Genomic DNA, 230,686 nt, shown 5'->3' with positions numbered 1-230,686 from the left:
CTTCGCGCTCCACGCTGCAGTCCAGCACCAGATCGGCATGGCGTGCCAGGGTGGATTGCAGTCCGCCGGTCAGTGCGATCAGGGGCGCGCCCAGGCGCTTGAGCACGGGCAGGATGGCGGTGAGTTCGCCGCTTTCGCCGCTGTTGGAGATGGCCAGCACCAGGTCCGCGCCAGTCACCATGCCCAGGTCGCCGTGGCTGGCCTCTGCGGGGTGCACAAAAAACGCCGGGGTGCCGGTGGAAGCCAGTGTGGCGGCAATCTTGCGGCCTACATGACCGCTTTTGCCCATGCCCATCACCACCAGGCGGCCGGTGGTGCGCAGCACCATCTGCACGGCCTGGGCAAAGCGCTCGTCCACGCGTTCTGCCAGCCCTGTCAGTGCGGCGGCCTCGATGTCAAAGGTCTCGCGGGCCAGTCGCAGGGCTTGCTCTGCATTGAATGGAGGGGGCGTGGAGGGGCTGGCGGTCATGCCGGGATTCTATCGACCGGGGCGCCATGGCTGGGCGATAGGCGTCTCAACGCCCCTGTGCCTCGTATAGCATCAGCCTATGTCTTCCCTCGCCCTGACTTTGCTGTACCTGCTGGCCGCTGTGCTGGGGGTGGTCGTCTGCCGCAGCCTCAAGCTGCCGCCCATGTTGGGCTATCTGGCGGCCGGGGTGTTGATCGGGCCCCACGCCATGGCACTGGCCCAGAACTCCGAAGGCGTGCGGCACCTGGGTGAGTTTGGCGTGGTGTTCCTGATGTTTGCCATTGGGCTGGAGTTCAGCCTGCCCAAGCTGCGGGCCATGCGCCGCCAGGTGTTTGGCCTGGGGTTGATGCAGGTGCTGCTGACCATGGCGGTGGTGGCGGGCGGCGGGATCTTGCTGTCTTACGCGGTAGGCGGCATCTGGGACATGGGCTGGCAGACGGCGCTGGCGTTGTCCGGCGTGCTGGCCATGAGCAGCACGGCTATCGTGGTCAAGCTGATGGCCGAGCGTGCCGAACTGGAGAGCGAGCACGGGCGCCGCGTCATGGGAATTTTGCTGTTCCAGGACCTGGCCGTGGTGCCGCTGCTGGTGCTGATTCCAGCGCTGGGCTCATCGTCAGACCAATTGCTGGTGGCCCTGGGCTGGGCGCTGCTCAAGGCCATCGTGCTGGTGGGGGTGCTGCTCACCGGCGGGCAGCGGGTGATGCGCTGGTGGCTGACCCTGGTGGCGCGCCGCAAGAGCGAAGAGCTGTTCATGCTGAACCTGCTGCTCATCACCCTGGGCCTGGCGTGGCTGACCGAGCTGGCGGGCCTGAGCCTGGCGCTGGGCGCCTTCATTGCCGGGGTGCTGGTGTCTGAGACGGAATACCGCCACCAGGTGGGCACCGACATCCGTCCCTTTCACGACGTGCTGCTGGGCCTGTTTTTCATCACCATCGGCATGATGCTGGACTGGCACATCCTGGTGGACCGATGGGGCCTGGTGCTGGCGCTGCTGGCGGTGCCGCTGCTGGTCAAGTCGCTCATCATCCTGGTGCTGGCCCGGCTGATGGGCGCCACCACGGGCGTGGCGCTGCGCTCGGGCCTGTTCCTGGCGCAGGCGGGCGAGTTTGGCTTTGTGCTGTTGTCGCTCACGCAAGAACATGGCTTGGTGCAGCCTGCGCTGATGAACCCGATCCTCGCTGCCATGGTGCTGTCGATGCTGGCCACGCCCTTTCTCATCATGTACAGCAACCGCATCGTGATGAAGCTGGTGGCCAGCGACTGGCTGCAGCAGTCGCTGCAGATGACCACGATTGCGCGCAAATCCATCAACACCAGCAAGCACGTCATCATCTGCGGCTATGGGCGCTGCGGCCAGAACCTGGCGCGCATGCTCGAGCGCGAGAACATCCCCTACATGGCGCTGGACCTGGACCCGGACCGCGTGCGCCAGGCCGCTGCGGCGGGTGATTCGGTGGTGTACGGCGATGCCACCCGGCTGCAGGCGCTGATGGCGGCGGGCCTGGTGCGCGCCAGCGCGGTGGTGGTGACCTACATCGACGTGCCCGCAGCCCTCAAGGTGCTGGCCAACACCCGCTCGCACGCGCCCCAGGTGCCTGTGGTGGTGCGCACGCAAGACGATTTCTCACTCGACAAGCTGCAGGCGGCCGGGGCCACCGAAGTGGTGCCCGAGGCCATTGAAGGCTCGCTCATGCTGGCCAGCCATGCGCTGGCCCTGGTGGGCGTGCCGATGCGCCGGGTGCTGCGCCTGGTGCAAGACCAGCGCGACGCCCGCTACAACCTGCTGCGCGGGTACTTCCATGGTGCGGACGATGACACCGTCAACGAGCGCGACCAAGAGCGCATGGCCACCTTCAGCTTGCCCCTGGGGGCCAAGGCCTTGGGCTGCCCCTTGGGCGACCTGGCCTTGCCTGCCGTGGGGGTGCGTGTGGTCAACCTGCGGCGGGCCAATGGGCACCAGACCCAGGTGGTGGATACAGCGGTGCTGCAAGAGGGCGATACCCTGGTGCTGTCCGGCCACCCCGCCGCCCTGGCGTTGGCCGAGGACAAGCTGCTGCGGGGGTAGCAGAGTGGATCCCCCTGAGGCGCTGCGCGCCTTCCCCTTCTCTCTGCGCGCTACGCGCTCCGGGGAGGGGGGCGATGCCCTCGCTGCGGGGCGGCCCTTGCTTGGCATCTCTGGCCTGGTGTGTGCCAGTTGCCGGGGCTGACTCAAAAATATGAATGAAATATGGCTCCAGCGCTTATCTATCAAGCGCTAATAGCTATATATTTAATAGCAATCTACAAAAGCTCGGCAGGCCCAGGCCGCCCGAACAGGTAGCCCTGGAACTGCAGGCAGCCGTTGCGCAGCAAGAACTCGCGCTGGCCTTGCGTCTCCACGCCCTCGGCCACCACGTCCAGCCCCAGGCTCTGCGCCAGGGCGACGATGGTGCAGGCAATGGCGGCGTCGTTGGGGTCGGTGAGCACGTCGCGCACAAAGCTCTGGTCGATCTTGAGCTGATCGAGCGGTAGCCGCTTGAGGTAGCTGAGCGACGAGTAGCCGGTGCCAAAGTCGTCCAGCGAAAACCCCACGCCCCGCTGGCGCAGGGACTGCATCTTGGCAATGCTGTCTTCCACATCGTGCAGCAGCAGGCTCTCGGTCAGTTCGATCTTGAGCTGCTGGGGGGGCGCACCGGTTTCCGTCAAGGCCTGCCACACCTGGGCGACAAAGTCCGGGTCGCGGAACTCCTGCGCACTCACGTTCACGGCCACCGTCCAAAAGCGGGTGGTGGGCTGCTGGTGCCAGTGCGCGAGTTGGGTGCAGGCCATGCGCAGCACCTGCTGGCCTAGCGGCAGGATCAGCCCGGTTTGCTCGGCCAGCGGGATGAATTCGCCTGGCGACACCATGCCGCGCTGCGGGTGGCGCCAGCGCACCAGCGCCTCGGCGCCCAGCACCTGCCCACCCTCGTTGACCACCGGCTGGTAGTGCAGCAAAAACTCGTTGCGCTCAAGCCCCAAGCGGATATCGCCCTCCAGGGCCGAGCGTGCCGAGGCCGCAGCCTGCATCGCCGGGTCAAAAAAGCACAGCGTGTTGCGACCCTGGGCCTTGGCCTGGTACATGGCCAGGTCGGCACGCTTGAGCAGCTCTTGCACCGGCTGCGCCTGATCGCGAAACAAGGTGATGCCAATGCTGGGCGTGCTGTGCAGCACCGAGCCTTCCAGTGCGTAAGGCTTGTTCAGCTCCAGCCGCACCTTCTGGGCCACCAGCTCAGCCTCCACCGCCGCCTGCGTGGGGTCTTCGTGCAGGTCCTGCAGCACCAGCACAAATTCGTCGCCTCCCAGGCGGGCCACGGTGTCGCTGGCCCGCACGCTGGCGGTGATGCGCTGGGCCACTTGCACCAGCAACTGGTCGCCCCACTCATGGCCCAGGGTGTCGTTGATGCCCTTGAAGTTGTCCAGGTCCAGAAACAATAAGGCACCGTGCTTTCCGTCGCGCGCGCGGGAGGCTACGGCGCGCTCGAGCCGGTCCGTCAGCAGGCGCCGGTTGGGCAGGCCGGTGAGCTCGTCGTAAAACGCCAGGCGCTGGATTTCAGCCTCGGCCTTCTTGCGCTCGGTGATGTCGCGGGCAATGCCCCGGTAGCCAGCGAACTGCCCCTGGTCGTCGTAAAAAGGCTCGCCGCTGACCGACACGCACATCATCTCGCCCGAAGGGGTCTGGCGCTGGATTTCAAAGTCGTGGAACACCTCGCGGGCTTGCAGCTGGGCCCGATGCTCCACCCACAGCGTGTCGTTCACAAAGGTGTTGTCCAGCTCCCAGCGGGTGCGGCCATAAAAGGAGTTGTCCTGGATGCCGACGGCTTCGCTCGATCGCCCGTCCAGTCGCACAAAGCGCAGCTGCGCGTCCTGCTCCCAGTACCAGTCTGACGACAGGTGCGTGAGGCTGCGCCAGCGGGCTTCGCTTTGGCGCAAGGCCTCCACCGTGCCCAGGTAGTCCGTCACATCGGTGAAGGTGCGCACCCGGCCGCCGTCGGGCATGGTGCAGGTGCGCACCTCCAGGTAGCGGCCGCCCCGTGTGCGCCGCACATAGCTGTCGGGCACGCTGTGGCCGCGCCCCTGGGTGGCGTACTCGGCCTGTACATAGGCGCGGGCCGTGGCCTCGATCAGCTCGAACCCCATGCCAAAGTCCCCGCGCTCGGTCTGAAAGCGCACAATGTCTTCGTGGCTGGGCTGGTTGGCCAAAAAGGCCTCGGGCAGATCCAGCAACTCCAGGTAGCGCTGGTTGTAGACGCGGATCTTGCCGTCGGCATCGACCTTGACGATGCCCTGCGACACGCTGGCCAGGGTGGCGTGCAGTGCGTTGGACTTCTCGCACAGCAGCGCGCTGGTGCGCAGCAGTTCGGCATCCACCTTGCGCCGCTCTTCCTGGGCACGGCGCGCCATCTCCAACTGGCCTACGGTGCTCAGCAGCGGCTGCAGAAACTGGATGTCCGCTGGGGCGTAGCCATTGTTGCTGTTGGCCAGCACCACCATCGCCACCATATTTTGCGCGGCGTGGATGGGCAAGCCCATGCAGGTCCGCAGGGTGGGCAGACCTGGCGGCGGGGCCTGGCAGCGTGGGTCGGTGCTGGCGTCATTCACGATCAGCGGCTTTTCACTGGCCAGCACGGCGCCGATCAGCGAGGCGGGCTCGTCAAACACCATCGCGTCTTGCGAGCGCCGCACCGTCTGCATGCGTGTGGCCTCGTCCCAGCGGATGTCTGTCATTGCATGCACATGCAGGGCCGGGGCACGGCCGGGGGCGGGCTGCACATGGCCCACCATGCCAAAGCTGCTGCGGGTCAACTCCATCAGCTCTTCGAGCAGGGCGTCAAACGCCGCCTGGGGGCGCGCGCTGGCAATGAACACCGCCTGCGCCCGCGAAATGGCCTGCAGCAAACGGTGCTGGCGGTTCAGCATGGCCTCGGCAGAGCGGCGCGCGCGCGCGCTGGTGCTGCGCTCCAGCACGGCTTCAATCTGCGCGGGCAAGGCCAGCAGGTAGTTCAGTCCGGGGTCCTGCACCGCAAAGTCGGCAAAGCCGTGGCGCATGGCATGGGCGGCATGGCCCTCCTGGCCGGGCCTCACCAAGATTAGGGCTGGCACGCTGTGCAGGGTTTCCAGTACGTCATAGGCACCACCGTCGTCCACCTGCTGGGTGCACACCACAATGTCCACCGCCTGTTGGCGCAGGCGCTCGCGGGCGGCCTGCACGCTGCTGGTTACGTCCACCCGCCAGCCCAGCCAGGGGTCTGCCAGCGCAGTGACCAGCGCCTGGGCGTGTTCCCTATCGTTGTCAATCAAAAGGACGGTGATGGGCATGGACTGGGGTGGAGGGCAGGCAGCCAGGGGCGCGAGAACATCCGTTAGGACTTAGAACAGGTTCCTGCGCAAATCGGGAGGCAACAGCCACCTTTGCTTTGGGCTGAACGGCTTGCTTGTGCCCTGTTTTGCGTAAGTCATGTTCGGTATCCGCGCATCGTGCCTGCCATTGTGCAGAGAACGGGTCGACATGGCACACAATTTGGAACAATACGCCCCCTTCGTTGTGGCGCAGCGCCGCACAGCGTCTTTTCGATAGCGCCCTGGCGCCGGGTCTGACCGGCAGGGGCGCTTTTTCCCGTGTTTCAGGATTCACCTTGCGGCCTCAGGCCGTTTTTGCCATGCAGTCATTCAGCGTCAACCAGTACCTTCGTCAACACATCCGCACGGTGCCCGATTGGCCCGCGCCGGGCGTGCAATTTCGCGACATCACGCCGCTGCTGCAAGACCCCAAGGTGTTTCGCGTGTTGATCGATGCCTTTGTGCACCGCTACATGGACAAAGCGCTGCGCCCCGATGTGGTGGCAGGGCTGGACGCACGGGGCTTCATTCTGGGCGCCGTAGTGGCCTACGAATTGAACGTGGGTTTTGTGCCCATCCGCAAAAAGGGCAAGCTGCCCTTCACCACGGTGGAAGAAACCTACGAGCTGGAATACGGCAGCGCCACCGTGGAGTTGCACACCGATGCCGTCAAGCCCGGTGACCGCGTTCTGTTGATCGACGACCTGATCGCCACCGGCGGCACCATGATGGCCGGGCGCCGGCTGCTGGAGAAGCTGGGCGCGACGGTCACCGAGGGTGCGGCCATTGTCGATTTGCCCGAGCTGGGTGGCTCACAGCGCCTGCGGGACTCTGGCCTGCCGCTGTTCACGCTGGTGGATTTTGCCGGGCACTGAGCCGCATGAGCGCTGCCACCCGCTGCCACCTGCCCTCAAAGGTGGCAGCGGGCCTGCGGGTCATACAGGCCATCAGGCGCTCTCAGCCCATTGGGCCAGGCAATGCAACAGCCATTGGGCAAACAAGTGGGGGGTTTCTGGCGCGTGGTGGGATGGCATGGTTGCAGCCCCTTCAGGCAGGTTGCGCAGCTGCAGCGGGCAACTCCGCTGTCGGGTTGGCCGCCCCGTTGCGCGCCGCGCGGTCCCAGGCTTTTTCGTGGAAGAAAAACGCCACCGCTTGCACCGTGGGCTCCAGCAGGCTCAGCGTGAGCGACGCGAGCAGATTGCCCGTCACGGCGTAGGCCACCATGGCCGCCACGCAGATGTGGATGAGGTAGTAGCTGCCCGTTTTCATGAGCATGGTCTTGTTCTGGCGGGCGATGTGGCGGATGTGGGACATGGCGGGCTCCTTGGGAGTGTCGGGTGTACGGCTGGGACTGGTTCAAATGGTAGGCATTCTCAATAGCTAATGCCAATTGGCATTGGCTAAACAAAAGATAGTCACTATGAATAAGCGGGCGCGATGGCTCCGCAATGCCTGGTTACCGCTCGCCCCAAATCCATACGCCGCGTGCTCTTTCTTCGCAACACCCCCGTTGCTATGATGGTTCTCTTTTCAACAGCGCAAGCGCGCAAGCGCTACTGGGAGCACACATGGCCCTGATGGACTTCATCAAGAAACAGTTCATTGACATCATCCAGTGGACTGAAGACAGCGACGGCACCCTGGCGTGGCGCTTCCCGATGCGCGACATGGAAATCCAGAACGGCGGCACGCTCATCGTTCGCGAGTCGCAGATGGCGCTCTTCGTCAACGAAGGCAAAGTGGCCGACGTGTTTGGCCCCGGCACGCACAAGCTCACCACGCAGACGCTGCCCGTCCTGACCTACCTGAAGAACTGGGACAAGCTCTTTGAGTCGCCCTTCAAGAGCGACGTCTACTTCTTCAGCACCCGCCAGCAGATCGACCAGAAGTGGGGCACGCCCCAGCCCATCACCATCCGCGACAAGGACTTCGGTGCCGTGCGCCTGCGCGCCTTTGGTAACTACGCCTTCCGCGTGGCAGACCCCAAGCTGTTCCACACCGAAATCTCCGGCACGCGCGAGGAATACACCGTGGCCGAGGTGGACGGCCAACTGCGTGGCCTGGTGCTGCAAAACATCAGCAACGCCATCGCCAGCAGCGGCCTGCCCTTCCTGGATTTGGCGGCCAATCAGATCGCGTTTGCCGACGCGCTGGCCAAAGAGCTGCAACCCGCTTTTGCCAAGATCGGTCTGCTGCTCGAAGCCATGACCGTGCAGAACGTGTCGCTGCCCGAAGAGCTGCAAAAGATCCTCGACCAGAAGATTGGCATGGGCATGGTCGGCAACGACATGGCCAAGTTCATGCAGTACCAGACGGCGCAGGCCATCCCCAAATTTGCCGAAGGTGCGGGCAATGGCGGTGGTATTGCGGGCGACGCCATGGGCCTGGGCGCGGGCGTGGCGCTGGGCCAGGTGCTGGCGCAAAACCTGCAGCAGGGCCTGCAAGGCGGCGCGGCCCAGGCGGCCCCTGCTGCTGTACCCGCAGCCCCGGTGGGTGTGCGCGCCGACGAGGTGATGGCCACGCTGGAAAAGCTGGGCGACCTCAAGGCCAAGGGCATCCTCACGCAGGAAGAGTTCGACGCCAAGAAGGCAGAGCTGCTGAAAAAGCTGGTCTGACCGAATTTGCTATTAAATCAATAGCTGCTCGCGCTTGTTGAATGAGGGCTGGAGGCAATTTTTGCCTTCAGCCCTTGTTCGCAGGTGACGTCTACTCGCTCACCGCCTTCCCATCGCCTGCCCATGGCCACAGACCCAACCCAGCGCGCCTACCGCGCCCCTTGCCCCGGCTGCGGCGCGCCGGTGGAATTCAAGAGCGCGCAATCCACGCACGCCGTGTGCGGCTACTGCCAAAGCACCGTGGTGCGCAGTGGCGATGTGCTCACGCGCCTGGGCAAGATGGCCGAGCTGTTCGACGACCACAGCCCGCTGCAGCTCATGGCCAGTGGGCGCGCCAAGCTCGATGGCAAGGAGCAGCCCTTCACCCTCATCGGGCGGCTGCAGTACAAAACCGAGGCCGGGGTCTGGACCGAGTGGGTGGCGTTTTTGCAAGACGGCACCATGGCCAGCCTGGGCGAAGACAACGGCGCCTACGTCTTCACCCGCCAGATCAACCCAGGCCGCGAGCTGCCCGAGGCCAGCCGCTTTCGCCTGGGCGCCACCACGGCCATCAACGGCAAGAGCTACAGCGTGGCCTTCAGTGGCCGCGCTCAGCTGTTGTCGGCCCAGGGCGAGCTGCCCAAACTGCCGCCCCTGGGCCAGCCGTTTGACATGGTGGAGCTGCGCAGCGCCGACGGCGAAGTGCTCAGCATCGACTACGGCCACACCCCGCCCAATGTAGAACGCGGCACCTCGGTGCTGCTCGAAGACCTGCAACTGCAAGGCCTCAAGGACGCATCGGCCAAGGAAGAAAAAGGCCGCCAGTTCAACTGCCCGCATTGCGGCGCACCCGTGCAGGTACAGCTGTCCACTACCAAGAGCCTCACCTGCGGCTCGTGCGCCAGCCTCATCAACCTGGACAGTGGCGTGGGCGGCGAGCTGCGCGCTGCCGTGCAGGACGAGCCCGTGCAACCCATCATCCCGCTGGGCACCAAGGGGCAGCTGCAGGGCGTGCACTGGCAGGTGGTGGGCTTTCAGCACCGCATGGGCGTGGAGCCTGGCGACGACGAACACTTTGGCTGGAGCGAGTACCTGCTCTACAACCAAAAGCGCGGCTTTGCGTTTCTGGTCGACTCCGAAGAAGGCTGGAGCATGGTGCGCCCCACCACCGGCGCGCCGCAGCTGGCGTCCACCGGCCGCTCGGCCACGTACATGGGCACCAAGTACGACCTCAAGTACACCTACGAGGCCGAAACCACCTACGTGCTGGGCGAGTTCTACTGGCAGGTGAGCCGGGGCCAAAAAACCTCCAACCGCGACTTCGCCAGCAGCAAAGGCCTGCTATCGCTGGAGCAAAGCGCCAACGAGATCACCTGGTCGTCGGGCGACAAGCTCAGCAGTGACACGGTGGCCAAGGCCTTCAAGCTCGACGACAAGAAGGACGTGCTCCAGCGTGACGACACCGGTCCGTTCGTGGCCAAGTCGGGCATGGGCTGCGGCACCATCATCCTCATCGCGGTGGTCATCATCATCTTGCTCATCCTCATGAGCCGCTGCTCCAGCTGCGACCCCCGGGTCGAGAACTGCTCCTCATCGGGCTACCGCAGCTCGGGCGGCTCGTACGGAGGCTACTCCTCCGGCGGCGGGCACAAGTGACATGCACATGACATTGCAATGACATCGAAACAACCAGACTTTCACCGGAGAACCGCATGACCAAATTCGAATGGCTTCACCCCCTGTCCATCGGCGGCACGCTGCTGTATGCCCTGATGGGCATCATCATCTTCTGGGTGGCCTTCATCATCATCGACAAGATCACGCCCTACGACCTGTGGCGCGAAATCGTCGAAAAGCAAAACCAGGCCCTGGGCCTGGTGGTGGCCGCCATGTGCCTGGGCATCAGCATCATCGTGGCGGCAGCGATCCATTGACGTGTCGTTGGCGCGCAAGCCTGTGCGCTGTGCGGCTCCAATGTGTCGCCTGGGTAAATTATTAAATAATAATTGTTCTCGTTTGCATTAAGATGTGACGTTCAGTATTTGGCGCCTTCTGCAAAGAAGCGCGCGCTATTCAGGACGTTGACATGGCAATTGATTCCAGTACGGGCAGCAAGGCTGCCCGTTTTCCTTTGGGCCGCATGGGCGCGGCCCTTTTAGTGGGTTTTGGCTCTTGGGGCGGCCAGGCCCTGGCGCAGGACACTCCGCGCACGGCCGCAGAACTGCCGGCCGTGCAGGTCACGGGCGCGCAATATGACCCTGACGATGTGCGCCCCGAAGGCGTGACCACCGCCACCAAGACCTACATGGCGCCCAAAGACATTCCGCAGACCATCGACACGCTGGAAGTCAACAAGTACAAAAGCTACGGCATCAACGACCTGGCCACCATGCTCGATGGCGTGCCGGGCGTCAACACCAGCTACGACATGCGCGGCGAGGGCGTGATGATCCGGGGCTTTGCAGCGGACTCGGGCGATATCTACCGCGACGGCGTGCGCGAAAGTGGCCAGGTGCGCCGCAGCACCGCAAACGTCGAACGGATTGAAATCCTCAAAGGCCCCGCATCGGTGCTGTATGGCCGCAGCGCGGGCGGTGGGGTGATCAACTTGGTCAGCAAACAGGCCCGCTTTGATGCCAAGAGCAGCCTGACCCTGCGAGGCGGCTCGTGGGACAACTACGGTGGCACCCTCGACATCAACAAGGTCATCAACCCCAACGTGGCCGTGCGCCTGACGGCGGACCGCGAGCAGGCGCACAGCTTTCGCAGTGGCATCCGCAACAAGAACGAGATGGTGTCGCCCAGCATCACGGTGGACACACGTACCGGCCTGCGCTGGACGGGGCAGTACACCTACGACAACGTATGGCGCGTGCCCGACCGTGGGCCTGCCTACGATCAGTTGCCTGCGGGGGTGTCTATTCGGCAAGGGTTTGCGCAGCCTGGAGACTATGTGGAAGACCGCCTGCGCGTGCTCCGATCAGACCTGAGCTACGACTTCAATGCCGCTTGGAGCCTGCGCTGGGTGGCCAGCAAGCGCGAGGCCAGCCAGGACTTTGATCACTACTTTGCAGGTACCTACTGCAACGCGCAGGGCCGTACATCGGCGGGCGTGGCTTGCTCCAACCCAGGCCGCGTACGCCAGAGCTACGCCTGGCAGGAAACCAGTAACAAGACGACGAACCACACCCTTGACCTCAGTGGCCGGATGGATGTGGTTGGCATGCGCCATGAATTGCTGGTGGGTCTGGAGCACAGCGAGGAGGTGCGCAACCCCCGTTTGTTCTCTACCGCCAACAGCAACGGGTTTGTCGATCCGTTCAATCCGGTGCTCAACGCAGTGCGCCCCGTTCAAGGCGCCCCGTCACAGCAAAATCTGCATGAGGCGCAAGCCAAAGCGCTGTACGCCCAAGACCTCATCCACCTTGCACCGCAATGGAAGTTGCTGGTCGGTGCCCGCTACGACAGTTTTGACTTCACGACTTTGAATCAGCTCACTGGGGCCCAGCGCACGACCAGCGGCGATTCTGTGAGCCCGCGCGCTGGCCTGGTCTGGCAGCCTGTGCGTGACCACAGCCTCTACACCTCCTACAGCAAGAGTTTCTCTCCCTATGGAGGGCGTGGGCTACTGAGTGTGTCCGTGGATCCCAATGCCGTGTTTGATGCGGAGCCTCAGCACTCGCGCCAGATCGAGGCTGGCGTCAAGAGCGATTGGCTGGATGGCAAGTTGTCCACCCAACTGGCGGTGTACCAGCTGGAGCACTACAACATCCGTTACCAGCCAGAGCCCGTGAACAACCCTCTGCTGTACATGGTGCGGGGCAAAGAACGCTCGCGCGGCATTGAGTGGAGTGCCGCAGGGCGCGTTGCGCCTTCGTGGTACGTGCGCGGTGGCATCGGTTTGATGAGCGCCAAGGTCGTGGAGGACCGCAGCGTGCCTGCCAACGAAGGCAAAACTTTGCGCGACACGGCCAAGCGCAACGGCAATCTGTTCGTGCGCTACGCGCCCGAGGGGGCCTGGTACGGAGAGTTGGGGGTCACGCACACCAGCAGCCGCTACACCAACGAGGCCAACACCACGCGCCTGCCTGGCTATACCCGCTGGGACGCCTTGATCGGTTGGCGCGCTGCCCCTTGGAGCGCCACCCTGGCCCTGTCCAACCTGCTGGACAAGGAATACTGGCGCTCTGCCAGCATGCCCGGTGCCCCGCGCAGCGTGCTGCTGAGCGTGAACTACCAGTTCTGAGCGCCTTGCCCCTGAGGGCGCCTGTGTGTAGCGTGGACGCCATACTGCCCGTTGCTGTCGGGGTTTGGCGGGCAGAGGCCAGGGCATTCACCCCCACAATACCGGGTTGATTTGTCAGGGCATTGCCTGGTCTTTCTCCCATGTCTTCCACCTCACACCCAGCGCCGGGCGCCGCAGCGCCTGAACGGCCCACCCCAGGCCCCCGCCCCATCGACGTTGCCCTGCTCATCAGCGTCTTCGTGGTGGCGGCCTGTGGCCTGCTTTACGAGCTGGCGGCGGGGGCGCTGGCGTCGTATGTGCTGGGCGATTCGGTGCTGCAGTTCTCTACCATCATCGGCACCTACCTGTTTGCCATGGGCGTGGGGTCGTGGCTGTCGCGGTACTTTGATCGGCAGCTGCCCGCGCATTTTTTGCGCATTGAGCTGCTGGTGGCGTTGATTGGCGGGGCGCTGCCTGCCACGCTGTTTCTGGCCAATGCGTATGCGCCGGGGGCCTTTCGGTTTTTGCTGTACGGCATGGTGCTCATGGTGGGCACGCTGGTGGGGCTGGAGATTCCGCTGGTCATGCGCATCCTCAAGCGCAACACCGCCCTCAAGGACCTGGTGTCGCAGGTGCTCACGTTTGATTACCTGGGCGCGCTGGCCGTGTCCATGGCCTTTCCGCTGCTGCTGGTGCCGCACCTGGGGCTTATTCGCACGGGGCTGCTGTTTGGGCTGATGAACGCGGCGGTGGCGCTGTGGGCGGTGTGGCTGTTTCGCGCGGAGCTGCGCCGCCTGCGGGCGCATGCGGTGGCCTGCGTGATGGTGCTGCTGGCGCTGCTGGCGGGCTTTGCCGGGGCCGACCACATCACCACCCTGGCCGAAGACAAGTTCTACCAGGACCGCGTGGTGTTCAGCACCGCATCGCCCTACCAGCGCATCGTGGTCACCCACGGCAAGGCCGGGCACCGGTTGTTCCTCAACGGCAACCTGCAGTTTGCCGAGCGTGACGAGTACCGCTACCACGAGGCCCTGGTGCACCCGGCCATGGCGGCGCACGGCCGTCCGAAGCGCGTGGCCGTGCTGGGCGGCGGGGACGGCATGGCGGTGCGCGAAATTCTCAAATACCCCTCGGTCGAATCCGTCACGCTGGTGGAGCTGGACCCGGCCATGACCCGCACCTTCACCGAGCACCCCACACTGGCGCGGCTGAACGGCGGCGCGCTGAAGAACCCCAAGGTGCACATCGTCAACACCGACGCCTTCCAGTGGCTGCAACAAGGGGAAGACACTTTTGACGTCATCGTGGTGGACTTCCCGGACCCGACCAACTTCTCCATCGGCAAGCTATACACCAACAGCTTCTATTCGCTGCTGGACAAACGCTTGTCGGCCAGCGGCTACGCCGTGGTGCAAACCACCTCGCCCCTGGTGGCGCGCCAGAGTTTTTGGACGGTGGTGGGCACCATCGAATCGGTGGGCTTGCGCACAGCCCCTTACCACGCCCATGTGCCCAGCTTTGGCGAGTGGGGCTACGTGCTGGCCAGCCGCCGCCCCTGGCGCATGCCCGATGCGCTGCCCGGTGGCTTGCAGTTCCTGAGCCCGCAAACGCTGCCGCTGCTGTTTGACTTTCCGCTGGACATGGCGCGGGTGCCTGCCGAGGTCAACCGCCTGTCCAACCAGGTGCTGGTGCACACCTACGAGCGCGAATGGGGCAAGGTGGTGGCGCACTGAGCCCCGCGGCTGGGCGCGGCGGGGAGCACGTGCCGTGGCCCCATGGGGTTCTAGGGGCGTCGCTCAGGCTTTGGCGATGCGCGGCCCGTATTGCCGCTACCATGCCAAAAAACAGGCGGTAACCGCTGGAAACAAGCGCCTTGGGCGCGGTTCACAAAACGCCCCTGGCGGCAGGGTGCCGCTCTGCTTTGCTGGGTTTTGTTCACCGCACCAGGCTCCGATCACACAGGTGGATTCCATGCTGGACCAATTTTTCATCAGCAACGCGCAGGTCTACCCCATGCTGTGGGCGCAGCACAACCCCTGGCTGGTGGCGCTGTCGGTGGTGATGGCGATGCTGGCCTCGGTGCTGGCGCTGCAGATGGCCGCCCTGGCGCGCCAGGCCGATGTGGGGCTCACGCGACAACTGGCGCGGGGCTCGGGGGCACTGGCGCTGGGCGGGGGCATCTGGTCCATGCACTTCATTGGCATGCTGGCCTTTGCGGTGTGCGCGCGGGGCCGGTTTGACGCCGTCACCACGGTGCTGTCCATGTTGCCCAGCGTGCTGGCCTCGTGGGTGGCGCTGGGGCTGTTGATGCGCCGTGAGATTGGCCGCCTGGCGCTGGTGGTGGGTGGGGTGTTTGTGGGTGCGGGCATTGGGGCCATGCATTACATCGGCATGGCGGCATCGCAGTGGGCCTCCGTCATGCGCTACGACCCCTGGGGCTTTGCCGCGTCGGTGCTGGTGGCGGTGCTGCTGGCCATCGTGGCGCTGTGGGTACGCTTTGGACTGGAGCGCGTGGTGCGCTGGCGCAGGCAGCGCCTGGACTGGGCGGCTGGCGCGGTGATGGGCCTGGCGATTGCAGGCATGCACTACACCGGCATGGCTGCGCTGCGCTTCATTGATGAACCCGACGAACTGGAGCTGCTGGCCGCTGCCGATGGCACGCCCTTGGCGTTAGGAATAGCCGGGGTGGCGGTGGTGATCGGGTTGCTGGTGGCCGCGGTCAATGCCGGTCTGCGCTACCGCCAGATGTTCATGAAGGTGCGCCAGAGCGAATCGCGCCTGCGGGCCATTGCCGACACGGCAGCAGATGGCATCGTGATGATCGACGCCCGGGGGCTGGTGCAGTCGTTCAACGCGGCGGCCGAGCGCATTCTGGGCTGGCACGCCAGCGAAGTGGTGGGTCAGAACGTGTCCATGCTCATGCCCGAGCCCGACCGCTCGCGCCACGATGGGTACCTGCAGCGCTATCTCAGCGGCCAGGGCGGCAGCATTGTGGGCTCCAGCAGCCGCGAGGTGCAGGCCCTGCGGCGCGATGGCAGCACCGTGCCCATTCGCCTGTCGGTGGGGCGCGTTCGGCTCGATGGTGATCCGGTGTTTGTGGGCTTCATCGGCGATCTGAGCCAGCGCCGCGCCATGGAGCAAGAGCTGCAACGCAGCGAACAGCGCCTGCGCTCCTTGATGGGCAACATCCCCGGGGTGACGTTTCGCTGCAGTTACGACGCGGACTGGACCATGCTGTTCGTCAGCGATGCCGTGACGGCCCTGACGGGCTGGCAACCGCAGGATTTTTTGGAGGGCCGCGTCAACTTTACGCAGCTCACCTTGCCCGAAGAAGTGCCCCGCCTGTGGGAAGAGGTGTCGTCCGCCGTCGCTCAGTGTCGGCCTTACCACGTTGAATTCCGCCTGCTGGACCGCCAGGGCCGCGTGCGCTCGGTGTCTGAAAGCGGACGCCCCGTGGTGGGCGACGATGGCCAGGTGCAGTGGATCGACGGCGTCATCATGGACATGACGGTCTTCAAAGAGCGCAACGCCGAGTTTGAAAGCACCGTGCGCGCCATTGACCGCGCCCTGGCGGTGGCCGAGTTTGACCTGCAGGGCAACGTGCTCACGGCCAATGCCAATTTTCGCGAACTCATGGGCTACCGGTTGGATGAAATCGTCGGCCTGCACCACCGCATGTTCTGCGAGAGCGCTTATGCGCAAAGCGCCGCCTACGACGAGTTCTGGCAGCAACTGCGCGATGGCAAACTGGACGGCGGCGAGTACCTGCGCCTGGGCAAAGACGGTCAGCGCATCTGGATCCAGGCCACCTATAACCCCATCTTTGATGCGCAGGGCCAGCCCTTCAAGGTGGTGAAATTTGCCACCGACCTGAGCGAGCGCCGCGCCATGGAGCAAGAGCTGCGCGCCGCCAAGGACCGCGCCGAGCAGGCCGCTGCCGCGCGCAGTACCTTCCTGGCCAACATGAGCCACGAAATCCGCACGCCCATGAACGCCATCATCGGCTTCACCGAAGCGCTGCTCGACACCCCCATGGAACCCCAGCAGCGCCGCCACCTGGGCACGGTGCAGCATTCGGCGCGTTCCATGCTGCGCCTGCTCAACGATATTTTGGACACCGCGAAGCTCGAAAAAGGCGCGGTAGAGCTGGAGATTGCCGACTTCTCGCTGCTGGAAGTGTGTGAGCAGATCCTGGCTTCGCTGCGCATCCACGCCGCCAAGAAGCTGCTGGAGCTGCAATGCCTGGCCACCGAGCAGGTGCCTACCTACCTGCGCGGCGATGCGCTGCGGCTGCAGCAGGTGCTGCTGAACCTGCTGGGCAACGCGCTCAAGTTCACCCAGCAAGGGCATGTGTTGCTGCGGCTGGACTACCAGGACGGCTCGCTGGTGATGGAGGTGGAGGACACCGGCATTGGCATCGCAGCCCAGCACCTGGACCGCATCTTCGACCCCTTTGCGCAGGCCGATGCGTCCACCACCCGCCAGTTTGGTGGCACAGGCCTGGGCACCACCATTTCCCGCCAACTCGTCGAGTTGATGGGCGGCACCATCGGCGTGCGCAGTACCCTGGGGGTGGGCACCACGTTCACCGTGCGCCTACCCCTGCCCATCGGCCAGGCCACCGAGGCCGTGGCCACCCCCAGCCACGCAGCACAACTGCCCCCGCTGCGCGTGCTGGCCGTGGACGATGTGCCCGCCAACATCGAGCTGCTGCAAATCCAGCTGGACCGTGGCCGCCACCAGGTCACCGTCGCGCGCGACGGCGAGGAGGCCGTGCAGGCGTACGCACAGGGGCGCTTTGATGTGGTGCTGATGGACCTGCAAATGCCCGGCATGGACGGCCTGGAGGCCACGCGCCGCATCCGCGCGTTTGAACAGGCGCAGCGCCGCAAGCCCGTGCCGGTGATTGCCTTGTCGGCCAGCGTGCTGGAGCAAGACCGCCGTAACGCCCGCGCTGCGGGCATGGACGGCTTTGCTAGCAAGCCCCTGGAGCCTGCACGGCTGTTCCGCGAGATCGCACGGGTGCTCAACCTGCAGCCCGATGCGGCCTCGGACTGGGGCGCACTCACTGCAGCGGCTGCGCTCAGCAGCCCAGCGGTGGTGCCAGCCCCTCAGGCGCAGGGCGTGATCGACTGGGAGCGCGGCACCCAGCTGTGGGGCCAGCGCGCGCTGCTGCGCGATGCCATTGCGCGCCTGGTGGGCGAGCACGAGGCCACCCCCGCAACACTGCAGACCCTGGTGGCCCAACGCGACCTGGACAGCGCGCGCGCCCTGGCCCACCGCCTGCGCGGGGCGGCGGCCAACCTGGCGCTGATGCCCCTGCAAACCCTGGCCCGGCGCATCGAAGAAGCCGCGCGTGCGATGGACCGCACCGCCTTGGTCCCGTTGGTGGCCGCACTGCCCGCCGCCCTGCTGGCCGTGCAGCAGGCCCTGGCCAGCGAGGCCGACGCAGCCGCAGCACCTGCCCCCGGCGTGGGCCAGCACGCACCGCTGGCGCCTGCGCAGCGCGCACAGGCCCTGGCGGCGGCGCAGGCCCTGGCACAGGGGCTGGCACGCTCTGAGCTGGCCCAGCCGCCTTTGGACTTGCTGGCGCAGCTGCTGCCCGGTGACGCCATGGAGCGACTGCAGGAAGCAATCGATACTTTTGACTTCGACCAGGCGCTGGTGCAGCTGCAGCAGCTGCGCACCCACTGGATCGACGAGCCCACGGAGACCCCCGCATGAAACAGGCCCCAGACCAGCGCCCCCGCCTGCTGCTGGTGGACGATGAGCCCACCAACCTGCAGGTACTGCGCCACGTTTTGCAAGCCGACTATCGCCTGCTGTTTGCCACCGAAGGCGAGCGCGCACTGCAGGTGGCGCGCGAGCAGCAGCCCGGCCTGGTGCTGCTGGACATCATGATGCCGAACATGGACGGCTACGCCGTGTGCCGCGCCCTCAAGGCCGACGCTGCCACTGCCCACATTCCCGTGATCTTCATCACCGCGCTCAGCGACAGCCAGGACGAAACGGCCGGTTTTGATGCAGGCGCGGTGGACTACATCACCAAGCCCGTCAGCCCGCCCGTGGTGCGCGCACGGGTGCGCACACACTTGTCGCTGGTGCGCATGGACGAGCTGCGCCAGACCCGCCTGCAGATCGTGCAACGCCTGGGCCGCGCGGCCGAGTACAAGGACAACGAGACCGGCCTGCACGTCATCCGCATGAGCCACTTTGCCCAGTTGCTGGCGCTGGCGGCGGGCTGCAGCCCCGCCTGGGCCGAAGACCTGCTCAATGCGGCGCCCATGCACGATGTGGGCAAGATCGGCATCCCCGACGCCGTGCTGCGCAAGCCCGGCCCGCTGGACGCTAGCGAGTGGGACACCATGCGCCGTCACCCCGAGATCGGCGCCGAGATCATTGGCCACCACCCCTCGGGCGTGCTGCACCTGGCCCGCGAGATCGCCCTGGCCCACCATGAGAAGTGGGACGGCAGCGGCTACCCCGGTGGGCTGGCGGGCGAGGCGATCCCGCTGTCCGCCCGCATCGTGGCCGTGGCCGACGTGTTCGACGCCCTCACCACCCGCCGCCCCTACAAAGCGCCCTGGCCCGTGCAAGAGGCCATGGACCACATCACCGCCCAGGCGGGCAAGCACTTTGACCCGGCCCTGGTGGCGCTGTTCATCCCGCTGTTGCCCCAGTTGCTAGACATCCGCGCCCGGTGGGCCGACTGACCATGCAAAGACGCCACTTTGTGACCGGGGCCGCCGCCTCGGTGGCCAGTCTGTCTGCGGCCTCGCTGCTCAGCGGCTGCCAGAGCCCGCCGCCTGCGCTCGAATACGCCTTTGCAGGCATCGACATGGAGCGCGGCCACACACTGCGCGACCTGTTGGCCCAGGGCACCTTGCCAGAGCCTGCCGTGGTGCGCCGTGCCCAGGTCATCATCGCCGGGGGCGGTGTGGCGGGGCTGGCCGCCGCGCGCAGCCTGCGCCTGGCCGGGGTGCACGACTTTGCCCTGCTGGAGTTGGAAGACACCGCAGGCGGCAACAGCCGGGCCGGTGCCGTGAACGGTGTGGCCTGCCCCCTGGGCGCGCACTACCTGCCCGTGCCCGGCGACCACGCGCCCGAGGTGCAAGACCTGCTCGAAGAACTGGGCCTGCGCCAGCGCGTGGCCGGGCGCTGGGAATACGGCGGCGAGGGTGGCCGCCACCTGTGCCACAGCCCGCAAGAGCGCCTGTACTTTGAGCACGAGTGGCAAGAAGGCCTGCTGCCCGTGCAAGGCGTGGGCGAATCCACCCTGGCCCAATACCGCCGCTTTGCCCAGGCGGTAGACGCCGCCAGCCGCGCCGCCCGCTTCACCATGCCGCTGTTTGCAGCATTGAACCCAAAAACCGGCCTGGCGCCCGCCCATCAAGCGCTGGATGCTATAACGTTTGAAGCATGGTTGCAGCAGCAGGGCCTGGACGACGCGCACCTGCGCTGGTACCTGGACTACTGCTGCCGCGACGACTACGGTGCAGGCATCGCCCGCGTATCGGCCTGGGCCGGGCTGCACTACTTTGCCAGCCGCCACGGCTTTCACGCGCCCGGCGAGGCCGTGGCCGAAGACCGCGAAGGCGTGCTCACCTGGCCCGAGGGCAACGGCTGGCTCACCCAGCAGCTCATGGCACCGCTGAAGGCCGCGGGCCAGTTGCGCACCGCCACCAGCGTGCTGCGCATTGCCGAAACCCGGCGCGGCGTGGAGGTGGACGCCTACAACCACCAAACCGGCAACGTGGAGCGCTGGCAGGCGCCGCGCTGCGTTGTGGCGCTGCCCGTGTTTGTGGCCGCCCGCGTGGTGCAAAACCCGCCAGCGTTCTTGGCCCAAGCGGCCCAGCGCCTGCAGTGGGCGCCCTGGCTGGTGGCCAACATCCACCTGGGCACGGCACTGACCGACCGCCCAGGCGCCGCCCCGGCGTGGGACAACGTCATCTACGGCGACACCAACCCCGGTGGCCTGGGCTATGTGGATGCCACACACCAAAAGCTCGACCCCCGCCCCGGCGCCACCGTGCTCACCTACTACCAGGCCCTGGGCGATGTGCCCGATGCGCGCCAGCAACTGGCCACCCACAGCGCCGAACACTGGGGCAGGGCGGCCCTGTCATCGCTGGCCGGGCCGCACCCCGACCTGCTGCAGCGCGCCACCCGCGTGCAGGTCACCCGCTACGGACACGCCATGTCCATCCCTGTGCCGGGCGGGCAGCAGTTTTTAAGCCAAATCGGGTTGCAGGGCGCACAGAGCAAGCGCAAACTGCTATTGAATGGAGAGCGCCAGCGCCCCATCCCCACCCCAGCCACCGCGCGGCTGGCCTTTGCGCACAGCGACTGGTCGGGCTACTCGGTGTTTGAAGAGGCTTTTACGCGGGGGCACGCGGCGGGGCTGTGGGGTTAGCGATGAAATAGCCCTCTAGCGCTTGTTAATGAAGCGCTGAAGGCTATTAAAAATATAGCAATTTGTTTGTAACTTCCCTGTGGCGATGCCGGTGCTCCACTGGCGTAGCACGCACCTATGGTGCGCCTGCGAACAGACGGCGGTGCCCCCGCGTGAGACAGTGGCTGCAGAGGCTGCTGCTCGGTGGCTTTCACCTTCTGAGGGTCATTTCCATGCGCCGCCAAATACCCCATGTCCAACGCCTTCGCCGCTCGCGCGGGCAGGTCGGTTCAGCCGCCCTTTGCGGTGGCGTGCTGGCCTTGCTGGCCCTGCAGGGCTGCCAGCGTGTGGACACCGCCACTGCCTGGGCGCCCGTCAGCCCGCAGGCGGGTGCCTACCTGGAAGACGGCGTGCTTACCTCGCGTGTGAAAGCGGCGCTGCTGCTCTCGCCCGTGCAAAACAGCGCCTACATTGGCGTGGATGCGCGCCAGGGCGTGGTCTTGCTCAGCGGGCGGGTGGACGATGCCACCCAGCGCGACCTGGCCGTGTTTGTGGCCCAAAGCGTGCGCGGCGTGCACAAGGTGAGCAGTTTCATCTTCGTTCCGGGCGTCGCCTACGCCGCGATGGACTATGGCAGGCACGATGAAGGGGTAGAGGCCGAGCAGGCCACCCCCGACGACTTCCCCGCACTCAGCAGCCCGTTGGCTGCAGACGACGCTGGCGGTCGGTCGTACAGCCCCACGGTTTCGCCCATGAGGGCCTTGGCCTACCGCGTCTTGGGCATCGGCAGCATCCAGGACGAGTTGCTCATCAAGCCTTGAGTGTGAAGAAGAGGCTGCAAGGGGCAAGGGGGAGGCATTGGCCCTTTCCATCCTGTGTCTCCTGCAAGCCCTTCCTCATCGCGTCCCTTCCCATTCAACGTGTTCAGTTCGCCATCCCCTCCAGCGCCTACGCACCCATGTGCATCAGGCGCTGATAGATGGCCTTGTCTGCCGCATAGCAACTGCAAGCCTCGGCCTCCAGCGCCTTGCGGTTGAGCACGGTCAGTTCACCCCGGTGGTACGAGATCAGCCCGCTGTCCTGGAACAGGCTGGCGGCCTCCGTCACCCCCACGCGGCGCACACCCAGCATCAGGGCCATGAATTCTTGCGTGAGGTGAAAAGTCTCGGTGCGCGAGCGGTCCTGGCTCATCAGCAGCCAGCGGGCCAGGCGCGGTGCGATCAGGTGGTAGCGCTGGCACGCAGCGGCCAGCGTTTGCTGGTGCAGCCGCACCAGCAGGCAGGCCTGCAGCAGCTTTTGCAGGGTGGGCAGGGCATCGCATTGCGCGCGCAGGTCAGTGGCCTCAATGCGCCAGCCGGCGCCCGCGCCTTGCACCAGCGCCCGCCAGGGTGTGGCGGCCAACCCCAGCACCAGTTCAGAGCCCAGCATGCTTTCGGCCCCCAGCATGCCGACCTCCAGCGCGGGGTGGCTGTCCACATCGATCACCAGCGACAAAAAGCCCTCGGTGGGAAAGTAAGCATGGCGCAGCGGCTGCCCGCGCACACTCAGCTCGGTGGACAGTGGCAGCTCGCACATCTCGCAGTGGCCCAGCAGTTGTTGGCGTGCTGCCTGCGGCAGTTGGCGAAGGAGTTTGTTTTCAGGGCGGTGCATGCAGTGCGCTTCACAAAGGAATCAGCGCAGTCCGAAGGGGCCGCAGCCTGAAGACTGCGCGGTGGACTGCCCGTTTCGCAATGCCGCAATGGCATCGTTGCATGGCAGCACCCCGTGCTGGTCTGCGCTCAGTGTGGGCGCTTGTGGGGGGCGTGACTGTCTGATACCGAACACAGAGCAGCAGGCAATGAGTTAGCTGGCGACACCCTTGGGCAGCAGCCGGTCGTACTCTTTTTTCACCACCTCGTAGCACTCGCAGGTGCGTGCTTCCAGACCGGGGCGGTCGCGCACGTTGATATGCCCCCGGGCGTAGCTGATGAGGCCAGCCTTTTGTAGCTTCATGGCAGCTTCGGTCACCCCTTCGCGGCGCACACCCAGCATGTTGGCGATCAGCTCTTGCGTCATCACCAGCTGGTTGCCTTGCAGCCGGTCCAGGCTCAGCAGCAGCCAGCGGCACAGTTGCTGGTCCAGCGAGTGGTGGCGGTTGCATACGGCGGTTTGCGCCATCTGGGTGATGAGGGCCTGGGTGTAGCGCAGCATCAGGTGCATGACAGGGCCCGAGCGCTCAAACTCTGCCTTGATGGCCTGGGCGCTGAGCCGGTAGCCCCGCCCGGCGCTTTGCACCACGGCTCGGCTGGGGGTGGAGCCGCCGCCCATGAAGATCGACACGCCCACTACGCCCTCATAGCCCACCACGGCAATCTCTGCCGATGCGCCGCTTTCCAGCACATACAGCAGCGACACGATGGCACTGGTGGGAAAGTACACATAGGGCATGTGAGCGCCGGATTCGTACAGCACCAGCCCGAGCGACAGGTCCACAGGCTCCAGCAGCGGCAACCAGCGCTGCATATCGGCTGCGGGCAGCGCGGCCAGCAGCTGGTTGTTCAGGGGGGAATCGGTGGTGTGAATAGCGGACCCCTTCGTCGTCGTGAGATGGCGTGGCGGTACGCCACAGGGGCGGCACCCCTCCCTGGCTGCCGCCACATTGCGCAAAGTCCAGTGTGCGATGCCGGGCCGCGCACAGTCTGTACGGTACCGCACATAGGGTAGGCCTGCCGCGAAAAGACCTTGGGATGTCCTGCATAACTCCCTGCGGACTGTGATGCACGGCTTCGGGCGGTCCACTGCGTTGCTTTTCTTGCCAATAGCACGGCTATTGGCTGCAAAAAGACGCCTTGTGGCCCATCCCGACCCGCACTATCACCGCCTCGCGAGGGTTATGCAGGACATCCCTTGCAGAGGCTCCTAGGCCGGAAACGACCCCGCCTTGTCCACCCGAGGGGGCGCGGGCTGGGGTCCGGTGCCAGGTGATTCCATTTCTAAAACACCCCTGACGTTGTTGCTTCGCCTTGCCGTGCTTCAGCACTGTCTGCGGCTTCGCGCCTAGTCCGGAATGATGTGGAAATGGAATTAGAGGGATGTAACGGAGCCCAGGGACTCATCCTGCGCGTTGGCCATCGCCGGGGCATACAGAGGGATCACAAAGCACGCACTGCCCGGCAGGTCTGCCCAGCGCAGCGGCTCGCCGGCCTGCAGCAGGCGGGCGCCTGCGGGGGCGTTGGGCGGCAGCAGGTACAGCGCCATGGTCGATGAGACCCTCACCAGCACCAGCCGCAGGGTGTGCTGGCCGCGCACCAGGGTGATTTCGGCACCCGGCCAGTCGTGCGGCATGCAGGGCGCCACAAACAGCTCGTGTGCGCTCATCTGCAGGCCCAGGATGGACTCCACCGCCGCCCGGTGCAGCCAACCCGCAGCGCCGGTGTACCAGCTCCAGCCGCCGCGCCCCACGTACGGTGGCTGGCTGTAGACGTCTGCCGCCATGACATAGGGCTCCACCCCGTACTGCGCGCCCCACACCGGGTGCCGCGCACGGTGGGCGGGGCTCAGGTAGGTGAAGTACCGGTAGGGCACCTGGGCTGCCTCGGCATTGCGGGGGTCTTGCACGCCCAGTGTGGCGGCGGCCATCAGCGCCCACACGCCCGCGTGGGCGTACTGGCCGCCGTTCTCGCGCACGCCCGGTGGGTAGGCCTGGATATAGCCCGCACTGGGCCGCGCCTGCACCAGCGGCGGTGCCAGCAACTGGATCAGCCCTGCACCCGGGTTGACCAAGTGTGTCTGCACGGCCTGCATGGCGCCATGCTGGCGCACTTGGCTGGCCTCACCAGACAGCACGGCCCAGGCTTGGGCAATGAGGTCAATGCGCCCCTCGGCCCGGGTGTGCGTGCCCAGGGGCGTGCCGTCGTCAAAAAAGGCGCGCAGGTACCAGTCGCCGTCCCACGCGGTGGTGGCCAGCGCCGCGCGCCAGCCGGCCAGGGCGTCGCCCCAGCGCTGCACGCGGGCCAAGTCGCCCTGCTGGCGGGCCAGCGCAATCCAGGCGCGGGTGATGGTGCACAGAAACCACCCCAGCCACACCGATTCGCCCTGCCCGCCATCGCCCACGCGGTTCATGCCGTCGTTCCAGTCGCCGCCCCCCATCAGCGGCAGGCCATGGGCACCCACGCGCAAGCTGTGGTCGATGGCGCGGGCGGCATGCTCGTACACGCTGGCCGTGGCACCGCTGGTGTGCGGGGTTTCGTACACATCCTCCGCCCCTTCGGGGATCTCGGCGCCTTGCAAAAAAGACACCTGCTCATTGAGCAGCGCACTGTCGGCGGTGTGCTGCAGGTAGTGCGCGCAGGCAAAGGGCAGCCACAGCAGGTCGTCTGAAAAATGCGTGCGCACGCCCGCGCCGCCCGGCGCGTGCCACCAGTGCTGCACATCGCCCGCCTCAAACTGGCGCGAAGCGCACAGCACGATCTGCGCGCGCAGCAGGCCCGGTTGGGCCCACACCAAGGCCATGGTGTCTTGCAGTTGGTCGCGGTAGCCCGTGGCACCGCCTGCCTGATAGAAGCCCGCCTTGGCGTACAGGCGCGAGGACACGGTTTGGTACAGCAGCCAGCGGTTGACCAGCACATCCAGCAGCGGGTCGGGCGTGCGCACCTGGGTGGCGCTCAGCAGGGTGTTCCAGTGCGCCAGCGTGGCTTGCTCGCGGGCGGCTGCGGCCACGCCTGCGGCCTGCTGGGCCAGTGCGCGGGCCGCGGCCTCGGTGGCGGCATAGCCCAGCAGGTACACCCGCGCAAACGAGGCCCCTGGGCGCAGCGTGACCAGGCGCGACAGCGCCGCGCACGGGTCCAACCCAAAGCCGCTGCGCTGGCCCAGTTGCAGCGGCAGCACCAAGCGGCCGCGTGCGTCCCAGAACTCGCTGCGGTCGCAGGTCCAGTCCATGCTGTCGTTCGACCGTTCCTCGGCCCCTGCCCCGGCCGATGCCTCGCAGAAAAACGCCGTACCCCCGCCCAGCCCAGCAGCCGCCTCGGTCTGGGTGCACAGCAGGCCCTGCAGCCGCTCGCCGGGCTGCGCCAGGGTATCGGCCTGTTCAAAGAAGGGCCGGGTGGTCAGTGTGGCGCGGTCGCTGCGCTTTTCGCCCAGCATCCACTCCACCATGGCCACGGTGCGCAAATGGGCACGCTGCGTGCCCAGGTTGGTCACCTGCACATGCACCTGCTTGACGGCGGTGGCTGCGTCCACACACCAGCGCACCACCACCTGCAGCGGCCCACGGCGGTGGGTGATGGTGGTGGTGCCCTGCGCGTGCTCCACGCGATAGGGCACGCCAGCACCCCAGGCCGAAGGCGTCAGGCTCCATACCTCGCGGGTGCGGCGGTCTTGCAGCAGCAGCCACTCGGCCGTGGGGTCTGCCACGGGGTCGTTCGACCAGGCCGTGAGCTGGTTCAGGCGGCTGTTGCCCGCCCAGGTGTTGCCCCCGCCGGTTTCAGACACCAGGGTGCCCAGGTGCGGGTTGGCCAGCACATTCACCCAGGGCCGGGTGGGCCGCAGCTGCGGCGACACCTCAAACCCGAACGTGCCGGTGACGGGCGCAAACTGCCCTACCGGCGCGGGCACGGCCCCGTGGGCTGCGTGGGTGGGCACGTCGTCGCAGGCGCCACCGCGCCAAAGGCTGGCACCCGCACCCAAGCCACCGCCTGCGCCCCCCCGCGCTGCGCCGTGCGCTGCCACCCAGGCCTTGACCTGGTGCATGAGTGCATGGCCGTCAGCCTGCAACGTGATGCGCGCCAGGCTGGCCAGGGTGCCCAGTTGCTCGGCCGACAACTCATCCAGCCGCAGCACCCGCAAGCTGGTCACCGCCGGGCCGGTGTGGGCCAGCAGGTCGGCGTCGTGGTGCTCGCGCAGCAGTGTCAGCTCGCGCTGCAGCGGCATCAGGTAAGAGTGGGGCTCGCTGCTGAGCACCACCAGGTCGCAGGTCACACCGCCGTGCGCCCATTCGCGCAGGGCCTGGGCCAGGGTGCGCAGCAGGCCCATGCCTTGGGGCGGCCCGGCGGTGACCAGCACCAGCGGCCGCTCTCCCGACAGGCCCAGCTGCCACAGCACGCGGCGGTCGCACACGCGCGAAGGGGCTTGCGGCATGCCCAGCACATGGGTGCCGGGCGCATCGACCTTGGGCAGTGTCAGCACCAAGGCGGTGGTCAGCACTTGCAGGGCGGGCAGGTAGTCGCGGTGCGGGCGGTGCGATGCCCACTGGATGCTGGCCAGCGTGGCCGACATGGCCGAGGCACGCTCCACATAGCTGGGCTGGCGGTACTTGTCCACGATGGCGCGCAGCGTCACGGCGTTGGGCGAGGCCGCCGTACCAAACGTGATGCACGCCTGCCCGCCGGGTTCCAGGCGCAGGCGCACTCCCAGGGCTGCCACAGGGTCCAGGCCCGTGTCCAGCACGGTGGGCTTGTTCGGTTCACTCGGATCTGTGGGCACGGGGTGCAGGTGCGCCAGGGGGCGGTCGGGGGTGTGGTTGCGGCCCAGCCAGTGCTGGCGGTCGGTCTGGTAGAGCAGGCCTTGCACTTGGCCCTCGGCATGGGCCACAAAGTGGGCGGCATGCAGCGTGGCTTCGGTTTGCAGGCGCGGGGTGCGTACAAAGTGCAGAGCCCGCTCGGTAGGCAGCCAGTGCGCGGTGATGAAGAGGTTGGAGAAGGCCGGATGGGCCTCGTCGGCGGCGTGGCTGGTCAGCGTGATGTCCAGCGCCGAGATCAGCTCCAGCTCCAGCGTCTCGGTGCCCAGGTTGCTCACCTCCACACGGCGCAGCTCAATGTCGTCCTCCGGGCTCACCCACACGGTGGTGTGCACCTTCAGGCCGGGCCACAGGGCGTCAAAGCACACACGGTCGGTGTGGAACACGCTGCGGTACACCGCTTTCGCATCGGGGGCGGGGTGGCTGGTGGTAGACACTGGCACGCCCCCTGCGGCGCGCACATAGATGAAGCTGCCGTGTTCGTCGCGCAGGGCGTCGTCACGCCAGCGGGTGATGCCGGTCTGGTGCCAGCGGCTCCATCCCGCGCCGTTGGGGCGCAGGGTCACGCTGTAGCGGCCGTTGCCCAGCAGGTGGGTGGGCTCCAGCGCCTGCGCACCGGGCACCACGGCGCGCACATGGTCGGGCGTTTTTTGCTGGCGGGTGTGCAGCGGCAGGCGCGGTGGTGCCAGGCGCAGCGAGGGCAGCTCGCGCGGTGCGCGCTCTTGCAGTAGCGGCAACACGGCCTCGATGCGGGCATGCGCCACACCCCAGCGCTGGGCCACCCCGCCCAGCAGCACATTGGCCAGCGCCACGATGGTCATGCCCTGGTGGTGGGCCATGTAGGTGTGCACCAGCGTGTAGGGCGCGCCGTGCGTCTGGCGCTCGGGGGTGAAGTCCAGAGCTTCGTAAAAGCCATAGCGCCCGCGTGCCGACAGGGCGGCCAGGGTGCGCAGGTTGCTGCAGGCCATGCCCGCATCCACCTGCGTGGCCAGGGCCGTGGCGTAGGGGGCAATCACCAGCTCGCCCACCGGTGCACGCCGCAGCGCCAGGCGCGGCACGCCCTGGGGGGCGTACTGGTAGGCCAGCGTGTGGTCGCGCCCGGCGTAGGCGCATTCAGAAATGCCCCAGGGCATGGGCAATGCGCCGCCTGTGGCGGGGTGCCGCAGGGCTTCGGCGCTGTGGGCCTGGGCTTGCGCCTGCACGTAGTCGCGGTGTTCGCGCAGGGCTGAACGGCCCGCCTCGCCCAGCGCGCTCAGGTGGGGCTCGGCCATCACCAGTGTGGGCATGAGGTACTCGAACATCGAGCCCGACCAGGACCGCAGCACGGCGCGGTGGCCGCTGGCAAAGAACGGGCGGCCCAGCGCTGCCCAGTGGCGCACGGGCACGTCGCCCTTGGCCACGGCCAGCAAGCTGGTGGTGCGCGACTCGGAGGCGAGCAGGTCATAGAACGATGCGTCCAGTTGCTGCTCTTCCACCCGGTAGCCAATGTGCAGCAGGTGCCGCCGTGGGTGGTACAGAAACCGGAAGTCGGCCTGCCACGCCAGTGCATCCAGCGCCTCGGCCACGGCCATCAGGCGCTGGGCGGCCATCTGCACGCCGCCGGGCTGCTGGGCGGCGGCGCGGTCGCGCTCGGCCGATTGCAGTGTGGCCAGGTGGTCTGCCAGCAGCCACAGCAGCTCGTCGTGCGCCGTGGGCGGCGTCTGCACGATGGCCGGGTTGTGCGGCAGCGCCATGCTGCGCAGCTCTTGCTGGGCGCGCGCCAGCAGGGCGTTGTAGGCGTCGCTTGATGCGGGGTCGGGTGTCGGGTCGGACGCTGGTTGCACGGGCTCTGCATTGGGCATGCCCAGCAACTGGCACAGCGCGCTTTGGTGCAACAGGCTGCGGGTGCCGTGCTGCAGCGAATCCAGCCAGGGCTGCAGCCGCGCCCGCGATGCACGCACGGCCAGCACGCTGGCGGCCGGGTTCAAGGGGCCTGAAGGGCTCACGGGGTCTTGCGCCAGTGCACTGCAGGCCTGGGCCACGGCGATCAGGTGGGCGCTGAGGTTGCCGCTGTCCACGGTAGAGACATAGCGCGGCAGCAGGGGCTGCAGCGTTTCGGTGTCGTACCAGTTCAGGAAGTGTCCCCGGTGGCGTTCCATGCCTTGCAGAGTGGCCAGGGTGGCCTCCAGGCGCTGCAAAAGGTCTTGCGTGCCGATCCAGCCAAACTCACGGGCGCAGGTGGCGCTGAGCAGGTACAGCCCGATGTTGGTGGGCGAGGTGCGGTGCGCCAGCATTTCGTAGGGGGCGGTTTGCAGGTTGTCGGGCGGCAGGTGGTGGTTGGTGGCGTCCACACAGCGCTCAAACAGCCGCCAGGTGTCGCGCGCCACGCCTTCGAGCAGCAGGCGGTCTGGCGCCGTCAGCGCCTGTGCGCTGCCACGTTGGCGGGCGGCGTTGGCGCCCCACACCAATAGCGGCGCCAGGGCCCACAGCGCCAGCAGCGGCCACGCCAGTGCGGGCGGCACGCCGTGCGCGGCAGTAGTAAGCCCCAGCCCGCTGGCCAGGTCCCCTGCCCACAGGACAGCCGCAGTGGCCAAGGCCAGCCATGGCGCCAGGGTGTGGCGGCGTACGGTGGGGCCCAGGCGGGTGACCAGGTTGTTCTGGGCGGTTTCGGCAGTGGTCCATTGCAGCAGGTTCAAGCGACTGGCGGCCTGGCGGTGCACCGTGCGCACCACGGCGTCGGTCATCAGCCAAGCCTGCTGGGGCAGCAGCGCCAGGTGCCACACGCCACTGGCTAGCGCGCGCAGCACGTCGGCGCCTGCGGCGTGGGCAAAGCGCAGGCCTACCAGCCCAAAGCGGGCGGGCACGCCGCCGGCCAGCGCGCCCATCAGCGGCGCGGCCATGTGGGCCGCCAGCACCACGGCCAAGGTGGCGGCCAGGGGCAGCCCCACGCCCGCAAAAGACAGCCACAGCAGCAGCAGCGAGGCCGGGGCCAGCAGCGAGCGGCGCAGGTTGTCGGCCATCTTCCAGCGGTGGATGGGCGACAGGCCCCAGCGCCGGGCCTGCCGCAAAAAGGGCCACAGCTGCCAGTCGCCCCGCGTCCAGCGGTGCAGGCGGGCGGCGGCGCTGTCGCTGTGCTCGGGCTCGGCTTCGACCAGCGTGACATCGCTCACCACGGCGCAGCGCGCCAGGGCGCCTTCCAGCAGGTCGTGGCTGAGCACCTGGTCAGCGGGCAGGCGCCCGCCCAGCACCGCGTGCACCGTGGCCACGTGCAGCAGGCCCTTGCCGGTGAAGCTGCCCTCGGCAAACACGTCCTGGTACACGTCCGAGGTCATGGCGCTGTAGGGGTCCAGCCCCTGTTGCCCGGCAAACAGCCACTGCCACAGGGTGGCGTGGCGCTGCACGGGCAGCGGCGCCAGCACGCGCGGCTGCAAGATGCCGTAGCCGTGCACCACACGCAGGCCGCTGGCGTCGAGGCGGGGCTGGTTTTGCGGGTGTTCGGCCACGCCCACCAGGCTGCGCAGGCGCCCTGGGGGCAGTAGCGTGTCGCTGTCGAGCGTGAGCACGTAGCGCGTGTCTGCGGCCAGTTGCGACAGGGGCCCCAGCGGCAGGAAGGCGCCAGGCATTTCGGTGGCCAGCTCGGCCACCAGTTGTTCGAGCTTGCCGCGCTTGCGCTCCCAGCCCATCCATTGCTGCTGCGTGGCGCTGTAGGTGCGGGCGCGGTGCAGCAGCACAAAGCGGGGGGGCTGGCCTGCTGGCACGGGGTGTTGGGCGTTCAGGGCCTGCAGCTGTGCGCAGGCCTGTGCCAACAGCGCGGCGTCTGCGGGCAGGGTGGGGCTTGGGGCGTCCACGTCGTCGCTCAGCAGGGCAAACTGTGCATACGGCTCAGGGTTGGCCAGGTAGTGCAAGTGCATGCGGTGGGCCAGTCGCGCAATGGCGCCGGGGCTGCTGAGCATGGCGGGCACGGCCACCAGCACGCGCGCGGTGGGCGGTATGCCGCTAGGCAGCAGGTAGCGCGGCATGTAGCTGGGGCGAATGGATTCGCCCACCAGCCGGTTGACCACCGCCACCACGATCTCGGACGCCGGCAGGAGCAGCAGCAACGCCACGCCAGCGAAGCTCCCCAGTCCCATCAGCCAGGCCAGGTCTGCGCCTCCTGCTGCCATGTCCGAGCCCATGAAGGCCGCTGGCGGGGGGAAAGTGCCAGGGGCCATGGCCTCAAAGGCATGCCACAGCGGTGCCACCCACCAGGCCAGCAGGGCCAGCGTGCCCGCCAACAGCGAGCCCAGGTACCAGGGCACGCGCAGGGTGCGCACAGCGGCGTGCCACAGCGCAGCGGCGGTGATGGCGTGGTGGCGCACGCCCAGGGCCTGCTCCAGCGCGGCGCGGCCCGGCCCTTGCAGCCAGTAGCCTGCGAGGGCGCTGTGCTGGGCACCGTGCAGGGTGTCGCAGGGCGCGGCGGCATCCACGCCCGCACCCGCCCCGCTGCCCATGTGTGCTATCAACGTTTGCGCCACGGCCGACTCGCCGCAGTGGCTGCGGGCCGACAGGCGCTCAATGCCATGCAGCGTGGTGTTGCGCGTGGCCTCGTCTTCTGCCGCAAACACGGGCGACTGCAGCATGGCGCGCAGCACCAGGCTGGTCTGCCCCACGATGTCGCTCCAGTCGGCCGCGCCAATGAGCCGCAGCGCCGTGACCGCGTTGCCCATGCTGAGCTGGTCTGCAGCCTGGTTGATCTGCTGCTGGGTTTGCAGCGCGGCCAAGTCGGGCACGGCACCCGCCAGCCACTGCTGCACGGGCCACTGGGGCGCTGCCGTGGCCTGTGCCCCACTTGCCGGGCTTGCCCGGCGCCCCGCCATGGCTTGCGCCAAGTGCACCAAAAACACGGGCCCCACGCCGCGCCGTTCCATGGCGGACCAGGCGGCTTCAAGGGTGGGCACTGTGAGGTCGTTGCAGCGGGCCGCACACAGGCTGGCCAGCTCTTGCGCGGCCTTGTGGCTGGCCAGCCGCTCTGCCAGGCGGCGCAGGTTTTCAATCAGCACCACCCGCAGCGTGGTGGGCAGCGCCCACAGCTCGCCCTGGCTCAGTTCACAGGTCTCCTGGTAGGCGTTCAGAAAATGCACCAGCAAGGGCTCGTCAAACGCGCTGTCGGTGTGCGCCACAAACGACCAAGCCACGCCGTACACGCGCGGCAGCCCCACCAGCGGGGCGTTTTGCAGCACGGGCAGCGAGCGGTAGTAGCGCGGCGGGAGCCCGGCGTGGATCTCTTTGAGCTGGCTCTCGATCAGGTGGAAGTTGTCAAACAGCCATTCGGCGGCGGGGCTGATGGTGTGCTCTTCATGGGGCGCATCAAAGAGGTAGCGGTGGGCCGAGCGCAGCGCGCGGATGTTGCTTTGCAGCCGGGGGTAGAACGTGGTGCGTCCAAACGGGGCCTTGCGTGCGCGGTGTGTGTTGCCCAGGTGCCTACCGTGCTCCTCAAAGCGCGCCAGGCCAAACACCTCGGCGCGCACCGGCTCCAGCACTGCGCCAGCGCGTGCGTCCAGCATGCGCTCCATCGCGGCCGACACCCAGGGCCACTGCGCGCGCAGCCCCCGGCGCGCCGCGCTCACAGCGCCAGCGATACCGCACCCACCAGCAGCGTGATGACCAGCACCACCGTGACCACATGCTCGGCCACCATGGCCTGCAGCCACAGCGCGCCCGTGAGCAGGCTGTCCATCGGCCCGCGCAAGGCGCCGCAGTGTTGCAGGTGCTCGCCCAGGTGGGACAACTCCAGCAGCGACACATCTGCAGGCTGCCCCGCGCAGGCGGTGTCCCAGGCGCAGGTTTTGGGGTGGGTGGGATGGGTCATGGCGGCCTCCTGTGGCGGGTGAACGGCACGGCAACGGTGCTGCCATGCGCTGTCTCACTTGTACCGACCGGGTGCCAGGGCGTCTGTGCGTTGACGAACACAACCCCGGCGCCATGCGCTGTCCACCGCACCTGGAACAGCATCAAAGGCTTCAGCAAAAATAGGCTCCAGCGCTTGATTTACATGCGCTGGCAGCTATCAAAAATGTAGTGTTTCAAGGCGATACACCGTCAGGGCAACGGGGAGTGAAGGAGGGTGCCCACTTCGCCGCCTGGCCCGCCTGCGCCGCGCTGTCACGCCATGGCACTCGGTCTGTCATACCGCCGTCACAGCGCGTGGGCAAGCTCTCGCTTGTCTTCATCTTGTTGTGTTTTTGGACTGTCATGCCCGTTCTGTCTGCATCCTCCATCGTCTCCCGCATCGCCGCCAACATGGCCCACGTGGCCCACGCCAGCAATGCCACCGCCATGGCCCTGTTGGCCGTCACCGCACGCGCCTGGGCGCTGCCCGTGGCTCAGCCTGCCGCCAGCGCGCTGGCCAAGTGATCCACCCACGCCCGCACCCGGCTGGGTAAAAACCGGTTGGGCGGGTACAGCAACCACGCTGTGCCTGAATAGGCCGTGTCGTGCCGCCAGGCGGTCAGCACCCGCACCAGCGCGCCGCTGGCCAGGGCCGCTTGCGCTGCAAAGCCCGGCAGGCTGGCAATGCCCAGGCCCGCAATGGCCGCCTCGCGCCGCATCTCGCTGTGGTTGACCACGTATCGCCCGTGCACTGACACGGTGGCTTGTTCCCCATCCTGCAGCGGTTTTGGGCCTGCCGGGTCTTTTCTCTTTCCCTTGGTTGGCACCACGCGCTGCGTGAACCGCCAGCGTCGGTCGCTGGGGTCTTCGCCCAGGTAAATGCAGTCGTGCGCGGCCAGCTCGCCCGGGTGCTGGGGCGTGCCACGGCGCGCCAGGTAGCCGGGGCTGGCGCACACGATGTGCTCCACCACCTCCAACGGGCGGCCCGCCAGCCCGGGTGGCGGCGTGTCGGTGATGCGAATGGCCAAGTCCACGTCTTCGGCAAACAGGTCCACCACCCGGTCGGTCACGACCAGCTGCACATCGACCTGTGGGTGCGCCGCCAAAAACGGGGGCACCAGTGGGTGGATGCGCTGGCGCCCATAGGCCTTGGGCACGCTCATGCGCACCAGCCCCTGCGGGGTGTGGGTGTGCTGGTCGGCCAGTTGCAGCACCTCGCGGGCGGCGCTGTCCAATGCCTGGCAGCGGGTGTAGGCGGCGTGGCCTGCTTCGGTCAGCCGCAGCTTTCGGGTGGTGCGCTCGAGCAGGCGCACCTGCAGCAAGCCCTCTAGCCGCGCCACCTGCCGACTCACCGCCGACGGCGTGGTGCCCAGCGCCCGCGCCGCGCCAGAAAAACTGCCCGCCTCCACCACCCGTGCAAACACGGCCATGTCGGCGAGGTGCGCCAAGTGCGCTACGGGTGCCAAGGCTTCATTTGTGCGCATGAGGAACAAATGTTGTTCTGAAAGGCGGGATTATCAGCACTGTTGTGCCTATTTACCATCGTCGGCATGAACTCTCCTGCCGCCGTGCAACGCGCTCCCTCTCTGGCTGCCGCCCCATCCCCCCTGCTGCGCGGTGCCGACCTAGCCCTGCTGCTGGTGGCCATCGTCTGGGGCACCAGCTACGGCGTGGCCAAGGGGGCGCTGGCGTTTTACCCGGTGCTGGGCTTTTTGGCCGTGCGCTTCTTGCTCACCACGGCCTTGCTGGCGCCCGCGGCGCTGCGTGGCACCACGGGCGCGCAGCGGTGGGGCGCGCTGCGCAAGGGGCTGCCCCTCGGGGCTTTGTTGCTGTCCATCTTTGTGTGCGAGACCTATGGCGTGGCCCACACGCCCGCCAGCCGCGCCGCCTTCCTCATCAGCCTGTGCGTGGTCTTCACCCCCGTGGCCGAATGGGCGCTGATGGGCCAGCGCCCCGCACGGGCCGTGTGGGTGTGCGTGGCTGTGTCGCTGTGCGGTGCGCTGCTGCTGGCCGGTGGCTGGCAGGGCGGCTGGAACGGGGGCGACGCCCTCATGCTGGCCGCCGCCGTGCTGCGCGCCGTCATGGCCTGTGCCACCGCGCGGGCGGCCCGCCACATCTCGTCCAGCGCAGCACCCGGTGCCGCGCCAGTGCCCGTGCTGCTGCTCACCACCGTGCAGTCGGCGGTGGTGGGCCTGGGCACCCTGGCCCTGGGCTGGGCGCTGCTGCCGCAAGGCCTGCCGCCCCTGCCGACTTGGGCCGCCGCCAGCACCTTCTGGTGGGCCACTGCCTACCTCGTGCTGGGCTGCACCGTGTTCGCCCTGGTGGCGCAAAACTGGGCCCTCCAACACACCAGCCCCAGCCGCGTGGGCCTGCTCACCGGCACCGAGCCCGCCTGGGGTGCGCTGTTCGCGGTGCTGTGGCTGGGCGAAAGCCTGGGGCTGCAAGGCTGGGTCGGCGGAGCGCTGGTGGTGGGGGCTGCGCTGTGGATGGCGCGGCGGTGAGGGGCACTGCCGGGTATAGTTTTCACTGACCCTTGACCGGTGCCTGCGGCACCGACCCAAGACCCGCAACGTTATTTGAGGACGCCCTTGCAACGCGACGCTTTGACGGTTACTGACCGATTGCAGTACGGCCTGATTGCTCTGGCATTTGGCGCGGTGATTGGTGCCGTTGCCGCCGTGGCGGCGCTTGGTTTGTTTGCATCATTGGGTGCGGTGCGCCCGTTCAATCTGTGGATGATTGGATTCAGTGCACTCTTCTTTTTGGGCCTCGGTTGCCTACGGGGCTCTGAGGCCGCAGACACGGTGGCTGACGCGCTGGCGGCCACGGGGCTGATCGTGTGGGCTGCGTTTGGCTCGTTGGGCGGTGGCGCGGGCGTGGACGGTCGAGTGAGTTGGCGACCTGGGCTTGGGTGGGTCTTTTTCTACATTGGTGCAATGGCTTTGTTGGCCGTGTGCATCTGATGTGGTGGTGCACGCCGTGCTCGCCATAGAGAGGCCAAGATGATGGGTTGGGAGTTCGCTTTCGTTCTTGTGTGGCTGCTGCTTCCTCCTCTTGTTTTAGCGAGCACCGCTTTAGTCTTACTCTGTCGAAGGCCTGCTCGTCGCACTGTGTCCCATACGGTGGGTGCGGTGACGATTTTGGTAGTGTTTTCCTTCTCTTTGGCTTTCGCGTTCGTCGCTTTGGGCCCTCCTGGCCCAGGGCCGAGCCTAGGCCTGCGCGACGAGCCAGTTATGTGGGCGCCATTCGCGTTCATTGCGGTTGCTTTGGCTTTTCCCCTAGCGGCTTGGTGGGCTTCTCGACGGCCAACGGTCGTTGAGAAGGAGCATGTAGGACAGGCCGTGCCATGAGGCCGTCGCAGCCCCGTGTGCATCACGGGTTCATGCTCTTGCAGCGCGGTGGATAAGGCTGTGTCCGCCACACCCGAGCCACTTCCCGGCAAGACTGATTACGCCTTTATTTTGTGCACCCTTTTCGCCGTGTCAGCTCTCTTCTCTTTGAATCGCATGGCTGCCGGCACCGCTCTTGCTAGCGCCGCCCTGTCTACCGTCTTCACCGCCCACGCTGTGATACCCGACATGAACGTGGTTGCCGCCCCCGCCCATGCACCGGCCGCGCTGCGCGAGGGCGGGCCCTGGTTCACCCGCGCGCAGCGGGTGTGCCCGGCGGGGCCGGCTCAAGGGCAGGTGATTTTTGCGAGCTGCGTGCCAGCACCCGCGGCGGCAGGCAGCTTGGCTTTGATGCAGGCGGCCGGGTCTGGCGTGTAGCTGTAGGGGATGCCCACGGGGAACGTCGCCGTGGTCGTCCAGTCCGATGCATCTTTGGTGGGCTTGGAGTCGCTGGCCACCCAGGTGATGCCGTATTTCGAAAAGTCCGCAGGCGAGAGGATGTTGTTGTTCCTCAGCTCCCAATAGCCGATCTGGCTGCTGTCGCGCGAGGTCACCGGGTTCTTAGAATTTTCGAAGTAGTTCGACTCGATGAGCGAGTACCCCTGCATGCGAATGTTGGCCCCCGAGGTGACGAGGTTGGAGAAAAGGTTGTTGTAGATGTGGGTGTAGCCGCCCCGCTGCAGCGGCACGCGCGAGCCAACATTGTTGTAGTAGTTGTGGTGGAACGTGATGAAGCGGTCGCTGATGTCGCTGTCGCTGGACCCAATCAGGCCCACCTTGTGGTGGTCGTACACCTTGTTGTACGAGTAAGTGATGTGGTGAGCGCCGGCCTTGTTGTCCAGCAGCCCGTCAAATTCCAAATCGCCTGCCCCTGAGCATTCCTTCATGGAACTGAACAGGGTGTTGTGATCGATCCAGATGTTTGCTGGCGACTTGCCGCCCTGGCCCTCAATGCCGATCGCATCGATCGACCCGGGAAGCAGGCCGATGGTCATGTTGCGGATGATGATGTTGTTCGAATCGGCTTTGATGGCGATCCCGAAGTTGGCACCAGAGCCGTCAGCACCCTCGATCGTGACGTTGCTTTTGGCTTTGATCTCCACGATGGCGCCAGCAGGAGCTTTCCATTGTGTGCAGCTGTCCGTGATTTTTGAAAAGTCAAACTGCCCTGTGTAGCGGATTACCAATCCACCCGTGCCGCTGTAGGCGTTGATGAGTGTTTGCATCTCTGCCGCAGTCGCTGCCGTCACGGCGGCTTTGCTGCCACCGCCAGTCACCAGACCCGCAAAGCCGCCAGAGTGACTAGGCGTGGCTGGAGCTGGAGCTGGAGCTGGAGCTGGAGCTGGAGCTGGAGCTGGAGCTGGAGCTGGAGCTGGAGCTGGAGCTGGAGCTGGAGCTGGAGCTGGAGCCGGAGCCGGAGCCGGAGCCGGAGCTGGAGCTGGAGCTGGAGCCGGAGCCGGAGCCGGAGCCGGAGCCGGAGCTGGCTTAGGTGCCGGAGCGCCCACAGGCGCAGGTGCTGGGCTGGCGGTTGGTGCAGGTGCAGGTGCTGGTGCAGGTGCTGGTGCAGGTGCTGGTGCTGGTGCTGGTGCTGGTGCTGGTGCTGGTGCTGGTGCTGGTGCAGGTGCTGGTGCAGGTGCAGGTGCAGGTGCAGGTGCAGGTGCAGGTGCAGGGGTCGGGGTCGGGGTCGGGGTTGCCGTGGGAGCGGGCGCCGGCGCGGGGCTTGGTGAAGCTACGGGCGCTGGCGCTGGCTCTCCCACAGGACTCGGGGCGGGCGTGGTCGGTACAGCGGTGACCGGGGGGGTGGCCGGAGTCGTGTTGGTGGTGCTCCCGTCCCCTGAGGATTCGGACCCGCCGCACCCGGCCAATATCAGCAAGGCCGCAGCAACCGTTGCGCGGTGTAGCGCGGGGCTGAGGTCTTTGCGAGCGACGGCTTTGCGCTGGAAAAAGTGATGTGACGCGACCATTTTGTTAATAAGTTGACAATTTTGTAAATTTTTGAGCCTGCTGCGGGGTCGCAGCCTTGTTGCATTTCTGTTTGCAACGAGAACTATTCGCATACCTTGGGCGCTCTACCAGCGCAATATCGGTGCCATTCGCCGTGAAAGATTGTTAGCAAATGCATCCACCCCGACTTCCACTCCGACATCTGCCTTGAAGGCAACGTCAGCGTGTTTGCCTGCTGTGGTGAACCTGCGGCAAACCCCGCGTGTGGGCTGCTCATAGCGGATGCCGTGGCGCAGGAACAGCCCGGCGCCCCGTTGCAATAAACCATGCGAAAGCGCCGCAAGGGGGCACGGTACGTGGCCCGGGGTACAAGGCGCGGCATCAAGCGCGGTGCTGCTCCCCGTCATAGCCGCGTCACACGGTCCCGGCAAGGTTGCGCCTTTCATTTTGTGCACCCACTGCCACCATGTTTTCCAACACGCCTGCTCTGCTCACCCTGAATCGCCTGGCCGCCAGCGCGGCTTTGGCTTGTGCGGCCTTGTCGCCTGCCCACGCCCAGCAAGCTTTCCCCGCCACGCTGGCGGGTCACGCCGTGATGCCTGCCATGACGGTGATTGCCGCCCCCGCCGATGCACCGGCCGATCTGCGCCATGCGGGCAAGTTCACCACCGCGCAGCGTGTGGAAAAGCTCGGCTCGGTGGCGGGCTTGTCCGCTGGGCGCCCCACGGGCATTGGCCTGCCGTTTGATGGCCAGCCGCTGCAAGGGCACTCGGGCATCAAGCGCATGCCTGACGGCAGCTTTTGGCTGCTGACTGACAACGGCGCGGGCTCCAAGGCGAATTCGCCGGACTTCATGCTGCACCTGAGCCACTACACAGTGGATTTCAAGAGCGGCCAGTTCAGCCGCCAAAAGACCATCTTCCTGCACGACCCCGACAAGAAGGTGCCTTTCCGCATCACGCAAGAGGGCACCGACAAGCGCTACCTGACGGGCGCGGACTTTGACCCCGAGAGCTTTCAGTTTGCGGGCGGTGCGCTGTGGATTGGCGACGAGTTTGGCCCCTTCCTCATCAAGGCCGATTTGAACGGCAAGGTGCTGGCGGTGTTCGAGACCAAGGTGGACGGCAAAGTGGTGCGCTCGCCCGACGCGCCCGGCGTGCTGATGCCCGGCGCGCCGGATGCCAAGCCCACCGCGTTCGATGTGAAGCGCTCCAAGGGCTTTGAAGGCATGGCCGCCAGCAAGGACGGCAGCAAGCTCTACGCCCTGCTCGAAGGCGCGCTGTGGAACGACGCCGCCAAGGCCTACGAGAACGTGGGTGGCAAGCAGTACTTGCGCGTGCTCGAATTCGATGTGAAGACCGAGCAATGGACGGGCCGCCACTGGAAGTACGTGCTGGAGGCCAACCACCACGCGATTGGCGACTTCAACATGATCGACCCGACGATGGGCCTCATCATCGAGCGCGACAATGGCGAAGGCACGGCTGAGAAGGCCTGCCCCACCGGCCAGCAACGCACCGATTGCTTCCACGACCTGGCGCAGTTCAAGCGCGTCTACAAGGTGGAACTCAGCGATGCCAACGTGGGCGGCGAGATCCGCAAGGTGGGCTACATCGACCTGATGAATATCCAAGACCCGCAGCGCCTGGCCAAGAAGCCGCTCAACAACGGTGTGCTCACCTTCCCGTTCTTCACCATTGAAAACGTGGACGTGGTGGACGACAAGCACATCGTGGTGGGCAACGACAACAACCTGCCTTTCAGCTCCAGCCGCGACCCGAACAAGGCGGACGACAACGAGCTGGTGCTGCTGCAGGTAGAGGGGCTGCTCAAGGCGCGTTGAAGCTGCGCTAGCGGTACCTTGGCCTTGCAGTCGGGGTGCTGGGGTGCCGCAAGGCTCTAAACAAAACACCCGGGGTCAGCATTGCGGGCCCTGGGTGCTTTGGCTTGCGTGTTGAATGAATGGATCGCTGAAAAGTGCTCAGCCCAGCCAGTCCTTCTTGGGCACCTTGTCGGCCTTGTTTTCCACCGGGTTGGCCGTGAGGTACTGGGGCGCGTACTGGCGCAAAAACTCTTTGGCTTTGTCTTGGCGGGCCGTGAGCCAGGCGTCGTAGGCGCCTTCGTTCAGGATGGCGGGCATGCTTTTTTCGCTGCCCGGTTGCTGGTAGCGGTTGAGCAGCGCGTGGTTGTTGGCGTTCACCGTCAGCAGCGCGTAGCTGATGATGACTTCGCCGTCGGCACCCTGCCAGCGCGCCCACAGGCCCGCCACGCCCATGGGCTTGCCGTCCACTCGGGAAATGCGCGTGGGCACGGCTTTGCCGGTGCGGTAGTCGTCGGCATAAAACGACTGCATGGGCACGATGCAGCGCTGGCCCTGCAGCCACGCTTCGCGAAACGCTGTGCCGGTGGATGCCAAATCAGACTTGGCCGTGACCAGCTTGGGCGCGCGCAGTTTCGCGTCAGACGCGGACTTGACCCAGTGTGGCACCAGCCCCCATTGCGCGGGCACCAGCACGCGGGTGGTGTCTGCCTTGGCCGCAGGTGCGTCGGTAGGGGCGCCCTCCGTGGCTTCAGTGGCCTCAGCGGTTGTTGCGGGCTGCGCTGCGAACGGGGCCAGCGGGGTCGATGGCAGGGGCGACAGCAGCGCCTCAGCCGTCGCCTGGTGCACGATGAAGCAACCCGGCTTGCGCGGCCACAGCAGCCGCTCGCCCAGCGCGACGGGGGGCTCCACGCCAAAGGCCTCGCGGTAGGTGTCTTCGTGGCGCAGGGTTTCGTACTGGGTGGTCATGGGGCGGATCGTACCGTGGAATGGCGGGGATTTGAATAAAAATGCCTTCTGGCGCTTATCTAATAAGCGCTAGAAGCTATGAAAATAATAGCATTTTGGTGCGGGGTAAGTGCGTGCAGCGCCCTTGCGATGACATGCGTCAAGCCGGGTGTCGCCTGCGTTCTGACAGGGGCAGGCGTGGTTTTCACAATGCCCGCATGGACTTCAATCCCTCCCCCCTGGCGCGGCAGTGGTGCGATCGGCTCAACGCCTTTATCGACCACTACGTGCTGCCCTACAACGCCGCCTGGCACGCGGCCGTTCAGGCGGGCGACTACCCGCCGCCGTTCCTCGAAGACCTCAAGGCCCTCGCCCGCGAAGAGGGGCTGTGGAACCTGTTTTTGCCCACGCTGTGCGATGACGAGCCCGGCACGCGCCTGTCCAACCTAGACTACGCACCGCTGGCCGAAGCCATGGGCCGCCTGCCCTGGACGGCCGAGGTGTTCAATTGCAGCGCCCCCGACACCGGCAACATCGAGTTGCTGCACCGCTTTGCCAGCCCCACGCAGCGCGCGCAGTGGCTGCAGCCGCTGCTGCACGGCCAGTGCCGGTCGGCCTTCGCGATGAGCGAGCCGGACGTGGCATCGTCCGACCCCACCAACCTGCAGACCACGGTGCGCCGCGACAACGCGGGCCGCAGCGGCGCAGCGGGCGACACCCTGGTGCTCAACGGCCGCAAATGGTTCATCACTGGCGCGGCGCACCCGCAGTGCCAATTGCTCATCGTGCTGTGCCGCAATGCCGATGGGGAGGAGGACGCCAGCTCCCACAGCCATGACCTCCACCGCTGTCACAGCATGGTGCTGGTGCCTCTGGACACGCCGGGGGTGGAGGTGGTGCGCAACATCCGTGTGCTGCACCACCACGCGCCCGAGGGGCATTGCGAGATTCGCATGCACAACGTGCGCGTGCCCGCCACCGCCTTGCTGGGGGCATGGGGGCAGGGCTTTGCCATGGCGCAGGCGCGCCTGGGGCCGGGGCGGGTGCACCACTGCATGCGCACCATCGGCCAGTGCGAGCTGGCCCTGCAACTGGCCGCTGAGCGCGCGCTGGAGCGCCACGCCTTTGGCAAGCCGCTGTCTGAACAAGCCAATGTGCAAGAGTGGCTGGCCGACTCGCGCATCGAGATCGACCAGGCGCGCTGGCTGGTGTTGCACACGGCCTGGCTGCTGGACCAAGGCCAGCACGGAGAAGAAAGCGGGGGAAAAATGGGGCAAGACACGGGATCAGGCGCTGGGCAAGAAGCGGCCAACGCCCGGCAGGTGCGCGCCCAGGTGGCGGCCATCAAGGTGGTGGCAGCGCGGCTGCAGCAGCGCGTCGTGGACCGGGCCATGCAGATTTTTGGCGCCATGGGCCTGTCGCCCGATACGCCACTGGCCGCCTTCTGGACCTGGGGCCGCGCCCTGCGCCTGATGGACGGGCCCGACGAGGTGCACCTGCGCACCGTGGCCCGGCAGGTGCTGGCGCAGGCGCGCGAGGGCCTGGGCAGCCACACGGCTTACTTCACCACGCCCGAGCAGCTGGCGGCCCTGCCGCGCCTGCAGGCTTGAGAACCTGTTCCAAAAAGACTTGGAACAGGTTCTCCGTGGCTTGGGCTGGGCCCGGCCAGCCCGGGGCGACATGCTTTACGCGCGCAAAAACTGCCCCAGCACGCCCATCAGGTCGCTGCTGTTGCCCAGGCCGCCCTGGGGCACCTGGCCTTGGGGCGTGAGCTGGTCCACCAAGCCGGGCAGCAGGTGGCTGAGCTGTTGCGCTACATCGGCCGGGGCTGCGCCCACCTGGCTGCCCAGTTGCGACAGGGTGCTTTGGCCCAGCACGCCGGCCAGTTGCTCGCCCGAGATCGGCAGGTTGGTGCCCGTGCCAATCCACGACTGCAGCACATTACCCAGCCCGGCTTGCTGAAAGCGCTCTACCAGCCCCGCCAGCCCGCCGTGCGCGCCGTCGTTGCCCAGCAGGGACAGCACGGCTTGCACCAGCTGCGGGTTTTGGGCGGCCATGCCCAGCAGCCCGCCCAGGCCGCCGCCTGCGGCAGTGCCTCCGGATTGGCCTGCGTTGTTCAAAACTGCGCCGACGACTGAATCTAGTAAACCCATGGTGCTGCTCCCTCTGAAACCGTTGAAAAGGCCGGCGGCGTGGCCCGCCGCTGCGCGGCACGGGCTGAGGGCCGGTCCAGGCCCTGGTGCCGCGTGTGTCTGCAGTGTGCCGCAAACCACCTGGGGCTTGTTGGGCGAATGGTCAACTTGTGCAAACTGGCGTGGCTGGTTGATTCAGCCTCTTTGACTTTGAAATATCCGCTCGGGCCCATGCCGAATCCATAGCGGACTGCGCAGGCAGAGGGCCGCTGTCTGGGCTCTTTGAGCTGTTCTTCGAGCCGTTTCTAACTGCTGCTAGCTGCTCTTTGAACAGGTTCTTAGCCGCAGCTGCCCAGCGTCTTACCCGCCATGGCGGGGCGCAGGGTGGCCAGCCACTGCTGGCGCTGGGCGTCGGTCACGGCTGGCAGTTTGAGCATGAAGCCGGGGGCGGCCTGGCGCTCCAGAATGACGCGCGCTGTGCGCACGCCTTGGGCGTTCAGGGCCGTCAGGCCCCGCTGTGCAGCCTCTTCGGTGGAAAAGCGGCCCAGCGACAGGCCCAGCTCCAGCATGCCGCCTGCGCGGTCAAAGTCCACTTTGCGGGCCCGCAGCTCGGCGCGTTTCTTGTCCAGCGTGTCCTGGTCGTCAAAGCGGCCCATGTAGATCATCCAGCGCCCGGTGATGGGCGTGGGCTCCAGCGTCCAGCTGCCCTGGGGCAGGCTGGCGGCGGCGGTGCGCAGGGCCGCCGCCTGCTTTTCGTCAAACACACCGGCCTGCAGGCATTCGCCCGCATCGGCGGCCGGGGCGGCTGCGGCCGTGGCAGAGGCCCCTGCATCGGCCGCAGTCGCCGGTGGGGCGGGCGGCGTGGGGGCGGCCGTGGTGCCTTGCGTGCGCAGCACTTTCAGGGTCTCGGGGCGGATCTGCTGCTGCACGCGCAGGGGCTCGGCCTGCTCGGGCTGGGCCAGGCCTGCGCTGCGCAGCCAGCCCTGGGTGTAGGCGTAGTAACCGGCATTGGCCAGCAGCAGGGCGATGACGGCAAGGCGCAGCATGGGTGAGGGCTTCTCTCGGTTCAGTTCAAGGTGGTGTCACAGCGGGGCGGCCACCACGGCAGGGCGCACGCTGATCTCGGCACTGGTCACGGCCTGCATGCCCTGGGCGGTGTGCACCAGCAGCGCGCCGTCTTCGCCCACGCCGTGGGCGGTGCCGGTCTGGCCGTCGCTCAGCGTCACGGGGCGGCCCTGCAGCACATCACGCGCAGCAAAGCGGGGCTGCACGGGTGCAAAGCCGCAGGCTTCAAAACCCTGCAGCATGGCCACCAGCGGCGGCACGATGCGCAGCAGGGCGGTGGGCGCATCCAGGCCCGGCTCCACGTCTTGCAGGCAGCCGGGGGGCATGCTCATGCCCTCGGCGCTGCGGGGCTGCACATTGATGCCAATGCCCACCACCACGTAGCGGGCGGCGGTGCCATGCTGGCTGGTGCCTTGGGTGGCCTGTGCGGCCTGGGGCGATACAAAGCTGGCGGTCTCCACCAAAATGCCGCCCAGCTTGCGGTCGCCACTCAGCCACAGGTCGTTGGGCCACTTCAGGCCAATGCGGGGGCTGTGGCCGGGCTGCAGCGGGGGCAGGGTGGGCTGCAGGCTCTCGGCCACGCTCACGCCCACAGCCAGCGACAGGCCGGACCAATCCTTGGGCGCCATGGGCAGGCCCAAGGACAACATCAACGACGCGCCAACGTCGCTCTGCCACACCCGGCCCAGGCGGCCGCGTCCAGCGGTTTGCTGCTCGGCCACCAGCAGCGTGGGCTCGGTCTGCCCGGCGCGGGCGCGGCGCATCAGCTCGGTGTTGGTCGAATCGATGCTGGGCAGTACCTCCACCGTGAAGCCCGGCAGCAGCGGGGCCACGGCCTCCCAGACGGCCTCGGCGGGCCAGCGGATGGGGGCGGTCATGCCTTGCCGCCCTTGGGAGCCTTGGCTTTGCCCCGTGCAGCGCGGGGCTCTGGCGGGGGCAGGTCAGGCATGGGCGGGCGCCAGCCGCGCTTGGGGGCCAGCAGCGTGCCACGGCAGGTGGCGGCGCCACACCAGCAGGGGTATTCGGCCTTCAGCTTGGGGGTGTAGCGCTCTTCAATGATCAGGCCGTAGTCGTAGTTCAACTCCTCGCCCGCCTTGATATTGCGCAGCGCGGTGATGAAAATGCGGCCGTCCTGCTCGTCGGCGAAGCAATTGGGATCGCAGCTGTGGTTGATCCAGCGCGCCGAGTTGCCGCCGTAGTTGGCGTCGATCACCCGGTCTTCGTCCACATGGAAGTAAAACGTGTGGTTGGGCTGGCTGGGGTCGTGGGGGTGGCGGTCTTGCGCTTCTTGCCAGCTGATGATTTCGCCGGTGTATTCCACCAGCACCTCGCCAGCGGCGATGTCCTGCAGGGCAAAAACACCCCTGCCGTGCACGCCCGAGCGCCGGGTCTGGATGCGGCGGCCGGAGTGGGCGTTGGGGTCGGCAGGCGTTGCATTGCGGGCCATGGCAAAAACTCTGTTAACTTGATGGTGCACACATGTGTGTGCGTGCGCGTGTATGCGTGTGCATGCGCGTGAGAGCCGAATTGTAGAAGCGCCCGCACCCCGGGCAACCAGAACGACTGGCGAGAGCCCCAAAATGACCAAGACCCTGGTAATTGCAGAAAAACCCTCAGTGGCGCAGGACATCGTGCGCGCCCTGACCCCCGTGGCTGGCAAGTTTGACAAGCACGAAGACCACTTCGAGAACGACCGCTATGTAGTCACCAGCGCCGTGGGCCACCTGGTAGAGATCCAGGCCCCCGAGCAGTTTGATGTGAAGCGCGGCAAGTGGAGCTTTGCCCATCTGCCCGTGATCCCGCCGTACTTTGACTTGAAGCCCGTCGACAAGACCAAGAGCCGCCTGAATGCGGTGGTCAAGCAGGCCAAGCGCAAGGACGTGACCCAACTCATCAACGCCTGTGACGCGGGTCGCGAGGGCGAGCTGATCTTCCGTTTGATCGAGCAATACGCCGGTGGCAGCAAGCCGCTGGGCAAACCCGTCAAGCGCCTGTGGCTGCAGTCCATGACGCCCCAGGCCATCCGCGACGGCTTCGACGCGCTGCGCACCGAGCAGCAGATGGCGGGCCTGGCCAGCGCGGCGCGCAGCCGCTCTGAGGCCGACTGGCTGGTCGGCATCAACGGCACCCGCGCCATGACGGCGTTTAACTCGCGCGACGGTGGGTTCTTCTTGACCACCGTGGGCCGGGTGCAGACGCCCACCCTGTCGCTGGTGGTGGAGCGCGAGGAAAAGATCCGCAAGTTCATCAGCCGCGACTATTGGGAAATCCACGCCACCTTTGGAGCCCAGGCCGGTGAATACCCTGCCAAGTGGTTCGACCCCAAGTGGAAGAAAAGCGAAGACGTCGAAGCCCGCGCCGACCGCGTCTGGTCTGCCGCCGAGGCACAGTCAATAGCCAACGCCGTGCGCGGCAAGCAGGCCACGGTCACTGAAGAGAGCAAGCCCACCACCCAGGCATCGCCCCTGCTGTTTGACCTGACCAGCCTGCAGCGCGAGGCCAACGGCAAATTCGGCTTCAGCGCCAAGACCACGCTGGCCCTGGCGCAAAGCCTGTACGAACGCCACAAGGCCCTGACCTACCCGCGTACCGACTCGCGCGCGCTGCCCGAGGACTATTTGCCCGTCGCCAAGCAGACGTTTGAGATGCTGGCCGACAGCGGCATGCGCCACCTGGCGCCGCACGCGCTCACCGCGCTGAACAACAACTACGTGCGCCCGTCCAAGCGCATCTTCGACAACAGCAAGGTGAGTGACCACTTTGCCATCATCCCCACGCTGCAGGCACCGAGCGGCCTGAGCGAGGCCGAACAAAAGCTGTACGACCTGGTCGTGCGCCGCTTCATGGCGGTGTTCTTCCCAAGCGCTGAGTACACCGTCACCACCCGCATCAGCACCGTCGCGCCCCACAGCTTCAAGACTGAAGGCAAGGTGCTGGTCAAGCCCGGCTGGCTGGCCATCTACGGCAAGGAAGCGGCCGAAGAAGTCGAAGGCGGCAAGGACGGTGACAAGGGCCAGAACCTGGTGCCCGTCAAACCCGGCGAAAGCGTCAACACCCTGGCCGTAGACCCCAAGGGCCTCAAGACCAAGCCGCCCGCTCGCTACTCTGAAGCCACGCTGCTGGGTGCGATGGAAAGCGCGGGCAAGCAGATCGACGACGAAGAACTGCGCTCTGCGATGCAAGAGAAGGGCCTGGGCACGCCAGCCACGCGCGCGGCCACCATCGAAGGCTTGCTGACTGAAAAGTACATGCTGCGCGAAGGCCGCGAGATCATCCCCACGGCCAAGGCCTTCCAGCTGATGACGCTGCTGCGCGGGCTGGAGGTGGAAGAACTCTGCCGCGCCGACCTGACCGGCGAATGGGAGTTCAAGCTCTCGCAAATGGAAAAGGGCCTGCTCAGCCGCGAAGACTTCATGGCGGGCATTGCCACCATGACCGAGCGCATGGTCAAGAAGGCCAAGGAATACGACCGCGACACCATCCCCGGCGACTACGCCACGCTCGAATCGCCTTGCCCCAACTGCGGCGGCGTGGTGAAGGAAAACTACCGGCGCTTTGCCTGCGTGGGCAAGGCAGGCAGCGAGCCCTGCGGCTTCAGCTTCGGCAAATCACCCGCAGGCCGCACGTTTGAAACCGCCGAGGCCAACGCCCTGCTGCGCGACAAGAAGATCGGCCCGCTGGAGGGCTTTCGCTCCAAGGCGGGCTGGCCCTTCACGTCTGAGATCGTCATCAAGTACGACGACGAGGCGCACAACTACAAGCTCGAATTCGACTTTGGCGACGACAAGAAGGGCGAAGAGTCTGGCGAGATCGTTGAGTTTGAAGACGCCGCGCTCGGCCCTTGCCCCATCTGCGGATCGGACGTGCACGAGCACGGCAGCAACTACGTGTGCAGCAAGGCCGTGCCCACCGCCGCGCAGCCCACACCGAGCTGCACGTTCAAGAGCGGCAAAATCATCCTGCAGCAGCCCGTGGAGCGCGAGCAGATGCACAAGCTGCTCGAAACTGGCAAGACCGACCTGCTCGACAAGTTTGTGAGCATGCGCACGCGCCGCAACTTCAAGGCCCACCTGGCGTGGGACAAAGAGGCGGGCAAGGTCAACTTTGAGTTTGCGCCATCCAAGTTCCCACCCCGCCCTGGGGCTGCGGCCAAAACCGCCGCCGCCAAGGCAGGCAAGACCACCGCAGCTGCCAAAAAAGCCCCTGCCAAAAAGGCAGCAGCCAAAACCACCGCCGCCAAAGCCCCGCGCAAGGCCGCCGCAGGCAAGGCCCCCAGCGCCGCCCTGGCCGCTGTGATTGGCGCCGAACCCGTGGCACGCCCCGAGGCCGTCAAGAAGATGTGGGAATACATCAAGACCCACAACCTGCAAGACCCCAAGGACAAGCGCACCATCGTCGCCGACGACAAGCTGCGCGCCGTGTTTGGCAAAGACAGCGCGGGCATGTTCGAGCTGGCGGGCATTCTGGGCAACCACTTGGGTGGCGACGCATGACCGCGCAGGCCTGCGCACGGGCCTGGCTGCTGTGCGCGGCCTTGGGCCTGCTCGCAGGCTGCGCGGGCACGCCCTCGACCGGGGGCGATGCCTCTGGCCCCTTGTACAAACGCAGCAGCGGCAGCAATAGCAGCAGTGGCCCCCAGGGCAACGCTGTGACGGACGTGGGCGGTGGCAGCAGCGGCGTCACCGTCTATGGCGAGATTGACGTGGGCGTGGGTCGGCGGCGCTGACCTTCGCGCGCTGCCCACAGAGTTTGCACGCAACCCGCGCCCTGTACAGGGGGCGCCGGTGCACGTTCGATCCGTCAGGGACTGAGCCGCAGCCCGAGCCTGAACCGATTGGGTTGAGCCTGTCGAAGCCAGGGCACGGGCGGTGCGCTGCAACAGGCCCCGAATGAAAGGTTGTGTCGATTTTTTGAATGCCCACCGGCATGCCCGGCATACCCGGTAAGAGGACCCCCGTTGGCCACCGTTCACCCCTACCAACCCAAGCACATCACCCCCACCGACGAGCAAGTCGCTGTGCAGATGTCTGCCGAGCGCACGCTCATCATCGAGGCCAACGCAGGCGCCGCCAAAACCACCACGCTGGCGCTGCGCATGGCCCAGGCGTGGACCACCGGCATGCCGCCCGAGCGCTGCCTGGCCCTCACTTACACCGACACCGCCTGCCAGGCCTTGCAGGCCGCGCTGCGCAAAATCGGCCTGCCCGCGCCCGTGGTTCAGCGTTTTCGCATTGCCAGCTTTGACGCCTTTTGCGCCGCCATGCTGCAAGAGCCCTATGCCCCGCCGGTAGAGCAGATCGACACCATGGAGGCCCTGCGCCCCTACGTGTGGGAGGCCGTGCAGCGCGTGGAGGCCAACGAATACGAGCGCTGGCCCGAAGAACTGCAACTGCCCAGCGCGGGCGATGCGGGCTTTATCGAAGACTTTCTGGCCATGGCCCTGTGGCTCAAGGGCACGCTCAAAGACGACCTGGAGCGTGACGACGGCCCGGCCACGCCCGACTATGCGGGCGACCTGGGGCTGGGCTACACGCAGCTCAAGGTGTTCCGCGCGTACGAACGCATCCGCCGCCGCGAGCTGGCTGAGCAGCCGCTGTTTCGCGGCCCCTATGACGCCACCTACGACCTGGCCCGCCGCCTGCTCGAAGGCGACACCCCCGCCACCCTGCCGCACTGGCCGCGCAATGTGCAGATGGTGCTGGTGGACGAGATGCACGACATGAACGCCGCCTCGTTCCGCGTGCTGCGCGAGCTGCTCGACTCCACCCAGTGCCAGTTCTGCGGCGTTGGCGACCGCGACCAGGTCATCTACGGTGCGCACGGGGCCGATGCGGTGTTCATGGGCGACGCCATTACCGCGCACACCGGCCGCCCGGTGGTGCGACTGCCCCTCACGCCCAGCCACCGCTTTGGCCGCAAGCTGGCCATCAAGGCCGGGCGTTTGGCAGACAAGCCCTACGGCTCGCTGGCTGCGCACGACACCGCCGTGCAACTGCTGGGCTACGACGACGAGGCCGAGTGTGTGGACCTGATCGCCCACCAGGTGCAGCAGTGGCGCACCGCCACGCGCGGCAAGATGGCCGGGCTGGCCGTGCTGCTGCGCCACCCGGGCCAGTCCATCGCTATCGAAAACCGCCTGCTGGCCGACGGCGTGCCCTACACCATCAGCGGTTTTGAAAGCTACCTGCTGCGCCCCGAAGTGCTGCTGGTGCGCGGCCTGCTGGCCGTGGCCACCGACAACTTCGACAGCGTGACCGAGCCGCGCACCCGAGAAAAGCTCATGCGCGCCCTGGTCTTCTTCTGCGGCGCCCGCATCGTGGTGAAGGGGCGCGAGCACGAATCGCAGCACGACCTGCTGGCCGACGCCATTCGCAGCGTGACGGACAACCCGCTGTTCTTAGAGAGCTTCTTCACCAACCAGATCGTGCCCAACGTCGAGCCCGCCATGCAGCGGCGCCTGCGCAACGCCCTGAAGGTGGCCAAGGAAGCCCACGGCCCCGACACCCTGGCCCGCCTGCTGGAGGCCCTGCAGATCGAGGCCGTGGTGCGCGAGGTGTTTGTCTCGCGCCAGCGCCGCGCCGACGCCCTGGCCAACCTGGCGGGCCTGAGCCACGCCGCCCAGGCCTTTGGCAGCGCGCGCGACTACTTCCTGCACCTGAACGCCGCCGAGCAGCGCCAGCGCGAGCTGCGCAGCACCGCCAGCCTGGTGCTGGCCCACATTGGCCATGTGAAGGGGCTGGAGTTTGAGCATGTGCTCATCCCGTACCTGGAGCAAGGCGCCTTCCCCGACCCGCAGGCGCCCTTTGCGCAAGAAAAGAACACCTTGTATGTGGGCATGACCCGCGCCCGCCAGCAGCTCACCCTGCTGTCGCACCGCCTGCGCCCCAGCGTGTTTGTGGAGCAACTGGGTTACGCCGCCAGCCCCAAGGCCACAGCCGCTGCCAATGCTGCGGACGCAGGCGACACAGCCGTGCCTGGCGCCCGCACTGCAGCGACCTGAGCCGCATCCCACCGCACACCACACCGGAGCCCACACCATGCGCAGCCCCCGCCAACGCGCCTTCTGGACCTTGTTGACCGTGCTGCTGCTGGCCGCCGCCATCGCCGCGTGGTGGACGCGCGACCAATGGGCAGGGCTGGTGCAGCCCTGGGCCGAGCAGGCCTGGCGCAAAGCCACCCGCCCAGGCGCAGACACCTTGTCCCAGGACCGCAAGGCGGCTTCCGCTAACGCAGGCGGTGCAGGCAGTGCCGGTAGCGGCGCATCGGCCCCCGTGGCACCCACCCCCCGCAAATGCGTGCAGCAAGGCCGCACCATTTACACCGACCAACCCTGCCCACCCGGCAGCCAAGAGCAACTGCTGGACGGCGGCGCTGTGACCACGCTGCCTCGGTAAGGCGGCTGGTCTCCAGCGGGGAAGGGCCGCGCGCACACCGCTCCGCGCCGCCCTGTCCGGTTGGCGTCAGCCCCATCGCGCAATGTCACCGCGATGTCACTGTGCGTCCCTAGAGTCGCGCGTTTTTCTCACCACGGAATCACGCCATGAAAGCCCTCACCTCCCTCGCCGCCGTTTGCTTGTCTGCCCTGGTCCTTGCCGGTTGCGGCGGCAGCGATGACGCGCCCGCACAGCCCCAGGTCATTGCCCACCGGGGCGCCAGCGGCTACCTGCCCGAGCACACCCTGGGTGGCTACGAGCTGGCCATCCGCATGGGAGTCGACTTCATCGAGCCCGACCTGCAGATCACCAAAGACGGCGCACTGGTCGCCATCCACGACGACACCTTGAACCGCACCACCAATGTGGCCACGCTGTTTGCGCAGCGCAACGGCGGCTACAAGGTGGCCGACTTCACCCTGGCCGAGATCAAGACCCTGACGGTGATCCCCACCGGCACGGGCAAGACCAGCTACCCCGGCTTCACCCCCAGCGCCGCCAACCCCTTCACGGTGCCCACCTTCCAAGAGGTGGTGGACTTTGCCAAGAAGCAAAGCAACGCCGTGGGCCGCGAAGTGGGCATCTACCCCGAGGCCAAGCAGGCCGACCCGGTGATGGAAGACGGCATCTTGAAGACGCTCAACGCCAACGGCTACAACGCTGGCAGCAAGCTCTTCATCCAATCCTTCAGCGACGCCACTTTGCGCAGCATGCGCGCCAAGCAAATCGCGCAGAACAACAAAATGCCGCAAATTTTGCTGGGCGTGGCTACCAAGGCGGCCGATGGCTCGCTGCGCATGGGCGTGGTGGGTGGCACCAGTGTGACCACCCTCACGCTGCAAGAAGTGGCGGGCTTCACCGAAGGCGTGGGCGTGCTCATCAACAACACTACCTACCCCCTGACCAAGGCCTTTATCGACCAGGCCCACGCCGCTGGCCTGAAGGTGCACGGCTGGACCTTTGCCCAGGCCGACGCCACCCTGGCGGCCACCGAGTTCCGCCAGTTCCTGGACATGGGCATGGACGGCATGTTTGCCAACTACCCCGACCTGGCCGTCGCCGCGCGCAATACGTACGTGCAAGGCAAGTAAGGCCGCCAGGGCGCCCCAGGGGTTTACGGTCCTGGGGCTGTTGGTGCACCATTTGCTTCAATTTTTATAGCGGCCAGCGCTTTTGTATAAAGCGCTGGCCGCTTTTTCCATGCCCAATCCCTATCGCGCAATGAAGCGCAGCAAAAGGGGTTGAGAACGCAATAAAAAATGTTGCTTGAATGTCATATGGAAATATTTAGTTACGGGATTTGGTTAACAATCCAGCCTCTCGCATTCCGTCATTGGTGTTAACCCTAGGAGCCTGTCGGGCTTGGAGCGTCGATCAGCGAAAGTTGGCCCCAGCGAGGACAGTTTTTGCCGTATTTGCAGCCCCATAGCCCAGCTATAGGGCAAAAAGACGGTGAAAAATGGACCGCTGCGGTCAATTTGCAGCCGACGATTTCCAAGTCCGACAGGCTCCTAGCTGGGTGTCTGCTTCGGCGGGTCGCGTTTTTCCTGATTTGTTTCCAACCCGTCTAGTCCCCCTGGGGCCCCCCTCTCTATGCGACTGAAAACCAAACTGACATTGGCCCTGATCCTGATGTGGCTCGGGCTGTTCTTGCTCGGTGCGTGGGCTGCGTTCCATGCCCGCTCGGTGGTCACCGACGAGCGGCAGGCCGCCGTCAACCATGTGGTGGACCTGGGCTACAGCCTGGTGGAGTCTTACGCCGCTGAAGTAGCCGCCGGGCGCCTGGAGCTGCCCGCCGCCAAAGAGCAGGCGCTGGCCCGGCTGTCCAAGCTGCGGTTTGACAACGGCAAGAACTTCCTCTTCGTCATCGACTCGGCCCCGCTGATGCTCATGCACCCCACGGGCGGCAGCCTCATTGGCACCAACGTGGGCGACCGCAAAGACCCCGACGGCGTGGCCTACTACCGCGAGTTGGCCGCCATGGGCCAGAAGGCCGGCCAGGGCTTTGTCTCGTACCAGGCGGGCGTGACAAAGCCTGACGGCACGGTCGAGCGCATGCCCAAGATCACCTACGTGCGCTACAACAAGGCGTGGGACTGGCACATCATGGCGGGCGTGCTGGTGGGCGACATCCAGGCCTCCTTCTACAAAACCATCACCAAGCTGCTGGCCATCGTGCTGGTGCTGGGCGGCATCATCCATGCGTCCATGCTGCTCATCATCCGCAGCGTCACGGGCAGCCTGGGTGGCGAGCCTGCACAGGCCGGTGACGTGGCCAGCCGCATTGCCGATGGCGACCTCACGGTGGCGGTACCCGTCTCGGGCAACAACCCACACAGCCTGATGGCCGCCATGCACACCATGCAAACCCGCCTGGCGGGGCTCATTGGCAACATCCGCAACGGCACCGAAGAAATCCGCCACGCCGCCAGCGAAATCGCCTCAGGCAACCTCGACCTGTCTTCGCGCACCGAATCACAAGCCTCTTCGCTGCAGGAAACCGCCGCCAGCATGGAGCAGCTGACCAGCACCGTCACACAAAACGCCGACAACGCCCACCGCGCTGGCGAGCTGGTGCACAACGCCGCCGCCATTGCCGAGCGCGGCGGCGCTGTGATGGGCAACGTGGTGGACACCATGCGCGGCATCAGCGACAGCTCCAACCGCATCTCAGAAATCATTGGCGTCATCGACTCCATCGCCTTCCAGACCAACATCCTGGCGCTGAACGCTGCCGTGGAAGCCGCCCGCGCGGGCGAACAAGGCCGTGGCTTTGCCGTGGTGGCCAGCGAAGTGCGCAGCCTGGCCGGGCGCAGTGCCCAGGCGGCCAAAGAGATCAAGGGCCTGATCGACACGTCTGCCGACAAAGTGCGCGAAGGCTCGGGCCTGGTCGACCGCGCGGGCAGCACCATGACCGAAATCGTCGCCGCCGTGCAGCAGGTGCGCGTCATCATTGAAGAGATCACCGCCGCATCGCAAGAGCAGCGCGCAGGCATCCACCAGGTCAACCAGGCCGTGGCCCAGATCGACCAGGTCACCCAAGAAAACGCCGCCCTGGTCGAAGAATCGGCCGCCGTGGCCAACGCCCTGAACGACCAGGCCCGCCAACTGGCCGAGCTGGTGGCTGTGTTCCGGGTGCCCGGCGCCAGCGCGCAAATGGGCGCAAGCCAGGGCACTGGTGCCCTGGGCCAGCCCGGCCGGGGCCAAGAGCCCACCCTGCGTCTGACGTGATGTTGGTCTGAGGCCGCATGGGCTTGCGGCGCAGCTCAGCGCACTGGGCGGGCCATGGCGCCCGCCTATCTCTCTTGCAGCCCTGCGCACACTACGCACCACACACCATGCGGCGGGTTTGCGTTGCGCATCTGGTGGGTCGGTGTCGGCCCCTATTGCCTGCGCCGCCCAGCTTGCCCACCATGGCCTCACCCATGCCCCACCACACCGTTGGCATTCCATCCGGCCACCCGTTCCAGCCCAAGGGTTTCACGATGCACCTCCACCTGACTCCTTCGCCCGCACCTGTCCGCATGGCCGCCCCTGCGGCCATTGCCATCACGGCCCACCGCCCCCAGGCCACCTTGCAGGCCCGGTGGCTGGCACCCCGCAACGCCCTCGCCAGCCTGTGGGTGGGCGGCTGGCTGGCTGGCGCGCTGGCCCTGTGCGTCGCAGCCCCCGTGCAGGCCCAGGTCACGCAGTTTGAGGTGCTGGCCACCGAAGCCCCGGCCCTGCAGGCCCGCAGCTTTGGCGAGCGCGGCACCGCCCGCAAAATCACCGCCCGCGCCACCTTTGCGGTAGACCCCGCAGACCCGCGCAACGCCGCCATTGCCGACATCGCCCTGGCCCCGCGCAACGCCGCAGGCCGCGTCACCGGCGTGGCCGACGTCGTCATCCTGCAGCCCCAGCGCCCCAACGGCACCCTGCTCATCGAAACCCCCAACCGGGGCCGCAAGCTCATCGGCCCCGGGTTTGACGACGCCCCCACCAGCTACGGCCGCCTGAGCGAGCCCGCCGACGCAGGCGCAGGCTTCTTGCTGGCCCAGGGCTACACCCTGGCGTGGATCGGCTGGCAGGGCGACCTGCCCGCCAGCGGCGGCCAAGGCGCCGCTGCGTTGGGCCTGAACGTGCCCACGCTGCCGGGCGTCACCGGCCCCTCACGCGACGAATGGGTCTTCACCCCCAAGCAGACCGAGGCCGAGCAGACCGTCAAGCTCGCCTACCCCGCCGCCACGCGTGAAGGCGCCCAGCTCACCGTGCGCGCCCGCGTGCAAGACGCGCGCACCCAGCCCGCAGGCCTGGCATGGCGGTTTGTGGACGACCAGACCATCGCCATCACCCGCCCAGCCCATCCACCGGCAGACGCCATCTACGAATTCACCTACACCGCCCGGGGTGCCAAGGTCATGGGCCTGGGCTTTGCCGCGCTGCGCGACATTGCCCACTTCTTGCGGCACGACACCAGCGCCGCCAACCCCCTGGCTGCAGGCGGCCAGCCCACCATGCAAACCCTGCTGGGCACCGGCATCTCGCAGTCAGGCCGCGTGCTGCGCGACTTTGTCTACCTGGGCTTTAACGAAAGCGCCGACCACCGGCCCGTGTACGACGGCCTCCTGCTGCAAATCCCCGGCGGGCGCCGCAGCTACACCAACGCCCGCTTTGCCCAGCCCGCCCGCAACCCCGGCCCCAACAGCGACGACCTGTACCCCGTAGACCAGTTCCCCATGGCCTACGCCACCAGCACCGACACGCAAACCGGCCGCACCGACGGCCTGCTGCAACGCTGCACCGCCACCCGCACCTGCCCGCTCATCATGCAGGTCGACTCGGAATACGAAATGTGGGCATCGCACGGCAGCCAAAGCGTGACCGACCCCCAGGCCCAGCACCTGCCCCTGCCCGCCAACGTGCGCGCCTACCTGGTGGCAGGCACCCCGCACTTCGCCGCGTTTGACGCCCTGGCCAAGCCCGAGGCAGGCTGCCTGCTGCCCACATCGCCCATCTACGTCGGCCCGCTCATGCGCGCCCTGCTCACCGGCATGAACGACTGGGTGCGCCACGGCACCGAGCCACCGGCCAGCCACTACCCCACCGTTGCCGACGGCACCCTGGTGCCCGCTGACCACACCAGCTACCCTGGCCAATACCAAGGCCTGCGTGCGCTGCTGGGCTACCAGGGCTACGCCACCCCATCGTGGCGCACCGACAGCGCCAGCGGCCTGCCCACCGTGCTGGGCCACTACCCCGTGCTGGTGCCCCGCACCGACGCCGACGGCCTGGCCCTGGGCACCGTGCGCCTGCCCGCCGTGGCCGTGCCCCGCGCCACCTACGTGGGCTGGAACGCCAAGACCACCGCCCCCATCGACCCCCTGAACCCCTCCGGCATCTGCACCCAGCAAGGCAGCACCTTGCGCCTGGCCGCCACCCGCGCAGAACGCCTGGCCCGCAAAGACCCCCGCCCCTCCATCGCAGAGCGCTACCCCACGCCAGACGACTACACCGCCGCCGTGCGCGCCGCCGCCTGGCGCCTGGAGCAACAACGCCTGCTGCTGCCCGCCGACGCCCAAGCCGCCGTGCGCGCTGCCGAGGCAGGCACCCTGGCCCGCCTGCCCTGAGCGCGTCGCGGGCCAACCCGGTTCGGTTCGACCCTGAAGGGGTAGGGGCCTGGCCTGGTGCCTCCACTGGGCCTACCCGTGTCCTGCCGCAGCACGGGCATGGCCGTCATTGATGGCATTCATTTGCTATCAATAAAATAGCGCCTCGCGCTTGCTCCGTAATCCCTGCAGTCCCTTTTGGTCCCCAATGTGACCCCAATGCGCCCCCCGTGCGCCTGGCTTGCGCCTGCGTCCATGGCTGGCGTGCGTTGGTGCACCAATCCGGGATGTCTGCTGGGCAGGGTCGCAAAACCCCTTCACCGCCCCGGCTCAAACCGCACCCCCGCCCAGCGGCGCGCACGCCCTGCCGATAATGAGTCGCGTTAGTAACAAAGTGTTGCAAACCGTGCCCTGCACCTGCCTGCGTCCTGCGGGGCCGGGGTTGCGCCCCACCGGCGCGCCGGGCGCGGGTCCGTCTGTTTTGGTGGCAAGGAGCCTTTGTATGTTTGACCGAATGTCTGTTGCCAAACGCCTGTACCTGGGCTTTGGGTTAATCCTCGCCGTGCTGGCCCTCGTCACGGTGATGGGCGTGTGGAAGGTGCTCATCATCGAATCTGCGCTGTCTGCCAACAGCCAAGAGCACGCGCTCATCCAGCGCTACGCCATCAACTTCCGGGGCTCGGCGCACGACCGCGCCATTGCTGTGCGCGACCTCGCCCTGGCTGGCACCCCCGCAGAAATCGACAAAGAGGTAGCGCTCATCGCCGAGCTGGCCAAGTTCTACGCAGACTCTGCCGCCCCGCTCGAAAAACTCGCAGGCCAGTCGGCCGACAAAGCCGTGCTGGGCAGCCTGTACGCCGCCATCAAAACCATCGAAGCCCAGGCGGTTGCCACAACGCAAAACGTGGTCAGCCAAGCCAAAGCGGGCGATCTGGTCGCGGCGCGCAAAACCCTGTGGGAGCAAGCCAAACCCCAGTACGTGCAATGGCTGGCCGCCATCAACAAACTCATCGACTTTGAAGAAGATCGCCTGCAGGCCGCCAACCGCCTAGCGCTAGATCAAGCGGCGGGCTCTTTGCCCATCATGCTCACCGCACTGGTCGTCGCGCTGATCGGCGGCGCCGTGCTGGCCGTGGCCATCTCGCGCAGCATCTTGCGCCAGCTGGGGGCCGAGCCCACCGCCCTGGGCGCCATTGCCCAGCGCGTGGCCCAGGGCGACCTGCAGTCCTTCACCGTCGACACGGCCGCTGCGCCCTCCAGCGTGGTGGCATCGCTGGCCAGCATGCAAAGCAGCCTCGCGCAAGTCGTGTCTGAAGTGCGCCAGGCGTCTGACGCCATCGCCCTGGGCTCGTCCGACATTGCCAGCGGCAGCGCAGACCTCTCGCACCGCACCGACCAGCAAGCCCAGCACCTGCAAAGCACCTCGGCCTCCATGCAAGACATGACCGAATCCGTGCGCACCAACGCCGAAGCCGCCCAGCAAGCCGCCCAGCTCGCCACCACCGCCCGGGGCGCGGCAGAGCGCGGCGGCGACGCCATGCGCGGCGTTATCGGCACCATGAACGAGATCACCACCAGCTCGCAAAAAATCGCCGACATCATCGGCGTCATCGACTCCATCGCCTTCCAGACCAACATCCTGGCTCTCAACGCAGCGGTAGAAGCCGCCCGCGCGGGTGAGCAGGGCCGGGGCTTTGCCGTGGTGGCCAGCGAAGTGCGCAGCCTGGCCCAGCGCAGCGCCACCGCAGCGCGCGAAATCAAAAACCTCATCCAGGCCAGCGTGCAAACCGTAGGCACCGGCTCGCGCTTAGTTGAAGGCGTGGGCCTGACCATGGACGAAATCGTCAGCCACGTGCGCCAGGTCGCCACCCTGATTCAAGAGATCAGCAACTCCACCAGCAACCAAACCGTAGGCATCGCCCAGGTTAGCGGCGCCGTGGGCGAGCTAGACCAAACCACCCAAGACAACGCCCAACTCGTGCAACACAGCGCCCACGCCGCAGACGCCCTGAACCTGCGCGCCAAGCAACTGGCCGAAGTGGTGCGCGTCTTCAAGCTCGACGCCAGCCACGCCACCACCCAGCAAGCCACCCAGGCACCACAACCCGCCCCCCACCGCCCGGCCATGCACCCCGCAACGCTTGCTGGCCGTGCCCCCAAGCAGTTGCGTTAGTGAGTAGCGTCGGTGGGCTGAAGACCTGCCAACACCCGTTCGGGCTGAGCCTGTCGAAGCCTTGCGTAGCACTCGCAGCCATGAAGGTTGCGGGTGCTACTAAAAATATAGCTGCCTGCGCTTGCTGAATAAGCGCCAGGGCCATATTCATTCATATCATCTTACAGCCACCTACTGGCTTTGGCAGTTGCACAAATCACTCTCTGAATCTACAGTGCGTTAACAATTGCGTACATATTCAGAGAGAGACTGCCCCCGCATGGCGACATTGATACCAGCCCTGGGTGCGTGCCTGCCACGCATGACCAGTGGAGAAAAACGCCTGGCTGAGAGGCTGGAAGACAAACTCGACGACGACTACCTGCTTTGGTACGACGTGCCCGTCGGCCCGCAGCAACTGCACCCCGACTTCATCGTGCTGCATCCCAGCCGGGGCTTGCTGATTCTGGAGGTCAAAGACTTCCGCCTGAGCACCATCGTGCAGGCTGACAAGGAAGACTGGACGATTCTGGACGCCGCCAGCGGTGAGCCCAAGATCATTCAGTCCCCCTTCGCCCAGGCCCGCAACTACGCCCATGCGGTGCTCGATGCCCTGCGCGCCGACAAGCGCCTGGTGCACCCCGATGGCCGCCGCCAGGGCGAAGTGGTGTTTGCCTGGAGCTACGGCGTGGTGCTGCCCAACATCACGCGCAAGCAGTTCACCGAGGCGCAGTTGGGCCAGGCCATTGCGCCCCACTGCGTTATCTGCAGCGACGAGATGACCGACAGCGTGGAGCCCGAAGCCTTTCAGAGCCGCCTGTGGGAGATGTTCCCCTACGAGCGCTACCACACGCTCACCCTGCCGCAGATCGACCGCGTGCGCTGGATTCTCTTTCCGCAGGTGCGCATCCCTGAGCAGGCCAGCCTGTTCGACGAGGCCGACATGCAGGCCGAAGTGCCCGACATGCTGCGCGTGATGGACCTGCAGCAAGAGCAACTGGCCCGCAGCCTGGGCGACGGCCACCGCATCATCCACGGCGTGGCGGGTTCAGGCAAAACCATGGTGCTGGGCTACCGCGCCGAATACCTGGCCCGCGCCCACGCCGCAGGCAAGCCCGTGCTGGTGCTCTGCTACAACGAGCCGCTGGCCGTCAAGCTCGCCGCCACTATGGCCGCCAAGGGCCTGAGCGATCGCGTGCACTGCGTCCACTTCCACAAATGGGCCCGCGCCCAGCTGGTGGCCTATGGGCAGGCCTTGCCCGCAGACAACCAGAGCGTGGACGCCAAGATGGCCGACATGGTCCAGCGCGTCATCACCGGCGTGGACCGGGGCCACATCCCCACCGGCCAATACCTGGCCGTGCTCATCGACGAAGGCCACGACTTTGCGCCCGAATGGCTCAAGCTCGTCACCCAAATGGTGGACCCCACCACCAACAGCCTGCTGGTGCTGTACGACGACGCGCAAAGCATCTACGAGCGCGGCCGCAAAAAGAACTTCAGCTTCAAAAGCGTGGGCATCCAGGCGCAGGGCCGCACCACCATCCTCAAGATCAACTACCGCAACACGCGGCAGATTCTACAAACCGCCAACGCCATCGCGGGCGACCTGCTCACCGCCGAAGACCGCGACGACGACGGCATCCCCCTCGTCAAACCCGTGAGCTGCGGCCGCGACGGCCCCGAGCCCATCGTCATCAACCTGCCCACCCTGCCTGAGCAGGCCACCAAGATCGCCGAGCTGCTGCAAGGCGCGCATGCGGACGGCTTTGCCTGGGGCGACATGGCTGTGCTGTGCCGCGATACCAAGGCGCGCGACCTGTGCGCCAGCACCCTCGCCAAACGCGGCGTGCCCGTGCAAAACCGCTTGGGGCCGGGCGACTATGACCCGTTGGCCAACAGCGTGAAGGTCATGACCATGAAGGTCAGCAAGGGGCTGGAATTTCCGGTGGTGGCGATACCGGGGGTGGAGCGGCTGGGGGCAGAGGCTACCGATGCGGGAGAGAGCGCGCAGGCGCTGTCAGAGGCTGAGATGCTGGCGCGCAGGGAGGCGGCGCGGGTGTTGTATGTGGCGGCGACCAGGGCTACGCAGAGGTTGGTGCTGGGGTGCGTTTGAGAGCTGCCAACACAACCTCTTGGCGTTGTTTTCCCGCCTTGTCTTGCTCGTACGGCCTGCGACGGAACGCCTACGGTAGCCAACTGCTGGAGCAACTGAGCCTACAGCTCTCGCGAGAGTTTGGCCGAGGTTTTGACGCCCGCAACCTGCGCCGCATGGTGCAGTTTGCCCTGGCCTTCCCGCAGCGCGAGATTGGCGCGACGCTGTCGCGACAAGTTAGCTGGAGCCATCTGGTGCGTGATCTCTATGCGACGGGCAATGCGTGCGGCGAAATGCTCGTCCTGCGCGCAGACACCGAAACGCGCGACCTGAGAGCCTGCTTCCTGGCGCAACGCAAGCTGCCGGTAGAGAACCGGCTGGGCTCTGGCGACTTTGACCCCATCAGCAACAAGATCAATGCGATGACCATGAGGGTTAGCAAGGGTCTGGAATTCCCCGTGGTGGCGCTACCCGGCGTGAGGCATATGCCTGCGCCCGGGGGCGCGCGAGAAGGAAGCGGCGCGGGTGTTTTATGTGGCGGCGACTCGGACAACGCAGAGGTTGGTAGTTGCTTGAGTCGGAATGGTGCTTTTGGGCAGATATTTAGCAAATAGAAAGAAAAATATCTTGGCAAGAATGATCCCTGCGGACGGACCGCAAGACACGGAAAGCTCAGCGGAAGTGTCTGTTTACTATCTTTTAAAAAGAGGCTTATCAGATGATTTTACGGTCATCCATAGCCTCCCATGGCTCGCTGCGGCTGCCACGGAAATCAATGGTAATAGTGCACCGACAGGTGAAATTGATTTTCTCGTTTTGCATGCAAGACTAGGAATTTTGGCGCTCGAAGTGAAGGGAGGGAAATACAAAGTTCAGGGCCTCAAATTTGTTCACACAACCAAGAATTTTTCCATATCGCCAATTTCCCAAGTGCGGAAAAATATTCACGGCCTTGCTACTTGGCTTGGTGCAGACCCTTCTCTGCGCTGGAAAATTCATTATGGATTGATATTTCCTAACAGCGATTTTAACGATTCACTCGTAAGTACTGCGCTCACGGATGTGACAACTAATCCTCCACAAAAAATTTTTGTAGATAGGCAAGATTTTTCAGAACTTGCTAGTCGCGTCAATGAAATCATGGAGTATTGGTTCGGCGCCTTGAAACAAAAAGCTTTGGGTACAAATCGATTGCAGAAGATTATTGATGCAATTTGCCCGGACTTCGATGGAACTCCGCAATGGGGATCTCGCGTTGCCTATGATAAGAAAATGTGGTTAAAGCTAACAGCGGAACAAACGGTAGTCGTAAATGCAACCGCCAAAAAATTCAGGTCGCTGGTTACTGGCTGGCCTGGCACGGGAAAAACCATTATTGCAACTGAAGTTGCTCGGCAAAAATTATCTGAAGGCAAGAAAGTTCTATTCTTAACCTTCAATAAACTTTTGTCTGAGCATGTACAAACCCAACTAGGTGATAACGTAAATTTAACTGTGCTCACTTGGCATAGTTTCTGCGCAAAGTTTGCTCGTTCCAATAGAAAGGAAGGTGAACGAAGTGATGATTGGCTTGAAGCAGGTTGTCTACGCGACTTCAAAGAAGCAGTTAACCAAAAAAACACGCCCCACTACGACATTATGCTTATCGATGAGGCTCAGACATTTCGAGCTGACTGGATAAATTCCATATGCCAATGGCATGAGGGTGAAATTGCGGTATTTTGCGATGCCACACAAGTCTTCTCATTTGAGCGAGATCGAATCTCTCTGAACGATTTGTGCCATGAGCTGAATATTCCACAACCCTTTGTTTTGACTATTCCACTTCGCTCTCCCAAAGCGATATTTGACAGATTGCGGGAAGTTCGACCACCCAATCATCAAACATATTCCCCCAGAGAGTTGGAACTGGACTCACTTCAAGAGAAGCTAGTTGTAAACATGGACGAGGCTCTCATGACAACTCTCTCCGAACTGGCAAGGACAGGGCTCAGTTCGTCAGATATTGCAGTGCTTTCAAAGTTTGGTTGGCAAACGCCAGGAAAACAAGCCAATGGAATATTTGAAACAGTTTCGCGATTTAGAGGGCTTGAGGCATCCGTTGTTGTCATATGCCACGCAGAGAAGATGGATGATCTAGAGCTTTTCAGCGCGTATTCCAGGGCAACGAGCGTATGTATAGCCCTCTATGACGCGGAAACATTGGGTGCAAAAGCACCTGAGTCCGGATTTCAGCAAGTTATTCTCAGCTCGCCTAGAAATGCAAAAGATGCGCAGATTGCTTATCAAAGCGCCCAAACCCGTGGCGTGCTCGACACTAATCTGAAACCTCAGTGGTACCCGTTTAATACCATTGATATCGGGTGGTGTTCCTCCTGGGGTGGGTGGCTAATTGCGCGAGGAAAATTACGTGTTTTGGCGGACTTATGGATGGATTATTTGCTAATGCATCACCCGTGGCCAGTTTTTATTTGGTCCGAGGAAGCAATCCGGGAAGTTGAGTTTTATCAACCTGAAGATCAACAATATTTGAATTTCTACAACCCTCTTGAAACATTGCGGTGTGAAACCTGTAACAAGGTGACTCCGCAAAAAAGAATAGTTCAGAGGCCTTGCTTATGTTTATTTTGCAGTGGATTCCATGTTAACACCTTGATGCCACAACCAGATCTCATTGAAAAACTTCGTGAACTGGATATTGTTACTTCTCTACCACCCAATGTCAGAACGGCAGAGCAATTAAAAAACCTTCCTCTTTCGCTGGCCGCCGTCGCGCTTGCAAAATATGCGAATGAGAATTCCCGGAGAGATGGAGTACTGAATTCGAGTGTTAATTTTGGATCAGGCGTCTATAGGGCTGCGATGGCATTTGTCTATTCGCATATAGTGTTGCTTTCGGAAAATAAAACAATCGACGCTACTGCTCTAGCGCAAAGGACATATAGCAGTTACACACCACCTGAAGGACTATCTCAAAAGGAATGGAAGATTCTGATTGATCGTGCACTATCAGTTTGCTACAACAATCGAAAGCTAGTTGAAAAAGTAAGCAAAGGCGTCTACAAACCTATTTCCAAGACTCAGTCCGAGTAGTCGAATATTATTTTGATAGGAAACCCTGCGATAACTCGTACCAACCAAGTCCAAAATAGTAGGGCATCTTGTTTGGCAACTTCAACAAGTTACATGCTCGTATCACTAATTGCAGTTCTCAAGGTCTTTTACCCTTTTGATAGGCGCCAGTATGCTCAAGCAGCAACTAGCCAAACCAGCGAGAAAAGCCCCAATCTCCCATGCACGAAATCATCTGCCCCCACTGCAGCAAAGCCTTCAAGGTTGACGAGGCGGGGTATGCCGACGTCCTCAAGCAGGTGCGCGATGGCGAGTTTGAGTAGCAGTCGCTCGAGCGGCTGGAGCTGGCCGAGCGGGAAAAAGGCGATGCGCATGGTTCCTTTCGTCACCAAATCGCGCTGGCCTGTCGCTTTTGGAAGAAGCGCGCCCACGACTGGGCCTCGCTGGCGTGTTTGGCATGAAGGCATATGTGATGGAAGGGCTGAAGTTGCGCATTTCGGTATGTTTTGTGTTTTCTGCTTTTTTACCGAAAACTGAATCAAAACAATGGTTTAAATGCATGGTGGATGCCTGTTTTGTGTAGTGCGGAGCATGCTTGTCGCTCAACACAGCGCGATTGCGCTACAACCCATTTCTTCCACCTTGATGAGCATTGGCACCCCACCCATGGCAACCGCCCCCCATCCTCGGCCTCAGCCACCTCACCTTCATCGTCCGCGACGTAGACCGCACCGCCCGCCTGTTCTGCGAAGGCCTGGGCGCAATGGGATGTCCTGCATAACTCCCTGCGGACGCTGACAGCACGGCTTCGGGCGGTCCACTGCGTTGCTTTTCTTGCCAATAGCTGGGCTATTGGCTGCAAAAAGACGCCTTGTGGCCCATCCCGATCCGCACTATCACCGCCTCGCGAGGGTCATGCAGGACATCCCAAGCGGTGTACGACAGCCAGGGCCGCAACTTCTCGCTCTCGCGCGAGAAGTTTGTGTTGCTGGGCGGGCTGTGGCTGGCGTTCATGCAGGGGGAACCATCGGCTGAACGCACCTATCGCCACGTTGCCTTTGCCGTGGCTGACGAGGATTTGCCCGCTTGCGAGGCGCGGCTGCGGGCGCTGGGCGCAGAGGTGAAGCCGCCCCGCCCACGGGTGGAGGGCGAGGGGCAGTCGCTGTACTTCTACGACTTTGACAACCACCTGTTTGAGCTGCACACCGGCACGCTGGAGCAGCGGTTGGCGCGGTATGCGCAGGGGTAGGTGCTGAGGTAGGCGGTGGGGGTTAGGCCTGCGGCATTGCCGTCAGGTCGGTGCGCTGTTTCTAATCGCCGCGTTCTGTGCGGTGAATAACGCCGCAAAACGGGTGAAGCGCGGATGCGGAAGCGGTTTTTGCTGCGTTTTTGATAGCTGTCTGCGCCTATTTCTATTGCGCTAGAGGCCAATTTGGCCTTCAACATTCGCCGCGTCGGACTTGAGCAGACCGCGCAGGGCCTTCTGGCGCACGCCTCGTTTGCGCAGGGGGCTTGATAGGGCCGTGATTGGCGCGATTTCAACGATCGCGCCTCGTTCTTGCTGAATTGCGCCACAATCGCGCCATGAAGCCCGAAATCGCGCCAGCGCCATATCCGCCGCATCCGACAGTTCCGCCGCTGGCGTCCCCCTTGCTGCAAAGCATTCAAGGCGCCCCCGACGGACTCGGTTTGGCGCAGTTGTTGGCGTTGCACCCTGATGTGTCGCGCCGCACGGCCCAGCGGTTGCTGGCGGGGTGGGTGGCCGGGGGGCATATCGTGGCGGTTGGCCAGGCGCGCGCGCGGCGGTATGTGGCAAGTGCGCAGGCCGCCAGCGCCAACAGGTCGAACGCGGCGAACTTGGCGAACAGGGCGCAAGGCACGGCGGACCACTTCCCTGCCACCATCCCTTTGTCTGCCGACAGCCGCGACGTGCTGGACTATGTGGACCAGCCTCTGTCGTCGCGCAAGCCCGTAGGGTATCAGCGCGATTTTCTGCAGGCGTACGAGCCCAACCTGACTTGGTATCTGCCTGCTCCGCTGCGCCGCCAGTTACACAACATGGGGCACACGGCGCAGGCTGGTGAGCCCGCAGGCACTTACAGCCGCGCCATCCTGAACCGGCTGCTCATCGACCTGTCGTGGGCGTCCAGCCAGCTGGAGGGCAACACCTATTCGCGGCTGGATACGCGGGCGTTGATTGAGCACGGGCAGGTGGCACACGGCAAGGCGGCCACAGAGACGCAAATGATCCTGAACCACAAGACCGCCATCGAGTGGCTGGTGGAGAGCGTGGAGCGGCAGGGCAGTGCGAGCGCGGCCGGGTTTGACCGCTACACGCTGCTGAACCTGCACGCTGCGTTGTCTGAAAACCTGTTGCCCAACCCGGCGGACGAAGGGCGCGTGCGCCAGCACATCGTAGAGATTGGCAAGAGCGTGTTTCGCCCCTTGTCGGTGCCGCAGCAAATCGACGAGGCATTGGCCATGCTGCTGACGAAGGCCAGCCAGATTGGCGACCCGTTCGAGCAGGCGTTTTTTATGCTGGTGCACGTGCCGTATTTGCAACCCTTTGCCGACATCAACAAGCGCACCTCGCGGCTCATCGCCAACTTGCCGTTGTTTCGCGCCAACCTGTGCCCGTTGACCTTTGTGGATGTGCCCGAGGCCGCCTACAGCCGCGCGGTGTTGGGCGTGTACGAGTTGACCCGCGTGGAGCTGCTGCGCGACGTGTTTGTGTGGGCGTACGAGCGCTCTACGCAGGAGTACCTGGCCATCAAACAAGACCTGGCCGAGCCCGACCCCGTTCGCCTGGCCTACCGCGATGTGATCAAGCAGACCGTTCACGCGGTGGTGATGCGCCCGGGTGAGGATGCCATGCCTTTGATGGCCCAGGCAGTGGCCGCCCGGGTGCCCGAGCCTGACCGTGCCGCTGTGTTGTCCATCACGGTGGATGAACTGCGCCGCCTGCACGAAGGCGTGTTGGCGCGCTACGGGTTGCGGCCCTCGGAGTTTGCAGCGTGGAAGGCGCAGGCTGCAGATTGAGAGCGGCTCACAAAACACCCTTGGCGTCGTTGTTCCGTCTTGTCGTACCTCACGTACTGCCTGCGACGCAACGCCTAGCCAAGGCCGCTGCGCTGAGTTTTGTGAGCCGCGCTAGCTACTAAATTAATAGCATTTAGCGCTTTTGGTACGGGCGCTAGAGGCCAATTGGGCCTGATGAGGTGCCTGCCCAGACAAGACCGTTTGCCCCAGGCCTGTCGAAGGGCTGTGCGCCAAAGCGCCCTGGCTTCGACAAGCTCAGCCCGAACGGTTGGGGCAAATGGGAGGCGTGTCGCTCATCAAGCCATTTGGTCTCAAACATTCGCCGAATCCGCCTCCGCCTCGGGCCACAGCTGCGGAAACATGAAGCGCAGCGCGTGCTGCGGCAGGCCAAAGCGCACTTTGCCTTGGGGCGAGTCGGACTTGAGCAGGCCGCGTTTGACCAGTGCGCCCAGTGCGTCGGTGGCGCCTCGGTCGCTCATGCCCAGCATGGCTTTGAATTCGCCGCGCGGCATGTCTTCGCCACTTAAGAACAGGTAGTGCAGGCCGCGCAGGGCCTCTTGGCGCACGCCTTGTTTGAGCACGGTGGCTTCAAACACCAGGCAGGCTTCGATGCGGGATTTGATGGCATCAAAGTCCAGCAGGCCGGCCATGAAGCGCACTTGGTCCAGGCAGGTGTCGAGCACGTAGTCGGCCCACGCAATGAGGGCTTGCTCGCTCAGGTTGCCGCGCCCGTCCAGGTCGCCACGGCGCAGGCTGTCGGCGTCGGCCAGCAGCGCGTAATAGCGCTCGGTGCTGCGCGCAAAGCCGCGCAGGGGCGACCACAGCCCGCCGGTGTAGCCCATGGCCGTGAGCCAGGTGTGGGTGTGCAGCCGCATAACGCGCCCATTGCCATCGACAAAGGGGTGCACCCAGCCCAGCCGCTGGTGCGCGCAGGCCAGCGCTACCAAAGCTGCCTCGCCACGGCGCACGCCACCATAAAAAGCCGCCCAGCGCTGCAGAAACAGGGGCACGGTGGCATGCGCTGGCGCTACATGCTGGCCCACGCGCACATCGCGCTGGCGCAGTGCACCGGGGGCGATGGGCTCTTGCTCTGATGTGAACAGGTCGGCGGCGGGCAGGTGGGCAAACAGGGTGTGGTGAATGTCTTGTAGTGCCTCTGGCGCATACAGCCTGGCCGCGCCTTCAGGCCCGGCGTAGCGGTGTTCCAGCGCCTGCTCGGCTTCGATGTGGGCGATGGCCAGGCGCTGCTTGGCGGCCAGCGCAGCATCCTTGGAGAAGTCTTGCCGCAGGGCTTGATCGATCTCGTGCGGGCGGGTGTGCTGCCCCTCAATGCGGTTGGTGTAGTAGGAGTTCATGCTGCGCAGCAGGCTGCGCAGCTCTGGCGGCACACGGGTGCCCGCCAGGGTGGTGGCCAGCCGAGACAGGTCATGCGCTTTGGCCAGCAGGGGTTCCATGCGGGCGTCTGCTGGCAGCAGAGGTTCGAACTGATGGGCTTCGGTGTACATCCGACTATTTTGCCAAGATTAATGTGTTTGTAACTATATGATTTGAAATTGATTTTCTTTTATTTGTCTAACTTTTTTGCCAAGATTATTGCCTGTGGTGGCGGCACCAGTGATAACCGGCCGGGTGGCCACAAGCTCTGCGTTTTGTAGCGCCCGCCCAAGGTGGGGTCGTTTTCGTTGTTGATACGGCCCTTTGAAGCTTCAAAAACCGTTCAGGCTGAGCTTGTCGAAGCCCTTTGACACGCTCAGGGCGTGCGGTTCACACGTCACCGTTCCGCACCCATCGTTATTTTCCAAAATGCCGTTTACCGATAGAAGTGAACAAATCAATGGAGCAACCATGATCACGGGGCCGATGCCTGCGCTGGATCTGCCTTGCAGTCAATTGCTTCTCTTTTGGTAGCTGCTAGCGCACAGCCTATAAGCGCTAGCGGCCTATTTGGCATGCAATATGGCGTTGCGTTTAGCGGCAGTGGCAGTGGCGGCGACTGTCGGCATTCCGCCTTCAGGCATGCAGGTCGGCAGGCACACGCCTGCCGCTACCATCATCGCTGTGCATTGCTGCATGACAAAAAGGATTCCACCATGGTGTTTGCCAAGACAAGAACCACGCTGCGGCGGCTGGCTGCGGGGCTGCTGCCAGCGCTGGCGGTGGGGGCGGCTGCGCTATCGGGCGGCAGCGCCGGTGCGATGGCGCTGGCAAGCCATGGCAACACCCTCATCTTGTCGGGCCCGGTCATCGGTGGGGATCTGGCGATGGTGAAGGACGCTTTTGCCGCCAACCCCAAGATCGACCTGGTGGTGTTGCGCAACTCGCATGGGGGCGATGCCTGGACAGGCTACCGGGTGGGTGAGCTGCTGCGCGAGGCGGGGGTGACGACGGCAGTGTCGGGCTACTGCATTTCCTCGTGTTCGCGTATGTTTTTGGGCGGCAAGCAGCGCGTGTTTACCAACGACTACCCGGCCGACCGCACCTATGTGGGCTTCCACGGGCACTACAACGCGCAAGGTAATCTGGACCCACAGGCTGTGAGCCAAGGCGGGCTGTACGCCTGGACACTGAAGCACTCGGACGGCAAGGCCGACCCAGCGCTGGTCAAGCGCTGGATTGCGATCGAGAAGAACAGGGGCGCGGCCAACTTCTTCCACCCCGATGTGGCGCCCGCGCTGGGGCACAGCGTGTTTTTCTGCGATGGGCTGCAGGCGCAAAAGGTCACCAGCTGCGAGGCGCTGGGCACCCATGCGCTGGAGCGCGGCGTGATCACCGACGAGCGCCGCATCGCCAGCCCTGACCAGGACGCGCTGCCCGAGAAGCAGCGCGCGCGCCAGTTCCCCGCCAGTGGCTATGCGGCGCTGGACGCCTCGCACAAGCTGCCCCTGGATGCGCCGGCGGGTCTGGAGCAATACCAGCGCTACCTGCTGGCGTCGCTACCCCGCGCGTTTGCGGTGGCGCCTACCCGTAAGCACTGGGCCTGGGTGGCGGGCGGCGCGGACGATGTGAATGCGCAAGCCCTCAAGCGCTGTGAAGAACGGGCCCAGCAGGCTTGCGTGCTGTACAGCGTGGACGACAACGTGGTCTACAAATAGCTTGCCGCCATGGGCTATAGATTCGGCCCTTTGAGGCTTCAAAAACCATTCGGGCTGAGCGCTTCGAAGCGCGGCGCGGGGCTTCGGCGTGCTCAACCCGCTCAGCCCAAACGGCTTGGGCAAACTGCAGGCGTGTAGCCCATCAAGCAATGTGGCCGCAACCATTCGCCAAATTTGCATGGCACAACTTGCCCCCGGAGCCTGCCAGTGCCCGGCTGGGCACTCCGCCTCAGATCTTGATGAACTGGCTGGCCGACAACGCGCCAAACGGCAGCTCTGACAGGCGGCCGCCCACGGCCAGCGTGCCCAGGTCCACCGGGAAGTAGCCAATGGCGTCCAGCACCTTGCGCACTTCGGCCTTGGCGGCTGCGTCGTCACCCGCGTAGAACATGGCGCGTTGGCCGCCAGAGACCTGGGGCTGGGCCAGCACGTTCACGTCCAGGTGGTTGAACGCCTTGACCACACGGGCGCCGGGCACAAATTCGCTGAACACTTCGCTGGACGAGCGGCCGCCCAGGTCAATGGCCTTGATGCCGTAGGCCGCCAGCGGGTTGCTGGGGTCTTTGGCGGCGGGCGAGTTGGGGTCCAGAAACTCCACGGGGTTGGTGCCGTCGATGACGATGCGGCCGTTCCACGCGGGCAGGCTACCCAGGGCCTGGCCAAGGTCTTCCCAGCGCACGGCGATGAGCACGATGTCTGCGGCGGCAGCTTCAGCCACGGTGCCCGCTTTGATGGTGGGGCCCAGTTCAGCCACCAGCGTGGCCAAAGATTCCGGGCCGCGCCGGGTGGAAATGGTGGCCGACAGGCCTTTGCTGGCCAATGCGCGTGCCACGTTAGAGCCGAGACCGCCAGAGCCGATGATGCCGATGTTCATGATGTTTTCCTTGGTAAATAAGTGAAGTGGGTGGAGGGAAAGGGAACGGAAAGGGAACGGGAAGTGAAAGTAAGGAGAGCGGGAACGGGAAAGTGAAAAGTCGAATGTGGAAAGGGGGGATGAAAGGGGTTAACCCAGCCGCCCGGCTTGGCGCAGTTGCCCGGCAATGCGGCGGATTTCTGTCTCGCCCTGCGCCAGGGTGGCCGCGCTGGTGTGCACCGAATAGCGGCCCATGACCAGCTCATGCGGGTGTGGCACGGCAGAGCCCAGCACAAAGCTGGTGGCTTCGGTGGCCACACATTCAATGCTTTGGCCGGAGGGCTCAAACGCCACCAGCTCGCCGGCGGCAATGGCTTCGCCCGCCGTCAGCGCGCCGGTGGCTATGGCCGCCCACGCTACGGTGTGGTCGGTGGGCGGGGTGTAGGTCCAGCGTTCGCCCTGGGCCAGGCGCACGGCCAGGTAGGTCATGCCTTCGGGCGCCGCCACGGGGCTGTGCGCTGGGCCGTAGGCACCCATCAGCACGCGCACCGGGCCCACCTGCGGCACCAGCTCGGGGGCCAGGTACTGGCTTTGGGCGGGGGCGTTTTCTAGCGCGGCGGGCAGCGCCACCCACAGCTGAAAGCCCACGCCCGGTGCATCGCCCACGGGGGCGCCGGTGTGCCATACGCCGTTGCCGGCACGCATCCATTCCACACCGCCCGCAGGCAGCAGGCCCGCTTGGCCGGTGCTGTCTTCGTAGCGCACATCGCCTTGCGACAAGAACGTGACGGTGGCAATGCCCGAGTGGGGGTGCATGCCAAAGCCCTGCTGCGCTGCGCCGGGCGTGAAATGCACCAGGTCCAAAAAGATGAAGGGCTTGAGCGCCTGGCCCAGGTCGCCAGGGCTCATGAGGCGGGTGATGGGGCCGTGCGTGGTGCCCCGGGTGCGGTGGGCGATGGCGCGGGGGGCGGTAGCGGGTGCAGACATCAGGGGTACCTTGGAGGTGTTGAAGTAATGCCTGTAGCTTAAAAATTCATCGATTGATTGACTAGATAGCGCAATATGATTGCACTCGTCCATAAACGGAAGGAATGTGCCCATGCTGGACCTGAACGACGTGGCCATCTTTGTGCAGGTGGTGCGCTGCGGCAGCTTTGCCGAGGCCTCGCGCCGCCTGGGTGTGCCGCCCAATACGCTGAGCCGCCGGGTGCAGCAGCTCGAAGCGCAGCTGGGCACGCGGCTCATGCAACGCTCTACCCGCAACCTCACGCTCACCAGCGCGGGGCAGGTGTTTCTGGAGCGCTGCAGCGGCGCGGTGGAAGGGCTGATGGACGCGGGCGAGGAGTTGCTGGCCGTGAACCAGGAGCCCAGCGGCCTGGTGCGGGTGGCGGCCCCGGCCGACTTTCTGGACTTTTTTGCGATGGAGTGGCTGACCGAGTTCTTGGTCGCACACCCCAAGGTGCGGGTGGACTTTGTGCTGAGCGACGGCCGCGCCGACCTGATTGCAGACCGTATTGACGTGGCGTTTCGGGGCGGCATTTTGGAAGACTCGGGCCTGTTTGCCCGCAAGGTGCTGGATGCGGGCAGCGACGGCTTGGTGGCCAGCCCGGCCTACATCGCCCGCCGGGGTGTGCCCGCCACGCTGCAAGACCTGGCCCACCACGACTGCCTGGTGTTTGGCCACCCCAGCGGCAAGGCCACCTGGCGCGTGACGGGGCCAGACAACGCCCCGGCCGAGGTGCAGGTGTCAGGCCGCTTCAGTGGCAACACGGCGCAGGGCCTGCGCAAGGCCGCGCTGGCGGGCCTGGGCATTGCGCTGCTGCCCTCTACGCTGACGCAGCGCGACCTGCGCGAGGGCCTGCTGGTGCCCGTGCTGCCCCAGTACCACCAGCGCGGCCACGGCGTGCACATGGTCTACCCCAGCCGACGCTACCTGCCTTTGGCGGTGTCCGCGTTCATTGACCTGGTCATCAGCAAGATGGGCGCGATGCAGGAACTGCCGCCGCAGGGGGAGGGTTGATAAGGCATGAGGTCACTGGAGTCGTTCACGCTGAGCTTGTCGAAGCGCCGCGCAAGGCTTCGACAGGCTCAGCCCGAACGGGTATGAGTGGTCACGAGGCCCAGCGGTTTAAAGGGCGCAGTGCGGCCTTGGTGCGGGCCTGGCGCGGGCCTATTGATCCGACACGAACCTACTGGAACCGTTCACGCTGAGCTTGTCGAAGCGCTGCGCAAGGCTTCGACAGGCTCAGCTCGAACGGGTATGGGTGTCACGAAGCCCGACGGTTTAAAGGGCACAGTGCGGGCCTGCTGCGGGCCTCTTGATCCGGCACGAACTACTCAAACCGTTCACGCTGAGCTTGTCGAAGCGCTGCGCGAGGCTTCGACAGGCTCAGCCCGAACGGGGATGGGGGTCACGAGGCCCAACGGTTTCAAGGGCATGGTTCGGGCCTGGGGCGGCCCGCTGCGCGCCTATTCATCCGGCGCGAACCTACTCAAACCGTTCACGCTGAGCCTGTCGAAGCGCTGCGCAAGGCATCGACAGGCTCAGCCCGAACGGATACTTCTGGTGGCTGCCCTACACCACCAGCCGCGAGTGCCCGACGCCCCCACCCTTCACCACGCGGATCTGCGCTGGGATGCGCTCCTTCAGCGCCTCTACGTGGCTGATGATGCCGATCATCTTGCCGCTGGCGTTGAGCGAATCGAGCGCCGTCAGCGCCACCTCCAGCGTGTCGCCGTCCAGCGAGCCAAAGCCTTCGTCCAGAAATAGCGAGTCGATGGAGGTCTTGTGGCTCACCAAGTCAGACAGCGCCAGGGCCAATGCCAAGCTGACCAGAAAGCCTTCGCCGCCCGACAGGGTGCGCGTGTCGCGTGCCACGTCGCCTTGCCAGGCGTCCACGATCTCCAGTTCCAGCTCGCCGGTCGATTTGCGGCGCAGCAGGTAGCGGCCATGCAGGCGCAGCAGGTGCTGGTTGGCCAGTTGCAGCAGGTGGTCGAGCGTGAGGCCCTGGGCGAACTTGCGGAATTTGTCGCCCTTGGCAGAGCCGATCAGCGCGTCCAGCCGCTGCCACACATCGGTGTCGGCCGTCTGCGCGCTGATTTGTGCGAACAGGGCTTGCTGTTGGGTGCGCTGCTGCGCGTCTTGGGCCAGCAGGGCGCGGTGGGCGCCGATCTGTTCGCTCAAGGCGCTGCGCTGCGCTTCCAGATCTGCGAGGCGGGCGGTCAGCTCGTCCAGTGTGTTTGGCGTGAGGGCCTGCGCCTGCAGCGCTGCGTGGCGGGCCTGTGCGGCTTGCAGCAGGGCGTCGGCGCGTTGCTGTGCGGCCAGCAACGCGTCCTTTAGGGCGGCCAAGCGCTGGCGTTCGGGCTCGGGCAGCAAGGCGGCTTCAAAGGCGGGCAGGTCGGCAAATGGGCTGGCCTGCAGTGCCGTGTGCCATGCCTGGGCCGCCGCTTGCAGGTCAGCGGTTTGCTGGGCCAGCGTGGCTTGCGCCTGGGCCTGGCGGCCCTCTAACGCGGCCAGGGTGCGCTGTAGGCGGTCAATGGCGTCGATGCTGGCTTGCAGGGCGGCGGGGGCGTCGTCGTCGCGGGTTTCGTCCCACAGGTCTCGCTCGTCGGCGTGCACGTCGGCATCGGTGGCGTTCGCGTTAGCGTTGGGGCCCTGCGCTGCGGCGGTGGTGTCTGTAGCGCCGTGCGCAGACGCCTGCAGCGCAGCGCAGCGCTGCGCCCATTGCTGGGCCTGGGCTTGCGCGGCGTCGCATTGCGCCTGCAGCCGCGTGATGCTGTGGGCCAGCGCCTGCAGCTCGGCCTGGGTGTCGCGCCAGCGCTGCCATTCGGCTTCGCGCGCTTGCAGCCAGGGGGCGGGGTTGGCGGGCAGCTCGTAGCCTGCGGCGTGCAGGGCGGTTTGCAGTTGGGCCTGCAGAGCGGTGCCTTCGGCCTCGGTGGCGGCAAGCGTGTTGGCCAGCGCGGCGTGGCGCGCCTGGGCTTCGGCTGCGGCCTGCTGCTGCAGTGCCAGCTGGTGCGTGGCGGCGTGCAGGGCCTGGTCGCACTGGGTGGCTGTGGCCTGGGCTTGCTGCACGCGCTGGGCTGCGGCCTCGGCGCGGTGCAGGGCGCCTTCCAGTTGGGCCAGCGTGGCTTGCGCGGCGCTGTGGCCTGTGGCGATGCGGTCGGCGTGCTGCCAGTCCTCAGGGTGCAGCGCGTTCGGTGTGTCCTGTGTGTTCAGAGGCGCAATGCAGGCGGCCCAGTCGGCCTCCCACTGCGTGATGCGCTGGTCGGTGGCGCGCTGCTGCTCCAGGCGTTCGGCCAGCCGGGTTTGGCTGGTGGTCAGCGCTTGGTTGATTGCCAGCCCCCGCTCGGTCACCGCTTCTAGCTCAGCCTGCTTGTGCTGCAGCGCGGCCTCGGTGGCGGATACGTCCAGCGCCTGGTAAGCCTCGATGGCGGGGTGCTCCGTGCCGCCGCACAGCGGGCAGGGCTGGCCGGGTTGCAGGGCGTGGCGGTGCTGGTCCAGGCTTTGGATGCGGCGCTCTTGCTCCAGCAGTTGGCGCTTGTCGGCCACCTGTTCCTTCAGGCTGTTGTACTGGGCGCGCAGGGTTTGGCGCGTGGCTTCGTGCTCGGCCGCGGTGGTGTGCAGGCGCTGCGCTTCAGCCGCCAGGGCGGTGTGCTGCTCGGCCAGTTCGCGCCGTTGCTGCGCCTGCTGCTGGACTTGCTGCCACGCGGCGACATGGCCTTGGGCGTGTTGCCAGCGCTCGCGCAGCGTGGCGATGCTGTGGCCGCCCAGCGTGTCGGCGTGGTCTGCCTGTGCGGCGTGCAATGCGGCGGCGGCAGCGGCCTGGGCGTGTGTGGCGCCCTCCACCTGGATGCTTTGGGTGACGACCTGCTCGCTGCGCTGGGCGACGGTGGCCTGCAGCGTTTGCAGGGCCTGCTGCTGCTCGGCCCGCAGCGCATGCAGCGTTTGCTGCTGCGCAAACTGCTGGCGCCATGCGCCCAGGCGTTCGCCCAGGTGCGCGTGCTGGGCGTGGGTGGCGCAGTAGTCTGCGTGGCGCTGCTGTGCAGCCTGGGCCTGCGCCAGTGCGGCCTGCGCGGCCCGGGCCACGCGCTGGGCCAGCGCGGCGGCGGTGTGGTGGTGTTGCGTGTGCAGTGCTCCTTCCTGCTGGTGCTGGGCCTGCAGCGTGGCCAGCAGGGCATGGCTGGCCTGGCAGGCGGCCTGCGCCTGCTGCCAGGCGGCGTGCGGCGCGCGCAGGGCCTGGGCGGGCTCGCTGTCGGCCAGGCGTTGCAGGTCTGGGGCGGCGGCTTGCAGTGCGGCGCTGGCTTGTCGCTGGCCGGTGGCGGCGTCTGCCACGGCCTGCGCGCCTTGCGCCAGGTCGATGTGCCACTGGCGCTGCGCGCTGGTGGTGGCCTGGGCTTGCTGCACGGTGGTCAGCGTTTGGGTCCAGCCGTCTACTTCGGCCTGCATGGCGGCGATGCGCTCGGCGGGCAGCAGCTCCACGCCGTCGGCGCGGGCTTGGAGCTGGCCCAGTTGCTCGCGGGCATCGCGCGCTTGCTCAAACACGCGGCGGGAGATTTCGCCGTAGATGTCGGTGCCGGTCAGTTCTTCCAGCAGCTCGGCGCGGTCGTTGGCACTGGCGTTGAGGAAGGCCGCAAACTGCCCCTGCGCCAGCAGCATGGACCGCGTGAAGCGCCCAAAGTCCAGGCCCGTGATGTCGGCCACGCGCCGCAGCTTGTCATTGGTCTGGCTGCTGAGGATGGTGCCCAGGCCGGTGGCCGGGTCGACCTGGGCCAGCTCGACCTTGGGGTCTTGCAGGGCGCCGTCCACCTTGTCGCGGGCGCGGCGCTGGCTCCAGAAGGCGCGGTACACGGTGCCCTTCACTTCAAACTCCACCTCGGCCAGGCAGTCGGCGGTGTGGCGTGTCATGAGGTCGTTGGCTGATTTGGAGACGCTACTGAGGCGCGGCGTCTGGTGGTACAGCGCCAGGCAGATGGCGTCGAGCAGCGTGGACTTGCCCGCGCCCGTGGGGCCGGTGATGGCGAACAGGCTGTTCTCGGTGAACGGCGGCTGGGTGAAGTCGATGGCCCACTCGCCCTTGAGCGAGTTCAGGTTTTTCAGGCGCAGCTTCAGTATCTTCATGCCGCGCCGCCTTCGGTGATGCCTTGCACGACGGTGCGGTAGCGCTGCTCCAGCGCCTGCTGCAGCTCGGGCGCCAGAGCTTCGGCGGCCAGGCGGCGGGCAAACACGTCGTGGGGGCTCAGCTCGTCCAGCGTCTCCTGGGTGGCCGACTGCAGCGCGGCAGCGGCGCTGGTGCGCTGGCGGCGCACGCGCAGCACCTCCACGGGCAGGCCCAGCACCATGGCGTTGATGCGCTCGGGCAGGTCTTGCAGGTAGTCGTCTTCGGCCACGGTCACCTCCAGCCAGGCGGGCTGCTCGGCCGTGCCTTCCAACGCGGCGGCGGTGATGGCGCTGGGCAGCGTCGCTAGGTTGCCGGCCACCGAGATCAGCGCCTGAAAGCGCGGCACGGGCAGCGCAGTGACGGCGGCCAGGCCGGTGGCGTCCAGGTCCACCAGCAGCACTTCTTTTTGCTGCTTGGCTTCGTCAAACCCCAGCGGTATGGGCGAGCCGCAGTAGCGGATGTGATCGAGCCCGCCCACCTTTTGCGGCTGGTGGATGTGGCCCAGGGCGATGTAGTCCACGGGCGGAAACGCGGCGGTGGGAAACGCGTCGAGCGAGCCCACATAAATCTCGCGCACCGAGTCGTTGCTGCTTGCCCCCACGGTGGTGAGGTGGCCGGTGGCGATGAGCGGCACCACTCGGCCCAGCGCCTGCTGTAACTGCGCTTGCCGGGCGCGGCCTGCATCCACCACCGCCTGGTAATAGGCCTGGAGGGCTGCTTGCAGGGACTGTTGCTTGTCCTGCGCGCTTTGCCCCGCCTGGCTTTGCCACACATCGCGCGGGCGGATGAAGGGCACGGCGCAGACGATGCAACCGGGCTCGCCAGCGCCAGCGCTTTCTCCGCGCCGGGGCAACACCACCACATGGTCTGCGGGCTCGTTCACAGAAGCCACCACGGAGGCGTTCAGCACCGCCAGCAGCGCGCGGCTTTCGCCCAGTGTGGCGACCGAGTCATGGTTGCCGCCCAGCAGCAGCAGCGCCACGCCTGCGCGGTGCAGGCTCACCACCAAGTGGCTGTACAGCTCGCGGGCGTAGCTGGGGGGCGCGCCGGTGTCAAAGATGTCGCCGGCAATCAGCACCGCGTCCACCGCGTGCGTATCGACCTGCACCAGCAGCCAGTCGATCAGCGCCTGGTGTTCGGCCTGGCGGCTCTTGCCCATGAAGTGCTGGCCCAGGTGCCAGTCGGAGGTGTGGAGGATGCGCATGGGGCGGGAGGTTGTGGTGGGGCGGTGGTGTGGCCAAAGCGGGGCCTGAAGCCTGCCGCCAGAGTGGTTGAAAATACTATGGTTTTAATAGCTTTCAGCGCTTATAAATAAAGCGCTGCAGGCCTATTTCACTTTATATCTCTGCCCATTCCGCCAGCTTGCGTTGCAGGTCTTCTTTGCTGGGCAGGTAGAGCTGGTATTCCTTGGCGTGGATGTTGGCGTCTTTGGGCAGGGTTATCTCCACCAGTGCCTCGTGCTTTTTCTTGCACAGCACGATGCCGACCGTGGCTGCTTCGGTGTCGGTTTTGACGTAGCGGTCAAAGTAGTTGACGTACATCTGCATCTGTCCCAAGTCCTGGTGCGTGAGTTTGCCCAGCTTGAGGTCGATGAGCACATAGCAGCGCAGCAAGCGGTTGTAGAAGACCAGGTCTACAAAAAAGTGCTCGTCATCGAACGTGAAGCGCTTTTGTCGTGCTTCGAACAGAAAGCCTTTGCCTAGCTCCAACAGGAAGCGCTCAATCTGGCTGATGATGGCGGCCTCCAGGTCGGACTCGGAAAAACGGGCCTGCTCGGACAGGCCCAGGAACTCCAGCACCAAGGGCTCCTTGAGCAAGTCGCTGGCGCGGCTGACGGTTTGCCCTTGCTGCGCCAGTTGGCGGATACCTTCTGGGTCGCGGCTCAGGGCCAGTCGTTCGTAGAGTCCGCTCTGAAACTGGCGCCGCAAATCCCGCAAAGTCCAGTTTTGCTGGGTGGATTCGATCTCGTAGAAGCTGCGTTCCTCGGCTTTCTGGATGCCCAGCAGAAAGACATAGTGAGACCAGCTGAGTGTGAAGGGGCGTTTGCTGGTGTCTGTGCCCAATAAGCCAGACAGTGTCTGACCTATGGTTCCAGGCGTGTGAAGCACAGAAAGGTCAGACAGCGTCTGACCTATTCGGGGGGAGTACAGCACATAGAACTGCCGCATGAGCTTGAGGTTGGTGACGGAAAAGCCGCTTCCAAACTCGGTGCTTAAGCGTTCGGCCAATTGCTTGAGTACGGCCTTGCCGTATTCCGCACGATCCTCACCCTGCTGCTCAAACTCGACAATGTGCCGCCCAATCTCGAAATTGGTGTGCACCTGCACCAGATCGACACCCCGCGCAATGGTGTTGCGGGCCGATTCGATGAGCGAGCGGATGCGGGTGAACAGCGCAGAGGTGGGGTTGGCAGCAACGGGAGCGGTGCGGGGCGTTTTCGGCATGCCTGAATCCTCGGTAGCGGGGCAAAGGGTGCAAAGGGCGCGAAAAGCTGGATTTTTACACAGTGTTTTGGGCGTATGCACCACGCCTGCGCTGGCTTGCCGCTGCACGCTGCCCTTGCCGCGAGCGCAGGGCTGCGCACGTCAACGCGCTGGCTGTGCGGCGCCTTCTGCTTCGGTGTGTGTTGCCAGTTTCGCTGCCCGCCGCCCCGACCACAGCCCCTCGGCCGTGTACAGCGCCAGCGCTACCCAGATCAGCACAAAGCCCACGGCGCGCGGGCCGGCGAAGGTTTCGCCGTAGAGGAACACGCCCATCAGCGCCAGGATGGACGGGGTGATGTACTGCAAGAACCCCATGGTGGACAGCGGCACGCGCCGCGCGCCTGCGGCAAACAGCAGCAGCGGGATGGCGGTGACAGGGCCGCTGAGCACAAAGAACATCCAGGTGTGCGCGTCGTGCGCAGGCCAGGCGCCCAGGGCGCCTGCTGCACTTGATGGGCCTGCAGCGCCCATGCCCAGGCCGCCCCACAGCAAGGCCACCAGGGCCAGTGGGGCCAGCAGCATGGTTTCCAGCGACATGCCCTCCAGCGCGCCCAGCGTGGCTGTTTTGCGCATCAGGCCGTAAAAGCCAAACGTCATGGCGATCAGCAGCGCCAGCCACGGCACATGGCCCGATTGCACCGCCATCCACAGCACGCCACTGGCGGCCAGGGCAAAGGCTGCCCACTGGGCTTTGCGCGGGCGTTCGTGCAAAAAGGCAAAGCCCAGCGCCACGTTGATGAGCGGCAGGATGAAGTAGCCCAGGCTGGCGTCCAGCACATGCCCGTTGTTCACCGCCCAGATGTAGCTGAGCCAGTTGCCCGCCAGCAGCAGCGCCGACACCGCAAACTTGCCCACCAGGGCCGGGCTGCGGCGCACGTCGCCCAGCCAGGCAAAGCGGCGAAGCACCGCCAGCACGATGAGCACAAACACCAGCGACCACACCATGCGGTGCAGCACCACTTCCAGCGCCGTGGCGGCCTGCAGTTGCTTGAAGAACAGGGGGAACAGGCCCCACAAGACATAGGCCGACAGGCCGTAGAGGATGCCGCTGGACATGGAGAAGTGGGTGAGGTGTGTGACAGAAAAGGTGCATTCATGCCGGGCAGTGCAGGTTCCGCTTCGGTACCGCATCGGTCCCGCTTCCGGTTCGCTTTGGTGCCTGCTTCGGCACCCGCTTCGGCGGCTGCTGGGCAAGGGGCTGCACGGTATCACGAACCGACCCAGCGCACGCTGTACACGCGGTGGGCGGGGGAGAGCCGGGGAAGCCGGGCGGCACGGCGTTGGCCGCTGCAGTCACAATGCGCAGCGGCAGGCTTGGTGCTTGCTATTGCGGCCCTGGGGCCGGCAGATACCTTGTGGGTTGATCTTTGGGCCGGGCCCCCCCGGTGCTGCACCATGCATATTCCGTCCATCCGTTCCGTAGGTGTGTTTGCCATGCTGGCTTTGCTGTCTTCTTTGCTGGGCGCCAAGACCGCGCCGGATGCGTTCCCTCGCCTGTCGGACAACACCGCAGGCTCTGCCACGCTGGAGGTGCGCAAGCTGCTGCACGGCCAAGTCGATGGTCTGTTTGTCGTGCCGCGCACACGGCAGGTGGTGGCCGCAGCGGGCGGGTACTTCTGGAAGTTCACCGACCAGGGGGTGCTGCTGGACTCGGTGTATGCGCGCGGCGGCATGTATGCCTCGGGGCTGATGTTTTCGCCCGAAGGCTATGTGGACTGGGTCTTCACCGGCCACGCGCAGCGCAAGCCCTACGGCCCGCAGGTCGATGGCAATGGCCTGACTCCCGCGCAGGTGGTGGCCGCGCTGCAGCAGGCCGAGGTGGTCGAGTTTGCCAAGAACGACCAGGGCGCCTGGGCCTACCTGTGGCAAGGCGGCAAGGCCTGGAAGATGGACGTCAGCCGCCACCGTGAGCTGGTGGACACCTCGTGCCGACGCCACAGCCGCGTGCTCGAAGCGCTGCGTTGGCCCGCCACATGCTTCAAGGGGCTGGCACCCGCCCCCGCGCTGTGGACCGAGGTCGAGCCCGGCAGCTTTGAAGGCTACGGCCAGCCACAGCCGCGCGCAGAGGTGGTGGGCTTTGACCGGCGCAAGTACCACTTGGAGGAGGGGTTGAGCGGGCAGTTGTTCGGAGCCACGGTGGGCGTGCTCCTCAAGTCCATGGGCGTGCCCGGCTCGTTGCCTGGACGCTACTGGTTTGGCGATGCACACACCCGCGTGCGTGTGGGCCCGGGCAGCAACGATGTGGTGCAGTTCAAGGCGTTTGTGCCGTACGAAGACGGCAAATACCGCTTTCTGTACAACATGCAGTGGTGGGAGCCCGCCGCCGCGCTGCCTGGTGCCAACTCTTTGGCCAGCCCTTTGTTTAGCGTGCACCTGCGTGCCTATGCCGAGCGCGCAGGCGAGACCGAGCTGCGCAAGTACTACGAAAAAGACGTGGGCCTGTATGCGGTGCGCCCGCGCGGCGTGGCCGATGTGCCGCAGGCCCAGCGCACCGCGCCCGCCTGGCGCCCGGTGTTTGAGGGGCCCTCCACCCGCCACGTGGCGGTGCAGGGTACGGTGGAGTTTGACCCGGCCCCCACCACCGCTGCGGGCCAGAGCGTGGCCGCCTTGCTTCCCGCCCACCAGTGGCTGCGCCCGCCGCTGCTGCGGACCATGCCCGACATGCCGCCCGTCGTGCCCGTGAATGCGCTGTGGCCCGCCCTGCATCAGCTGCCATCGGTCATCACCGCGCGCTGGCATGTGCCCGGTGACGACGATGGCTATGCGGTGCTGCGCATCACCCTGCAGCCCGCGCAGGTGCAGGCTGCCATGGCCCGCGTGCAGGCGCACCCGCAGGGCCAGGCCAGCCAGGGCGCACGCGCCCGGCGCGGCCCCCCGCCAGACCCCGCCCCGCTGGAGCTGCTGCTGCGCCTGCCCCCCGGCGCTGCCGGGGCCACCCGCATCGACCCGGCCCTGGTGGAGCAACTGCAGGTGCTGGTGCGCAGCCCCGCCCCCGGCGCTCGCAACGCGCCCCCGCCGCTGGAGGTGCCGCTGGCGCAGGTGCAATGGGAATGGGTGGTGCGCCCCGCCGTACCGCCCGTGCGCGTGTCGAGCCCGGTGGGCGAGGCACCACCCCCGCCGCCCGCCTATCTGGCCTTGATGAAGCCGCTGGAGGCTGCCAAAGAGACCGCCGTGCCCAAAGGCGCGGCAGGCTTGTCTGCCTTCTTGCAGCAGGCCCAGGCCCTGGTGCAGCACCCACAATATGCCGAGAACGCGCCATCGCTGGCGCCGCGCATCACGGAGGCCTATGCCGACGTGCTCAACCGCTTTAACAACCTGCGCCAGCTCGGTTCGTCGGCCACGCTGGTGCGTCATTACCTGGCGCAGGTGCACCCGCACACCAGCACCGTGCAGGCCGACAGCAGCCTGGCCTACAACCAGGGCGTGATTGCCAGCCAGGCGCTGGCCTTTGCCATCCACATGCCCGAGCACCGCGACCTTTTGGACGCCGTGATGACTCAGCTGCTGGCCCCGCCGTTTGATGTGCAGCAGCAGCGCAATGGCACGCTGGCCTACAACCTGGCCTGCTACCACGCGGTTCAGGGCGACAAGCCCCGCCTGCTGCAGGCCGCCAGCGCAGCCAGCCGTCTGGGCAAGCCACGCGCGCAATTCATGGCCGACACCGACTTTGAGCGCTATTGGCAGGATGCCGATTTCTTGCAGGCGCTCCAGCCCGCACAGTGATCCTGACGCCTACCGCCAAGGCGCGGCTTGGGGATTTGCCAGCAGCCACCGTTCAGGGTTGCGTTCACCCACGCCCCGCCCTGGTGGGGCAACGGTTTGCTGATGGCGCCGTGTGCTCCTATTTGCCGCTTTGCCACGCGACCAGGGTAGCCTGGGCGCATTCGTGCATCACGGTCAGTGCGCGTTGGGTGGCTTCTGAGCCGATGACGAAGGGGTTGGCGGCACGGCGGCGCGCAGGGTGCCCGCTGTGCCCGGCCTGCTGCACCCGTGCCAACTTCTCCACCGCCTGGTCATAACCGCTGTGGTTGGAGATGAACACGTCCACGTTTTGCGCACGGGCCACATCGCGCACGCGGGCCGTGGCATCGATGTAGGTCTGCAGCCGTTCCATGCGGTGTCGCCCAGCCGCAGCGCCACGCCTGCGTGGTGCAGGCGCACCACCAAGTGGCTGTGCAGCGTGCCGGTGTCAAAAATATCGCCCGCAATCAGCACCGCATCTTCCGCGTGCGCATCGACCTGCCCCGCAGCCTGTCAATCAGCGCCTGGTGCTCGGCCTGGCGGCTCTTGCCCATGAAGTGCTGGCCCAGGTGCTAGTCGGAGGTGTGGAGTATGCGCATTGGGCAGGGGTGGGTGCTTTTATTTTGATAGCTGGTAGCGCTTGCCAGATAAGCGCTAGCGTCCCATTTGACCTGATTTTTCTAGGCGCTCTGCCCAGTGGCATGCGCCGTCGCCAGGTCTGAGCGCGGCGCGGTCGTGTGTGGGCGCCGCCTCTCAACGGGTTTGTCGGCGGGCTGGTGGATGTGATGTCGGATGTGGTGGCGGGGTTCGCCCTCTGGCCCCTCTCCCGCGATGGGCGAGCGGCGGAGGGCCATGGGGGCGCTGCGCCAGTCCACGCACCGCTCCAGCCTCACCGGCTCGCTTGCTGCGCCATGGCCATGACCTCTCAGGTCATCGCTTCGCCGCGCTGCTTTTTCTACAGTCACTGTCGCGCGCCAGAAGCCAGGGTTGAACGCACCTCAGCCCCGCAGGCTGCAAGGAGGCTTCTGCCGTGCCCCATCTGGAGCCATCTTGAACAAAAGGAAACCCCCATGCCAGCCTATGCCATTGGCCTGCTGACCGATCTGCAATTCGGCCCCGACATCGTGACCTATCTGCAGCGCATCGATGCGACCCTCACGCCCTTTGGTGGCGCGTTTCTGGCGCATGGCGCGCGGGCTGAGACCAAGGAGGGCACGTTCGACGGCGATTGCATCATCATCCGCTTCCCCTCCCTGCAGCAAGCCCGTGCCTGGTATGACTCGCCCGCCTATACCGCGCTGATACCGCTGCGCGCGCAGCACGCGCGGTCCACGGTGTTTCTGCTGGAGGGGGTGGATGGCGCCGACTATCGCGCGGATTCGTTGTTGGAAAAACTGGGCGTGAAGGCCTGAGCGGCCCGCACTGTAGACGTGCCCACTGCGCACGCAGTGCAACGTGCGCAGCCACAGGGTGGCGCTACCGCTTGTTTCGGGTGGGGTGGACGCGTTCGGTGCCCAGCGCCTCGGTCAACGTGGCCATGGACAGGGTGGCAAGGACCACCCGCCCGTGGCAGCCGCATTGCCAGACGGAAAGACGGACTTACTGACTGGCAGGGACTGCGGCGTCAGTCCTTCAAGGGAGAAATCCCTTGAACGGGGCCGATCAACCGTTCAAACAGGCTTTTGAGCCGCTCCACGCGGGCGCGGTCACGCATAAAGGCCAGAAAGTCGGTCGGACTGGTGTTGTACTGGTCCATGGTTTTGAAGCCTGCGGGTGGCGCAACATCTTTGCGCAGCGGGAACTGGCGCGGCGTGGCGTTCACGGGCAAGGAGAGCATCCAGCTCATATACAGCTTGGCAGCAGCAGGGTGCTTTGCTCCTTTGAAAATGGCGCCCGTCTGGGCCCAGGTCAGAAAGGGGTCTTGCGTAGGCAGCACAAAGCGGATGTTGGCGCTCTCGGCGGGGACGAATGTGCCCGACGTTCCTGTCGAGATGGCGTATTTGCCGGCCTCCACGGCGTCGCGGGGCGTTTGCGTGCCGCGCACCCATTGGACGCCGTTGTCCTTGAGCTTCTGGATGAACTCAATGCCGTATTTCTGGATGATCTTGTCAAAAACATAGAGCACAGCGTCATCGTCGTGCGGGTAGGCGATGATGATCTTGTCTTTGAATTCGGGCTTGAGGAAGTCCGCATAGTCGCGCGGCGCGTTGGCCTCGGACACCATGTTCTTGTTGTAGCTGTTCGCAAACGTCAGCATGAACAGGCCGGTGAAGCGGCCCTGGGGGTCTTTGTAGGCGGTAGGAATCTGATCCCAGCCAATCGGCTTGTAGGACGCCAGCAGTCCCCGCTCAGCCCAGTTGTCAAAATCATGCAGGGTTTGCAGGTGGGCAACGTCCACCTTCAGATCCTTGCGTAGCAGTTCTTCTTCGATGCGGGCATCGTGGTACTTGCTCAAGTCCACCACGAGGTTGAGTTTCATGCCCGGGAACTGACGCTCAAACGCAGCCTTGATACCAAAGCCCTGGGTCACTTCATCCCCACCTGCGTACACCGTCAACTGCCCGCCTTCTTGAATGGCGGCCTTGTAGAGGTCTTGCAGAGCCTGCCCGTTGCCATCCCGCTCCACCGGTGCGGCGGTTGCAGCGGGCGACGTTGTGGCGGCGGGCGCGGCAGCAGGAGAGGCGGTGGTCTGCGCTTGCGCAGACGCCGTTGCAGTCAGCATGGCAATGGCCAGGGCGCACAGCGAAAAGCCAAAGTGGCGTTCAGGGTGGGTCGTCATACGATCAGCGGGCATGGGAATACTCCTTTCGAACAAGACAATGAAAAGCCCCATACACCATGAAAAGCGTATGGGGCGGCGTACTTTCAACTGACAACAGTGTTGAAAATCCCTTATTCGGTATAACCAATTCGGAAAGGTTCCCGCAAGTTTCCCGTCAGGCTCAAGCCTGCCAAGCCGCCCAGGTCGCCTGGGCGCACTCGTTCATCACCGTCAGCGCCCTCTGCGTGGTGGCCGAACCGATCACGAAGGGGTTATGTCCTGCGCCTTTCGCCTTTTCCATCTTGGCCAGCTTTTCCACGGCTTCGTCGTAACCGTTGTGGTTGGAGATAAAGACCTCCACGTTTTGCGTGCGGGCAATGTCACGCACGCGGGCGGTGGCGTCGATATAGGCCTTCAGTCGAACCATGCGGTCGGGCTGTCGGCCAAAGTTGAACGCGGTGCCGCCCCACAGCAGCGTGCGATGGACCTTGCTGCCCTGGCGTGCGTTGAACAGCAAAGACACCGTGCCCATGGTGTGGCCGGGGGTCATCAGGATGTCGATGGCGGTGTCGCCCAGGCGCAGCCGGTCACCGTCTTTCAGGGCCAGATCGGTGGCTGGGCTGCGCACGGGCGGGCGGCCCCAGTCGGGGCGGTCAAATTCGAGTTTGGTGGCGGTCATCTCCCAGTCGGGGGCACCCATGTGCACGGCGGGGGCGTAGCGGCGGCGCAGGTAGCCCACGCCACCGTAGTGGTCGCCGTGGCCGTGGGTGACGATCACCATCTTGATCTGCGCAGGGTCCAGGCCCAGCTTGCGCATGCCCGCGTCAATGATGTGCTCGGCCTCGTCATCGTTGTCCATGGCATCCACCAGGATCAGGCCCTGGCTGGTGGCGATGACCCAGGCGCTGACCCACTTGCTGCCCACGAAATACAGGTTGTCAAACGCCTGGCCGGGCGGCGGCGCGGGCAGGCGCATGAGCTGGTCGGGCGTCATGCCGGGGGCGCCGCCTTGGGTCGGGTCTGCCACCTGCCCTAATCTGAGGTAGGGCAAAAGATCATCTTGGGCCGCCTGTTTGGCGGCAGCCAGATGGTTTTGTACGCCGGGCAGTTGCGCGGCTGCAGGGCTGATGCCGCCCGCCGCCAGGGCGCAGCAGGCGCAGCCCATGGCCAGCATGCGGCGGCGGCTGGGATTGATGGCTTCGGGGGTGGAGGTTCCCTCCAGAAATCTGAACAGCTTCATTCGCAACTTTCTTTGACGGTTGAACGGGCGTGGGCTGCGCGCCCGTGTGGTAGGCAGATGGTTATTTTTTATATCTGAAGATGAGCTGGGCCGGGTGGCAAAGTTCCGCTGCCGACCTGTTCGGCACGGGCGCGCACTGGCGCGTGTGCTGCCCCTGCAAGGCCCATAGCGCCGGGGCGGTGCAGACAGGGTCAGGGCGGGGTGCTGCCATCGACTGCTATTTTTTTAATAGCTTTCGGCGCAAGTAATTCAAGCGCTGCAGCCCATATTGACTTCCGGGTACTGCTGGCAGGTCCCTCACACCTTGATCGACGCCCCCGTCGCATAAAACTGCCCGCCGGCCACGTAGTGCAGCGTGCGCAGGCTGTCCGGGGCGGTGTCGAACTCCCAGTGCCCTTGGCGGAAAACGCGCTCGTCGGCCCAGGCGGCCACCACTTCGGCAATGAACAGGTCATAGGCCTGCTGGTTGTGTGGCTCGGGGATGACGCGGCACACCAGCCACGCGGCGCAGCCTTGCACCAGCAGCGGGCTTTGCGCAGGGGTGATGCCGGGCAGCGCGGGCGCCTCAAACAGCGGTACCGCGTGGCGCTGCAGCTTGTCGGGGTGGGTGTGAGCGCTTTCGGTGCCCAGGGCTTCGGTCAGCGCGGCCAGGGGCACGGTGGGCAGCTGCAGGGCAAAGTGGCCACTGCCCTGTACCAGTTCACGCGTGCGGGTGGCCTTGTCGAGCACCACGGTCACCTTGGGCGGGGCAAAGTCCAGCGCACAGGCCCAGGCGGCGGCCATCACATTGCACTGGCCCGCGTGCGAGGCCGACACCAGCACCGTGGGCCCGTGGTTGAGCAGGCGGTAGGCCTTGTCGAGCGGCACGGGTGCGAAGTGGGCGGGAGCGGCGCTGTGGATGGGGGCGTGGGCAGTGGTCATGGGTGTTTGCTGTCGCGGTGGTTTCAGGGCAGGTCGCGATCTTCCGCGAGGATGGGTGCTGCGGGTACTATCCTCGCCACCTTCGCCCCTGTCGGGGTGCCCCCCATTGGAGATCAAAGCAATGTTCAGTCATGTGATGCTGGGTGTGAATGACCTGGAAGTTTCAAAGAAGTTTTACGACGCCGTCTTGGGCACGCTGGGTGTGCCTGCGGGCGTAGCCAACAAGAACCGGTACTTTTACCGCAGCCCCACGGGCACGTTTTGCATCTCTACGCCCATCAACGGTGAGCCAGCCTGCCACGGCAATGGCGCCACCATCGGCTTTTTGGCAACGTCGCCCGAGCAGGCTGACGCCTGGCACGCCGCAGGCGTGGCCAACGGCGGCGTGGCCTGTGAAGACCCGCCCGGCTATCGCGAAGGCCCCGGCGGCAAGCTGTACCTGGCCTACCTGCGCGACCCCACCGGCAACAAGCTGTGTGTGCTGCACCGCCCCGCTGCCTGATTAGTTTGCTCTGTTTTAAGAGCTTCTGGCGCGTCATTGGTAAGCGTAGGGATCCTCTGCACGAATCGAGCTGGCCAAGTGTGCGCTGCGGATCGGGATGGGCTGCAAGGCGCAAAACGCAGCAATAGCCATCGCTATTGCGAGTATTTGCAACGCAGCAGACCGCCCGAGACCGCAGATGCACACGGCGCGGTGATTTGTGCAGAGGGTCCCTAGAGGCTCTTTTTGTTTTGAATGATGGGATGGCTGCGCATGCAATCTGCCAGTGCAACGATGTTTGACGAGGCGTACTACCAGCGCTTTTACTTTGACAAGAAAACCAGCGTGGTGGACCCGGCCCACACCGAGCGCCTGGGTGCGTTTGTGTGCAGCTACCTGCAGTACCTGCGCGTGCCGGTGCTGCGCGTGCTGGATGTGGGTTGCGGCATTGGCCTGTGGCGCGATGTGGTGGCGCGGCATTTCCCCACCGCGCAGTTCCATGGCGTGGAGTTCAGCAGCTACCTGTGCGAGCGCTTTGGGTGGGAGCGCGGGTCGGTGGTGGACTACCGCGCCCACGATCCGGCTGAGCCTTTTGACCTGGTGATCTGTCAGGGCGTGCTGCCGTACCTGAACGAGGCCGATGCGAAAAAGGCCCTGCGCAACCTGGCCCGCCTGAGCCGGGGGGCGCTCTACATTGAAGCCGTGGCCCATGAGGACTGGGAAGAGGACGTGGTGGACGAGCAGGTGACCGACCCGCGCATGCACAAGCACCCCGCCAGCCTGTACCGCCGCACGCTGGCCGAGGGCTTTACCGAGCTGGGTGGCGGCGTGTGGTTGAGCGAGCACGCCGAGGTGCCGCTGTTTGCTTTGGAGAAGGCCGGGCGGCGCTGATGTTGTTGCCACCTCTCGCCCCGCAAGTGCCTGGCATGCCCCAAGGGCCTGCAGCCTCTGCGCCCCCTGAATCCCACGCCCCCCATGCCGTGGCCCGCCTGCGCACGGCGCGGCTGGCGCGCAGCGCCAAGCCCTTTTTGGCGCGCGGCGGCCCGCGTGGCGAGCGCTGCCCTGGCTGCCGCCTGGTGCCCAGCCACTGCCTGTGCGGCGTGTGCCCTGTGGTGCCCACGCGCGCAGGGGTGTGCCTGCTCATGGCAGACATCGAGCCCCTCAAGCCCAGCAACACCGGCTGGCTGATTGCCGATGTGGTGCCCGATACCTTTGCCTTTGGCTGGGCTCGCACCGAGGTGGACCCGGCCCTGCTGGCCTTGCTGGCCGACCCGCAGTGGCAACCGTACGTGGTCTTCCCTGGCGAGTTCGTGGCGCCTGAGCGGGTGGTGACCGAGGTGCTGGCAAGCGAGGTGATGGTGCCCCGAGCCGGGGTCGAACCAGCACCAATGTGCGATGCCACCCCGATGAAACGCCCACTGTTCATCCTGCTCGATGCCACCTGGCCCGAAGCGCGCAAGATGTTCCGCAAAAGCCCGTACATCGACCGCTTTCCGGTGCTGAGCCTGCAGCCCGAGCAGATCTCGCGCTACCAGCTGCGCCGCTCGCGCCGGGAGGACCACTTCTGCACCTCGGAAGTGGCAGGCCTGTGCCTGGACCTGGCGGGTGAGCCGCTGGCCGCGCAGGCGCTGCAGGCCTACCTGGACGTGTTCACCCACCACTACCTGCAGGCCAAGCACCAGTTGCCGCCCGACTGGCAGGGGCCTGAGCACCAGCGGCTGCGCGATGTGACCGCTGGCGGCTGAGGGACTTGCGCGCAGGGCGCAAAATGCACCGATGAAAGCACCCCCCCGCCTGCAGTCCCTCATTGAGGAAGGCCTGATCGATACCGTGGTTCGGCAACTCATGAGCGGCAAGGAAGCCATGGTTTTTGTGGTGCGCAGCGGCGACGACACGCTCTGCGCCAAGATCTACAAAGAGGCCAACAACCGCAGCTTTCGCCAAGCCGTGGACTACACCGAAAACCGCAAGGTCAAGAACTCGCGCTCGGCCCGCGCCATGGCCAAGGGCAGCAAGTTCGGCCGGCAAGAACAAGAGGCCGCCTGGCAGAGCGCCGAGGTCGATGCGCTGTACCGCCTGGCCGCTGCAGGCGTGCGCGTGCCGCAGCCCATCAACTTTCACGATGGCGTGTTGCTGATGGAGCTGGTGACCGACGCCCACGGCGACGCCGCCCCGCGCCTGAACGATGTCTGCTTTACCCCCGAAGACGCTCGCATCCACCACGCCACGCTGGTGGCCGAGGTGGTGCGCATGCTGTGTGCGGGTGTGGTGCATGGTGACTTGTCAGAGTTCAACATCCTGCTGGCGCACCTTCCGGGCGCTGACGGAGCAGACGGCGAAGGGGGCCACGATGGCCCCGTCATCATCGACCTGCCCCAGGCCGTGGACGCTGCGGGCAACAACCACGCCCAGCGCATGCTGCTGCGCGACGTGGCCAACCTGCGCGATTTCTTTGGCCAGTTCGCCCCCGAGCTGCGCACCACCCAATACGGCCCTGAAATCTGGAGCCTGTACCAAAGCGGCCTCCTGACCAACGAGACGCCTCTGACCGGCGTGTATGCCCCCGACCACGTTGATGTGGACATGCAAGCCGTGCTGCGCGAGATCGACGACGCGCGCGACGAAGATGCAGCGCGCAGGCTGCGCATGGCGGCGGGCTGAGTTTTCTCCACCGCGCTGCGCTGTGGCACCATCGCGCCCCTTTTTCTCTGCAGTTCGCTCGCCATGTCTTCCTTCCACATCCGCAACTTCTGCCCGGGCGACGGACCCGCGTTGCGCGCCGTCTTCCATGCCTCGGTGCATGGGCTGGCCTCTAAGGACTACACCGCCGAACAACTCGCGGCCTGGGCGCCGCTGCACCACGACACCGCGCAGTGGGCTGAGCGCATGCAGGCCAACCAGCCCTTCATCGCGCAAGCGCACGGCAGTGGCGCCATTGCCGGTTTTGCCGATCTGCAGGCCAGCGGCACCATCGACATGCTCTTCGTGGCCCCCGCGTTTGCAGGCCAGGGCGTGGCCCGGGCGCTGATGGCGCACATTCATGCGCAGGCTGCACAGCGCTGCAACACCCGATTGCAGGCCCATGTGAGCCTGACGGCCGAGCCCTTCTTTGCGGCGCAGGGCTTTGTGGTGGAGCAGCGCCAGGAGGTGGTGCGCGCGGGCGTGGTGCTGCGCAACGCGCGCATGGCGAAGGTACTGGAGGCCGCGAGATAGCTCCTGATTTGATAGCTGCCAGCGCTTTTATATGAAGCGCTGGAGGCTAATTTGGCTTGTCAATGATGCCCCCCGCTGTGTTCATGCGCGCACGGGTGCCTTACAGTAGCCGCCCTGCAGCACGCAATCCCATCCCACACCCCGGCCCCCGAGGGCTGCCCCCACATGACCAAAGAACTAGCCCGCCAACGCGAACTCAACCCCATGACCCTGTGCGAGCCCTGCCAGGGCATCCAGCGCAACTGGCGCAAGGCCCCCGGCCACGCCGAGCTGGTGCAGCGCGGCAACCGCAAGGAAGACCGCGAGCAAGGCTCGGTCACCATCACCCGCTATGTGTGTGACCGCTGTGGCACGGGCTGGGAGTATGAAAACGACAAGTCCAACCAGAAGGCCGGCTGGTCGGTGGTGGGGCGCTGAGCACGGCCCTGCGGCCACAGCAGGCCGTGCCGCCGCAAAAGTGAAATAGTGCACAACATGTGCCATAAAGCGTTGCGGTGGGCGGTTTCGGGCGGTTGAGGCGCATTGGCGCGGCGCACAATGCGCCCGCTCCAGGGGCCTTTGAACAGGTTCTTAGCCTGGGAGCATGTTTCAACCGACTAAGGATTCTTGATGAAATTCAAATCGCTCGTGCTCGCATCGTTGGCCCTGGCCGCCGCTTCTTTGGCCCACGCTGGCAAGGCAGAACGCGACTTCTACACCGCCGAAGTGGAGCCCGCTGTGCGCAGCGCGGCCGGTGCGCTCAAGCAGTCTTGCGGTTGCGATGTGAAGATGGACGTACAGATGAGCACCTTCCAGACCGTGGACCACCTGCGCCAAGTGCGCTATGTGGCCGAATCCATTACTGAAAAAGCCCGCGGCTACTGCACCGACGCGCCCTCTAAGGCCGCTATCTGCAAGCTCAAGACCCTGGAGATTGCCCGCACCGGCACGGCGGCCTTCAAGTTTGCAGGCGGCAAGGGCACGGCCAGCACCGACGAAAGCTCTTACCCCCACTGGGACATGATCACGACCGTGCTGGACAAGTAATGGCCTGACGCTGTGCGGGCCCTAAGTGGCCTGCGAATCCCCAGCGTTTTTGTCCTGCACACAGCCCAACGCCCCGGACCGTATTGCACGGTGCCGGGGCGTTGGCTTATGGGGCATAGCGCGGTGCGGTGCTCAGCGCCGGGTCAGAACGACTCCCCGTCGCTGTCGTTGGGGTGCGCGCTGCCGGGTGACTGTTTCGCCGGGGCCGCCAGTGGCGCAGACCGTGCGGGAGGGGGGGCTGCGGTGGCACGCAGGGCGTGGGCCGTGGCAGACTCAGCCATGTGTGGGGCCTGTGCCACTGCAGGCGCCCCTGTTGCGGGCCGGCCCCTGGCGCGCAGGGCGCGACAGACCGCCCGAGATGGCCATGCAACCTTGCAGCCGTTGGGCACTCTGACCCAGTCCGCTTTGGCCCGTTTGGGACCAGCGTCCCATTTTTTGAACAGGTGGCCCAGCCCATGCATCGCCGATCCCTTTTGAACCACTTGACTGCCGCCTGTGCCCTGGCCAGCCTGCCAGGCCTGGCCCAGGCTCAGGCTCAGCCGCGCTGGACGGTGCCGCTGGAGCAACTGCAAGAGCGCGTGGCCCAGCGCTTTCCCCTGCGCTACCCGGTGCAGGGCATGCTCGATTTGACCGTGCACACGCCCCAGCTGGCCGCGCTGCCCGCTGCCAACCGCCTGAGCGCCGCCATGGCCGTGGACGCCGCAGGCCAAGCCCTGCGCCGCGCCCACAGCGGGCAACTGGTGGTGGAGTTTGCGCTGCGCTACGAGCCCAGCGACCGCACCGTGCGCGCCCACCAGTTGCGGCTGGCGCGGCTGCAGTTTCCGACCCTGCAGCCTGCGGTGGTTGAACTGCTCAACGTCTATGGCCCGGCACTGGCCCAGCAGTCATTGATGGAAGTGGTGCTGCACCAGGTCAAGCCGCAAGAGCTGGCGTTGCTGGACGGCCTGGGTCTGCAGCCCGGCCCCTTGGTGGTGACCGAGCGGGGCGTGACGGTGGAGATGGTGCCAGCCGCCCCGGTGCGTTCGCCGGGGTAGTGGGTGCTATACAAAAGATAGCTGCTTGCGCTGATTCAAAAAGGGTGGATTCAAGTCAAGTGCAATTTTTTTGTTCAGTGCACCGACTTAGGGTGCACCCTGAGCACCCCAGCGCGCATGGCGGCTGGAGGGGCGGATTCAGGCCGGGGCGGCTGAAATACCTTGTAACGCAACCCTGGGGGTTCGGCCGGAGTCCGCGCCAGATAATCCACCGGCCTTGTCCTCTTCTACCCGACTCCATGCCGATTGAAAACGCCCTAGCGCCTGTGCCGCCCACCGATCTCTTTGAAGACCGAAACTGCCAGAGCGAAGAGGTGCTGGTGTATCGCCACGCTACATCGCATGAAGTGCCCGTCGTCAGCCTGCGCGTGCAATGGCTGGTGTTGGGTGGGGTGACTGCGGTGGCGATGGCTTTTGTGGCGTGGACCCTGCTCCGCACGCTTCCCAACCTGGCCCACATGGGCTGGGAAGGCTGGCGGGCCATGGGGGCAGCCCTCATGCAGAAAATGTCGGAAAGAGAAACGCCATGGCTGTTTTTGATCTACGTGATTGGGGGCGTGCCTCTCTTGGGAACGCGTTGGCTGTGGAATCGCCACCTCCGGCTCTACATCACCCCGCAAGGCCTGCGGCAAGAGCACCGGATGCCACTGGGCTTGCACCATCTGTTTGGGCAGAACTGGCAGATTGACTGGAGCGAGGTGCGCGGCATCACGGCGCGCCGCTCGGATGTCTTGAATGGGAATGTCAACCCGATGGCGAGTGCAGAGATCGTGCTGCAACTGAGCAAAGGCCGACAACGCGTGCTGCGGCCTGCCTTCTGGTTTCGGCCCGGCGATCCGCAACGCCCGCGCCTGAGATCGGTGAACGGCGTGTGGTCGATGTCGCCGCTTTGGTCGGGGCCCGACAACCATGCCCGATTGACGCGGGCGTTTGCAGACCTGCGCTTGGTGCGCGCGCTGCAGCAATACGCACCCCTGCCGGATGTGGCCTTGCCATGGCCAGGCACCCCAAACCTCTTCAGCACCGATCTGAACCTGAACCGCCAACCCGAGGTGCTGACCCTGTTCGGGGCCGCAGGCCTAGTGTTTGTTGTGGGCCTGATTTTGATGGTGGCCGCCCCCAATGTGCACCTGCACACCTCGCCGGGGTTGGTTGATCGCGCCACCTGGTCCGTGGGCACGTTGGCCCTTTGGGCGGCGGCGTGGCAGGCGTGGCGGCACTATCGGGCCTCGCACCCGGTTCCGGCGCCCACGCAGCAGCCGCGCGCGCCTTTGTCCAAGCCCGCCCTGGTCTTCGCTGCGGTGCTGTGGATGGCCGCGGTGGCCTTTGTGATCGAGCCCTTGCTCGTCCACTCCGCCTTGCTGGGCCGCGCCGATGCGTGGCACACCCACCGCTTTGCTTTGGGGGGCGGCTGGGCCAAACCCATCGACCCCGACGCCGCCCACATCCCGCCCATCGAGTTGCCCGGCGCGCAGAGTCGGCTGGCTTGGATCAAGCCCGGCAGCGAGGCCGATCTGGCCACGGTGCAGGGCCACTGGGGGCTGTGGATTTTCAACGATGCGCCGCTGCGCGCCTTGGCCACGCAGCAGGGCGTGCGCTGAGCGCAGCCTCGGCGGCGCCCACTGTCTTGTCTGGCGCACTGCACTGTTCCAGCCGTCGCACTTATGTTTTGGCCTGCGGGCCCCATATTCACCCTGCGTGCCGCCCGACAGGGGCGGCGCATTTCACAAGGAGCCCCGTATGTCGTTGCCCACCACCGCTGCCACCGCCCTGATGCCCGTGCTGCAAACCCAGCCCCTGGGCCCGCTGTGGCCCACGATGGACCCGTTTCTGTTTTGCGCCCACCATGACGACGCCTACCCCGCAGGCGACGGCGCCTTTGCGCCCGCCGTGTCGCTGGAAGGGCGCCAAATGGGCAGCGACTTCAGCCGCAAGGACGGCTGGAGCATGTACCACGGCGACACCGTGCCCGGCTTCCCGGGCCACCCGCACCGGGGCTTTGAAACCGTGACGCTTGTGCGCAAGGGCCTTATCGATCATGCCGATTCGCTGGGCGCTGCTGCGCGCTTTGGCGGGGGCGATGTGCAGTGGGTTACGGCCGGGCAGGGCATTCAGCATTCCGAGATGTTTCCGCTGCTCAACGCCACCGAGCCCAATCCGCTCGAACTCTTCCAGATCTGGCTGAACCTGCCCGCGAAGAACAAGATGGTGGCGCCGCACTTCACCATGCTCTGGAACGAGCGCATCCCGCGCCTGCAGCACCGTGACGCCGACGGGCGCCTGACCACCATCACCGTGGTGGCGGGCGCGCTGCCCGGCGCAGCCGCCCCGCTGAGCCCACCGCCCGAATCCTGGGCCTCGCAGCCGGATGCGGACGTAGCCATCTGGACGCTGCACCTAGAGCCCGGCGCCCGCTGGACGCTGCCCGCCGCCACCGGCCAGGGCACGCGCCGCATGCTGTACTACTTTGTGGGCAACGGCCTGACCGTAGGCCCGCAGGCCCTTGCGGGCCACGCCGCGCTGGAGATCGTGGCCACTCAAGCCTGGGAGCTGGTCAATACCGGCACCACCGCCGTGGAATGCCTGCTGCTGCAAGGCCGCCCCATTGGCGAGCCTGTGGCGCAGTACGGCCCGTTTGTGATGAACACGCAGCAGGAAATCATGCAGGCCATGCAGGACTACCGCCGCACCCAGTTTGGCGGCTGGCCCTGGCCTGAGAGTGACCCTGTGCACGGGCCTGAGGCGCGGCGGTTTGCGCGCTACCCTGGCCAGACTGAGGACGAGGTGCCCGGCGCCGCCACGGCCTGAGCCCTATCGGCATCCCCCGCGCAGCCCCTGGCCCGTGGGCTCGCAAACCCCCACCGCCAGCCCCGGTGGACGGGGTGGGTGGCAGCCCGTGGCGCCGCGTCGTGGACAATGCGCGCTTTCTTTCGCTGGTGTGTGGCCCTGGCTGCACACCCCCGCAACCGAGCCCAAGGCGCACACCGCATGACGACCATCACCAAAGACTCCGCAGTCACCATCACCTACAAAGTGACCAGCCCCCAAGGCAAGCCGCTCGACTCCGGCAGCCTGGCCTACCTGCACGGTGGCTATGAAAACATCTTCCCCAAGGTCGAAGCCGCGCTGGAAGGCCAAGCCGTGGGTTTCACCGCCAACATCGATCTGGCCGTGGAAGACGCCTTTGGCGCCCGCGATGAAAGCCTGGTGCGCACCATCCCCAAGAGCGAGTTCCCACCCGGCGTGAAGGTCGGCGGCCAACTGCAAGGCGTGGGCGCGGACGGCCAGCCTGCCGTGTTCAACGTGGTCAAGATCAAGGGCCCCGAAGTGCACCTGGACGGCAACCACCCCCTGGCGGGCGAAGCGCTCAAGTTCAGCTGCAAGGTCACGGCCGTGCGCGCTGCCAGCGCTGAAGAAATCGCCCACCGCCACGTGCACGGCGCGCACGGGCACCAGCACTGAGCCAGACAGGTCCCGGCGTGCAAGGGCTATTGGACCGCCTGGGCTATGCGCTGATCGGCCTGTTCTTTGGCGCCCTCATCGGCGTGGCAGGCTGGTGGCTGTATGGCGTGGCGCATTCCGTGCGCTACCGAGGCCAGGGCATGGACCCGCTGCTGCGCCACTGGGTGCAGTACGGCGGCGCCATTTTTGGTGTGCTGGGCTTCATCTTGCGGGAGCGTGCGGCCGATGTGGTGGCCGACACGCTGTCGGCAATGCTCCACTTCGAGTTCAACCCCGCGCCCGGCCGTGTGGCGTCTGCCGTGCTGGGCGGCGTGGTGTTGGTGATTGCGGTGGCGGCGATCTGGTTCACCAGCCCGATCAAAGGCTAGCCCGTGGCTGCCGCAGCCGATCCTCCGCTGAGCCTCTACATCCAGAGTGTGGAGGCCGAGGCCCTGCTCGAAATCTGCGCGGGCCCTTCTGTCGGCATGGGCGCAGATTTTGGACGCGCGTTCCAGGCGTGGCGGGCCGCCCATGCCGCAGCGCTGGCCGATGGCGCTGCGATGGCCGCGCAGCGAGGCATGACCGGTGAGGCCCGTCCCAGCATTCAGTCGTTTGCGCGCTTGAATGCGCAGACCTTGGCATCCCTGCCACTAGATGACCGACAGCGCCGTTGCAACGAGCTTCTGGCGTTTTTCCGTGGGCATACGGCCCGATAGATTGCTCATCTATTGATAGCTGCTAGCGCTTGTTGGATAAGCGCTAGCGGCCAAAATGCCTGAAGCCTGCGAGGTCAGACCGTTTCCAGTGCCATCACGGCCGTCGCCGTGTTCGAGATCGGGATGTGGTAGTTGCTGTGCACCCTCCGCACGCCCGCGCTGGCGGTGGACAGCGCCCCGCGCATGGCCAGCCACATCAGCAGCTCCACGCCCTGGGTGCCGGTTTTTTCCACCAGCTCGTGCACGCTGAACTGCGTGGCCCACTCGGGGTTGGTGGTCAGGCTTTCGATGAACTGCAGGTCAAACGCCTTGTTGATGAAGCCCGCGCGCTCACCATCGAGCTGGTGGCTGAGGCCGCCCGAGGCAATCACCGCCACCCTCTTGTCGCTGTCCCAACTGCTGATCGCCTGGCCCACGGCCTTGCCCAGCGCGTAGCAGCGTTTGGCCGAGGGCAGCGGGAACTGCACGGTGTTGATGCACACCGGCACCACCGTCACGGGGCAGTCGCCCTCGGGCCAGAAGAGCTTGAGCGGCAGCGTGCAGGCGTGGTCCACCAGCATCTCCTGGCAGGTGGTCACGTCAAATTCTTGCTCGACCAGCGTGTTGATGAGGTGCCACGACAGGTCCACCTCGCCCGGGAAGGGCGGCAGCGTGGGGATGCCCCAGCCTTCGTCGGCGTTGCTGTATTGCGCCGCCGCGCCCACGGCGAAGGTGGGCATTTTGTCGAGGAAGAAGTTCAGGCCGTGGTCGTTGTAGAACATCACCACCACGTCGGGCTGCTTCTCGCCCAGCCATTGGCGGATGGGCGGAAAGCCGTCGAAGAAAGGCTTCCAGTACGGATCGTTCTGCAGGCCCTTGTGGATGGCGTTGCCAATGGCCGGGATGTGCGAGGTGCCGAGGCCGCCGATGAGTTGTGCCATGTGAGTCTCCTGAATTTGGGGTATAGGTGGGCTGGCATCGCTCTGTGCGAGCGGTGCGTGCTGTGGTGTCGGACGTGCTGTTTGGGCTGTTCGGGCTGCAGGGGCGTTGGCGGCTCCCCAGCCGTTCGGGCTGAGCCTGTCGAAGCCGGGGCGTGTGGCTTGTGCGGCGCTTTGACAGAACCTCAGCGTGAACGGGTGAAGTGGTGCTGGCAAGAGGTAGGCTGAGCGCAGCGCCGGTCAGTCCCGACCTGCCGCCACCAGCATCGCCTTGAATTCGTCTTTGGTCATGCCCGTCTGCTGCGCGCCGATGTCCTGCATGTCCAGCTTGAAGATGCCCGCGAACTTGGCCAGGTAGTAGGCGTTGCCGCCTGCGGCAATGAGCTGCAGCACGTTCTTGGCGCGGATGGCGGCGGCCTGCTGCGCGTTCAGGCCGTATTGCTTCATGTACGCCTCTTCGTCGGCCAGGAAGGCCTTGCGGTTGGCCTCGTCGTTGAACGAAAAGCACATCTTGTTCAGCGCATAGCCCTTGCGGGCCTGGTCGCCATCGAACGGCGTGGTGCCGGGAATCGGGGGCAGTGGGGAAGGCATGGAAGTCTCCGGGTCTTGATCTGGGTCAGCCCGCAGTGTCGCGATGCCATTGCCAAAGATGAAGCCCGAAAAGATCATCAAACCCATGAGCAAATTCGATGGATCGCAGTTGGACGGCCACCTGCTGCAACTGCTGCTGGCCGTGCTGGAAACCGGCAGCATCACCGCCGCCGCCGAGCGCCTGGGTGTTACCCAGTCGGCCGTAAGCCACCTGCTGGACAAGCTGCGCGCCATCACCGGCGACCCGCTGTTTGTGAAGCGCGGGCGCGGCATCGTGCCCACCGCACGGGCCGAGGCGCTGGCCCAGCCTGCGCGCGACATGCTGCACCAGATGCAACTGTTTGCCCAAGGGGCCGAGTTTGAACCGATGCAGTGGCAGACCGAGCTGACGATTGCGGCCAACGACTTCCAGCGCGATTTGCTGCTGCCCGCCCTGGCCGCGCGCCTGCGCAGCGCCGCACCGGGCGTCACCCTGCGCATTGTGCCCAGCGGCGCACCCAGCGCCGAGTTGTTGCGCTCAGACGCGTGCCAGCTCGTCATCAGCCCCCGCCCGCCGGACGGCACCGACATCGTGCAAAAGCGCCTGTTTGAAGACCAGTACCGCGTGTTCTACGACGCCAGCGTGCGCAGCGCCCCCGCCACCGAGGCCGACTACCTGGCCGCCGACCACGCCACCGTGGCCTATGAAGCGCACCGGGGGCTGGACCTGGACCGCCAGCTGCTGGCCCGTGGCGTGCGCCGCCGCTTCGCCGTGCGCGTGCCGGGCTTTGCGGCGCTACCGGCCTTTGTGCGTGGCACCGCGCTGCTCACCACGGCCCCGTCGCTGCTGGCCCGCACAGCCCTGGCAGGCCTGGCCAGCGCGTCCGTGCCCGTGGTGTGCCCGGCCATGCCGATGTACCTGATCTGGCATGCGCGGTATCAGCAGGATGCGGCGCACCGGTGGCTCAGGGCGGAGGTGGAGGGGGTGGTGGGGCCGGTGTTACGCGAGGTTTCTACATCTGCTGGTGTGTGAGCATTGGCTGGATGCGAAGCCCAAGGTGTTGTGCGTTTGTTCAACCTCAGTGTCTTATCCGGACATGAGGAGCGCAGGTTTGGGCCTTGATGCCATTGCCAGATAAGCAATGCCCGCTCCAACGATCAATTGACAGACATACCAGGCGAGCCGATTGCTTTTTTGTTCTTTGACCGCGCTGAGGGTGTCACGGTACTTGCCTTGCACAACGACCGCAACGATACGACCGTTTGACACGTGTGCAGTCACATCTTTGCCCTCATCAGCGCCTGCTCCGGGGTAGCCGCATCGACTTGTGGGGCAGTCAAGCGCTACTTCGTGGGCATTGCGCAGCGTAAGCCGCTTAGCCGTCACTTTCATGGTGCCTTTGACCGGTACCGCATCAGCGGTAGACAGGGTGCGTACTTCAGCAAGCTCGTATGCCTCAGTTCCCCCCAGTGCCAGAGAAACCAAGACAAGTGCAATGCCAGTTCCTAGCCACCATTCACGGGCTGATTTGATGAATGCAATCACTGCAGATTCTTCGGCTGGTTGGTTGCAAATGCCATCAGTATGCGAGGGCTGTGGAGGGGATGGTTTACACCAGATCGGCAGTCTGCAAGATCCGTGCGTATTCCCCCTGCAGGTTGGCCAGCGACACCCGGTGAATGTCCTCGGCACTGCGGGGCGTGCCGTCCAGGTCAGGGCGGTCAAAGGTGTAGCAGGCATCGGCCACCACCGTGCATTGCAAGCCCAGGCAGGCGGCGCTGCGCACGCTGGCTTCCACCGACATGTTGGTGCTCACGCCCGTAAAGATCAGCGAGCGTATGCCGCGCTGGTGCAGCCAGCGCTCCAGCCCGCTGTGGGCGAAGGCGTCGGTCACGTGCTTGTCCACCACGTGCTCTGAGGCTTGGGGTAGCAGAGCCTCTTGAAATTCCACGCCGCTTTGGCCGGGCCAGAAAGGTGACCCTGGTGTGAGCGAGAGGTGGCGCACATGCACCACCGGCTGGCCGCGCTGGCGCCAGTGCTGCAGCAGCCGGGCGATGTTCGATTCCGCCACGGGGTTGTTGCGCTGCGCCGGGCGGGCCATGCCTTTTTGCATGTCGATGATGAGGAGCGCCGCGTGGTGGGATGTGGCTTCTGGATGGGTCATGGCGCGTATCCGGTCAGCAGGGCGTGGGCCCAGTCCGGGCGGTTTCTTTGGCGGGCAAGTTCTGCCATGGTCTGGTGTGCGTAGGGCACCGTTAGCAACTGGCTGGTCCAGCCCGCCGGGCCGCGTTCCACGATGGCGTAGCGCGCATCGGGCGAGCGTGATTCGACCACATGGGGGTAGGGGTGGTCGTCCGCAAAGGCTTGCAAGCCCACGCTGCCAGGGTTGACGATCAGACCGCCCTGGGCGGTGCGCACGCTGCGGGCCACATGGGTGTGGCCGCACAGGATGAGTTCTGCGCGGTGCCCGCCCAGTCGCTCTTCGATCTCGCTGGCGGTGGCTGGGCGCTCTGCTGTCTGAAGCAGCGCCAGGTGGTCCACGCCCGGCGCGCCGTGGCAAAGCAGGATCTGGTCGGTCAGGAAATGGGTGTGTGGCAGGCGGGCCATCCATTCCAGCTCGCGGGGGCTGAGCTGGGCGTGGGCGTACTGGTCTGAAAAGCTGGCGGTGGGGCTCAGGTGCAGCAACTGCCGCTCATGGTTGCCTGCGAGGTGCACCCAGTCCTGCGCCATCAGGTATTGCGCTGTTCCGAGGGGGAGCAAGGGGCCGGAAACGCTGTCGCCCAGGTTGACCACAGTGTCTACACCCCGCGTGCACAGGTCTGCAGCCACGGCGTGCAGGGCGGCCAGGTTGCCATGGATGTCGGATAGGACGGCGATGCGCATGCCGCGCATGTTAAGCGCTGAGGCGTGCAGGAGGTCGGCTGTGCATCGGTGCCCCAAAGCGCACCGGGGTTCAGTGCGGGCCAGCGCTCACTGGGACTGCGCCCGGTCCCGCCGCAACGCTCCCCGCAACAACCGTGTCGCCCGATCCTTGAGTCCCACCGGCTTGCCCGGCCGCACCGGGTGCTTGCGTGCCTCCACGCAAGCCGCCAAAAAGTCCTGCAGGATGGCCGTGTCGTCCAGCGTGTCCGAGCCCTTTTTGTGGAACTCCGGGTGCCACTGGGTGGCCGCGATGTAGCCGCGCCCTGGGGCGGGCTTGAGGCGGATGGCCTCGGGCACGCCGTCGGGTTCGCTCAGCGCTTCGACCTCAAACTCGGGTGCCACACGCTTGATGCCCTGGTGGTGGATGCTGTTCACGCGCGCTCGGGGTGCGTCGGGGTAGAGCTGGGCCAGGCGCGAGCCGGGCACGATCTGGATGTCGTGGAAGTGCTGGTCGTAGGTGGTGGCGTTGCGGTGCTGCCGTGCGCCGGGGTGCTGGGTTTCGATGTCCTGGTACAGCGCGCCGCCAAAGGCCACGTTGATCAGCTGCAGGCCCCGGCACACGCCAAAGATGGGTTTGCCCACTTCGGCAAAGGCTTTGACCAGGGCCAGGTCGTAGATGTCGCGCACGCGGTCGCCCACCCACTCTTCACGCAGAGGTTCTTCGCCATAGTTGCCGGGCCACACGTCGGCGCCGCCGTGCATCACCACACCATCGAGCCATTCGGCATAGTGCTGCAGCGTGACGTCGCCGCGCGCCGTCTCGCCCGTGGGGCAGGGCACCATCACGACGATGGCGCCGGACGACATGATCCAGTGCGCGATGGATTGCTCGACGTACTGCAGCGTTTTGTTGGTGAACAGGGGGCGGGTGGGGTCGGCGTGCTGGAAGCAGGCGGACAGGCCGATTTTGAGGCGGGGGGCGTCGGGCATGGCGGGGTGGTGCTGAAGGTGCGCTGGCGAGGGGGCGCACAGGCCAGCCACGGTTGTAGCACCGCGCTGCCAGGGGCGGTGTAGGAGAGCGTCGGCTTCCGTTGCCGCATCTGCGGCCCGGCCAACCTGCCGGTGGTGCGATGGACGTGGCGCAGCACCCGCAGGCCCAGCAGGGCCTGGTTAAGCATGAAAATGGCCTCTAGCGCTTGTTAAATAAGCGTGAGCAGCTATATAAACAATAGCGTTTAGCCCGCTCAGGCAGTGACCAGCTCCGACGTCTGGCAGGCTGCTTCTGCTGCGGCAGGCTGGGCTTGCAAGGCGATGCCAGGGCGGGACAGCAAGGGGTGCAGTTGCACCACCTGGCCCACCATGATGAGGGCGGGGGGCTGCACCTTCTCGGCCACGGCCAGGGCGGGCAGGGTGGCCAGGGTGGCGGCCAGGCAGCGCTCGGTGGGCAGCGTGGCGTTTTCCACCACGGCGGCGGGCGTGTCGGCGGGCAGGCCGTGAGCGATGAGCTGGCTGCAGATGGCGGGCAGGGCGCCCACACCCATGTAGATCACCACGGTTTGGCGGGGGCGGGCCAGTAGTTCCCAGTCCAGCCCCACGGTGCGGTCTTCGCGCAGGTGGCCCGTGGCAAACACCAGGGTGCAGGCGTGGTCGCGGTGCGTGAGCGGTATGCCCACCGAGGCCCCAGCGCCCTGCGCAGCCGTGATGCCCGGCACCACATCAAAGCCAATGCCCGCTTGCGCCAGGGCCTGCACCTCTTCACCGCCGCGCCCAAAAATGTAGCAGTCGCCGCCCTTCAGGCGCACCAGGCTACGGCCGCTTTGGGCCAGGCGCACCATCAGTTCAATGATCTGCTCTTGCGGCAGGGTGTGGCGCGAGGATTCCTTGCCCACATAGATGCGCTCTGCATCGGGGGCGATGCAGTCCAGCACGGCGGGGCCGACCAGGTGGTCGTACAGCACCAGGGTGGCGCTTTGCAACGCGCGGTAGGCCTTGCGGGTGAGCAGATCCGGGTCGCCGGGGCCCGCGCCCACCAGCGTGACATGACCCGCCTGCGGGCATGGGCTTTGGGCCGCGCAGGCCCTGTCTGCGGCGGTGCCGGTCGCGTTGTTCATCGGGCTCATCGTGGATCTCGTTGTGTGATGGGAACAGGCCCGATGTTTAAACGCAATGCACCGCCCGACCTTGACTTAGTTCAAGGTCGGCGCATGCAAGCCGCGAGACGATGCGTTCATTGGCGGTGACGGTCTGCGCAGGGCAAGCACTTGTCTTGCACATGCCACGCCGCCCACGCTCCCCACGGTGAAGACATGACACACAACCCCCTCTCCCCGCAGGCCAGCCCGGTGCGTGCGCGCCTGGGCGCCGCCTGTCTGGCCTGGTGTGCCGGCCTGGGGCTGGCGGGCATGGCTGCCGCGCAGCCTACCCAACCCGCACCGGCTGCCCCCAGCCCCGAGCGCCAGGGCGCGCTGGTGCGCATGGTGCGGCAAGACTGCGGCTCGTGCCACGGCATGCGCCTGACGGGCGGGCTGGGCCCGGCCCTCACGCCCCAGGCGCTGGAGGGCAAGCCCCTGCTGTCCATGGCTTCCACCATCTACGGCGGCCGCCCTGGCACCCCCATGCCGGGCTGGAGCGCCATGCTCACCCAGGACGAAGCCCAGTGGGTTGCGCAGCAACTGGCCGATGGCTTTCCTGAAGAACCCCGGAGACCCGCGCGATGAACCGATCCATCCTCCCTAGCGTCCACCGGCGCGGCTGGCTGTCCGTGATGGCCAGCTCCGTGGTGGCGGCCTCTCCCCTGTGGGCCAGCGGCTGCGCGGCCCTGGCCGACGGCGCTGCACCTGCCGCCGACACCCTGCGCGGCACGGGCGATCTGGGCGTGGTCATCCAGCGCGCACGGGGCGCCATCACGGTGGTCAACACCAGCCAGCGCAGCTTGCTGGGCGAGGTGGGCGGGCTGGGTGATCTGTCGCACGCCTCGGTGGTGTTCTCGCGCGATGGGCGCTATGCCTATGTGTTCGGGCGCGATGGCGGTCTCACGCAGGTGGACCTGCTGCGCGAGCGCACGGTGCACCGGGTGATGCAGGCCGGCAACTCGATTGGTGGCGCCATCAGCGCCGATGGCACGCTGGTGGCGGCGCAAAACTATGTGCCCGGCGGCGTGAAGGTGTTTGACGCGAAAACGCTGGACCTGCTGGCCGACCTGCCCGCCACCTACGGCAAGGGCAACGACCAGCGTTCGCGGGTGGTGGGTCTGGTGGACTTGCCCCAGCGCCGCTTTGCCTACAGCCTGTTCGATGCCGACGCCATTTGCGTGGCCGACTGCGCCGACCCCGCCCACCCGCGCGTGCACACCCTCGAAGGCATTGGCCGCCAGCCGTACGACGCGCTGGTCACCCCCGACGGGCGCTATTACATCGCTGGCCTGTTTGGCGAAGACGGGCTGGCCATGGTGGACCTGTGGGAGCCCAAACCCGTGGTGCGGCGCATTCTGGCGGGCTATGGCCGGGGCCAGCAGCCTTTGCCGGTGTACAAGATGCCGCACCTGCGCGGCTGGGCCGTGGCCGGGCGCCACGCCTACCTGCCCGCCATTGGCCGCCACGAGGTGCTGGTGGTGGACACCACCACCTGGCAAGAGGTGGGCCGCATCCCGGTCGCGGGGCAGCCCGTGTTTGTGATGGCACGGCCTGATGGCCGCCAGGTGTGGGTGAACTTTGCCGTGCCCGACTATGACCAGGTGCAGGTCATCGACACCCTCAGCCAGCGCGTGGTGGACACGCTGCGCCCCGGCAAGGCGGTGCTGCACATGGAGTTCACGCCACGCGGCGACACGGTGTGGATCAGCTGCCGCGACGACCACCTGGTGCGCGTCATCGACACCGCCACGCGTCAGACCCTGGCCACGCTGGCGGTGGATGCCCCCAGTGGCATCTTCTTCACTGCGCGCGCGCAGCGCATGGGGTTCTGACATGCAAGCCGTGCCCGACCCTGCTGTGCCTTCCCTGGGCAGCCCCAGCCCTAGCCCTTATCCCAGCCCCGCGCAGCGCCTGTCGCTGCTCAACGCCTGGCAGCGCGGCTTTCCGCTGTGCGATGAACCGTTTGCCGTGGTGGGCGCGGCCCTGGACATGCCCAGCGCACAGGTGCTGCAGGCCTACCGCCAGCTGGCGCAAGAGGGCGCCCTCAGCCGCATTGGCGCCGTGTTTGCGCCGGGCAGCGGCGGTGCCTCGGTGCTGGCCGCCATGGCCGTGCCGCCCGACCGGCTGGAGGCCGTGGCCGCCGTGGTCTCGGCACACCCCGGCGTTAACCACAACTACGAGCGTGAAAACACCTACAACCTGTGGTTTGTGCTGACCGGTGCCAGCGAAGTGCAGGTGGAGCAGGCGATGGTGGAGCTGGAAGCTGCCACGGGCCTGAGCGCACTGCGTCTGCCCATGCTGCAGCCCTACCGCATTGACCTGGCCTTTGACTTGGCGGCTGGCCTGACAGCGGTGCCGTGCATTGGCCCCGTCGCTGTGGGCTGCGCTGCGCTGCCCGCCTCACAAGCCCCCCATGGCCCGCGCGCTGCGGCCACGGCGGTGTTGGCCGATGCCGATTGGCCCCTGGCCGCGCTGGCCGAGGCGGGTTTGCCCCTGGTGGAGCAGCCCTACGCCGCATGGGCGCAGGCCCTGGGCACCACCGCCGCACAGGTGCAGGCGCGCCTGCAGCAGTGGGTGCACACCGGCGTGCTCAGCCGCTTTGGCGTGGTGGTACGACACCACGAACTGGGCTTTGCCGCCAACGCCATGACGGTGCTGGACGTGCCAGATGCCCAGGTGGATGCTGCAGGCCGCGCCCTGGCCGCCCAGCCGGGAGTGACCCTGGCCTACCGCCGTGCCCGCGCCACGGGCTGGCCGTACAACCTGTATTTCATGGTGCATGGCGCCCACCGCCAGGCGGTGGAGCAGGTCCTGGCCAGCGCGCTGGAGCGCAGTGGGCTGGCCGATGTGCCGCGCGCGGTGCTGTTCTCGCGCCGCCGCTTCAAGCAAACGGGGGGGCGCCGCTTTGGGTCTGCCACCCCGGTGGCGCCGCAGGGTGTTGTGCAGGGGGTGGCCGATGCCGTCCATTGACGACCTGCGTTTGATGGCCTACTTGCACGGCGGCTTTCCGCTGGTGGACGAGCCCTATGCCGCCGTGGCGCAGGCCCTGGGCACCACCGAGCAGGACGTGCTGCAACGCCTGCAGCGTTTGCTGGGTGACGGCTACCTCAGCCGCTTTGGCCCGCTGTTCCAGATCGAACGCGCAGGCGGGCAGTTTGTGCTGGCCGCTTTGTCGGCCCCCGAGTCGCAGTTTGACGCCGTGGCCGCGCAGGTCAACGCCCTGCCCGAGGTGGCCCACAACTACCGGCGCGAACACGCCCTGAACATGTGGTTTGTGGTGGCGGCCGAGTCGCCCGCGCAGGCCCGCGAGGTGCTGCAGCGCATTGAAGACACCACGGGCCTGAAGGTCCACGCCTTTCCCAAAGAACGTGAATACCGTGTGGAGCTGCGCCTGCCGCTGCTGCCGCCCGGTGAAGCTCTACCCCCACCGCTTTCCCCACCGTTGTCCCCACCGCTGGAGGTGCCCCATGGCGCTGGATGCGTTTGACCGGGCCCTGATCGCCGCCACCCAGGCTGGCCTGCCCCTGGTGCCCCGCCCTTATGACGCTGTGGGCGCCACCCTGGGCGTGAGCGGCGAGCGCGTGCGCCAGCGGCTGGGTGAGCTATTGCACAGCGGCCTGGTGCGCCGCATCGGTGCCGTGCCCCACCACTACAAGCTGGGCTTTACCGCCAACGGCATGAGCGTGTGGGACGTGGCCGATGAGCAGGTGGACGCCCTGGCCCGCCAGGTGGCCCTGCTGCCGGGCGTGAGCCACTGCTACCTGCGCCCCCGCAGCCTGCCCGTGTGGCCCTACAACCTGTTCGCCATGCTGCATGGGCGCAGCCGCAGTGAAGTGGCCGAGCAGGCCGCACACCTTGCCCAATTGCTGGGGCCGCACTGCCGCCAGCACGACATCCTCTATTCCAGTGCGGTGCTCAAGAAGACAGGCCTGCGCCTGAAGGAAGACTAACCATGTTTCGCATCAGCCAATACATGCGCGAGCTGGCCCTGGCCGACGCCACGGGCCAATACCCTGTGCCCTCGGTGCGCCGGGGCACGCAAGGCCGTCAGGCCCCTGGCCCGGTGGTGATCTGGAACCTGATCCGCCGCTGCAACCTCACCTGCAAGCACTGCTACGCCCTGTCGGCCGACCACGACTACGCGGGTGAGCTGAGCACCGAAGAGGTGTTCACCGTGATGGACGATCTGCGTGGCTACAGCGTGCCGGTGCTGATCCTCTCGGGCGGCGAGCCGCTGATGCGCCCTGACCTGTTCGACATTGCGGCGCGTGCGCGGGCCATGGGTTTTTATGTGGGCCTGTCGACCAATGGCACGCTCATCGACGAACCCATGGCCGACCGCGTGGCCGCCGCAGGCTTTGACTACGTGGGCATCAGCCTGGATGGCCTCAAGCCCACGCACGACAAGTTCCGCCGCTTGGACGGTGCGTTTGACCGCAGCCTGGCCGCCGTGCGCCACCTGGACGCGCGCGGCGTGAAGGTGGGCCTGCGCTTCACCATGACCGCGATGAACGCGCACGACCTGCCCGCCTTGCTGGCGCTCATGCGCGAGGAGGGGGCGCAGAAGTTCTACTTCTCGCACCTCAACTACGCGGGGCGCGGCAACATCCACCGGGGCAAGGACGCGCACTTCACCGCCACGCGCGAGGCGCTGGACCTGCTGTTTGAGCGCGCCTGGCAGGCCGCGCTGGACGGGCGCGACGAAGACTACGTGACCGGCAACAACGACGCCGACGGTGCCTACCTGCTGCAGTGGGTGCAACAGCGGCTGCCGCGCTGGCAGGCCCCCTTGCGCGAGCGCCTGCAGGCTTGGGGCGGCAACGCCAGCGGGGTCAACGTGGCCAACATCGACAACCTGGGCCATGTGCACCCCGACACCATGTGGTGGCACCACGACCTGGGCAGTGTGCGCGATCGGCCGTTTTCTGCGATATGGGCTGACACCAGCGACCCGCTGATGGCGGGCCTCAAGGCCCACCCCCGGCCGGTGGAGGGGCGCTGTGCGGCGTGCCAATACTTCAGCCTGTGTGGCGGCAACACCCGGGTGCGTGCCCAGCAGCTCACCGGCAATGCCTGGGCGCCTGACCCAGGCTGCTACCTGAGCGATGAAGAGACCGGCACCGAGCACCTGGCCGTGGCCGTGCCAGCAGCCCAGCACCCCGTGCATTTCATGGAGGTGAGCCATGCGCAGTGACCGCTTTGCCCGCACCGCGCGCTGTATCGCGCTGTGCCTTGCAGGCGCCACGGGCGTGTGGGCAGCCTCTGGTGCTGCATGGGCGCAAGCCCCCGCTCCCAGCGCTAACGTGGCTGCGACGGCCACTGCGGCCACCTTGCCCAATGCACCGGCCCTCTACCAGCAGCACTGCGCTGTGTGCCACGCCCCGCAGCGCACGGGTGCCATGGGCCCAGCCCTGCTGCCCGAGAGCCTGGAGCGCGTGCGCCCGGCCGAGGTGCTGCGTGTCATTGGCCAGGGGCGCCCCGCCACACAGATGCCCGCGTTTGCCGCCACGCTGAGCGTCGCCGAAATCCAGGCGCTGGCGCAGTGGGTGCGCAGCCCGGCGCCCGTTGCGCCCACCTGGGGCGATGAGGACATCCGCGCATCGCGCGCGCTCACCCCCGCGCCTGCCGATGAGCCCGCCAAGCCGCTGTGGTCTGCCGACCCGATGAACCTGTTTGTGGTGGTGGAAGGGGGCGACCACCATGTGTCGGTGCTCGATGGCGACAAGCTCGAAGTCATCACCCGCTTTGCCAGCCGCTACGCCCTGCATGGCGGCCCCAAGTTCACGCCCGATGGGCGCTATGTGTTCTTTGGCTCGCGCGATGGCTGGATCACCAAGTACGACCTGTGGCGCCTGCGTGTGGTGGCCGAGGTGCGTGCGGGCCTGAACATGCGCAACGTGGCCGTCAGCGGCGACGGGCGCTGGGTGATGGCCGCCAACTACCTGCCGCGCAATGTGGTGCTGTTCGATGCCGACCTGAACCTGGTGCGCAACTACCCCGCCACCACGCTGGACGGCAAGCAGGCATCGCGCGTGTCGGCGGTGTACGACGCCACGCCGCGCCGCAGCTTTGTGGTGGCTCTCAAGGACGTGCCTGAGCTGTGGGAGATCTCGTACGACCCCGCAGCCGCGCCCATCCACGACGGCTATGTGCACGACTACCGCATGGGCGAGTCGATTGCCAAGCCGGGTTTTCAGGGGGTGCGGCGCACCGCGCTGGAGGAGCCGCTGGATGACTTCTTCTTTGATCAGTCCTATACCTACGTGCTGGGCGCCACGCGCTCACGGCAGGCGGAAGGCGCTGTCGCTTCAAGCAAGCCTGATGCAGCAGCCCCCGTTGCGGCGGCCCCCGGCGCCACCGCCCAGGTGGTGAACCTGGACATCCGCCGCAAGGTGGCCGACCTGCCCATTGCCGGCATGCCCCACCTGGGCTCGGGCATCACCTTTGCTTGGAACGGCACCACCGTGCTGGCCAGCCCCAACCTGCAAGGGGGCGCCATCGACGTGGTGGACATGAAGACCTGGAAGCCCGTACGCACCATTGCCACGCCCGGCCCCGGCTTTTTCATGCGCAGCCATGAGAAGACACCCTATGCCTGGACCGACTCGATGATGAGCCCTGCTGCCAAGGACACGCTCACCATCATCGACAAGCGCACGCTGGCCGTGGTGGCCCAGGTGCGCGAGCCGGGCAAGACGCTGGCGCACATCGAGTTCACCAAGGACGGGCGCTACGCCCTGGCCAGCGTGTGGGAGATGGACGGCGCGGTGGTGGTGTACGACGCGCAGACCTTCAAGGAAATCAAACGCCTGCCCATGAGCAAGCCCGTGGGCAAGTACAACGTGTGGAACAAGATCTCGCGCAGCGAAGGGACGTCCCATTAGGCCAGTCCGGTGAGCAGGCTCTAGCTATCCGTTCGGGTTGAGCTTGTCGAAACCTTGCGCAGCGCTTCGACTCGGCTTAGTGAACGGTTCGAGAGGGGCGCCGTATCAGCCATTGCTGCGCAGGACTTACAAATCCAACACCAGCAGCTTGCTGCGCGCGCGCGAGCAGCAGGGCAGGAACTGCTCGTTGCTCGCGCGCTCTTCTTCGGTCAGGTACATGTCGCGGTGCTCCACCTCGCCTTCGAGCACGCGGGTGATGCAGGTGCCGCACACGCCTTGTTCGCACGCGGTCATGATGTCCACCCCGTGCTCGCGCAGCGCGTGGACCACCGAGGTGTCTTTCGCAACGGTGTAGGTCTTGCCCGTGCTGGCCAGGCGCACTTCAAAGGTCTGGTCGCCCGAGGTGTCTTGCGCAGGCGCGCCAAAGTATTCGAGGTGAATGTGGTCCTCAGGCCAAGCCAAATTGCGGGCCGTGTTGACCACATGGTCGATGAACCCGGCCGGGCCGCACACATACAGGCGCGTGCCCGCCGGTGCATCGGCCAGCAGGGCCAGGGCTTCCTGCCTGTGCCCGCTGCTGTCGGTGTAAATGTGCACGTGAGGCGCCATGGGCGATGCGGCCAGTTCGGTGGCAAAGGCCGTGCGTTCGGGCGAGCGGGTGCTGTAGTGCAGCGCATAGCTGGCCCCCGTGCGCTGCAGGCGGTCTGCCATGCACATCAGGGGGGTGACGCCAATGCCACCCGCCACCAGCAGGGTGTGCGGTGCGGGGTGCAGTGCAAACAGGTTGCGCGGCGTGCTGATGGTAATGAGGTCGCCCTCGTGCACGGCGTCGTGCATGCCCACCGAGCCGCCGCGCGAGGCCGCATCGCGCAGCACGGCAATGCGATAGCGGTGCTGCTCGTGCGATGCGTTGCACAGCGAGTACTGCCGCACCAAACCGCCCGCGCTGGCAGGCAGGTGCACGTCGATGTGCGAGCCTGCGCTGAACGGCGGCAGCGGCGCGCCGTCGGCGCGTGCCAACTCAAAGCTGGTGATGCCTTCGGCTTCGGTCTGCTTTTTGGTGACGCGAACGAGCAAGGTTTCCTGGGCGGTCATGCGGCTTCCTTTGTGGTCTGCTCGGCAGCGAGCAGGCGGTCCAGAATGCGGCGCGACTGCACGCCGCCCGAGTCGATGTTGAGCATGAGCAGCTTGCGGTCGGGGTAACGCAGCAGGTTCTCTTGCTGCAGCTCCAGCATTTCCTGGTCTTCGGCAAAGATTTTGCCTTGGCCATCGCGAATTTGCGTGGTCAGCGATGGGTCTTGTGGCTTGAAGTTGCGCGCCATGCCCCAGAAGTAGTGGATCGAGGTTTCGGTTTCGGGCGTGATGAAGTCCACCACGATGCTGGACGCCTTCTTGTCAGCGGGCGCCTCGTAGCCGCCTTGGCCTGCCAGCGCCACGCCCACCTCAATCAGCACATGGCTGGGCGGTGTGAAGTGGCAGATCTGCCAGCGGTCCACCGGCTGGTCGTCGGGCAGGCCGTTCATGCGCAGCGCCATCTTCCAGAAAGGCGGGGCTTCTATGCCCTCCATGAAGCGGCTGGTGATGACCTCGTCGCCCTCCACGCGGGTCTTGCAGGGCACCTCGTCAATTTCCTTTTGGCCAATGCTGGTGGAGTGCACGTAGGTTTCGTGCGTCAGGTCCATCAGGTTGTCGATCATCAGGCGGTAGTCGCAGGCAATGTGGTACAGCCCGCCGCCGTAGGCCCATTCGGGGTTGTTGGCCCAGGGCAGGTGGTGGATGGTGGCCGGGTCGGCCAGGGCGGCATCGCCAGGCCACACCCAGATGAAGCCATAGCGCTCGACCACCGCAAAGCTGCGCGCCTTGGGGAAGGCCTGCACCCGCTGGCCGGGCATGGAGACCGACTTGCCCGTGCAGTCGACCCTGAGGCCGTGATAGCCGCACTGCAGGTGGCCGTCGCACACTGTGCCCAGCGACAGCGGGGCACCCCGGTGGGGGCAAAAGTCGTCCAGCGCCGCAACTTGGTCGGGGGCGGGCCGGTAGAACACCATCTTTTCGCCGCAAATGGTGCGGCCCAGGGGCTTGTCGGCGATCTCGTCGGGCGTGCAGGCCACGTACCAGGCATTCTTGGGGAACATCGTGTTTGTCTCCTTGTTCGGGGGGCGGGGCCTGCGGTCTGGATGCCGCATTCGCCCAAGGCGGAAGGCCCTGTGTCAGCGATGGCATTGTGCAAAGGGTTGGATTTTATGTATACAGAAAAATACGATCTGGCTGTTATTGCAATTTGGCATGCGTTGTAAGTTGTTGTTTTGTATGAATTTCAAAATGCGGATAGATGTTTGTACAGGCGTTTTTGTATACATTGATGGCGTTCGGTACGACTTTGTATGCAAACCCCCATGAATCCACCAGAGCTTTCCTCTACGCACCCTTCGACAGACGCTGGGGCCTCGCAGGCGGTGCGCGCGCAGCTGCGGTTGCGCGAAATGATCCTGGCGGGGGAACTGCCCGGAGGCGCTCGCATTGCAGAACTGGCCCTGGTGGAGAGGCTGGGGGTGTCGCGCACCCCCATCCGAGAGGCCCTGCTGCGGCTGGAGCAAGAAGGCCTGCTGCACGGCCTGCCCAGCGGGGGGTACGCGGTGCGCACGTTTTCAGAGGCCGATGTGGCCGATGCGATTGAGCTGCGCGGCACCATGGAGGGTTTGGCTGCGCGGTTAGCGGCCGAGCGCGGGGCCGATGTGCGGCTGCTGGCCCAGGCCACACAGTGCCTGGACGCCATTGACCAAGTGCTGCAACCGCAGGCCTTGGACGACGATGGGTTTGCCCGCTACGTGGCGCTGAACGCGCAGTTCCACCACCTGCTGGCCTGTATGGTGGGCAGCGATCTGGTCGTGCGCGAATTGGAGCGCATCAAAAGCCTGCCGTTTGCCTCGCCCTCGGCCTTTGTGGTGGTGCAGACCCATTCCAACGCCGCCCGCGACATGCTGGTGATTGCGCAAGACCACCACCGCCAGGCCCTGGACGCCATCACCCGGCGCGAAGGCGCGCGCGCAGAGGCCATCATGCGCGAGCACTCGCGCATCACCCGGCGCAACCTGCTGGCTGCTGTGCAAAGCCCCGGGCTGGAGGGGCTGCCCGGCGTAGGGTTGATTCGCAGGCGCTCCGGCGTGGTCGCACAAGAGGGCTGACACAAGAGGGGTGGCACAACGCGCCAGCTATTGCATTTGGCGATAACTCAAAGTGGTCGCGACGTCTTGTGGGCTGGGTCGAGGCTCGGCGACACTGCGGTCCGTTCTCACTTTCTGTACCAGCGTTCATGGCGACACAGAACTTCGGGCCCACAGGCCCTGCTTCCTTCACCCGGCGCAGTTGCCTGGGTCACCTGGGATGGCTGACCGCTGCCGCCGCCGGGGTCTTGTCTGGTGCGCAGCCCGCAGGGGCGCAGCCTGCCTTTCCTGTCCGTCCTTTGCGCATCGCGGTGCCCAATGCGGCGGGCGGTGCGGCAGACATCACGGCGCGCACCGTGGCGCAAAAGATGGCGGGCCCGCTGGGGCAAAGCATCGTCATCGAGAACAAACCCAGCGCGGGCGGTGTGGTGGCCGGGGACCTGGTGGCCCGCTCTGAACCCGACGGGCACACCTTGCTGCTGGTGAGCAGCGGGACGGCCGTGAGTGCGGCGCTGTTCCAGACCCTGCCCTTCGATACCCTCAAGGACTTTGTCCCCGTGTCGTTGCTGGCCACCTTTGATCTGGCGCTGGTGGTGCGCGAAGGTGGCCCCTTCAAGACCTTGGCCGATCTGCTGGCCTATGGCCGGGCCCATCCTGGCAAGCTCAACCTGGGCACCCCTCAGATTGGCACTACGCAGCACCTCGCCGCAGAGCTGTTCAAGGCCACCGCCGGGCTGGATGCGCAGATCGTGCCCTTCAATGGAACGCCGCCGGTGATCACCGCGTTGCGCGGCGGTGAAGTGGACGCGATGGTGGACATCCTTGGGGGATTGATGCCGCAGATCGGTGCCAAGGCCTTGCGGCCTCTGGCCGTGCTGGGTGCCCAGCGTGCAGCGCAGCTGCCCGAGGTACCCACGGTGCGTGAAAGTGGCGGCGCGTTTGCCTCCTTCAATGTGACGTCGTGGAACGGGTTGGCCGTGCCCTCCAAAACCCCCGCTGCGGTGGTGGAGCGGCTCTCGCGCGAAGTCAACGCCGCATTGGCGCAACCGGATGTGAAGAAGCGCCTGCAGGAGCTGAACCTGAATGCGCAGGGCAGCACACCCACCCAGGCGGGGGAGCACTTGGCTGCAGATATTCGCCGCTGGAGCGAAGTCATCGCCCGTGCGCGCATTGCCCGCCAGTGAGCGGGTTGAGCGCCTGAAAAGCCACCGAATCGAACCCTTGTCATGGTGAATGCATGTAGCTGGGCCCAGGCCGTGATGGCCTGGGTTATTTTTTGCGCTCCGCATGCCGCAGGTGCCTTCAGGCCACCGAAGGATCTTTGGCATGCTTGAGATTTTGTCCATCACGGGCCCCATCTACCTGATCATTGCCCTGGGCTACGGCGTGACGCGCTGGGGCTTGTTCGCCAAGGCCGATATGCGTGTCTTTGGCAAATTTGTCATGCACCTGGCCTTGCCTGCCATGCTGTTCAGTTCGCTGTCACAGCGCCCGGTCAGAGAAGTGCTCAACCCGCAGTACCTGGGCGCCTACGCGCTGGCGTGCGGCTTGGTGCTGCTGTTGGGCTTTGCGTGGATGCGCTGGGTGCGGCGCCAGACCATGAGCTTCAGCAGCATGGTGGCCATGGGCATGGGGTGCCCCAACAGTGGCTTTGTGGGGTACCCGGTGGCCCTGCTGGTACTGGGGGGCTCGGTGGCCAGTGTCAGCCTGGCGCTGAACATGGTGGTGGAGAACTTGCTGCTGATCCCGGCGCTGCTGGTCTTGTCTGACCTGGGCGACCGCCGCAAGGGTGCTTGGCATGCGGTGCTTTGGCAAAGCCTCAAAGGGCTGGCGCGCAACCCTATGGTGCTGAGCATTGCGGCGGGCATTCTGGCGTCAGGGGTCGGTGTGGCGCTGCCTGCAGCGCTGTCGCGCACGGTGCAGTTGTTTGCACAGGCCAGCGGGGCGCTGTCGTTGTTTGTGATTGGCGGCAGCCTCGTGGGGCTGCACATCAAGGGCACGCTGGGCACGGTGGCGCAAATCAGTGTGGGCAAGCTGGTGTTGCACCCACTGGCCATGCTGCTAGTGCTGGGCTGGCTGGTGCCGGTGGACGACCCGCAGCTGCGCACAGCGGCCTTGCTCAGCTGCGCCATGCCCATGCTGGGCATCTACGCCATTCTTTCGCAGCGCCATGGGCACGAAGGCATCAGCTCGGCGGCCCTGCTGGTGACCACTGTGGCCTCGTTTTTTACCCTGAGTGCGTTTTTGTGGTGGCTGGGTTTGGCGCCGGTGTGATTCCATTTCTAAATCACCCCTGACGTTGTTGCTTCGCCTTGCCGTGCTTGAGCACTGTCTGCGGCTTCGCGCCTAGTCAGGAATGATTTGGAAATGGAATGAGGGCCTGCCAGCAGGCGATTAGCTTTTGAACACGGTCGCGACAGTTTGGCGCACCAGGTCCAGCGCCGCCTTTTGTACCTGCGTGGACGGCCTTTGCAAGCTCGTGGCCAGCGACAGCGCAATGCGCAGGGGGGGCGTGCCAATCGCCTGAATGGCCTGCGCGGTATAGGCAGAGGGGCGCGGAGAGTTGAGCAGCGCATTGCGCGAGAGCACGGCACTGCCCGCACCATCGGCCACCAGGTCCAGGATGGCCGATACCCCATCGATCTCCAGCGCGATCTCGGGGCGGCAGCCGATCTGCGCCATTTCGGATTCGACATGCATGCGGATGGCATTGGGACGCGACGGGATGACCAGCGGCAGCGCGGCCACCTCACTCAAGGCCACGGGGCCAGGGGGCGGGTCTTCCGACAAACCCGGAGGGCGGGCGCGCACCAGCACCAGGTCCTCGTCCAGCAGGTGCTCTACGTCGATGTCGCGCGAGGGCTGCCCGTTGTAGAGCACCACGATGTCCAGGTGCCCGCTGTTGAGCCCTTCGAGGATGGCACCCGACAAGCCTTCGCTGATGGACAGTCGCGCCTCGGGCAGCACCTGGCGAAACGCGCGGGTCAGGGGCACCGTCATCACCCGGGCCACGCTGTTGGGTAAACCAATGGCCACGCGCCCGGCCAGCGCGCCGCGCACCCGGCCCAGCTCTTCGCGCGCCCGCTCGACCTGGTGCAAGATGCCCCGCCCGTGCTCCAGAAGCACCTTGCCCGCCTCGGTGGGCGTGGCGCCCCGGCCATTGCGTACCAGCAGGTTCTGGCGCAGCTCCACTTCCAGCAGGCGCACCTGCCGGCTCAGCGCTGGCTGGGCGATGTTGAGTACCACCGATGCCCGGGTGAAGCTGCCCAGCTCGGCCACCCGCACGAAGTACTCGATTTGCTTGAGGTCCATCGCCTTTGCCTTGTCAAAAGGGGTCTGCAAACTAGCAGGATTTTGAATATCTCTGCGCCATCAATTGCAGAATGATATATCTGGTAGTGCCGCAGACCGCTGTCGCAGCGGGGCGGCCCTGTTCACAATGCGGGTGTTTTCACCTCCGCTAGAGGGGTGATGTGGCGCACCACTGGGTGTGCGCCACGGTGGCCACGGGATGCCTTTCCCGGGCCTTCAAGGAGACAACATGACTATCGACATCAAAGGCATTTCGTCCATGGCCACCCGCCAGGTGCTGGCAGAGCTGGTGGCCTTGTACGCGCAGCAGTCATCCGACCGCGTGGGCATCGAATCCGTGGGCGGTGTGGACGCTGCCAAGCGCGTGCAAGCGGGGGAGCCCTTTGACGTGGTGATCCTGGCGTCGGACGCCATCGACAAGCTTTTGGCGGCAGGCCACGTGCGCGCTGCCAGCAAGGTCAATCTGGTGCATTCCGGCGTGGCCGTGGCCGTGCAGGCCGGTGCGTCGGTGCCAGACATCAGCTCTGAAGACGCCGTGCGCGCAGCGGTGCTGGCCGCCCCCAGCATCAGCTATTCCACCGGCCCCAGCGGGGTCGCACTGGCCCAGCTGTTTGAGCGCTGGGGCATTGCGCAAGAGATCGCGCCGCGCATCGTGCAGGCCCCGCCGGGCGTGCCCGTGGGCACCCTGGTGGCGCGCGGCGAGGTGGCACTGGGCTTTCAGCAACTGAGCGAGCTGCTGCATGTGCCCGGCATCACCCTGGTGGGCCCGCTGCCTGCCGCTATCCAGATCACCACCACCTTCTCCGCTGGCGTGGGCGCTGCCTCTGCCCAACCTGCGGCAGCGCAGGCCCTGTTGGCCTTCATGGCGTCGCCCCAGGCCGCCGATGCCAAGCGCCGCCAGGGCATGGACCCGGCCTGAGCAAGCGGCCCGCACCATTTCAAAACAAGCACAACCAACTCAGAGACATTTGCAATGCAGGCACACGGCAAGGACACCGACGTCCAGACTTTTCTTGATGCGCACCCGTTTTCAGCCTACCAATGGCTGATTTTTGCGCTGTGTTTTGTGGTCGTGCTGCTGGACGGCTTTGACACCGCCGCCATCGGCTACATCGCGCCCTCTCTGGTGGCCGAGTGGGGGGTGAGCAAGCCCGCCCTGGCGCCTGTGCTGAGCGCTGCGCTGTTTGGCCTGGCCGCTGGCGCTTTGGTGGCTGGCCCTTTGGCCGACAAGCTGGGCCGCAAGCGGCTGCTGATCGGTTCCGTCTTCCTGTTTGGCGCAGCCTGCCTGGCTTCGGCGTTTGCACCGGGGCTGACCGAGTTGACCGTGCTGCGCTTTGTCACCGGCATTGGCCTGGGCGCGGCCATGCCCAACGCCGTGACGCTGATGAGCGAATACTGCCCATCGCCCCGCCGTGCCTTGCTGACCAACGCCATGTTTTGCGGCTTTCCGCTGGGGGCGGCCTTTGGTGGCTTCTTGGCCGCCTGGATGATTCCCCTGTGGGGCTGGCGCAGCGTGCTGGAGCTGGGCGGTGTGGCACCCCTGGTGCTGGGCGTGCTGATGTTGCTGCTGTTGCCTGAATCGGCCCGCTACCTGGTGGCGCGCGGCGCCGCCACCGAGCGCGTGCGGGCCATTCTGGTGCGCATTTCTGCCTCTGCCGCGCAGGTGGGGCGCTTTGTGGCCGGTGAGGCGCAGGCCGCCCAAGGCGCCAGCGGCCTGGGCGTGGTGCTGTCCGCCCGCTACCGCTGGGGCTCGCTGCTGCTGTGGGTGACCTACTTCATGGGCTTGGTGATCTTCTATGCGCTCATCAACTGGATGCCCATCTTGTTCAAGGAAGGCGGCATTGAGCCGCACACCGCCACCCTGGTGTCTGCGCTGTTCCCCCTGGGGGGCGTGGGCGCGGTGTTCTTCGGCTGGCTGATGGACCGCTTCAACGCCGACCGCATCATTGCCCTGGGTTACCTGCTCACCGCACTGGTCATCTATGCCATTGGCCATGCGCTGGGCAATGTGGGGCTGCTGGTGGTGGTGGTGTTTGTGGCGGGTACGTTGATGAACACGGCCCAGTCTTCCATGCCTGCACTGGCTGCGGCCTTTTACCCCACCAGCGGCCGCGCCACCGGCGTTGCCTGGATGCTGGGCATTGGCCGCTTTGGTGGCATTGCGGGCTCGTTTCTCGTGGCCCAGCTGTCGGCGGCCCACATGGGCTTTGGGCAGATTTTTGCGGTGGTGGCCATCCCCGGCCTGATCGCGGCGGCTGCGGTGTGGGCCAAGCAAATGATCTACCCCACGCAAGCGGCCCCTTTGTCTGCCGTGGCGGGATCGGCCGCCCACTGACGGCGCTGCGATCCCTGTTGTCACTGATTTTCGATTTCCTAGGAGCAAACCCATGAGCCTCATCATCGACTGCCACGGCCACTACACCACGGCCCCCAAGGCGCTGGAGAACTGGCGCAATGCGCAGATCGCCGGCATCAAAGACCCAGCCGCCATGCCCAAAGTGGCTGACCTGAAGATCAGCGACGACGAACTGCGCGAGTCCATCGAGGCTAATCAGCTCAAGCTGATGAAAGAGCGCGGCAGCGACATCACGCTGTTCAGCCCGCGCGCCAGCTTCATGGCCCACCACATTGGCGACTTCAATGTGTCCAGCACCTGGGCTGCCATCTGCAATGAGCTGTGCCATCGCGTCTCCACCCTGTTCCCCGACCATTTCGTGCCCGTGGCCATGCTGCCGCAAAGCCCTGGCGTGGACCCTGCCACCTGCATCCCTGAGCTGGAAAAGTGCGTGAAGGAATACGGTGCGGTGGGCATCAACCTGAACCCCGACCCATCGGGCGGCCACTGGACCAGCCCGCCGCTGACCGACAAGCACTGGTACCCCATCTACGAAAAGATGGTGGAGTACGACCTGCCCGCCATGATCCACGTGAGCACCAGCTGCAACGCGTGCTTTCACACCACCGGCGCGCACTATCTGAATGCCGACACCACGGCCTTCATGCAGCTCATCCAGGGCGATCTGTTCAAGGACTTCCCCACGCTCAAGTTCCTGATCCCGCACGGCGGCGGCGCGGTGCCCTACCACTGGGGCCGTTTCCGTGGCCTGGCGCAGGAGATGAAGAAGCCGCTGCTGGATGAGCACCTGATGCACAACGTGTACTTCGACACCTGCGTGTACCACCAGCCCGGTATTGACTTGCTCAACACCGTGATCCCGGTGAAAAACGTGCTGTTTGCCAGCGAAATGATCGGCGCCGTGCGCGGCATTGATCCCACCACGGGCAACTACTACGACGACACCAAGCGCTATATCGAAGCGTCCAAGATATTGAGTGCCGATGACAAGCACCAGATCTACGAAGGCAACGTGCGCCGTGTGTTTTCCCGCCTTGATGCGCGCCTGAAGGCCAAGGGGCTGTGACACCCCGCACCCGTTCACGCTGAGCCTGTCGAAGCGCCGCGCACGGCTTCGACAAGCTCAGCCCGAACGGACAGGGATGAACCGCGCATACAGGTTCCAACCGATACCACTCACCAGACTTGAAGAGAAACCACCATGTACGAACTCGGCGTTGTTTACCGCAACATCAACCGCGCGGACCGCGCAGCCGCCGATGGCCTGGCTGCTCTTGGCTCTGCCACCGTGCACGAAGCCATGGGCCGCGTCGGCCTGCTCAAGCCCTACATGCGCCCCATCCAGACGGGTGTGCAGGTCAGCGGCACGGCCGTGACGGTGCTGCTGCACCCCGGCGACAACTGGATGATGCATGTGGCCGCAGAGCAGATCCAGCCCGGTGACATCGTCGTGGCGGCCATCACCGCTGAATGCACCGATGGCTACTTTGGCGACTTGCTGGCCACGTCGTTCCAAGCCCGTGGTGCTCGGGCGCTCATCATCGACGCAGGGGTGCGCGATGTGCGCACGCTCAACGAGATGAACTTCCCGGTGTGGAGTAAGTGCATCTCCAGCAAAGGCTGCATCAAAGAAACCATCGGCTCCGTGAACATCCCTGTGGTGTGCGCCGGCATGCTCGTCGCACCCGGCGATGTGATCGTGGCCGATGACGATGGCGTGGTCTGCGTGCCCTCCGCCCGCGCCGCGCAGACGCTGGAAGCCGCGCAAAAGCGCGAGAGCTTTGAAGGCGAAAAGCGCGCCAAACTGGCCAGCGGCGTGCTGGGGCTGGACATGTACAAGATGCGCGAGCCGCTGGAGAAAAAGGGGCTGCGTTACATCGACTGAATGGATCAAAGACCTGCAGAGGTCTGATAAAAAGGGCTTGCGGCGCAATAAGAATAAGCGCAGCAAGCTATTAATTTGATAGTAAACCTTGGACCGCAACGGAGACAACCATGGCATCTTTTCACCCCATGACACGACGCACCGCCGCCCTGGCACTTGGCTTGGCCGCTACCTTGGGGCTGGCTCCCCAGTGGGCGGCTGCGCAGCAGTTCCCGACCAAGCCCGTGCGCATCATCACCCCCTTCCCGGTGGGTGGCGGCCCTGACGGCGTGGCCCGCATCATGGCCGATAAGCTCTCTAAGTCCTGGGGGCAGTCGGTGGTGGTGGAGAACCGCCCCGGTGGCAATGGTTTCATTGCCATTGATGCCTTCAAGCGTGGCGCCAAGGATGGCCATGACCTGATCGTGCTCGACAACGTGCACCTGGCCGCATACCCCAGCCTGTTCAAGAAGCTGCCGTATGACGCAGCGAAGGACTTCGACCCGCTGCTGCCGCTGTTCAAGGCCTACTTCTTTTTCACGGTGGGTGTCGACAGCAAGTACAAGAGCGTGGGGGACATCATTGCCGATGCCAAGGCCAACCCCGGCAAGCTTAACTATGGCTCGTGGTCCATCGGCAACCCCGTGCACCTGGGCTCCGAATTGCTCGAGAGCATGACGGGCACCCAGATGGAGCATGTGGTGTTCAAGGAGACGACGCAGCTCTACACCTCGGTGTCCACGGGTGATTTGTCCTTCGCCTTGGGAACCGCGGCGACAGCGGGCCCGCTGCAACGCGCGGGCAAGCTGCGCTTCCTGGCGGTGACGGGCCCGCAGCGTGTGGGCTCTTACGCCGACGTGCCTACGACCGCGGAGTCCGGAGGACCCAAGGACTTTGAAGTGACTGGCTGGAATGCCATTGCCGTGCCACCCGGCCTGCCTGCAGCCGTGACCGACAAGATCCGCAAGGACATTACCGACGCCTTGGCCTCGCCCGAGGTGCTGGAGAAGTACAAGAGCTTTGGCTACGAACCTTTCCCCATCTCCCGTGAGAAGTTTGGCCAGTTCATCCAGAGCGAGAGCCGCCGCTTTGGTGAGGTGATCAAGAAGGCCAACGTGTCGCTGGATTGAGCGCCACGCCACGATCACCCCTATCCCCAGGAGCCCGCTGTATGACTGCACGTCCCTTGTCCTCGGTCTTGCCCAGCCGCCGCGTGTGGCTGGCTTCGGCCGCCGCCTTGGCGGCAGCCACGGCGGCACCCCATGCCTTGGCGCAGGCCGCTTACCCGGCTCGCCCCATTCGCATCGTGGTGGGCTATGCCGCTGGGGGCGCGGTGGATGCGGTGGCCCGAGCCATTGGGCAGGTGCTGTCACAAAGCCTGGGTCAGCCGGTGATCGTGGACAACAAGCCCGGTGCGGGCTCCAACATTGCGGTCAAGTCCGTCATTGCCGCAGAGGCGGATGGCTACACCCTGATGATGGCGGCCAACGCGTTGGCGGCCAACATGTCGCTGTACCAGCCCATGCCGTTCGATGCCGAAAAAGACCTGGTGGCGATCTCGCTGGTAGGCCGTGTGCCTGTGGTGCTGGCGGCGGGGGCCAATGCGGGCATCGGTTCGCTGCAAGCGCTGCTGCAGTCTGCCAAAGCCAAGCCGGGTGTGCTGGCCTACGCCTCGCCCGGCAATGGCTCCACGCCGCACATGGCCATTGAGCTGCTGGAGCGCGAGGCCGGTATCCAGTTGCAGCATGTGCCCTACCGCGGTGGTGCTGCTGCGCTGACGGATGTGATCGGTGGTCAGGTGCCGCTGGTGGCTGTCAACGCGTTGGAAGTACAGCCCCACGCCAAGAGCGGAAAGCTCAAGGTGCTGGCGGTACTCAGCGCCAACCGAACCCCTATTTTCCCGGACGTTCCCACGATTGCGGAGTCCGGATTTCCAGGCTTTGAAGCGGCGGTGTGGTACGGCCTGGTGGCCCCTGCTGCCACCCCCAAGGCCGTCGTGGCCCGCCTGCACGACGAGGTGCAAAAGGCCCTGCAGACCAAAGAGGTGCGTGAGCGCATGACCGCCGTGGGTGGTGAGGTGCTGCCCGGCAGTTCCGAGCAGTTTGCGCAGCTCATTCGCAGTGAACGGCGGCGCTACGAAAAGCTGGTGCGTGAGGCCAACATCAAGCCTGACTGAGCGAATTCAGCGCGCCCAGGCACACACAACGACAACCCAGGAGACACCGCATGTTCAGCCCTACTTCCTTTGATTCGCGCCGGCGCACGCTGGTGTCCTGGCTGTTGCCTGTAGCCCTGGCCGGGGCTTGCAGCCTGGCCTGGGGGCAAAGCGCAAGCGACTGGCCCACCAAGTCGGTGCGTTTGATTTCGCCTTACCCCACCGGCGGTGCGCCCGACGCCATGGCCCGTGTGCTGGCCGACAAACTGTCCAAAAAATGGGGCAAACCGGTGGTGGTGGACAACCGCCCTGGTGGCAATGGCTTCATTGCCATCGACGCCTTCAAGCGCGGCGCCAAGGATGGGCATGACCTGATCCAACTGGACAGCGTGCATTTGGCCGCCTACCCCTACATGTTCAAGAAGCTGCCCTACGACCCGGCCAAGGACTTTCAGGTCATCGCACCCATTTTCAAAAGCTTCATGTACTTTGTGGTGCCCACCAACAGCAAGTACCAGACCATTGGCGATGTGATCGCCGATGCCAAAGCCAACCCCGGCAAGCTGGACTACGGCTCATGGTCCATCGGTAATCCGGTGCACCTGGGCATGGAAGAGCTGGCACAGATTGCAGGCTTGAAGCTCCAGCATGTGCTGTTCAAGGAAACCACCCAGCTCTACACCTCCGTGGCCAATGGGGACCTGCCTTTCACCATGGGAACTGCGGGCACCGCGGGGCCCTTGATCAAGGCGGGCAAGCTCAGGCCCATTGCAGTGGCGGCCCCTTACCGCCTGCCTGCGTTTCCAGATGTGCCGACCGTGGCCGAATCGGGCGGCCCCAAGGCCCCGTACGAAGTCAGCGGCTGGAACGTGGTGGCCGGACCCAAAGAGCTGAACGCCGCCATCCGCGAAAAAATCCGCGCCGACGTGGCCGAGGCCATGGCCGGAGCCGATGTGAAAGAGCGTTTCATCAACTTCGGCTACGAATCGCTGGCGCTGGACAGGAAGCAGCTGGCGGACTTCATCACATCTGAGTCGGCACGCCACGAAAACATCATTCGGCGCGCCAAGATTGAACTGGATTAAACCCTTCTTGAAAGTGAAGCATGTCCAAACCTACTTCCGGTGATTTCACCAAAACCCCAGGCTGGCTTGACTGGTATACCGGCCCCACCAAGCCCCGCTTCCAAGTACCCGCTGGCGCGGTGGACGCCCACTGCCACGTCTTCGGCCCCGGTGCAGAATTTCCGTACGCCCCAGAGCGCAAGTACACCCCCTGCGACGCCAGCAAGGCGCAGCTGTACGCGCTGCGCGACCACCTGGGCTTTGCGCGCAACGTGGTGGTGCAGGCCACCTGCCACGGTGCGGACAACCGCGCCATGGTCGATGCGCTGGTCCATTCGGGCGGCAAGGCGCGGGGCGTGGCCACCGTCAAGCGCTCGGTGACCGACCAAGAACTGCAGGCCATGCATGACGCTGGTGTGCGCGGTGTGCGCTTTAACTTCGTCAAGCGCCTGGTGGACTTCACGCCCAAGGACGAGCTGATGGAAATTGCCGCGCGCATCCACAAGCTGGGCTGGCACGTGGTGATCTACTTTGAGGCGGTGGACCTGCCCGAGCTGTGGGACTTCTTCACCGCACTGCCCACCACCGTGGTGGTAGACCACATGGGTCGCCCCGATGTGAACAAGCCTGTCGATGGGCCTGAGTTTGAGCTGTTCCTGAAGTTCATGCGCCAGCACCCCAATGTGTGGAGCAAGGTGAGCTGCCCCGAGCGCCTGTCTGTGACCGGCCCCAAGGCCCTGAACGGTGAACAGAACGCCTACACCGACGTGATCCCGTTCGCGCGGCGCGTGGTGCAAGAGTTTCCCGACCGTGTGCTGTGGGGCACCGACTGGCCGCACCCCAACCTCAAGGACCACATGCCCGACGACGGCCTGCTGGTGGACTTCATCCCGCACATCGCGCCCACGGCCGAGCTGCAGCAAAAGCTGCTGGTAGGCAACCCCATGCGCCTGTACTGGCCCGAAGAAGTCACTGTGGAAGACTGACACCATGTCTCTTGATAAACCCTACCTGGACGTGCCCGGCACGACCATCTTTGACGCCGAACAAAGCCGCATGGGCTACTGGCTCAACCAGTTCTGCATGAGCCTGATGAAGGCCGAGAACCGCGAGCGCTTCAAGGCCAACGAGCGCGCCTACCTGGACGAGTGGGCCATGACCGAAGAGCAAAAGCAGGCCGTGCTGGCACGCGACCTGAACTGGTGCATCCGCCTGGGCGGCAACATCTACTTCCTGGCCAAGATCGGCGCCACCGATGGCCGGAGCTTTCAGCAGATGGCCGGCAGCATGACCGGCATGACCGAAGAGGAATACCGCAACATGATGATTGGCGGCGGCCGCTCGGCCAACGGCAACCGCGTGATCGGTGAAGACGGCGACGCACAGGCGCACCGCCAGCCGCAAGGTGCGGCGGGCAAGAAAGGAAACTGACCATGGCCAAGATCACCGCCTCCGTGTTCACGTCGCACGTGCCTGCCATTGGCGCCGCGCTGGACCTGGGCAAGACGCAAGAAGACTACTGGAAGCCACTGTTCGCGGGCTACGACTTCTCCAAGCAATGGATGAAGGACAACAAGCCCGACGTGATCTTTCTGGTCTACAACGACCACGCCACGGCCTTCAGCCTGGATTTGATCCCCACCTTTGCCATTGGCACGGCTGCGCAGTACCAGCCCGCCGACGAGGGCTGGGGCCCCCGCCCCGTACCCGTGGTGCAGGGCCACCCTGCGCTGGCCAGCCACATCGCGCAAAGCGTGATTCAGCAAGACTTTGACCTCACCATCGTCAACAAGATGGACGTGGATCACGGCCTCACAGTGCCGCTGTCGCTGCTGTGCGGCGAGCAAGACCCCAAGACCGGCGCCTGGCCCTGCCCAGTGATTCCGTTTGCCGTCAACGTGGTGCAGTACCCCGTGCCCAGCGGCCGCCGCTGCTACAACCTTGGCCAGGCGATCCGCAAGGCGGTAGAGAGCTATGACGAAGACCTGAACGTGCACATCTGGGGCACGGGCGGCATGAGCCACCAGCTGCAGGGCCCACGCGCTGGTCTCATCAACAAAGAGTTTGACAACGCTTTCCTCGACAAGCTCATCAACGACCCCGAGGCCGCCGCCAGCATCCCGCACATCGACTACGTGCGCGAAGCGGGCAGCGAAGGCATCGAGCTCGTGATGTGGCTCATCGCGCGCGGTGCCATGGACGATGTGGCTGGAGGCAAGCCACCGAAGCTGGCGCACCGCTTCTACCATGTGCCCGCGTCGAACACCGCCGTGGGCCATCTGATTCTTGAGAACACGTAAAAGGACACACACACCATGACTATCAAAGTCGCACTCGCAGGCGCTGGCGCCTTCGGCATCAAGCACCTGGACGGCATCAAAAACATCGACGGTGTTGAAGTCGTCTCCCTCATCAGCCGCGACCTGGCCAAGACCCAGGAAGTGGCCGACAAGTACGGTATCAAGCACGTCACCACCAAGCTCGAAGACAGCCTGGCCATCAAGGAAGTGGACGCTGTGATTCTGTGCACGCCCACGCAGATGCACGCCAGCCAGTCCATCGCCTGCCTGCAAGCGGGCAAGCATGTGCAGGTTGAAATCCCGCTGTGCGACATCCTGAGCGAAGGCCAGGCCGTGGTCGACCTGCAAAAGCAGACCGGCCTGGTCGCCATGTGCGGCCACACCCGCCGCTTCAACCCCAGCCACCAGTACGTGCACAAGAAGATCACGGCGGGCGAGTTCAACATCCAGCAGATGGATGTGCAGACCTACTTCTTTCGTCGCACCAACATGAACGCGCTGGGCCAGGCCCGCAGCTGGACGGACCACCTGCTGTGGCACCACGCTGCGCACACGGTGGACCTGTTCGCCTACCAGGCAGGCAGCCCCGTCGTCAAAGCCAACGCCATCCAGGGCCCCATCCACCCCACGCTGGGCATTGCCATGGACATGAGCATCCAGCTCAAGGCCGCCAACGGCGCCATCTGCACGCTGTCGCTCTCGTTCAACAACGACGGCCCCCTGGGCACCTTCTTCCGCTACATCGGCGACACGGGCACCTACATCGCCCGCTATGACGACCTGGTCAACGGCAAGGAAGAGAAGATCGACGTGAGCCAGGTCGATGTGTCCATGAACGGCATCGAACTGCAAGACCGCGAGTTCTTCGCCGCCATCAAGGAAGGCCGCGAGCCCAACGCCAGCGTGGCGCAGGTGCTGCCTTGCTACCAAGTGCTGCACGACCTGGAGTTGCAGCTCAACGCAGGCTGATTTCAGGTCGATTTCAAGCCAAATAGGCTGCCAGCGCTTATTTAATAAGCGCTGGCAGCTATTATTTTAATAGCATTTTTGATTGACGGCGCCTCTGTCCACGCGACGCCGCCAGAGTTGCTTTCAGCTTGCCGCCACGCGCTGCCCCGGCGCAATGGTGGGCGGCGCCGCATTCAGCGTCTCGATCGCAAAGCCCGCCGCCGCCTTGTAGCGGGCCATGAAGCCCTCGCGCTCCTCGCGCGGCAGCACGTCGTCAATGTGGTCGAACACACCGCCGCAGCGCTCGTCCACCAGCCCCAGCAGGCCAAACGGGCCAGAGCCCCGGTTGCGCAGCACCAGGGCCGAGATGTCTTTGCACAGCTTGTCGTCGTAGGCGCGCAGCGCTTGCGGGCCCACGCCGTGCGCCACCAGCTGCGCCCCCAGCACACGCGCGTCCACAATGGCCTGGCTCGCACCGTTGGAGCCCACGGGGTACATCACATGCGCCGCATCGCCCAGCAGCGCCACGCGCCCGTCTACCCAGGTGGGCACCGGGTCGCGGTCAATCATGGGGTACTCAAACACATCTTTGGCGCCGCGCAGCATGGCGGGCACGTCCATCCAGCTGTAGTTCCAGCCTTCAAAGTGGTGGATGAAATCTTCCACAGCCACGCGCCGGTTCCAGTCGCCTTGCTGCCAGCCGCCCTGGTTGTCTACCGTGATCTCGGCAATCCAGTTGATGGTGGCCAGGCCAGTGGCCGGGTCAGGCGGCGTGATGGGGTAGAACACTACGCGGTGCCGCAGCGAGCCCAGGCCCACAAACGACGCTCCCGTGCGCACCGGCACCCCCGGCGTAGTGCCGCGCCACATGATGGCGCCGCCCCACTGAATGGGCGGCTGCGTGGGGTGCATTTGCGCCCGCACGGCCGAGTGCAGGCCATCGGCCGCCACCAGCAGAGAGCCCGCCACTTCGCGCCTTTCGCCATCGCGCGTCTCGATGAGTGCGGTGACCCCATCGGCATCCTGCCGATAGCCCACCACGCGCTGCCCCAGGTGCACGGCGCCTTCGCCCAGCCGCTCTTTCACGGCGTTGAACAGCATCATCTGCAACTGCCCCCGGTGCACCCCGTACTGCGGCCAGCGGTAGCCCGCATCCAGGCCACGCGGCTCGGCATACACCTCATTGCCATTGCGCCCCACCAGCGCCCACTCACGCGCCTGCAGGCCAATGTTGTCTAGCACCTCGTTGCCAAAGCCCAGGTCGTGCAGCTCGCGCACCGCATTGGGCTGCAGGTTGATGCCCACGCCCAGTGGCTGCAGCTCTGGCACCGTTTCAAAAACAATGCAGGGCACGCCGATCTGGTGCAAGGTGAGCGCAGTGGCCATGCCACCGATACCGCCACCGGCAATCAGCACGGGGCGGGGGGAAGATGTGGGTGAAGAAGTGGTGCCAGACATGGCCAGATTGTCCATGCAATGGCGGGCGGGGCTTGTCGCGAACGCCGCAGGTGAATGGGTAGAACGGGTGTGGGCGTAGCGAGGCGGTCTAGAGCTGGGCGATAGCAAGCTTGACCAGCTCAGCAGTTCGTTCCACTTCACTCGCTGTTCTGAAGCGCACTTCGATCCAGGGCGATGAAGGCGAGCGGGTAGGGTGGTGGACGGAGCCAGTGGGGTGAGCCAACCCCTCTGCTTGAATGACCTTCTTGGTCAGTCGCAAATCCAGCTCGTTGTCATGGTGAAAGTGCGCAAACTCCCGCCCCTGATAGAAAAGGGCGGTTCCGCCCGACACAGGAGAGGGTTCGGCCGTCAGCCTGTCGATGGTGGCAAGCGCCTGAAGAAGCTGTTGCTTGAGCATGGGCGTGGGCTACAAGGGGCTTCGCCTTTTTGAAGGCTGGTCAGGCGTCGCCGCGCCGCGAGGCTTGGTAGGCCTCAATTGCGGGTAGGAGCGCCTTGCGACGTTCGAGGCTGCTTGCGGCCCAGACCTCCTCACGATCGTAGTACTCAGGGAAGGCGGGTGTCGCCGCCGGCAGCGGCACCCATGGCTGTTTGGACGATGTGAAGATATGGACGTCTGGTGGGAGCTGATCGGGATTGTCGAGCGTGCCCACACGGACAAACCGGACAACAGGCCCGGAGCCGGCGTAGTTGCTCCAGACGGCCACCTTGCATTGCGGGCAGCGGGCAATGCGCTGTCCTGCGCCGCTGGCAGACGGCGTGTCTACCACTTCCGGCTCAATACCGATGGAGGTGACGCGATCAGCCTCAATCATTGCATTGAGCGCAAAGGAAGCCCCCGACTCCCGCTGACACCAGCGGCAGTGGCAGCAATGCACCACCAGTGGGGCAGACTGGATGCGATAGCGGACAGCGCGACAGTCGCAACCGCCTTCGGCTGGAAACGGTGATGTGTTGGGCATGGTGGTATTTGCGACGCCTAACGTTGAAATTCAGCCGGCGGCGTGGCCGTCCGCTGCAGCGAGAGGGTAGAAGGCGCGGCGGCAACAACCGTTGGATCTTCTTTGGTTAGGACAGACACGCACTCGTTGCGACTGATAACCAAATACTCGCGCACCCAAGTTTGGCGACCAGAAAAGAAGGTTGGACGGGAGAGCTCCAAGGCCTTCCAACCATTGGCTGTGACTTCGAAGAACCAGCCGTCACGCAGGGAGCATTGCGACCAGAACTCTGTCAGGTCCAGTTCGTCCAACACGCGAAACCCGTATGTCTGTGTGAACGTTACCTTCGCATCCCAGTGAGCTGACGAGACCGAAATAGCTAGGCCATCAGACGAAAATTCCACCGACGAAACGTCAATCGTTTCGTCTGAGGCGAAGGGGGTAGGAACAGCAGTAATGCACGGCGGATCGATCACCGAAATGAGCTTTCTAACGTAGAGCTAATCGGTGCTGCGCGGCTTTATCGCGCAGCGTCCAGCGACTGAAAGGAGCGGGGTTGAGCGCCGGGTTGGGGCTATTTGGTGAAAAGTGCTTCATAGCGCTTTTGATCCCAAGCATTTGCGAGTGGAGAAGATTTGGCGACAGCTTTGGAATAACCAAACTTGTCTGACGCTGATGCAAAGGCGATAGGGATACTGTTTCGAAGCAGAGCGACCGCATGCCCGTCAGTAGACCATTTGAACGAAAAATCGGCCTCAAGCGGGTTTTCTACTAATGCGGTTGAGCTGGCGATGTCTTGTGAGAGGAGAGGTGTCTCTCTGGTTTCGTTGACCTTTGACCAGTTGACCTCAGCAACTAACGGAACACGGGAATACGCAATCGCATCTTTTTCTGGCTTTTGAGTTCCAGGCCTCGTTAAGTAGAGGTATGCAACGCTCTCATCGTCTTGGAAAACGGCTTGTCGATTGGAGGTTTGGTTGTGCGAGTGGACAAAAATATCCTTGGCCATTGATGTTCCTATGTTTAAAGCAAGCACACAGAGTGGGAAAATGAACCGCAGCATGCAGGCCCAACGTAATTTAGACCGCAAAACCTGCGGAATAAACTGGGGCGTGCGGGATATTCTGGACATGGGTTCCTCCCGAGAGCGACTTGCAGCTTGGAATTGTGGTCGATGCACTGCTCAAAAAAACAGGCATTAAAAATCCGTAAAACCCGGCAAGTGCTACCGCAGCAAACTATAGCTTGGCGGTTGGTGCACAGCGCTTGATGGCTACCAGCCCTTCACCCCCCCAAGCCCGACCCACCCAGCAGGCTGCCCCACTTCCCGTAAGCTCACACCATGCAACAAAGAAACCTTGGACCCTTCTCCGTCTCGGCCATTGGCCTGGGCTGCATGAACCTCTCGCACGCCTACGGCGCGCCCGTTTCTGCCGAGCAGGGCGAGCGCGTGCTGTTGGCCGCGCTCGACGCAGGCGTGACACTGTTCGACACCGCCACGCTGTATGGCTTTGGCGCCAACGAAACCCTGGTGGGCCGTGTGATGAAGCCGCACCGCAGCCGCTTTACGCTGGCCAGCAAGTGCGGCATGCAGGGTGTGGACGTGAATGGCGACGGCAAGCTGGTGCGCGTGATCGACGGGTGCCCCGCCACGCTGCGCCAGACCTGCGAAGACAGTCTGCGCCGCCTGCAGACCGATGTGATTGACCTGTACTACCTGCACCGCTGGGACAAGAGTGTGCCCATTGAAGACAGTGTGGGCGCGCTGGCCGACTTGGTGCGCGCGGGCAAGATCCGCAGCATTGGTTTGTCGGAAGTGTCGGCCGCCACGCTGCGCCGCGCGCATGCGGTGCACCCCATCGCTGCACTGCAGACCGAGTATTCGCTTTGGACGCGCAACCCTGAGATCGCCGTGCTCGACGCCTGCCGTGAGTTGGGCGTGGCCTTCGTGGCCTTCAGCCCGGTGGCGCGAGGTTATCTGTGCGGCGGTTTGACGGACGTATCGACGCTGGATGTCAAGGACATCCGCCGCAGCATGCCGCGCTTTGCGCCCGACAACTATGCCGCCAACCTGACGCTGCTGGACGGCTACCGCGCCATTGCCACAGAGGTGGGCTGCTCGCTGGCGCAGCTGGCCATTGCGTGGCTGCTGCACAAGGGCGAGCACATCATTCCCATTCCCGGCACCACCAGCGTAGAGCACTTGCACGATGACCTGGGCGCTGCGCAGGTGCAACTGTCGCCCAGCGTGATCGAGCGGCTGCAGGCGTTGTACACACCGCAGGCCGTGGTGGGCGGGCGCTACAACGCCCAAAGTGCCAGTGAAGTAGACACGGAGAACTTCGCCGCCTGAGGGCCGTAGGCATTCAAAAAGATAAAACCGTTCACTGAGCGCAGTCGAAGTGCTGCGCAAGGCTTCGACAGGCTCAGCCCGAACGGTCTGGCGTTTGATCCGTTGAGTTGAACGAGCGTTCGTATGCGATGGGCGGTACTCCACCCCCCCGGCGTTGGCAGCCTGCCTTGCCGCGCACCCCTAGGTGCTGGCTAAGGCGCAATGTCCAGAAGGGGCCTTCCGCATTCCTCACCGCGCAGGCAAAAAAAAAGCCGGAGCCCCTGACGGAGCCCCGGCTTTAAAGGTGGTAGTTTTCTCTATCGCTTCTTCAACTCAAATCTTCGGCAGGGCATGAATTACTTGGAAATCACGCGCACCATTTCCAGGCACTTGTTCGAATAGCCCCATTCGTTGTCGTACCAGCTCACGATCTTCACGAACGTGCCGTCGAGGGCAATGCCTGCGTCGGCGTCGAAAATGGAGGTGCGGGTGTCGCCACGGAAGTCAGTAGCCACTACCTTGTCTTCAGTGTAGCCCAAGACGCCCTTGAGTGCGCCTTCGGACTGCGCTTTCATTTCGGCCTTGATTTCTTCGTAGGTGGCGGCGTTGTCCAGTTCCACGGTCAAGTCCACCACCGACACGTCGGAGGTGGGCACGCGGAAGGACATGCCGGTCAGCTTCTTGTTCAGCGCAGGAATCACCACGCCCACGGCCTTGGCGGCGCCAGTGCTCGATGGGATGATGTTTTCCAGAATGCCGCGGCCGCCGCGCCAGTCTTTGTTCGATGGGCCGTCCACGGTCTTTTGCGTGGCGGTGGCTGCGTGCACCGTGGTCATCAGGCCACGCTTGATGCCCCACTTGTTGTTCAGCACCATGGCCACGGGGGCCAGGCAGTTGGTGGTGCACGAGGCGTTGGACACGATGGCTTGGCCTGCGTAGCTGGTGTGGTTCACGCCAAACACGAACATGGGGGTGTCGTCCTTGGAGGGGGCCGACAGCAGCACCTTCTTGGCGCCCGCATCGATGTGCTTCTGGGCCGTGACCTTGTCCAGGAACAGGCCGGTGGACTCGATCACGATGTCGGCGCCGACTTCGTTCCACTTCAGGTTGGCGGGGTCGCGCTCTTGCGTCAGTCGGATCTTTTTGCCGTTGACGATCAGGGTGTTGCCCTCGACAGCCACGGTGCCGTCAAAGCGGCCGTGTACCGAGTCGTACTGCAGCATGTACGCCAGGTAGTCGGGCTCCAGCAGGTCGTTGATGCCCACCACTTCAATGTCGCTGAAGTTCTGGATGGCTGAGCGCAGCACGTTGCGGCCGATACGGCCGAAACCGTTGATACCAATCTTGATCGTCATAGCTAGTAGTCTCTCCAAGGTTGCAAAGTCGAAATCAGGAACCTGCCGCCCCGCGCCCGCTGGCAGCGGGGCGCAGCGGGCAGGAGGCGTGTCAGCGGGCCTTTTTGGCGGGCTTCAGGCGTGCAGCGCCGATGGCGACCAGCACCGTGTCGGCCACGTTCTCTTCGGTGAAGCCGAAGTGCTTGAACAGCACCGGCGCAGGGGCCGATTCACCGTAGGTGTCGATGCCCACCACGGCGGCGCAGCCGTATTTCCACCAGCCGTCGCTCACGCCCATTTCCACGGCCACGCGGGGCACGCCCGCGGGCAGCACGCTGCTCTTGTACTTGGCGTCTTCGCGGTCAAAGGTGGTGGTGCTAGGCATGGAGACCACGCGCACGGCGATCTTTTTGTCGGCCAGCAGGCGCTGGGCCTTGATGGCCAGCTGCACTTCAGAGCCGGTGGCGATGATGACGGCCTGGGCCTTCTTCTTGAGGCCCACGTCGGCAGGCTCAGACAGCACGTAGGCGCCACGGCTGATGTCGCCCAGCACGCGCTTGGGGGCTGCGGCCGAGAGGTGTTGCAGGTTTTGGCGCGACAGGGCCAGCGCCGTGGGCTTGGTGCGGTTGGACAGGGCCACGCTCCAGGCCACGGCGGTTTCCACTGTGTCGGCGGGGCGCCACACGTCCAGGTTGGGGATCAGGCGCAGGCTGGCCACGTGCTCGATGGACTGGTGTGTGGGGCCGTCTTCACCCAGGCCGATGGAGTCATGCGTGAAGACGTGGATCACGCGCTGCTTCATCAGCGCAGCCATGCGGATGGCGTTGCGGCTGTAGTCGCTGAACGTGAGGAACGTACCGCCGTAGGGGATGAAGCCGCCGTGCAGTGCCACGCCGTTCATGATGGCGGCCATGCCGAATTCGCGCACGCCGTAGTTGATGTGCCGGCCACCGATCTTCTTGCCGCCTTCGACTTCGGTCTGCACCACAGCGCCTTGCTGGTCAAAGCGCAGGTTGGGCGTGCTCTTGGTATTGGTGAGGTTGGAGCCGGTCAGGTCGGCCGAGCCGCCCAGCAGCTCGGGCAGGGCCGCAGTGAAGGCTTCCAGGGCAATCTGGCTGGCCTTGCGGCTGGCCACGGTTTCGCCCTTGGTGTGGGCGGCCACCACGGTGTCCACGGCCACTTGGGCAAAGTGGGCGGGCAGGTCGCCCTTCATGCGGCGTGTGAACTCAGCAGCCAGCTCGGGGAAGGCCTTGCTGTAGGCGGCAAAGCGGTCGTTCCAGGCGGCTTCTGCCTTTTGGCCGTTGGCCTTGGCGTCCCAGCCTGCGTACACGTCTTCGGGGATGACGAAGGGCTCGGCCGTCCAGCCCAGTGTTTCGCGGGTCAGCTTGATTTCTTCAGCGCCCAGGGGCTCGCCGTGGGCCTTGGAGGTGTTGGCGCGGTTGGGGCTGCCCTTGCCGATGTGGGTCTTGCAGATGATGAGCGAAGGACGCTCGGTCTGCTTCTTGGCTTCGGCAACGGCATCGGCCACCTTGTCGGCGTCGTGGCCGTCGATGGGGCCAATCACGTTCCAGCCGGCCGAGACAAAGCGCAGGGCGGTGTTGTCGGCAAACCAGGGGGCGACTTGGCCGTCGATGGAGATGCCGTTGTCGTCGTACAGCGCGATCAGCTTGTTCAGCTTCCAGGCGCCTGCCAGAGAAATCGCTTCCTGGCTGATGCCTTCCATCAGGCAGCCGTCGCCCAGGAAGGCGTAGGTGTTGTGGTCAACGATGGCATGGCCGTCGCGGTTGAACTCAGCGGCCAGCAGCTTTTCGGCCAGCGCGAAGCCTACGGCGTTGGTGATGCCCTGGCCCAGCGGGCCGGTGGTGGTTTCCACACCGGGGGTCACACCCACTTCGGGGTGGCCTGCGGTCTTGCTGTGCAGCTGGCGGAAGTTCTTGAGCTCGCTCATGGGCAGGTCGTAGCCCGTGAGGTGCAGCAGCGCATAAATCAGCATCGAGCCGTGGCCGTTACTCAGCACGAAACGGTCGCGGTCAAACCACTGGGGGTTGGTGGGGTTGTGCTGGAGGTGGCGAGCCCACAGGCCCACGGCCATGTCGGCCATGCCCATGGGGGCGCCGGGGTGGCCGGAATTGGCTTGTTGAACGGCGTCCATGGCCAATGCGCGGATCGCATTTGCCATCTGTTGAGATTGCTGGGTGTTGGCCATGGGGTCTGGAGTTCAGGTGGGTGGAATCAGGGAAACCGCCTATTTTACCGGGGCCGCAGCGCTCACTTCGCTCGGCTTGCCCTGCGCACCGTGTCGGTACCTCTCGTGGGGGGCGGTCGATGCACTACAGTGCAGCCCCATGCACGGATTGCACCTCACCGCCGACCTTCACGGATGCCGCTGCGCGCCGCTGTGGCTGACCGATGCCGCCGCCCTGGGGCAGGCATGTCTTGCGGCGGTGCAGGCTGCGGGGCTGCAGGCGGTGGGGCAGGTGTTTCATGTCTTTCCGGCCACGGTGCATGGCCCTGGCGGCGTCACGGCCACCGTGCTGCTGGCCGAGTCGCACCTGTGCGTGCACACCTGGCCCGAGCAGGCCGCGGTGACACTGGACGTGTACGTGTGCAACTTTGGCGCCGACCACAGCGCCAAGGCCCATGCCCTGATGAACGCGCTGCTGGCCTTGTTGGACGCAACCACCGTGCAGCGCCACGCCTTGCAGCGGGGCGAGTTGGCCTCTGCGCCCAGTGCCCCTCAATCGCCAACTGCGCCCGGCGCTGCTGTGGCCTGATCCCCATCGCTTTGGAGCTCCTTTTGTCGCCCCAGTTTTCCTCTCCCTCCGGCGCTCACCAGGTGCCCGCCATGCTGCTGGCCGCAGGCCGTGGCGAGCGCATGCGCCCGCTGACCGATACCTGCCCCAAGCCCTTGCTGGTGGTGCAGGGCCAGCCGCTGTTGCAGTGGCATTTGCAAGCCTTGGCGCATGCCGGGGTGCGCCAAGCGGTGATCAACACGGCGTGGCTGGGCGAGCAGATTAGCGACCGATTTTTAAGTCATTTTGGCCTCCAGGGCACGCTGGATAAGCGCGAGCAGCTATCAATTTCATACTCGCACGAGGGCGTGGATTTTGGTGGAGCGCTGGAGACGGCGGGTGGCATTGCCCGTGCGCTGCCGCAATTGGGGCCGGTGTTCTGGCTGGCGGCGGGCGATGTGTTTGCGCCCGACTTCAAGTTTGACGCCGCTGCGGTGCACGCCTTTGAGGCCAGCAACCACCTGGCCCACCTGTGGCTGGTGCCCAACCCAGAGCACCATCTGCGTGGTGACTTTGGGTTGTCGCCCGAAGGCCTGGCGATGAACTTGCCTGCAGACGACCCCACCCCCCGGTTCACCTACAGCACCATCGCCTTGCTGCGCGCCGAGTTGTTTGGGCTGCCGTGGTGCGACATCCCACCGGGCAACCCTGGCGGCGTGGCCCAGCCTTTGGCGCCCTTGCTGCGCCGCGCCATGGACCTCGGCCGCGTCAGCGCGTCGCTCTACACCGGCCGGTGGACCGATGTGGGCACGCCAGAGCGCCTGGCCCAGCTCCAGCGTTGACATCGCCTGGGCCATCGGTGGCCCAGACCGTCATTTGGATGCGGCTGAAGAAGCGGAAGAGGGCGGCGCTGCGGCGGTGGCCGATGCTGCCGGTTCCGCTGGCAACGCAGGCGCGCTGGCGGCTGCGCTGGCACCCTCTGCGGTTTCGGGTGCGGCAGGGGCTATGGGGGCGGGCAACACCCACACCTTGTCGCCTTCGACCGGCGCTGCGGGCTGCACGGTGACGGGCGGAGCGGCTTCGCAGGTTTTGAACAGCCACTGGCTGGGCGCAAAGCGTGCATTGGGGCCGTCCGGCGGCGCCTTGCCCACTTCGGCGCGCACGTCGTAGTCGATGTGCGGCACCTGGAAGGTGGCGATCTGCCCTTTTTTGCAGTTGATGTAGGGGACGACTTTGTTGGGCACCCAGCTCTGGCTGGCGGTGTCATAGCGGTGCACAGGGCCGATGCGCTGGTTATCTGCCAATTCCATGCGCATGGGCAAGACTTGCAGGGCGATGACCTGCACGCCTGCCACCTCCACCGGCTGCGGGAATCGCACCGCATCCATGCCATGCAGGGCCAGCGGGCGGGTGGGATCGCCCCGGTCAAACGGGTCAGTGCGGTTGACGAGGCTGCCCGCCGGGATCAGCAACTCGCCGTACTGGAAGTCTTGCGGCAGCACAAAGCGCTCGCGGCTGGCGCGCACGGCGGCGCTGTCGTGCCAGGCTTGCTGGGCGCTTTGTGACAGGTACATCTTCACGCCCAGCCAGCCATTGCACAGCACCGCCACCACGATCATGCCTACCACTGCGCCTGGGGTAAGCAGCCACTTCTGCGGCACATCAACCCAGCGGTAATAAACGCCGTAGATCAGCAAGAGGGCTGTGATCACCACCCCCAGGGCGGGCACGAAAGTCGTCAGAAAAAAGTTCGACATGGATAGGTGCAAATGGGAAGAAAGCCGTGGTGCCTGGGCGTCCGCGCCAGGGACGTTGCCAGCCGGGGCGTTGCAGGTTTTTGGCCCCTGAGTATCTGGACCAACGGGAGTGGATTCTCTGCGACAACCCGGGCGCGGTGTCGGTTGGGCTCAAAATGTGCGCATGAATGCAACGCAATCCATCTACGCCCAGCGCCGTGCCCGCCTCGCCTCGATGCTGGGCGCTGGCGGCATCGCCATTGTTCCCACCGCGCCTGAACGCCCGCGCAACCGGGACACCGACTTCATTTACCGGCACGACAGCTACTTTTATTACCTGACTGGCTTTACCGAGCCCGGCGCGGTGCTGGTGCTCACGGCCGAGGGGCACAGCACGCTGTTTTGCCAGCCCAAAGACTTGGAGCGCGAGATCTGGGACGGCTACCGCCTGGGCCCCGCCGCCGCGCTCGAGGCCTTGGGGGTGGACGCCGCACAGTCGGCCGCCGTGCTGGACGCCCAGCTGCCCCGCCTGCTGGAAAACCGCAGCTGCGTCTGGTACCCGTTTGCCACGCACGCAGGCCTGGCCGCACGCGTGGAAGGCTGGCTCAACGCCGTGCGGGCCCGTGTGCGCTATGGGGCCCTGTGCCCAACCGAGCAAAGCGACGCCTGCACTTTGCTCGACGAGATGCGCCTCATCAAAGACGCGCACGAGTTGGACACCATGCGCCGCGCCAGCCAGATCAGCGCCCAGGCCCATATCCGCGCCATGCAGCGCTCGGCCCGCATGCTGCGCGCAGGGCAGGACGTGCGCGAGTACCACCTCGATGCCGAGTTGCTGCACGCCTTTCGCGAAGGCGGCTCGCAGTACCCCGCGTATGGCTCCATCGTGGCGGCAGGGGCCAATGCCTGCGTGCTGCACTACCGCGCCGACGCGGCCCCGGTGCGCGATGGCGAGCTGGTGCTGATCGACGCGGGGTGCGAGCTCGATGGCTACGCCAGCGACATCACCCGCACCTTCCCGGCCAACGGCAAGTTCACCGGCCCGCAGCGCGCGCTGTACGACCTGGTGCTGCACAGCCAGGTGGCCGCCATTGCCGCCACCAAGGCCGGCGCCCGCTTCAACGACCCGCACGACGCCACGGTGGCCGTGCTGGCCCAAGGCCTGCTCGACCTGGGCTTGCTGGATAAAAACAAGCTGGGCACCGCGCAGGACGTGATTGCAAAGCGGGCCTACTTCCAGTTCTACATGCACCGCACCAGCCACTGGCTGGGCATGGACGTGCACGACTGCGGCAGCTACGTGGAGCCTGGCGAGGTGGGCCAGACCAGCGAGCGCAAGGACCCGCTCTCGGGCGAGACCATCACCAACCGCCCCAGCCGCGTGCTGCAGCCCGGCATGGTGCTGACCATTGAGCCGGGGCTGTATGTGCGTCCTGCCGAGGGCGTGCCAGAGCAGTTCTGGAACATCGGCATCCGCATCGAGGACGACGCTGTGGTCACCGCCAGCGGCTGCGAGTTGATCACGCGCGACGTGCCTGTGGATGGGGATGAGATCGAAGCGCTGATGCGCGGCTGAACCCAGGTGTCGTCGGTTCCCACGGCCCGTGTCAGGGTTTTCTGGTAACGGGGATGTAACCGGTTTCGTGTGAAAATTGAAACCCGATTACATCCAAGCGAAAGAGACACACCATGGCCATTCGCCGCGCCACCAAGATCGTTGCCACCCTGGGCCCCGCTTCGAGCGACCCGCAACTGCTCGAGGCGATGATCCGAGCGGGCGTCAACGTGGTGCGGCTGAACTTCAGCCACGGCAAAGCACAGGACCACATTGACCGTGCCGCCACGGTGCGCGCTGCGGCCCAGCGCGCCGGGCGCGAGGTGGCCATCATGGCCGACCTGCAGGGTCCCAAGATCCGCGTGGGCAAGTTTGCAGAGGGCAAGGTGTTTCTGGAGCCTGGCGCCAAGTTTGTGCTGGACGCTTCGCGCACCGAGCCAGGCGATATCAACGGTGTGGGCCTGGACTACAAGGAGCTGCCCCGTGATGTGAAGGCGGGCGACTTGCTGCTGCTCAACGACGGCTTGATCGTGCTTACGGTGGACTCAGTGCGTGGCGAGGAGGTGCACACCACCGTCAAGCTCGGCGGCGAGCTGTCCAACAACAAGGGTATCAACAAGCAAGGCGGCGGCCTCACGGCACCGGCCCTCACGGCCAAGGACATGGAAGACATCCGCACGGCCATGAGCTTTCAGGCCGACTACGTGGCCGTGAGCTTTCCGAAGAACGCGACCGACATGGAAATGGCCCGCCAACTGTGCAACGTGGCTGCGGCAGAGTACCGCCACAAGCCCGGCCTGATCGCCAAGATCGAGCGTGCCGAAGCCATCCCGCACCTCGAAGCCATCCTGCGCGTGAGCGACGGCATCATGGTGGCGCGTGGCGACTTGGCGGTGGAGGTGGGCAATGCCGCCGTGCCCGCACTGCAAAAGAAAATGATCCGCATGGCGCGCCAGCTCGACAAGGTCGTGATCACCGCCACGCAGATGATGGAAAGCATGATCACCAACCCTGTGCCCACGCGCGCCGAGGTGAGTGACGTGGCCAACGCCGTGCTCGATGGCACCGATGCCGTGATGCTGAGCGCGGAAACCGCAGCAGGCAAATTCCCGCTGGAAACCGTGACCGAGATGGCCACCATCTGCGCCGCTGCAGAGGCCGCAGAAGACCACCCTCAGGACGCCGACTTCACGGGCCAGACCTTTGGCCGCATCGACCAGTCCATCGCCATGGGCGCACTGTTCACCGCCCACCACCTGGGTGCCAAGGCCATCGTCGCCATGACCGACAGCGGCGCCACGGCCCTGTGGATGAGCCGCCACCGCATCCACATTCCGATCTATGCGCTGACCCCCAAGATCGCCACGCAGCGCAAGATGGCCATGTACCGCAACGTGCGCCCCTTGCTGATGGACACCAGCGCTGACCGCGACACGGCCCTGGAGCAGGCGGAGCGCCACCTCAAGAGCCGCAACATCGTGCAAAAGGGCGATGTCTACGCCATCACCTGCGGCGAGCCCATGGGCGCGCCGGGTGGGACGAATATGCTGAAAATCTGCGTTGCCAGCTGAGCGGCGCTTGCGTCACCAGCCAGCCCGTGGCGCCTGCGGCCAAGATGCCAGTGGTGCCGCCTGCCAGTACATCCAGCGGAAAGTGCACGCCCAGGAAGACGCGGCTCCAGGCAATGGCTGCGGCACCTAAAAACGCCACCCCTGCCCACCGGGGCATGCGGCACAAGGCCAGGCTGGTGGCCAGGGCAAAGGACTGCGCTGCATGCATGCTTGGGAAGCCCGCCCTGGCGCCATGCTCCAGCCACTGGATGCCCAAACCCAACTGGGCCGGGCGAGGCGCTGGAACCCCCCAGCGCAGCAGGTGAACGCCGACCCAGGTGATGGCCATGGCCACCAAAGCCTTGGCGATCACCCACCGGTGTTCGCGAGTTCCCAGCGCGCACCACAGCGCCAGGGCCGCACCCACCAGCAAGGGCAGGGTGACAGAGACCCAGCGGGCCAAGGCAATGAGAAACAGGGGGGTTGCAGGCCCCGCGTTGATGGCCTCAAAGAGGCTTTGATCAAGAGTGAGCACGGTGCTGCGAAGTGCTCAAGGTGGCAGGGGTGCTGTCATGAAAGACGGCGTGCTGCCTCCAGGCCTGGAATGCCATGTCCCACAGCCAGCCAGCCGTCCAGCACAGCCAAGCGGTCCAGAGGGTGTGGCTCATGAAATGGGCGCCGCGCACCTGCTGCGCGCCACCCAGAATGAAGCCCATCAGCAGCGATGCGCCCAACCACACCCATGCGGCCCGTGGGTGCTTGCGCCGCAGCGCAAAGTAGCCCCCTACAAACGCGAAGCCTGCCGAGGCGTGGCCCGCTGGAAAGCAGCGCCCGCCGCCGCCGTCCAGAATGCCCAGCGCCCAGTGCGATACGTGTCGGGCCACCCCGCCAAACTCAGCCAGGTCCCAGGGGCAGCTGGTATTGCTGATGTTCTTGAAAATGCTGATCACGGCCAAGGCCACCAAGGCGCTGCTGGCCAGTTGCAGCCGCTCGCTCAGCTGGAGCTGCCGCAGGATGCCCTTGGGCCACCACACGCCCAGCGCCAGCAGCAAAACGACCACCCAGCCCAACCGGCGGGCGCCTTCGTGCATGACATGCATGACAAACCACTGCTCTCGCAGCGGAAAACCGGCTTCTGATCCAAAAAGCTGGGCCATGGCCAGGTCTTTTCCTGAGGCATCCCAGGCAATCAGGCAGGCAAAGCAGGCCAGGGTCCATGCCAGCAGGGTGCGGTTGCTGGGGTAGTCCGGGCTGGAGTGAGGGGAGGCGTGAGGCATGCCCGCACTGTAGGAATGGGGCCTTAACAGCTTCTTAAAGTGCAAGAAAATGCAAACGGCAGCGGCGGTTGGGCTCCCGCTGCCAAAGTTTGGCGTGGGGAGCGTTGGGGCCGACGTGGTGTGCAGCGACAATGTCCCTATGCGAATCCTCGTGATTGAAGACGATGCAGGCATTGCCGACGGCCTGCGCACCACGCTGCAGCAACGCGGTTATGCCGTGGATGTGTGCGGCGATGTCGCCAGTGCCTGGAATGCCCTGCGCACCGAGCGCTTTGACGCCATCTTGCTGGACCTGGGCTTGCCCGACGCCGATGGCGGGGTGCTGCTGCAGCGGCTGCGCTCGGCCCCAGGCAGCGCGGGCTCTGCGCTGCCGGACCCCGCCACGCCGGTGCTGATCGTGACCGCGCGGGACCAGGTGCAGCAGCGCATTGCGGGGCTGGACATGGGGGCCGACGATTACCTGGCCAAGCCGTTTGATATTGACGAGCTGGATGCGCGGCTGAGGGCGCTGCTGCGCCGCGCCGCAGGCCGCGCGGCGCCCACCATTCGCCACGCAGGCATCGAGATGGACCCGGCTGCCCGCACGGTGCGGCTCCAGGGGCAGCCGGTGGACATGTCTCCGCGCGAGTTTTCGGTGCTGCGCGTGCTGCTGGAGGCGCGTGGTCGGGTGCTTTCGCGCCAGCAAATCGAGGAACACCTCTACAGCTGGGACGCCGCCATTGAAAGCAATGCGGTGGAAGTGCACATCCACCACCTGCGCCGCAAGCTGGGCAGCGCCAGCATCATGACCATGCGCGGTGTGGGCTACTTCATGCCCCAGGAGCCCGCATGACCTCCCCTGCAGACTCCCGTGCCCCAGCGCCCGGCGGCCGCGCTTCCCTCACGCGCCACCTGCTGCTGTGGTCTTTGGGGGCGCTGGTGGTGGTGTGGGGCAGCTTTGTCTTTCTGGGCTACAAAACCGGGGTCCACGAGGCCGATGAGCTGACCGACGGGCACCTGGCCAGCGTGGCCGCCTTGTTGCTGAACTTGCGCGCCTTTGAAGCGGTGGACGGTGTGCATGCCACCGAGCGCACTCCACTGCCCGGCCTGAAGGCGCACGACTACCAGCAGTCCTTGAGCGTGGCGCAGTGGGATGCGCAGGGGCGTCTGGTGGCGGTGAGTGGCTCGGCGCAATTGCCCCCGTTCGATGCACGCGAGGGGTTTATTGACCTGCAACTGGGCACGCCGCCGGTGGCATGGCGCGGTTTTTCGCAATGGAACGTGGAGCGCAACCGCAAGATCATGGTGCTGGTGGCCGTGCACGAACGTGATGAGCTGGCAGAAGACATTGCCGAGCAGATGATTGAGCCGGGTCTGTGGCTGCTGCCCGTCATTGCGTTGGCTCTGGGGCTGGCGTTGCGCCGGGGGCTTAAGCCGCTCTACGCCCTGTCGGACGACGTGGCGGCGCTGGACCCAGCCATGGACCACCGCCTGGCGTCCCAAAACGCCTGGAAAGAGTTCGAGTCTGTGGAGGCATCCATCAACACCCTGCTGGACCGCCAGCAGGCCGCCATGGCCCGTGAGCGCCGGCTGGCCAATGAGGTGGCCCATGAGCTGCGCACACCCCTGTCGTCCATTGCGCTGCAAGCCAGTGCATTGGACGGTGGGCTGGAGCCGGACGCCCAGGTGCAAGCCTTAGGGCGCATTCGGCAAGACGCCCTGCGGGCCGGGCATGTGCTCAACCAGTTGCTGGCCCTGGCCCGCGCCAGCCGTGCCGAGCTGGACAGCGCCACGGCCCAGGTGGACCTGGCCGCCATGGCGCGTGGCGTATGTGCCGACTATGCGCAGGCGGCTTGGCAGCGGGGCGATGAGCTGGAAGTCAGCGCCCCGGCCAGCCTGTGGGTGCAAGGGCATGCCGTGCTGCTGGACCTGGTTTTGCGCAACCTCATCGAAAATGCCCTTAAACACACGCCCCCAGGCACCCACATTGCGGTGCAAATGGCAGAAGACAGGGCCAAGGACAGTGGGGCTCAGGCGGCCTGGCTGCAGGTGTGCGACGACGGTGCGCGCCCCCACCCTGAGCACGGTGGTGCGCCACCCCCTGTGGTGGCGGTGGACAGCCTGCACCTGGGCCATGAAATTGTGGCCCGCGTTGCCCAGGTGCACCGTGCCCGGTTTGGCAAAGCGCAGGCTCCTGCGCCATTCACCACCTGCTACCGTCTGGATTTGCCAAAGGAAGGGTCCGCGGCACACAGGTAAAATCACAGAGTTACCAAGCGGTTACCAACTTCCGCTTGAAAAATTGCCAGCCCGTGAAGGGCCCTGGCGCCCCCTCACCCACCCACAACGGACCCAACGACCATGCCTCTCGTCTCCATGCGCGAACTGCTCGACCATGCCGCTATCAATGGCTATGGCATCCCTGCATTCAATGTGAACAACCTGGAGCAAGTCCAGGCCGTGATGGCGGCCGCAGACGAGGTGGGGGCCCCGGTCATCCTGCAAGCCAGCGCAGGCGCCCGCAAGTACGCAGGCGAGCCCTTCATCAAGCACCTGATCCAGGCCGCGGTCGAGGCTTTCCCCCACATCCCGCTGGTGATGCACCAGGACCATGGCACTTCGCCCAAGATCTGCCAGGGCGCCATCGACCTGGGCTTTGGCTCGGTGATGATGGACGGCTCGCTGATGGAAGACGGCAAAACGCCTTCGTCCTTTGACTACAACGTGGACGTGACCCGCAAGGTGGTGGAGCTGGCACACAAGTACGGCGTCACGGTGGAGGGCGAGCTGGGCTGCCTGGGCAACCTGGAAACCGGCGATGCCGGCGAGGAAGACGGCATTGGCGCCGAAGGCAAGCTCGACCACAGCCAGATGCTGACCGACCCCGAGGAAGCTGCTCAATTCGTCAAGGCCACGCAACTGGACGCGCTGGCCATTGCCATCGGCACCAGCCACGGCGCCTACAAGTTCAGCCGCCCGCCCACAGGCGACATCCTGGCCATCAGCCGCGTCAAGGAAATCCACGCCCGCATTCCCAACACCCACCTGGTGATGCACGGCTCGTCTTCCGTACCGCAAGAGTTGCTGGCCATCATCAACCAGTACGGCGGCAAGATGAAGGAAACCTACGGCGTGCCCGTGGCCGAGATCCAGGAAGCCATCAAGCACGGCGTGCGCAAGATCAACATCGACACCGACATCCGCCTGGCCATGACCGGCGCGGTGCGCAAGTTCCTGGCTGAAAACCCAGAAAAGTTCGACGCCCGCGAATGGCTCAAGCCCGCCCGCGAAGCGGCCAAGCTGGTGTGCAAGCAGCGCTACCTGGAGTTCGGTTGCGAAGGCCAGGGCAGCAAGATCAAGGGCCTGAGCCTGCAGACCATCGCTGCGCAATACGCCTCGGGCGCTTTGGCCCAGGTGGTGAACTGATTTTTGAAGGTGGGCGGGCGCTTGGCGCCTTTCCGCCGGGGCCCCGCCCGCTGATACAGCCCGCAAGCACTTGGTGCTTTCGGGCTTTTTCTTTGGAGCCTGCGTTCAGTGGCTGACACAACGCAGCAAAGTCGTCGCAAAGTGCGGTAAACCCCCCATGCTGCCAAAACAACTTCATGTAAGCTGCCGTTCAGAATTTTGAACGATCACCGGGTTGCCCAACGCGAGGAGATGACATGTTCATAGGAGTGCCAGCAGAGACCGTGGCCGGTGAAACCCGGGTCGCCGCGACGCCCGAGACCGTCAAAAAGCTCACCGCTCTGGGGCACAGCCTGCGCGTGCAGTCGGGTGCGGGCCTGGCTGCCAGCGTGACCGATGCGGCCTATGAGGCCGCTGGCGCCGAGATCACCGACGCCGCAGGCGCCTGGGGCGCCCCGCTGGTGCTCAAGGTGCGTTGCCCGTCAGAGGCCGAGGCCCCCTGGTTGCGCAGCGGCACCACCCTGGTGGGCATGCTCAACCCGTTTGATGCCGCTGGCCTGCAGCGCCTTGCGGCGGCGGGCGTCACCGCCTATGCCCTGGAGGCTGCGCCACGCACCACCCGCGCACAGAGTATGGACGTGCTCTCTTCCCAAGCCAACATTGCGGGCTACAAGGCCGTGATGATCGCGGCCGACCGCTACCAGCGCTTTTTCCCCATGCTCATGACGGCCGCCGGTACGGTGAAAGCCGCGCGCGTGGTGGTGTTGGGCGTGGGTGTGGCGGGCCTGCAGGCCATTGCCACGGCCAAGCGGCTGGGCGCGGTGATCGAGGCGTCGGACGTGCGCCCCAGCGTCAAGGAACAGGTCGAGTCTTTGGGCGCCAAGTTTATTGACGTGCCCTACGAAACGGCTGAGGAAAAAGAGGCCGCCGAAGGCGTAGGCGGTTATGCCCGCCCCATGCCCCCCAGCTGGCTGGAGCGGCAAAAGATCGAAGTCGCCAAGCGCGTGGCGCAGGCCGATGTGGTCATCACCACCGCGCTCATTCCGGGCCGCCCGGCGCCCGTGTTGGTCACGCCCGAGATGGTGCAGGCCATGAAGGCCGGCTCGGTGATCGTGGACCTGGCCGCCCCGCAGGGCGGCAACTGCCCGCTGACCGAGCCCGGCAGCACCGTGGTCAAGCACGGCGTGACGCTGGTGGGCGAGACCAACTTGCCCGCCCTGGTCGCGGCCGATGCGTCGTCGCTGTACGCTCGCAACGTTCTGGATTTTTTGAAACTCATCATCAACAAGGAAGGTGCCCTGCATGTGGACATGCAGGACGACATCGTGGCCGCCTGCCTTATGGCCCACGAAGGCACCCTGAAACGCGCATGACCCTTTCGACACGCATCCCCCTTTTTACCCGGCTGACCCGTTTGAACACTGCAACGCTTTTTTCTGAACCTGCCCGCGCCCTGCGCGCCCTGCGCCAGTGGGGCCTGCGTGCCGTGGTGGCAGCGGGCGTGCTGGCCACTGTGGCCTGTGCCCCCGTCAAACCTGCAGCCACCCCTGAATACCCCGTGGGCCGTGCGCGGCTGGCCTTGCCGGAAGGCGCCTGGGAAGACCTGGGCCAAAGCACCGTGGCCCTGCCCGTGCGCCCCGCCCCCGGCACCATCCCCTTGCAGACCCGCGCCGTGGGGCTGCGCGGTGCCGACAAGGAGCTGCTGGCGGTAGCGCTGGTGCAAACCAACAGCACCAACTACCCGCGTGAGCAAACGCTGTGGACCGGCACCTGCCCCCGCCAGGATGGCGTGTGGGTGGAAGACGCCGCCCAGGCCAGCCCGGTGCGTGTGGATTGCCTGCGCTTCAAGCGCTGGGCCAACAACCGCGACTGGCTGGACAAGAACCAGCCCGAGTTGGTGCGCTGGATGGCCGACCACAAGGTGGCCTTCACGCGCCCGGTGTCGCACCTCAACTACCGCTACGCCACCCAAGGCGGCGCGTACGTCGAAGTGAACATCGTGGCCGACCAACGCCTGGTGCGCCCCAAGACCATCAACAACGAAGAATTCTTGCGCGCAGGCTACCCCGCACAGGACTGGGCCCAGAAAGTGGCGCAGGCCGCACGTTTGAGCGTCAGCATGATGGACGGGTACCTGGCCTTGCCAGCGTTCCCGATCCCTGAGTCGAAGTTGTGAGTTGTCCCTGGGGTGCTTCGCGCCAGCGGATGACGCTATTGCCTTTGCCAGCCTGGGCCCTCGGGGCCTGGGCCAATCCCGGTTAACCCCGTCCCACAGGAGAACCCCATGGATGCTGTCTCGCCCACGTTGATCAACCTCATCATCTTTGTGCTGGCCATCTATGTGGGCTACCACGTGGTGTGGACGGTGACGCCCGCCCTGCACACCCCGCTCATGGCGGTGACCAACGCCATCTCGGCCATCGTCATCGTCGGGGCCATGCTGGCGGCGGCGCTCACCGAGACCACGCTGGGCAAAACCATGGGCGTGCTGGCCGTGGCGCTGGCGGCGGTGAATGTGTTTGGTGGCTTTCTCGTCACCCGGCGCATGCTGGAGATGTTCAAGAAAAAAGAGCGCAAAGTACCCGTGGATAAAGCGCAAGCAGCTATCAAATAAGGAGCAGGCGACATGAGCATGAACCTCGTCACGCTGCTGTACCTGGTCGCCAGCGTCTGCTTCATTCAGGCCCTCAAAGGGCTCTCGCACCCCACCACTTCCATTCGGGGCAATGTGTTTGGCATGGCGGGCATGGCGATTGCCATCCTCACCACGGCGGCGCTGATTGTGGAGCTGTCGGGCGGCAAGGCCGAGGGCATGGTGTATGTGCTGGGCGCGCTGCTGGTGGGCGGCGCGGCGGGCACGGTGATGGCCCGGCGCGTGGAGATGACCAAGATGCCCGAGCTGGTGGCCTTCATGCACAGCATGATTGGCCTAGCGGCGGTCTTCATCGCCGTGGCCGCCGTGGCCGAGCCCTGGGCGTTTCAGATTGTGGGCAAAGGCCAGCCGATTCCGGTGGGCAACCGGCTGGAGCTGTTCCTGGGTGCGGCCATCGGGGCCATCACCTTCAGTGGCTCGGTCATTGCGTTTGGCAAGCTCTCGGGCAAGTACAAATTTCGTTTCTTTCAAGGCGCCCCGGTGCAGTTTGCCGGGCAGCACCTGCTGAACCTGGTGCTGGGCCTGACCACCGTGGGGCTGGGGCTGCTGTTCGTGGCCACCGAGAGCTGGACCGCCTTCTTCGCCATGCTGGCGCTGTCGTTCGTGCTGGGCGTGCTCATCATCATCCCGATTGGCGGGGCGGACATGCCGGTGGTGGTGTCCATGCTCAACAGCTACTCGGGCTGGGCGGCAGCGGGCATCGGCTTCTCGCTCAATAACTCCATGCTGATCATTGCGGGCTCGCTGGTGGGCAGCTCGGGCGCGATCCTGAGCTACATCATGTGCAAGGCCATGAACCGCTCGTTCTTCAACGTGATTTTGGGCGGCTTTGGCGGCGACACGGCCACTGCGGCGGCGGGCGCGCAGGTGCAGCGCAGCGTCAAGACGGGCAGTGCCGACGATGTGGCCTTTGTGCTGGGCAATGCCGAAACCGTGGTCATCGTGCCCGGCTATGGCCTGGCGGTGGCGCGGGCGCAGCACGCCGTCAAAGAGCTGGCGGCCAAGCTCACTGAAAAAGGCATCACTGTGAAGTACGCCATCCACCCCGTGGCAGGGCGCATGCCCGGCCACATGAACGTGCTGCTGGCCGAGGCTGAAGTGCCCTACGACCAGGTGTTTGAGATGGAAGACATCAACGGCGAATTCGGGCAGGCCGACGTGGCTATCATTCTGGGCGCCAACGACGTGGTGAACCCCGCAGCCCACACCAAGGGCAGCCCGATTTACGGCATGCCCATCCTCGAAGCCTACAAGGCCAAGACGGTGATTGTGAACAAGCGCTCCATGGCCGCAGGCTATGCGGGCCTGGACAACGAGCTGTTCTACATGGACAAGACCATGATGGTCTTCGGCGACGCCAAGAAGGTGGTCGAAGACATTGGAAAAGCCTTGGAGTAAGCCCTTCGGGAACACCGCTCGCAGGGATGGCCCTTGGGCGACACCGCAGAATTTTTTAGCAACCACGGAGCACCACCGGCCACTACAAGACCGGGCTCCACCGACCGAGAAGTTTGGAGAGACACGCATGACCGACCGCCCCTGGCTGGCCGCCTATCCGCAAGGCGTACCCGCAGACATTGACCCCACCCAGTACGCCTCTTTGGTGGCGCTGATGGACGAGGCCTTTGGCCGCTACGCAGACCGTGTGGCCTACAGCTTCATGGGCAAGGACATCAGCTTTGGGCAAACCGACGCGCTGAGCCGCGCGTTTGCCGCCTACCTGCAGGGCCAAGGCCTGGCCAAGGGCGACCGCGTGGCCATCATGATGCCCAACGTGCCCCAATACCCTGTGGTGGTGGCCGCCGTGCTGCGCGCAGGCTTTGTGGTGGTCAATGTGAATCCGCTGTACACCCCGCGCGAGCTGGAGCACCAGCTCAAGGACTCCGGCGCCAAAGCCATCGTCATCATCGAGAACTTTGCGGCCACACTGCAGCAGTGCATTGCCAACACCCCCGTCAAGCACGTGGTGCTGTGCGCCATGGGCGACCAGCTGGGCTTCCTCAAGGGCATGCTCGTCAACTACGTGGTGCGCAACGTCAAGAAGCTGGTGCCCGAATACAGCCTGCCTGGCGCTGTGCGCTTCAATGATGCGATTGCCCAGGGCGAGCGCGGCAGCTTCAAGGCCGTGGACATCAAGCCCGACGACATTGCCCTGCTGCAGTACACCGGCGGCACCACGGGAGTGAGCAAGGGCGCCGTGCTGCTGCACCGCAATGTGATTGCCAACGTGCTGCAGGCCGAGGCCTGGAACGAGCCTGTGATGAAGTCGCTGGCGCCTGGCGAGCAGGCCGTCACCGTGTGCGCGCTGCCGCTGTACCACATCTTCGCCTTCACGGCGAACATGATGCTGAGCATGCGCATGGGCGGCAAGACCATCCTGATCCCCAACCCACGCGATTTGCCTGCGGTGCTCAAAGAGCTGTCCAAGCACACCTTCCACAGCCTGCCTGCGGTGAACACGCTGTTCAACGGCCTCGCCAACCACCCTGACTTCCACACCGTCAACTGGAAGAACCTGAAGGTGTCGGTGGGCGGAGGCATGGCCGTGCAAGGCGCTGTGGCCAAGCTGTGGCTGGGCAAGACGGGCTGCCCCATCTGCGAGGGCTATGGCCTGTCGGAGACATCGCCCATCGTCAGCTGCAACCCCGTCACGGCCAAAGAGTTCACCGGCACCATCGGCACGCCTGTGCCCAGCACCTACATCAAGCTCATCGATGACGAGGGCCGCGAGGTCACCACCCTGGGCCAGTCGGGCGAGATCGCCATCAAGGGCCCGCAGGTGATGGCGGGTTACTGGCAGCGCCCCGACGAAACCGCCAAGGTCATGACCGAAGACGGCTACTTCAAATCGGGCGACGTGGGCGTGATGGACGAGCGCGGCTACTTCAAGATCGTGGACCGCAAGAAGGACATGGTGCTGGTCAGCGGCTTTAACGTGTACCCCAACGAAGTCGAAGAAGTGGTGGCGGCCCTGCCTGGCGTGCTGGAATGCGCCGTGGTCGGCGTGCCCGACGAGAAGACTGGCGAGGCCGTGAAGCTGGTGATCGTGAAGAAAGACCCCGCCCTCACCGAAGCCCAGGTCAAGGAATTCTGCAAGGCCAACTTGACCGGCTACAAGCAGCCCCGCGTGATTGAGTTCCGCACCGAGCTGCCCAAGACGCCCGTGGGCAAGATTCTGCGCAGGGAATTGCGAGATAAGAAGTGACCTGACGCCAAACCACCTGGAACCGTTCACGCTGAGCTTGCCCTAGCGCGTCGCAAGGCTCGGGCAGGCTCAGCCCGAACGGATATTTGCGGTGCGAAGAGACCCATCAGCGACTGAGAACCTGTTCAAAGTCGCACGGCCCCGCTGGGGCCGTTTTCCATGGCGCAGTCTCTTGAACAGGTTCTGACGCCCTGACCCATCCCACACCATCCTCCCCATGACCACCGCCATCCTCAGCGCCCTGCCCGAAGAACAAAGCTCCCTGCTGCAGCACCTGGCGCAGCCCCAGCGCGTCATGCATGCGGGGCGGGCCTTTTGGCGGGGCGACTGGCACGGGCGCTCCGTGGTGCTGGCGCTGTCGGGCATCGGTAAAGTGGCCGCAGCGACCACGGCCACCGCACTGGCAGAGCGGTTTGGCGTGGCGCGCATCGTCTTCACCGGCGTGGCCGGGGGCGTGGGCGACGGGGTGCAGGTGGGCGACGTGGTGGTGGCGCAAGACTACGTGCAGCACGACATGGACGCCTCGCCCATCTTTCCGCGCTGGGAGCTGCCCGGCTACGCCCGCATCCGCCTGGGCTGTGATGCGGCACTGAGTGCTATGCTTTTGGAAGCTGTTAGCGCTTATGTAGAAAGCGTTAGGGGCCTATTTGATTCCAAATTGATAACGAACCAGCCAAGGGTGCACCACGGTCTGGTGGCCAGCGGCGACCGCTTTGTGAGCGCCGCCGTCGAGGCCCAGGGCCTGCGCACCGCCCTGCGCGATGCAGGCCACGACGTGCTGGCCGTAGAAATGGAAGGCGCCGCCGTCGCCCAGGTCTGTCACGACTACGGCCTGCCCTTTGCCGCCATGCGCACCATCTCCGACCGCGCCGACGACACCGCGCACGTGGACTTCCCGGCGTTTGTGAACACCGTAGCAACACGCTACGCCGAACACATCATGCTGAGTTTTTTGCAAAAGCTATGAAAGTCATAGCTGCTAGCGCTTATTCAGAAAGTGCTAGCGACTAGTTTTGTTCTTGCTCTTACGCTCGAAAGAACCGCGGGCGTTGATACGGGCGTGCACCCATACCAGCGCCACCGTGGATCCGGCTTCGCCGGTCCACCGGAGGCGTCCCCCCTCGGGGGGGAAGGCGCGCAGCGCCACAGGGGGGCTACTTCAACCAGCCGCGCTTGCGGAAGTACCACATCGGGCCCAGTGCGCTGGTCACCATCAGTGCCAGCACGTAGGGATAGGCCGCAGCGCCCAGCAGCTCCAGTTCGGGGAACTTGAGATTCATGCCGTACACGCTGGCAATCAGCGTGGGCGGCAGCAGCGCCACGCTGGCCACCGAGAAGATCTTGATGATCTTGTTCTGGTTGATGTTGATGAAACCGACGGTGGCGTCCATCAAGAAGTTGATCTTGTCGAACAGAAACGCCGTGTGGTTGTCCAGCGATTCGATGTCGCGCAGGATCTGGCGTGCTTCCTCGAACTGCTCGGCGTTGAGCATCTTGGAGCGCATCATGAAGCTCACGGCACGGCGCGTGTCCATCACGTTGCGGCGGATGCGGCCATTCAAGTCTTCCTGGCGGGCGATGGCGCCCAGCACCTCGCCGGCCAGGGCATCGGTCACATCGCCGGCCAGCACTTGCTTGCTGACTTTTTCCAGCTCGTCGTAGATGTTTTCGAGGGTATCGGCCGAATATTCGGCGTCCGCGTCAAACAGCTTGAGCAGCACTTCCTTGGCGTCTTCGATGAGGCCCGGCGCACGGCGGGCGCGCATGCGCAGCAGCCGGAACACGGGCACGTCTTCGTCGTGGATGGAGAACAGCACGCCCCGGCTCTTGAGGTGGGCGTTGTGCTGGTTGAGGATGAAGGCCACGCGCACCGAGCGGGGGTCCTCGTCGTCGTCGATCAAGAAGTCGCTGCGGATGTGCAGCTCGCCGTTGTCTTCTTCATAGAAGCGGGCGGATTCTTCGATGTCTTCGTCCATCGCATCCTCGGGGATGGACAGACCGTAGTGCTGCTTGATCCAGCGTTTTTCTTCGAGCGTGGGGGCTTCCAGGTCCACCCAGATCGGCTGGAACTTGGTCAGCTCTTCCAGCGATTCAATTTCTTCCTGAAACAGCCGGCCGTTGGCGAGCGTGAAGATGTTGAGCATAGGCTCACTCCCTTGTCATATGGCATCTGCGGTGTGGGGGGATAGGGTTGCTTTCAACCCCACGCGGCGTGCCAGGGAGCTGAAAGCTACCAACTCGGGTAGGTTTCCAAGGAGCTGTCTCCGTTTGTTGATTGAGCCCGCGATTATGGCACCCGACGGCCGCGCGCGCCCGTGGTATGCGGCGGCCTGGCCGCAAAAAAAGGCGAGGGATGGACGGGGCTCCACGTGCCTGTGGGCGACCCCTTGCGATACCGTCAACCGGTGCTTAACCCTTGCGTACCAGCGCCAGCGCGCGGCACAGGTCGGCCCAGGTGGCGGCCTTGGCGTCTTGCGAGCGCAGCAAGAAGGCCGGGTCGTAGGTGACCACGGCCGGGCGTCCGCCCACGGTGTGGGGCACGGCACGCAGGCGTCCCAGGGGCTCGGTGCGGCCCAGGGCTGCACGCGCGGCCACGTGGCCCAGCACCAGCACCATGGCGGGTTGCAAGGTGTGCACCGCTTGTTCCAGTGCCTGCGCCACATCGGTGGGGGCGTCGTCTTCGGCGGCCCGTGCGCCCGGGGTGGGGCGCGCCAAGGCGGCCAAGAACACCCGGGGGTGGCGGTGCAACTGCATCGCGCGCAGCATGTTGTCCAGCAGCTTGCCGGTGTCGCCGCCCAAGGGCTCGGTGGCCGATACGCCTTCGGTCACGATGAGCCAGCTGGCGCCCAGGGTGCTGGGGGTCTGCGCTGGGTCGGCCGTGGGGTACAGCGGCTGCGGGGCATGCAGGCGCAGGGCTGGGGCTGCGGTGGCGGGTGTGCCCAGGCCACTGGCTGCAGCGGGCGCAGCGGCAGGGGCAGGCCTAGACGGCGCGGCACTGGGGGCGCGGGCCGCTGGGGTGGCCGTGGCCTCCGGCCGCTGGGCCGGAGGGTGCTGCGCAGGTGGGTGTGTGGTGGCCGATGAGGGTTGGGCGGGCGGCTGGGCCGTGCTGGCCGCAGCGGTGGGGGGCAGGGGGACCACCGGCACAGGCGTGGCTGCCTCTGCGCGGGCCCACACGGTCACCCCCATCTCTTGCAGCATGGCGCGCTGGCGCGCATCAAGGTTCAGGCTCATACAGGCAGGCTCACAACAACGGGCTCACGACGATCATTCACAGCGGCAGACTCATCACGACGGCATCTTCCCGCTGCCCTTGGGCGGCGGGGTAGTAGCGCTTGCGTTCGCCCACGCGCCGAAAGCCGTGGGTTTCATAGACATGCTGGGCGCGCAGGTTGCTGGCGCGCACCTCCAGCCACAGCCATTGGGCCTGGCGCCCGCGCGCCCACAGGGCCAGGGCGTCCAGCAGCACCCGTGCCCAGCCCTGGCGCTGGTAGGCCGGGGCCACGGTGATGTTGAGCAGGTGCACCTCTTCCACCCCCAACATGGCCACAAAGTAGCCCAACAGGTGTTCGCCCGCCATCAGCAACTGGCATTCGTAGCCCGACGCCATAGCGTCGGTGAAGTTGCCGCGCGACCAGGGGTGCGAGTAGGCGCTGAATTCCACGTCCAGCAGGGTGTCCAGGTGCGCCAGCGTGAGCTTTTCAAAGCGCACTTCCACAGGTGCCTGGGGCGCATTGGCTGCAGAGGTGGCCAAGGAGGCGGGCACGGCGCTCATGGGGCAGGGTTGGGTTGGGTGGCGGCGGCCAGGCTGGCCTGGGCGCGCAGTGCCTCTCGCTCGGCGGTGGTGTTTGCCACCTTGTCGCGGATGTAGCGCGGCAGGGCTTCGCTGGCAGGCACGGCGCCGCCAGCGGCCAACAGGGCGGGGGCAAGGCGCAGCAAGGCGGTGGCCGTGGGCAGGGCCAGCACATGGCGGGCCTGGGGCAGCAGGCGCTCGCCATACGGCGTGTGGGCGTTGCCCGCTACGGCCCAGGTGGCCAGGTCTGCGTCGGGCAGGGCCAAGGCCTCAGGGGCGCAGAGGCCAAAGTCGGCGTCCGCCTGCCAGCGCTGGGTGGCGTCGCTCCAGGTGCAGCGGGCGCTGTAGACCTCGTTCATGCGCGCATCCAGCACCGCCAGCACCTGGGTGCAGCCGTGCTGGTGGCGGGCCTCTTCGGCCACCGCCAGCAGGGTGTCCACCGGCAGCACGGGCACACCCTGGCCGTGGCGTGCCCCAAAGGCCAGGCCCTGGGCCACGGCGCAGGCGGTGCGCAGCCCGGTGAACGAGCCCGGCCCCCGGCCAAACACGATCAGCTCCAGGGTGTCAAAGCTGAGCCCGGCCTCGGCCAGTAATCGCTGAATGGCCGGAATCAGCGCGGCAGAAGCTTGCGGCCCTCCGGGTGCTGTGTGCTGCCACACCGCATCGCCGCGCTGGACGGCGATGGATAGGGTGTCGGTGCTGGAGTCAAAGGCGAGCAGATTCATGGGCCGGGGCGGTCAGGGCGGGTGCGCGGCGCACCGCAAAAAGGGTTCAGGCGGTGGATTGTGCCCCCTGCGCAGTGGGGGTGCCCCTGTGGCAGAGGGCAACATGCGCGCCCGCAAAACACCCGACAGGATACCTGCGGTGGCGGGTGGCCCTGTCACCCGCCCCAGGTTCAGCCCCGGATCAGAAGGACTCCCATTCGTCGTCATTGCCGGGCTGGGGTGCGCGGCTGGCAGGCTTGGCGGCGGGCTTGGGCGCTGCGGCCAGGGCTGGCGCTTTGGCCGCCAGGGGTTGCGCTACCTTGGGGGCCGGTGCCTTGCTGGGGGCTTTGGCGCTGGCAGCGGGCCGTGCCGGTGTGGGCAGGCTGCGCGCTGCAGGGGCGCTGCTGTGCGCCATGGGGGTGTGGCTTTGGTCTGCGGTCAGCTTGAACACCGCCACCACCTGCACCAGGTCGTGCGCTTGGGTGCGCAGGCTGCTGGCGGCAGCGGCCATTTCTTCGACCAGGGCTGCGTTTTGCTGGGTGGCCTGGTCCATCGACGTGACGGCCTCGCCCACCTGGGCCACGCCCGAGCTCTGTTCGTTGCTGGCCGCGCTGATTTCGCCCATGATGTCGGTCACGCGGCGGATGCTGCTGACCACTTCGTTCATGGTGGCACCGGCCTTGTCGACCAGTGAGGTACCTTGCTCCACGCGCTCCACGCTGGCGTTGATGAGGCTCTTGATTTCCTTGGCAGCCTCGGCACTGCGGCTGGCCAGGCTGCGCACTTCAGAGGCCACCACGGCAAACCCGCGCCCTTGCTCGCCAGCGCGGGCGGCTTCCACGGCCGCGTTCAGCGCCAGGATGTTGGTCTGGAAGGCAATGGAGTCGATGACGCTGATGATGTCGCTGATCTTGCGGCTGGCGTCGTTGATGCCCTTCATGGTTTCAACCACCTCACCCACCACGGTGCCGCCTTGAATCGCCACATTGGAGGCCGTCAGTGCCAGTTGGTTGGCCTGGCGGGCGTTGTCGGCGTTGTTGCGCACGGCAGAGTTCAGCTCTTCCATGCTGGCGGCGGTTTCTTCCAGCGCGCTGGCCTGGTGCTCGGTGCGGGCGCTCAGGTCGTTGTTGCCTTGGGCGATTTCTGCGCTGGCGTTGGACACCGACTCGGAGCCACGGCGCACGTTGTTCACCACGTTGGCCAGGTTGTTCTGCATGAGTGCCAGGGACGACACCAGCTCGCCCACTTCGTCCTTGCCATGCGCGGGCACGTTGGCCGTAAGGTCGCCTTCGGCCACGCGCTTGGCCAGGTCAGACGCCTGGGTCAGAGGCACGGTGATCGAGCGGGCCAGAATCCACGAAAACAGCGCACCCAGTGCCACGCTCAGCACCCCGAGCGCCACCAGCAGGCGGCGGCTGGTGCTGCGGTTGTCCTGGATGGCCTGGCCCAGTTGGTCTACTTGCTCGCGCTGGCTGCGCAGCAACTCGTCCATCTTGGCGCCGTATTTGTTGGCGTCGGGCATGAACTGCTTTTCCAGCAGCGTGTTGGCTTCGTCCACCTTGCCTTCCTTCTTGAGGGCAAAAATGGTGTCCCGGTTTTTCAGGTAAATGGTGCGCAGCTCGCCAATTTCCTGGAACAGCTTCTTTTCTGAGTCCAGAAGCATCAGCGCCTCGACGGCCTTTTGCAGCTCGCCCGAGCTTTTGGACGATGCCTTGCTGTCCTCAGCAAAAAAGTCGGCCAATGCCGGGTCGCTGCTGCGTGCGACGGCGGCGGTGCGCGTGATGCCGGTGCGCAGGTTGCGGGACCAGTCACTGACCAAGCGCTCGGTTTTGATCGGGTTTTGCACCATCTCTTCGGTCGCGTCGGCCAGGGCGTTCAGGCGCGAAATGCTCAGCGTAATCACCCCCATGGACAGCAGCAGCACCAGAGCAAACCCAAGCGCCAGGCGCTTGGCAACGGAGAGGTTGGAGAGTTGGTTCATAGGGCACCCTGTTGTATCGGTTGGTTTTGTGGGGAATGACTGGCACGTTGGGTGCTTGCTCAGGGCGTGGCTTGGGGGCTGTGGCCATCGACGCACTGCAGTGCCCGCGCTGTGTCTGAGGCGCGGGGTCATTTGTTGCTTAGTGTAAATATCCGTGACCTGTTTTGGGGCTCGTGGGTGTGCCGAATCGACATTTACGCAACGCCGCAGCGCGTGGCGCTTCGGCCCTGGATTCAGTGCCGAAGTTGAATCGACGGGTTCTTTGCCACGGTGAGGTGCCCGCTGCAGCAACCGCTGCGGAGCTCCTCGGCCAGGGCGAGAGGGGCGAGGCCTCGCGGTCTAGCCCTAGCGCGGGTGCGCACTAGTGTCCCGAGTTGGAGATTGGTTGATGAAATAAAGAGGCCGAAATCGTCGCCAGGCAAGGCGCAAACCGCAGCGATAGCCGAAGCTATCGCGAGGATGTGCAACGCAGCATGGCGACGATTTCGGCGTCTTTATGAGACGAGTCTCCAACTCGGGACACTAGACTCAAGGCATGACTCAGCGAATGACAGACAAGGCAGATTGGTGCCGCGCCGCTTTGAACACCGTGGCTTGGGGGGCTGCGGCGTGCGCTGTGGCGTGGAGCGTGGTTGCGCAGGCCCAGACTGGCACGGCGCAGGGGGTTTTGCCGCCCGAGGTGGAAAGTGCACTGGCCCGCAGCAAACTACCGCGCGATGCCATCAGCGTGCTGGTGGCCGACGCACAAGGCGGCGCGCGCACCGCGCCGCGCCTGTCCTACCGGGCGCAGGTGCCGGTCAACCCGGCTTCGGTGATGAAGCTCGTCACCACTTATGCGGCGCTGGAGCAGCTGGGGCCCGCCTACACCTGGAGCACGCCGGTGTTTGTGGAGGGCCCGGTGCAGGGCGGCAGCCTCAAGGGCAACGTCTACATCCAGGGCCAGGGTGATCCCAAGCTGGTGGTGGAGCGCCTGTGGCTGCTGATGCGGCGCCTGCAGACGCAGGGTATCCAGGTCATCGTGGGCGACATCGTGCTGGACCGCACGGCCTTTGACGTGCCCGAGCAAGACCCCGGCCGCTTCGATGGCGAGCCGCTGCGGCCCTACAACGCGTCGCCCGACGCACTGCTGCTGAACTACAAGTCCAGCGTCATGACCTTTGTGCCCGATGGCCCTGCCGGGGTGGCCCGCATCCAGTACGACCCGCCGCTGGCCGGGGTGCAGCGGCCCGCCACCGTTGCTTTGGCCGCTGCTGGGGGCGACTGCGGCGACTGGCGCGGCGCGCTGCGGGCCGAGCTGGGCGACCCGCTGAAGGTGAGCTTTCAGGGCGCGTACCCCGCGTCGTGCGGCGAGCGTGTGTGGCCTGTGGCCTACCCGGCGCCGCGTGACTTTGCCGCCCGTGCGGTCGAGGGCATGTGGCGCGAGCTGGGTGGCAAGCTCACCGGCACCGTGCGCGACGGCAAGGTGCCCGCCGGGCTCAAGCCCGCGTTTGTCAGCACCTCGCCCGCGCTGGCCGAGGTGGTGCGCGATGTGAACAAGTACAGCAACAACGTGATGGCGCAGCATGTCTTTCTGGCCCTGGCCCGCCAGAAGGGCGGCGTGGCCACCATGGACGGCGCCCGCGAGGCCCTGCGCCAGTGGTGGCAGGCCCGCTTTGCCGATGTGGACGCCCCCGTGCCCGACAACGGCGCGGGCCTGAGCCGCGACGCCCGCGTGACGGCCCTGGGGTTGGGGCGCATGCTGCAGTCCGCCTGGGCATCGCCCGTCATGCCCGAGCTGGTGGCGTCGCTGCCCATTGCCGGGGTGGATGGCACCCTGCGCCGCAGCCAAAGCCGAGGGGCCGCGCACCTCAAGACCGGCAGCCTGCGCGACGTGATGGCCGTGGCGGGCTACGTGCACGCCCAAAGCGGCAAGCGCTACGTGCTGGTGGCCATCGTCAACCACCCCAATGCCAATGCCGCGCGACCCGTTCTGGACGCCCTCACGGACTGGGCAGCGCGGGATTGATGTGCTATTGAATTAATAGCTATTAGCGCTTTATCTGATTGCGCTAGAGGCCAATTTGGTTCAGAGTGCAAGGCTCCTGGGGCGCGTGGGCGCCCCGGCCCCTCGTTGTCCCAAGCCCCTCCCGCCCTCCCATGCCCTTGTCTGACCTGATTGGCTACCTTGCCGCCACGCTGACCACCTGCAGCTTTCTGCCCCAGGCCCTGCACACGTTTCGCACACGTGATGTGAGCGGCATCTCGCTGGGCATGTACAGCGTGTTCACCTCGGGGGTGGCGTTGTGGCTGGCCTATGGCGTGGTGCTGCAGGCCTGGCCCATCGTGATCGCCAATGCCATCACCCTGGTGCTGGCCAGTGCCATCCTGGGGATGAAGCTGCGCTTTGGTGATCGCCCGGCGTGCTGAACCTGCGGCACGGGCGGGCCGTGCAGGGCCTTGTCGCCTAGGCGTCACCTGAGGCCAGGGTGCCTCGTTATCCCCTATGGATGCTGCAGCGCAGGTGCGCGCACCATGCGCGGTCTGTGTGACCCATCCACCATCCACGAGAGGGAATGTCCATGACTCCATTGCGCCTTACCTGTGTGGCCGCTGCGGCGGCCTTGCTTGCTGCTTGCGGCGGCTCTGACGATTCTGTGCGGGGCGAGCTCATCGACCCGCCCACGGTGCTCACCACCCTCACGGTGGCGCAGATCGACGCCGCCACCGCGGCCAGCGGCCTGCAGGCCCTGAGCGGAAAAGCCAAGTGCGATGTGAAGGTGGTGGCACTGAACTACCGCACCCCGGGCGTGAAGGACGGCGAGATGAGCAATGCCTCGGGGGCCATGCTGGTGCCTGCGGGGGCCTGCTCTGCCGCTGCGCCACTGGTGGTCAACGCGCGGGGCACCGAGGTGCTCAAAACCCGCACCTTGGCCAACCCGCAAGACCCCGAAACCTTTTTGCTGGCCGCCATGTATGCCGCCCAGGGCTATGCCGTGGTGGCCACCGATTACCTGGGCTATGCCAAGTCCACCTACGGCTTTCACCCCTATCTGCACGCTGACTCGCAGGCCGCCACCCTCATCGACTCGGCACGCGCTGCGCGCAACGCAGCCGACGCCGTGGGCGCCAAGCTCTCGGGCAAGGTGATGTTTACCGGGTATTCGCAGGGTGGGCATGCCTCCATGGCTGCCCACCGGGCCGCCGAGCGCGACCACGCGGGCGAATTCAATGTGGTGGCGGGCGCCCACTTGGCCGGGCCATACAACCTGTCGGGTTCTTTGCAGCTCACTGAGGCGATCGTCGGGTATCAGTTCTTTGTGCCCATGATCGTGACCTCCTGGCAAAAGATCTACGGCAATATTTATGGCAGCCCGTCCGAAGCCTTCAAGGCCCCCTACGCCAGCTACATCGAAAACCTGCTGCCCAACCCCACGTTGACCACCACCACCCTGGTCACATCGGGCAACCTGCCGGGCGGCACACCGAATCAGGCCCGAGACGCGCTGTTCCAGCCCGCTTTCTTGACCGGGGCACAGCAAGGCGGCAACAACCCGTTGTACCAAGCGGGCAAAAAGAACGACCTGCTCGGCTGGACGCCCAAAGCCCGTGTGCTGCTGTGCGGCGGTGCGGGCGACCCCACCGTGCCACCTGCCGTGCACCAGGTGGTGATGAAGGCCGACTTTGACAAACGCGGTGTGACCAATGTGACGTCGGTGGATGTGGATGCGGCCATCCAGGCCACTTACGGACCTGGAGGCAAGGCTCCCACCGATGCCACCTCGGCCGCCTTTGCGACCTACTACGGCAGCTACCACGGCAAATACGAGCCCCCGCTTTGCCATGCACAGGCGCGCGGCGTGTTTGACGCCGTGAAGTAGCCCGGCACAGGCCTGCGTCAGCCGAGCCCCACGTTGCGACCCTGGCCTTACCGGTGTTTTCCCGGTAAGGCCTTTTTTCCTTCCTGCTTAGAATCGTCTGAAAATAGAACGGTCGTTCTATTTTTTTGTTTATAGCAGGACAGATACCAATGAATTTCCAGCGCAAGGCATTGTGGGTTTCACTGGCGGCGGCAGCGCTGCTGGCAGGGTGTGGCGGGGGCGGGGCAGACACGACCCCTGTGGCCCCCATCCGGGGCATCAAAGTGGTGGGCGACAGCCTGGCCGACAGCGGCACGTTTGGCTACAAGTTCACCGTGCAGGGCACTGCGCCTACCGGCACCGGCGCCACGGCCCTGTGGGTGGACCGTGTGGCCGCCAGCTACAGCCAAACGCTGTGCGCGCGCTACGCATCGACCGACGGCGTCAGCTTTGCCACCAAGGCGGGTTGCACCAACTACGCGGTGGGCGGCGGGCGCATCAACAACATCAGCGCATCCACGTCGCCGGTGTCGATCACCCAGCAGATCAAGGACGCGGGCGCTGCGGGCTACGTCGCTTCCGACCTGCTGCTGGTGGACGGCGGCGCCAACGATGCTGCCGATTTGATCGGCGCCTACCTCCGGGCTGGCACCGACGGCGGTGCCGCCTACAAGGCGCTGCTGAGCACGGTGCTGGATGCCGCCACCGTCAATGCTGCCTTGGCAGGGGGCTCGTCTGGCCTGGCGCAGGCCGGTGGTGCTTACATGAAGGCCCTGGCTGCGCAGTTTGCCGCCACGCTCAAGGCCAACGCGCTGGACAAAGGCGCTACGCGGGTGGCGGTGCTGAACGTGCCCGACATCCTCAAGACCCCGCGCTTCAAGCTGGTGGTGGCCTCGATTGCCGCCGCCCAGGGCACAGCGGCCAGCGTGCAGGCCACAGCGGTGTTTGACGCCTGGATTCAGGCGTTCAACACCCAGCTGAGCGCCAGCTTTGCGGGCGACAGTCGGGTGGCCATCGTCAACTTCAACGAATCCTCCAAAGACCAGGCGGATCGCCCCGCCCAGTACGAACTGAGCAACATCACCACGCCAGCGTGCCCCGTCACCGGCCGTGGCAGCGACGGTTTGCCCACCTACAGCTTCCCCACTTGCACGGCCGCCGCACTGTCGGCTGCACCCCCCGTGGGCGTGGCGGGTGGGGCCGACTGGTGGAAGTTCTATGCCTTCTCCGACGGCTTTCACCCCTCGCCCTACGTGCACCAGCTGATGGGGCAATTGGTCTCGCGTTCATTGTCCCAGGCAGGCTGGCTCTGAGATGGCCGCAGCACCACACCAAGGAAGCTTCATGCCTCATTTCTCCAAGACCGCCTTGACGGTCGCTCTGACCCTTGCCGCCCTGCTGTCGGGCGCCAGTGCCAGCGCCCAGGTGGCAGGCACTTTCAGCGCCCGCGCTGGGGTCACCCACATTGCGCCCCAGGTCACCAGTGGCAACCTGTCCACCCCCAGCTTTCCGGGCACCACGGTGGACGTGGGCTCGGCCAGCGCCCTGACCGGCGGGCTGAACTACATGGTCACCGACCACTGGGCGGTGGACCTGCCCGTGGGCCTGCCGTTCAAGCACAACTTCTACGGCGATGGCGCCATTGCGGGCACAGGCAAGCTGGGCGAGACCAAGGTCGTGCCGGCCACGCTGTTTGCGCAGTACCGCTTTGGCGAGGCCAATGCGCAGTTCCGCCCTTACCTGGGCCTGGGCGTGACGTACAGCCGGTTCTTCAAGAACCGCTCGACCGCCGCGCTGACGGCGGTGACCGGCGGCAACCCAGCCAACCCCACCACCGCCTCCATCGACAACAAATGGGGCCTGACACCGCAGGTGGGCTTTGTCTGGAACTTCAATGAACGCTGGTTTGTGGACGCGGCGTACTACAAGAGCTTCCTGAAGACCACCACGCACCTGTCGTCGGGCCAGTCGATCCATATCAAGCTCAACCCCAACGTGTTGGCGGTGGGCATTGGTTACCGGTTCTGAGCCTGCAGCGCGCTGCGCTAAATACTGCGCCGAGCAGGCATAAAAAAACCGACCCTTGGGTCGGTTTTTTTGTTGTGCTCAGAGGGCTGATTACCAGCGAGCGCGCAGGCGGTCGTAGGCGTAGGTGCCGAATTGGCGGTGCGCCGAGGGCGTCAGGTACACCGTGTCAGCGAATGCGTAGGTGTCCTGGCCGACGCCCGACAGCAGGGTCGAGGTGTTGCACAGCGAGGAGTTGACCTTGCCAGTGCCAATACCGATGCCGTTGGTGGAGTCCACCGAGTTGCACACGGCTGCCGTAGCGTTGCTGAAACCATAGCTTGATGGGCTGCTGGTGTACAGGTTCACGTAGTAGGCCAAGTCCACGTACAGCACGTTGGAGCCCAGGTCCACGATGCCGACGAGCAAGCCTTCATTGAAGGCGCTGCTGGCCGTATTGAGCACGGTGGTGCGGCCAATCTCGGTGGCCCATGGGGTTTTGCTCAGGTCGTAGGTGCCCGTCACCATGACGTACTTGGCGCCGGCATTGACCAGGCGGCGTACTTGCGTGGCCAGGTCCGTGCCTGCCTGGCGCGAGGCCGTGACCATCTGGTCGGTGGTCATGGTGCCTGCGTTCACAGCGGCCATGTTGGCGATCACGTCGCTGATGCCGCCGTTGACCATCACCAGGTCGTCATTGGTGAAGGTGTTGCTGGCCAAAAAGCTGTCGATCTGCTCTTTCACCGTCAGCGTGCTGCTGTTGCCTGCTGCGTCGGGCTTGGCCGTGACGCGTGCATTGCCTGCTGCGTAGCTCTTGCCGCCAGCCGACGAAGCGGTGAGGCCCTTGCTGTAGCCAGCGGCCACTTGCAGCGTCCAGTTGTTCACCGTGCCGTCATTGACGGTGTAGCGTGTGCCTTTTTGGCCCACATCGCTCATGCCGTCGCCGAAAGCAACCATCCGCTGGGGCGAGATGGCCGATTCGGTGGTGCTGGAACCGCAAGCCGCGAGCAACGCGGCCGACGCACATGCGGCGACCATGAAGGTGCGGCGCATCCAATTTGCTGCCATGTATTTCTCCAGAAAAGTGGGGGGTAGTTTAACGATGCGAAAGTAAAGCCGTGTAAACCGCCGTTGCGGCGCCCAAAGCGGCTTCAAGCCGCCGCTGCACGCTGCAACCGGTCGCGCACGCCTTCCCAGTCGGGGGTGGCGGGCGGGGTTTCAATCCAGATCAGCTTGACGCCCTGGTCGTCAAAGGCGCGCAGCGCCGCAAACAGTTGCTGTGCCGTGGCTGCCGCGTCGTCGGGCATGCGGCGCATGACCAGCTTGGAGGACTGGGTGCGCAGCGCAGCGCGCGCGTACACCGCAATGTGGGCCGCATCAGCGCCCAGCAGGTCCAGCCCGATTTGCAGCGCCTTGGCATCCATCAGCCGCACCTTGGCAGCGGGGGCATAGTGCGCCTCCAGCGTGCCTGAGGCGCGCGGGGTATGGCTGGGCAGGTCTTCTTTGGACAAGGGGGCCACGCCGCAGGCCCGCTGGATCTGCTCGCGTGTGATGGCGCCGGGGCGTAGCAGCACGGGCACGCCCCGGGTGCAATCGACGATGGTGCTTTCAATGCCCACCTGGCAGGGGCCGCCGTCGAGCACCAGCAGCGCCTCGCCCAACTCGTCCTGCACATGCTGGGCGGTGGTGGGGCTCACGCGGCCAAAGCGGTTGGCGCTGGGCGCGGCCACGCCCCACACGGGGGCATCACCGGGCACGGCGGCATCGGCCGGGGCGGCGCAGGCCACCAGCAGCGCGTGCGCCACCGGGTGGGCCGGGCAGCGTAGGCCCACGCTGTCCTGCCCGCCCGTGGCGGCCGTGGCCACACCGGGCAGGCGCGGCAAGATGAGGGTGAGCGGGCCGGGCCAGAACGCATCGACCAGCTTTTGCGCAAACGCGGGCACGTCGCTGGCAAAGTGGGCAATGCCTGCCGCGTCGGCCACGTGCACGATCAGCGGGTGGTCGCTGGGGCGGCCCTTCGCCGCAAAAATCTGCGCAACGGCCGTGTCGCTGCTGGCGTCAGCGGCCAGGCCGTACACGGTTTCGGTGGGCAGGCCGACCAGTTCGCCCCGGCGCAGGGCGCTGGCGGCGGCGGTGATCGACGCAGGCTGGGTACCGTCAAGAATCATGGTCAAAACGGGTCAATGCCCAGCAGCGCTGCAGCCTGTAGCGCCGTGGCGCGGGCGGCCTCGGGCGTAGCTGCGGTGATGTTCAGGTGCCCCATCTTGCGACCGCGCTTGGCGTCGTGCTTGCCGTACAGGTGCAGGTGGGTACCGGGCAAGGCCAGCACTTCGGCCCAGGGCGGGGTCTGCGCAGCGTTGCCGTGGGCAAACCACAAATCGCCCAGCAGGTTGAGCATGACGGCGGGGCTGTGCTGGCGCGGCTGTGTCAGCGGCAGGCCGGCCATGGTGCGCACCTGCAGTTCAAACTGCGACACATCGCAGGCGTTCTGGCTGTAGTGGCCGCTGTTGTGGGGGCGCGGGGCGATCTCGTTGACCACCAGGCTGCCGTCCTGCAGCACGAAGAACTCCACGCACAGCACGCCCACGTATTGCAGGCCCTCTGCTACAGATTTCGCAGCTGCTACCGCTTGTGCAGCAAGCGCTGGGGGCAGATTCTCTTCATAAACTTCAGTCACCGCCAGAATGCCGTCGCGGTGCAGGTTGCGCTGCACGGGCAAATGCACCATGGCGCCGTCTGCGCCGCGTGCCACCAGCACGGAGCATTCGAGCTGCAGGGGCAGCATCTTCTCCAGCACGCAAGGCACCTGGCCGACGGAATCCCACGCTGCGGCCAGCTCGGCGGGCGTCTTCACGCGCACCTGGCCCTTGCCGTCGTAGCCCATGCGGGCGGTTTTCAGGATACCCGGCAGCAAATCAACCGAAATAGCGGCGAGCTGCTCGGCCGTCTCGATGACCGCATAAGGCGCGCAGGGCACGCCGCACGCCACAAAGTGCGCCTTCTCCCGCGCCCGGTCTTGCGCCACAGAGACCGCGCTGGCGGCGGGCGACACCGGGCGCTGCGCGGCCAGGGCGGCCAGCGCGGCAGCGGGCACGTTCTCGAATTCGGTGGTTACCGCATCGGCCACGCGGGCCAGCTCGGCCAAGCCAGCTGGGTCTTCGTAGCCGGTCTGAATGTGGTGGTGGCTCACCAGCCCAGCGGGGCTGGTCGGGTCGGCATCGAGCACGGCGGTGAAGTAGCCCATGGCCTGGGCCTGGTGCACAAACATGCGGCCCAGCTGGCCGCCGCCCAGCACGCCCAGTGTGCTACCGGGCAGAAGGGGTGGATGGGTGGGCGTTTTCATCGCCGGGCCGCCCTAAGATGAAAAAGCGGCCCCCTCGGGGGGCAGCGACCCGCGCAGCGGTGGAGCGTGGGGGTCTTGTTCATACGGGCGGCAAGGTCATGTTGCGCGCCACTTCCGTCTGTTCGGCGCGGAAGGCTTCCAGGCGCTGGCGCAGCTCGGGGCTCTCGCTGGCCAGCAGGGCCACGGCAAACAGGGCGGCATTGGCAGCGCCTGCGGTGCCGATGGCAAAGGTGGCCACGGGAATGCCCTTGGGCATTTGCACAATGCTGTGCAGCGAATCCATGCCTTGCAGGTGGCGGCTGGCCACGGGCACGCCCAGCACGGGCACGGTGGTTTTGGCTGCAATCATGCCGGGCAGGTGGGCGGCGCCACCGGCGCCCGCGATGATGGCTTTGAGGCCCCGGCCTGCAGCGGCTTCGGCGTAGGCAAACATGTCGTCGGGCATGCGGTGGGCCGAGACCACGCGGGCCTCGTGCGAGATGCCGAACTGCTCAAGAATTTGCACTGCGTGCTGCATGGTGTCCCAGTCGCTGCTGGAACCCATGACGACGCCGATCTGAATGGGTTTCATGGTGTGTGGGGTGGCGAAGCGGCTGCCCTGGGGACCGGCCCCGGGCATCCGCCCGCAATGGGTGGAACCCGCGATTTTACTTTTTGCTTTGCCGTGCGGGGCGTTGGGTCATGGGGATGCGCCAAAATAGCGCGAACTTGCCCTTCAACGGCGCTCTTGACGAGCCTTTCACAGGCCTACCCGGCCCGCTTTCCCATGATCGACATCACCGTAGAAAATTTTGAAGCCGAGGTGGTTGCCGCCTCGATGACCGTGCCCGTGCTGGTGGATTTTTGGGCGCCCTGGTGTGGCCCCTGCAAGTCGCTCGGGCCCGTGCTGGAAAAGCTCGAGGTGGCTTACGCAGGCCGCTTCAAGCTGGCCAAGATCGACTCTGACCAACAGCAGCAGCTGGCCGGCATGTTCGGTATCCGCAGCATTCCGACCTGCGTGCTGCTCAAAAACGGCCAGCCGGTCGATGGTTTTACCGGTGCGCTGCCTGAGGGGCAGGTGCGGGCCTTTTTGGACAAGCATGTGCCTAGCGAGGGCGAGCTGGCGGCCGAGGCCGAGGTGGACGAGGCGCATGAGCTGCTGGAGGCGGGTGACACCCAGGCTGCACTGGCCAAGATGGCCGACGCCCTGGCCGCCGACCCGGCCAACGACGATGCCCGCGCAGATTACCTGCGCCTGCTGATCGCCACCGGCGGCTACGAAGAGGCCGAGGCCCTGCTGCAAGAGCCCCTCAAGCGCATTCCGCAGCCGCTGCGTTTTGATGCGCTGTGGCGCTGGCTGGATGCCCTGCAGTTTGTGCAGAACGACGACCGGGGCAACTGGCCTCTGGAACAGTTCGATGCGCTGATCGCCCAGAACAAGCGCGACTTTGACACCCGCTTTGCCAAGGCCCGCGTGCTCATGGCCGAGGGCGAATGGGCCCCGGCCATGGAAGAGCTGCTGGAGATCATCATGCGCGACAAGGCCTGGAATGCCGAGGCACCGCGCAAGACCTATGTGGCCATCCTGGAGCTGCTCACCCCACCCCAGCCCAAGGCCGATCCGGCGGCTGCGGGCAAAACGGCGGGTGGCATCGAAGTGATGGGCAAGGCCGCGCTGGAGCAGGACGAGGTCACCGTGATGCTCAACGGCTACCGCCGCAAGCTGAGCATGGCGCTGAACTGAGCCGCAGTAGGGCCGTTGTATTGACCCCTGACCACCCAGGCATGCGCTGGGTGCGGGCACAAAAAAAGGAGGCTGGGCCTCCTTTTTTTGTGTGCGGTTGCATTGCCCTGTTTTGCTATTGAATTTATAGCTGCTTGCGCTTTTTTTGCGGCAGTTTCAAGCCTTTTTAGGCTAAATGCATTGTGCAATCGGCGCGGGCAGCTATCTTTTGCATAGCGCCCGGCGGGGCTTGATCAGGCCGTCAGCCGCTCCAGCGCCTCGCGGTACTTGGCTGCGGTCTTCTCGATCACCGCTTGTGGCAGGCGGGGCGAGGGGGCCGTCTTGTCCCAGGGCTTGCCGTTCACCTGGGCTTGCTCCAGCCAGTCGCGCACAAACTGCTTGTCGTAGCTGGGCGGGTTCTGGCCGGCGGCCAGCGCGTCGGCGTAGCCTTCCACGGGCCAGTAGCGCGAGCTGTCAGGGGTCAGCACCTCGTCCATCAGCACCAGCGTGCCATCGGGCGCCAGTCCAAACTCGAACTTGGTGTCGGCAATGATCATGCCCTTGGTCAGCGCAATCTCGGCCGCGGCCTTGTAGATGGCGATGCTCAGGTCGCGGATGCGGGTGGCCAAGTCCACGCCAATCATCTCCACCGTGCGCTCAAAGGTGATGTTCTCGTCGTGCTCGCCCATCGCAGCCTTGGCGGCCGGGGTGTAGATGGGTTCGGGCAGCTTGGCCGCGTTGGTCAGCCCTGCGGGCAGGGGCACGCCGCACACGGCTTGCGACTCCTGGTATTCCTTCCAGCCACTGCCGGCCAGGTAGCCGCGCACCACGGCTTCGACCGGAATGGGCTTGAGGCGCTGCACCAGCATCGAGCGGCCACGCACCTGCTCGACTTCGGCGGGGCTCACCACGCTCTCGGGGGCGTCGCCTGTGAGGTGGTTGGGGCAAATGTGGCCGAGCTTGTCGAACCAGAACAGCGCCATCTGCGTGAGCAGCGCACCTTTGCCCGGAATGGGCTCGCCCATGATCACGTCAAAGGCCGAAAGGCGGTCGCTGGCGACCATCAGGATGCGGTCGTCGCCCACGGCGTAGTTGTCGCGCACCTTGCCGCGTGCCAGCAGGGGCAGTGATGTCAGGGCAGAGGTGTGCAGGGCGGGGTTGCTGGGCTGTGTCATGGTGTCGGTTGGGCAATCTGCGCCGGTGGGCGCGCAGCATACGAAGGCAACGGAGGGTCGGTCGCTGCAGCGGTGCACGGTGGGCGGGCCGGGGTGTTCGTGGCATGTGCCGCAGCAACAGGATTTTACTTGGCTTGCTCGCCCGCACCCCGACCAGCGAACAGCCCGCTGCTGTGGCAGCGTTGTGGCACATTGGGCGCCCCTTTCTGCTTTGGCTCAGGCACTGTTTGTGAATCCACCTTCTGCACCCACTCCCCTCACCGCGCGGCGCGAGCTTTGGCTGCTGCTGACCCTGGCGGGCATCCAGTTCACCCACATCCTGGACTTCATGATCATGATGCCGCTGGGGCCGCAGTTCACCCAGTTGTTTGGCATCAGCGATGCGCAGTTCGGGCTGCTGGTGTCGGCGTACACGCTGTCGGCCGGGGTGTCGGGGCTGCTGGCATCGACCTACATCGACCGGTTTGGCCGCAAGCGCCTTTTGTTGGTGCTGTATGCGCTGTTTGGGCTGGCCACGCTGGCCTGCGGTGTGGCGCCCACGTACGCCACGCTCATGGTGGCGCGGGTGCTGGCGGGCACGTTTGGCGGGGTGCTGTCTGCGCTGTGCCAGACCATCGTGGCCGATGTGGTGCCGTTTGAGCGGCGCGGCCGGGCCATGGGCATTGTGATGACCTCGTTTTCTGTCTCCACCGTGGCGGGCGTGCCCCTGGGGCTCATCCTGGCCGAGCACTGGGGCTGGCACATGCCGTTTGTGTCGATTGCCGTGCTGTGCGGTGTTTTGCTGGTGTGTGCGGCCCGCTCTTTGCCCACCATGGACCACCACCTGGCGGCAGGGCAGGCCCGTACCGCCTTCGGAGGCATTGGACAGGTGCTGCGCGATGTGAACCACCGCTGGGCGTTTCTGTTCTCGGCGCTGCTCATGTTCACGGGGTTCACGGTCATTCCGTACATCACCATTTATCTGCAGGCCAATGCGGGCGTGCGGGCAGACCAAATGCCGCTGGTGTACCTGTGCGGCGGGGTTGTCACGCTTTTTACTGCCCGTTTCTTTGGCCATCTGACCGACCGCCGGGGCAAGGTGCCCACCTTCCGCTGGCTGGCCTTTGCCGTCATGCCCACCTTGCTGGGCATCACCTTGGTGCGGGGCGTGCCGCTGTGGGCGGTGCTGGTGGTGTCCACGCTGATGTTCACCTTCATGAGCGGCCGCATGATCCCCGGCATGGCCCTGGTCACCTCGGCCGCCCAGCCTGCGCTGCGCGGCACGTTCATGACGCTGAACGCCTCGGTTCAGTCGGCTGCCATGGGGTTGGCTTCGTTGGTGGGTGGGGTTCTGATAGGCCGCGATGCACAGGGCCTGGTGCAGAACTACTGGATGGCCGCCGTGGTGGGCATGGCCGCCAGCCTGGGGGCCGTGTGGGTGGCGGGGCGCCTGCATTTGCATGGGGCACCGGGTGCTCCGCGACCTTGAGCACAGAGGGGCTGCCGCCGCGACTCACGGCACTTCAGAACTGTGCTGACTCGCGCATTGTGAGGGGTTTTTGGCCGTTTGGCACCTTCTGCCCGATAACCCGCCGATGCACATCGGAATGGGATTGCAATTAGCACAGTCCAGGGGCATAGTGAAGTCACGTCAACGGATGCATCCAGTTCGCCGGGCCGCCACTCTGATCCAGTGCGGCAAATGTTTTTCACCGAGAGCCACAGGAGACTTACCTATGAATTTGACGATCAGCGGTCACCACCTCGAAGTTACCCCTGCCTTGCGCAACTACGTCACCACCAAGCTCGATCGGATCACGCGCCATTTTGACCAAGTGGTTGATGTCAAGGTACTGCTGACAGTTGAGAAGCAAAAGGAAAAGGAAAAGCGCCAACGAGCGGAATGCAACATCCACGTCAAGGGTAGCGACCTGTTTGCGGAAAGCTCGCACTCTGACCTCTATGCCGCTGTGGATGAACTGGTCGACAAGATGGACCGCCAGGTAGTGCGTCACAAGGATCGCCTGCAAGACCACCACCACGAAGCGGCCAAGCGCGAACTGCACGCTTGATGCACCTGCCCGTCAGGTGCCTGCACAGCAACCGCCCCATGGGGGCGGTTTTTTTCTGGGCCACGCCGCTTTACTCAGGGTTTTCGCCAGTGTGTGCATAATTGTTACCTCCATGAACCGACTCGCCTCCATCCTCCCCGCCGCTCAAGTCCTTGTGAGCGTGGACGCTACTAGCAAAAAACGTGCTTTTGAAGAAGCGGGGCTGCTTTTCGAGAGCCAGCACGGCCTCTCGCGGGCGCTCATCACGGACAGCCTGTTTGCCCGTGAGCGCCTGGGCTCTACCGGCCTCGGTCATGGCGTGGCCATCCCCCACGGTCGCATCAAGGGGCTCAAGGCCCCCATGGCGGCGGTGTTCCAGTTGCTGCAGCCCATCGGCTTTGATGCCCCGGACGAAATGCCGGTCAATCTGCTGATTTTTCTGCTGGTGCCTGAAGCGGCCACCCAGAAGCACCTGGAAATCCTTTCTGAAATTGCCGAACTGCTGAGCGACTCTGCCCTGCGCGAGCGGCTCAAGGCATCGACCGATGCGGCCGAGCTGCACGGCATGATTGCCGGATGGCAATCCACCCAGACCGCCTGATCCTTCCGATCTGCCCGGCGCGTTTCCCGTTCCACCCAGCGCCCTGTCGCTGTGAACTGCTGTGAGTTGCCGTGAAACCTAACGTAGTCAGCGCCGACGTCCTGTTTGAAGAATTCCGTGGCTCGCTCAAGTGGGAGTGGGTTGCCGGCCTGGGCGCCTCTGAGCGCCGGTTCGATGAGGTGGCTGTGCGCTCCGCGCGCTCGGGCGCCGATTTGGTGGGCTACCTCAATTACATCCACCCCTATCGGGTTCAAATTCTGGGTGAGCGAGAGGTCGCCTACCTCAGCAGCAGCGAATCGCCCGACGATTGCAAACGCCGCATTGCCCGCATCGTGACGCTGGAGCCGCCCGTGCTGGTGCTGGCCGACAACCAGGTGGCCCCCGATGCGCTGGTGTCCATGTGCGAGCGCGCGCAGATTCCGATGTTCTCCACGCACGAGTCCTCGGCCTTCGTCATCGACGTGCTGCGTGCCTATCTGTCCAAGCACTTTGCCGACCGCATCACCATGCACGGCGTGTTCATGGACATTCTGGGCTTGGGCGTGATGATCACGGGCGAGTCAGGCCTGGGCAAGAGCGAGTTGGGCTTGGAGCTGATCTCGCGCGGCAACGGCCTGGTGGCCGACGATGCGGTGGACTTGTTCCGCATCAACCAGACCACCATCGAGGGCAAGTGCCCTGAGCTGCTGCAAAACCTGCTGGAAGTGCGCGGCATTGGCCTGCTCGACATCCGCGCCATCTTTGGCGAGACGGCGGTGCGCCGCAAGATGCGCCTGAAGCTCATCGTGCACTTGGTGCGCAAAGAGACGCTGGAGCGCGACTACGAGCGCCTGCCCTATGAGCCGCTCACGCAGGATGTGCTGGGGGTGCCCGTGCTCAAGGTCGTCATCCAGGTGGTGGCCGGTCGCAATATCGCCGTGCTGGTTGAGGCCGCGGTGCGCAACACCATCCTGCAACTGCGCGGCATCGACACCTACCAAGAGTTTGTAGACCGCCACCGCCGCGCCATGGAGCGCGACACCGGAGGCTAGCTGCGCTCAGGCCGCCGGAAACTGGCGCGGCCCATGCCAGTGCTCCCGCGCAAGGGCCTACGCCGGCCGCGCCGCCCCGCCGCGCTGGGAGCGTCCCCCTTCAGGGGGAAGGCGCGAAGCGACTCAGGCGGTTACCCTTTTTTCGCACATGTGGCGCACTGGCCGTACAAGGCCATGGTGTGGTCTTGCACCACCCAGCCCTTGTTCTTGGCGATCAGTTGCTGGCGTTTTTCAATTTCGGCGTCGTAAAACTCTTCGACCTTGCCGCACATGGTGCACACAAAGTGGTCGTGGTGCTGGCCTTCATTCAACTCGTAGACGGCCTTGCCGCTTTCAAAGTTGCTGCGGATCAGGATGCCCGCCTGCTCAAACTGCGTGAGCACGCGGTACACGGTTGCCAGTCCGATGTCCGAGCGCTCTTCCAGCAGCACCCGAAACACATCTTCCGCCGTCATGTGGCGCTGTGCGCCTTTCTGGAAGATCTCCATGATCTTCAGGCGGGGCAGGGTGGCCTTGAGGCCCGTGCTCTTGAGTTCGTCGATGTTGGTCATGGCTGCTGGCTCCTTGCGGCAGTGCGGTTGCGGGAGAGGGGCCCGCCCATGCAAGGGAAGGCTGCCGCTACAATGGTTTGATCATATCCTTTGCCCTTTTCCCCATGCCAGACAAAGCTTGTTGCAACGCCCGCCTGGGTCGCATTCTTTTGGCCAGCGCTGCGCTCGCTGCCTTGGCGGCATGCGGCAGCCTGGACGGCGCCAGCCGCCGTGTGGCCAGCGTCGTCACCCCCTACAAGATCGACATCGTGCAGGGCAACTTCGTGTCGCGCGAACAGGTACAGGCCTTGCAGCCCGGCATGAGCCGCCAGCAAGTGCGCGAGTTGCTGGGCACGCCCCTGATGACCAGCCTGTTCCACGCGGACCGTTGGGAATACGTCTTCACCATCAAACGCCCCTCGGCCGAGATGGAATCGCGCAAGCTCACCGTGTTCTTCCAGGGCGATGCCCTGGCGCGACATGAGGGTGACGAGATGCCGTCGGAGACGGAGTTCGTGGCCACGCTGGGCTCGCACAAAGGCAAGCCCAAGGTGCCTACCCTGGAGGCCACCGAAGCCCAACTGGCCCGCTACCCCGCCCGCAAGGCCGAGGCAGCGGCACCCCAGGCACCGGCTGCGGCCACGCCATCCGAGCCACAGCCCGCACGCTACCCACCGCTGGAATCGACTGCCCGCTGATGGGGCGCAGACCCCGGCGCTCACTTGATTGCCCGCGCGGGCCCGGCATGAACGGGCCCCGCCTTTTGCCCAGTGCCCGCGCGCCGCGCTGCCGCTTGCAGCCCCTGCGTTGGCCAGACTTGCTGCCGTTTTGATGGCAGCCTTTATTGCAGGATTGACATGTCCGTGAACCCCTCTGCCACTGCGGCCACCCCCTCCACCCCTTGCCGCATTGCGGTGGCCGGCGCCTCGGGCCGCATGGGCCGCATGCTGATCGAAGCCATCCGTGCCAGCGACGACTGCGTGCTGGCCGGAGCGCTCGACCAGGCCTCCAGCCCCGCCGTGGGCTCGGATGCCTGCGCCTTTTTGGGCTATGCCAGCGGCGTGGCCATCACGGCCGACCTGAAGGCAGGCCTGCAAAACGCCGACGTGCTCATCGACTTCACCCGCCCCGAAGGCACCCTGGCCCATCTGGCGGTGTGCGCGGAACTGGGCGTGAAGGCCGTCATCGGCACCACCGGCTTCACCGATGCGCAGAAGGCCGAACTCGACACCTACGCACAGCGCACCGCCATCATGTTCTCGCCCAACATGAGCGTGGGCGTGAACGTCACCCTCAAGCTGCTGCAAATGGCCGCCAAGGCCATGGCCACGGGGTACGACATCGAAATCATCGAAGCCCACCACCGCCACAAGGTCGATGCGCCCTCGGGCACCGCGCTCAAGATGGGCGAGGTGATTGCCGAGGCTTTGGGCCGCGACCTCAAGGACTGCGCCGTGTACGCCCGCGAAGGCGTGACGGGCGAGCGCGACCCGTCGAGCATCGGTTTTGCCGCCATCCGCGGTGGTGACATCGTGGGCGACCACACCGTGCTGTTTGCGGGCATTGGCGAGCGCATCGAGGTCACGCACAAGTCCTCCAGCCGCGCCACGTATGCGCAGGGCGCCCTGCGTGCCGTGCGCTTTCTGGCGGCCCACAAGACTGGCATGTTCGACATGTTCGACGTGCTGAACCTCAAGCACTGACGCAGGCCCCCGCGATGGACGCCCTTCACTGGTGGCGCCAGGGTGATGCCGTGACCCAGGGCGCCGCTGTGGTGCTGCTGGCCATGTCGGTGGCCAGCTGGGTGGTCATGCTCTGGAAGGCGCGCCTGGTGCTGCGCGCCGGTGCCGATGTGGCCCGCTGCACCGCTGCGGTATGGCAGTCTCCATCGCTTGACGTGGCTGCGCATAGGCTGGCCGCGCTGGACCCACAGGCGCTGGTGCTCCCCCTGGTGGTGGCCGCGCAGGGCGTGGCCCAGTCTCCTGGGGTTCCAAGCCCTGCTGCCACCCTGGCTTCGGCCGGCCCCCTGTCGCAACAACTCACCCGCGTGCTGCGCGATGCCCTGCACGGCGTGCTGGGCCGCCTGCAATACGGGCAGGTGCTGCTGGCCACTGTGGGGGCCACGGCCCCGTTCGTGGGCCTGCTGGGAACGGTGTGGGGCATCTACCATGCGCTCACGGCGCTGGGGGGGGGCGGGGCCGTCACCATCGACCGTATCTCCGGCCCCGTGGGCGAGGCCCTGGTCATGACCGCTGCAGGGTTGGCGGTGGCCATTCCGGCCGTGCTGGCCTACAACGTGTTGGGCCGTTTGATTGGCCGCATCGAGGCCGACCTGGAAGGCTTTGCGCTGGATTTGCGTGAGCTGCTGGCAAGCCCGGGCATCTCCTCTCCCCAGGCCGGGCCTTCGTCCTCAGACGGCACACAGCCATGAGCTTCGGTCGGCTCGAACGCACCACGGGCGCGCAGCCCATGAGCGACATCAACATGACCCCGCTGGTGGATGTGATGCTGGTGCTGGTGGTGATCTTCATCCTGACGGCGCCGCTGCTGGCTAGCTCGATCCGGCTCGATTTGCCCAAGGCCGAGGGCACCGGCCCTGCCGTGGCCCCCGAGTTTGTGACCGTGGTGGTGGACGCCGCAGGCCAGGCGTATTTGGACGACCAACCCGTGTCCCAAGCAGCCCTGGCCGTGCGCCTGCAACGCATTGGCGCGGCCCAGCCGGACACCGAAGTGCAGTTGCGCGCTGATGCCACCGTGCCCTATGGCCGCGTGGTCGAAGTCATGGGCGCAGCCCACCAGGCCGGGCTGCAGCGCATTGGCTTTGTGGCAGATCCTGCCAAGGCCGGTGCGCCTTAGTGTTCTTGATTGCTATTTAATTGATAGCTACTTGCGCTTATCAATCAAGCGCTGCAGGCCAATAAGGCTTCGGGTAGGGCTTTGGTCTGCCAGCAGCGAGACTGCTTGGGCATCCAGGCGCAGGAGCGGCTTGGCCCTGACACTGCTCGCTCGCCGTGCCGTTTGCCCCGTGTCGGCCCGCTTCACCGCCTAAAATCCACCGATTGCAGCCCAGAGTGGGCTTGCACCGTCCTCTCACCTTCAAGCTCCCATGCAAGACAAATACTCCCACCAAGAGGTTGAACGCGCCGCGCACAGCCACTGGACTGCCCGCGACGCCTACCGCGTGACGGAAGACACCAGCAAGAAGAAGTTCTACGCCTGCTCGATGCTGCCGTACCCCAGCGGCAAGCTGCACATGGGCCATGTGCGCAACTACACCATCAACGACATGCTCACGCGCTACCTGCGCATGAACGGCCACAACGTCTTGATGCCCATGGGCTGGGATGCCTTCGGCCTGCCCGCCGAAAACGCGGCGCTCAAGAACGGTGTGCCACCGGCCAAGTGGACGTACGAGAACATCGCGTACATGAAAAAGCAGATGCAGGCCATGGGCCTGGCCATCGACTGGAGCCGCGAGGTGGCCACCTGCGACCCCGAGTACTACAAGTGGAACCAGTGGCTGTTCCTCAAGATGCTGGAGAAGGGCATCGCCTACCGCAAGACCCAGGTGGTGAACTGGGACCCGGTGGACCAGACCGTGCTGGCCAACGAGCAGGTGATTGACGGCAAGGGCTGGCGCACCGGTGCCACGGTCGAGAAGCGCGAGATCCCCGGCTACTACCTCAAGATCACCGACTACGCCGAAGAGCTGTTGGGCTTTGTGACCGGCGACAAGCTGCCCGGGTGGCCTGAGCGTGTGAAGCTGATGCAGGAAAACTGGATCGGCAAATCTGAGGGCGTGCGCTTCGCCTTCCCGCACGACATCCGGGGGGATGACGGCGCGCTGATTGGGGACGGCAAGATGTACGTGTTCACCACGCGCGCTGACACCATCATGGGCGTGACCTTCTGCGCCGTGGCGCCTGAGCACGCGCTGGCCGCCCATGCTGCCAAGACCAATCCCACGCTCAAGGCCTTCATCGAAGAATGCAAGAGCGGCGGCACCACCGAAGCCGAGCTGGCCACGCAAGAGAAAAAGGGCGTGCCCACGGGCCTGTTCGTCACGCACCCGCTGACCGACGAAAAGGTCGAGGTCTGGGTCGGCAACTACGTGCTGATGGGCTATGGCGACGGCGCCGTGATGGGCGTGCCCGCCCATGATGAGCGCGACTTCGCGTTCGCCCTCAAGTACGGCATCGAGATCAAGCAGGTTGTGCTGGTCGATGGCGAGCACTTTGACTACCACCAGTGGAACGACTGGTACGGCGACAAGCAGCGCGGCGTCACCATCAACTCCGACAGCTTCAGCGGCCTGTCGTACAAGGAAGCCGTGAACGCCGTGGCCCATGCACTGGAGCAAAAGGGCCTGGGCGAGAAGAAGACCACCTGGCGCCTGCGCGACTGGGGCGTGAGCCGCCAGCGCTACTGGGGCACGCCGATCCCCATCATCCACTGCGATGAACACGGCGCCGTGCCCGTGCCCGAAAAAGACCTGCCCGTGGTGCTGCCGCAAGACTGCATCCCCGATGGCTCGGGCAACCCGCTGCACAAGCACGAAGGCTTCCACGCGGGCGTGACCTGCCCCGTGTGCGGCAAGGCCGCCCGCCGCGAGACGGACACCATGGACACCTTCGTGGACAGCTCGTGGTACTTCATGCGGTATTGCGACCCCAAGAACGCCGATGCGATGGTGGCCGGTGGCGCCGACTACTGGATGCCGATGGACCAGTACATCGGCGGTATCGAACACGCCATCCTGCACCTGCTGTACGCCCGCTTCTGGACCAAGGTCATGCGCGACCTGGGCCTGGTCAAGGTCGATGAGCCCTTTACCAAGCTGCTCACGCAGGGCATGGTGCTCAACCACATCTACAGCCGCCGCACCGCCAAGGGCGGCAAGGACTACTTCTGGCCGCACGACGTGGAGCATGTGCTCGATGAAGGCGGCAAGATCATCGGTGCCAAGCTCAAGAACGAAGCCACCAGCGGCGACGGCCTGCTGCCCGTGGGCACGCCCATCGACTATGAGGGCGTGGGCACCATGTCCAAGTCCAAGAACAACGGTGTGGACCCGCAAGACCTGATCGAGAAGTACGGCGCCGACACCGCCCGCCTGTACACCATGTTCACCGCCCCGCCTGAAGCCACCCTGGAATGGAACGACGCCGCCGTCGAAGGCAGCTACCGCTTCCTGCGCCGGGTGTGGAACTTCGGCGTCAAGCTCGCGGCCATTGACCGCGATGCCGCCATCGCCAGCGTGGCTGGTGCCAGCAGCCTGCAAGACGTGCAGTTTGGCAAAGAGGCCAAGGCCCTGCGCCTGGAGATCCACAACGTGCTCAAGCAGGTGGACTACGACTACCAGCGCATGCAGTACAACACCGTGGTCTCGGGCGCGATGAAGATGATCAACGCGCTTGAAGACTTCAAGGCCACCGATTCGGTCGGTGCCCAGGTGGCACTGATCGAAGGCTTTGGCATCCTGCTGCGCTGCCTGTACCCCGCCACCCCGCACATCGCCCACAGCCTGTGGGAAAGCCTGGGCTACGCGGGTGCCCTGGGTGACCTGCTGGACGCCGCCTGGCCCCAGGTGGATGCCAATGCGCTGGTGCAGGACGAGATCGAACTCATGCTGCAGGTCAACGGCAAGCTGCGTGGCTCCATCCGGGTGCCCGCGCAGGCCGACAAGGCCGAGATCGAGCGCCTGGCCCTGGCCAGCGAGGCTTTCATCGCCCAGGCCGCCGGTGCCCAGCCCAAGCGTGTCATCGTGGTGCCTGGCCGCCTTGTGAACATCGTGGTCTGAAATGAAACCCCGCTCCCCTGAGGCCCTGCGGCTGCCGCTCTCGCTGACACCGCGCCCTGCGCTGCAGCCTGAGGGGGTCGCCCTGGCTGCGGGGGGCGGCCCGCCCCTACCGGGCCGTGGGGCGAGCCCATGCCATGGATAACTGATATGCAAAGACGCACACTGCTGACCCTCGTTCCCGCTGCCGTGCTGGCAGGCTGCGGCTTTCGCCTGCGTGGCGTGCCGGAGTTCGGCTTCTCGTCGCTCTACATTGCCGCGCCCACCACGTCGCCCCTGGCGCGAGAGTTGCAGCGCACGCTCGATGGATCGGGCAGCCAGCTCAAGGTGCTGCGCAATGCGGCCGACCTGCCCACCGCGCAGGTGGTGATCGACATTCTGTCGGAGCAGCGCGAGCGCATTGTGGTGGGGCAGAACGCCTCGGGTCAGGTGCGCGAGCTGCAACTGCGCCTGAAGGTGAAGTTCCGCCTGCGTACGCCGGGCAGCGTGGAGATGATCCCTGAGACAGAGATACAGCAGCAGCGCGACATGACCTACAACGAAACCCTGGCGCTGTCGAAAGAGGCCGAAGAAGCCCTGCAATACCGCAACATGCAGACCGACATCGTGCAGCAACTGCTGCGCCGCCTGTCGGTGGCCAAGCTGCCGCAGTAAGCATTGAATGGCCCTGTAGGGCTTTTAAAATAAGCGCTGGCAGCTATTAAAAAAGTAGCGTCAGTGCTTTTTTGTGGCCTGCGCAGCTGGGGCTACGACGGCACGGGCCCCAAAAATCGGCCACCGCCATCGTCAACCACCGTCCTGCATCGCGGCCTTGAGCAGGTTTTCAGACCGGCTTGGTCCGCATCAGCGTGCTCTTGCCAAACAGCGACTCCACCAGGTCCACCGCTAGCACGGCGGTCTTGTTGCGCACGTCCAGGGCCGGGTTCAGCTCCACGATGTCGAGCGAGGCCAGGCGCCCGCTGTCGGCAATCATCTCCATGCACAGCTGTGCTTCGCGGTAGGTGGGGCCGCCGGGCACGGTGGTGCCCACGCCGGGTGCAATGTCGGGGTCCAGAAAATCCACATCAAAGCTCACATGCAGGTGGGTGTGGGCGTCCATGCCCGCCAGGGCCCGCTCCATCACCTGGCGCATGCCCACCTCGTCGATGGCGCGCATGTCAAACACTTCCAGGCCCTGCTCGTGCACAAAGCGCTTTTCGCCCTCGTCCACGCTGCGGATGCCGATCTGCCGGATTTGTGAAGGGTGCAGCGCCGGGCCGCCGCCGGGCATGGCCGCCAGCTGCGTCAGCTCGGCCGGGCCAAAGCCGCACAGGCATGCCACGGGCATGCCGTGCACATTGCCGCTGGGGGTCAGTTCGCTGGTGTTGAAGTCGGCATGCGCATCGAGCCACAGCACGCGCAGCTTTTTGCCACTTTCTGCGCAGTGGCGGGCCACGGCGCTGATGCTGCCCAGGCCCAGGCTGTGGTCGCCGCCCAGCAGGATGGGCAGGTGGCCCAGTTGCAGCTCGGCATACACGGCGTCGTACACCAGCCGGTTCCACTGCGCCACTTCGGGCAGGTGGCGGTAGCCGTTCACCGGGGGCAACCAGGGGTTGGAGGGGCCGCTCAGGTTGCCCCGGTCAAACACCTGCAGCCCGTGCGACTCCAGCGCCGCCTGCAGCCCCGCCACGCGCAGGGCCTCGGGGCCCATGGATGCGCCGCGCGCGCCCGCGCCAATGTCGGTGGGCGCGCCAATCAGGCTGGTGGGGTGGGCGGGGCGCAGGGCCGGGTGGGGGGGCGGGGGCTGTTGGGTCATTGCGGGCTTTGGGGTGTTTGCAGGTGGCGGGGGGGGGCTGGCGGAGCAGAAGGGCGCAGGCGCCATCTCCACTTTGCACGGATTGTCCTGCACTGCCATGCCAAAGAACAGCACCCACGGTGCGCACTTCGCGTGCCCGGTCGCGCAATTTGCATGGCCTAGGCTGGCAGATTGCGCAGTTGATGCCGCATGCCGCCGTAGGTCTCTGTTGTCCGCAGGGCTGCGGCACAAATGCCTGCAGGGGCTGAGGGTTTGTCCCGGTGTCGCGTGGCTGCCATTTGCCCGCCGTCTCGCTTAGGCTTGGCAACTGTTTGTAATGGAATGTTTTGGTGGGGCGCCCTGCCCAGCCTGCGTTCCGTCAGGCGCAGCACACCGCAGGAGACAACATGCAACTCGACAATATCCGCGTTTCTCGCAAGCTCTGGTTTGCGTTCTTGGGGTTGATGGTGGCCATGGCCGTGGTGTCGGGCGTGGCGCAAAACCGCAGCAACACCGCCATGTCACGCGCCATTGACGCCGTGGCCGACATCGATACGCGCCTGGCATCGGTCATCCGCTGGCGCGGCGCCACCGGTACGGCCAATTTGATGGTGCATGGCATCGCCATCACCACCGACGAGGCCCTGGAGAAACAATACGGCGCGCAACTCAAAGAGGCCATCGCCGGGATCGGGAAGATCCAGGAAGGAATCAGTGCCGGTATCTCCGACCCCGCTGACAAAGCCGCCATGGACAAGATCCAGGAAATCCGCAAACGCGTGTTGGCCGGTGTTGGCAAGATCCGCGAGCTGCGCGGGGCGGGTGATATCGCCGCTTCGCAGCGCTTTGCCAAGGAAGAATTCACTGCGCTGATCAACCAGTACGAAGGCGCGCAAGACGAGTTCATCGCCCAACTGGAGCGTCGCCGCGAAGAGGTGCGTGCAGACGCCACCACCCAGCGCATCCGCGCCGGGGTCATTGGTGCCATCACGGCGGTGCTGGTGTTTGGCGTGGGCACGCTACTGGCCTGGTGGCTGGTGCGCTCCATCACGGCGCCGCTGCAGCAAGCGGTAGACACTGCCAACGCGATTGCCGCAGGCGACCTCACGCGTGAGCTGCAAACCACCCGCCAAGACGAACTCGGCCAAATGCTGCGCGCCCTCTCGGACATGTCCACCCGCCTGCGCGGCGTGGTGAGCGAAGTGCGCCACGGTGTGGACTCCGTCTCCAGTGCATCCATCCAGATCGCCAACGGCAACCACGACCTCTCGGCCCGCACCGAACAAACCGCCGCCAACCTCGAAGAAACCGCCTCCAGCATGGAAGAGCTGACCGCCACCGTCACCCAATCGGCTGACACCGCCCGCCAGGCCAACCAGCTTGCAGGCACCGCCGCCCAGGCCGCAGCGCGCGGCGGTGAAGTCGTCGGCCAGGTGGTCGCCAGCATGCAGCACATCACCGAAAGCTCGCGCAAGATCAGCGACATCATTGGCGTGATCGACTCCATCGCCTTCCAAACCAATATCCTGGCCCTGAACGCTGCGGTGGAAGCCGCCCGCGCAGGCGAGCAAGGCCGAGGCTTTGCCGTGGTGGCCTCAGAAGTGCGCAACCTGGCCGGGCGCAGCGCCGAAGCCGCCAAGGAAATCAAAACCCTCATCGGCAAATCGGTCGAAAACGTCGAAAGCGGCTCTGAACAAGTCGCCCAGGCCGGCAAGACCATGGACGAAATTGTCTCCAGTGTGCGCCGCGTGAGCGACCTCATTGGAGAGATCACCGCGTCGTCCACCGAGCAACGCGACGGCATCGGCCAAGTCAACCAGGCCGTGGCCAACCTGGACCAGATGACCCAGCAAAACGCTGCGCTGGTGGAAGAGTCGACAGCGGCCGCCGCCTCCATGCGCGACCAAGCCCAGCGGCTGGCCGAAGTGGTGTCCGTCTTCAATGTGGGCGCTGCGGCAGCGCGCGCCCCGGCAGCGCAGACCACCGCCCGCACGGCAGCCCCTATCGCCGCCCCGCGCCAGACCCCGGCCCAGCGCTTTGCCCCGGCCCCGGCCCGGGCAACGATCGGGCAGGCAGGCAAGAAGGCAGCGCCAGCACCCGCCCCCAAGCTCACCAGCAGCGCCAAGGCGGCTGCTCCGGCCAAGGCCCCCGCGCCTGCGGCTAAGGGCAATGACGATGAATGGGAAAGCTTCTGAGGGTGTGCGTGCTTTGCAGGGTGCTATTTAATTAATAGCTGCCAGCGCAAGTAGATCATGCGCTGGAGCCTGTTTTGACTATGAAATAGCGGCGCAGGCCCGGCGCCCGCCTTGCCCGGCCAGCCGGGGCGATAAACTTTGCCCATGCAAGTCGCTCTGGCCCAACTCTCCACCCACCTCCAACGGGCCCTGTCGCCGCTTTACGTGCTGCACGGCGACGAGCCCTTGCTGCAGCAAGAGGCCGCAGACGCCATCCGCACCACCGCCCGCGCCCAGGGTTACACCGAGCGCAGCAGCTACACCGTGGCCGGTGCCCACTTTGACTGGAGCGCCGTGCTGGCCGCAGGCGGCAGCTTGAGCCTGTTTGCCGACAAACAGATCGTCGAAATCCGCATCCCCTCGGGCAAGCCCGGCAAAGACGGCAGCGTGGCCCTGCAGCATGTGGCCGAATCGGCGCGGGGCAACGACAGCACGCTCACCATCGTCATGCTGCCGCGTTTGGACAAGGCCACCAAAACCGGCGCCTGGTTTGCCGCGCTGGAGGGTAATGGCACGTCTATCCAGATCGACCCCATCGAGCGCGGCATGCTGCCGCAGTGGATTGCCCAGCGCCTGGCCGCACAAGGCCAGCGCGTGGTGGCGGGCGAAGAGGGCCAGCGCACGCTGCAGTTTTTTGCCGACCGCGTGGAAGGCAATCTGCTGGCCGCGCACCAGGAGATCCAGAAGCTGGCCCTGTTGCACCCGGCGGGTGAGTTGACCCAGGCCCAGGTCGAAGCTGCCGTGCTCAACGTGGCGCGCTACGACGTGTTCAAGCTGTCCGAATCTGTATTGGCCGGGCAGACGGGCCGCGTGCAGCGCATGCTCGACGGCCTGCAGGCCGAGGGCGAGGCCGAGGTGCTGGTGCACTGGGCGCTGGCCGAAGACATCCGCGCCTTGAAGCGCGTGAAAGACGCCATGAACGCCGGCCGCCCCTTGCCCATGGCCCTGCGCGAAAACCGCATCTGGGGCCCCAAGGAGCGGCTGTTTGAACGCATCCTGCCCAAGGCCAGCGACGCCGCCTTGGCGCGCCTGCTGCAGTCGGCGCACACGGTGGACGGCATTGTCAAAGGCCTCAAGCAGCCCGACTGGCCGCAAGACGGCTGGCAGGCCCTGCAGCGCCTGGCCTTTCAGCTGTGCCGCCTGACCAGCGCGGCACGTTGATGGCGGCCGCTGCTGCCTCCCTGCCACTGCCGCAGGGCTCCCTGCCTTTGCGCCTGCCCAACGACGACGCCACCAATGGCTGGTCCGCCATCCTGCCCCCGCGCACGCCGCGCCCTGCGCTGCAGGGCGATGTGGTGGCCGATTGGCTGGTGCTGGGTGCGGGCTTTGCGGGGCTGGCCGCCGCGCGCCGCCTGGCCGAGCGGCGTCCGCACGCCCACATCGTGGTGGTGGACGCAGGCACCGTGGGCGACAACGCCTCGGGCCGCAACTCGGGCTTCGCCATCGATGTGCCGCACAACATCGGCAGTTCGCTCGAAGAACTGCGCCAGGCCGCGCACTACCAGGCCTTGCTCACGGCGGGGCTGAATGATGTGGAGCTGCTGGTGGTGAACCACCGCATCGACTGCCAGTGGCGGCGTGCAGGCAAGTACCACTGCGCCGTGTCGCCCGCCGCCGAGCGCACGCTGCAGCACCATGTGCAAGAGCTGCGCGCCCTGGGTGCGCTGCACGAGCTGCTGGACCGCAACGCCCTGGCCGCGCGCCTGGGCACCCGCTACTTTGCCGCCGGGCTCTACACGCCGGGCACCGTGCTGCTCAACCCCGCCGCGCTGTGCCGGGGCCTGGCCGATGCGCTGCCTGCCAACGTCACCTTGCACGAGCAAACGCCGGTGCAGCGGCTGGACTTGTCGGGCGGCCAAGTGGTGGCCCACACCCCGCAGGGCAGCGTGCGTTCGCCGCAGTTGTTGCTGGCGGCCAATGGTTTTGCGCAGCAGCTGGGGCTGTTCGGCAGTGCCTGGGGGGCGGAGACGTTTCCGCTGGTCACCTTTGGATCGCTGACCGCGCCACTCACGCCCGAGCAGCGCAGCCGCCTGGGCGCGCCTGAAAGCTGGGGCGTGACGCCCGCCAGCGCCGTGACCGGAGCCACGCTGCGTTACACGGACGACCACCGCATTCTGGTGCGCCAGGGGTTTGAATACGCGCCGCATTTCCGCGTCAGCCCTGCGGTGCGCGAGCGGGTGCGGCGTGAGCACGCTGCCGTGTTTGCGGCGCGTTTTCCGCAGCTGGGCGATGTGGCGTTAGAGCATTTTTGGGAAGGCTCGATTGCCATCACCCGCAACGGCGCGCCGCGTTGGGGGCGGCTGGCCCCGCAGGTGCATGGCGTCGCCGGGTGCAATGGGGCGGGGGTGGTGAAGTTCACGGCGTTGGGGGCGTTGGCGGCGGATTTGGCGCTGGGGCAGGACAACCCGTTGTTGGCGCATGCGTTGGCGTTGGGCGGGCCGACGCGCATGCCGCCGCAGCCGTTCATGGGGCTGGGGGTGCGGGCTTATATTGCGCGGGAGAAGTGGTTGGGGCGGGCGGAGGTTTGATGGGTTTTGGCCGCTAGCGCTTGTGGAATAAGCGCTAGACGCTATGAAATTGAGAGTGATTGTCTGGGGTTTCTGTCACCATTCGTACCCCCGCCCGTTCGGGCTGAGCTTGTCGATGCCGGGGCGTGCTTGCTGATTGGGGTGCATGCCTGTGCCAAGTGCGGGTGCCGGGATGTGCCCCCGGCGGGGCACCTTCTTTTCTTGCGTCGCCAAGAAAAGAAGGCAAAAGAAGGCGACCCCGAGTCTGCGACCCCTTCGCCTGGCGAAGGGGCAACCTGTGTCGGGGTGGTTGCGGGGTGCGCTGCGGAACTCACTGCGCGCTAAAGCGCTTCGTTCAGACAGCCGCAGCGAGTCAGTTCACGAAGCATGGGCGCACTCGCGCCCATGCCACCCCGCAACCGCCCCGACGCAGGCGCAGCCACAGGGGGGTGGATAGCCAACAGCCGAACAGCCACTCGGGCCATCGCGTTGCTCGGCCCTGGCTGGTCAGCTGGCAGTTAACGTGGCTTGGGCTTTCTCTACCCACATCATCAGGTTCGCTACCAGATCCTTCTGGCTGAATGAGCAGCTTTCTTCCGAGAACAACGCGCTCGATTCCAGTCGGTCCAGCAGGTTGAGCAGCACTTCGCTGTAGCGCGGGGGCAGGGCGGCAAGCAAGGCGGTTTGCTGGCGGGCCAGGGTGCTCAGGGTGGCAGCAGTGTGGTCGCCGCGTTCGAAGGCCTGTAGGGCTTGGGCCAGGGTGGTGAGTTGGGTCGAAGCGGTGTCGGTCATGGTCGTGAGGTGGCATGCAACGGTGCAGGCCGCAAGGGTAAGGCCCAATGCGGCAAAATCGCGGGATGAATGCCCTCAACGTCGCTGAATACACTCACACCCTCGGTTATCAGGCAAAAACGGCCTCTGCGCTGATGGCGAAAGCGCCGGCAGCTATCAAAAACAAAGCGCTGCTGGCCCTGGCCCGTTTGCTGCGCGAGCAGACCGAGGCGCTGCAGGTGGACAACGCCCGTGATCTGGAGCGCGCGCGCGCTGCGGGTTTGGCCGAGCCGATGGTGGACCGCTTGAAGCTCAGCCCCAAGGTGCTGGAGACCTGCGCCCAGGGCTGCGAGCAGCTCGCGGCCATGGCCGATGTGATTGGCGAGATCATTGGCATGAAGCAGCAGCCCAGCGGCATCCGCGTGGGGCAGATGCGGGTGCCGATTGGCGTGTTTGGCATGATTTACGAGAGCCGCCCCAACGTGACCATCGAGGCGGCGTCGCTGTCGATCAAGAGCGGCAATGCGTGCATCTTGCGCGGTGGGTCCGAGGCGATTGATTCGAACAAGGCGCTGGCCAAGCTGGTGGCGCAGGCGCTGACCGAGGCGGGCCTGCCGCAAGATGCGGTGCAACTGGTGCAGACCACCGACCGTGAGGCCGTGGGCCAGTTGATTGCCATGCCGCAGTTTGTGGATGTGATCATCCCGCGCGGCGGCAAGGGCCTGATCGAGCGCATCAGCCGTGATGCCAAGGTGCCCGTCATCAAGCATCTGGACGGTAACTGCCACACCTATGTGGACGACCCCTGCGACATCGCCATGGCAGTGAAGGTGGCCGACAACGCCAAGACCCACAAGTACAGCCCCTGCAACGCGAGCGAAGGCCTGCTGGTGGCGCGTGGCGTGGCGGCCGAGTTTTTGCCGCAGATCGGCGCGGTGTATGCCGCCAAGGGCGTGGAGATGCGCGGCTGCCCCGAGTCGCTGGCCATCTTGCAATCGGTGGCGGGGGCCAAGCTGGTGCCTGCGACAGAGCAGGACTGGAGCGAGGAATACCTGGCCCCCATCATCAGCGTGAAGGTGGTGGCGGGCGTGGATGAAGCCATTGCGCACATCAACCGCTATTCCAGCCACCACACGGACGCGATCCTGACGCGCGACCACATGCACGCCCAGCAGTTCCTGCGCGAGGTGGACTCGGCCAGCGTGATGGTGAACGCCAGCACGCGCTTTGCCGATGGCTTTGAGTTTGGGCTGGGGGCGGAAATCGGCATCAGCACCGACAAGTTCCATGCGCGCGGGCCGGTGGGCATTGAGGGGCTGACCTCGCTCAAGTACGTGGTGCTGGGCGAAGGCGAAGTGCGTAGCTGATGATGCTATGTTTTTAATAGCTGCTTGCGCTTATCTGATAAGTGCTACAGCCCTTAAAGCCTTGAAACCCCTCACGCACCCACCTCGCTAACCCCATGAAAATCATCATCCTCGGGGCAGGCCGTGTGGGCGAGAGCGTGGCCGACAGCCTGGTGTCCGAGCGCAACGACATCACCGTCATCGACACCGACGCCGAGCGCCTGCGTGATCTGGAGTCGCGCTTTGACCTGCGCGGCGTGGTGGGCAACGGCATTGAGCCCGCCGTGCTGGCCGAGGCCGGGGCGCGCGACACCGACCTGCTGATCGCCTGCGCCGCACAGGACGAGACCAACCTGGTGTGCTGCAAGATTGCGCAGCTGTTGTTCAACATCCCCACCCGCATTGCGCGGGTGCGCTCGACGGGGCTGGAGGGCGATGCGCGCTTGCTGGGCGCCGAGGGCTTTGCGGTGGACCGCACCATCTGCCCCGAAGAATCGCTCACCCGCTACATCGGCAAGCTCATCGACTACCCCGAGGCCATGCAGGTGCGCGAGTTTGCGGGCGGGCGCGCCTGTCTGGTGTCGGTGCGCGCACGCCAGGGCGCGCCCATGGTGGGCGGCACCATTGCCGCGCTGCGCGCCAGTGCGCCCGAGGTGGCGGTGCGGCTGGTGGCTATCTACCGCCGCTTTCCTGACGAGCCCGATCGCTTCGTGGCCTGCGCGGGCAACACGCGCATCGAGCCCGGCGATGAGGTGTTTGTGCTGGCGGCGCAGGAGCACATTGCGCATGTGCTGTCGGCCCTGCACCGGCGCGATGCGCGCCATGCGCACCCCGTGCGCCGCATCATGATTGCCGGAGGCGGGCGCGTGGGCTTGCGCCTGGCGCAGCAGCTGGGCCAGCAAGAGGGTCGCTTTCACCTCAAGGTCATCGAGTCTGACCCGCAGCGTTGCGTGGAGCTTGCGTCGGTGCTGCCGCACGACGTGCTGGTGCTGCAGGGCGACACCACCGATGAAGACCTGCTGGGCGACGAAGGCGTGGAAGAGGTGGACCTGTTCCTGGCCGTGACCGATGACGATGAGGACAACATCATGTCCTGCCTGCTGGCCAAGCGCATGGGCGCCAGCCGTGTGCTGGCGCTCATCAACCGCCGCAGCTATGCCGATTTGATGCACGGCACGGAAATCGACATTGCGCTGTCGCCCGCGCAGGCCATGCTGGGCGAGTTGCTGGCCTTTGTGCGCCAGGGCGATGTGCAGGCCGTGCACAGCCTGCGCCGGGGTGTGGCCGAGGCGCTGGAGATCGTGGTGCGCGGCGACCGCAAGAGTTCGCGGGTGGTGGGTCGCAAGGTCAGCGAGCTGCACCTGCCGCGCGATGTGCACATCGGCCTCATCGTGCGGGGCTTGCCGGACGCCACGGCGCCTGCGGGCGAGGGCGGCGCTGTGCTGCCCGAGCCGCAGGTGATCATCCCGCGCAGCGCCACGGTGCTGGAGAGCAATGACCATGTGGTCTTCTTCCTGCCGCACAAGCGCCTGGTGCGCGAAGTGGAAAAGCTCTTTCGCGTGAGCGCGACGTTTTTCTGACGCGGCGGGCTGACCATGACGGACATGTTTCCTGTCCTGCGCGTGCTGGGCATTTTGGTGATGATCTTTGCCTCGTCCCTGGCCTTGCCTGCGGCTGTGTCGTGGTGGATGCAGGACGGCATCTGGTTTGTGTACCTGCTGTCCATGGCTGCCACGGCGTTTGCCGGGGGCTGGCTGTGGTGGAGCTTTCGCGTCTTCCGGCGCGAGCTGCAGCCGCGCCATGGGGTGATGCTGGCTTCGTTGGTGTGGGTGCTGCTGCCCTTGTTTGCCGCGCTGCCGCTGATGCTGGCGGGGCATTTCATCGGGCGGCCGCTGTCGTTCACGCACGCGTACTTTGAGGCGGTGTCGGGCCTCACGACCACGGGCTCGACGGTGATGAGCGGGCTGGACACGTTGCCGGTGTCCGTCAACATCTGGCGCACCTTTTTGCAGTGGCTGGGCGGCATGGGCATTTTGATTTTGGCGGTGGCCGTGCTGCCGCTGCTGGGCGTGGGCGGCAGCCAGCTCTTCAAGGCCGAGGCCGCAGGGCCGGTCAAAGACGCCAAGCTCACCCCGCGCATGACCGGCACCGCCAAGGGGCTGTGGGGCGTGTACGCGCTGTTCTCGGTGGCCTGTGCGCTGGCGTACTGGCTGGGCGGCATGGCGCCGCTGGATGCGGTGATGCACATGTTCACCACGGTGAGCCTGGGTGGTCTGTCGCCCTACGACGCAAGCTTTGGGCATTTTCAGTCGCCGCTGCTCGAAGCCATTGCCATCGTTTTCATGCTCGTGGCCAGCTGCAACTTTGCGCTGTATTTTGTGGCCTTGCGCAAGAGCGACTGGCGCAGCGCTTGGCGCGACCCGGAGCTGCGCGCCACGCTGGGCACGCTGATCGGCGGTGGGCTGGTGGTGTCGCTGCTGCTGTGGGCCAAGGGGGTGTACGAGCCGCTGGCCGCCCTGCGGCACGGCATGTTCAACACCGTGTCGCTGGCCACCACCACGGGCTACGCTACGGTGGACTATTTGGGCTGGCCGGTGTTTGCGCCGGTGCTGATGCTGCTCATGTCGGGCGTGGCCACCAGCGCGGGCTCCACCGGCTGCGGTATCAAGATGGTGCGCATGCTCATTCTTGTCAAGCAGGCCCGGCGCGAGATGACGCGGCTGGTGCACCCGCGTGCCGTGCAGCCCGTGCGCCTGGGCGATGCGGTGGTGGACAACCGGGTGATCTTCTCGGTGCTGGCCTTCATGCTGGTGTATGGCGCCACGGTGATCGGCCTGAGCATGGTGCTGCTGTTGACCGACCTGGACCCGGTGACTGCCTTTTCTGCCGTGCTGGCCAGCGTGAACTGCGCCGGGCCGGGACTGGGGGCGGTGGGGCCTGCGTCCAACTTTTCAGTGCTGACGGATTTTCAGGTGTGGGTGTGCACACTGGCCATGCTGCTGGGGCGGCTGGAGATCTTGAGCTTCATGGCGGTGCTCACCCCGGCGTTCTGGCGGCGTTGATCGCTGGCGGCTGGGCCTCGGCATTTTTTTGCGCCGGGTGCCGGGGTTGGCATTGCGAACGCGGCATGCATCCCCATATCCCGAAATCCCACCTCCCTACAATCGGTTCAACTGTGTCCCCCGAGGGCTTTTATGGTTCCGCATCTCATCACGGCCCTCACCGGGCCGATCAACGAGCTTGAACAGCGCATTCTGGATTCCATGCCCGCCATCGAGCGCTGGTTTCGCCTGGAGTGGATGGAGCATACGCCCCCGTTCTACACCTCGGTGGACATCCGCAACGCGGGCTTCAAGCTGGCCCCAGTGGACACCAACCTCTTTCCTGGTGGCTGGAACAACCTGACCAAGGAAATGCTGCCCCTGGCGGTGCAGGCTGCCATGGCCGCCATCGAGAAGATCTGCCCCGAAGCGCGCAACCTGCTGATCATTCCGGAAAACCACACGCGCAACACCTTCTACCTGGCCAATGTGGTGCAACTGCAGCGCATCTTCAACATGGCGGGCCTGAATGTGCGGGTGGGCTCCATCAGCCCGGAGATCAAGAAATCCACGCTGATCGAGTTGCCCAATGGCGATTCGGTGACGCTGGAGCCTGTGGTGCGCAACAAGGGGCGCCTGGGGCTCAAGAACTTTGACCCCTGCACCATTTTGCTCAACAACGACCTCTCGGCCGGCCCCCCAGGCATTCTGGAAGACCTGCACGAGCAGTATTTGCTGCCGCCCTTGCACGCCGGCTGGAGCGTACGCAAGAAGAGCACGCACTTTAAGAACTACGAGGAAGTTGCCAAGCGCTTTGGCAAGATGCTGGGCATCGACCCCTGGCTCATCAACCCCATGTTCAGCCACTTGGGCGGCCTGAACTTTGCGGAAGACACGGGCATGGACGCGCTGCAGGCGGCTGTCGATGCACATCTGACCAAAGTGCGCCGCAAGTACAAGGAGTACGGCATCAACGAAAAGCCGTTTGTGGTGGTCAAGCCCGACAACGGCACCTATGGCATGGGCATCATGACCGTGCGCGACGCCAAGGAGCTGGATGCCCTGAACCGCAAGACCAAGAACAAGATGGCGGTCATCAAGGATGGTCAGTCCGTCACGGACGTCATCATCCAGGAAGGTGTGCTGACCCAGGAGCGCGTGAACGATGCCGTGGCCGAGCCCGTGGTCTACATGATGGACCGCTATGTGGTGGGCGGCTTTTATCGCATGCACGCCGAGCGCGGGGTGGACGAAAACCTCAACTCGCCCGGTGCCAGCTTTGTGCCGCTAGCGTTTGAGCACAGCACGCACATGCCCCAGCCGGGTGTGCGCCCTGGGGTGAGCGCGCCGAATCGCTTCTATATGTATGGCGTGGTAGCCCGCTTGGCCATGCTGGCGGCCAGCTACGAGCTGGAGGCCACTGACCCGGATGCCGAGGTCTACGACTGACGCTGGGGTGTGAAGGGGCCGCCGTGGCGTGCCCGCTTCAAATGCTTGCCATTGTTTGGCTGCATGCGCCATAGGGGAGTTGCTGCGGTGCAACATCTGGATACGCCTTGGTGGGTGGCGTAGCCATGCAGCGCAAAATAGCGCTCTCCCAAATTTTGGAATCCTGTCCGGCGCTTGCGTTCGGCGGGGTCACTCCAGTGCAAAGTTCTTCCAAATCCTCGCTCGCAGCCTTGACGCTGGGGGCGATCGGCGTCGTTTATGGTGATATCGGCACCAGCGTGCTGTACGCAGTCAAAGAGGTGTTCGGCTCGGGGCATGTGCCCTTCACGCACGAAAACATCTACGGCATCCTCTCGATTTTCTTCTGGACCCTTACGGTCATTGTTTCGCTGAAGTACGTGGTCTTGGTGCTGCGGGCTGACAACAATGGTGAGGGTGGCCTGATCGCCATGTTGGCCCTGGCGTCGCAAGCGGTCAAAGACAAGCCCAAGCTGCGCGGTGTGCTGCTGGCGGTGGGGATTTTTGGCACGTCGCTGTTCTATGGGGATGGCGTGATCACACCAGCCATCTCGGTGCTGTCTGCGGTCGAGGGGCTGGAGGTGGTTTCCCCTCACTTCAAGCAGTACGTCATTCCCATCACTCTGGTCGTGCTGTTTTGCCTGTTTGCCGTGCAAAAGCGGGGCACGGGCGGTATTGGCAAGTTCTTCGGCCCCATCACGCTGGTTTGGTTTTTGACACTGGCGGTCTTGGGTGTCGTCCACATCCAGGGGCACCCTGAAATTCTGTGGGCCATGAGCCCGCACCACGCGCTGCTGTTCATGTGGCACCAGCCTGGCACCAGCTTCATCATTCTGGGGGCCGTGGTTTTGTGCGTTACGGGTGCCGAGGCGCTGTATGCCGACTTGGGGCATTTTGGCAAACGTCCTATCCGTCTGGCTTGGTTCAGCGTGGCCATGCCTTCGCTCACGCTCAATTACTTTGGCCAGGGTGCTTTGCTGCTGGCCGAGCCGGACGCGGTCAAAAACCCCTTTTTCATGATGGCACCCGATTGGGCGCTGATTCCGCTGGTTGGTTTGGCAACGTTGGCCACGGTGATTGCATCGCAGGCCTTGATCACCGGGGCCTTCAGCGTGACCAAGCAGGTCATTCAGCTGGGCTACCTGCCTCGCCTGAATATCCAGCACACCAGCGTGCGTGACACGGGCCAGATTTACATGCCGTTGGTGAACTGGGGGCTGTTTGTGGCCATTGTGCTGGCGGTGGTGATGTTCCGCTCGTCGAGCAATCTGGCCGCGGCCTACGGTATTGCGGTGACGCTGGACATGCTGATCACCACCACGCTGACCTTCTTCGTGATTCGTTACGGCTGGGGCTACCCGCTGGCGCTGTGCGTGGCGGCCACGGGATGCTTCTTTATGGTGGATTTGGCGTTCTTTGCCTCCAACATGCTCAAGCTGCTGCAGGGCGGCTGGTTCCCGCTGATGATTGGTGGCGCGGTGTTTACGCTGATGATGACCTGGAAAGAGGGCCGCCGCCTGCTCAATGAGAAGCTGCGCGCAGACGCGATCGACCTCAAGGACTTCCTGGAATCCGTGTTCATCAGCCCGCCCACCCGGGTGGATGGGACGGCCATCTTTTTGACGGCCGAGCCTGGTGCGGTCCCCAATGCACTGTTGCACAACCTCAAGCACAACAAGGTGCTGCACCAGCAAAACCTGTTTGTGACGGTGCGCAACCATGAGGTGCCCTGGATCGGCCTGGACAAGCGGTTGCAGGTGGAGTCGCTGGGGCACGATTGTTGGCAGGTGGTGGTGCATTACGGCTTTAAAAACGACCCCGATCTGCCCCGGGCGCTGGAGGCGCTGCGTGGTCGGGGCTGCGATGTGGAGCCCATGACCACCAGCTACTTCCTGTCGCGCGATACCGTGATCCCCACGATTGGCAGCGGCATGGCCCACTGGCGCGAAAAACTCTTTGCCCAGATGCACCACAACGCCAGCGGCGCCGCCGACTTCCTGCACTTGCCAAACAACTCGGTGGTGGAGCTGGGCTCCAAAATCGAAATCTGACACCGTTTGCCTCGGTCCTCCGGCTGTCGGGCCGGGTGGTCCGCAGCGGGGTGCCAGAATGCGCCCCCATGCAATTTTTCAAAGATATCAGCCTGTCGGCCTTTGTCGCAGGCTTTGTGGCCGTGCTGGTCGGCTTCACCAGCTCGGTCGCCATCGTGTTTCAAGCGGCCCAAGGTTTTGGGGCAACGCCTGCCCAAATCACCTCCTGGATCTGGGCCCTGGGCCTGGGGATGGGTCTGTGTTCATTGCTCCCCTCTCTTGTTCTGCGCAAACCGGTGATGGTGGCGTGGTCTACCCCTGGCGCTGCGGTGCTGGCGACGGCAGGTGTGGCTGGTGGCTTCTCCATGGGCGAGGCGGTGGGCGCGTTCATGGTGTGCTCGGTGCTGGTGGTCTTGGTGGGGGTCACCGGGCTTCTGGAGCGTGTGGCCGATCGCATCCCCTCTGAAATTGCCTCGGCTTTGTTAGCCGGGGTATTGACCCGGTTTGGCATCCAGACCTTTGCTGCGCTGCAGACCGCGCTGCCCCTGGTCTTGCTCATGGTGGGTTCTTATCTGGTGGCCCGCCGTTTGTTGCCGCGCTATGCCGTGGTGATCACGCTGGCGGCGGCCATCGCCTGGGTGGCGGCTTCAGGTCAGGTGGCTTGGTCCATGGGGCCGATGCAGTTGGCCATGCCGGTGTTTGTTGCCCCGCAATGGAGTGTGGCGGCTGCTGTGAGCCTGGCGATTCCGTTGTTTGTGGTCACCATGGCATCGCAGAATCTGCCGGGTATTGCGGTGATCAAGGCCTCCGGCTATGAGCTGCCTGTGTCCAAACTTATCACTCTGACCGGTGTTGTGTCTCTTCTGCTGGCGCCCTTTGGGGCGTTTGCGTTGAACTTCAGTGCCATCACTGCAGCCATCTGCATGGGGCCGGAGGCACATGAGGACCGCAAGCGGCGCTATACGGCTGCGGCCTCGTGTGGCGCTCTCTATTTGGTGATCGGCTTGTTTGGTGCCGTGGTCACCGGGGTGCTGACTTCCTTCCCCAAGGAGCTTGTGGTGGCCATTGCAGGGATTGCCCTGTTGAGCACGATTGGCAATGGGCTGGCGTCTTCGTTGAAGAACGAGACCCACAGAGAGGCTGCGTTGATTACGTTTCTGGTCACGCTCAGCGGCGTTACCTTGATGGGGATCGGTTCTGCCTTCTGGGGTGTGGTCGCCGGCAGCTTTGCGCTATTTGTGCAACAGTATGGGCGTTCCACCTCAAGCGCGATGGGTTCGTGAATTGCCCTTGGGGTTCGTGCCTGGTCTTCTGACGCGACCCTGCCTTGCCCGCCCTCTGAGGTGGCGTTGCGTTGTCCCTCTTCATTTTTGAGCCACCATGAAATTCCTGTTCATTGCTGACCCGCTGGAAAACTTCAAGATCTATAAAGACACCACCTTTGCCATGATGCGGGAGGCGCAGCGGCGGGGGCACAGCCTGGCAGTGTGTGAGCCAAGGCATGTGAGTTGGGTGCGTGGCGGCCAAGTCACGGCCCAGGTTCGGCACATCACGCTGACGGATGAATCGGACAATTGGTTTTCCGTGCAGTCGGAGGAGACCGCTGCATTGGCGGGTTTCGGGGCCGTCCTCATGCGCAAAGACCCGCCCTTCGACAGCGAGTACTTCTACGCAACGCATATGCTTGAGCAAGCGGAGCGCGAGGGAGCCAAGGTGTTTAACAAGCCACGTGCTTTACGAGACCATCCAGAAAAGCTGGCGATCATGGAGTTTCCGCAATTCATCGGGCCCACGATCGTGACGCGGGACGCCGCTGAAATCCGCCGTTTTCACGCCGAACATCAAGACATCATTCTGAAACCCCTGGACGGCATGGGCGGCATGGGGATCTTCCGGGTAGGGTCTGATGGCCTGAACCTGGGCAGCATCACCGAGACGCTGAACCGTGATGGGGCGCAGAGCGTCATGGTCCAGAAGTTTTTGCCGGAAATTGCAGCAGGCGACAAACGGGTGCTGATCATTGGCGGCAAGCCTGTACCTTTCTGTCTGGCGCGCATTCCCCAGGGGGGCGAAGTGCGCGGCAATCTGGCTGCAGGTGGCAAGGGAGTTGCACAGCCCCTGTCGGCCAGAGACCGGGAAATCGCTGAGGCGCTGGGCCCTGTCTTGCAGTCTCGCGGGCTGTTGTTGGCTGGCGTAGATGTGATCGGCGATTGCGTGACCGAAATCAATGTCACCAGCCCCACTTGTTTCCAGGAGATATTCGATCAAACAGGTTGTGACGTAGCGAGTCTCTATATAGATGCCTTGGAAGCTGCCTTGGCATAAAGTCCAAGGGCAGTTCATGTGTTTGCTTAAAAACTTTCGAGAATTTGCTGTGTGCTCTAAAACGGTGCTATGATCGAGGGCTTCGCTACTGAGACGGTTTAGATTGTTGGGGTAGCGAAGGGGTTGCAGAAAGTTAGGTTTTTGTTGTCGGCGGGTTAAAAACTGTTGTACAATTTAAGGCTGCGCTAAATGCAGTAGTTGTTCTGAAAAGAGTAATTGCTGCAAACTGCAAAGACCCCAAAGTTTGACAGGACTTTAAAAACTGTGCTAGAATTCGAGGCTCAGCTGATTGCAGCTAAGTCGGGAAAGCAAAGAAAACTTCGGTTGATTTGTGATCCGGTTCATTAAAAATATACAGCCGATAAGCGTGGGCGTTTGATGGCGAGTGCCAAGTTCTTTGGAACTAGTGCTTAGCACTACAAACGCTCATGAGAATAGAAGTGAAGTTCACTTCAATTCCGTTTTTATGAGTTAAGTCGAAAGACTTTAAATTTATCAAGATCGAACTGTAGAGTTTGATCCTGGCTCAGATTGAACGCTGGCGGCATGCCTTACACATGCAAGTCGAACGGTAACAGGTCTTCGGATGCTGACGAGTGGCGAACGGGTGAGTAATACATCGGAACGTGCCCGATCGTGGGGGATAACGAAGCGAAAGCTTTGCTAATACCGCATAAGATCTAAGGATGAAAGCAGGGGACCGCAAGGCCTTGCGCGAACGGAGCGGCCGATGGCAGATTAGGTAGTTGGTGGGATAAAAGCTTACCAAGCCGACGATCTGTAGCTGGTCTGAGAGGACGACCAGCCACACTGGGACTGAGACACGGCCCAGACTCCTACGGGAGGCAGCAGTGGGGAATTTTGGACAATGGGCGAAAGCCTGATCCAGCCATGCCGCGTGCAGGATGAAGGCCTTCGGGTTGTAAACTGCTTTTGTACGGAACGAAAAGACTCTGGTTAATACCTGGGGTCCATGACGGTACCGTAAGAATAAGCACCGGCTAACTACGTGCCAGCAGCCGCGGTAATACGTAGGGTGCAAGCGTTAATCGGAATTACTGGGCGTAAAGCGTGCGCAGGCGGTTATATAAGACAGATGTGAAATCCCCGGGCTCAACCTGGGAACTGCATTTGTGACTGTATAGCTAGAGTACGGTAGAGGGGGATGGAATTCCGCGTGTAGCAGTGAAATGCGTAGATATGCGGAGGAACACCGATGGCGAAGGCAATCCCCTGGACCTGTACTGACGCTCATGCACGAAAGCGTGGGGAGCAAACAGGATTAGATACCCTGGTAGTCCACGCCCTAAACGATGTCAACTGGTTGTTGGGTCTTCACTGACTCAGTAACGAAGCTAACGCGTGAAGTTGACCGCCTGGGGAGTACGGCCGCAAGGTTGAAACTCAAAGGAATTGACGGGGACCCGCACAAGCGGTGGATGATGTGGTTTAATTCGATGCAACGCGAAAAACCTTACCCACCTTTGACATGTATGGAATCCTTTAGAGATAGAGGAGTGCTCGAAAGAGAGCCATAACACAGGTGCTGCATGGCTGTCGTCAGCTCGTGTCGTGAGATGTTGGGTTAAGTCCCGCAACGAGCGCAACCCTTGCCATTAGTTGCTACGAAAGGGCACTCTAATGGGACTGCCGGTGACAAACCGGAGGAAGGTGGGGATGACGTCAAGTCCTCATGGCCCTTATAGGTGGGGCTACACACGTCATACAATGGCTGGTACAGAGGGTTGCCAACCCGCGAGGGGGAGCTAATCCCATAAAGCCAGTCGTAGTCCGGATCGCAGTCTGCAACTCGACTGCGTGAAGTCGGAATCGCTAGTAATCGCGGATCAGAATGTCGCGGTGAATACGTTCCCGGGTCTTGTACACACCGCCCGTCACACCATGGGAGCGGGTTCTGCCAGAAGTAGGTAGCCTAACCGTAAGGAGGGCGCTTACCACGGCAGGGTTCGTGACTGGGGTGAAGTCGTAACAAGGTAGCCGTATCGGAAGGTGCGGCTGGATCACCTCCTTTCTGGAAAACTGCATTCAATATTGAACGCCCACACTTATCGGTTGTTGGAACAAGCTGCTGACTTGCGAAGTCATTCGCAAGAAGGCGGAATGGGTCTGTAGCTCAGCTGGTTAGAGCACTGTGTTGATAACGCAGGGGTCGTTGGTTCGAGCCCAACTAGACCCACCATATTCCAATAGACGGATACGTGAGAGGAAACTGGGGGATTAGCTCAGCTGGGAGAGCACCTGCTTTGCAAGCAGGGGGTCGTCGGTTCGATCCCGTCATCCTCCACCACCAACAAGCATCGGACTTCAACACCAAAGCGGCTTTGCAAAAGGCCACTTTGTTGTTGATCAATATCGATTGATCAATCGGCTGTTCTTTAAAAATTCATAGAGTCGAATCAGAGTTGTCAGAGGAAACTGCACATTCGTAAAGGTTTAGTGCAGACCGTGCCTCTGATGACAATTTTTTGATTGCGTCAAAACGAATATTCAATAAGCGAAAGCTGATTGAAGTTCAGTAATGACGAATGTTCTCGGATGAAAGGTAGAAATACCTGGAGTCGAAGAATAATTCACATTACGGCATAACGCGTCAGGTGAAAGACCTGGCAATTCCTTGAAAATAATGGCGATATCTTGAAAGAGATGTCAAAGTTATAGGGTCAAGTGAATAAGAGCATGTGGTGGATGCCTTGGCGATTACAGGCGACGAAAGACGTGATAGCCTGCGATAAGCTTCGGGGAGCTGGCAAATAAGCTTTGATCCGGAGATTTCTGAATGGGGAAACCCACCTTGCAAGAGGTATCGCATACTGAATACATAGGTATGCGAAGCGAACCGGGTGAACTGAAACATCTCAGTAGCTCGAGGAAAAGACATCAACCGAGATTCCGAAAGTAGTGGCGAGCGAAATCGGAAGAGCCTTCTAGTGATAGCACGACTGTTAGCAAAACGGAATGGAAAGTTCGGCCATAGCAGGTGATAGCCCTGTATGCGAAAACAGACGTGTGGTACTAAGTTAGAGAAAAGTAGGGCGGGACACGAGAAATCCTGTCTGAATATGGGGGGACCATCCTCCAAGGCTAAATACTCGTAATCGACCGATAGTGAACCAGTACCGTGAGGGAAAGGCGAAAAGAACCCCGGGAGGGGAGTGAAATAGATCCTGAAACCGCATGCTTACAAAAAGTAGGAGCCCGCAAGGGTGACTGCGTACCTTTTGTATAATGGGTCAGCGACTTACATTCAGTGGCAAGGTTAACCGAATAGGGAAGCCGTAGAGAAATCGAGTCCGAATAGGGCGAATCAGTCGCTGGGTGTAGACCCGAAACCAAGTGATCTATCCATGGCCAGGATGAAGGTGCCGTAACAGGTACTGGAGGTCCGAACCCACTAGTGTTGCAAAACTAGGGGATGAGCTGTGGATAGGGGTGAAAGGCTAAACAAACTTGGAAATAGCTGGTTCTCTCCGAAAACTATTTAGGTAGTGCCTCAAGTATTACCGTCGGGGGTAGAGCACTGTTTAGGCTAGGGGGTCATGGCGACTTACCAAACCTATGCAAACTCCGAATACCGACGAGTACAGCTTGGGAGACAGAGCACCGGGTGCTAACGTCCGGACTCAAGAGGGAAACAACCCAGACCGCCAGCTAAGGTCCCTAAAATTGGCTAAGTGGGAAACGAAGTGGGAAGGCTAAAACAGTCAGGATGTTGGCTTAGAAGCAGCCATCATTTAAAGAAAGCGTAATAGCTCACTGATCGAGTCGTCCTGCGCGGAAGATGTAACGGGGCTAAGCCAGTTACCGAAGCTGCGGATGTGCAATTTATTGCACGTGGTAGGAGAGCGTTCTGTAGGCCTGTGAAGGTGTCTGGTAACGGATGCTGGAGGTATCAGAAGTGCGAATGCTGACATGAGTAGCGTTAAAGGGGGTGAAAAGCCCCCTCGCCGTAAGCGCAAGGTTTTCTACGCAACGTTCATCGGCGTAGAGTGAGTCGGCCCCTAAGGCGAGGCAGAGATGCGTAGCTGATGGGAAACAGGTCAATATTCCTGTACCGATCAATAGTGCGATGTGGGGACGGAGAAGGTTAGCTCAGCCAACTGTTGGATATGTTGGTTCAAGCCTGTAGTCGTGCCTGGTAGGCAAATCCGCCGGGCTTAGATGAGGGGTGATAACGAGTCTGCTTGCAGACGAAGTGAGTGATACCCTGCTTCCAGGAAAAGCCACTAAGCTTCAGCTATTGACGACCGTACCGCAAACCGACACTGGTGCGCGAGATGAGTATTCTAAGGCGCTTGAGAGAACTCAGGAGAAGGAACTCGGCAAATTGATACCGTAACTTCGGGAGAAGGTATGCCCCAAGTAGGTGAACTCGTACAGAGGGAGCCAAAAGGGGTTGCAAAAAATCGGTGGCTGCGACTGTTTAATAAAAACACAGCACTCTGCAAACACGAAAGTGGACGTATAGGGTGTGACGCCTGCCCGGTGCTGGAAGATTAAATGATGGGGTGCAAGCTCTTGATTGAAGTCCCAGTAAACGGCGGCCGTAACTATAACGGTCCTAAGGTAGCGAAATTCCTTGTCGGGTAAGTTCCGACCTGCACGAATGGCGTAACGATGGCCACACTGTCTCCTCCTGAGACTCAGCGAAGTTGAAATGTTTGTGATGATGCAATCTCCCCGCGGAAAGACGGAAAGACCCCATGAACCTTTACTGTAGCTTTGTATTGGACTTTGAACAGATCTGTGTAGGATAGGTGGGAGGCTTTGAAGTGAGGTCGCTAGATCTCATGGAGCCAACGTTGAAATACCACCCTGGTGTGTTTGAGGTTCTAACCTAGGTCCATTATCTGGATCGGGGACAGTGCATGGTAGGCAGTTTGACTGGGGCGGTCTCCTCCCAAAGCGTAACGGAGGAGTTCGAAGGTACGCTAGTTACGGTCGGACATCGTGACGATAGTGCAATGGCATAAGCGTGCTTAACTGCGAGACTGACAAGTCGAGCAGATGCGAAAGCAGGACATAGTGATCCGGTGGTTCTGTATGGAAGGGCCATCGCTCAACGGATAAAAGGTACTCTGGGGATAACAGGCTGATACCGCCCAAGAGTTCATATCGACGGCGGTGTTTGGCACCTCGATGTCGGCTCATCTCATCCTGGGGCTGTAGCCGGTCCCAAGGGTATGGCTGTTCGCCATTTAAAGAGGTACGTGAGCTGGGTTTAAAACGTCGTGAGACAGTTTGGTCCCTATCTTCCGTGGGCGCTGCAGATTTGAGGAAGCCTGCTCCTAGTACGAGAGGACCGGAGTGGACACACCTCTGGTGTATCGGTTGTCACGCCAGTGGCATTGCCGAGTAGCTAAGTGTGGAAGAGATAACCGCTGAAAGCATCTAAGCGGGAAACTCGTTTCAAGATGAGATCTGCCGGGGCCTTGAGCCCCCTAAAGAGTCGTTCAAGACCAGGACGTTGATAGGTCAGGTGTGGAAGCGCAGTAATGCGTTAAGCTAACTGATACTAATTGCTCGTGAGGCTTGACCCTATAACTTTGATAGCCAGCGCACCCAACTAACGGTTGTGTGCAAAGCTCAAAGATTGTTATGCCAAGTTGACGCAGTCAAAACACATAAAATCTGATTCCAAACTCTATGAATTCGCTAGGCTGTTCCACGAACAGCACAGCACCAAGTTATGCCTGATGACCATAGCAAGTTGGTACCACTCCTTCCCATCCCGAACAGGACAGTGAAACGACTTTGCGCCGATGATAGTGCGGGTTCCCGTGTGAAAGTAGGTCATCGTCAGGCTCTTATAGCCCCAATACCCCCCAGTCCATAAGGATTGGGGGGTTTTGCGTTTGGTTTTGATATTTTTAGCCAGCTGCGCCCTGTATTAAATAGCGCACGCTAGCCTTGCACTAGCGGCTGCTGTTCGAGTACCCGACACCCTCGCTTTTGACGTTTGCGCGCGCCAGTAAGCCAGATCGCTTGCTCTGTGTGCTCGTTGTGTCGGGGCCGCTGCCAGTTCAATCAGCTCCGCCTCACTCCATCCGCAAAAACGGCCAATTCGCCAGAGTTGAAGGCGGTCCAGCGCTCATTGCTGGTCAGCGGTGCTGTGACGATGATGGCAACGCGGTCTGTGGGTTGCGTTTCTTTGGCAAAGTCAATGAGTACATCTTCGTCAGACAGTTGTGCCTCACTGAAGGGGTGCTGGCGCTCGATGTAATGAAGCTGGGTTGTGGCGTGGGCCCACAAGGCCTCACCATTGGAGAGTAAGCAGTTGAACGTCCCATGGGGCGCAATGTAGCGTGTGAGCTCTTTGAGAGTCAGTGTGAGCTCGTCAATCGGTGGCAAGCAGGCATGTGACTTGGCCAACTCCTGCATCAACCAACAAAAAACATGCTCGCTATCGGTGTTGCCCACGGGATGGAAATGGGAGTGCAACCGGGGGCGGAAGTCTTTCAAATCGCCGTTGTGGGCAAACACCCAATAGCGCCCCCACAGCTCGCGCACGAAAGGGTGGCAGTTTTGCAGTGCGACCACGCCCTGGGTGGCCTTGCGGATGTGGGCAATGACATTGCGGCTTTTGATGGGATAACGCCGAATCAGGTCTGCAATCGGCGAATCCACCGCAGGCAAATGGTCCACAAAGTGCCTGAGGCCCCGATCTTCAAAAAATGCGATGCCCCAGCCGTCGGAGTGGTCGGCAGTGTTGCCGCCACGTTGGGCAAAGCCCTTGAAACTGAAAGTCACGTCCGTGGGCGTGTTGGAGTTCATTCCCAGCAGTTGGCACATGATGAGCGCTATTAAATGTTATTTTGCAGATTTTGGGCCGGCTGCGGGCTTTTCTCGCAACTGCCATGCGGCCATCATGGCGATCAGGCACAGCGCGGCCAGCATGAGGAAGGTCTCTCCGAAGGCTGCAATCCTTTGGGGATTGCTGGGCCCCAGCGACAAGGATGCGCCATGGGCGGCGATGCGCCACTCCAGAACAATGCCGCACAGGCTCACGCCAGCTGCGCCACCGAGCATGCGCACAAAGCCAATAGCGCTGGAGCCTTGGGAAATCAGCGCCTTGTCCAGCGGGCGCATGGCTCCCAGGTTGAGCGAGGGAAGAATGAAGCCCAGGCCAATGCGCCCAAGGATGGCGAAGGCGATGAGCATCCATAGCGTGGACTGTAAGCTGATCAGTAGCATGAGCGCGAACGAGGCGGCTAGCAGTGCCAGGCCCGCACTGACCAGGACATGGGTGGGATGGCGGTCTGCCAGGCGGCCCACCCAGGCAATGGTGATTGCCAAAGCAATGCCTGCCGGCAGCATCAACGTGCCCACGTGCGAGGGAGTGAGCTCCAGCCCAAGTTGCATGAACACCGGCAGCAGATAGGTGGAGCCAAACAGGGCGGTGCCGTAGATAAAGGCCACGATGCTGCCCATCGCAAATTGGCGAAATTGGAAGAGCCGTAAATCCATCAAAGGCTTTTTTCCCAAGCGCGCCATGCGCTTTTGCCAGGCAATGAACCCAAAAAAGGCTCCCACCGCCACCAGCAGCAAGACGCCCGCTTCCGCGCCCGTGCCGCCATGCAGCGACACCAGCCCGTTGAGCAAGCACAAGGTCCCCACTGTGCCCAGTAGCAGGCCGCGCCAGTCCAGCCCTTCACCGGAGCGATTGGCAGGGACTCCTCCCGGGGCCGTCATGGGCACAAACCGGTAGGCCAGCCAGATGGAGGCCAGGCACAGCGGCACCACCATGAAGAAGATGGAGCGCCAGCCGAACCAGTCGACCAGCAGGCCGCCAATGCTGGGGCCAATTGCCGGGGCCAGCACCACACCCATGCCAAAGATGCCGCTGGCGCGGCCTTGTTCATGGGGCTGAAATGCATAAAGAATGATGACGGCAGGAATGGGCTGCACGACCCCAGCGGCCAGGCCCTCTGCCACGCGGGCCAGCAAGACCAGGCCAAAATTCTGTGCCAAACCACCCCCTACGCCACCGAGCAGCAGGATGAGCATGGCGCCCACATACGTAGCCCGGTACCCATAGCGAGCCAGCAGCCACGGGGTGGTCAGCATGGACACGGTGGTAGCGACCATGAAGCCAGAGGTCACCCATTGGGCGCGCTCTTGCCCCAACGTGAAGTAATGGCTCATGTCCGGGATGGCCACATTCACAATGGTGGACGACATGATGGAGGCCATGGTGCCCACCATCACAGAAAGCAGCAGCAACCACCGATAGCGTTGGCCGTAGCGTTCTTGCAATACGGCCAGCGAGCCGGATGGTTGCGTGCCCATGGAAATGCCGGTCAGGGTTGGGGCTAGCTGCGCTCAGTCCACAGCGTGCCGCCGGTGGCCCAGTTTTCCCGCTTCACATCGGTGATGAGAATGTCGACCGACTCGGGCGAGCCGCCCAGGATTTCGACCGAGACGCGGGTGATTTCTGCGACGAGCTTTTTCTTCTGCTCGATCGTGCGGCCTTCCATCATTTCGATGTGATAGGTGGGCATAGTGGGAGTCCTTTCGGGTTGAAAACGCTAAAGACCCATCATATCGGCGTGGTCCGTGCCTAGTGCCCACTCGGGTTTGCCTTGGCTGGCCCGCCACCCTGTGGCGGGTGGGCTCGGGTGGCGCAGGCGGGGCACAGGCAGGCCCTGCCTTGCGAAGCTTGGGGGATGGCTTGCAATGCCGTGGGCTCAATGGGGGTCGCGGTGCACCAGCACGCCTCAATGCCCAGCCCCGCCTCCATGGCGCACTGGTTGCTTTGGCCGCACAGGGGGCACGACGATGGGTCTGGGGTCACGGCGTTCAATCGGGATGAGGGGGCAGAGGGCTCATGCAGTGTAGGGGGGCTGGCGTACCTTCTTGCCCGCCCTCGGCCCGAGGGCGCCGTGCCCCGTGTCAGGCCGCGATGGGCAACGCAGCGCCGGGGTGACGCTGCAGCCGCCCGGCATCTGCATTGCCCAAGCTGAAAACCGCCACGGCCTGCACCAGTTGGGTAGCCTGGGATTCCAGCGAGCCTGTGGCGGCGGCCGCCTCTTCCACCAGGGCGGCATTTTGCTGGGTGACCTGGTCCATCTGGGCGATGGCCCGGTTCACCTGTTCCAGGCCACCCGTCTGTTCCTGGCTGGCCGCGCTGATCTCGCCCACGATGTGGGTCACGCGCTGCACGCCACTCACTACATCGCGGATGACGGTGCCCGCCTCTTCTACGAGCCGGTTGCCCGCGTCCACTTGCTGCACCGAGTCGTCGATCAACCCCTTGATCTCCTTGGCTGCCGCTGCACTGCGCTGGGCCAGGGTGCGGACCTCGCCAGCCACTACGGCAAAGCCGCGCCCCTGCTCGCCCGCGCGGGCGGCTTCCACGGCCGCGTTCAGGGCCAGGATGTTGGTTTGGAAGGCAATGCCATCGATGACCGAGATGATGTCCACGATTTTGCGGGAGGCGGTGTGGATCCCGCCCATCGTGCTCACCACATTGCCCACCACTGTGCCGCCCCGCTGGGCCAGACTGGATGCGTCTTGTGCCAGCTGGTTGGCTTGCCGGGCGTTGTCTGCGTTTTGTCGCACGGTGGCGGTCATCTGCTCCATGGACGCTGCCGTCTCCTGCAGTGCGCTGGCTTGCTCTTCCGTGCGGCTGGACAGGTCCAGATTGCCCCGCGCAATTTCGCTGGAGGCCAGCGCAATCGTCTCCGCCCCCTGGCGCACTTGACCGACGGTGGAGCGCAGTTGCTCGCTCATGGCATCCAGTGCGCGCAGCAGTTGGCCGGTTTCGTCGCGGGCGCTGGCGGCGGCACCGGCCTGGGTGCTCAGGTCTCCACTGGCCACCGTCTGGGCCACCACCACGGCGCGGTGCAGGGGGCGGGTGATGCTGCGGGTGATGATGTACGCCAGGGCCGTAGCAGTGAGCAGTGCCAACGCGCCCAAGCTGATCATGAGCACGCGGCCCCGGGTGTAGCCCCTTTGCACGTTCGCTGCGGCGGTATTGATGCTGGCGCGCTGCTGGTCCAGCAGGGCTTGCAGGCTGTCCAGATAAGCCACGCCTGCGGGACGGAAATCGCTGTCGAAACGCTTTTCTGCCTCCTCGGCCTGGCCATCGGCTTTGGCTTTGTTCACCGCATCGCGTGCCGCAATGTAGCGCTGGCGGGCTTGCGACAACGTGGCAAACAGGGCCTTTTCCTCGGGCGTTTCCAGCAGGGCCTCGATTTGCTTTTGCTGCTCTGTGGAGTTGCGCGAGGCCTCTGCGTTTTCAGGGGCGAAGAATGTGGCCAGAGACGGATCGGAGCTCTTGGCCACTGCGGTGGTGCGACGCACGCTGGTGTGGATGGTGCGATACCAGTCAGAGACCAAGCGCTCCTTGGTCAGCGGTCGCTCCATCATGGCATCGGTCTCGCTGGCAATGGCCTGCAGCTGCCAGATGCCAATGCCCAGAATGGCCGCCGTGAGGAAAATCACGGCAGAAAACGCCAGCGCCAAGCGGCTGCCGATGGAGAGGTGGTGGATGTGCATGTCGAATCAAGGGTGGTTACTCACTTCTATTTTCGACATCCTCCATTTCAAACTTGAGGTGTACTGCGCGTTTGCCAGAGCGCTTGTCTTTTAAATGCCACGCAGGCGGCGTTGGCTGTGTAGGTGATTCCAGAGATAGCCTGTATGCAATATCCATAAAAAATAGCCACTAGCGCCCAATTTATAAGCGCTAGCAGCTATTGTTTTTATAGTGACCTCTTACTTTGCCGAGGCCTTCACCTTCAGGCGCCAGGCATGCAGCAGCGGCTCGGTGTAGCCGCTGGGCTGCTCCTTGCCCTTGAAGACCAGATCGCACGCCGCCTGGTAGGCCATGCTGGTGTCGAAGTGGCCGGCCATGGGCTGGTAGAGCGCATCGCCAGCGTTTTGCTTGTCCACCTTGGCGGCCATGCGCTCGAAGGTTTCGCGCACTTGGGCCTCGGTCACCACGCCGTGGTGCAGCCAGTTGGCCATGTGCTGGCTGCTGATGCGCAGCGTGGCACGGTCTTCCATCAGGCCCACGTCGTTGATGTCGGGCACCTTCGAGCAGCCCACGCCCTGGTCCACCCAGCGCACTACGTAGCCCAGGATGCCCTGTGCGTTGTTGTCCAGCTCTTGCTGCTTTTCAGCGTCGGTCCAGGTGGGGTTGGCGGTGACGGGGATGGTCAGCAGGCCGGTCAGCAGGTTGTCGCGCTCGGCGTTCACGTCGGTCTTTTCCAGCTCGATCTGGATGTCGCTCACCTTTACCTGGTGGTAATGCAGCGCGTGCAGCGTGGCGCCCGTGGGGCTTGGCACCCAGGCGGTGTTGGCACCGGCCTTGGGGTGGGCAATTTTCTGTTTGAGCATCTCTGCCATCAGGTCGGGCATGGCCCACATGCCCTTGCCGATCTGCGCCTTGCCGCGCAGGCCACAGGAGAGGCCCACCAGCACATTGTTCTTCTCGTACGACTGGATCCAGGCGCTGGTCTTCATGTCGCCCTTGCGGATCATGGGGCCCGCCAGCATGGCGGTGTGCATCTCGTCGCCCGTGCGGTCCAGGAAGCCGGTGTTGATGAACGCCACGCGGCTCGATGCGGCGGCAATGCAGGCCTTGAGGTTGACGGAGGTGCGGCGCTCTTCGTCCATGATGCCCAGCTTGACGGTGCTGTCAGGTAAGCCCAGCAGCTTCTCGACGCGGCCAAACAGCTCGGCAGCAAAGCCCACTTCGGCGGGGCCGTGCATCTTGGGCTTGACGATGTACACGCTGCCCTTGCGAGAGTTGCGGATTCCGTCCTTGCCGTGGCCTTGTAGGTCGTGCAGGGCGATGGCTGTGGTCACCACCGCATCCATGATGCCTTCGGGGATCTCGCGCTCTGCACCTTGCGCGTCGGTCCATAGGATGGCCGGGTTGGTCATCAGGTGGCCCACATTGCGCAAGAACATCAGCGAGCGGCCATGCAGGCGGACCTCGCCACCGGCTGGAGCCGTGTAGACGCGGTCCGGGTTCAGCCCACGCGTGAAGGTCTTGCCACCCTTGGAGACCTGCTCGGTCAGCGTAGCCTGGATGATGCCCAGCCAGTTGCTGTAGCCCAGCACCTTGTCCTCGGCGTCCACGGCGGCCACGGAGTCTTCCAGGTCCAGGATGGTGGAGAGCGCGGCCTCCAGCACCAGGTCGCTCACGCCCGCAGCGTCGCTCTGGCCGATGGGGGTGGTGCGGTCGATCTGGATGTCCAGATGCAGGCCGTTGTGCTGCAGCAGCACCGACGAAGGCGCGGCGGCGTTGCCTTGGTAGCCCTTGAACTGCGATGCGTCCTTGAGGCCTGTGGTGGCGCCATTGGCAAGCGACACGACCAGCTGCCCGCCGTCTACACGATAGCCCGTCGAATCCTTGTGCGAGCCAGCGGTCAACGGCGCGGTGTCATCCAGCACCTGGCGTGCAAACGCAATCACCTTGGCGCCACGCACGGGGTTGTAGCCCTTGCCCCCTTCACCCAATTTCGTGGCGCCGCCTTCTTCGCTGATGGCATCTGTGCCATACAGCGCGTCATACAGGCTGCCCCAGCGGGCGTTGGCGGCGTTCAGCGCATAGCGTGCGTTCAGGATGGGTACCACCAGTTGCGGCCCGGCCTGGGTGGCCAGCTCATCGTCCACGTTGGCGGTGGTCGCCTTCACCTCGGCGGGCTGGGGCACCAGGTAGCCGATCTTTTCGAGAAAGCTGCGGTAGGCCACCATGTTCTGGATGGGGCCTGGGTTGGCCTTGTGCCAGGTGTCCAGCTCGGTCTGCAGGCGGTCGCGCTCGGCCAGCAGGGCGATGTTGCGCGGGGCCAGGTCGGCCACGATGGCGTCAAAACCCTTCCAGAAATCGGCACTGCCTACACCGGTGCCGGGCAGCACCTTGTCTTCGACAAAGCGGAACAGGGAGGTGGCCACTTGCAGGCCGTGGAGGGAGGTGCGGTCGGTCATGGAAAAGCTCTCTGGAAGAAGGAATGAAAAATGCCGGAACTGGCGACGATGGACACACTGTATTGCAAATATCCATGTGTATAAAGATGCTGAAAATCTCTAAACCAGTGACTTTTTTGCAAAAGTAGATACGATGGCCGCTTGAGGATATTTGCTATCAAAAAGTGAGCTGCTAGCGCTTATTTATAAAGCGCTGGATGCCAATTTCATACAAAAAATTTGCCATGGACAAGCTCAAAGCCTTTGAATCCTTCGTGTCGGTAGCCACGCGCGGCAGCCTCACCGCCGCCGCCAAGGCCGAAGGGGTGGCCCCGGCCATCATGGGCCGCCGCCTGGACGCGCTGGAGGCCCACTTGGGCGTGAAGCTGCTGGTGCGCACCACGCGGCGCATCAGCCTCACGCACGAGGGCAGCGCCTTTTTGGAAGACTGCCAGCGCATGCTGGCGGACGTGGCGAATGCCGAGGCCAGCGTCTCTGCGGGCGGGGTGAAGGCCACGGGGCAACTGCGCATCACCGCCCCGGCAGGCTTTGGGCGCCGCCATGTCGCACCCTTGGTGCCGCGCTTTCGCGAATTGCACCCGGACGTGACCATCTCCCTGAACCTCAGCGACCGCGTGGTGGACATGGCGGGCGAAGGCTATGACTGCGCCGTGCGCGTGGGCGACTTGCCGGATTCTTCGCTGGTGAGCCTGCGCATTGCCGACAACCGCCGCCTGTGCGTGGCCACGCCCGCCTATTTGCAGCGCCACGGCACGCCCCACCACCCGAGCGAGCTGGTGCAGTTTGACTGCCTCACGCTGTCTAGCGAAGCCTCGCAAGTGCGTGGCTGGGCGTTCCGCATCCCGACCCAGGGCGGTGGCCAAGAGCTGCTGCACCTCAAGCCCGGTGGCCCGCTGGACTGCTCCGACGGCCAGGTGTTGCACGACTGGTGCCTGGCGGGCTACGGCATTGCCTGGCGCAGCACTTGGGAGGTGGAGGCCGAGATTGCCGCCGGGCGCCTGGTGGAGGTGCTGGGCGAGTTCGCTGCACCGCCCAACGGCATTTACGTGGTGTTCCCGCAGCGCAAGCACCTGCCGCTGCGTGTGCGGCTGTGGATCGACTACCTCAAGCAGCAATACGCGCGGCCTGCGTTTTGGGAGGGGCGGTGATGCCCCTTCAAGCGGCTCTTCATGCAACCCAGGCCGCCTGCGCCGTGGCAGACTGAGCCCATGACCGAGCCCACGCTCCTCGTCGCTGACGACCACCCCCTGTTCCGCGCTGCTGTGCTGCATGTGCTGCGCGAGCGTCTGCCCCATTTCCGCACGCTCGAGGCCGCCAGCGCCGCCACCCTGGGCCAGGCGCTGCAAGAGCACCCCGAGGTGGAGCTGGTGCTGCTGGACTTGAGCATGCCCGGCGCGCGCGGCTTCTCGGCCCTGCTGCATGTGCGCGGCGAATACCCCGAGCTGCCCGTGGTCATCATCTCGTCCAACGACCACCCGCGCGTCATCCGCCGCGCGCAGCAGTTCGGTGCGGCGGGCTTCATCCCCAAGTCGGCCCCCGCCGAGGCCATGGGCGAAGCGATTGCCGCCGTGCTCGACGGCGGCAGTTGGTTCCCGCCCATGGCGGCCGAGCGCTCCGAGGCCGACGCCGAGCTGGCCGCGCGCCTGGCGCAGCTCACTCCGCAGCAGTTCCGCGTGCTGCTGTGTTTGGCGGATGGTTTGCTCAACAAACAGATCGCTGCCGAGCTGGGCCTGGCCGAGAACACCGTGAAGGTGCATGTCACCGCCATCCTGAAGAAGCTGGCTTGCTACAGCCGCACGCAGGCGGCGGTGCTGGTCAAGAGCCTGGAGGCGGAGGGGACGGAGCCCGTTTGACGGGACGGTTTTGATAAAAATAGGCTCTGGCGCACGTCAATTAAGCGCTGGCAGCTATGAAAATAGGAGTGAGGGGTGGATTTTCCAGCGCTACAAACCCGGCTGCGCAGTTTTGCTGCAGCCCGTGATTGGCAGTCTCGCCACGCGCCAAAGAACTTAGCCATGGCGCTGACGGTGGAGGCGGCGGGACTGCTGGAGCTGTTCCAGTGGACGACGCTGAGCGAATCGCGGGGTGTGGCACGCGACCCTGTCCACAAAGAGCGCGTGGCCCATCGGATCGCCGACGTGCTGTTGTGTCTGGTGCAACTGGCAGACCAGGCTGGGGTTGATCTGCCAGAGGCCGTGGAGCAGACGCTGCGTGCCAAGGCGCTTGAACACCCACCCAAGCACCCGGAGTTGGAGCCTCCCACGCCCGCTGCCGTTGTGGCGGCCATGCCAGCACCGACAGCCCCCAGGGTGCACTTGCTCGTCGATTGGGAAAACGTGCAGCCCAAGGGCGATGAACTCCAGGCCCTGGTGCCGCAGGGCACGCATGTGTGGTTGTTCCATGGCCCGCATCAGACCGTGGACCCTGCAGGACATCAGCAGGTTTACGGGGCAGAGCAGGTGACGCAGGTCCCGAGAACGGGAGCGGGCAGAAACGCGCTGGATTTTCAGCTGGCTTACTACGTTGGATACATCTCGGCCCGTCAGCCAGAGGGCACGTTTGTGGTCGTTTCCAACGACCAGGGTTATGAACCCATGCTCGCGCATGCAAGGGAGCTGGGGTTTGATGCGCAGCGGTATGGGTTTCGCAGGATGCTGACACCGCCCGCCTCACCCATCGCACTGAAGTCCGCGCCAGTGCCGCAGCCAGAGCCCCCGTCGGCGGTGAACCCTGCGGTGGAGGCGACGGTCAAGACCACAGCGAAAGCTGTGGCACAACGGCCTGCGCCTGCAAAAGCTGCTCCGGCCCGCACCCAGGCCACGCGGGCAGACATGCAGCAACTGCTGGCACAACTGGATGGGCTGGCTCCACCTCACCGCCCCGTGCAGAAGGATGCGCTGTTGGTGCTGCTGCAAAGTTGGTTGGGCGAGCCCAGTGCCAGGTCTGCGCGCACATCGCACGCCCTGGCGCAATTGCAGGCGCGGAAGCGGGTGGTGGTCAAGGGCGATGCGGTGTCCTATCCACCTGCTGCTGTGGCCCACCCTGCGGTCAAAAAAGCGGCTCCCAAGGCGGTGACTGCAAAGGCCGCCGCTGCAAAGAAAGCATCTGCAGCCAAAGTGCCCGCACAGCCGCCGGTGCTGAAGAAGTCCGCTGCTTCGACCCCACCCAAGCCGCCCATCCCTGCCGTTGGTAAGACCTTGGCGAAGACGGCGCAATCCCCCACTGCAGCCCAGGTGGCGCGGGCGGTGCTGTCCAGCCTTCAAAAAATGACCACTAACAAGCCCCGGCAACGTGAAGGCTTGCTCAAGCACATCCAGACCCATGCCGCACGGGCTGAAGACCCGGCGGCCATGGCGCTGCGCGTGCTTGGCTTGCTGGAGGCTCGTAAGGACGTGGCCACCGCATCGGATGGCAAGAGGGTCACCTACTTCAAGGCGAAATAGGTACCTAGCGCTTATAAATTAAGCGCTATGCGCTATTGAAAACATAGCATCAAAGCATGCCCTGCTGCAACCTCAGCAGCGTCTGGCTCACCAGCGCACGCAGCGCTGGGGCTCGCACCGGCTTGGCCAGAAAGCCCCAGCCGCGTTCGGCGGCTTGGCGGCGCAGTGTTGCGTCGCGCTCAGCGGTGACCAAGATCACGGCGGGGCTTTGGCCCCAGCGTTGGCACAGTTCGGCATACACCTCGGGCCCCTGGTGGCCAGCACCCAAGTGCACGTCCAGCAACACGAGCTGGGGCGCCTGCCCTGGGCGAGCCTGCTCCAGTGCCTGTTGCGGGCCGCCTGCCAGTGGCACGTCGCAGCCCCAGCGTTGCAGCAAGGCGCGTGTGGCGGCGCAGGTGGGGCCGTCGTCTTCGATCACCCAGGCGCTGCTGCCCCGCAGCGGCGCGTCGTCACCGGGCTGCTGGGTGGTAGCCGGGGCGGCGGTGTGTTGCGCGGCGGCTGGGTCGCCCAACGGTACGCACACCCAGAACACGCTGCCGCGCCCGAGCTGCGAGCGCAGTCCGATCTCGTGCCCCAGCAGGCGGCCCAGTCGCTCGACGATGGCCAGGCCCAGGCCTGTGCCCCGGTCGTCGGCGCGGCCCTCGTCCAGACGGCGGAATTCCTCAAAGATCTCGCGCTGCAGCGCCTCGGGGATGCCGGGGCCTTGGTCGTGCACCTCAATGCGCAGGTGGTCTCCGGCCTTGCGGCAGCCCACCACGATGCGCCCGTGCCGGCTGTAGCGGATGGCGTTGGAGACAAAGTTCTGCACGATGCGCCGCAGCAGGTTCTCGTCGGTGCGCACCACGGCGCGTGTGGGCACGCAGCGCAGCTTCAGCCCCTGGCTTTCGGCCAGCACCCCAAAATTGTGGCCTAGCACCTGCAGCAGCGGTCCCAGGGCCACGTCATGGATATGCACATCCATTTGGCCCGACTCTATGCGCGATATGTCGAGCAGGCTGTTGAGGATGGCGTCTTGCGCTGCCAGCGCGCCTTCGATGCTGTCGGCCGCATGCTGGGCGGCATCACCCTGCAGGTGGCTGCGCAGCAGCGAGCTGAACATGCGCGCGGCGTTCAGCGGCTGCAGCAGGTCGTGCACGGCGGCGGCCACAAAGCGGGTTTTGGAGCGGTTGGCCTGCTCGGCCTCGCGCCGTGCGGCGTCCAGGTCGCGGGTGCGGTCGGCCACGCGCTGCTCCAGCGCATCGGCCAGCGAGCGCAGCTCGCGCGCAGCGTTCTTGTAGCTGGTGATGTCGGCGTAGCTGGTCACAAAGCCGCCCTCGGGCAGCGGGTTGCCCCGGATCTCCAGCACGGTGCCGTCGTCCTTGGCGCTTTCGTGCAGGTGGGGGGTGGCGCTGCGCAGGTGGGCCAGGCGGCGCTCGATGGCTTCTTCCACCGGGCCGGGGCCCAGCAGGCCCCGGCGGGCGTTGTGCCGCATCAGGTCTTCGATGGGGCGGCCCACCTGCATCAGGTCGGCGGGGTAGCGAAAGAGCTGCACGTAGCGCGAGTTCCAGGCCACGAGTTTCAGGTCGGCGTCGATGATGACCACGCCCTGGGGCAGATGCTCCAGGCTGCGCGAGAGGCCCGTGTCCGTCTGCTGCGCTGCCTGCTGCGCGGCCTGCACGATGCCGTCTTGCGCGGTGCGCAGCTCTTGCGCATGCTGTTGCAGCACGGTCTCCAGCTCCTGGCGGCTGCGCTGGCGCAGGCGAGCCAGGCGTTGGCGCTGGCGCACAAACAGCACCAATAGCGACAAGGCGAGCCAGCCGCCCCCCCCGGCTGCGGCGGCCCAGCGGCTGTCGGCCACGCTGCTGTGCGTTTCGTGCACCAGGTGCAGTTGCCAGGGCGTGCCGGGCAGTGGCTGGGTTTGCCACAGCACGCGTGCGGGCAGGGTGGGCATGTCGTGCGCAGGCTGCACCTGCACCAGGCGGCCACCGTTGTCCATGTGCTCGTCCACCCGCATGTCCAGGGGGCGCAGGGGCTGGTCGGCGTATTGCCGCGTGGCGTTCAGCTCGCGGCGTTCTTCGTCGTCCAGGGGCTCCAGCAGGCGGTAGCGCCAGGCGTCCTGGCTGGCCAAAAAGACGACCCCGTGCGCGTCCGAGGCCAGGACGATGTCGGGCGTTTGCAGCCATTGACGTTCCAGCTCCTGCAGCGCAATCTTGATGGCCACCAGCCCCAGGATGTGGCCGGTTTCGTCGCGGATGGCCTGCGACAGGAAGTAGCCCGCCTCGCCAGTGGTCACGCCAATGCCGTAGAAGCTGCCGCGCCCCTGGGCCAGCGCCTGCTGCACGTAGGGGCGAAAGCTGTAGTCCACGCCCACGTTGCTGGTGGCCGTGCGCCAGTTGCTGGCCGCCACAGCCAGGCCCTCGCGGTTGAGCAGGGTGAGGGTGGATGACTGGCTGGCGCCGTTGGCCTGCTCCAGCTTGAGGTTCAGCTGCTGCACCTGGGCAGCGCTCAGGGGGTGCTGCAGGGCCCCCTGCAGCTGCGCGTCCAGCGCCAGCACCTCGGGCAGGGTTCTGTATCGGTCGATGCGCTGGGCCAGCGCCTGTCCGTACAGGCCCAGCTGGCGCTGCACGCTCTCGCTTTCGTCCAGCATGGACCGATGCCATGCCCACTGGCCCGCCGCGAACATGCTGGCCACTGTGCCTGCGAGCAGGATCAGCAGCGTCCAGAGTTGGCGAATACGGGGCGTGGGCATGGGAAAACGGGGTGTTGTGGAGGGCGTGCGGGGCAGTCTGGCGCGGTGGAGAGTGTGCCGCACCCTCTTGGGGACTAGGTGATTACCCTATATGAGCACGCGTGCTCTCCTATGGGGCGGCTTGGGACTAATACCAATAGGTTATCGGCTGAAACAAATTGCAGCAGTACAAACGGCACCCTTAACGCGCTCCGGTTGCACCCCGGTGGTGCGCCCCGCGATTTTTGGAGACCCGCCCCATGCACAACCATTCCGCTCCAGCAGCCTCGACTTTGAAGCTGCCCTTCTATCGGCAACTGTACTTCCAGGTGGTGTTGGCCATCGTCCTGGGCGTGCTGTTGGGCCACTTCGAGCCCTCTTATGGCGAAGCGCTCAAGCCGCTGGGCGACGCCTTTATCAAGCTGGTGAAGATGATCATCGCCCCGGTGATCTTCCTGACTATCGTGACCGGCATCGCAGGCATGTCGCAGCTGAGCACCGTGGGGCGCGTCTTCGGCAAGGCCATGGCGTACTTCCTGTTCTTCTCCACGCTGGCGCTGGTCGTCGGGCTGGTGGTGGCCAACGTGGTTCAGCCCGGCGCGGGCATGAACATCAACGTGGCAGATCTGGACCAGACGGCGGTGAAGGGCTACGTGGCCAAGTCGCACGAGATGACGCTCACGGGTTTTGCCCTGGACATCATTCCCAAGACCCTGGTCAGTCCCTTCGTGGGCGACAACATCCTGCAGGTGCTGCTGGTGGCCGTGCTGTTTGGCGTGGGCCTGGCCATGGTGGGCGAGCCTGGCCGCCCCGTGCTGAACTTTCTGGAAGCCCTCACCACACCCGTGTTCAAGGTGGTAGGCATTGTCATGAAGGCAGCCCCTTTGGGTGCCTTCGGCGCCATGGCGTTCACCATTGGCAAGTTTGGCTTGGGCTCGCTGGTTAACCTGGCTTGGCTGGTGGGCTCGTTCTACATCACCTCTCTGCTGTTTGTGCTGGTCATCCTGGGCTTTGTCTGCCGCCTGTGTGGGTTCTCGGTGCTCAAGCTGTGCCGCTACCTCAAGGCCGAGCTGATGCTGGTGCTGGGCACTTCGTCGTCCGAGTCTGCCCTGCCATCGCTGATGGAAAAGATGGAAAAGGCCGGTTGCAGCAAGTCGGTGGTGGGCCTCGTGGTGCCCACGGGCTACTCGTTCAACCTGGACGGCACCAACATCTACATGACGCTGGCGGCCCTGTTCATCGCCCAGGCCACCAACACCGAACTGACGCTGGGCCACCAGGTCGCTTTGCTGCTGGTGGCGATGCTGTCGTCCAAGGGCGCTGCAGGCGTGACGGGCGCGGGCTTTATCACCCTGGCCGCCACCCTGGCCGTGGTGCCTGAAGTGCCAGTGGCCGGCATGGCGCTGATCCTGGGTGTGGACCGTTTCATGAGCGAATGCCGCTCGCTGACCAACTTCATCGGCAACGCCGTGGCCACGGTGGTCGTCTCGCGTTGGGAAAACGCGCTGGACCACGAACGCCTGGATGCCGCACTCAACGGCCACACACTGCCTGCCACCGCCGTGGCGGCCGCCGCACCGGTGGTGACTGCCGACGTACCTGTGGGGGCTGCGGCACGCACGGTGGCTTGATTCGTTTCCCCTGGGGTTCGACCAACGCGGCGCAGGCTTCAGGGCCTGCGCCGCTTTTTTCTGGGGCCGTGTGGGATGGGCCTCAAGCACAATGGCGGTCTCACCGGGGCATACCAAGGAAACTCCATGACTCTTGAAGCCGTTTTGGCCGCATTGCACTTGCTGGCCATCCTCACGCTGGTGGTCTTTTTGACCAGCGAAGCCGCGCTGTGCCGCTCCGAATGGATGAACGCTGCTGTGGTCAAGCGCCTGGCGCGGCTGGACCTGATCTACGGCATCGCGGCCGTGGTGCTTTTGGCAACGGGTCTGGCGCGCCTGTATCTGGGGGTGAAAGGGCTGTCCTGGTATGTGTCACAGCCGCTGTTCCACATCAAGATCACCTTGTTCGTGCTGATGGGGTTGATCTCCATCAAGCCCACGCTGACCTTTCGCCGCTGGCTCAAAGTGCTGAACAGCACGGGGGCATTACCCGGCGAGGCCGAAGTGCGCAGCACCCGCCGCTGGGTCATGGTGCAGTCGCACATCCTGCCTGTGGTGGCGGTGATTGCCGTGTTCTGGGCGCGTGGGTGGTAACGGGCACTGAGCGCAGTACATAGCCCCAATGAAAAAGCCCGCCAGATTCGCATCTGGCGGGCTTTTCCGTGTGGGGTGGGCGGATAGTGGGAACCGCCCAGTCCCTCACTTCTTGAGGCACTCGCTCATGAATGCCTTGCGTTCGTCGCCCTTGAGCGTCTTGGCCTTGGCGTCTGCATTGCAGGTCTTCATCTTGTCTTGCTGCGTCGCAGGCTTGTTGCTCAGGCAAGTCTTCATGAACGCCTTGCGTTCATCGCCCTTCTTGTCTGCCGCTTCTGTGTTGCAGGTGGCCATTTTGGATTGTTGCTTGGTGGGCGCTGCCGCTGGAGCGGAGGCAGGCGCTGCAGGGGCGGCTGCTGCCGGTGCGGCGGCGGGGGCTGGAGCGGTCTTGGCTGCAGGTGCTGCTGCCCCAGCGGCGGCAGGTGCATCGGCGGCATGGGCTGCGCTGATCGAAAGGGCCAGGCTCAGGGCGGTCAGGGAGAGAAGCTTTTTCATAGGGGCTCCAGAATGTTTTAGGAACATCGATAACCAATCCGGTATGGATGGTAGGGTTTCAACGCGCCAGATTCTGGCGGCGCTGACAGCTCCGCATCATGGGGCCTGTTTCTTACGATATGTTGCGCTTCACGTAAATCGGTGACTTGTCGATCATGGCCCGCCTTACTTTGAGGCCTTGGCGGGTGTTGATCGGTGCTTTCGGGCCTGTGTGGCCTCTTGTCTGTGGCGTGCTTGGTCACTGCGTTTACAGCGCCACAGGTGGCGCCCCGTAAAATCATCCGATGCTCTCTGTCAAAAACGAACTCCTGGCCACATTGGCTACCGCGCTGGACGCCATTTCGCCCGGCGCAGGCGCCAAGGCGGCCTTTGAATCCCCCAAGGTTGCTGCCCATGGCGACTTTGCCTGCACTGCAGCCATGCAATTGGCCAAGCCGCTGAAGCTCAACCCCCGTGCGCTGGGCGAGCAACTCAAGGCTGCATTGGAGGCCACGCCCGCTTTTGCCCGCTGGGTGGCGGGCATTGAAATCGCCGGACCAGGCTTTCTGAACATCCGCCTGCAGCCCGCCGCCAAGCAAGAAATCGTGCGCGAGGTGTTGGCCGCTGGCGAGCGCTTTGGTTATCAGCCTGGCAACGGTCAGCGCGTGTTGGTTGAGTTTGTGTCGGCCAACCCCACGGGCCCGCTGCACGTGGGCCATGGCCGCCAAGCTGCGCTGGGCGATGCCATCTGCAACCTGTTCAGCACCCAGGGCTGGAACGTGCACCGCGAGTTTTATTACAACGACGCGGGTGTGCAGATCGATACGCTGACCAAAAGCACGCAACTGCGCGCCAAGGGCTTCAAGCCCGGCGACGACTGCTGGCCCACCGACAGCGACAACCCGCTGGCCAAGAACTTCTACAACGGCGACTACATCGCCGACATTGCCGAGGCCTTCAAGGCCAAGGCCACTGTCAAGGCCGATGACCGCGAATTCACCGCCAATGGCGATGTCGAGGACTACGACAACATCCGCCAGTTTGCGGTGGCCTACCTGCGCAATGAGCAGGACAAGGACCTGCAGGCGTTCAACCTGCACTTTGACGAGTACTACCTGGAGTCCAGCCTGTACACCAGCGGCCGCGTCGAGGCCACGGTAAACAAGCTGGTGGCCAACGGCAAAACCTACGAGCAAGACGGCGCTCTGTGGCTCAAGAGCACAGACTACGGCGACGACAAGGACCGCGTCATGCGCAAGCAGGACGGCACCTTCACCTACTTCGTGCCCGATGTGGCGTACCACATCGCCAAATGGGAGCGCGGCTTCACCAAGGTCGTCAACATCCAGGGCACAGACCACCACGGCACCATCGCACGGGTGCGCGCTGGCCTGCAGGCGGCCGATGTGGGCATTCCACAAGGCTACCCAGACTACGTGCTGCACACCATGGTGCGCGTGGTGCGCGGTGGCGAAGAGGTCAAAATCAGCAAGCGTGCGGGCAGCTACGTCACGCTGCGCGACCTGATCGAGTGGACCAGCAAGGACGCGGTGCGCTTCTTCTTGCTCTCCCGCAAGCCCGATACCGAGTACACCTTTGACGTGGACTTGGCTGTGGCCCAGAACAACGACAACCCCGTGTACTACGTGCAGTACGCGCATGCCCGCATCCAATCGGTGCTGCGCGCGTGGCAAGAGGCGGGCGGTGGTGACGTCGCTGCGCTCAATGCGGTAGATCTGTCGGCCCTGGAGGGGCCGCAAGCCCAAGCCCTGATGCTGCAACTGGCCAAGTACCCCGAGATGCTCACGGCCGCAGCCGACGGCGAAGCCCCGCACGACGTCACCTTCTATCTGCGCGATTTGGCATCGGCCTACCACAGCTACTACGATGCCGAGCGCATTTTGGTGGACGACGAAGCGATCAAGAAAGCCCGCCTGGCGCTGGTTGCCGCGACGGCGCAGGTGTTGCACAACGGCTTGGCCGTGCTGGGTGTGTCGGCTCCGGCCAGAATGTAAGCAGGAACTACCATGAAGAAAAAGCAGTTGGGCGGAACCATCCTGGGTTTCATTCTGGGCGTCATCGTGGGGCTGGGTTCTGCCCTGGCCGTTGCCGTGTATGTGACCAAGGTGCCCGTGCCGTTCTTGAACAAAGGCAGTGCACGCGGGGTGGACCAAGACGCCGCCGAGGCCCAAAAGAACAAGGACTGGGATCCCAACTCGCCGTTGCGCAGCAAGTCTGCAGCCAAGGCCGCTGCGCAGGCGGCTGCCGCATCGGCCCCCGCCGCCAGTGGCCCGGTGACGCCAGCCCAGACGGCTGTCGCCACGCCAGACCCCAAGGCGACGGCCGCATCAGCCCCTAAAGCGGCTGCCAGCAAGCCGGAAAAAACCGACACGGCCAAACCCGCCGCCACCAGTGCCGACCCGTTGGGCGACCTGGCCAAAGCCAAGGCCGCAGAATCCGGCGGGGCCGACCCTTACGATTACTTTGTTCAGGCCGGAGCCTTCCGCACCCAGGCCGATGCCGACGCCCAGCGCGCCAAACTGGCCATGATGGGCTGGGAAGCCCGGGTCAGCGAGCGCGAGCAAAATGGCCGTCCGGTCTTCCGCGTGCGGGTGGGGCCATTCTCCAAACGGGATGACGCTGCCGCCCTGAAGGACAAACTGGACGACACCGGCGTGGAGTCCGCGCTGGTGCGCGTGCAGCGCTGACGTTTTTTGCGCCCGGCCGCTGCTGAACTTTTTCCAGGTACGCCGCTCACATCCCCAAGACCAGATCAAGGAGTGTTCTTTTCATGAAACGTCGCGAGTTTTCCCTGTCCGCCGCCACGGCGGTTGCTGCCTCTGCCGTCACACTGCCCATGGCCACCCCCGCTATGGCGCAAGTGCGCCAGTTCAAGGAGGGCAAGGACTTCCAAAAGCTCTCCAAGCCCGTCGCGACCGATGCGCCTGCTGGCAAGATCGAAGTCATCGAGTTCTTCTGGTACAGCTGCCCCCACTGCAACGCCTTTGAGCCCGTGCTGGACACCTGGATCAAGGCGGCATCCAAGGACCTGGTCATTCGCCGCGTGCCCGTGGCGTTCAACGCCAGCTTTTTGTCGCAGCAAAAGCTGTACTACGCCCTGGAAGGCATGGGCAAGCTCGACGCTGTGCACGCCAAGGTGTTCCGCGCCATCCACGTGGAAAAGCTCAAGCTGACCAAGGACGAAGACATTTTTGCCTGGGTGGGCAACCAGGGTGTGGACGTCGCCAAGTTCAAGGAGGTTTACAACTCCTTCAACGTGGCCAACCAAGCCCGCCGCGCGGCCCAGTTGCAAGCCGATTACGGCGTCGAAGGCGTGCCTTCCATGGGCGTGGCCGGCCGTTATTACACCGATGGCACCATGGCTGGCAGCATGCAAACCGTGCTGCAAGTGGTGGACTATCTGGTGAGCTCGGTCCGCAAGGGCTGATGCGCCTGCGGCATACGCCGTGCCATCTCGCTACCAAAAGCCCGCGCAAGCGGGCTTTTTTTGTGTTGGGGTGCAATGCATGGCTACAATGATTGCAAGATTCGTGCCCTCATGAAACATCGCATTACCCCCCTCCTTGTGCTTGCAGCCTTGACCTGCGCCTTTGGCGTGGCGCAAGCTGAAAAGGCCGACCGCAGCAAGCCCATGAACATCGAGGCAGATGCGCTGCGCCACGATGAAGTCAAGCAAACCAGCGTGTTCTCTGGCCGCGTGGTCATGACCAAAGGCTCCATCGTGCTGCGCGGTGCGCGGCTGGATGTGCGCCAGGATGCCGAGGGCTACCAGTCCGGCATCGTCACGGCCGAAGCGGGCAAGCGCGCGTTCTTCCGCCAAAAGCGTGACACCCTGGCGGGCGCGCCCGAAGAGTTCATCGAAGGCGAAGGCGAAGTCATCGAGTACGACGGCCGGACCGACAACGTGCGCTTCATCACCCGCGCCGAGCTGCGGCGCTACCGTGGTGGCGCCTTGAGCGACGAGATCACCGGCGCGGTCGTCGTCTACAACAACCTGACCGATGTCTTCACGGTCGATGGGCAAAAGAAGGCCTTGCCCGCCAGCGGGGCAGAGGGCCAGGCCAGCAGCGGTGGCCGCGTGCGGGCCGTATTGGCCCCCAAAGACCCCAAGGCGCCTGCTGCGGCACCGGGCTCCAGCGCGGCCAGCCCGGCCCCTGCGGCCTCGGCGCCCGTGCTGCGGCCCAGCACCTCTTTGGGCGGTGCCATCCAGTGAGCGATCGTTCCGTCAAAGCCCCGGCAGCGGGGGCGTCTTCCAGTCGCCTTGAGGTCGCCCACCTAGCCAAGTCTTACGGCAGCCGCAAGGTGGTCAAAGATGTGTCCCTGGTGGTGCAAAAAGGCGAGGTCGTCGGTTTGCTGGGGCCCAATGGGGCGGGCAAAACCACTTCGTTCTACATGATCGTGGGGCTGGTGCGCAGCGATGGGGGGGATATCCGCATCGACGGCCAATCGGTGGCGCACATGCCCATTCACAGCCGTTCGCGCTTGGGGCTGTCGTATTTGCCGCAAGAGGCGTCCATCTTCCGCAAACTCACGGTGGAAGAGAACGTGCGCGCGGTGCTGGAGTTGCAGCGTGACGAACACAACGCCCCCCTGTCGCGGGCGGCGATTGAAGATCAGCTCACCTCGCTGCTGCAAGAGCTGCGGGTGGACCACCTGCGTGCTTCGCCCGCGCTGGCCTTGTCGGGTGGCGAGCGCCGCCGCGTCGAAATCGCCCGCGCCCTGGCCACGCAGCCGCGCTTTATCCTGCTGGACGAGCCCTTTGCGGGCATCGACCCCATCGCTGTGATCGAGATCCAGCGCATCATCGGTTTCCTGAAAGCGCGCGGCATTGGCGTGCTCATCACCGACCACAACGTGCGCGAGACCCTGGGCATTTGCGACCACGCCTTCATCATCAGCGATGGCCGTGTGCTGGCGCAGGGCACGCCGGCTGAGATCGTGGACAACGCCGAGGTGCGCCGTGTGTACCTGGGCGAACACTTCCGCATGTGATGGCTTGGCGCGGTGTGGCTATGCGGTGTGTGACGGATCGTGCGGTGTTGCAGGGGGCTGAGGCATGAAGCCCGGCCTGTCCCTGCGGGTCTCTCAGCACCTGGCCCTCACGCCGCAGTTGCAGCAGTCCATCCGGCTGCTGCAGTTGTCGACCCTGGAGTTGGGGCAAGAGGTTGAGCAGATGCTCGACGAAAACCCCTTCCTGGAGCGCAACGCCGACGAAGCCGTGCGCGAAGAGTTTGGCCTGGAGCACGCCGACACCCCCGTACAGGCCGACGAGTACAGTGCAGACGATGCTATCTATTCAGGAGCTGCCAGCGCTTCATCCACAAGCGCTGAGGCCACTTCTGATGCGCAAGGTGACGCCTCGGGCGATGCCGACTACACCAGCAGCACCGCCTCTGACGAGCCCGATTGGGGCGGGGACGGCACCGTGGAGATGGCGCCCAACGACAGCGAATGGGGCGGCGACGCAGCCCCCCGCACCCGCAACGACATGGAGGGCGACGAGGCCGACGCCACGGAGCTAGCGCGCTCGCAAGAGTCCCTCACCGCCTTTTTGCACCGCCAGGCCCTGGCACTGCGCCTGTCTGAGGTGGACCGCGCTGCCCTGCGCTTTCTCATCGAATCGCTGAACGACGATGGCTACCTGGAAGAGCCGCTGCAAGAGCTGGCCATCAGCCTTGCGGGCCCGGATGACCTGGAGCAAATTGACGAGTTGGTGCACCGCTTTACGGTAGCCCAGCGCCTGCTGCAAACCCTGGAGCCTGTGGGCGTGGGCGCTCGCAACCTCGCCGAATGCCTGACCCTGCAACTCAGCGCCCTGGCGGCCGACCCTGACAGCGAGGCCCCTGCGGCCGTGGTGCAGACCGCTTTGCTGATCTGCCAGCAGCCGCTGGAGATGCTGGCCCGCCGCGATGTGCGCCGCCTCACCCAGGCTTGCACCGAAGGCGGCGCTGCGGGTGAAGAACGCACCCGCGCCGCCATGGCCCTGATTGCCCGGCTGGAGCCGCGCCCCGGGCGCCGCTTTGCCGACGTGGAGCGCAACATCATCATCCCCGATGTGATTGTGCGCAAAGCCGGGCGGGCCAACGGCAACAGCGGCCAGCACAACTTCATCGTGGCGCTGAACCCCGATGTGATGCCGCGCTTGCGCGTGCACGACATCTACGCCGGTGCGCTGCGCGGCCACAAGGGCGGCGAGGGCCACCAGGGCATGCAGCAGCGCCTGCAAGAGGCCCGCTGGTTCATCAAGAACATCCAGCAGCGCTTTGACACCATCTTGCGTGTCTCGCGCGCCATCGTGGAGCGGCAAAAGAGCTTCTTCACCCACGGCGAGCTGGCCATGCGCCCGCTGGTGCTGCGTGACATTGCCGACGAGCTGGGCCTGCACGAGTCCACCATCAGCCGCGTGACCACGGCCAAATACATGGCCACACCCATCGGCACCTACGAGTTGAAGTATTTCTTCGGCTCTGGCCTGGGCACCGAAACCGGTGGCAACGCCTCCAGCACGGCGGTGCGCGCGCTCATCAAGCAGTTTGTGGCCGCTGAGAGCCCCACCAAGCCGTTGTCCGATAGCCAACTGGCCGAAATGCTCAAGGAGCAGGGCATCGAATGCGCCCGCCGCACGGTGGCCAAGTACCGCGAATCGCTCAAGATTGCACCGGCCAATTTGCGCAAGTCGCTGTAGCCTGACGTTGATGTCGCAGCGCCTGCAACCGGGCCTGGCAGTACAGGGTGGGCGATGTACCTGCCCTGGCATGATCCGGCCCCACCCGAGGTATTCACCATGAACCAACTCCAACTCTTTCTCCCCTGCGCCGCTGGCGTCGAGGGCTTCCTCGCCGATGAGGTGCATGGCATCACCGGCCTTACGGGGCAAGACCTGCTGGTCGGGCGGGGCGGCGTGCTGCTGCGCAGCTCGTGGCGCCATGCGCTGCAGCTGAACCTGCACAGCCGCCTGACCCAGCGTGTGCTGGTGCAACTGGCGCACCGTCCCTACCGCTCTGAAAACGACCTTTATGCCATGGCCAGCGAGGTGGCCTGGGAGATCTGGTTCACCACGCGCCAGAGCTTCAAGATCGAAGTCACGGCCCAGCACAGCCCGCTGCAGAGCCTGAACTTCGCCGCCCTCAAGGTCAAAGACGCCGTGGCCGACCGCTTCCGTGCCAAGTCCGGTGTGCGCCCCGATGTGAACACCCAGTGGCCCGACGTGCGCATCCACCTGCACCTGACCACCGACGAAGCCACGATCTACATCGACACCTCGGGCGAGCCGCTGTTCAAGCGCGGCTGGCGCGAGGACAAGGGCGATGCGCCCCTGAAGGAAACCTTGGCCGCCGCCATGATCGCCGCCAGCGGCTGGGACCCGCACGGCGACAACCCTCAGCCGCTGTACGACCCCTGCTGCGGCAGCGGCACCATTGCCGTCGAGGCCGCGCAGATCGCCTGCCGCATCCCCGCAGGCATGTTGCGCCGCTTTGCGTTTGAAAAGCTGTTGCCCTTCCAGGCGCATGTCTGGACTGCTATCAAAAACGAAGCTGACAGCGCCATCTGCAATAGCCCTGTACCTATTTTTGGCAGTGATGTGGCCCACCGCATGGTGGACTTTGCCCAGCGCAACGCCGAACGCGCAGGCGTGGCCGATGCCGTGCAACTGCGCGGTGGCGATGCCCTGCAGCGCATGCCGCCTTGCGAGCAGCCCGGCGTGATGCTGCTCAACCCGCCCTACGGCGAGCGCATTGCTGCTGCCGGTGCCGCAGGCCGCAACGCCAGCGAGCGCGCTGCTGACCGTGCCCAGGGCATGGCCGTAGGCCGTGAAGAGGCGCACACCGACGACGGCGGTGAGTTCTTCGGCCAGTTGGCATCGCATTGGAAGAAGAACTACAGCGGCTGGACGGCCTGGATGCTGACCCCTGACCTCAAGCTGCCCGGCAAGATGCGCCTGAAAGAATCGCGCCGCGTACCCATGTGGAACGGCCCCATTGAATGCCGCATGTTCCGCTTCGACATGATCAAGGGCGCAGTGCGCGAACGCGCTGCAAAGGCGCCAGAAGGCGGCCCCGGCGATGCAGGTTGAACTGCATCTGCCTGCCCAGGCCGCGGCAGGCGAGCTGGCCCGGCCGGTGGTGGTAGACACCAATGTCGCGCTGGACCTGCTCATCTTTAGCGACCCGCGCACTGCCGCGCTGCGCACGCTGCTCGCCCAAGGGCGCCTGACTTGGATCGCAACGCAAGTCATGCGCGACGAGCTCGAGCGTGTGCTGGCCTACCCGCACATTGCGGCGCGCATGGACTACTACCGCGTGACCGCCGCCCAGGTGCTGGCCGCGTTTGATGAAAAAGTGCGCCTGGTAGACATCGCCCCGCGTGTGGTCTATGTCTGCAAGGACGCCGATGACCAAAAGTTCATCGACCTCGCGGCGGCGCACCAGGCCATCTTGCTCAGCAAGGACAAGGCGGTGATTTGCATGCGCAAACGGCTTTTGAGCCTGAATGCCCATGTGGCAACTGCGTTGGTGCTGGACGAGACACTCGCTGCCACCCTGGCTTGACCGCAGCAGCCGGGCCCGCCGAGCATGCGGCTGCCGCGCATGTGGCGGTCGCCGCAGCCCCTACCCCTGCGCCCCAGCCCCTCACTCGTCAAAGCTGAAGTCGCTGGCTGGCACCAGTTGCCAAGCCCCGTCGCCCTGCAGCTGTAGCACCTGCGTGTGGTACTGCAGCACGGCAGGGCGGTGGGCAATGCTCACCAACGCCACGCCTGTGGCCCGCAGGCGCTCGTACAGCGCTGCCTCGTTGGCGCTGTCCAGCGCGCTCGTGGCCTCGTCCAGGATGACGATGCGCGGCGTGCGGGCCAGCACCCGTGCAAAAGCCAGGCGCTGCTGCTCGCCAGTGGACAGCAGCTTCTCCCAATCGTGCGATGCGTCTAGGCCGCCCACGCGTTCGGCCAGCGAGCCCAGCTGCACGTCGTCCAGC

188 protein-coding genes, 2 tRNA genes, 3 rRNA genes and 4 pseudogenes (2 of these 197 running past the window's edge) are annotated in these 230,686 nt (G+C 64.8%); 128 read left to right on the top strand and 69 right to left on the bottom strand.

Annotated features, from left to right (window positions below):
• Positions 1-469: the beginning of an SIS domain-containing protein gene (locus C8C98_RS06770; protein WP_121453639.1), read on the bottom strand. Its footprint begins 533 nt before the window's first position; the window shows 469 of its 1,002 coding nt (coding positions 1-469); it begins with the start codon at positions 467-469; the stop codon falls past the left edge of the window.
• 79 nt (positions 470-548) lie between these two features.
• On the opposite strand from C8C98_RS06770, the gene C8C98_RS06765 reads away from it, so the two are divergent.
• Positions 549-2,534, top strand: coding sequence for a monovalent cation:proton antiporter family protein (locus C8C98_RS06765; RefSeq protein WP_121453638.1), 1,986 nt, complete (start codon positions 549-551; stop codon positions 2,532-2,534).
• A 215-nt stretch (positions 2,535-2,749) separates the two neighbouring features.
• Here C8C98_RS06765 and C8C98_RS06760 read toward each other — a convergent pair whose 3' ends face one another.
• Positions 2,750-5,803 carry an EAL domain-containing protein gene (locus C8C98_RS06760; protein ID WP_121453637.1) on the bottom strand — a complete coding sequence of 1,018 codons (3,054 nt, stop codon included), beginning with the start codon at positions 5,801-5,803 and terminating at the stop codon, positions 2,750-2,752.
• A gap of 341 nt (positions 5,804-6,144) precedes the next feature.
• Here C8C98_RS06760 and C8C98_RS06755 point away from each other — a divergent pair, with 341 nt between their 5' ends.
• Positions 6,145-6,699 carry an adenine phosphoribosyltransferase gene (locus tag C8C98_RS06755; RefSeq protein ID WP_121453636.1) on the top strand — a complete coding sequence of 185 codons (555 nt, stop codon included), beginning with the start codon at positions 6,145-6,147 and terminating at the stop codon, positions 6,697-6,699.
• Positions 6,700-6,871: 172 nt separating this feature from the next.
• Here the strand turns inward: C8C98_RS06755 and C8C98_RS06750 are convergent, their stop codons facing one another.
• Entirely contained in the window at positions 6,872-7,138 is a 267-nt protein-coding gene (locus tag C8C98_RS06750) for a DUF2061 domain-containing protein (RefSeq protein WP_121453635.1), read from the bottom strand.
• A 254-nt stretch (positions 7,139-7,392) separates the two neighbouring features.
• Between C8C98_RS06750 and C8C98_RS06745 the strand changes: the two genes are divergently transcribed.
• The 9 genes from C8C98_RS06745 (at position 7,393) to C8C98_RS06705 (ending at position 21,856) form a co-directional block, all read left to right on the top strand.
• On the top strand, positions 7,393-8,439 hold the full coding sequence (locus C8C98_RS06745; protein WP_121453634.1) for an SPFH domain-containing protein: 1,047 nt from the start codon (positions 7,393-7,395) through the stop codon (positions 8,437-8,439).
• Positions 8,440-8,562: 123 nt separating this feature from the next.
• Positions 8,563-10,074, top strand: a complete 1,512-nt coding sequence (locus tag C8C98_RS06740; protein WP_121453633.1) for a DUF4178 domain-containing protein — start codon at positions 8,563-8,565, stop codon at positions 10,072-10,074.
• A 56-nt stretch (positions 10,075-10,130) separates the two neighbouring features.
• Positions 10,131-10,352 carry a DUF350 domain-containing protein gene (locus tag C8C98_RS06735; protein ID WP_121453632.1) on the top strand — a complete coding sequence of 74 codons (222 nt, stop codon included), beginning with the start codon at positions 10,131-10,133 and terminating at the stop codon, positions 10,350-10,352.
• Positions 10,353-10,558: 206 nt separating this feature from the next.
• Positions 10,559-12,664, top strand: a complete 2,106-nt coding sequence (locus C8C98_RS06730) for a TonB-dependent receptor (RefSeq protein WP_370450435.1) — start codon at positions 10,559-10,561, stop codon at positions 12,662-12,664.
• Between the two features lie 140 nt (positions 12,665-12,804).
• Positions 12,805-14,376: a polyamine aminopropyltransferase gene (locus C8C98_RS06725; RefSeq protein ID WP_121453630.1), complete on the top strand. Its 1,572-nt coding sequence runs from the start codon at positions 12,805-12,807 to the stop codon at positions 14,374-14,376.
• 238 nt (positions 14,377-14,614) lie between these two features.
• The gene (locus tag C8C98_RS06720) at positions 14,615-18,367 is read left to right on the top strand and encodes a PAS domain S-box protein (RefSeq protein ID WP_121456084.1); all 3,753 of its coding nucleotides are present in this window, start codon (positions 14,615-14,617) and stop codon (positions 18,365-18,367) included.
• Entirely contained in the window at positions 18,364-19,356 is a 993-nt protein-coding gene (locus C8C98_RS06715) for a two-component system response regulator (RefSeq protein WP_121453629.1), read from the top strand. The genes C8C98_RS06720 and C8C98_RS06715 overlap by 4 nt, the downstream gene beginning before the upstream one ends.
• Before the next feature lie 2 nt (positions 19,357-19,358).
• A complete protein-coding gene (locus C8C98_RS06710; RefSeq protein WP_121453628.1) occupies positions 19,359-21,056 on the top strand; it encodes an FAD-dependent oxidoreductase in 1,698 nt (565 codons plus the stop codon).
• 212 nt (positions 21,057-21,268) lie between these two features.
• Positions 21,269-21,856, top strand: a complete 588-nt coding sequence (locus C8C98_RS06705) for a BON domain-containing protein (protein WP_121453627.1) — start codon at positions 21,269-21,271, stop codon at positions 21,854-21,856.
• 127 nt (positions 21,857-21,983) lie between these two features.
• Here C8C98_RS06705 and C8C98_RS06700 read toward each other — a convergent pair whose 3' ends face one another.
• The 4 genes from C8C98_RS06700 to C8C98_RS06685 form a co-directional block, all read right to left on the bottom strand.
• Complete coding sequence (locus C8C98_RS06700; RefSeq protein ID WP_121453626.1) at positions 21,984-22,685, bottom strand: Crp/Fnr family transcriptional regulator; 702 nt, start codon at positions 22,683-22,685, stop codon at positions 21,984-21,986.
• Between the two features lie 192 nt (positions 22,686-22,877).
• Positions 22,878-23,537: a Crp/Fnr family transcriptional regulator gene (locus C8C98_RS06695; RefSeq protein WP_199726564.1), complete on the bottom strand. Its 660-nt coding sequence runs from the start codon at positions 23,535-23,537 to the stop codon at positions 22,878-22,880.
• 561 nt (positions 23,538-24,098) lie between these two features.
• Entirely contained in the window at positions 24,099-33,050 is an 8,952-nt protein-coding gene (locus C8C98_RS06690) for a GH36-type glycosyl hydrolase domain-containing protein (RefSeq protein WP_121456082.1), read from the bottom strand.
• Between the two features lie 59 nt (positions 33,051-33,109).
• On the bottom strand, positions 33,110-33,355 hold the full coding sequence (locus C8C98_RS06685) for a hypothetical protein (protein ID WP_121453625.1): 246 nt from the start codon (positions 33,353-33,355) through the stop codon (positions 33,110-33,112).
• A 383-nt stretch (positions 33,356-33,738) separates the two neighbouring features.
• On the opposite strand from C8C98_RS06685, the gene C8C98_RS21760 reads away from it, so the two are divergent.
• Positions 33,739-33,900, top strand: a complete 162-nt coding sequence (locus C8C98_RS21760; RefSeq protein ID WP_158600145.1) for a hypothetical protein — start codon at positions 33,739-33,741, stop codon at positions 33,898-33,900.
• On the opposite strand, the gene C8C98_RS06680 is transcribed toward C8C98_RS21760, so the two are convergent.
• Complete coding sequence (locus C8C98_RS06680) at positions 33,870-34,859, bottom strand: LysR family transcriptional regulator (RefSeq protein ID WP_121453624.1); 990 nt, start codon at positions 34,857-34,859, stop codon at positions 33,870-33,872. The two genes, C8C98_RS21760 and C8C98_RS06680, sit on opposite strands and share 31 nt — an antisense overlap.
• Positions 34,860-34,925: 66 nt before the next feature.
• Between C8C98_RS06680 and C8C98_RS06675 the strand changes: the two genes are divergently transcribed.
• Both C8C98_RS06675 and C8C98_RS06670 read left to right on the top strand, forming a co-directional pair.
• Entirely contained in the window at positions 34,926-35,876 is a 951-nt protein-coding gene (locus tag C8C98_RS06675) for a DMT family transporter (protein ID WP_121453623.1), read from the top strand.
• An 87-nt stretch (positions 35,877-35,963) separates the two neighbouring features.
• Entirely contained in the window at positions 35,964-36,338 is a 375-nt protein-coding gene (locus C8C98_RS06670; RefSeq protein ID WP_147436338.1) for a hypothetical protein, read from the top strand.
• A gap of 713 nt (positions 36,339-37,051) precedes the next feature.
• Here C8C98_RS06670 and C8C98_RS06660 read toward each other — a convergent pair.
• The gene (locus tag C8C98_RS06660) at positions 37,052-37,990 is read right to left on the bottom strand and encodes a polysaccharide lyase family 1 protein (RefSeq protein WP_121456081.1); all 939 of its coding nucleotides are present in this window, start codon (positions 37,988-37,990) and stop codon (positions 37,052-37,054) included.
• A gap of 263 nt (positions 37,991-38,253) precedes the next feature.
• Between C8C98_RS06660 and C8C98_RS21875 the strand changes: the two genes are divergently transcribed.
• Both C8C98_RS21875 and C8C98_RS06650 read left to right on the top strand, forming a co-directional pair.
• Positions 38,254-38,556 carry a hypothetical protein gene (locus C8C98_RS21875; RefSeq protein ID WP_199726563.1) on the top strand — a complete coding sequence of 101 codons (303 nt, stop codon included), beginning with the start codon at positions 38,254-38,256 and terminating at the stop codon, positions 38,554-38,556.
• Between the two features lie 618 nt (positions 38,557-39,174).
• Complete coding sequence (locus tag C8C98_RS06650; protein ID WP_121453620.1) at positions 39,175-40,551, top strand: esterase-like activity of phytase family protein; 1,377 nt, start codon at positions 39,175-39,177, stop codon at positions 40,549-40,551.
• A 138-nt stretch (positions 40,552-40,689) separates the two neighbouring features.
• Here C8C98_RS06650 and C8C98_RS06645 read toward each other — a convergent pair whose 3' ends face one another.
• A complete protein-coding gene (locus tag C8C98_RS06645) occupies positions 40,690-41,496 on the bottom strand; it encodes an SOS response-associated peptidase (protein WP_121453619.1) in 807 nt (268 codons plus the stop codon).
• 197 nt (positions 41,497-41,693) lie between these two features.
• Here C8C98_RS06645 and C8C98_RS06640 point away from each other — a divergent pair, with 197 nt between their 5' ends.
• Complete coding sequence (locus C8C98_RS06640) at positions 41,694-43,085, top strand: acyl-CoA dehydrogenase family protein (protein WP_121453618.1); 1,392 nt, start codon at positions 41,694-41,696, stop codon at positions 43,083-43,085.
• Positions 43,086-43,160: 75 nt separating this feature from the next.
• Here the strand turns inward: C8C98_RS06640 and C8C98_RS06635 are convergent, their stop codons facing one another.
• The 4 genes from C8C98_RS06635 to C8C98_RS06620 form a co-directional block, all read right to left on the bottom strand.
• Positions 43,161-43,628, bottom strand: coding sequence for a YidB family protein (locus tag C8C98_RS06635; protein WP_121453617.1), 468 nt, complete (start codon positions 43,626-43,628; stop codon positions 43,161-43,163).
• Between the two features lie 317 nt (positions 43,629-43,945).
• Positions 43,946-44,653 carry an SPOR domain-containing protein gene (locus C8C98_RS06630; protein WP_121453616.1) on the bottom strand — a complete coding sequence of 236 codons (708 nt, stop codon included), beginning with the start codon at positions 44,651-44,653 and terminating at the stop codon, positions 43,946-43,948.
• 36 nt (positions 44,654-44,689) lie between these two features.
• On the bottom strand, positions 44,690-45,550 hold the full coding sequence (locus C8C98_RS06625) for a biotin--[acetyl-CoA-carboxylase] ligase (RefSeq protein WP_121453615.1): 861 nt from the start codon (positions 45,548-45,550) through the stop codon (positions 44,690-44,692).
• On the bottom strand, positions 45,547-46,119 hold the full coding sequence (locus C8C98_RS06620; RefSeq protein WP_121453614.1) for an SET domain-containing protein: 573 nt from the start codon (positions 46,117-46,119) through the stop codon (positions 45,547-45,549). The genes C8C98_RS06625 and C8C98_RS06620 overlap by 4 nt, the downstream gene beginning before the upstream one ends.
• Before the next feature lie 133 nt (positions 46,120-46,252).
• Between C8C98_RS06620 and C8C98_RS06615 the strand changes: the two genes are divergently transcribed.
• The 14 genes and pseudogenes from C8C98_RS06615 to C8C98_RS06550 all read left to right on the top strand — a co-directional run bounded on the left by C8C98_RS06615 (position 46,253) and on the right by C8C98_RS06550 (position 68,048).
• Positions 46,253-49,165: a DNA topoisomerase III gene (locus tag C8C98_RS06615; protein ID WP_121453613.1), complete on the top strand. Its 2,913-nt coding sequence runs from the start codon at positions 46,253-46,255 to the stop codon at positions 49,163-49,165.
• On the top strand, positions 49,162-49,398 hold the full coding sequence (locus C8C98_RS06610) for a hypothetical protein (protein WP_121453612.1): 237 nt from the start codon (positions 49,162-49,164) through the stop codon (positions 49,396-49,398). Before C8C98_RS06615 ends, C8C98_RS06610 begins: the two co-directional genes overlap by 4 nt.
• 231 nt (positions 49,399-49,629) lie before the next feature.
• Positions 49,630-51,672 carry a UvrD-helicase domain-containing protein gene (locus tag C8C98_RS06605; RefSeq protein ID WP_121453611.1) on the top strand — a complete coding sequence of 681 codons (2,043 nt, stop codon included), beginning with the start codon at positions 49,630-49,632 and terminating at the stop codon, positions 51,670-51,672.
• 37 nt (positions 51,673-51,709) lie between these two features.
• Entirely contained in the window at positions 51,710-52,066 is a 357-nt protein-coding gene (locus C8C98_RS06600) for a DUF4124 domain-containing protein (protein WP_121453610.1), read from the top strand.
• 146 nt (positions 52,067-52,212) lie between these two features.
• Positions 52,213-53,196 (top strand): glycerophosphodiester phosphodiesterase family protein, encoded by a 984-nt coding sequence (locus tag C8C98_RS06595; RefSeq protein WP_121453609.1) that lies wholly within the window; start codon positions 52,213-52,215, stop codon positions 53,194-53,196.
• A 502-nt stretch (positions 53,197-53,698) separates the two neighbouring features.
• Positions 53,699-55,336, top strand: coding sequence for a methyl-accepting chemotaxis protein (locus C8C98_RS22170; protein WP_147436337.1), 1,638 nt, complete (start codon positions 53,699-53,701; stop codon positions 55,334-55,336).
• A 182-nt stretch (positions 55,337-55,518) separates the two neighbouring features.
• Positions 55,519-57,711, top strand: coding sequence for an alpha/beta hydrolase domain-containing protein (locus tag C8C98_RS06585; RefSeq protein WP_233574471.1), 2,193 nt, complete (start codon positions 55,519-55,521; stop codon positions 57,709-57,711).
• 493 nt (positions 57,712-58,204) lie between these two features.
• On the top strand, positions 58,205-59,863 hold the full coding sequence (locus C8C98_RS06580) for a methyl-accepting chemotaxis protein (RefSeq protein ID WP_233574470.1): 1,659 nt from the start codon (positions 58,205-58,207) through the stop codon (positions 59,861-59,863).
• A 259-nt stretch (positions 59,864-60,122) separates the two neighbouring features.
• A complete protein-coding gene (locus C8C98_RS06575; protein WP_199726561.1) occupies positions 60,123-61,958 on the top strand; it encodes a DEAD/DEAH box helicase in 1,836 nt (611 codons plus the stop codon).
• Between the two features lie 38 nt (positions 61,959-61,996).
• A complete protein-coding gene (locus C8C98_RS21870) occupies positions 61,997-62,551 on the top strand; it encodes a DUF1016 N-terminal domain-containing protein (RefSeq protein ID WP_199726560.1) in 555 nt (184 codons plus the stop codon).
• Between the two features lie 22 nt (positions 62,552-62,573).
• Entirely contained in the window at positions 62,574-65,030 is a 2,457-nt protein-coding gene (locus tag C8C98_RS06565; protein ID WP_233574660.1) for a nuclease-related domain-containing DEAD/DEAH box helicase, read from the top strand.
• 200 nt (positions 65,031-65,230) lie between these two features.
• A pseudogene (locus tag C8C98_RS22015) lies at positions 65,231-65,329 on the top strand (DUF2130 domain-containing protein); the annotation flags it as partial.
• 605 nt (positions 65,330-65,934) lie between these two features.
• A pseudogene (locus C8C98_RS06555) lies at positions 65,935-66,258 on the top strand (FosX/FosE/FosI family fosfomycin resistance thiol transferase); the annotation flags it as partial.
• Between the two features lie 335 nt (positions 66,259-66,593).
• Positions 66,594-68,048 carry a Fic family protein gene (locus tag C8C98_RS06550; protein ID WP_121453605.1) on the top strand — a complete coding sequence of 485 codons (1,455 nt, stop codon included), beginning with the start codon at positions 66,594-66,596 and terminating at the stop codon, positions 68,046-68,048.
• 311 nt (positions 68,049-68,359) lie between these two features.
• On the opposite strand, the gene C8C98_RS06545 is transcribed toward C8C98_RS06550, so the two are convergent.
• Positions 68,360-69,553 (bottom strand): Fic family protein, encoded by a 1,194-nt coding sequence (locus C8C98_RS06545; protein WP_121453604.1) that lies wholly within the window; start codon positions 69,551-69,553, stop codon positions 68,360-68,362.
• Between the two features lie 558 nt (positions 69,554-70,111).
• On the opposite strand from C8C98_RS06545, the gene C8C98_RS22010 reads away from it, so the two are divergent.
• Entirely contained in the window at positions 70,112-71,140 is a 1,029-nt protein-coding gene (locus C8C98_RS22010; RefSeq protein ID WP_233574469.1) for a hypothetical protein, read from the top strand.
• Positions 71,141-71,369: 229 nt separating this feature from the next.
• Here C8C98_RS22010 and C8C98_RS06535 read toward each other — a convergent pair whose 3' ends face one another.
• Complete coding sequence (locus tag C8C98_RS06535) at positions 71,370-72,014, bottom strand: NADPH-dependent F420 reductase (RefSeq protein WP_121453603.1); 645 nt, start codon at positions 72,012-72,014, stop codon at positions 71,370-71,372.
• Positions 72,015-72,143: 129 nt separating this feature from the next.
• Positions 72,144-72,980 (bottom strand): pirin family protein, encoded by an 837-nt coding sequence (locus C8C98_RS06530; RefSeq protein ID WP_121453602.1) that lies wholly within the window; start codon positions 72,978-72,980, stop codon positions 72,144-72,146.
• Positions 72,981-73,092: 112 nt separating this feature from the next.
• Here C8C98_RS06530 and C8C98_RS06525 point away from each other — a divergent pair, with 112 nt between their 5' ends.
• Positions 73,093-74,013: a LysR family transcriptional regulator gene (locus C8C98_RS06525; protein ID WP_121453601.1), complete on the top strand. Its 921-nt coding sequence runs from the start codon at positions 73,093-73,095 to the stop codon at positions 74,011-74,013.
• 555 nt (positions 74,014-74,568) lie between these two features.
• Here C8C98_RS06525 and C8C98_RS06520 read toward each other — a convergent pair.
• From C8C98_RS06520 to rarD, 4 genes are all read right to left on the bottom strand, one after another.
• On the bottom strand, positions 74,569-78,111 hold the full coding sequence (locus C8C98_RS06520) for an AAA family ATPase (RefSeq protein WP_121453600.1): 3,543 nt from the start codon (positions 78,109-78,111) through the stop codon (positions 74,569-74,571).
• Positions 78,108-79,355 carry an exonuclease subunit SbcD gene (sbcD, locus tag C8C98_RS06515; RefSeq protein ID WP_121453599.1) on the bottom strand — a complete coding sequence of 416 codons (1,248 nt, stop codon included), beginning with the start codon at positions 79,353-79,355 and terminating at the stop codon, positions 78,108-78,110. The genes C8C98_RS06520 and sbcD overlap by 4 nt, the downstream gene beginning before the upstream one ends.
• Positions 79,356-79,488: 133 nt before the next feature.
• Complete coding sequence (locus C8C98_RS06510; RefSeq protein WP_121453598.1) at positions 79,489-80,595, bottom strand: YhcG family protein; 1,107 nt, start codon at positions 80,593-80,595, stop codon at positions 79,489-79,491.
• Between the two features lie 141 nt (positions 80,596-80,736).
• On the bottom strand, positions 80,737-81,690 hold the full coding sequence (gene rarD / locus C8C98_RS06505; protein WP_121453597.1) for an EamA family transporter RarD: 954 nt from the start codon (positions 81,688-81,690) through the stop codon (positions 80,737-80,739).
• A 339-nt stretch (positions 81,691-82,029) separates the two neighbouring features.
• Here rarD and C8C98_RS06500 point away from each other — a divergent pair, with 339 nt between their 5' ends.
• On the top strand, positions 82,030-84,357 hold the full coding sequence (locus C8C98_RS06500) for a hypothetical protein (RefSeq protein ID WP_147436336.1): 2,328 nt from the start codon (positions 82,030-82,032) through the stop codon (positions 84,355-84,357).
• Between the two features lie 118 nt (positions 84,358-84,475).
• Here the strand turns inward: C8C98_RS06500 and C8C98_RS21860 are convergent, their stop codons facing one another.
• Together C8C98_RS21860 and C8C98_RS22225 are read right to left on the bottom strand one after the other, a co-directional pair.
• The gene (locus C8C98_RS21860; protein WP_199726558.1) at positions 84,476-84,748 is read right to left on the bottom strand and encodes a hypothetical protein; all 273 of its coding nucleotides are present in this window, start codon (positions 84,746-84,748) and stop codon (positions 84,476-84,478) included.
• An 11-nt stretch (positions 84,749-84,759) separates the two neighbouring features.
• Positions 84,760-84,929, bottom strand: a pseudogene (locus C8C98_RS22225) (exonuclease subunit SbcD); the annotation flags it as partial.
• 516 nt (positions 84,930-85,445) lie between these two features.
• Here C8C98_RS22225 and C8C98_RS06490 point away from each other — a divergent pair.
• Entirely contained in the window at positions 85,446-85,787 is a 342-nt protein-coding gene (locus tag C8C98_RS06490; RefSeq protein WP_121453595.1) for a DUF1330 domain-containing protein, read from the top strand.
• 212 nt (positions 85,788-85,999) lie between these two features.
• On the opposite strand, the gene C8C98_RS06485 is transcribed toward C8C98_RS06490, so the two are convergent.
• The 3 genes from C8C98_RS06485 to C8C98_RS06475 form a co-directional block, all read right to left on the bottom strand.
• Positions 86,000-87,169 (bottom strand): ABC transporter substrate-binding protein, encoded by a 1,170-nt coding sequence (locus tag C8C98_RS06485; protein WP_158600143.1) that lies wholly within the window; start codon positions 87,167-87,169, stop codon positions 86,000-86,002.
• Positions 87,170-87,317: 148 nt separating this feature from the next.
• On the bottom strand, positions 87,318-88,376 hold the full coding sequence (locus C8C98_RS06480) for an MBL fold metallo-hydrolase (RefSeq protein WP_121453593.1): 1,059 nt from the start codon (positions 88,374-88,376) through the stop codon (positions 87,318-87,320).
• A gap of 297 nt (positions 88,377-88,673) precedes the next feature.
• Entirely contained in the window at positions 88,674-89,297 is a 624-nt protein-coding gene (locus C8C98_RS06475; RefSeq protein ID WP_121453592.1) for a flavin reductase family protein, read from the bottom strand.
• A 121-nt stretch (positions 89,298-89,418) separates the two neighbouring features.
• On the opposite strand from C8C98_RS06475, the gene C8C98_RS06470 reads away from it, so the two are divergent.
• From C8C98_RS06470 to C8C98_RS06440, 7 genes are all read left to right on the top strand, one after another.
• Complete coding sequence (locus tag C8C98_RS06470) at positions 89,419-89,799, top strand: VOC family protein (RefSeq protein WP_121453591.1); 381 nt, start codon at positions 89,419-89,421, stop codon at positions 89,797-89,799.
• A gap of 252 nt (positions 89,800-90,051) precedes the next feature.
• A complete protein-coding gene (locus C8C98_RS06465; protein ID WP_121456078.1) occupies positions 90,052-90,669 on the top strand; it encodes a class I SAM-dependent methyltransferase in 618 nt (205 codons plus the stop codon).
• A gap of 35 nt (positions 90,670-90,704) precedes the next feature.
• Entirely contained in the window at positions 90,705-91,523 is an 819-nt protein-coding gene (locus C8C98_RS06460; RefSeq protein ID WP_121456077.1) for a tRNA-uridine aminocarboxypropyltransferase, read from the top strand.
• A gap of 31 nt (positions 91,524-91,554) precedes the next feature.
• Entirely contained in the window at positions 91,555-92,439 is an 885-nt protein-coding gene (locus C8C98_RS06455; protein ID WP_121453590.1) for a PA4780 family RIO1-like protein kinase, read from the top strand.
• A gap of 63 nt (positions 92,440-92,502) precedes the next feature.
• Positions 92,503-92,991, top strand: coding sequence for a GNAT family N-acetyltransferase (locus tag C8C98_RS06450; protein WP_121453589.1), 489 nt, complete (start codon positions 92,503-92,505; stop codon positions 92,989-92,991).
• 165 nt (positions 92,992-93,156) lie between these two features.
• Positions 93,157-93,408: a hypothetical protein gene (locus C8C98_RS06445; protein ID WP_121453588.1), complete on the top strand. Its 252-nt coding sequence runs from the start codon at positions 93,157-93,159 to the stop codon at positions 93,406-93,408.
• Between the two features lie 192 nt (positions 93,409-93,600).
• Positions 93,601-94,017: a hypothetical protein gene (locus tag C8C98_RS06440; RefSeq protein WP_121453587.1), complete on the top strand. Its 417-nt coding sequence runs from the start codon at positions 93,601-93,603 to the stop codon at positions 94,015-94,017.
• A 143-nt stretch (positions 94,018-94,160) separates the two neighbouring features.
• Here the strand turns inward: C8C98_RS06440 and C8C98_RS21755 are convergent, their stop codons facing one another.
• A complete protein-coding gene (locus C8C98_RS21755; RefSeq protein WP_158600142.1) occupies positions 94,161-94,298 on the bottom strand; it encodes a hypothetical protein in 138 nt (45 codons plus the stop codon).
• A 174-nt stretch (positions 94,299-94,472) separates the two neighbouring features.
• Here C8C98_RS21755 and C8C98_RS06435 point away from each other — a divergent pair, with 174 nt between their 5' ends.
• The 6 genes from C8C98_RS06435 (at position 94,473) to C8C98_RS06410 (ending at position 99,208) form a co-directional block, all read left to right on the top strand.
• Positions 94,473-95,051 carry a DUF1439 domain-containing protein gene (locus C8C98_RS06435; RefSeq protein ID WP_121453586.1) on the top strand — a complete coding sequence of 193 codons (579 nt, stop codon included), beginning with the start codon at positions 94,473-94,475 and terminating at the stop codon, positions 95,049-95,051.
• A gap of 239 nt (positions 95,052-95,290) precedes the next feature.
• Complete coding sequence (locus tag C8C98_RS06430) at positions 95,291-96,652, top strand: hypothetical protein (protein WP_121453585.1); 1,362 nt, start codon at positions 95,291-95,293, stop codon at positions 96,650-96,652.
• A gap of 139 nt (positions 96,653-96,791) precedes the next feature.
• Positions 96,792-97,859, top strand: coding sequence for a pirin family protein (locus C8C98_RS06425; protein WP_121453584.1), 1,068 nt, complete (start codon positions 96,792-96,794; stop codon positions 97,857-97,859).
• A gap of 180 nt (positions 97,860-98,039) precedes the next feature.
• A complete protein-coding gene (locus tag C8C98_RS06420) occupies positions 98,040-98,513 on the top strand; it encodes a peptidylprolyl isomerase (protein WP_121456076.1) in 474 nt (157 codons plus the stop codon).
• Positions 98,514-98,530: 17 nt separating this feature from the next.
• Entirely contained in the window at positions 98,531-98,881 is a 351-nt protein-coding gene (locus C8C98_RS06415; RefSeq protein ID WP_147436335.1) for a hypothetical protein, read from the top strand.
• A gap of 3 nt (positions 98,882-98,884) precedes the next feature.
• Positions 98,885-99,208 (top strand): hypothetical protein, encoded by a 324-nt coding sequence (locus C8C98_RS06410; protein WP_121453582.1) that lies wholly within the window; start codon positions 98,885-98,887, stop codon positions 99,206-99,208.
• Between the two features lie 74 nt (positions 99,209-99,282).
• On the opposite strand, the gene C8C98_RS06405 is transcribed toward C8C98_RS06410, so the two are convergent.
• Both C8C98_RS06405 and C8C98_RS06400 read right to left on the bottom strand, forming a co-directional pair.
• Positions 99,283-100,128: a class III extradiol dioxygenase family protein gene (locus tag C8C98_RS06405; RefSeq protein WP_121453581.1), complete on the bottom strand. Its 846-nt coding sequence runs from the start codon at positions 100,126-100,128 to the stop codon at positions 99,283-99,285.
• A gap of 237 nt (positions 100,129-100,365) precedes the next feature.
• Entirely contained in the window at positions 100,366-100,716 is a 351-nt protein-coding gene (locus C8C98_RS06400) for a protocatechuate 4,5-dioxygenase subunit alpha (protein WP_121453580.1), read from the bottom strand.
• 76 nt (positions 100,717-100,792) lie between these two features.
• Between C8C98_RS06400 and C8C98_RS06395 the strand changes: the two genes are divergently transcribed.
• Positions 100,793-101,728: a LysR family transcriptional regulator gene (locus C8C98_RS06395; protein ID WP_121456075.1), complete on the top strand. Its 936-nt coding sequence runs from the start codon at positions 100,793-100,795 to the stop codon at positions 101,726-101,728.
• A 54-nt stretch (positions 101,729-101,782) separates the two neighbouring features.
• Here C8C98_RS06395 and C8C98_RS21510 read toward each other — a convergent pair whose 3' ends face one another.
• The 5 genes from C8C98_RS21510 to cobA form a co-directional block, all read right to left on the bottom strand.
• On the bottom strand, positions 101,783-102,241 hold the full coding sequence (locus C8C98_RS21510) for a hypothetical protein (protein WP_147436334.1): 459 nt from the start codon (positions 102,239-102,241) through the stop codon (positions 101,783-101,785).
• A gap of 64 nt (positions 102,242-102,305) precedes the next feature.
• Positions 102,306-102,860: a cysteine hydrolase family protein gene (locus C8C98_RS06390; RefSeq protein ID WP_121453579.1), complete on the bottom strand. Its 555-nt coding sequence runs from the start codon at positions 102,858-102,860 to the stop codon at positions 102,306-102,308.
• Positions 102,857-103,579 carry a metallophosphoesterase gene (locus C8C98_RS06385; protein ID WP_121456074.1) on the bottom strand — a complete coding sequence of 241 codons (723 nt, stop codon included), beginning with the start codon at positions 103,577-103,579 and terminating at the stop codon, positions 102,857-102,859. The genes C8C98_RS06390 and C8C98_RS06385 overlap by 4 nt, the downstream gene beginning before the upstream one ends.
• Positions 103,580-103,666: 87 nt before the next feature.
• On the bottom strand, positions 103,667-104,548 hold the full coding sequence (locus C8C98_RS06380) for a gamma-glutamyl-gamma-aminobutyrate hydrolase family protein (protein ID WP_121453578.1): 882 nt from the start codon (positions 104,546-104,548) through the stop codon (positions 103,667-103,669).
• 254 nt (positions 104,549-104,802) lie between these two features.
• Positions 104,803-105,678 carry a uroporphyrinogen-III C-methyltransferase gene (cobA, locus tag C8C98_RS06375; protein WP_121453577.1) on the bottom strand — a complete coding sequence of 292 codons (876 nt, stop codon included), beginning with the start codon at positions 105,676-105,678 and terminating at the stop codon, positions 104,803-104,805.
• 186 nt (positions 105,679-105,864) lie between these two features.
• Between cobA and C8C98_RS06370 the strand changes: the two genes are divergently transcribed.
• From C8C98_RS06370 to C8C98_RS06340, 7 genes are read left to right on the top strand one after another with little or no spacing between them, the layout of a single operon-like run.
• Positions 105,865-106,275 (top strand): cytochrome c, encoded by a 411-nt coding sequence (locus C8C98_RS06370; protein WP_370450349.1) that lies wholly within the window; start codon positions 105,865-105,867, stop codon positions 106,273-106,275.
• Positions 106,276-106,322: 47 nt separating this feature from the next.
• Positions 106,323-107,522 (top strand): cytochrome D1 domain-containing protein, encoded by a 1,200-nt coding sequence (locus tag C8C98_RS06365; RefSeq protein WP_121456072.1) that lies wholly within the window; start codon positions 106,323-106,325, stop codon positions 107,520-107,522.
• 1 nt (position 107,523) lies between these two features.
• The gene (locus C8C98_RS06360) at positions 107,524-108,660 is read left to right on the top strand and encodes an Lrp/AsnC family transcriptional regulator (protein ID WP_158600141.1); all 1,137 of its coding nucleotides are present in this window, start codon (positions 107,524-107,526) and stop codon (positions 108,658-108,660) included.
• On the top strand, positions 108,647-109,177 hold the full coding sequence (locus C8C98_RS06355) for an Lrp/AsnC family transcriptional regulator (RefSeq protein WP_158600140.1): 531 nt from the start codon (positions 108,647-108,649) through the stop codon (positions 109,175-109,177). Before C8C98_RS06360 ends, C8C98_RS06355 begins: the two co-directional genes overlap by 14 nt.
• The gene (locus C8C98_RS06350) at positions 109,158-109,640 is read left to right on the top strand and encodes an AsnC family transcriptional regulator (protein ID WP_121453576.1); all 483 of its coding nucleotides are present in this window, start codon (positions 109,158-109,160) and stop codon (positions 109,638-109,640) included. The genes C8C98_RS06355 and C8C98_RS06350 overlap by 20 nt, the downstream gene beginning before the upstream one ends.
• A gap of 2 nt (positions 109,641-109,642) precedes the next feature.
• Positions 109,643-110,884: a heme d1 biosynthesis radical SAM protein NirJ gene (gene nirJ, locus C8C98_RS06345; RefSeq protein WP_121453575.1), complete on the top strand. Its 1,242-nt coding sequence runs from the start codon at positions 109,643-109,645 to the stop codon at positions 110,882-110,884.
• Complete coding sequence (locus tag C8C98_RS06340) at positions 110,874-112,574, top strand: nitrite reductase (protein WP_121453574.1); 1,701 nt, start codon at positions 110,874-110,876, stop codon at positions 112,572-112,574. The genes nirJ and C8C98_RS06340 overlap by 11 nt, the downstream gene beginning before the upstream one ends.
• A 126-nt stretch (positions 112,575-112,700) precedes the next feature.
• On the opposite strand, the gene C8C98_RS06335 is transcribed toward C8C98_RS06340, so the two are convergent.
• Both C8C98_RS06335 and C8C98_RS06330 read right to left on the bottom strand, forming a co-directional pair.
• Positions 112,701-113,669 carry a PDR/VanB family oxidoreductase gene (locus C8C98_RS06335; protein ID WP_121453573.1) on the bottom strand — a complete coding sequence of 323 codons (969 nt, stop codon included), beginning with the start codon at positions 113,667-113,669 and terminating at the stop codon, positions 112,701-112,703.
• Complete coding sequence (locus tag C8C98_RS06330) at positions 113,666-114,709, bottom strand: aromatic ring-hydroxylating dioxygenase subunit alpha (RefSeq protein WP_121453572.1); 1,044 nt, start codon at positions 114,707-114,709, stop codon at positions 113,666-113,668. The genes C8C98_RS06335 and C8C98_RS06330 overlap by 4 nt, the downstream gene beginning before the upstream one ends.
• 261 nt (positions 114,710-114,970) lie before the next feature.
• Between C8C98_RS06330 and C8C98_RS06325 the strand changes: the two genes are divergently transcribed.
• From C8C98_RS06325 to C8C98_RS06315, 3 genes are all read left to right on the top strand, one after another.
• The gene (locus tag C8C98_RS06325; protein WP_121456070.1) at positions 114,971-115,759 is read left to right on the top strand and encodes a GntR family transcriptional regulator; all 789 of its coding nucleotides are present in this window, start codon (positions 114,971-114,973) and stop codon (positions 115,757-115,759) included.
• Between the two features lie 128 nt (positions 115,760-115,887).
• The gene (locus C8C98_RS06320; protein ID WP_121453571.1) at positions 115,888-116,922 is read left to right on the top strand and encodes a tripartite tricarboxylate transporter substrate binding protein; all 1,035 of its coding nucleotides are present in this window, start codon (positions 115,888-115,890) and stop codon (positions 116,920-116,922) included.
• 142 nt (positions 116,923-117,064) lie between these two features.
• Positions 117,065-118,012 carry an AEC family transporter gene (locus C8C98_RS06315; protein WP_121453570.1) on the top strand — a complete coding sequence of 316 codons (948 nt, stop codon included), beginning with the start codon at positions 117,065-117,067 and terminating at the stop codon, positions 118,010-118,012.
• Positions 118,013-118,132: 120 nt separating this feature from the next.
• Here the strand turns inward: C8C98_RS06315 and C8C98_RS06310 are convergent, their stop codons facing one another.
• Positions 118,133-119,050: a LysR substrate-binding domain-containing protein gene (locus C8C98_RS06310; RefSeq protein WP_121453569.1), complete on the bottom strand. Its 918-nt coding sequence runs from the start codon at positions 119,048-119,050 to the stop codon at positions 118,133-118,135.
• A 229-nt stretch (positions 119,051-119,279) separates the two neighbouring features.
• Here C8C98_RS06310 and C8C98_RS06305 point away from each other — a divergent pair, with 229 nt between their 5' ends.
• The 11 genes from C8C98_RS06305 to C8C98_RS06255 all read left to right on the top strand — a co-directional run bounded on the left by C8C98_RS06305 (position 119,280) and on the right by C8C98_RS06255 (position 129,758).
• Positions 119,280-119,969: a substrate-binding domain-containing protein gene (locus C8C98_RS06305; protein WP_199726557.1), complete on the top strand. Its 690-nt coding sequence runs from the start codon at positions 119,280-119,282 to the stop codon at positions 119,967-119,969.
• Between the two features lie 54 nt (positions 119,970-120,023).
• On the top strand, positions 120,024-121,385 hold the full coding sequence (locus C8C98_RS06300) for an MFS transporter (RefSeq protein ID WP_121453568.1): 1,362 nt from the start codon (positions 120,024-120,026) through the stop codon (positions 121,383-121,385).
• A gap of 52 nt (positions 121,386-121,437) precedes the next feature.
• Positions 121,438-122,472: an amidohydrolase family protein gene (locus C8C98_RS06295; protein WP_121453567.1), complete on the top strand. Its 1,035-nt coding sequence runs from the start codon at positions 121,438-121,440 to the stop codon at positions 122,470-122,472.
• Positions 122,473-122,607: 135 nt separating this feature from the next.
• Positions 122,608-123,291 carry a 4-carboxy-4-hydroxy-2-oxoadipate aldolase/oxaloacetate decarboxylase gene (ligK, locus tag C8C98_RS06290; RefSeq protein WP_121453566.1) on the top strand — a complete coding sequence of 228 codons (684 nt, stop codon included), beginning with the start codon at positions 122,608-122,610 and terminating at the stop codon, positions 123,289-123,291.
• A gap of 110 nt (positions 123,292-123,401) precedes the next feature.
• Positions 123,402-124,400 carry a tripartite tricarboxylate transporter substrate binding protein gene (locus tag C8C98_RS06285; protein ID WP_121453565.1) on the top strand — a complete coding sequence of 333 codons (999 nt, stop codon included), beginning with the start codon at positions 123,402-123,404 and terminating at the stop codon, positions 124,398-124,400.
• A 41-nt stretch (positions 124,401-124,441) separates the two neighbouring features.
• Positions 124,442-125,446: a tripartite tricarboxylate transporter substrate binding protein gene (locus C8C98_RS06280; RefSeq protein ID WP_121453564.1), complete on the top strand. Its 1,005-nt coding sequence runs from the start codon at positions 124,442-124,444 to the stop codon at positions 125,444-125,446.
• A 50-nt stretch (positions 125,447-125,496) separates the two neighbouring features.
• Positions 125,497-126,510, top strand: coding sequence for a tripartite tricarboxylate transporter substrate binding protein (locus C8C98_RS06275; RefSeq protein WP_121453563.1), 1,014 nt, complete (start codon positions 125,497-125,499; stop codon positions 126,508-126,510).
• 20 nt (positions 126,511-126,530) lie between these two features.
• Positions 126,531-127,475, top strand: coding sequence for an amidohydrolase family protein (locus tag C8C98_RS06270; protein ID WP_121453562.1), 945 nt, complete (start codon positions 126,531-126,533; stop codon positions 127,473-127,475).
• Positions 127,476-127,479: 4 nt separating this feature from the next.
• On the top strand, positions 127,480-127,920 hold the full coding sequence (gene ligA, locus C8C98_RS06265; protein WP_121453561.1) for a protocatechuate 4,5-dioxygenase subunit alpha: 441 nt from the start codon (positions 127,480-127,482) through the stop codon (positions 127,918-127,920).
• Between the two features lie 2 nt (positions 127,921-127,922).
• A complete protein-coding gene (locus tag C8C98_RS06260; protein WP_121453560.1) occupies positions 127,923-128,789 on the top strand; it encodes a class III extradiol dioxygenase subunit beta in 867 nt (288 codons plus the stop codon).
• A gap of 15 nt (positions 128,790-128,804) precedes the next feature.
• Entirely contained in the window at positions 128,805-129,758 is a 954-nt protein-coding gene (locus tag C8C98_RS06255; RefSeq protein WP_121453559.1) for a Gfo/Idh/MocA family oxidoreductase, read from the top strand.
• 123 nt (positions 129,759-129,881) lie between these two features.
• Here C8C98_RS06255 and C8C98_RS06250 read toward each other — a convergent pair whose 3' ends face one another.
• The 5 genes from C8C98_RS06250 to C8C98_RS21500 all read right to left on the bottom strand — a co-directional run bounded on the left by C8C98_RS06250 (position 129,882) and on the right by C8C98_RS21500 (position 133,265).
• Positions 129,882-131,195: a flavin-dependent oxidoreductase gene (locus tag C8C98_RS06250; RefSeq protein WP_121456068.1), complete on the bottom strand. Its 1,314-nt coding sequence runs from the start codon at positions 131,193-131,195 to the stop codon at positions 129,882-129,884.
• A gap of 88 nt (positions 131,196-131,283) precedes the next feature.
• Positions 131,284-131,592, bottom strand: coding sequence for a luciferase family protein (locus C8C98_RS06245; RefSeq protein WP_121453558.1), 309 nt, complete (start codon positions 131,590-131,592; stop codon positions 131,284-131,286).
• A 40-nt stretch (positions 131,593-131,632) separates the two neighbouring features.
• Positions 131,633-132,154 (bottom strand): GFA family protein, encoded by a 522-nt coding sequence (locus C8C98_RS06240; RefSeq protein ID WP_121453557.1) that lies wholly within the window; start codon positions 132,152-132,154, stop codon positions 131,633-131,635.
• A 17-nt stretch (positions 132,155-132,171) separates the two neighbouring features.
• On the bottom strand, positions 132,172-132,444 hold the full coding sequence (locus tag C8C98_RS21505; RefSeq protein WP_147436333.1) for a hypothetical protein: 273 nt from the start codon (positions 132,442-132,444) through the stop codon (positions 132,172-132,174).
• 263 nt (positions 132,445-132,707) lie between these two features.
• Positions 132,708-133,265: a hypothetical protein gene (locus tag C8C98_RS21500; RefSeq protein ID WP_147436332.1), complete on the bottom strand. Its 558-nt coding sequence runs from the start codon at positions 133,263-133,265 to the stop codon at positions 132,708-132,710.
• Between the two features lie 210 nt (positions 133,266-133,475).
• Between C8C98_RS21500 and C8C98_RS06235 the strand changes: the two genes are divergently transcribed.
• Complete coding sequence (locus C8C98_RS06235) at positions 133,476-134,486, top strand: aldo/keto reductase (RefSeq protein WP_121453556.1); 1,011 nt, start codon at positions 133,476-133,478, stop codon at positions 134,484-134,486.
• 335 nt (positions 134,487-134,821) lie between these two features.
• Here the strand turns inward: C8C98_RS06235 and gap are convergent, their stop codons facing one another.
• Positions 134,822-135,820, bottom strand: coding sequence for a type I glyceraldehyde-3-phosphate dehydrogenase (gap, locus tag C8C98_RS06230; protein ID WP_121453555.1), 999 nt, complete (start codon positions 135,818-135,820; stop codon positions 134,822-134,824).
• 91 nt (positions 135,821-135,911) lie between these two features.
• A complete protein-coding gene (tkt, locus tag C8C98_RS06225; RefSeq protein WP_121453554.1) occupies positions 135,912-138,005 on the bottom strand; it encodes a transketolase in 2,094 nt (697 codons plus the stop codon).
• A 139-nt stretch (positions 138,006-138,144) separates the two neighbouring features.
• On the opposite strand from tkt, the gene speD reads away from it, so the two are divergent.
• Both speD and C8C98_RS06215 read left to right on the top strand, forming a co-directional pair.
• Positions 138,145-138,573 (top strand): adenosylmethionine decarboxylase, encoded by a 429-nt coding sequence (gene speD, locus C8C98_RS06220; protein WP_121453553.1) that lies wholly within the window; start codon positions 138,145-138,147, stop codon positions 138,571-138,573.
• Between the two features lie 71 nt (positions 138,574-138,644).
• Positions 138,645-139,373, top strand: a complete 729-nt coding sequence (locus C8C98_RS06215; RefSeq protein WP_121453552.1) for a nucleotidyltransferase family protein — start codon at positions 138,645-138,647, stop codon at positions 139,371-139,373.
• 30 nt (positions 139,374-139,403) lie between these two features.
• Here C8C98_RS06215 and C8C98_RS06210 read toward each other — a convergent pair whose 3' ends face one another.
• Positions 139,404-140,288 carry a hypothetical protein gene (locus tag C8C98_RS06210; protein ID WP_121453551.1) on the bottom strand — a complete coding sequence of 295 codons (885 nt, stop codon included), beginning with the start codon at positions 140,286-140,288 and terminating at the stop codon, positions 139,404-139,406.
• A gap of 163 nt (positions 140,289-140,451) precedes the next feature.
• On the opposite strand from C8C98_RS06210, the gene C8C98_RS06205 reads away from it, so the two are divergent.
• Together C8C98_RS06205 and pyk are read left to right on the top strand one after the other, a co-directional pair.
• Complete coding sequence (locus C8C98_RS06205) at positions 140,452-141,843, top strand: aminopeptidase P N-terminal domain-containing protein (protein WP_121453550.1); 1,392 nt, start codon at positions 140,452-140,454, stop codon at positions 141,841-141,843.
• A gap of 113 nt (positions 141,844-141,956) precedes the next feature.
• The gene (gene pyk / locus C8C98_RS06200) at positions 141,957-143,393 is read left to right on the top strand and encodes a pyruvate kinase (protein WP_121453549.1); all 1,437 of its coding nucleotides are present in this window, start codon (positions 141,957-141,959) and stop codon (positions 143,391-143,393) included.
• On the opposite strand, the gene C8C98_RS06195 is transcribed toward pyk, so the two are convergent.
• Complete coding sequence (locus tag C8C98_RS06195; RefSeq protein ID WP_121453548.1) at positions 143,326-143,907, bottom strand: phosphatase PAP2 family protein; 582 nt, start codon at positions 143,905-143,907, stop codon at positions 143,326-143,328. The genes pyk and C8C98_RS06195 overlap by 68 nt on opposite strands.
• Positions 143,894-144,649, bottom strand: coding sequence for a phosphatase PAP2 family protein (locus C8C98_RS06190; RefSeq protein WP_121453547.1), 756 nt, complete (start codon positions 144,647-144,649; stop codon positions 143,894-143,896). Before C8C98_RS06190 ends, C8C98_RS06195 begins: the two co-directional genes overlap by 14 nt.
• Positions 144,650-144,788: 139 nt before the next feature.
• On the opposite strand from C8C98_RS06190, the gene C8C98_RS06185 reads away from it, so the two are divergent.
• The 9 genes from C8C98_RS06185 (at position 144,789) to C8C98_RS06145 (ending at position 154,858) form a co-directional block, all read left to right on the top strand.
• Positions 144,789-145,481: a response regulator transcription factor gene (locus C8C98_RS06185; RefSeq protein WP_121456067.1), complete on the top strand. Its 693-nt coding sequence runs from the start codon at positions 144,789-144,791 to the stop codon at positions 145,479-145,481.
• Positions 145,478-146,887, top strand: coding sequence for a histidine kinase dimerization/phospho-acceptor domain-containing protein (locus tag C8C98_RS06180; protein ID WP_121453546.1), 1,410 nt, complete (start codon positions 145,478-145,480; stop codon positions 146,885-146,887). The genes C8C98_RS06185 and C8C98_RS06180 overlap by 4 nt, the downstream gene beginning before the upstream one ends.
• A gap of 102 nt (positions 146,888-146,989) precedes the next feature.
• Positions 146,990-148,054: a class II fructose-bisphosphate aldolase gene (fba, locus tag C8C98_RS06175; RefSeq protein ID WP_099657005.1), complete on the top strand. Its 1,065-nt coding sequence runs from the start codon at positions 146,990-146,992 to the stop codon at positions 148,052-148,054.
• 236 nt (positions 148,055-148,290) lie between these two features.
• Positions 148,291-149,406 carry a Re/Si-specific NAD(P)(+) transhydrogenase subunit alpha gene (locus tag C8C98_RS06170; protein WP_121453545.1) on the top strand — a complete coding sequence of 372 codons (1,116 nt, stop codon included), beginning with the start codon at positions 148,291-148,293 and terminating at the stop codon, positions 149,404-149,406.
• Positions 149,403-150,209: a hypothetical protein gene (locus tag C8C98_RS06165; RefSeq protein ID WP_233574468.1), complete on the top strand. Its 807-nt coding sequence runs from the start codon at positions 149,403-149,405 to the stop codon at positions 150,207-150,209. Before C8C98_RS06170 ends, C8C98_RS06165 begins: the two co-directional genes overlap by 4 nt.
• Before the next feature lie 108 nt (positions 150,210-150,317).
• Entirely contained in the window at positions 150,318-150,647 is a 330-nt protein-coding gene (locus tag C8C98_RS06160; RefSeq protein ID WP_121453544.1) for an NAD(P) transhydrogenase subunit alpha, read from the top strand.
• A gap of 12 nt (positions 150,648-150,659) precedes the next feature.
• A complete protein-coding gene (locus C8C98_RS06155; protein WP_121453543.1) occupies positions 150,660-152,084 on the top strand; it encodes an NAD(P)(+) transhydrogenase (Re/Si-specific) subunit beta in 1,425 nt (474 codons plus the stop codon).
• Positions 152,085-152,211: 127 nt separating this feature from the next.
• Entirely contained in the window at positions 152,212-153,891 is a 1,680-nt protein-coding gene (locus tag C8C98_RS06150; RefSeq protein ID WP_121453542.1) for a long-chain-fatty-acid--CoA ligase, read from the top strand.
• A gap of 217 nt (positions 153,892-154,108) precedes the next feature.
• Positions 154,109-154,858: a 5'-methylthioadenosine/adenosylhomocysteine nucleosidase gene (locus C8C98_RS06145; RefSeq protein ID WP_121453541.1), complete on the top strand. Its 750-nt coding sequence runs from the start codon at positions 154,109-154,111 to the stop codon at positions 154,856-154,858.
• 187 nt (positions 154,859-155,045) lie between these two features.
• On the opposite strand, the gene corA is transcribed toward C8C98_RS06145, so the two are convergent.
• From corA to C8C98_RS06120, 5 genes are all read right to left on the bottom strand, one after another.
• The gene (corA, locus tag C8C98_RS06140; RefSeq protein WP_121453540.1) at positions 155,046-156,035 is read right to left on the bottom strand and encodes a magnesium/cobalt transporter CorA; all 990 of its coding nucleotides are present in this window, start codon (positions 156,033-156,035) and stop codon (positions 155,046-155,048) included.
• Positions 156,036-156,300: 265 nt separating this feature from the next.
• Positions 156,301-157,122, bottom strand: coding sequence for a uracil-DNA glycosylase family protein (locus C8C98_RS06135; RefSeq protein WP_121453539.1), 822 nt, complete (start codon positions 157,120-157,122; stop codon positions 156,301-156,303).
• 37 nt (positions 157,123-157,159) lie between these two features.
• Positions 157,160-157,663 (bottom strand): ribosomal protein S18-alanine N-acetyltransferase, encoded by a 504-nt coding sequence (rimI, locus tag C8C98_RS06130; protein WP_121453538.1) that lies wholly within the window; start codon positions 157,661-157,663, stop codon positions 157,160-157,162.
• Positions 157,660-158,406: a tRNA (adenosine(37)-N6)-threonylcarbamoyltransferase complex dimerization subunit type 1 TsaB gene (gene tsaB / locus C8C98_RS06125; protein ID WP_121453537.1), complete on the bottom strand. Its 747-nt coding sequence runs from the start codon at positions 158,404-158,406 to the stop codon at positions 157,660-157,662. The genes rimI and tsaB overlap by 4 nt, the downstream gene beginning before the upstream one ends.
• Positions 158,407-158,587: 181 nt before the next feature.
• Positions 158,588-160,366 carry a methyl-accepting chemotaxis protein gene (locus C8C98_RS06120; protein WP_121453536.1) on the bottom strand — a complete coding sequence of 593 codons (1,779 nt, stop codon included), beginning with the start codon at positions 160,364-160,366 and terminating at the stop codon, positions 158,588-158,590.
• Positions 160,367-160,913: 547 nt separating this feature from the next.
• On the opposite strand from C8C98_RS06120, the gene dacB reads away from it, so the two are divergent.
• The 5 genes from dacB to C8C98_RS06095 all read left to right on the top strand — a co-directional run bounded on the left by dacB (position 160,914) and on the right by C8C98_RS06095 (position 166,230).
• A complete protein-coding gene (gene dacB / locus C8C98_RS06115; protein WP_121453535.1) occupies positions 160,914-162,371 on the top strand; it encodes a D-alanyl-D-alanine carboxypeptidase/D-alanyl-D-alanine-endopeptidase in 1,458 nt (485 codons plus the stop codon).
• Between the two features lie 131 nt (positions 162,372-162,502).
• Positions 162,503-162,772, top strand: coding sequence for a SemiSWEET transporter (locus tag C8C98_RS06110; RefSeq protein WP_121453534.1), 270 nt, complete (start codon positions 162,503-162,505; stop codon positions 162,770-162,772).
• Between the two features lie 152 nt (positions 162,773-162,924).
• A complete protein-coding gene (locus tag C8C98_RS06105; RefSeq protein WP_121453533.1) occupies positions 162,925-164,223 on the top strand; it encodes a S9 family peptidase in 1,299 nt (432 codons plus the stop codon).
• A 149-nt stretch (positions 164,224-164,372) separates the two neighbouring features.
• Entirely contained in the window at positions 164,373-165,515 is a 1,143-nt protein-coding gene (locus C8C98_RS06100; protein WP_121453532.1) for an SGNH/GDSL hydrolase family protein, read from the top strand.
• A 31-nt stretch (positions 165,516-165,546) separates the two neighbouring features.
• Positions 165,547-166,230, top strand: a complete 684-nt coding sequence (locus C8C98_RS06095; RefSeq protein ID WP_121456065.1) for an OmpW family protein — start codon at positions 165,547-165,549, stop codon at positions 166,228-166,230.
• Positions 166,231-166,320: 90 nt separating this feature from the next.
• Here C8C98_RS06095 and C8C98_RS06090 read toward each other — a convergent pair whose 3' ends face one another.
• From C8C98_RS06090 to purE, 4 genes are all read right to left on the bottom strand, one after another.
• A complete protein-coding gene (locus tag C8C98_RS06090; RefSeq protein WP_121453531.1) occupies positions 166,321-167,274 on the bottom strand; it encodes an SGNH/GDSL hydrolase family protein in 954 nt (317 codons plus the stop codon).
• 83 nt (positions 167,275-167,357) lie between these two features.
• Positions 167,358-168,374, bottom strand: a complete 1,017-nt coding sequence (locus C8C98_RS06085; protein WP_121453530.1) for an L-threonylcarbamoyladenylate synthase — start codon at positions 168,372-168,374, stop codon at positions 167,358-167,360.
• A gap of 2 nt (positions 168,375-168,376) precedes the next feature.
• Positions 168,377-169,549, bottom strand: a complete 1,173-nt coding sequence (locus C8C98_RS06080; protein WP_121453529.1) for a 5-(carboxyamino)imidazole ribonucleotide synthase — start codon at positions 169,547-169,549, stop codon at positions 168,377-168,379.
• A 79-nt stretch (positions 169,550-169,628) separates the two neighbouring features.
• On the bottom strand, positions 169,629-170,120 hold the full coding sequence (gene purE / locus C8C98_RS06075) for a 5-(carboxyamino)imidazole ribonucleotide mutase (RefSeq protein ID WP_121456064.1): 492 nt from the start codon (positions 170,118-170,120) through the stop codon (positions 169,629-169,631).
• A gap of 195 nt (positions 170,121-170,315) precedes the next feature.
• On the opposite strand from purE, the gene trxA reads away from it, so the two are divergent.
• Positions 170,316-171,272: a thioredoxin gene (gene trxA / locus C8C98_RS06070; RefSeq protein WP_121453528.1), complete on the top strand. Its 957-nt coding sequence runs from the start codon at positions 170,316-170,318 to the stop codon at positions 171,270-171,272.
• A 233-nt stretch (positions 171,273-171,505) separates the two neighbouring features.
• Here trxA and C8C98_RS06065 read toward each other — a convergent pair whose 3' ends face one another.
• Positions 171,506-172,426 carry a phosphoribosylaminoimidazolesuccinocarboxamide synthase gene (locus C8C98_RS06065; protein ID WP_121453527.1) on the bottom strand — a complete coding sequence of 307 codons (921 nt, stop codon included), beginning with the start codon at positions 172,424-172,426 and terminating at the stop codon, positions 171,506-171,508.
• Between the two features lie 229 nt (positions 172,427-172,655).
• Here C8C98_RS06065 and C8C98_RS06060 point away from each other — a divergent pair, with 229 nt between their 5' ends.
• The 4 genes from C8C98_RS06060 to hprK all read left to right on the top strand — a co-directional run bounded on the left by C8C98_RS06060 (position 172,656) and on the right by hprK (position 176,088).
• Entirely contained in the window at positions 172,656-173,894 is a 1,239-nt protein-coding gene (locus C8C98_RS06060) for an MFS transporter (protein WP_121456063.1), read from the top strand.
• Positions 173,895-174,141: 247 nt separating this feature from the next.
• Positions 174,142-174,477, top strand: a complete 336-nt coding sequence (gene hpf, locus C8C98_RS06055) for a ribosome hibernation-promoting factor, HPF/YfiA family (protein WP_099656984.1) — start codon at positions 174,142-174,144, stop codon at positions 174,475-174,477.
• Positions 174,478-174,589: 112 nt separating this feature from the next.
• On the top strand, positions 174,590-175,057 hold the full coding sequence (locus tag C8C98_RS06050; RefSeq protein ID WP_099656983.1) for a PTS sugar transporter subunit IIA: 468 nt from the start codon (positions 174,590-174,592) through the stop codon (positions 175,055-175,057).
• Between the two features lie 71 nt (positions 175,058-175,128).
• Positions 175,129-176,088, top strand: coding sequence for an HPr(Ser) kinase/phosphatase (gene hprK / locus C8C98_RS06045; protein ID WP_099656982.1), 960 nt, complete (start codon positions 175,129-175,131; stop codon positions 176,086-176,088).
• A 131-nt stretch (positions 176,089-176,219) separates the two neighbouring features.
• On the opposite strand, the gene fur is transcribed toward hprK, so the two are convergent.
• Complete coding sequence (gene fur, locus C8C98_RS06040; RefSeq protein WP_121453526.1) at positions 176,220-176,639, bottom strand: ferric iron uptake transcriptional regulator; 420 nt, start codon at positions 176,637-176,639, stop codon at positions 176,220-176,222.
• Positions 176,640-176,743: 104 nt separating this feature from the next.
• Between fur and C8C98_RS06035 the strand changes: the two genes are divergently transcribed.
• From C8C98_RS06035 to lptE, 6 genes are all read left to right on the top strand, one after another.
• Complete coding sequence (locus C8C98_RS06035; RefSeq protein ID WP_099742299.1) at positions 176,744-177,316, top strand: outer membrane protein assembly factor BamE; 573 nt, start codon at positions 176,744-176,746, stop codon at positions 177,314-177,316.
• A gap of 159 nt (positions 177,317-177,475) precedes the next feature.
• The gene (gene dapB / locus C8C98_RS06030; protein ID WP_121453525.1) at positions 177,476-178,321 is read left to right on the top strand and encodes a 4-hydroxy-tetrahydrodipicolinate reductase; all 846 of its coding nucleotides are present in this window, start codon (positions 177,476-177,478) and stop codon (positions 178,319-178,321) included.
• Between the two features lie 14 nt (positions 178,322-178,335).
• On the top strand, positions 178,336-179,049 hold the full coding sequence (locus C8C98_RS06025) for a MotA/TolQ/ExbB proton channel family protein (protein WP_121453524.1): 714 nt from the start codon (positions 178,336-178,338) through the stop codon (positions 179,047-179,049).
• Complete coding sequence (locus C8C98_RS06020; RefSeq protein WP_099656977.1) at positions 179,046-179,474, top strand: biopolymer transporter ExbD; 429 nt, start codon at positions 179,046-179,048, stop codon at positions 179,472-179,474. The genes C8C98_RS06025 and C8C98_RS06020 overlap by 4 nt, the downstream gene beginning before the upstream one ends.
• A 250-nt stretch (positions 179,475-179,724) precedes the next feature.
• Positions 179,725-182,418, top strand: a complete 2,694-nt coding sequence (gene leuS, locus C8C98_RS06015) for a leucine--tRNA ligase (RefSeq protein WP_121453523.1) — start codon at positions 179,725-179,727, stop codon at positions 182,416-182,418.
• Positions 182,419-182,565: 147 nt separating this feature from the next.
• A complete protein-coding gene (lptE, locus tag C8C98_RS06010; RefSeq protein ID WP_121453522.1) occupies positions 182,566-183,069 on the top strand; it encodes an LPS assembly lipoprotein LptE in 504 nt (167 codons plus the stop codon).
• A 169-nt stretch (positions 183,070-183,238) separates the two neighbouring features.
• On the opposite strand, the gene rocF is transcribed toward lptE, so the two are convergent.
• Positions 183,239-184,210: an arginase gene (gene rocF, locus C8C98_RS06005; protein WP_121456062.1), complete on the bottom strand. Its 972-nt coding sequence runs from the start codon at positions 184,208-184,210 to the stop codon at positions 183,239-183,241.
• Positions 184,211-184,596: 386 nt separating this feature from the next.
• On the opposite strand from rocF, the gene C8C98_RS06000 reads away from it, so the two are divergent.
• The 3 genes from C8C98_RS06000 (at position 184,597) to C8C98_RS05990 (ending at position 188,951) form a co-directional block, all read left to right on the top strand.
• Positions 184,597-186,384, top strand: a complete 1,788-nt coding sequence (locus C8C98_RS06000) for a methyl-accepting chemotaxis protein (RefSeq protein ID WP_121456061.1) — start codon at positions 184,597-184,599, stop codon at positions 186,382-186,384.
• Between the two features lie 144 nt (positions 186,385-186,528).
• On the top strand, positions 186,529-187,584 hold the full coding sequence (gene holA / locus C8C98_RS05995; RefSeq protein WP_121453521.1) for a DNA polymerase III subunit delta: 1,056 nt from the start codon (positions 186,529-186,531) through the stop codon (positions 187,582-187,584).
• Positions 187,557-188,951, top strand: coding sequence for an FAD-binding oxidoreductase (locus tag C8C98_RS05990; protein ID WP_233574467.1), 1,395 nt, complete (start codon positions 187,557-187,559; stop codon positions 188,949-188,951). Before holA ends, C8C98_RS05990 begins: the two co-directional genes overlap by 28 nt.
• 486 nt (positions 188,952-189,437) lie before the next feature.
• On the opposite strand, the gene C8C98_RS05985 is transcribed toward C8C98_RS05990, so the two are convergent.
• Positions 189,438-189,722: a hypothetical protein gene (locus tag C8C98_RS05985; protein ID WP_121453520.1), complete on the bottom strand. Its 285-nt coding sequence runs from the start codon at positions 189,720-189,722 to the stop codon at positions 189,438-189,440.
• A gap of 65 nt (positions 189,723-189,787) precedes the next feature.
• Between C8C98_RS05985 and C8C98_RS05980 the strand changes: the two genes are divergently transcribed.
• The 12 genes from C8C98_RS05980 (at position 189,788) to rrf (ending at position 205,733) form a co-directional block, all read left to right on the top strand.
• Positions 189,788-191,068 carry a glutamate-5-semialdehyde dehydrogenase gene (locus C8C98_RS05980; RefSeq protein ID WP_121453519.1) on the top strand — a complete coding sequence of 427 codons (1,281 nt, stop codon included), beginning with the start codon at positions 189,788-189,790 and terminating at the stop codon, positions 191,066-191,068.
• A gap of 95 nt (positions 191,069-191,163) precedes the next feature.
• Positions 191,164-192,627 (top strand): Trk system potassium transporter TrkA, encoded by a 1,464-nt coding sequence (gene trkA / locus C8C98_RS05975; protein WP_121453518.1) that lies wholly within the window; start codon positions 191,164-191,166, stop codon positions 192,625-192,627.
• Between the two features lie 15 nt (positions 192,628-192,642).
• A complete protein-coding gene (locus C8C98_RS05970; protein ID WP_121453517.1) occupies positions 192,643-194,109 on the top strand; it encodes a TrkH family potassium uptake protein in 1,467 nt (488 codons plus the stop codon).
• Between the two features lie 132 nt (positions 194,110-194,241).
• Complete coding sequence (gene gshA, locus C8C98_RS05965) at positions 194,242-195,537, top strand: glutamate--cysteine ligase (RefSeq protein ID WP_121453516.1); 1,296 nt, start codon at positions 194,242-194,244, stop codon at positions 195,535-195,537.
• Between the two features lie 125 nt (positions 195,538-195,662).
• The gene (locus C8C98_RS05960; RefSeq protein WP_370450345.1) at positions 195,663-197,606 is read left to right on the top strand and encodes a potassium transporter Kup; all 1,944 of its coding nucleotides are present in this window, start codon (positions 195,663-195,665) and stop codon (positions 197,604-197,606) included.
• 68 nt (positions 197,607-197,674) lie between these two features.
• Positions 197,675-198,868 carry a benzoate/H(+) symporter BenE family transporter gene (locus C8C98_RS05955; RefSeq protein ID WP_121456059.1) on the top strand — a complete coding sequence of 398 codons (1,194 nt, stop codon included), beginning with the start codon at positions 197,675-197,677 and terminating at the stop codon, positions 198,866-198,868.
• A 97-nt stretch (positions 198,869-198,965) separates the two neighbouring features.
• A complete protein-coding gene (gene gshB, locus C8C98_RS05950; protein WP_121453514.1) occupies positions 198,966-199,910 on the top strand; it encodes a glutathione synthase in 945 nt (314 codons plus the stop codon).
• 503 nt (positions 199,911-200,413) lie between these two features.
• Positions 200,414-201,942: ribosomal RNA gene (locus tag C8C98_RS05945) — 16S ribosomal RNA — on the top strand.
• 91 nt (positions 201,943-202,033) lie between these two features.
• Positions 202,034-202,110, top strand: a tRNA-Ile gene (locus tag C8C98_RS05940).
• Positions 202,111-202,142: 32 nt separating this feature from the next.
• Positions 202,143-202,218: transfer RNA gene (locus C8C98_RS05935), tRNA-Ala, on the top strand.
• 371 nt (positions 202,219-202,589) lie between these two features.
• A 23S ribosomal RNA gene (locus C8C98_RS05930) occupies positions 202,590-205,468 on the top strand.
• Positions 205,469-205,620: 152 nt separating this feature from the next.
• Positions 205,621-205,733: ribosomal RNA gene (rrf, locus tag C8C98_RS05925) — 5S ribosomal RNA — on the top strand.
• The 16S, 23S and 5S rRNA genes sit together here with 2 tRNA genes alongside, the layout of an rRNA operon.
• A gap of 222 nt (positions 205,734-205,955) precedes the next feature.
• On the opposite strand, the gene C8C98_RS05920 is transcribed toward rrf, so the two are convergent.
• The 6 genes and pseudogenes from C8C98_RS05920 to C8C98_RS05895 all read right to left on the bottom strand — a co-directional run bounded on the left by C8C98_RS05920 (position 205,956) and on the right by C8C98_RS05895 (position 212,867).
• The gene (locus C8C98_RS05920) at positions 205,956-206,720 is read right to left on the bottom strand and encodes a class II glutamine amidotransferase (protein WP_121453513.1); all 765 of its coding nucleotides are present in this window, start codon (positions 206,718-206,720) and stop codon (positions 205,956-205,958) included.
• 18 nt (positions 206,721-206,738) lie between these two features.
• Positions 206,739-208,217, bottom strand: coding sequence for a DHA2 family efflux MFS transporter permease subunit (locus C8C98_RS05915; protein ID WP_121453512.1), 1,479 nt, complete (start codon positions 208,215-208,217; stop codon positions 206,739-206,741).
• 23 nt (positions 208,218-208,240) lie between these two features.
• A pseudogene (locus C8C98_RS05910) lies at positions 208,241-208,432 on the bottom strand (4-oxalocrotonate tautomerase); the annotation flags it as partial.
• Positions 208,433-208,488: 56 nt separating this feature from the next.
• Positions 208,489-208,722: a cysteine-rich CWC family protein gene (locus tag C8C98_RS05905; protein ID WP_255423163.1), complete on the bottom strand. Its 234-nt coding sequence runs from the start codon at positions 208,720-208,722 to the stop codon at positions 208,489-208,491.
• Positions 208,723-208,820: 98 nt separating this feature from the next.
• The gene (locus C8C98_RS05900) at positions 208,821-210,428 is read right to left on the bottom strand and encodes a methyl-accepting chemotaxis protein (protein WP_121453510.1); all 1,608 of its coding nucleotides are present in this window, start codon (positions 210,426-210,428) and stop codon (positions 208,821-208,823) included.
• Positions 210,429-210,647: 219 nt separating this feature from the next.
• Positions 210,648-212,867: a malate synthase G gene (locus C8C98_RS05895; protein ID WP_121453509.1), complete on the bottom strand. Its 2,220-nt coding sequence runs from the start codon at positions 212,865-212,867 to the stop codon at positions 210,648-210,650.
• Between the two features lie 224 nt (positions 212,868-213,091).
• Here C8C98_RS05895 and C8C98_RS05890 point away from each other — a divergent pair, with 224 nt between their 5' ends.
• The 3 genes from C8C98_RS05890 (at position 213,092) to C8C98_RS05880 (ending at position 216,310) form a co-directional block, all read left to right on the top strand.
• Positions 213,092-214,015 carry a LysR family transcriptional regulator gene (locus C8C98_RS05890; RefSeq protein WP_121456058.1) on the top strand — a complete coding sequence of 308 codons (924 nt, stop codon included), beginning with the start codon at positions 213,092-213,094 and terminating at the stop codon, positions 214,013-214,015.
• Between the two features lie 60 nt (positions 214,016-214,075).
• Complete coding sequence (locus C8C98_RS05885) at positions 214,076-214,720, top strand: response regulator transcription factor (protein WP_121453508.1); 645 nt, start codon at positions 214,076-214,078, stop codon at positions 214,718-214,720.
• A gap of 162 nt (positions 214,721-214,882) precedes the next feature.
• Positions 214,883-216,310, top strand: a complete 1,428-nt coding sequence (locus tag C8C98_RS05880; protein ID WP_370450342.1) for a PIN domain-containing protein — start codon at positions 214,883-214,885, stop codon at positions 216,308-216,310.
• A gap of 49 nt (positions 216,311-216,359) precedes the next feature.
• Here the strand turns inward: C8C98_RS05880 and C8C98_RS05875 are convergent, their stop codons facing one another.
• Entirely contained in the window at positions 216,360-219,038 is a 2,679-nt protein-coding gene (locus tag C8C98_RS05875) for a PAS-domain containing protein (protein ID WP_121453506.1), read from the bottom strand.
• 239 nt (positions 219,039-219,277) lie between these two features.
• On the opposite strand from C8C98_RS05875, the gene C8C98_RS05870 reads away from it, so the two are divergent.
• Together C8C98_RS05870 and C8C98_RS05865 are read left to right on the top strand one after the other, a co-directional pair.
• Positions 219,278-220,648 (top strand): dicarboxylate/amino acid:cation symporter, encoded by a 1,371-nt coding sequence (locus C8C98_RS05870; RefSeq protein ID WP_121453505.1) that lies wholly within the window; start codon positions 219,278-219,280, stop codon positions 220,646-220,648.
• A gap of 126 nt (positions 220,649-220,774) precedes the next feature.
• Complete coding sequence (locus tag C8C98_RS05865; protein WP_121456057.1) at positions 220,775-221,221, top strand: DUF2214 family protein; 447 nt, start codon at positions 220,775-220,777, stop codon at positions 221,219-221,221.
• 105 nt (positions 221,222-221,326) lie between these two features.
• Here the strand turns inward: C8C98_RS05865 and C8C98_RS05860 are convergent, their stop codons facing one another.
• Entirely contained in the window at positions 221,327-221,716 is a 390-nt protein-coding gene (locus C8C98_RS05860; protein WP_121453504.1) for a PsiF family protein, read from the bottom strand.
• 284 nt (positions 221,717-222,000) lie between these two features.
• Between C8C98_RS05860 and argS the strand changes: the two genes are divergently transcribed.
• The 8 genes from argS (at position 222,001) to C8C98_RS05820 (ending at position 230,265) form a co-directional block, all read left to right on the top strand.
• The gene (argS, locus tag C8C98_RS05855; protein ID WP_121453503.1) at positions 222,001-223,710 is read left to right on the top strand and encodes an arginine--tRNA ligase; all 1,710 of its coding nucleotides are present in this window, start codon (positions 222,001-222,003) and stop codon (positions 223,708-223,710) included.
• A 12-nt stretch (positions 223,711-223,722) separates the two neighbouring features.
• Entirely contained in the window at positions 223,723-224,403 is a 681-nt protein-coding gene (locus tag C8C98_RS05850; RefSeq protein WP_121453502.1) for an SPOR domain-containing protein, read from the top strand.
• 83 nt (positions 224,404-224,486) lie between these two features.
• Positions 224,487-225,143 carry a thiol:disulfide interchange protein DsbA/DsbL gene (locus tag C8C98_RS05845; RefSeq protein ID WP_121453501.1) on the top strand — a complete coding sequence of 219 codons (657 nt, stop codon included), beginning with the start codon at positions 224,487-224,489 and terminating at the stop codon, positions 225,141-225,143.
• Positions 225,144-225,254: 111 nt separating this feature from the next.
• The gene (gene lptA, locus C8C98_RS05840) at positions 225,255-225,929 is read left to right on the top strand and encodes a lipopolysaccharide transport periplasmic protein LptA (protein WP_121456056.1); all 675 of its coding nucleotides are present in this window, start codon (positions 225,255-225,257) and stop codon (positions 225,927-225,929) included.
• Complete coding sequence (gene lptB, locus C8C98_RS05835; RefSeq protein ID WP_121453500.1) at positions 225,926-226,708, top strand: LPS export ABC transporter ATP-binding protein; 783 nt, start codon at positions 225,926-225,928, stop codon at positions 226,706-226,708. The genes lptA and lptB overlap by 4 nt, the downstream gene beginning before the upstream one ends.
• A 64-nt stretch (positions 226,709-226,772) precedes the next feature.
• Complete coding sequence (locus tag C8C98_RS05830) at positions 226,773-228,401, top strand: RNA polymerase factor sigma-54 (RefSeq protein WP_121453499.1); 1,629 nt, start codon at positions 226,773-226,775, stop codon at positions 228,399-228,401.
• 99 nt (positions 228,402-228,500) lie between these two features.
• Positions 228,501-229,790 carry a class I SAM-dependent RNA methyltransferase gene (locus C8C98_RS05825; RefSeq protein ID WP_121453498.1) on the top strand — a complete coding sequence of 430 codons (1,290 nt, stop codon included), beginning with the start codon at positions 228,501-228,503 and terminating at the stop codon, positions 229,788-229,790.
• On the top strand, positions 229,780-230,265 hold the full coding sequence (locus tag C8C98_RS05820) for a putative toxin-antitoxin system toxin component, PIN family (RefSeq protein WP_121453497.1): 486 nt from the start codon (positions 229,780-229,782) through the stop codon (positions 230,263-230,265). Before C8C98_RS05825 ends, C8C98_RS05820 begins: the two co-directional genes overlap by 11 nt.
• Before the next feature lie 81 nt (positions 230,266-230,346).
• Here the strand turns inward: C8C98_RS05820 and C8C98_RS05815 are convergent, their stop codons facing one another.
• A protein-coding gene (locus C8C98_RS05815; RefSeq protein WP_121453496.1) for an ABC transporter ATP-binding protein/permease crosses the window boundary here: on the bottom strand, positions 230,347-230,686 show its 3' portion. 1,409 nt of this gene lie beyond the right edge of the window; only the last 340 of its 1,749 coding nucleotides appear in the window; its start codon lies beyond the right edge, outside the window; its stop codon occupies positions 230,347-230,349.

This window comes from Acidovorax sp. 106 (genome assembly GCF_003663825.1).
In the GTDB taxonomy this organism is placed as follows: domain Bacteria; phylum Pseudomonadota; class Gammaproteobacteria; order Burkholderiales; family Burkholderiaceae_C; genus Acidovorax.
Note: the sequence above shows the minus strand (reverse complement) of the source record. Positions and strands in the feature narration are given on the sequence as shown.

Coding starts and splice junctions, on each gene's coding strand:
- C8C98_RS06270 (WP_121453562.1), top strand. CDS start 126,531: ATGTCCAAACCTACTTCCGGTGATTTCACCAAAACCCCAGGCTGGCTT.
- C8C98_RS06260 (WP_121453560.1), top strand. CDS start 127,923: ATGGCCAAGATCACCGCCTCCGTGTTCACGTCGCACGTGCCTGCCATT.
- C8C98_RS06470 (WP_121453591.1), top strand. CDS start 89,419: ATGTTCAGTCATGTGATGCTGGGTGTGAATGACCTGGAAGTTTCAAAG.
- C8C98_RS06450 (WP_121453589.1), top strand. CDS start 92,503: ATGTCTTCCTTCCACATCCGCAACTTCTGCCCGGGCGACGGACCCGCG.
- C8C98_RS06645 (WP_121453619.1), bottom strand. CDS start 41,496: ATGACCACCCAGTACGAAACCCTGCGCCACGAAGACACCTACCGCGAG.
- C8C98_RS06730 (WP_370450435.1), top strand. CDS start 10,559: ATGGGCGCGGCCCTTTTAGTGGGTTTTGGCTCTTGGGGCGGCCAGGCC.
- C8C98_RS05825 (WP_121453498.1), top strand. CDS start 228,501: ATGAACCAACTCCAACTCTTTCTCCCCTGCGCCGCTGGCGTCGAGGGC.
- C8C98_RS06700 (WP_121453626.1), bottom strand. CDS start 22,685: ATGCACCGCCCTGAAAACAAACTCCTTCGCCAACTGCCGCAGGCAGCA.
- C8C98_RS06145 (WP_121453541.1), top strand. CDS start 154,109: ATGACCACCGCCATCCTCAGCGCCCTGCCCGAAGAACAAAGCTCCCTG.
- gap (WP_121453555.1), bottom strand. CDS start 135,820: ATGACGATCAAGATTGGTATCAACGGTTTCGGCCGTATCGGCCGCAAC.
- C8C98_RS06600 (WP_121453610.1), top strand. CDS start 51,710: ATGCGCAGCCCCCGCCAACGCGCCTTCTGGACCTTGTTGACCGTGCTG.
- lptE (WP_121453522.1), top strand. CDS start 182,566: ATGCAAAGACGCACACTGCTGACCCTCGTTCCCGCTGCCGTGCTGGCA.
- C8C98_RS05900 (WP_121453510.1), bottom strand. CDS start 210,428: ATGCACATCCACCACCTCTCCATCGGCAGCCGCTTGGCGCTGGCGTTT.
- C8C98_RS06235 (WP_121453556.1), top strand. CDS start 133,476: ATGCAACAAAGAAACCTTGGACCCTTCTCCGTCTCGGCCATTGGCCTG.
- C8C98_RS06685 (WP_121453625.1), bottom strand. CDS start 33,355: ATGACCCATCCCACCCACCCCAAAACCTGCGCCTGGGACACCGCCTGC.
- C8C98_RS06595 (WP_121453609.1), top strand. CDS start 52,213: ATGAAAGCCCTCACCTCCCTCGCCGCCGTTTGCTTGTCTGCCCTGGTC.
- C8C98_RS06215 (WP_121453552.1), top strand. CDS start 138,645: ATGCTGCTGGCCGCAGGCCGTGGCGAGCGCATGCGCCCGCTGACCGAT.
- C8C98_RS06380 (WP_121453578.1), bottom strand. CDS start 104,548: ATGCCCGACGCCCCCCGCCTCAAAATCGGCCTGTCCGCCTGCTTCCAG.
- C8C98_RS05920 (WP_121453513.1), bottom strand. CDS start 206,720: ATGTGCCAACTGCTGGGAATGAACTCCAACACGCCCACGGACGTGACT.
- C8C98_RS06440 (WP_121453587.1), top strand. CDS start 93,601: ATGAAATTCAAATCGCTCGTGCTCGCATCGTTGGCCCTGGCCGCCGCT.
- fur (WP_121453526.1), bottom strand. CDS start 176,639: ATGACCAACATCGACGAACTCAAGAGCACGGGCCTCAAGGCCACCCTG.
- C8C98_RS06740 (WP_121453633.1), top strand. CDS start 8,563: ATGGCCACAGACCCAACCCAGCGCGCCTACCGCGCCCCTTGCCCCGGC.
- C8C98_RS05820 (WP_121453497.1), top strand. CDS start 229,780: ATGCAGGTTGAACTGCATCTGCCTGCCCAGGCCGCGGCAGGCGAGCTG.
- C8C98_RS06580 (WP_233574470.1), top strand. CDS start 58,205: ATGTCTGTTGCCAAACGCCTGTACCTGGGCTTTGGGTTAATCCTCGCC.
- C8C98_RS05980 (WP_121453519.1), top strand. CDS start 189,788: ATGAATGCCCTCAACGTCGCTGAATACACTCACACCCTCGGTTATCAG.
- C8C98_RS06575 (WP_199726561.1), top strand. CDS start 60,123: ATGGCGACATTGATACCAGCCCTGGGTGCGTGCCTGCCACGCATGACC.
- C8C98_RS06640 (WP_121453618.1), top strand. CDS start 41,694: ATGGACTTCAATCCCTCCCCCCTGGCGCGGCAGTGGTGCGATCGGCTC.
- sbcD (WP_121453599.1), bottom strand. CDS start 79,355: ATGCGCATCCTCCACACCTCCGACTGGCACCTGGGCCAGCACTTCATG.
- C8C98_RS05960 (WP_370450345.1), top strand. CDS start 195,663: ATGCAGCGCAAAATAGCGCTCTCCCAAATTTTGGAATCCTGTCCGGCG.
- C8C98_RS06350 (WP_121453576.1), top strand. CDS start 109,158: ATGGCGCTGGATGCGTTTGACCGGGCCCTGATCGCCGCCACCCAGGCT.
- C8C98_RS21760 (WP_158600145.1), top strand. CDS start 33,739: ATGCCCGTTCTGTCTGCATCCTCCATCGTCTCCCGCATCGCCGCCAAC.
- C8C98_RS06025 (WP_121453524.1), top strand. CDS start 178,336: ATGGACGCCCTTCACTGGTGGCGCCAGGGTGATGCCGTGACCCAGGGC.
- C8C98_RS06110 (WP_121453534.1), top strand. CDS start 162,503: ATGCCCTTGTCTGACCTGATTGGCTACCTTGCCGCCACGCTGACCACC.
- C8C98_RS05850 (WP_121453502.1), top strand. CDS start 223,723: ATGAAGAAAAAGCAGTTGGGCGGAACCATCCTGGGTTTCATTCTGGGC.
- C8C98_RS05870 (WP_121453505.1), top strand. CDS start 219,278: ATGCACAACCATTCCGCTCCAGCAGCCTCGACTTTGAAGCTGCCCTTC.
- C8C98_RS05895 (WP_121453509.1), bottom strand. CDS start 212,867: ATGACCGACCGCACCTCCCTCCACGGCCTGCAAGTGGCCACCTCCCTG.
- C8C98_RS06280 (WP_121453564.1), top strand. CDS start 124,442: ATGACTGCACGTCCCTTGTCCTCGGTCTTGCCCAGCCGCCGCGTGTGG.
- speD (WP_121453553.1), top strand. CDS start 138,145: ATGCACGGATTGCACCTCACCGCCGACCTTCACGGATGCCGCTGCGCG.
- C8C98_RS06425 (WP_121453584.1), top strand. CDS start 96,792: ATGTCGTTGCCCACCACCGCTGCCACCGCCCTGATGCCCGTGCTGCAA.
- C8C98_RS06250 (WP_121456068.1), bottom strand. CDS start 131,195: ATGTCTGGCACCACTTCTTCACCCACATCTTCCCCCCGCCCCGTGCTG.
- C8C98_RS06080 (WP_121453529.1), bottom strand. CDS start 169,549: ATGAAAACGCCCACCCATCCACCCCTTCTGCCCGGTAGCACACTGGGC.
- C8C98_RS06210 (WP_121453551.1), bottom strand. CDS start 140,288: ATGTCGAACTTTTTTCTGACGACTTTCGTGCCCGCCCTGGGGGTGGTG.
- C8C98_RS06340 (WP_121453574.1), top strand. CDS start 110,874: ATGCGCAGTGACCGCTTTGCCCGCACCGCGCGCTGTATCGCGCTGTGC.
- C8C98_RS05985 (WP_121453520.1), bottom strand. CDS start 189,722: ATGACCGACACCGCTTCGACCCAACTCACCACCCTGGCCCAAGCCCTA.
- argS (WP_121453503.1), top strand. CDS start 222,001: ATGCTCTCTGTCAAAAACGAACTCCTGGCCACATTGGCTACCGCGCTG.
- C8C98_RS06750 (WP_121453635.1), bottom strand. CDS start 7,138: ATGTCCCACATCCGCCACATCGCCCGCCAGAACAAGACCATGCTCATG.
- C8C98_RS06485 (WP_158600143.1), bottom strand. CDS start 87,169: ATGCCCGCTGATCGTATGACGACCCACCCTGAACGCCACTTTGGCTTT.
- C8C98_RS06400 (WP_121453580.1), bottom strand. CDS start 100,716: ATGCCTTCCCCACTGCCCCCGATTCCCGGCACCACGCCGTTCGATGGC.
- C8C98_RS06170 (WP_121453545.1), top strand. CDS start 148,291: ATGTTCATAGGAGTGCCAGCAGAGACCGTGGCCGGTGAAACCCGGGTC.
- gshA (WP_121453516.1), top strand. CDS start 194,242: ATGGTTCCGCATCTCATCACGGCCCTCACCGGGCCGATCAACGAGCTT.
- C8C98_RS21755 (WP_158600142.1), bottom strand. CDS start 94,298: ATGGCTGAGTCTGCCACGGCCCACGCCCTGCGTGCCACCGCAGCCCCC.
- C8C98_RS06150 (WP_121453542.1), top strand. CDS start 152,212: ATGACCGACCGCCCCTGGCTGGCCGCCTATCCGCAAGGCGTACCCGCA.
- C8C98_RS06690 (WP_121456082.1), bottom strand. CDS start 33,050: ATGCTGGACGCACGCGCTGGCGCAGTGCTGGAGCCGGTGCGCGCCGAG.
- C8C98_RS06090 (WP_121453531.1), bottom strand. CDS start 167,274: ATGGCAGCAAATTGGATGCGCCGCACCTTCATGGTCGCCGCATGTGCG.
- rimI (WP_121453538.1), bottom strand. CDS start 157,663: ATGAGCGCCGTGCCCGCCTCCTTGGCCACCTCTGCAGCCAATGCGCCC.
- C8C98_RS05875 (WP_121453506.1), bottom strand. CDS start 219,038: ATGCCCACGCCCCGTATTCGCCAACTCTGGACGCTGCTGATCCTGCTC.
- C8C98_RS05890 (WP_121456058.1), top strand. CDS start 213,092: ATGGACAAGCTCAAAGCCTTTGAATCCTTCGTGTCGGTAGCCACGCGC.
- C8C98_RS06420 (WP_121456076.1), top strand. CDS start 98,040: ATGACGACCATCACCAAAGACTCCGCAGTCACCATCACCTACAAAGTG.
- C8C98_RS06180 (WP_121453546.1), top strand. CDS start 145,478: ATGACCTCCCCTGCAGACTCCCGTGCCCCAGCGCCCGGCGGCCGCGCT.
- C8C98_RS05955 (WP_121456059.1), top strand. CDS start 197,675: ATGCAATTTTTCAAAGATATCAGCCTGTCGGCCTTTGTCGCAGGCTTT.
- dapB (WP_121453525.1), top strand. CDS start 177,476: ATGTCCGTGAACCCCTCTGCCACTGCGGCCACCCCCTCCACCCCTTGC.
- C8C98_RS06720 (WP_121456084.1), top strand. CDS start 14,615: ATGCTGGACCAATTTTTCATCAGCAACGCGCAGGTCTACCCCATGCTG.
- C8C98_RS06370 (WP_370450349.1), top strand. CDS start 105,865: ATGACACACAACCCCCTCTCCCCGCAGGCCAGCCCGGTGCGTGCGCGC.
- C8C98_RS06585 (WP_233574471.1), top strand. CDS start 55,519: ATGGCCTCACCCATGCCCCACCACACCGTTGGCATTCCATCCGGCCAC.
- C8C98_RS06000 (WP_121456061.1), top strand. CDS start 184,597: ATGCAACTCGACAATATCCGCGTTTCTCGCAAGCTCTGGTTTGCGTTC.
- C8C98_RS06185 (WP_121456067.1), top strand. CDS start 144,789: ATGCGAATCCTCGTGATTGAAGACGATGCAGGCATTGCCGACGGCCTG.
- C8C98_RS06615 (WP_121453613.1), top strand. CDS start 46,253: ATGACCAAGACCCTGGTAATTGCAGAAAAACCCTCAGTGGCGCAGGAC.
- C8C98_RS06695 (WP_199726564.1), bottom strand. CDS start 23,537: ATGCAGCGCTGGTTGCCGCTGCTGGAGCCTGTGGACCTGTCGCTCGGG.
- C8C98_RS06465 (WP_121456078.1), top strand. CDS start 90,052: ATGCAATCTGCCAGTGCAACGATGTTTGACGAGGCGTACTACCAGCGC.
- C8C98_RS06255 (WP_121453559.1), top strand. CDS start 128,805: ATGACTATCAAAGTCGCACTCGCAGGCGCTGGCGCCTTCGGCATCAAG.
- C8C98_RS06190 (WP_121453547.1), bottom strand. CDS start 144,649: ATGCCTCACGCCTCCCCTCACTCCAGCCCGGACTACCCCAGCAACCGC.
- hpf (WP_099656984.1), top strand. CDS start 174,142: ATGAATTTGACGATCAGCGGTCACCACCTCGAAGTTACCCCTGCCTTG.
- C8C98_RS05845 (WP_121453501.1), top strand. CDS start 224,487: ATGAAACGTCGCGAGTTTTCCCTGTCCGCCGCCACGGCGGTTGCTGCC.
- C8C98_RS06295 (WP_121453567.1), top strand. CDS start 121,438: ATGAGCCTCATCATCGACTGCCACGGCCACTACACCACGGCCCCCAAG.
- pyk (WP_121453549.1), top strand. CDS start 141,957: ATGGCCATTCGCCGCGCCACCAAGATCGTTGCCACCCTGGGCCCCGCT.
- C8C98_RS06405 (WP_121453581.1), bottom strand. CDS start 100,128: ATGGCACAACTCATCGGCGGCCTCGGCACCTCGCACATCCCGGCCATT.
- C8C98_RS05830 (WP_121453499.1), top strand. CDS start 226,773: ATGAAGCCCGGCCTGTCCCTGCGGGTCTCTCAGCACCTGGCCCTCACG.
- C8C98_RS06095 (WP_121456065.1), top strand. CDS start 165,547: ATGCCTCATTTCTCCAAGACCGCCTTGACGGTCGCTCTGACCCTTGCC.
- C8C98_RS06620 (WP_121453614.1), bottom strand. CDS start 46,119: ATGGCCCGCAATGCAACGCCTGCCGACCCCAACGCCCACTCCGGCCGC.
- holA (WP_121453521.1), top strand. CDS start 186,529: ATGCAAGTCGCTCTGGCCCAACTCTCCACCCACCTCCAACGGGCCCTG.
- C8C98_RS06160 (WP_121453544.1), top strand. CDS start 150,318: ATGGATGCTGTCTCGCCCACGTTGATCAACCTCATCATCTTTGTGCTG.
- C8C98_RS06610 (WP_121453612.1), top strand. CDS start 49,162: ATGACCGCGCAGGCCTGCGCACGGGCCTGGCTGCTGTGCGCGGCCTTG.
- C8C98_RS06745 (WP_121453634.1), top strand. CDS start 7,393: ATGGCCCTGATGGACTTCATCAAGAAACAGTTCATTGACATCATCCAG.
- C8C98_RS06650 (WP_121453620.1), top strand. CDS start 39,175: ATGTTTTCCAACACGCCTGCTCTGCTCACCCTGAATCGCCTGGCCGCC.
- C8C98_RS06735 (WP_121453632.1), top strand. CDS start 10,131: ATGACCAAATTCGAATGGCTTCACCCCCTGTCCATCGGCGGCACGCTG.
- C8C98_RS21860 (WP_199726558.1), bottom strand. CDS start 84,748: ATGGAACGGCTGCAGACCTACATCGATGCCACGGCCCGCGTGCGCGAT.
- fba (WP_099657005.1), top strand. CDS start 146,990: ATGCCTCTCGTCTCCATGCGCGAACTGCTCGACCATGCCGCTATCAAT.
- C8C98_RS06385 (WP_121456074.1), bottom strand. CDS start 103,579: ATGCGCATCGCCGTCCTATCCGACATCCATGGCAACCTGGCCGCCCTG.
- C8C98_RS06120 (WP_121453536.1), bottom strand. CDS start 160,366: ATGAACCAACTCTCCAACCTCTCCGTTGCCAAGCGCCTGGCGCTTGGG.
- C8C98_RS06715 (WP_121453629.1), top strand. CDS start 18,364: ATGAAACAGGCCCCAGACCAGCGCCCCCGCCTGCTGCTGGTGGACGAT.
- C8C98_RS06165 (WP_233574468.1), top strand. CDS start 149,403: ATGACCCTTTCGACACGCATCCCCCTTTTTACCCGGCTGACCCGTTTG.
- C8C98_RS06065 (WP_121453527.1), bottom strand. CDS start 172,426: ATGACACAGCCCAGCAACCCCGCCCTGCACACCTCTGCCCTGACATCA.
- C8C98_RS05970 (WP_121453517.1), top strand. CDS start 192,643: ATGACGGACATGTTTCCTGTCCTGCGCGTGCTGGGCATTTTGGTGATG.
- purE (WP_121456064.1), bottom strand. CDS start 170,120: ATGAAACCCATTCAGATCGGCGTCGTCATGGGTTCCAGCAGCGACTGG.
- C8C98_RS05885 (WP_121453508.1), top strand. CDS start 214,076: ATGACCGAGCCCACGCTCCTCGTCGCTGACGACCACCCCCTGTTCCGC.
- C8C98_RS06135 (WP_121453539.1), bottom strand. CDS start 157,122: ATGAGCCTGAACCTTGATGCGCGCCAGCGCGCCATGCTGCAAGAGATG.
- C8C98_RS06460 (WP_121456077.1), top strand. CDS start 90,705: ATGCCCCAAGGGCCTGCAGCCTCTGCGCCCCCTGAATCCCACGCCCCC.
- C8C98_RS06550 (WP_121453605.1), top strand. CDS start 66,594: ATGAAGCCCGAAATCGCGCCAGCGCCATATCCGCCGCATCCGACAGTT.
- trkA (WP_121453518.1), top strand. CDS start 191,164: ATGAAAATCATCATCCTCGGGGCAGGCCGTGTGGGCGAGAGCGTGGCC.
- C8C98_RS06325 (WP_121456070.1), top strand. CDS start 114,971: ATGAATCCACCAGAGCTTTCCTCTACGCACCCTTCGACAGACGCTGGG.
- C8C98_RS06475 (WP_121453592.1), bottom strand. CDS start 89,297: ATGACCACTGCCCACGCCCCCATCCACAGCGCCGCTCCCGCCCACTTC.
- C8C98_RS06480 (WP_121453593.1), bottom strand. CDS start 88,376: ATGAAGCTGTTCAGATTTCTGGAGGGAACCTCCACCCCCGAAGCCATC.
- C8C98_RS06545 (WP_121453604.1), bottom strand. CDS start 69,553: ATGTACACCGAAGCCCATCAGTTCGAACCTCTGCTGCCAGCAGACGCC.
- C8C98_RS05915 (WP_121453512.1), bottom strand. CDS start 208,217: ATGGGCACGCAACCATCCGGCTCGCTGGCCGTATTGCAAGAACGCTAC.
- trxA (WP_121453528.1), top strand. CDS start 170,316: ATGATCGACATCACCGTAGAAAATTTTGAAGCCGAGGTGGTTGCCGCC.
- C8C98_RS06490 (WP_121453595.1), top strand. CDS start 85,446: ATGCCAGCCTATGCCATTGGCCTGCTGACCGATCTGCAATTCGGCCCC.
- C8C98_RS05880 (WP_370450342.1), top strand. CDS start 214,883: ATGGCGCTGACGGTGGAGGCGGCGGGACTGCTGGAGCTGTTCCAGTGG.
- C8C98_RS06205 (WP_121453550.1), top strand. CDS start 140,452: ATGAATGCAACGCAATCCATCTACGCCCAGCGCCGTGCCCGCCTCGCC.
- gshB (WP_121453514.1), top strand. CDS start 198,966: ATGAAATTCCTGTTCATTGCTGACCCGCTGGAAAACTTCAAGATCTAT.
- C8C98_RS06520 (WP_121453600.1), bottom strand. CDS start 78,111: ATGAAGATACTGAAGCTGCGCCTGAAAAACCTGAACTCGCTCAAGGGC.
- C8C98_RS06285 (WP_121453565.1), top strand. CDS start 123,402: ATGGCATCTTTTCACCCCATGACACGACGCACCGCCGCCCTGGCACTT.
- cobA (WP_121453577.1), bottom strand. CDS start 105,678: ATGAGCCCGATGAACAACGCGACCGGCACCGCCGCAGACAGGGCCTGC.
- C8C98_RS06050 (WP_099656983.1), top strand. CDS start 174,590: ATGAACCGACTCGCCTCCATCCTCCCCGCCGCTCAAGTCCTTGTGAGC.
- C8C98_RS06335 (WP_121453573.1), bottom strand. CDS start 113,669: ATGACCGCCCAGGAAACCTTGCTCGTTCGCGTCACCAAAAAGCAGACC.
- C8C98_RS06445 (WP_121453588.1), top strand. CDS start 93,157: ATGACCAAAGAACTAGCCCGCCAACGCGAACTCAACCCCATGACCCTG.
- corA (WP_121453540.1), bottom strand. CDS start 156,035: ATGCTCAACATCTTCACGCTCGCCAACGGCCGGCTGTTTCAGGAAGAA.
- dacB (WP_121453535.1), top strand. CDS start 160,914: ATGACAGACAAGGCAGATTGGTGCCGCGCCGCTTTGAACACCGTGGCT.
- C8C98_RS06330 (WP_121453572.1), bottom strand. CDS start 114,709: ATGTTCCCCAAGAATGCCTGGTACGTGGCCTGCACGCCCGACGAGATC.
- rocF (WP_121456062.1), bottom strand. CDS start 184,210: ATGACCCAACAGCCCCCGCCCCCCCACCCGGCCCTGCGCCCCGCCCAC.
- C8C98_RS06500 (WP_147436336.1), top strand. CDS start 82,030: ATGCATATTCCGTCCATCCGTTCCGTAGGTGTGTTTGCCATGCTGGCT.
- tsaB (WP_121453537.1), bottom strand. CDS start 158,406: ATGAATCTGCTCGCCTTTGACTCCAGCACCGACACCCTATCCATCGCC.
- C8C98_RS05860 (WP_121453504.1), bottom strand. CDS start 221,716: ATGAAAAAGCTTCTCTCCCTGACCGCCCTGAGCCTGGCCCTTTCGATC.
- C8C98_RS06455 (WP_121453590.1), top strand. CDS start 91,555: ATGAAAGCACCCCCCCGCCTGCAGTCCCTCATTGAGGAAGGCCTGATC.
- C8C98_RS06435 (WP_121453586.1), top strand. CDS start 94,473: ATGCATCGCCGATCCCTTTTGAACCACTTGACTGCCGCCTGTGCCCTG.
- C8C98_RS06675 (WP_121453623.1), top strand. CDS start 34,926: ATGAACTCTCCTGCCGCCGTGCAACGCGCTCCCTCTCTGGCTGCCGCC.
- C8C98_RS21500 (WP_147436332.1), bottom strand. CDS start 133,265: ATGTCCAGAATATCCCGCACGCCCCAGTTTATTCCGCAGGTTTTGCGG.
- rarD (WP_121453597.1), bottom strand. CDS start 81,690: ATGTCCAGCGGCATCCTCTACGGCCTGTCGGCCTATGTCTTGTGGGGC.
- C8C98_RS06100 (WP_121453532.1), top strand. CDS start 164,373: ATGAATTTCCAGCGCAAGGCATTGTGGGTTTCACTGGCGGCGGCAGCG.
- C8C98_RS06660 (WP_121456081.1), bottom strand. CDS start 37,990: ATGCAAACACTCATCAACGCCTACAGCGGCACGGGTGGATTGGTAATC.
- lptA (WP_121456056.1), top strand. CDS start 225,255: ATGAAACATCGCATTACCCCCCTCCTTGTGCTTGCAGCCTTGACCTGC.
- C8C98_RS06390 (WP_121453579.1), bottom strand. CDS start 102,860: ATGACCCATCCAGAAGCCACATCCCACCACGCGGCGCTCCTCATCATC.
- C8C98_RS06635 (WP_121453617.1), bottom strand. CDS start 43,628: ATGGGTTTACTAGATTCAGTCGTCGGCGCAGTTTTGAACAACGCAGGC.
- C8C98_RS06105 (WP_121453533.1), top strand. CDS start 162,925: ATGACTCCATTGCGCCTTACCTGTGTGGCCGCTGCGGCGGCCTTGCTT.
- C8C98_RS06240 (WP_121453557.1), bottom strand. CDS start 132,154: ATGCCCAACACATCACCGTTTCCAGCCGAAGGCGGTTGCGACTGTCGC.
- C8C98_RS06760 (WP_121453637.1), bottom strand. CDS start 5,803: ATGCCCATCACCGTCCTTTTGATTGACAACGATAGGGAACACGCCCAG.
- C8C98_RS06705 (WP_121453627.1), top strand. CDS start 21,269: ATGCGCCGCCAAATACCCCATGTCCAACGCCTTCGCCGCTCGCGCGGG.
- C8C98_RS06315 (WP_121453570.1), top strand. CDS start 117,065: ATGCTTGAGATTTTGTCCATCACGGGCCCCATCTACCTGATCATTGCC.
- C8C98_RS06430 (WP_121453585.1), top strand. CDS start 95,291: ATGCCGATTGAAAACGCCCTAGCGCCTGTGCCGCCCACCGATCTCTTT.
- C8C98_RS06365 (WP_121456072.1), top strand. CDS start 106,323: ATGGCCAGCTCCGTGGTGGCGGCCTCTCCCCTGTGGGCCAGCGGCTGC.
- C8C98_RS06305 (WP_199726557.1), top strand. CDS start 119,280: ATGACTATCGACATCAAAGGCATTTCGTCCATGGCCACCCGCCAGGTG.
- C8C98_RS06530 (WP_121453602.1), bottom strand. CDS start 72,980: ATGTCTGCACCCGCTACCGCCCCCCGCGCCATCGCCCACCGCACCCGG.
- ligA (WP_121453561.1), top strand. CDS start 127,480: ATGTCTCTTGATAAACCCTACCTGGACGTGCCCGGCACGACCATCTTT.
- C8C98_RS06085 (WP_121453530.1), bottom strand. CDS start 168,374: ATGATTCTTGACGGTACCCAGCCTGCGTCGATCACCGCCGCCGCCAGC.
- C8C98_RS22170 (WP_147436337.1), top strand. CDS start 53,699: ATGCGACTGAAAACCAAACTGACATTGGCCCTGATCCTGATGTGGCTC.
- ligK (WP_121453566.1), top strand. CDS start 122,608: ATGTACGAACTCGGCGTTGTTTACCGCAACATCAACCGCGCGGACCGC.
- C8C98_RS06625 (WP_121453615.1), bottom strand. CDS start 45,550: ATGACCGCCCCCATCCGCTGGCCCGCCGAGGCCGTCTGGGAGGCCGTG.
- tkt (WP_121453554.1), bottom strand. CDS start 138,005: ATGGCCAACACCCAGCAATCTCAACAGATGGCAAATGCGATCCGCGCA.
- C8C98_RS06245 (WP_121453558.1), bottom strand. CDS start 131,592: ATGCTCAAGCAACAGCTTCTTCAGGCGCTTGCCACCATCGACAGGCTG.
- C8C98_RS06725 (WP_121453630.1), top strand. CDS start 12,805: ATGTCTTCCACCTCACACCCAGCGCCGGGCGCCGCAGCGCCTGAACGG.
- C8C98_RS06565 (WP_233574660.1), top strand. CDS start 62,574: ATGATCCCTGCGGACGGACCGCAAGACACGGAAAGCTCAGCGGAAGTG.
- C8C98_RS06630 (WP_121453616.1), bottom strand. CDS start 44,653: ATGCTGCGCCTTGCCGTCATCGCCCTGCTGCTGGCCAATGCCGGTTAC.
- nirJ (WP_121453575.1), top strand. CDS start 109,643: ATGTTTCGCATCAGCCAATACATGCGCGAGCTGGCCCTGGCCGACGCC.
- C8C98_RS06300 (WP_121453568.1), top strand. CDS start 120,024: ATGCAGGCACACGGCAAGGACACCGACGTCCAGACTTTTCTTGATGCG.
- leuS (WP_121453523.1), top strand. CDS start 179,725: ATGCAAGACAAATACTCCCACCAAGAGGTTGAACGCGCCGCGCACAGC.
- C8C98_RS06020 (WP_099656977.1), top strand. CDS start 179,046: ATGAGCTTCGGTCGGCTCGAACGCACCACGGGCGCGCAGCCCATGAGC.
- C8C98_RS06275 (WP_121453563.1), top strand. CDS start 125,497: ATGTTCAGCCCTACTTCCTTTGATTCGCGCCGGCGCACGCTGGTGTCC.
- C8C98_RS06755 (WP_121453636.1), top strand. CDS start 6,145: ATGCAGTCATTCAGCGTCAACCAGTACCTTCGTCAACACATCCGCACG.
- C8C98_RS06535 (WP_121453603.1), bottom strand. CDS start 72,014: ATGAACATCGGCATCATCGGCTCTGGCGGTCTCGGCTCTAACGTGGCA.
- C8C98_RS06765 (WP_121453638.1), top strand. CDS start 549: ATGTCTTCCCTCGCCCTGACTTTGCTGTACCTGCTGGCCGCTGTGCTG.
- C8C98_RS06035 (WP_099742299.1), top strand. CDS start 176,744: ATGCCAGACAAAGCTTGTTGCAACGCCCGCCTGGGTCGCATTCTTTTG.
- C8C98_RS06710 (WP_121453628.1), top strand. CDS start 19,359: ATGCAAAGACGCCACTTTGTGACCGGGGCCGCCGCCTCGGTGGCCAGT.
- C8C98_RS06355 (WP_158600140.1), top strand. CDS start 108,647: ATGCCGTCCATTGACGACCTGCGTTTGATGGCCTACTTGCACGGCGGC.
- C8C98_RS05865 (WP_121456057.1), top strand. CDS start 220,775: ATGACTCTTGAAGCCGTTTTGGCCGCATTGCACTTGCTGGCCATCCTC.
- C8C98_RS06360 (WP_158600141.1), top strand. CDS start 107,524: ATGCAAGCCGTGCCCGACCCTGCTGTGCCTTCCCTGGGCAGCCCCAGC.
- C8C98_RS06510 (WP_121453598.1), bottom strand. CDS start 80,595: ATGCCGAAAACGCCCCGCACCGCTCCCGTTGCTGCCAACCCCACCTCT.
- C8C98_RS06310 (WP_121453569.1), bottom strand. CDS start 119,050: ATGGACCTCAAGCAAATCGAGTACTTCGTGCGGGTGGCCGAGCTGGGC.
- C8C98_RS06680 (WP_121453624.1), bottom strand. CDS start 34,859: ATGCGCACAAATGAAGCCTTGGCACCCGTAGCGCACTTGGCGCACCTC.
- C8C98_RS06525 (WP_121453601.1), top strand. CDS start 73,093: ATGCTGGACCTGAACGACGTGGCCATCTTTGTGCAGGTGGTGCGCTGC.
- C8C98_RS06155 (WP_121453543.1), top strand. CDS start 150,660: ATGAGCATGAACCTCGTCACGCTGCTGTACCTGGTCGCCAGCGTCTGC.
- C8C98_RS06320 (WP_121453571.1), top strand. CDS start 115,888: ATGGCGACACAGAACTTCGGGCCCACAGGCCCTGCTTCCTTCACCCGG.